Genomic DNA, 161,486 nt, shown 5'->3' on the forward strand with positions numbered 1-161,486 from the left:
TCGCGATCTTTGCCATGGCCAACGACGTGCCTGAGGTCGAACGCCTGATGCAGGTTTCAATCGATTTCTTCTGATGGCGCATGCGGGGATACAACAGATCGGGCTATTGCGGCGGTTGCCGCTGTTTCTTCTGATCTGGGCTATTGCGTCACTGGCCATGTGGATTCCGGCAGTTTACGCGCTGGCGCTGGATGATCACGATACATCGCGGTCGTTTTTGTACTCCGGTATCATAGGGTTGTTTCTGGTCGTCAGTGTCGCACTGGCCTCGTCCAACCGTGTGCCAAGGCGCGGAACTTTGGGACAATTGGCGGTGATGCTTGCATGTTTCACCATTCTGCCTGTCTTTCTTGCGATTCCATTTCACGATGCGCTGGGAACGACCACATTCCTGAACGCCTATTTTGACATGGTCAGTGCCCTGACAACCACGGGGGCGGATCTGTTTCCGGATCCAGACCGCCTGACGGCCCCGCTGCACCTGTGGCGCGCCTTGGTTGGATGGATGGGCGGTTTGCTGATGTGGATTGCCGCCGCGGCAATCCTTGCGCCTTTGTCGCTGGGTGGGTTCGAGGTCACGGCCCGCGGTCAGCCGGGTCGCCCGGTATCGGGTGTTGCGCAAAGCGAACGCGTTGATCCGCGCGGTCGACTGATCCGTGTGGCAAAGGGACTGACCCCGGTCTATGCCGGGTTGACGGCTGTGATCTGGATCCTTCTTCTGATCGCAGGCGAAACCGGACTGACAGCCGTTTGCCACGCAATGTCGGTCATGGCGACGTCCGGAATTTCTCCGGTGGGCGGCATGGAAGGCGCGCAGGCGGGCTTCACGGGTGAGGCGATCTTGTTTTTGTTCCTGTTCTTTGCCCTTTCGCGCCTGACATTTTCGACCGACACGGCGACATCCGGTTATTCCCGACTGGATACGGACCCGGAGTTTCGCATTGGCCTGATGATTGTTCTGGCCGTTGCGGCGTTATTGTTCTTTCGCGTTATTGCTGGTGTTACGGAAATCGGTGGGCAAATCGAGCCTTTACAGGCATTGCAGGTCATTTGGGGTATGCTGTTCACCGTTCTGGCCTTTCTGACAACCGCCGGGTTTGAAAGCGCAAACTGGGATGATGCGCAGCAATTATCTGGTCTGGGAACGCCCGGATTGTTGCTGATGGGGCTGGCCCTGATCGGTGGAGGGGTTGCGACCACGGCTGGCGGCGTGAAACTGCTGCGGGTTTTTGCCCTGTACTTGAACGGTGCGCGCGAGATCGACCGGTTGATCTATCCCTCATCCGTCAGCGGGGTTGGAGGTGGCAACCGACGCATTCAAAGGGACGGCGCGTTTATCGCCTGGATCTTTCTGATGCTCTTTGCGCTGACACTGGCGGTGTTCAACCTTTTGCTGGCCGCAATGGGGGCTGGGTTCGAACAGGCCATGGTGCTCAGCGTCGCAACGCTCAGCACGACGGGTCCGCTGATTGAATTGGCCACTGATGTTCCAATCCGGTTGATCGACCTGTCCGCAGGGGCCAAGCTGACGCTGTGCGCGGCGATGGTCATTGGCCGGCTCGAGACGCTTGCGATCATCGCCCTGATCACCCCTTCGCTGTGGCGGGATTGAACCGGTTGGATCCCGTCGTCTTTAGTGCTTAATTTTTCGTCTGGAATATCTTACCGCGGCACTCCATACTCACCGGGAGGGAGCGCGTTGGTCCGCAACGCGTAGCAAGAACAATGGCGAGATTATCATAATATGGCTTCGGACAGACAGAATCTTCAGGATGCTTTCCTGAACAATGTACGGAAAGCTAAGGTTCCGGTTACAATTTTCCTGATCAATGGCGTGAAATTGCAGGGTGTGATCACCTGGTTCGACAATTTCTGTGTATTGTTGCGCCGCGACGGACAGTCGCAGCTGGTGTACAAGCACGCGATTTCAACCATCATGCCATCACAGCCGATCAACCTGTATGAGGGCGAAGACGCCTCTTGATGGAACATGACCGGACGCGCACCCGGGCCTGGGTGCTGCATCCCGAAATCAAATCAGTTGAACAGCGCCGCGTTCCCGAACCTGCGCTGGCTGAGGCGGTTGCGCTGGCCGCCGCTTTGCCCGATCTGGATGTGATCGGGTCTGAAATCGTACGCCTGCAACGCGCCCAACCCGGCTATTTGTTTGGCAGTGGCAAGATCGAAGAACTGGGTGAGCGGCTTCGTGAAAACGAGGTTGAGCTGGTTCTGATCGATGGACCGGTAACACCGGTTCAGCAGCGCAATCTGGAAAAGGCATGGAAGGTCAAGATCCTCGACCGGACCGGGCTGATCCTTGAGATTTTCAGCGACCGCGCACGTACCCGTGAAGGGGTGTTGCAGGTCGAAATGGCTGCGCTCAGCTATCAGCGGACACGGCTGGTGCGGGCCTGGACCCACCTTGAACGTCAGCGTGGCGGCTTGGGATTTGTCGGCGGACCCGGCGAGACCCAGATCGAAGCCGACCGCCGCGCCATTGACGAACAACTGGTGCGTTTGCGCCGCCAATTGCAGAAAGTGGTCAAGACCCGCACCTTGCACCGTGCCGCGCGCGCCAAGGTGCCCTATCCGATCGTTGCATTGGTTGGATATACCAATGCCGGGAAATCTACCCTGTTCAATCGGCTGACCGGGGCCGAAGTGTTGGCCAAGGACATGTTGTTTGCCACGCTGGATCCAACTATGCGCCGCGTGCAACTGCCCGATGGCCCAGAAGTGATCCTGTCGGATACGGTGGGTTTTATCTCGAACCTGCCGACCGAGCTTGTGGCGTCTTTTCGAGCCACGCTTGAAGAAGTGTTGGGCGCTGATCTGATTGTTCACGTGCGCGATATCAGCCATGAAGAAACCAAAGCACAGGCGCAGGATGTCGAAGCAATCCTGACCTCGCTTGGTGTCGACGAAGAACGCCCCCGGCTTGAGGTTTGGAACAAGACTGACTTGCTGAGCACGGAAGAAAAAGACGCCGCGTTGGCGAGGGCGGATCGCGATCCTGCTATATTTGCCATTTCGGCAGTTACCGGCGAAGGCGTGACCCCTTTGCTTTCCGAGATTGCAGCAATCCTGCAAGGGGCCCGGCACGAGGTTGTTCTGAACCTGACCTTTGCGGAAGGGAACAAGCGGGCGTGGTTGTTCCGGCAGGATGTTGTACAATCTGAAGAGCAGACCGAAGAAGGGTTCCGTATCACTGTCCTTTGGACAGATAAGCAGGCCGCCCAATTCGACACACTATAGATACAGTGAAATTGCGGAAGATGGCTGATACATTGGATCAAAGAGTATTCCTGACCGGATTTATTGATGTCCCGGCGGACCGCCTTGAAGATGTGCGCGCCGCTCTGCCCACGCATATCGCCCTCACAAAGGCGGAAGAGGGTTGCCTGTCGTTCGACGTTGTCGAGGATCAGATCACACCCGGACGGTTCACTGTTTCAGAGGTTTTTGTGAATCAGCAGGCCTTTGATGCGCATCAGCAGCGGACGAAGGCATCCGAGTGGTTTCTGATTACACAAGGAATACCGCGGAGTTACAATATTGAAACCGCTGGCAAAAAGACGACCTAAGTCACACGCCTTCAAGTTGTCGCTGTAAGTCATCGGTGTCGAACCAGCCGACTGACGACTGTACAAGATGATCGGGCGCAAGTTCCCATTCATCCCATCCGCGTGCGATAACATGGTTGCCGGTCTGAGCATGATGCCCCTCACGTGTCCAGACAAATAGGGCATGAGATCCGGCCCATCGCATCATGTCGCAGCGCACCTCCAGATCAGGAAAATCGGCGTAGAAACCCCGGGCCATATCGGCAATCGCTGCGCGCCCTTCGATTGGGTCACCTCTGTTGATTGTAATCTGTCCGTCCAGCGAGAAAAAGCTGGCGACGGCATCTGCGTCACCTGAACTCCAGGCGATTGCGTAATCCCGGGCAAGGTTGTTCAGAGTATCCCGAATGCTGGCCATAGTTTCCCCCTGGTCCGAAACAGTTCGCTCGGTGATGGTAGGCGAAACTGCCGCATGTCGTCCACGGTCCGGGCAAAAAGGGGCGGGGAGTCGCCGAAACCCTGATGCTTAACGTGGGATCAGATTGGTCACTCCGACAGCAGCGGCGCGGGCAAGGTCAAGGTCCAGCGACATGGGAATATACTCGCCACGCCGCCACAGCTGCGCCTGATCGTCGTAATAGCGCGACAGGAAATGGCCCGATTGGCCGGTAGCGGTGATAAAAACCGAGCTGTTGGGATCGGCAAAGTCATACACACCGCGATACCCGGCCCCGTGGACGTTCTGAAACGGGTCGAGCCCTTCGCCCGACGTGCGCCCGCGCAGCAAGGTGTTGTCGCCGCCACTGGTCGATTGGCGAATGTTCACAAAATACCGAAGTATAGGCACGTTCCCCAGAACCGGGTGGTCGTGGGTTGCCTGATGGGCATCACCCCAGCGCAGGGATTCCAGTGCGCTGCCGTAGCGTTCGGTGATCCAGATCAGCGCGTCATCCAGCGCAAGTCGTGCCATTTCGGTACAGGTTTCAACCGGCGCGCTTTGTCGTACATCGCACCAGACACCGGCGCCATCAATGTCACGATAGACCCGTTCGATGAACAGGGGCTCGACATGTTTGAATTCGCTGGCCAGCGGCCCAAGCTCGTCCGAAATCAGGCGGATCTGAAGCGCCCGCACCCAGGCTGCATAGATCAGCGGTTCGGGCAGGTGCTCGTTCATCTCGCCGTTCCAGTCCGCCAGCAGCGACAGCGCAATCTGGCGCTGTCGTTCGGGCGTCCCTTCGGGGGCCGAGGCACCGGTGTACCAAAGGTCAGCGCCGATCAACGGCAGCAGAGAGCGCGCGGTGAAACTGACCGTATCCAGTTGCGCTTCGATGAAACTATCGCGGGTATGCACCTCACGCGATTGCATCAGACGTTCCCAGCGATGCACGCGCTGAGTGTCGCCCCATTCGTAGGACACATGATCCGGGAACGGGCGGTCGATGATCTTGTTGTTGGTGTTGCCTAGAACACCGCCGACAGGGGCCACGAATTCCGGGTTGTTGGCGTAGGGAAGGCGACCTTGCCAGCGATTGGCCTCGATCCAGCCGGGTGTCGGAATGCGTCCGCGGCTTTGGTTTTGCAGATCACGCCGGGGCATGGCGCCAATCAGTTTCATCCCTATTGTCATTTTGTCGACCAGTGACAGGTTTTGCGAGGGCGCAATGAATTGCCGCGCCACGGTTACGGCGTCCTGCACGTTGTCCGCGTTCATCAGGGCCATGGACGCCGTCATCGAAGTGTCTTGCGGGCTGAGCGCAGTCCAGGACAAAGACGCAACATGGCCCGGCGGTGTGATGGTTTCCAGCTTGTAATCCGTACCGGGCAACACAGGCCCGTTCTCAGTCCAGCGCAGCGTCAGTGTAACCGGAGCTTCCCCTTTGATTTCAATGATCGAAGGACGGGTCTGGAACTCCTTATAGCCATCCGGGGTCAGGTATTCTTCGGGGTTTTCCGGGTTCAGCTGCTCAATATGAATGTCCTGATCGTCAAGATAGGACGACGTCACCCCCCAACCCAAACGGTCACTGCGGCCGGTCATGATTGCGGGAATACCTGGGATCGAGGCCCCAATGACGCTTCCCTTTGCCAGACCAAGATGCGCCAGATACCACACGCCGGGTGCTGTGAAGCCCAGATGTGGGTCGTTGGCCAGCAACGTCCCACCGCTTGCCGAGCGCGAAGGCGCAGCGGTCCAGGCGTTTGATGCGCCCGCCAGCCCGCGTTTGGGAAGGGGTGACAGAGGCGTTTCGGGAAAACTTGTACCAGCGGCATAGCGCGGCAGGTTGGGAAACAGCGAAGCGTATTCAGGCAGCGCAGCAATGCCGGGGCCGGGAACATCGGGCAGAATGTCTGCCAGTCTGTCAGGGTTGCTTAGCATCAAAGACGTACGCGCCCGCAGAACCTCGTCTGTCAGGTGACCGGACAGTTGCAGTGCCATAAGCTTGATCACGGCAATACTGTCACCCGGTTGCCAGGGCGAGACGGGTGCATTGAACAGGAACATCTCAGGCGCGCCGCGCCCCAAGGCCTCGTCGTTGATCTCGGTCAGGCGTGCGTTGACCCCGGCCGCATAAGCACGAAGGGCAGCCTTGGTATAGTCGTCCTGCACTTCGACCGAGCGATGGGCAAGGCCGTACAGATCCAGCCGGCGCAGCAGCTTGTCAACGCGCAGGGTGCGCGGTCCAAAGATCTCGGACAAGCGGCCCTGTGCAGTGCGGCGCATGACTGTCATCTGCCACAATCGATCCTGCGCGTGGGCATATCCAAGACCGAAAAATACATCCGGGTCATTTTGGGCCAGAATGTGCGGCACATTGGCGGTGTCGCGCACGATCTCAACCGGTGCGGTCAACCCGTTGACTTCGAGCGTCTGGTCATAATCCGGCAGGGATTGGCTGGCCAGAAAATAGACAAGGCCCATTGCGGCGAGGATCAGCATGATCAGACCCGACACGATGCGCACCAGCCAGCGGAAAACAAGACCCATTACTGCCCCAAATTCTAGTACATGAAGGTTGCGCGGAGATTAGTGGATGGCGGGTCCAACCGAAAGAGGAACGCGGCAAGAACCTGTGCAGAAAGGATGAAAACAAATACCCCACCGCAGCATTCCGCTGTGATGGGGTTTGTCAGAAGAAGTGGGAAGCCCGAGTTATGGAATAATGCGGGTATATTTCGTGCCTTCCACGGTCGCACCGATCTGAAGCCCAGCCTGTCCGAAGATGGCGGCCAGAACGGGTGAGCGCAGCGTCGTTGTGTCTGTCGACAGGGAATCGCCCTGATCGCTGACCACATAGCCAATATCTGCTCCGGCTGTCCAACCACTGGAACGACGGAAATCGTTCAGGGCGTCTTCGGTCATGAAAAACAGAACATGCGCATATTGCTGCGCGCCGATCTGTAGCCCGGCCGTGCCCTTGACCGCCGAGTAGAAGTCAACTGTTGCACCGCTGATGCGCAGTGCGCCGCGACCGTAACCGCCACCGAACACGAAACCGGCTTCGGTAATCAGCGGCATGACCAGCATGCCGTTGGCCTTGTTCGCAATTTCAACCGTATTGGGATAGCGGCTGTACATCTCGGTCAGCGTTGCGTCGACACGGGCATCGATTGTTGCTGCGTTGGAATTGCCGACACCGTTGCCGCAGGCGGCGGTCAAGCTCAGACCTGCCATGCCCAAGGCAAAGCCGCGACGATTCAGTCGGGGGGAGTTGGAACTGCTCATGGTTTTATATCTCTGTAACTGTGCCTGATATGCCGGGTGATCCCGGTCTTGGCGGCAAGGATACGCCGATCAGGGCGATGTGTCACGGGAAAGCTGCCCGATCGGGCAATCTTATCGGCGAAATATCGCGAAACTTGCGGGCTTTATCCCTGCAGGATGCGCGCAACCTGAGGAGAGAAATAGGTCAGAATTCCATCGCAACCGGCGCGTTTGAAGGCCAGAAGGCTTTCTAGCATCACCTTCTCGCCATCGATCCAGCCGTTCTGAGCTGCGGCCTGAATCATCGCGTATTCGCCCGATACCTGATAGGCATATGTCGGCGCACCGAAACTGTCTTTCACGCGGCGGCAGATATCCAGATATGGCATGCCCGGCTTGATCATCACCATATCCGCGCCTTCAGTCAGATCGCGTTCGATCAGGCGCAAAGCCTCGTCCGAGTTTGCGGGGTCCATCTGGTATGTCTTCTTGTCGCCCGTCAGGGCCCCCGATGCACCGACCGCGTCGCGAAAGGGTCCGTAAAACGCACTGGCATATTTTGCGGCATAGCTGAGGATCATCACGTTGTGATAGCCTGCACCTTCCAGCGCGCGACGCATTTCCCCGATCCGGCCATCCATCATGTCCGACGGGCCGATGATATCCGCACCGGCGTCGGCCTGTGCCAGCGTCATCTTTACCAGTGCCTCGACGGTCTGGTCGTTGACGATTTCGCCGTCAACGACATATCCGTCGTGACCGTTGATGTTATACGGGTCAAGCGCCACATCCGTCATTACGGCAATGTCCGGAGCCGCTGCCTTGATTGCCCGAATGGCCCGGTTTGACAGGTTGTCGGGGTTCCATGCCTCGGCACAGTCTTCGGTTTTCAGTGCCGGGTCGGTGTAGGGAAAGATGCAAATCGCAGGAATCCCAAGGGCCTGGGCCTCGACCGCCGCTTTGGCAATCAGGTCAACCGATCTGCGAACCACACCAGGCATCGAGGGCACGGGCTCTTCAATGCCTTCGCCATCGCGTACGAAAACCGGCCAGATCAGGTCATCCGTTGTCAGAGTGTTCTCACGCACCAGCGCACGAATTGCCTGTGATTGACGGGCGCGGCGAAAGCGGGTCATGGGAAATGGGGCAATGGTCGGTTTCATGGCGCGTTCTCCTTGAACATTCGTGCATTGGGTGGCATGAATTCACAAAGGTCTCAAGGGTATCAATGGACGCGCGCCTAGATGGAACCCCCCTGAGTAGTGTGAATAAAGGGTTGGGTTTGGACTGGTACTCTTCGATCTTTGAACTCATCGACATGCGCAGCTTTTCGAATCTGTGGTTCTGGATCGTACTGGCGGTACTCTGGTCGTCGGCCAGCCACTGGGTGATGGGCATCCCATATGATCTGGTTGTCCGTGCCCGCCGGATCGGAGGTCAGGTCGAAACCGATCTGCTCGACATCGTTCGCATCCATACAAATCGGATTCTGCTGATTGTCGAGATGTCTGGCACCATCCTTTTGGCGTTTGGGTGTTTTCTGTTTACCGGGATGGCCACGCTTGGGTTCTATTATGACGTCGAATTCGCGCAGGCCCTGTTTTTACTTTTGTTCCCAATGACCTTGGTGCTTTTGATCAATATCGTGCATGCAAGGCGTCTTCGGCGGCAGGAATTGACGCTTGAAACTGTCTCAAAAACAATTTCCCGCTGCCGACTGTATACCCAGATCATTGGCATGATCTCGATACTGGTCACTTCGTTCTGGGGCATGTATCAGAACCTTTCGATTGGCGTTCTGGGATAGAAGATTCTGAAAGGCGAGGCGATGAAGGCTCCGAACCACGTGACAGTTGGCGGCGCCCCCGAAGGGTTTGACGCGCAGCTGGTGCTGAACGAGATTGCCCGCAGCAAGGGGCCGGTGGCCCATGTCGCACGCGATGACAAGCGGATGGAAGCGATGCGTTCCGCACTGGCGTTCTTTGCGCCTCAGATGCCTGTCTTTGTGTTTCCGGGCTGGGATTGCCTTCCTTATGATCGGGTCTCGCCCAATGCGGATATCTCGGCGGCGCGCGTCGCCACACTGGCGGCGCTGGTTCACCAGATGCCCCAACAGTATGTATTGCTGACCACGCTGAACGCCGCGACCCAACGCGTCCCGGCACGAGAGGTTTTGCGAGAGGCGGCGTTTACTGCCCGAGTTGGCCATCGCATAGATGAAACCGCTCTGCGAAACTTTCTGGTGCGTATGGGGTTCACACAAAGTCCAACGGTGATGGAACCCGGCGATTACGCCATCCGTGGCGGCATTATCGACATCTTCCCTCCGGGAGAGACGGGCCCGGTTCGGCTGGACCTGTTCGGTGACGTTCTGGACGGTGCGCGACGCTTTGATCCGGCGTCCCAGCGAACAACCGAAAAGCTGGACATCGTTGAACTTGCACCGGTGTCCGAAGTCATCCTGGACGAGGCCGCCATAACCCGGTTCCGTCAGAACTATCGCATCGAGTTTGGTGCCGCCGGTACAGATGACCCATTGTATGAGGCCGTAAGCGCGGGCCGCAAACATCAGGGGATCGAACATTGGCTGCCGTTCTTCCACGAAAAACTTGAGACGTTATTCGACTATTTGCCGGATGCGGTGATCACTGTCGATGATCAGGTGACGCCCGCGCGTCTGGCGCGTTGGGATACGATTGCCGATCAGTACGAAACCCGGCGACTGGCGCTGGAAAACCGATCCCGTATGGACACGGTCTATAAACCCACACCTCCGGGGTTGTTGTATCTTGACGATACCGCCTGGGAGGCGGCGGTCGCGGATCGTCGGGTTTTGCAGTTCAGCCCGCTGCCGCAAGCCTCTGGCCCCGGTGTCATAGACGCGGGCGGACGTATCGGACGCAACTTTGCACCGGAACGCCAGCAGGAAAGCATCAGCTTGTTCGGTGCTTTGGCCAGTCACATCACTGCAAAGCTCGACAAAGGACCGGTGCTGATCGCCTCATATTCCGATGGCGCGCGGGAACGCCTGACCGGCCTGATCGAAGACGAAGGGTTGGCCGAGGCGATACATGTGGCCAATGGCACCCGCATTGGAAAACGCGGCTTGCACCTTGCCGTCTGGGCGTTGGAGCATGGGTTCGAAACTCCTGATCTAACGGTGATCGCTGAACAGGATGTGCTGGGCGACAGGCTGATCCGTCAGCCCAAAAAACGCCGCAAGGCCGAGAACTTTCTGACCGAAACCCAATCACTCAGCCCCGGTGATCTGGTTGTACACGTGGATCACGGCATAGGTCGTTACATGGGCATGGAGGTCGTCACCGCAGCCGGTGCTGCCCATGAATGCCTGTTGCTGGAATATGCCGAGCGGGCAAAGCTGTACCTGCCGGTCGAAAACATAGAATTGCTGTCGAAATACGGACATGACGAAGGTCTGCTGGACCGTTTGGGCGGCGGCGCGTGGCAGGCAAAGAAGGCCAAGCTGAAAGAGCGCATCCGCGAGATGGCCGATAAGCTGATCCGCATCGCCGCTGAACGCGCGCTGCGCAAAGCCCCGGTCATGGATCCGCCGCCCCACGCGTGGGAGGAATTCAGCGCGCGATTCCCGTATCAGGAAACCGAAGACCAGTTGCGGGCGATCTCGGATGTGATGGAAGATATCCATTCCGGCGCACCAATGGATCGTCTGATCTGCGGTGACGTCGGCTTTGGCAAGACCGAGGTTGCCATGCGTGCCGCATTTGTCGCAGCCATGTCGGGCGTTCAGGTTGCGGTTGTAGCGCCCACCACCCTGCTGGCCCGCCAGCATGCCGCGAGTTTCAGGGAACGCTTTCGGGGGTTCCCGCTGGAGGTGCGGCAATTGTCACGCTTTGTTTCGGCGAAAGAAGCCCAAAAAACCCGTGACGGGCTGGCCCGCGGGACAGTGGACATCGTGATCGGAACGCACGCGCTTTTGGCCAAGAACATACGGTTCAACAATCTGGGGCTTCTGATCATTGACGAGGAACAGCATTTTGGCGTGGGTCATAAGGAACGGCTGAAACAGCTGCGCTCAGACATTCACGTGCTGACCCTGACCGCGACACCGATCCCGCGAACGCTGCAACTGTCGTTGACCGGCGTGCGCGACCTGTCGATTATCGGAACACCTCCAATCGACCGACTGGCAATCCGCACCTATGTCAGCGAGTTTGATGCAGTCACAATCCGAGAAGCGCTGCTGCGTGAACACTATCGTGGGGGGCAAAGTTTCTATGTTGTACCGCGCATCTCGGACCTGCCTGAGATCGAAGAATTTCTGAAAAATCAACTGCCTGAGCTCACTTACGTGGTTGCCCATGGCCAGATGGCAGCGGGTGAGCTCGATGATCGGATGAACGCGTTTTATGACGGGAAATTCGACGTGCTGCTGGCCACAACCATTGTCGAAAGCGGGCTGGACATCCCGACCGCAAACACGATGGTCGTGCACCGTGCGGACATGTTTGGCCTTGCCCAGCTCTATCAGATCCGGGGTCGCGTTGGGCGCTCGAAAACCCGTGCCTATGCTTACCTGACCACCAAACCGCGCCAGAAACTGACCGCTGCCGCCGAAAAACGCCTGCGTGTTCTGGGCTCGCTGGACACGTTGGGGGCCGGGTTCACTCTGGCCTCGCAGGATCTTGACATTCGTGGTGCGGGCAACCTGTTGGGTGAAGAACAATCCGGCCAGATGCGCGATGTGGGCTATGAGCTTTACCAATCCATGCTGGAAGAGGCGATTGCCAAGATCAAAGCCGGCGAGATGGAGGGGTTGTCGGATGCGGACGATCAATGGGCTCCGCAGATCAATCTGGGTGTGCCGGTTCTGATCCCCGAAAACTATGTGCCAGATCTGGATGTGCGCTTGGGGCTCTATCGCCGCCTGTCGTCTCTATCGACAAAGGTCGAACTGGAGGGCTTTGCTGCGGAATTGATCGACCGATTTGGCAAATTGCCGAAAGAGGTGAATACCTTGATGCTGGTTGTGCGGATCAAGGCCATGTGTAAACGCGCCGGGATCGCAAAGCTCGACGGTGGGCCGAAAGGTGCGACCATCCAGTTCCACAATGACAAATTCGCCTCGCCGCAGGGACTGGTTGAGTTCATTCAAAATCAACGTGGTATGGCCAAGGTCAAAGACAACAAGATCGTCGTGCGCCGGGACTGGAAAAAAGACAGTGACAAGATCAAAGGGGCTTTTGCAATTGCCCGGGATCTCGCTGAAAAAGTGGTCGCGGCGCAAAAAAAGGTCAAAGCAGGTTGAGATGTGAGAGGGGGCTCTGCCCCCGCTGCGCGTTCCGCGCATCTCCCCCGGGATATTTATGGCCAGATGAAGAAGCGGATCCCTGCTTCATCTGGCTAAAAATATCCCCGCCGGAGGCATCGTGCGTCAGCACGATCAGGACACTTTAGCTACGCATTGCCGCCTGCGCGCAGAAGCAGGACGCAGCCACCATGCGGTCGGCACGGGCCAACGCCAGGTCAAGCCGTTGTTTGATCTGCAGGACTTCGACCTGTTCGCTGCGTGCCTTTAGACAATCGTAAAGGCCCTTCAAACTCCAGACGTTGTCAGGATGTATCGAGGCGCGACTTAGCGTGCCGCCAAAGCCCAAATCTTCACGATAGGCTTCTTCCGCTTCGGCCAGCCGTCCTTGCTCGAATAGAAGTGCCCCAAGCGCGTGGCGGGTGGGCTGCATCCATCCCCAGGGTTCGTCATAGGGCAAGGTATCGTCCAGCTCGACCGAGCGGCGCAGATGGGCAAACGCGATTTCCAAGTTGCCTTTGCGGTACTCGATCTCACCGCGCAGCATTTCCCGCGCAATTTCCAGCAGGTCAATCACACGGTTGTTGTGCAGCCTGCGTGTTTCCGGAACGCATTCTTTGGCGGCAAGAAACAGATTTTCTTCGGCCTCGGCATTGGCGATATCACCGGTTGCTGCATGAGCGATGGCGCGCGCGTAGTATGTCGTGGCCGTCAGGGTGCGGAACAGGTCTGGGTCTGAGGGCAGTTCCAGTGCCTTGGCCTCGTCCCAGCGGCCAAACCGGATCAGGATGTGAGGGCCCATGGACATGTAGCTTTCGAAGTAATCGGCCATCGGGGGGCTTTCGATGCGCAGCAACTCTTCGGGTGTTGTATCCCACAATCCCTGATTGGCACGTAGGGCCGGTTCCATCTGTCCAAGAAAAAGCGCACCGTAGATGGCAAAGTGATAATTGTGCTGGCGATAGCCTGTGTAAATGTTGAACGCGCCTTCGCGCTCGTAATATTTCAGGTCGGCTTCCGAGGCTTTTTCGTTCCAGTGCACAACGTTGTGGTAATGTCCGCAGAGCACATCGATATGTGTCGGCATATGTACCAAGTGGCCTGCATCTGGAACCAATGTGCGCAGGATGTCCCCTGCTTTCAGGGCTTTTTCTGGTGTTGGAGACATCTCCATCAGATGAACATAGAGGTGCAGCAGGCCCGGGTGTGACATCGCAGCCGGATCGTTCGCCATGGCCCATTCAAGCGCATCTTGCGCTTCCTTCGTTGCCGCGCCCTGGGCGGGTTGGCCCGTTTTCAGATCCCACATCTGCCATGGCGTCAGGTTCAGCAGCGCTTCGACATAGATGGTACGCAAGTCGAGGTGGTCCGGGTGCGCCGCAAATGCCGCGCGCATCGCGTCGGCAAAACCGTGGTCCCATTGGTGCATGTCCTGAACCGGATCACGTTGCGGGTAACGCGCAGGCAGGGCCTGAATCAGGGCCTGTTCGACGGCAGTGCACCCTGCGAGCAGACCAAGGGCTTTTTGCATCGCGTCGTAAGCCTGTGCCAGCGCTTCTTCCTGACCCTTCTCATCCAGCAGGTCCCACGGGAGGTTGTAATTGGGACCGGCTGCATAGGCGACACCCCAATGGGCCATTGCGCAATTCGGATCATGCTCGGCCGCGCGTTGAAAACAGGCTACCGCCTCTTCGTGATTGTAGCCGTATGTCCAGTTCAGCCCGCGGTCGAACCACAGCTGAGCTTCGGGGCTGGAAGTGGAAACCGGGCAGGAATAGCTGCCCAGATCGTAGTAATCGTTCATCACAGTTCCTCCCCCTAAGTTCGGGGTAGGATAGCGTGTTTCACCCGAGATTCACAGGTCAGGCTGGCAGCCGTTCTTCGATGCGACCCATGTGGATCATCAGGCTGAATGCCAGAATGCACATACACAGAATACCAATCGTCAACGGCGCGATGGATCCGTTGAACAGCAACCCGACTGGCGCGGCGATTGCCGCGGCCAGTACGGTTGAGATCGACCCGACAACCGACGCGGCCATGCCCGCGATGTGGCCCATGGGTTCCATGGCAATGGCATTCAGATTGCCGATGGTTACACCAGCCATGAAAAAGACCATCGTCTGCCAGAAGACAAACAGGGCAAATGACATATCGGGTGAAAGGTTCGCCATGTTCAGGATGATGACGACAGACGTGATGGCAATCTGCGCGCCGAAGGCAAAAGTCACCATCCGGCGCATCCCGACACGCACCACCAAAGCCGCGTTCAAAAGGCTGGCCGAACCTGACATCAGGGCGACAAATCCGAACCAGAAGGGAAAGCTGTCGGCCCGATCATGGATCACATCATAGACCGGTTGCACCATAGTCAGCATAGTGAACAAGGTCCCCATGCACAAGGTTTGCACGAAGATAGACAAGCGCACAGTCGGATGCGCAAACATTTCGTTCACAGCCGCAATCATCAGATGCAGACGGAAGGGACGGCGGTCCTCGACAGCCAGAGATTCGGGAAGTCGTGTGCTCATCCACAATACGACGATCAGAGCAAACAGGATGAAGGACACGAAGATCCCGCGCCAGCCGAAGAGGGCGATAACACCAGCGCCCAGCATCGGAGCCGCTGCTGGTACCAACGTAAAGATCATCATGGCAATCGAGATGATGCGTGCCATTTCCCGGCCCGAATACAAGTCACGCGTGATGGCCATCGCCACGACACGTGGCCCGGCAGCGCCCAGACCCTGCACAACACGCGCAATCAGTACCAGTTCCAGCGAAGAACTGGCCCAGGCAACAGCCGAAGCCGCAATGTACAAAAGCGCTCCGCAAAACATCACCGGCTTACGCCCCAGCGCATCCGATAGCGGGCCGGTAAAGAATGTACCGATGCCCATTCCCACAACGAAGGACGTCAGGATCAGTTGGGCGCGATTGACGTCATCAGGGCTGAGCTGCGCGCCGATTTCGGGCAGGGCGGGCAGCATTGAATCGATCGAAAACGCGATAGTGGCGAACATCATTGCGATCAGCGCAATGAATTCCGCCTTCGACATTCGGTTGGCCATGAAGCACTCCTAACCTGTTCGCGCTACCATGGCGGGTCAGGTTAGACCAGACTGGAAATTCGCACAGACCTCTGTGCTATTCTGCAGGATAAGTGTCAAGTTGAGACATGATTTCAGCGATCACTTTTTCCCACATTTCAGGCGGTTGAGCACCCGGAACGGCATGTTGATTGGCAACAATGTAGGTCGGGACCGAACTGACGCCCATTTCGCGTGAGTGGGTATCGCGGTTTCGAATATCCTCGCGGTCAGCGTCGGATTTCAGCAGCTTCATGACCACCGCAGCATCCATTCCGGCACTGTCTGCAATGTCGGACAGGACCTCGGGGTCGCCGATATCGCGGGCCTGAACGAAGTAGGCATCGAACAGCGCATCGACGACAGCATTCTGTTTGCCTTCGATCCCGGCCCAATGGATCAGGCGATGTGCATCCAGTGTATTAGGTGTGCGTTTCATGCCTTCGAAGTCGATCTTCAGACCGGCGTTTTCAGCGTGTTCAACCACGGGCGCATAAGCACGTACGGCACCGTCCTTGCCACCGAACTTGCGTTCCAGATATTCGCGACGATCCATACCTGCGTCCGGCATATCAGGGTTCAACTGAAACGGATGCCATTCGATGACAAAAGGGTGCTGGGGCACATTGGCCAATGCTTTGTCCAGATGCGTTTTGCCGATATAGCACCACGGGCAGATCGGATCGGACAGGATGTCGAGCTTGACGGTCTGGGTCATGTGGCTGGTGCCTCGAAATAGGCCGGCAACGCCCGGCGCAGGAGTTTGCCATTGCCGCCAGTTGGTAGCGCAGACAGGTGGATGAAGGCGCGTGGTTGTTTGTAACGTGCCAGATTGGCCTCGACATAGGCGCGCAGGGCCGCATCGTCCAGCTTTTCCGGGCCGGTATAGAAGGCTCCTATCACAAATGTGTCCGGTTTGACCTCGACCGCGGCCGCGCCGACCTGCGTGATACCGGGAAAACGGGACAGGGCGGCTTCGACCTCGACCGGGGATACGCGGTAGCCTCCGGCATTCATCATGTCGTCGTCCCGGCCCAGATAACTGATCTGGCCGTCCACAGCCATTGCCCCTTGATCTCCGGTCAGGAACCATTCGCCTTGCATCCGGGTTTCAACTTCATCCGGTGCATTGAGGTAGGTCAGCATCAATCCAGGGTCAGACTGATGAATGGCGATGGTGCCTTCTTGCCCCTGCGGCACCGGGCCGTCCGGGCCCAGAATGGCCACGCGACGGCCCGGTTGCGGGTGCCCCAATGCGTCGCCGCGCGCAGGGTGGGCCGGGCTGGAGGATATGAAGGTCGAGCATTCGGACATACCATAGGCTTCGAACAATTCCGTACCGGTGGCGCTTAGCCATTTCTCGTGCAGTGCGCGCGACAGCTTTTCCCCCGCGCATAAACCGTGGCGCAGGTCAGGTAAGCTGATTTGCTCATACTCTTGCACCAATTTTCGAAAGACCCCCGGTGCCGCCGCAAAGATCGTTGCGCGATGCTGGCGGAGCAGAGCGGGCAGGGCGGAGATGTCCGTGCCCGGTTCCGGGATCAAGGCGGTTGCGCCGATGGTCCACGGGTCCATCAGACCGGTGCCAAGTGTATAGGTCCAGTTGAACGCTCCGGCGTGACACAGCCGATCGGACGCGCGCAGACCATACCAACCATCAACCATCATCTGCCGCGCCCAGATTGCCCGATGGGCGTGGGCCACGGCACGCGGACTGCCCGAGGTTCCCGAGGTGTAGACGACATATGCCATGCGCTCGGGGTCGCCCAGGTCATAGCTGGCGGGTGGAATGTCGCGCATGGCCTTTAATGCATCCAACTCGATCTGTCTGGGATGAGGCGCGCATGAGACAGCGGGATCACGAAGAACCGCAGCCGGGGACAGATCGTCGATCATTCTGGCGGTTTCGGGTTCCGTCAGTTGCGACGAAGTCGGCACCGGAATGATACCCACTGAAATCGCGCCCAGATAGGCAATCGGGAAATCCACCGTATTGCCGAGCCGCATCAGAACGGTATCGCCGGGTGTCAGACCTGATTGCAGCAACCCCGCGCCTGTGCCCAACACGGCAGATTGCAGGTCGCGATAGGTCCAGTCCTGCGCGCCGTGGGGCATTAGTACCGACAACGCCACTTTGTCAGGGACCTGATCGGCACGGCCAAGGACATGCGCCGCCAGATTGAACGGTGCGGGGCAGGGCGCGGGCGCCCCCTGATCGAAGACAGATAACATGGCCATTGGCTAACGCGGTGTCTGGCGCGTTGCAAGCGCGGCTGGCCAAGCCTATAGAGAATGGCATGAGCACCCAAGATCCCAAATCCCTGATCCGAATTGCCCGCGATTCCGGCGATCACACCGAAGTTGAACCGCTGGACCTTGGCGCGCGCGTGCGCGAATTGCGAAAAGCGCGGAAATGGACGCTGGAGCAGGCCGCCAGTCAGGCCGGTTTGGCCCGTTCGACGCTCAGCAAGATCGAGAACGGGCAGATGTCACCTACCTATGACGCGCTCAAAAAGCTTGCGGTTGGGTTGGAAATCTCGGTGCCTCAGCTTTTCACACCGCCGCAGCGGGACCAGGTCATCGGACGGATGGCGATTACCCGGATGGGCGAAGGGGCGGCCCACGCGACAACGACCTACGAGCATGAGTTGCTGGCCGAAACCCTGACCAAGAAGCACATGCTGCCCTACCGTGCGCGGGTTCGGGCGCGATCCATGGACGAATTCGACGGCTGGGTGCGCCACGATGGCGAAGAGTTCATGTATGTTCTGACCGGTGTTGTCCGGCTCTATACCGAGTTCTATGAGCCGGTCGAAATGCGTAGGGGTGACAGCGCCTATTACGATGGCAGCATGGGCCATAACGTAATCTCCGTCAGTGACGAAGATGCGACAATCCTTTGGGTCACATCACTTGCTTAGCGACGCGCGGCAGAATTCTCTGTTCAGACCTTCGGTGAACAGGAAATCTTCGACCTCTTCATGAGCTTCGTTCATGGTTAACTGGTGACGCTCTGCCAGATAGGCTTCGAACCCTTTACGATCTTTTGATACGCGCATCATGTCCTGGTCACGCAAATTCGGAAAACGCCGCTTTGCACGTGCGTAGGCCGCATTCCAGTCTTGTGTCAGATCCGTCCAGTTCATCATGTATGAGCTTTCCTTATGTAGCGTTTAGGACTGCTCTCCCCCTCTTTAGGGTACGTAATGGGTGCCGTTAGGGAAGACATGACAAAATGTCGCAGCATGCCACTGCATTCCTTTTACAAGATTGTGCCTCTGCAATACCTGCCGCAACAGGGCGGCAGGCTTGAAACTGTTTAAAGCACCTGCGGATCAGGAGATCTGTTTGGTGCGGAACCGGGTATTCCCGGCGCGCGAGTTGTAAAGGCGACCTCCATCTTTGGGCTATGTCTAAATACCGCGATTCAATGCAGCTTTTGACGTTGACCGAAGCAGGCTGAAGGTGCGTCTCATGGGATCATCCGGCATCCGATATGGCCTGCATCTGATGCTGCGACCTGCTGTCGCCAAACGTAGACCTGAGTGTGATGGCCATGTGCTGAATTCCGCCGACAGGCGTAGTTTTCCGGGGCCAATCGTGCAGGGAGCGTAAAGGAATCGCGTATTTCAAGGGGTCCGCCAACACCCCGCGGTGAACAGCCGGTGTCGTGTAAAGCCCGGCTGTCCTGATGTTCAAGTGATTACCCGGCGTCGTACCACCACACTTCCGGCATGTATTGTGGTCCGTCGCCATAGATTGGCACAGTCTCAGGGAACTTGAGCTCGCGGATGTGGGCAACCCGCCCGACATCAAAACTCCAGATCGGGATGACATAGCGACCAGTCGTCAGAACCCGGTCAAGTGCGCGGGTTGCAGCAGTGAAATCTTCACGTGTTTCCGAGACAAGCATGGCGTCAATCATCGCATCAACAGCGGGCGAGGCCACGCCCATCAGGTTGCGTGTGCCGGGTGTGTCCGCGTTCTCGCTTCCCCAATACAAACGCTGTTCATTGCCGGGAGACAGTGAAAGAGCACGCCGGAAAGGCGTAACATCAAAATCCAGTTCCCCGGTGCGCCCGACATACTGCGCGTTGTCGACCTGTTCCGTCGTAACCTGAATGCCAAGCCGTTCCAGAGCGCGGGAATAAATCTCGACCACCGACGCCATCTCGCTGTCACCCTGCTGCAGCAAGACCGTCATTTTGAACGGGTCACCATTCGTGTTGCGCAAGACCCCGTCCTGAACGGTCCAGCCCGATTCGGTCAACAGTTTGGTGGCTTTGCGAATATTTGCGCGGTTGCGGGCTGAACCGTCGCCCTTCGGCAGTTCATACCCTTCCATCGTGCCGGGGATCAGATCCGAGGCAAAGGGTTCCAGCAGGGCTTTTACCTGCCCTTGGGCCGGCCCGGGCTGCATGGCCAGGTCCGAGCCCGAAAAGTAGGACGTGATCCTTGGCTGCGCCCCACCAGTGATCGTGTCGTTGATGAACTCGAAGTTGAAGGCCAGCGTCAGGGCCTCGCGAACGCGCCAGTCGTCGAACGGGGCTTTGCGGGTGTTCATCACAAACCCGGTCATGCCTGACGGTTTGCCATGCGGGATCTCGGTCTTGATGACATCGCCGCGCTGAACGGCGGGGAAGCTGTATTGCGTGTCCCATTTGTCGCCGTTGAACTCACGCACCGCTGATAGCTCGCCGGCTTTGAAGGCCTCGAACAGGACGCTGCCGTCGCCGTAGAACTCGATCCGCATTTCATCCAGATTCATGGTGCCGCGACGGAACGGGATATCCTGCCCCCAATACTCAGGGTTGCGACGAAGGTTCACATAGCGCCCCGCCTCGTAGCTATCGATCACATAGGGGCCGGTGCCGATTGGGACATCGTGCAAGGCGGCGTCGGCAAATTTCTTGTCCTTCCACTGCGCCTTTTGGAGGACCGGACGCATCCCTGCGAGCAGGGCAAGTTCGCGATCCGGCACGTTGAAAGTAATCCGAACCGAACGCGGGCCGGTCTGTTCGATCCTGTCGATTTTGTCCCAAAAACCGCGATAGCGCAGATGCCCCTGAGTGCCGAGCGTCTCGTATGACCAGATCACGTCGTCAATCGTGACCGGGCTGCCGTCGGAAAACCGGGCCTCTTCCCGCAGGGTAAATTCAACCCATGACCGGTCGGGAGCCGTCTCAACTGATTCGGCTAACAGCCCGTAAAGTGTGAAAGGTTCGTCCCAGGATCGCCCCATCAGGCTTTCATGGGTCCAAAATGGCAATTGCCAGGGCGAGGTGCCTTTTTGCAAAAACGGGTTCAGGCTGTTATAGCCGCCAGTATTTCCGAAAACGACTTTGCCGCCTTTGGGCGCATCGGGGTTGGCATAGGGTAGGGACACAAAATCCGGTGGTAGGGCCGGGTCTCCATACATAGCTATGCCATGAGACGATTCTGCATGGGCGGACGAGATCATGAAAATGCTGGCGATTCCCGCCGCAAGTGGTCGAAACGGTCGGAGAAAATCCGGGCTCATTTTGGAAACAATCCTGCTCTGGCCTTATTTTGTTGGGATTCACCGTAGTGATGATTTTTCATATTATCAAACTTTTAGCTTGGACGAAGGCGTGGAATTGCTTATAAAGGATGCACTGCTCGATAGGTTTCTTGCCTGTATGAAACCTGCCTCAATAACTTAACGCCCGCTTCGTGCGGGCGTTTTTTTTGGCTGCTTGAGAAGTGTCAGGCTGGGATTTCAGGCAGGTGTGTTTCCCCGTTTTCTTTGCAGGTGCAGCATGGCATTGTGCACCAAATCATCGCTTCAGGGAGAACGGTCATGAGCCTTTCCGGCAAAACAGCAATCATCACGGGGTCTAATTCTGGCATCGGACTGGGGGTCGCGCGCGAACTGGCGAAGGCCGGAGCTGATGTTGTCCTGAATTCCTTTACGGACCGAGACGAAGATCACGCGCTGGCCGCTGAGATTGCCAAAGAGACCGGAACCAAAGCGCGTTACATCAAGGCGGACATGTCAAAAGGCGAAGAGTGCCGGGCGCTGATTGAGCAGGCCGGAGCTTGCGACATACTTGTGAACAACGCGGGCATTCAGTTTGTGTCCCCGATCGATCAGTTTCCGGCGGAAAAATGGGATGCGATTATTGCGATCAACATGAACTCGGTCTTTCACACGACCGCTGCCGCGCTGCCGATGATGCGCAAGGCAGGTTGGGGTCGTATTGTGAACATCGCCTCGGCCCACGGCCTGACGGCGTCGCCGTTCAAGGCAGCCTATGTTGCAGCCAAGCACGGGGTGGTGGGAATGACCAAGACCGTTGCGCTGGAAACCGCGCAAGAACCTATCACCTGCAACGCCATTTGCCCGGGCTATGTGCTGACACCCCTGGTTGAGGCCCAAATCCCGAACACGATGAAAGAATACAATATGAGCCGCGAGGAGGTTGTAAAAAACGTGCTTCTGGAACGGCAACCTTCCAAGGAATTCGCCACGGTTGAGCAACTGGGCGGGACAACCATTTTCCTGTGCTCGGACGCAGCGGCGCAGATCACGGGAACCACGATTTCTGTCGATGGCGGCTGGACCGCCTTGTGATTGGCCTTGGGGGCGCTGCCCCCAAACCCCCGGAGTATTTCTGAAAAGATGAAGGGTGAAGGCGGTGGTACGGATCAATCTGGCTTTGCAGGGCGGCGGTGCGCATGGGGCGTTCACCTGGGGTGTGCTTGACCGACTGCTGGATGAGGAAGACATCGAGGTTGCCGCGATCACCGGTACATCCGCCGGTGCGTTGAACGGTGCGGCGTTCAAATCGGGGATGGTTCATTCAGGACGTGAGGGTGCGCGTGCGCAGCTGGACGGGCTTTGGAGGCGTATGGGTGCGATTGGAGACATGCGTATAGCCAATTGGTTTCGCGGGTTGGAACCGGCCGCAATCGCGCAGGCGATGGAATATTCGGTGCCGTTTTCAATCGGTGATGCCTGGTCGCGGATGGTGTCGCCTTATGCCTATGGTCCATTCTACAGCAATCCGCTGGAGCCGGTGGTGGACAGGTTCAATTTTGCGGAAGTATGCGCCGATGCGGGACCCCGCCTGTTTGTGTGCGCCACCTGCGTGAGAAGTGGGAAAATCCGCGTCTTTACTGGCGAGGAGGTCTCGACAGATGCCATTCTGGCTTCAGCTTGCCTGCCGACCCTGTTCAAGGCAGTCGAGATATTTGATCCAAATACTAACCGGGTCGAAGCCTACTGGGATGGCGGTTATACTGGTAATCCGGCGCTCTATCCGCTGTTCAACAATGACCTGCCGGATGACGTAGTGATCGTGAATATCAACCCGTTGGAGCGCGACGCGGTACCGGTCACACCGCAGCAGATCCAGAACCGGATCAACGAGATCAGCTTCAATTCCTCCCTGTTTCGCGAATTGCGGGCAATCAGCTTTGTTCAGCGGCTTCTGAAAGAGGGCAAGCTGAAGGCCGGGGACATGAGCCGCGTTCTGGTGCATATGATTGCGGATAACGAGTTGATGAGCAGCCTGTCTGTTGCCACCAAAACCGTGCCCAACCCGGTTATTTTGCACAAGCTGAAACAGGCGGGGCGGGCGGCAGCGGATCGTTTTCTGGCCAAGCACAAGAGTGATCTGGGCCAGACCAGTACAGTCGATCTGCCGACCATGTTCGGTTAATCACTCGGGTGGTTGCGTAGGGTCTTTTTCGTTAGGATAAACGAGCCCGGCCGAGATCACCAGTTTCGCGGCATCCTCAATTGTCATGTCCAGCAAAATTACGTCTTCCGCCGGGAAAAACAGCAAAAAGCCCGAGGTCGGGTTGGGGGTGGTCGGAACAAAGACGCTGAGCAGCTCTCCTCCGGTCTCTGCGCGTTTGCTGATTTCGCCCCTGGCGGTTGTCGAGACGAACCCAATGGCCCAGATCCCGCGGCGGGGGTACTGGATCAGGCAAGCCTTTTCAAAAGAGCGTTCGGTTTGGGCAAATACGGTTTCCGAGATTTGTTTGATCCCGGAATAGATCGAGCGGACGACCGGCATCCGATCTACCACGCTTTCGGCGAACAGGATCAGGGACCGGCCCAGAATGCCTTTGGCGATCCACCCTACAATCACGGTAAAGATCAGGAAGATCACGACGCCCACACCGCGCAGGTTGATACCAACGTATTGTTCCGGTTGGAACTGATGAGGCACCAGTGGCAAAACGGCACTGTCGATCCAGCCGACTACCGACCAGATCAGCCAAACCGTCAGCCAGACCGGTGCAATGACAACGAGGCCGGTCAGGAAAGATGCGCGCAGCCGTGCCAGCATGCCAGGACGGCGATGATGCGGTTCTTCGTCGAACGGTGTATTCATCTTGGTTCCGAGTGGTTATCGGGATTTAGGTAGTCAATCGGTAGCCATGGCACAATAGGCTTGCGTTATCCCTGTTCTGCCAGTGCCCGTGCAATCGCCGCAGCAAGGCGCGCATTGTTGCGCACGAGGGCAATGTTGGCGGTCAGCGAACGTCCTTCGGTCTTTTCAAAGATACGTTGCAGCAGATAGGGCGTTACATCTTTTCCGGTGATCCGATGCGCATCTGCATCAGCCTGTGCCTCGGCGATGATGGGGGCCAGTATTTCGGCAGGGATCTGATCCGAGATCGGGATCGGGTTGGCCACCAGCTGCCCGCCGGGCAGGCCCAACGCGCGACGGGTTGCATGGGCCTTGGCGATAGCCTCTGGAGTGTCCATGCGCAGGGGGGCGGCATAGGGTGATTTTGCAGACCAGAAGGCAGGAAACGCATCCTGGCCATGGGCGATGACGGGCACACCCAGCGTTTCCAAAACCTCAAGAGTTTTGGCCAGATCAAGGATGGCCTTGGCCCCGGCAGCGACGACAGTGACTGGAGTATGGCCAAGTTCGTGCAGATCAGCCGAGATGTCGAACGTGGTTTCGGCGCCTTGATGCACGCCACCGATGCCGCCGGTGGCAAATACCTCGATCCCGGCATAATGCGCGGCGATCATGGTGGCGGCGACGGTTGTGGCTCCGGTACCACCGGTCGAGATGCAGGCCGCCATATCTGCGCGCGAGATTTTGGCAACGCCTTGCGCCTGACCCAGCCATTGCAACTGGTCAGGCTCGAGCCCCACGTGCAATTTGCCTTCAATCACCGCCATGGTCGCCGGAACCGCCCCCGCATCGCGGATGTCCTGTTCGACCTGCGCCGCAACTTCGACGTTTTGCGGGTAGGGCATGCCATGGGTGATGATGGTGCTTTCCAGCGCAACGATGGGATGACCCGCGTCCTTGGCAGCTCGGACCTCGGCTGAATATTGAATGTCGATCACAGTGGGGTTTCTCCGGAAACGTAGGTTGCTGCGGCATGTAGAGCGCGGGTCAGAGCCTCATCACTCGATGCGCCGCCGGATTCTGAGGCGATATGAGCCGCCATGAAGGTATCCCCGGCGCCGGTCACACGGGTGACCAGAACGGAGGGGGGTGTTTGGGTCAGAATTTCGTCCGAACTGCCGACCGTGGCCGAGCTGCCGCCATCGGTGACCAGCACGCGCAGTGCGCCACGATCCAGAAGGCCCTTTGCGGCAGATTCAGAATCGGTGAATTCACGCTGGCACAATATTCCTGCTTCTTCGAGGTTCACATAAAGCGTGGCGCGGGCATGTTTCAGGAAGGGCAACAGGCGCTCGGCCTTACCGGGCGAGGCCGGGGCAACACGCAGATCGGCACGGGCAAATGCAGGGCTTTGGGCGATTTCTTCCAGCAGGTTCAGGGTCAGGTTGCCGTCAAGCGCAATGGGCCCCTCAAAGGGCGTGTTTTCATAGCCAAGCGGGCCGTGCATCAGCGGACGCAGTATCTTAGCGCCAGCGGCTTCCAGCGAATGCGCGTCGGCAATGGCCGCGATCAACCCGTTGGCACCTTCGACGGCCATATATCGGTCGGTCGGCAGGTCCTGCGAGCGATAGATGTGATCCGTGATCATACCGAGGCGGGAACAGGCATGAATCAGCTCGTCGCCCTCGGGGTCGCGGCCAATGGCGGTCAGCAGGGTGGGCGTCATACCAAAACGCACCAGCGTCATGGCTATGTTCATCGCAACACCACCCGGCAGGCGGGTAATCCGGCCAGGCACGTCCGAGCCTTGCCGCATGGCACTGGCCGATCGTCCGATCACGTCCCACAGGACCGAGCCGATACACAGGATATTACTGTTCTGAGTCATAAAGGACGTCATGCCGCAGCGGTGATGCCCATGCAAGTCAGAACGTTACCGCAATCAGAGATTTGCGGTGCACAGGTCCCATATGCCCTTTGGGCTTGCGATCTGCGGCCTTCGCGGGAACAATCGAAGGCAATGATTGGTGATTTGATTTTCCTGTTGGAGCTTTTCGTATGAATGGCCCTGTTTTCCGCGCCATCTTTCGAACCCTCAAAACCTGTGCCCTGAGTTTTTTTGTTCTTGTAGCTTTGCATCCCGGATCCGGCAGAGCGCAATCCGCCCCGCCGACCGTCGTTGATTTCTGGGTCAAGTCCGACACTTTGTTTCTAGAGTTGAAATGGAATGCCGAGGCCATATTAACCGGGAACAATCCCGCGCAGCCCGCTGCGTTTTCCGACGATCCAAACTACAAATCCTTGCGGCGACTGGTTTCCTCTGAGCTGGAACCCCAGATCAGAGAGTTCGTTCAGCTCTGGAAACACAATCTTATCGTGGAGGCACCAGAGCGATTGAGTTTGTCTTATGAAGGTGTGCGTATTCCTGTTGTAGGAGAAACGGAGAAAGTGCGGGTTTCCAAACTGTTGCTGACTGCTCCTTTGCCCGATCAGGCGTCAAACCTGCGTCTGACCTGGCCGTCAGAAAGCGGACCCATCGTTCTGCGACAGCAAAATGTCGCGGCCCCATACACCGGGTATTTGGCTGCCGGTGAAGCCAGCCCGCTGATCCCCTTGCAAGGCGGGGCGTCTCTGACAACGCAACAAACATTGCAGACATATTTCACAAAAGGGGTCGATCAGTTTCTCCGAAACCCAATTAAGCCATCCATTCTTGTTTTGGCGCTAGTGTTTCTGTCTTTGAAATTGCGCCCAGTGGTATCTCAACTGGTGTTCCTGTCAGCGGGCGCTCTGATCGGGCTTGGGCTGGGTTTGCATGGCGTATTGGATGCAGGAAAAGTGAGCGAGGCCCCGGTTCTGGTGGCTTCGACCATCGTTCTGGCGCTGTGGAACCTGGTTGCCCGGCGATTGCAGGTTTGGCGTTTGTTGGCGGTTCTCGCCATTGGCGGTCTTCAAGGTCTGGTAATTGCCTCGGCCCTGGTCGGGATCGGAGTGCCGCCAGATCATCTGCCCCCGGCCATCTTGGGCTTTGGCGCCGGGAATATTCTGCCGCTTGTTGTAGTAGCCTTTGCCGGGCTTGCTCTGGCGCTTTTGTTTTCTGGCGGCTCACACCGTAAACGAGGCCGGGTATCGGTTCTGGCCTCGATGCTGATTGCAGGTGCCGGGGTCTACTGGATAGTCGAGCCTTGGGTGCAGGGTTAAGGCAACGCGGCCAGCAGCGTTTTCAGTGCGCCAAGCGGATCGTCATTGCCCCAGATCTCATCGCCAATGCCAAAGAAATCGGTGCAGGGGGCCAGATCGCGGATCAATTCGGGCGTCAACCCACCTTCGGCCACAACCGGAACCTCGATCATCTCGGACCACCATTGGAACAGGTCCTTTTCGGCGCGGGTCCCGTCCCTCAGTTTGGCCGAGCCGACAGGACCGAAGGCCACATAATCCGCTCCGTTTTCACCAGCAGTCATACCATCATGGCTGGACGCGCCGCAAAAGCTTCCGACGATTGCATCGGCGCCCAGTTCCTTGCGCGCGGTGCGGACCGAGCGTGCAGCATCATCCAGGTGCACCCCGTCCAGCCCCAGACGCTGCGCCAGCAATACATGGTTCGAGATTACGATGGCCACGTCGCGCGCGTGGGCGATTTCACGGCAAGCGTCGGCCGCGCGAGCGATGGTATCTTCGTCACTTCCGGCCAACGCGAGGCGGACACAGGCAATCTCGACCCCGTCCAGCACAGTCGCCAGCTTGTTCGTGAACGTGCTCAACTCGATAGTCGGAGGCGTGATCAGGTAAATCTGCGGCTGCTCGGGGGTGTCCATGGGCGCGTCCTTCGGCTTTCAGTCTTTGGCGCGGTTTAGCGGATTGCGGCTGGGAAGCAAACTTTTATGGTCAAGAGCCTGCAAATAACGCCCCTGCGCCTTGCCCTGCAAGAGCCTGCCAATTACAGCAGGCCAAGTTTTCTTAAGGTGAGCCATGCCCAGCGACAAACCCCAGCCTTCCTTCGTGCTTGTGCGCCCGCAGATGGGTGAAAACATCGGTGCTGCTGCGCGGGCGATGTGGAACTTTGGGCTGGATCGGATGCGTATCGTGGCCCCGCGTGACGGCTGGCCGAACCCCAAAGCGGTGGCAATGTCCAGCGGCGCAGGGCGCTTGCTGGATGAGGCGCAGCTGTTTGACGACTTGGCCGGGTCGCTGGCCGACAGCACGTTTGTCTTCGCCACGACAGCCCGTCAGCGGGGCTTGACCAAACCTGTCTACAGCCCCGAACACGCAATGAAGATTGCCGCCGAAAAGATCGCTGCGGGCGAGAAGGTTACCGTTCTGTTCGGCCCTGAACGCGCGGGGCTAGAGAATGAAGACATCGCCAAGGCCAACGCGATCATCTCGGTGCCGGTGAACCCGGAATATGCCTCGCTGAACCTTGGTCAATGCGTATTGCTGACCGCCTATGAGTGGATGCGCCAGACCGGCGATGTGGTGCATGAATCGACCGACCTGGGCAAAGGTGACTGGGCCACTGGGATCGAAGTTGAAAAACTTGTCGAACATTACGAGGGCAGACTGGAGGAGGCGGGGTTCTTCTACCCTCCCGAAAAGGCCGAAGGGATGAAGGTTAACCTGCGCAACCTGTGGTCGCGGATGCGTATGACACGGGCCGACGTGCAGATGTTGCACGGGATCATGCGTCAGATGGTCCGCTGGAAGGATAAAGGCTGAGGCTGGACCTATCTTCACCCAAGCCCTAGCTTGCGACAAAATCAGGACATGAGGACAGCATGAGCGGTAAGCGCAGCATCTTCGAAGAGGTCACGGACACCAAAAAACAACAGGCGGTTCAACCCGGTATGATCGACCGGGGGCGCGGCGGCGCGCGCAATGCGATCCGCGTCTGGTTGATGATCCTGTTTGCTCTGGTCGTTGTGATGATCGCGGTTGGCGGCTTGACGCGCCTGACCGACAGCGGCCTTTCGATCACTGAATGGCGCCCGATCACCGGAGCTTTGCCACCGATGACCGAAGCGGACTGGCAGGCAGAGTTCGACAAGTACAAGCAGATTGACCAATGGCGCATCCAGAACCAGTGGATGGAACTGGGTGATTTCAAATCCATCTATTGGTGGGAATGGGGCCATCGTCAGTTGGGCCGCATGATCGGTCTGGTCTGGGCCGCTGGATTTCTGACCTTTCTTCTCACCCGCAAGATCCCGGCAGGGTGGACGGGAAAGCTGATGGTTCCGGGTCTTCTTGGCGGTTTGCAGGGCGCTGTTGGTTGGTGGATGGTGGCTTCGGGTGTCACTCAGGGTGAAGGCATGACGGCCGTCGCAAGTTACCGTCTGGCAACACACTTGGGGCTGGCTTTTGTGATCCTGGGATTTTTGGCCTGGTACATCTTTGAACTGGGCCGCGAAGAACGCGACCTGATGCAGGCGCGCCGCGCGAAAGAGGCCAAACTGTTCTCACTGTCCACCGGTCTGATGCATTTCGCCTTTTTACAAATACTCATCGGCGCGCTGGTTGCTGGGATTGACGCCGGGCGGTCTTACACCGACTGGCCGCTGATGGGGGGGCAATTGCTTCCACCGGATGCGACTATGTTGGAACCGATGTGGCGAAACTTCTTTGAAAGCCCCGGTCTGGTACAGTTCATCCACCGGTGTGTAGGGTATCTGCTGTTCATCTTCGCTGTTGTCGTCTGGCGACGTGGCAGCGGCAGCGCGCATCCGCAGACGCGTTTTGCCTTCAACGCTGCTTTCGCCGCGCTTTCGTTACAGGTCGTCGTCGGCATCGTGACCGTGGTTTACGGCGCGCCATGGCAGGTCGCTATCTTCCACCAGTTTATGGCCGTCATCGTTTGGACGCTGATCCTGCGCGCGCGGTTCCTCACGGCTTATCCAATCGCAACATCTGTGCGCGGAGTTTAAAATTATGACCGCTTTCAATGAACTGATGACCTTTCAGCGGGAAACTTCGGCTTTGGGCCAGATCGCCGGTCGGCTTGGCTGGGATCAGGAAACCGTCATGCCGCGCGGCGCAGCGCCACAGCGCGCCGAAGAAATGGCAGCTATCGAATCTGTCCTGCACGCACGTCGTTCTGATCCTCGTGTTGCCGAATGGTTGGATCAGGCCGCGCCTCAGGATGAGGTCGGCAAGGCGCAGATGCGTGAAATCCGGCGCGCATATGATCGCGCGGTGAAGGTGCCTGCCGATCTGGCGACGGCGATCGCCCGTGTGACGTCCGCTGCGCAGGGAAAGTGGGCGCAGGCGCGCGCGGACGAAGATGTCTCGGCCTTTCTTCCGGTTCTGGAAGAAGTCGTGTCGCTGAAACGACAGGAAGGCGAGGCGCTGGCGCAAGGGGGCGACGTATACGACGCCATGGTCGAAGATTACGAGCCCTACACGACCAGCGCACAGATTGCGGATATCTTCGACCAGATGCGCCCACGACTGGTGGCCCTGCGCGCCGCTGTGCTGGAGCGGCCCGAGCCCGCTGCCCTGAACCGCAGTTTTGATGAGCAGACCCAGATGCGTCTGACACAAAAACTGGCGATCGCCTTTGGCTATGACCTGAACAATGGCCGCGTGGACAAGGCGGTTCACCCGTTCAGTTCAGGCAGTGGTCTTGACGTCCGCATCACCACGCGAACCAGCGAAACAGACCCGTTCAATTGTTTCTATTCCACCATTCACGAGGTGGGCCACGCCGCCTATGAACAGGGGATCGACAGGAAATACCTGCTGACACCGCTCGGCTCTGGTGTGTCGATGGGCGTGCATGAAAGTCAAAGCCGGATCTACGAAAACCAGTTGGGTCGGTCGCGGGCCTTTACCGGTTGGTTGTTCGAACAAATGAAAGAGGCGTTCGGCGATTTCGGCATTGTCGATCGGGACGCGTTTTATGCGACGGTCAACCGCGTCCATAACGGCTATATCCGCACCGAGGCGGATGAGGTCCAATACAATCTGCACATCATGCTGCGGTTTGATCTGGAACGCGCGCTGATGGCCGGAGACTTGCAGGTCGGCGATCTGGAGGCCGCCTGGAATGATCGGTTCAAGGTAGATTTCGGTTATGCGGTCGACAAGCCCTCGAACGGTTGTTTGCAGGATGTGCACTGGTCGGTTGGGCTGTTCGGTTACTTCCCGACATACTCGCTGGGCAATGTCTATGCTGGGTGCCTCTATCAGGCCTTGCGCGGCTCTGAGCCCGATCTTGATGCGCAACTGGCCTGCGGTGACACCACCGGCGCGACCGGCTGGCTGCGTGAGCATGTGCAGCAGCATGGCGGCCTGTATGCTCCGCGCGAGGTGATTGCCCGTGCCAGCGGCATCGAACCCGGACCGGACCCATTGCTAAGCTATCTTGAGGCCAAGTTCGGCGCGCTCTACGATTTGTGAGTTTCCGAACTGCCTCCCAAGCGTTAGAATCGGTGTACCGATACCATCGCCTGGGAGGCAACGATGACCGGAAAAGCCCGCAAGAAAGCCAGTGATTTTGACCCGCGTATCCTCGAGATATTCGACGGATATGTGCACGGCACGATGTCCAAGCGTGAGTTCATCTCAAAAGCCGGTAAATACACGGCTGCCGGAATGACAGGCGCAATGATCCTGGACCAGTTGCAACCCAATTACGCCTGGGCGCAACAGGTGGCCCCGGACGATCCCGCGATCCAAACCATGGTGGTCGCATATGACAGCCCGGATGGGCATAGCGAAACCAGCGGCCTGATGGCGATGCCGGCAAATGCCGCGGGTAAACTGCCAGCGGTACTGGTCGTGCACGAGAACCGGGGTCTGAACCCTTATATCGAGGACGTTGTGCGCCGCGCGGCCAAGGCCGGTTTCCTTGCTTTTGGACCTGATGGGTTGTCCCCCCTTGGCGGCTATCCCGGTACTGATGAAGAAGGGCGCGAGATGCAGCGCTCGATGGACCGGGAAAAACTGATGGCGGATTTCTTCGCCGCCTTTGAATTCCTTCGTGATCATGATCTTTCAACCGGCAAAGTTGGCGCTGTCGGCTTCTGCTATGGCGGAGGTGTTTGCAACGCGTTGGCCGTGGCCTATCCGGACCTTGCAGCCTCGGTGCCATTCTACGGTCGGCAACCACCAGCCGAAGATGTTCCGTCCATCGTAGCACCCCTTATGATTCACTATGCCGGTCTGGACGAGCGTATCAACGCTGGATGGCCTGCATATTCAGAGGCGTTGAAAGCCAATCAAAAGAAGTTCAGCGTGCACTTCTATCCGGATGTCAATCACGGTTTTCACAATGATACGACGCCCAGGTATGACGAAGCTGCGGCAAATCTGGCTTGGAGCCGGACCATTGCATTTTTCAATGCCTACCTGACATGAACTGAACCCCGGGAATCGTCGAACCGGTGCCCGGGGTTACTGTCATTCTTCCTCGTCGCCCTGATCTGCGATCCACGCGACGCTGACGACTTCTTCGCCCTTGCCGGTATTGAACACCTTCACGCCACCTGCGGATCTTGAGCGGAAAGAGATACCATCGACCGGCACCCGGATAGATTGGCCTTTCGATGTGGCCAGCATGATCTGATCGTCGATCTCGACCGGGAAGGATGCAACCAAGTCCCCGCCGCGCATGGCCTTGTCCATCGCCGCCACACCCATGCCGCCACGTCCGCGCACAGGATAGTCGTGGCTTGAACTCAACTTGCCTGCACCACCAGCGGTGATAGTGAGGATAAGGTTTTCGGCAGCCGACATCTCGGCGTATTTTTCCTGGCTGAAATCGCTGCTTGCTGCGGCTTCCTCGTCTTCACCAGCGTCTTCTTCGGTAAGCCCCGCGACCGCACGCCGCATCTTGAGATAGGCTACACGATCTTCGGGTGTCGCCTCGAAATGACGGATCACGGACATCGACACGACGCGGTCACCGTTGGTCAGCCTGATCCCTCGGACACCTGTGGATTCGCGCGAGTTGAAGACACGCACGTCAGTTGTCCGGAAGCGGATCGCGCGGCCGGAATTGGTGACCAGCATCACGTCTTCGTCTTCCGAACAGATGCGCGCATTCACCAGTTCAATGCCGTCGGGCAGCTTCATGGCAATCTTGCCGTTGCGCCGGACATTGGTGAAGTCCGACAACCGGTTACGACGCACGTCACCTGCGCTGGTGGCAAAGACGATCTGGAGGTTTTCCCATTCCTCGTCCGGTACATCCACGGGCATTATCGCGGCGATGGAAACGCCAGTTGGGATCGGAAGGATGTTGACGATGGCCTTACCTTTGCCGGTGCGTCCGGATTGGGGCAAGCGCCAGGTCTTGAGCTTGTAGACCATCCCGTCCGTCGTGAAGAACAGCAGCTGTGTATGGGTGTTCGCAACGAAGAGGTTGGTCACAACATCCTCTTCCTTGGTTTGCATCCCCGACAGGCCCTTGCCACCGCGTTTCTGGGCGCGGAAATCTGCCAGCGGCGTGCGTTTGATGTACCCGCCCGAAGTGACGGTCACGACCATGTCTTCACGCTCGATCAGGTCTTCGTCTTCCATGTCACCGGACCAGTCGACGATCTCAGTGCGGCGGTCGACTGCGAATTGTTCACGCACGCTGCGCAGCTCATCAGCGATGATGCTCATGATCCGTTCGCGCGAGGACAGAATATCAAGGTATTCCTTGATCTTGGCCGCCAGTTCTTCCAGCTCGTCCGTGACCTCTTTGACGCCCAGTTGGGTCAGGCGTTGCAAGCGCAACTCCAGAATGGCACGGGCCTGAACCTCGGTCAGATTATAGGTGCCATCGTCATTCATCTTGGACAGAGGATCATCGATCAGGCGCAAATAGCCTTCGATGTCGGAGGCAGGCCAGCGGCGGGTCATCAGTTTTTCGCGGGCCTCGGCGGCGTCAGCAGACGACCGGATCGTTGCGACCACTTCATCGACATTGGACACCGCCACAGCCAGACCACACAGGATGTGACTGCGTTCGCGCGCCTTGCGCAGGTCGTAGGCGGTGCGGCGGGCAACGACATCTTCACGGAAGTCGATGAACGAGGTAAGGAACCGGCGCAGGGTCAACTGCTCTGGGCGGCCACCATTCAGCGCCAGCATATTGCAGCCAAAGGAGGTCTGCATCGGCGAAAAGCGATAGAGCTGGTTCAGCACCACCTCGGGCGTCGCGTCACGTTTGAGCTCGACCACAACGCGCACACCGTTGCGGTCGGATTCGTCTTGTACATGGGCCACGCCTTCGATCCGCTTCTCGCGCACGGCCTCGGCGATCTTTTCAATCATCGCGGCCTTGTTCACCTGATAGGGAATCTCGTCGACAACGATGGCATAGCGGTCCTTGCGGATTTCTTCTACTCGGGTCTTGGCGCGGATAATGACGCTGCCACGGCCCTCCAGATAGGCCTTGCGCGCACCGGAACGCCCCAGCATCAGGCCACCGGTCGGAAAGTCGGGACCGGGGATGTATTCGATCAGCTGTTCTGATGTAAGGTCGGGATCGTCGATCAGCGCCAGAGTCGCATCGACTACTTCGCCAAGGTTGTGCGGCGGAATGTTCGTCGCCATCCCCACGGCGATACCACCGGCGCCATTGACCAGCATGTTCGGGAAACGGGCCGGCAGAACCGTCGGTTCCCGGTCCTTGCCGTCATAGTTATCCTGAAAATCGACCGTTTCTTTTTCGATATCAGCCAACAGGGAAGCGGCGGGCTTGTCCATCCGCACTTCGGTGTAGCGCATAGCCGCCGGGTTATCGCCGTCCATCGAGCCAAAGTTGCCCTGACCGTCCAGCAGCGGCAGCGACATCGAGAAATCCTGCGCCATCCGCACCAGTGCGTCATAGATCGCGCTGTCACCATGCGGGTGGTACTTACCCATCACGTCGCCCACCGGACGGGCCGATTTGCGGTACGACTTGTCGTGCGTGTTCCCCGTTTCGTGCATCGCATACAGAATGCGGCGGTGCACCGGTTTCAGCCCGTCGCGCAAATCAGGGATCGCGCGGCTAACGATGACCGACATGGCATAGTCCAGATAGGATGTGCGCATTTCGGATTCGATGGAAACCGTCGGGCCGTCGTAGACTGGGCGCTCGGGCGGGGTTTCATCCATGTTTTCAGGAATTTCTGGCGTATCGCTCACGTAAACTGCCCGTGTCTTGTTCTGGGTCTATATCTTGTGGGTGTATCTTATCAGACCCGGCACATAAGGTGCAAGCAAGCAGCGCCTTTACGGGGATTTTCCGCGGTAATACTCAAGTAACATATTGTTATATAAGTATTAGAAGTTTTTCGTGGTATCTTGAATGGACCTTGTATCAAGCAGGAGGTCTGCATGAACCCAAGCGAAACCGAATTGATGCTCAAGGGGTACGGGCTGACAACGGCTGAGTTTTTCTATCATATGCCCGACTATATCCACGTCTTGAACACGTTCATCTGGCAGGATTACGACCTTGCGCCGGATCATCCGAAACTGTTCAAATTCATCGACTTCTGGCAGCGCGAAATCGAAGGCCCGCTGCATTCGGTCAAATTCACCCATCGCAAAATGATCGCACCGGGTGAGTGGCGCAACATGGTGGGCGAGTTTCGTGTGAACTGAGCGAGAGGCAGGTACGAGTTCCGTTGGTGCATGCTCTTCAATCATTGAAGCGAAATGGTCGGCGCGTGTCTGATGATCCGTCCGAAGCGAAATCAGGAATTCCTGAATCGTTCAGCCAGAGCAACTGGCACCGCCCAGCACGCAGAATTTGGCACAATGGGGGTGGTTCAGGTGAACGTCAGCCTCGGATTCGGCCAGAGAATGCCCCATCTCGAACTCCGACTCGTAGGGCAGCAGGGTGCAGGCCAACACGGCAGGCCGGTCAGCGCCTTTCCGTTTCACCACCATGCGGGCGCTGGCGCACATCAATGCATCGGGTGATTTGTTCAGTATTCCCCAGCAAGCCGTTGTAATCTCGGGAACTTCGACAGTTTCGTCCATTTCCGGGAACAGGACGGTCCGAGCCGGGTTATGCGGGTCAATGTCAAAGCCGTGCTCTGTAAAGAATGCGGCATAACCCGCGCGACTTTCCGTGTCAGACTCACCCCAAACGGTGCGCCCGGCAACAGCCATGTTAAAGCCGTGATCGCGCAGCCACTTCATACCCGTCAGGGTTTTTTCAAAGCTCCCCTTGCCGCGTTCAAGGTCGTGCAGTTCTGCGCGGTAATGATCGACGGAAACACGCAGGGTCAGCTTGTCATTGAAAGTCCTTTGCAATGCCAGTAGCCCGTCGCGCACCTTGCGGCGCATCATCGGGGCCATCGCGTTGGTCAGGATCAGAACTTCGTATCCACGCTCCAGCGCGGCGCGGGTCATATCGATCATCTCGGGGTTCATAAAGGGCTCGCCGCCCGTAAAACCGATTTCACGCACAGGCCAATTGCGGGCTTCGATCTGATCCAGGTAGTCACGAACCTCGTCTGCAGTGATATAAACCAGTGCGTCATTGGTCGGGCTGCTGGCGATATAGCAGCTTACGCATTCAATATTGCACAGCGTGCCGGTGTTGAACCACAGGGTCTGAGGGTTGGTCAGGGAAACCTTTGCGCGGGTCTGGCCATCGGCCGTTACCAGTTTACGCTGAAACTTGCCGATATTGGCAAGCTGAGGGGCGTTGTCTTTCATTCCCGCATCCGGTTCGTTGAAGTCATCAAACTGATCTAGCCCTTTGTCGCGGATTTGGTAAGTCTGGTGCAGGGGTTCTGACAGAGTTTTGATCAACAAGATTTATTGAGCTTTGGTTGCGCTAACATTGGACATGCCGGAAGGGTCAGGGTAAGGACAACTCATGGTTTCACGTGTCATCCCTGTTGATCCATTTGATCTGATCATTTTCGGCGGCACCGGTGATCTGGCGCAGCGTAAGATCCTGCCTGCGCTTTTCCGTCGGTATTGTGCGGGTCAGTGGCACGAGGATGCCCGGATTATCGCAGCGGCGCGCGCCGGTCATTCGGCGGACGCCTTTCGTAAGATGGTTGCTGAGTCGCTGCAACGGCACGCTTCGGAACGCGCCCGGGATTCGCAAGCCCTGACCCGGTTCCTGCAACGGGTCGACTATGTATCGCTGGATGCCTTGACGTCGGAAGGTTGGGATGTACTGGGCGAAAAGCTCTCGCCGGACCGGGTTCGCGCTTTCTATTTCTCAGTCGGTCCCAGCCTGTTCGGGCCATTGGCCGAGCGGGTTAGGGCGTATGATCTGGTGACAGAAGAAACCCGCATCGTGGTCGAAAAGCCGTTTGGACATGATTTGGCAAGCGCGCGGGACTTGAATGCCACGCTGGCCGCGCATTTTAATGAAAATCAGATTTACCGTATCGACCATTATCTGGGCAAAGAAACCGTCCAGAATCTGATGGCGGTCCGCTTTGGCAATATGCTGTTCGAACCGCTGTGGAACAGCCAGTATGTCGACCATATCCAGATAACGGTTGCGGAAACTGTCGGTATCGCGGGGCGCGAAGATTATTATGAGCGCGCGGGTGCGATGCGGGATATGGTGCAGAACCACCTGATGCAGCTGCTCTGCCTGATTGCGATGGAACCTCCGGCCAAGTTTGATCCTGACGCAGTTCGGGATGAAAAGCTCAAGGTGATCCGGGCACTTGATCCGGTTGAACCGCACCACATCGTGCGGGGGCAGTTTGCGGCCGGATCGGACGGTCCGGGATACCGGGACTGCGTTGGTAACCCGCGATCAACCACCGAAAGCTATGTGGCGTTGAAGGCCCACATCAGCAATTGGCGTTGGGCAGGTACACCGTTCTACTTGCGCACCGGTAAGCGTCTGGTGGCGCGCTCGTCGGTGATCAACGTGATGTTCAAGGACGCGCCACATTCGATATTCGGGGAAGAGGCGGGGCGCCATGCAAATACATTATCGATCCGGTTGCAGCCGAACGAGGGGATCACGCTGAAGGTGACGATCAAGGAACCGGGGCAGGGTGGGATGCGTCTGATCGACGTTCCCTTGGACATGAGCTTTGCCGAAGCCCTGGGCCCCGAAAATCAGGACCCGCCAGATGCGTATGAACGCCTGGTGATGGACGTGATCCGCGGAAATCAGACCCTGTTCATGCGTGGGGATGAGGTTGAGGCCGCGTGGGCCTGGACCGATCCGATAATCGCCGGATGGTTGGCGCGCGGGGATGTGCCAAAGCCTTATGACAGCGGCAGCACGGGGCCGGGCGACGCTGAACTGCTGATGAAACGTGACGGACGCCACTGGCAAGGGATAAAGCCATGAAAATTCAGGAATATGCTGATCGCGAAATGCTTGCCATCGACGTGGCCAACGTGCTGGCGGGCGACCTTGAGGCCGCATTGCTGCACCATGATACCGTTGCAATGGCTGTTCCGGGGGGAACAACTCCGGGCCCCGTTTTTGACAGCCTGTGTGCTGCCGATCTTGAGTGGGATCGCGTGCGTGTGTTGCCCACGGATGAACGCTGTGTGCCAGCGGACCATGAGCGCTCGAACGAGCGTTTGATCCGCGAAAGGTTGCTGACCAACCGGGCCTCTGTGGCGCAATATATTCCGCTTTATGTCCCTGGTTCAGAACCTGAAGCAGCGTTGCCCGAAATCGAGTCACTGATTGCGCCGGTATTGCCATTGTCGGTGCTGGTGCTGGGAATGGGCGAAGACATGCACACGGCCTCATTGTTTCCGGGAATGGAAGGGCTGGACGAAGCTTTGCGCAGTGATGCCCCTACGTTGATCGTTGCCCGGACTGAAGTGCAGCCAGAGGCACGAATTTCCCTGACCGCTCCGGTCCTGGACGGGGCGCTGTCGAAACATCTGATCATCTATGGTCAGGCAAAACGCGCCGTTCTTGAAAAAGCTATGTCGCTACCGCCGGAAGAGGCACCGATCGCCGCGGTTCTTGGTGGCATGACCGTACATTGGGCGGAGTAAGGCAATGCATCTGGATGCTTTGAAAACACTGGTTCAGACGACAAGTGACCGTCGTATCCCTGACCTGTTTGCGACAGATGCAAACCGGGCCGAAGGATTTTCAGCCTCAACCGGGGATATGGTTTTCGACTATTCAAAGACACAGATTGATGATGCGGTGCGATCCGCGCTCATTCAATTGTGTGAAGAGGCTGGTCTGGCGTCTCGGCGTGATGCGATGTTTGCGGGTGAGAAGATCAACGAGACCGAAGGCCGCGCGGTGTTGCACACGGCCTTGCGCAACCTTGATGGCGGGCCGGTTGAAGTGGACGGTCAGGATGTCATGCCCGAGGTTCTGGACACGCTGCAAAGGATGCGCGTGTTCGCTGAAGAGGTGCGTGGCGGCGCCATCGCTGGGGCAGGGGGCAGCTTTACCGATGTGGTCAATATCGGCATCGGCGGTTCAGACCTGGGCCCGGTCATGGCCACGTTGGCGCTGGCACCTTATCACGATGGGCCGCGGGTGCATTACGTCTCGAATGTGGATGGGGCGCATATTGCGGACACGTTGCGGCAGCTTGACCCGACGCGCACGCTGGTCATTGTCGCCTCAAAAACCTTTACCACAATCGAAACGATGACCAATGCGCGCACCGCCCGCGCGTGGATGTCAGAAGGCGGCGGCGATCCGTTGCGCCAGTTCGCCGCCGTTTCCAGCGCTCTGGACAAGACGAAGGCCTTCGGTATTCCCGAGGCGCATGTATTTGGTTTCGCCGATTGGGTCGGTGGGCGTTATTCGGTTTGGGGGCCGGTCGGCTTGCCGGTCATGATTGCTGTTGGTTCAAACGCATTTGACGCGTTTTTACGCGGCGGGCAGGCGATGGACCTGCATTTCCGCTCGGCTGACTGGGATGAAAACATGCCTGTGATGCTGGCATTGGTTGGCATCTGGCATCGTCAGGTTCTGGGGCATACCAGCCGTGCGGTGCTGCCTTATGACCAGCGGCTTTTGCGCCTGCCCGCATATTTCCAGCAGTTGGAAATGGAATCGAATGGCAAATCCGTGGCGATGGATGGCTCAACCCTCGCCATGCCTTCAGGTCCTGTCGTCTGGGGTGAGCCGGGCACCAATGGACAACACGCGTTTTATCAGCTGATCCATCAGGGTACTGATGTCATTCCCTGCGAATTCATGGTTGCGGCCGAGGGGCATGAACCCGAACTGACCCATCACCACCGTCTGCTTTTGGCCAATTGTCTGGCGCAGTCCGAGGCCCTGATGCGTGGCCGTTCGTTCGAAGAAGCGCGTCAGCGTATGGCGCAGCAGGGGTATCTGGGGGATGAACTGGATCGACAGGCCCGGCACCGGGTTTTCCCCGGCAATCGTCCCTCGACAACATTGATTTACCCCAAACTCACACCGTTTGTGTTGGGTCAGATTATTGCGCTTTACGAACACCGGGTGTTTGTCGAAGGCGTGTTGCTGGGCATCAACTCATTCGACCAATGGGGGGTTGAGCTGGGCAAGGAACTGGCCAACTCGCTTGGTCCCATCGTGGACGGTGAAGAAAGCGCCGAGGGCAAGGATGGGTCGACCGCAGCATTGGTCGCCTACGCGCTGAAACACCGGGATTAAGCGGTGGAAATGTAGTCCGCTATCGGTGTGGGCTGCATTCTTTTATTGTCAGACAATTAAATGATTGGCAGGGTTCCGTCTTAGGAAACGGCTGGACTGACGGTACGGGAGACACCCCTGCTTGTCAGTGCCAGACAGAACAGGCAGGGGCCAGGCAAGGCCCCGCCCATGACGGGAGGATGTCCATGCTGGGACAGATGATGACGCAGCCTTTGCTGATTTCGTCGCTGATTGATCACGCACAGCGTTACCACGGTCAGACCGAGATCATCTCGGTCGAAACGGATGGAACGGTGACCGAAACCAATTGGTCCGAGATAGCTGTGAACGCCCGGCGTTTGGCGTCGGCCCTGACGCAGCTGGGTCTGGAGCCGCAGGACAGGGTCGGGACGCTGGCCTGGAACAATCGTCGGCATCTGGAGATCTATTATGCCACCTCGGGTGCGGGATATGTCTGTCACACGGTCAATCCGAGGCTTTTTCCTGAACAACTGACTTACATTATCAACCATGCTCAGGATCGGGTGTTGTTCTTTGATGCAACCTTCGTCCCGCTGGTTGCTGCCTTGCACGGTGCGCTGACGGATGTTCGCCATTTTGTTCTGATGGGCCCCCGCAACGATGACGCTGCAGCAAAGATACCCGACCTGAAATTTTATGATGAGCTGATCGAAACCGGTGACGCGGCCTTTGATTGGCCTGAACTGGATGAAAACACCGCGTCAGGGCTGTGTTACACGTCGGGTACAACCGGCCATCCCAAGGGGGTTCTTTATTCCCACAGATCGACGGTCCTGCACAGTTTCGCGTCGAATACGCGCGACGTGATCGGCTTTTCGGCGATGGATGTCGTGATGCCCGTCGTTCCTATGTTCCACGTTAATGCATGGGGCTCGCCTTATGCCTGCGCCATGTCCGGATCGCGACTGGTTTTACCCGGCCCGGATTTGCATGGCGAGGCGCTGGTCAATCTGATCGACACCTATGGCGTGACGCTGGCCATGGGGGTGCCTACAATCTGGCAGGGACTGTTGGCGCATGCAGCCAAATGCGGGACGAGTTTGAAAAGCCTCGAACGGACCGTGATTGGAGGTGCCGCTTGCCCACCTTCGATGATGGAGACTTTCCGGAATAAATATGACGTCGATACGGTACATGCGTGGGGAATGAGCGAGATGAGCCCGCTTGGTACGGCCAACTACCCATTGGCCAAACATCTGGTGCTGCCGCTTGAAGAACAACACCTTATCCGTCTGAGTCAGGGTCGGCCACCGTTTGGGGTTGAACTGAAAATCGTGGATGATGACGGCAAAGATCTGCCACATGACGGTGAAACGCAGGGCGATCTGATGGTGCGGGGGCATTGGGTACTGGACAGCTATTTCCTGATGCAGGATCAGGAGCTGTTGCAAGACGGTTGGTTCGCCACAGGCGATGTCGCAACGCTGGACACCGATGGTTACATGACCATTCGTGACCGATCCAAGGACATCATCAAGTCCGGAGGGGAGTGGATCAGCTCGGTCGAACTTGAAAACATCGCTGTTGCGCATCCGAAACTGGCAACTGCCGCCGTGGTCGGTGTTCCGCATCCGAAATGGGACGAACGCCCCTTGCTAGTTGCAGTAAGGGCTGATGGCGAGAATCCAAGCGAAAAGGAACTTCTGGCCTTTTTCGAAGGGAAAATTGCCAAATGGCAGATTCCGGACAAGGTTGTTTTTGTTGACGCGCTGCCGCTGAACGCAACCGGAAAGGTGCTGAAACGCAACCTGCGTGCAGATTTCAAGGATGCCCTTGCGGGGTGAGATGTGATCTAGCGGGGTAAATTGGCTCCGGCGGTAGGGATCGAACCTACGACCAATTGATTAACAGTCAACTGCTCTACCGCTGAGCTACGCCGGAACGGTCCGCGCCGTATAGCAACCGGAGTATCCGGCGTCCAGAGGGCGGATATTATTTTTTCAACGAAAAAGCCCCAGAATACCGATGTGGTTTCTGACCCTGACAAAAGGTTGAATATTGGGAAGTTTTGGCTCCGGCGGTAGGGATCGAACCTACGACCAATTGATTAACAGTCAACTGCTCTACCGCTGAGCTACGCCGGAACTGAGGGGCGTATAGCAATCCGGATTCCCGGCGTCCAGAGGTTAAGCACGCGAACTTAAATTTTTTTTCGGGCGTCAAGGATCTCTGCGAAAAATTGCGGTGGCAGATAGTTCGCCGTGTGGTGACACCTGTTTTTTTCCAGTCAGATCAACGAGGTGGGCAAAAACGTTCCGCTCCGCGGCTGGCAGCAGGGTTGCGGGTGTGTCGGTGTAGATACGCTTGGCCAATTGCCGCGCCGTTCCGTCTGCATCCTCCAAGGCAGTCAGAATCTGAGCTTCGCGGTTTTGCCTGTGTCGGATCAGCCAGTCCAATCGCGCGGCAGGGTCTGAAATTGGCGCACCGTGGCCCGCGTGAAAAACCGACCAGTCGCGCGCGCGCAGGCGGTGGCAGGCTGTCATGAAATCGGTCAGGTCTCCGTCCGGTGGTGACACCAGCGAACTGGCCCATCCCATCACATGGTCGGCGGTGAAACAGGTATCCTGCCATGCCAGGGCAATGTGGTTTCCCAGATGCCCCGGAGTGTGAATAACCTCAAGCTGCCAGTCATCGCCAAAGATGACCTCACCATCCGCAACCTCGATATCCGGACGAAACGCGGTGTCGATGCCTTCGCCACCTCCGGCCAATCCACGCGCTGCAAGGGTCGCCATAACAGCGCTGCGACCGGATTCGGGACCACCAAACGCATAGATCGCAGCTCCCGTTCGCGCGGCAAGGGGTGCTGCCAAGGGTGAGTGATCCAGATGTGTGTGCGTGACGACTATGTGGCTGATTCTCTGGCCAGGTCGCAGTTCATTCAGGATCGCGTTCAAATGCTCTTCGCTTGCGGGGCCGGGATCAATGACGGCAATGTCACGATCGCCCAGCAGATAGGTGTTGGTGCCGCGATAGGTCATCGGAGACGGGTTGGGGGCCAGAATGCGCCGAAGACCCGGTTGCAATTCTGTCGCAACACCCGAAGGCGGATTGAATTCGTCAGGTGCCTGCATTCTGTGCTCTTCCTCTTGTACGGGCAGCCCGCTAGGTTTAGCGCATGTCCACGCACTGGCTCAAACCCTATATGCCACGCAGCCTTTACGCCCGGGCAGCATTGATTCTGGTTCTTCCTGTGATCGTGCTGCTTCTGGTCGTTGGAGTTGCTTTTCTTCAAAAGCATCTGGAAGATGTCACTGACCAGATGACTCGCGCAGCCTCAAGGGAAGTGATGCTGATCACCACCATGATGGATGGGGCCGAGACGCAGCACCAGGCATTGGCCGAAGTGCGCCCGGATCTTCTGGCGCTGGAAATGCAGGCCAGATTTCTGCCCGCCAACGAAACTCCCAAAATTGACCGTCCACGGTGGTACGACTTCATAGCACCGCAGGTCGAGGCCGAACTTCGTGCAAGGTTGCCAGAGCTGAGTGCTGTAGCGTTGCCAAGCAGCCGCGAAGCGCGTCTGTACCTGGATACACATCTGGGGGTGCTGGAACTGACCTTTGACCGGCGCAGATTGTCGCCAGCGGCGCCGCATCAGTTGATCGTGACGATGCTGTTTTTCGCGATCATAATGACCTCGATTTCATTTCTGTACATGCGAAACCAGTTGCGCCCCATCACACGGCTGGCCAATGCGGCGCAGGCGTTTGGACGAGGGCGGAGCGTACCATACTCGCCGGGCGGTGCCATCGAAGTACGCGCGGCGGGGAATGCGTTTTTGGATATGCGGTCACGGATCGAACGTCAGATCGAACAACGGACGCTGATGTTGTCCGGCGTCAGTCATGACCTGCGCACGCCTCTGACGCGCCTGAAACTTGGACTGGCAATGTTACCCGAGGATGAGGCACGACCTTTGCTACAGGACGTTGCGGAAATGCAGTCCTTGGTTGATGCATTCCTCGAGTTCTCACGCGGGGCGTCCGAAGGATCGCCCGAGGAAATCAATCCGGCTGAGTTTGTTCGACAGATTGTAGATGACGCGACACGAGCCGGGCATCAAGCCGAACTGGTCGCTGTCGAGGGGCAGGGAACGGCAATGCTGCGCCCCATGGCTGTTCGTCGGGCCGTTGAAAACCTCATCGGCAATGCCGTGCGCTACGGCAGCCGGGCCGAGGTCAGCCTGTCACTGAACACCAAGTCATTGCGCATCCGTGTTGAAGATGATGGCCCTGGAATTCCCGCAGAGCAGCGCACAGAGGCGGTCAAACCCTTTACGCGGCTCGACCCAGCGCGCAATCAGAATCAGGGTAGTGGCGTGGGTTTGGGGTTGGCGATCGTGGCGGACGTTGCGCGCGCCCATGGTGGCACTCTGCGACTGGCCAAAAGTGAACGCTTGGGTGGTTTGTGCGCCGATATCATAATCGGCCGGTAAACTGACACCTTCAACGGTTCAAAGCCGCGCCAACATGACGATATTCTGAGCCGAGGGGCTTCAATTCTCGCGAAAAGATTTCAGAGTTATTCCGCAGGACCTGTCATCCCACGGCGATTAAATCGAAACTGGAAATCTGCGAACTGAACCAATGCCTTTGAATTCGAACCGCATATGGACTGGTTGCACAGGTCAGGATGAATGCTTATTTTCAAAAACGCAAACAAAAACAGTGGGATGTGCGGGGTGTTCAAGGCACGTGGCGGTGATTTGGTAGGCCCGGAGGGACTCGAACCCCCAACCAAAGCGTTATGAGCGCTCTGCTCTAACCAATTGAGCTACAGGCCCGCCTAGGCGCATTGCGTATCACGGTGAACAGCCGCGTCAAGCCTGACCGTTGCAACAAACGCCACAATCGAATAACCCGCCCGCAAAGCATTCAAAAGGAACTGGCCATGACAGCGGGCAAGAACGGAATCACCTATGCCGATGCAGGCGTGGATATTGACGCGGGCAATGCTCTGGTTGACCGGATCAAGCCCGCAGCAAAGCGAACCAACCGCCCCGGCGTGATGAGCGGTCTGGGCGGTTTCGGCGCACTGTTCGATCTGAAGGCTGCCGGGTATCAGGATCCCATTCTGGTTGGTGCCACGGACGGGGTTGGTACAAAACTGCGAATTGCGATCGATACCGGCGTCGTGGACGGGGTTGGCATCGATCTGGTGGCCATGTGTGTCAATGACCTGATCTGTCAGGGGGCCGAGCCCCTGTTTTTTCTCGACTATTTCGCGACAGGCAAGCTGGACACGGATACAGCCGCACGGATCATTGAAGGAATTGCCGAAGGGTGTGCACAATCCGGCTGCGCTCTGATTGGTGGCGAAACTGCCGAGATGCCAGGCATGTACCCTGATGGCGATTTCGATCTGGCCGGCTTTTCGGTCGGGGCAATGGAACGCGGCGCTGACCTGCCTTCCGGAGTGCAGGCGGGGGACGTGCTGCTTGGTCTGGCCTCGAACGGAGTGCATTCCAACGGGTATTCACTGGTACGTAAACTCGTCGAACTGTCTGGTCTGGGCTGGGATGCACCGTGCCCCTTTGGTGAAGGTTCGCTGGGCGAGGCGCTGCTTACGCCAACGCGCCTTTATGTCAAACCGGCCCTGTCCGCGATCCGCGAAGGTGGAGTTCATGCACTGGCCCATATCACCGGTGGCGGTCTGACCGAGAACCTGCCGCGCGTACTGCCGGAAGGGTTGGGGGCCCAGATTGATCTGGACAGCTGGCAATTGCCGTCTGTTTTCAGCTGGATGGCGCAGATTGGCGGTATCGCGGAAGCTGAGATGCTCAAGACCTTCAACTGTGGCATCGGTCTGATCATGGTGTGCGATCCAGATAAGGCCGATCAGCTTTCGACCTTGCTGGCCGAGGCTGGCGAGACGGTGTCGCGGATCGGTACGGTCACCGAAACGCCCGGAGTTGCCTATTCGGGCAAACTGCTGTGAACCACAAGCGCGTCGCGATCCTGATTTCTGGGGGCGGGTCCAACATGGTGTCGCTTGTCGACAGCATGACCGGTGATCATCCGGCGCGGCCCTGTTTGGTCCTGTCCAACGATGCGCAGGCGGGGGGGCTGAAAAAAGCTGCGGACCGTGGCATTCCGACCGCAGTGGTCGATCACCGGCCATTCAAGGGCAATCGCGCAGCCTTTGAGGCTGAGTTGCTAAAGCCTTTGGAAGACGCGCGGCCGGATATTGTCTGTCTGGCCGGGTTCATGCGGGTCCTGACCGCGGATTTCGTAACGCGCTTTCAGGGGCGAATGCTGAACATCCACCCCTCATTGCTGCCCAAATACAAGGGGTTACATACCCACGCCCGCGCAATTGAAGCGGGCGATACGGAGCATGGCTGCTCGGTCCATGAGGTGACGGCGGCTCTGGATGATGGCCCAATTCTGGGTCAGGCACGGGTGGATATCGAACCAGCGGATACCCCGGAAACTCTGGCTTCAAAAGTTCTGATCCGGGAACATGAACTTTATCCAGCGGTGCTGCGCCGCATTGCCGAAGGCAACAGGTCACCCGTTCTCATGCAGTGAGGTTCCGAGGGTGATTTACACTCGCCTGAAAATCGTCCTATGGTCGTCGGTATCGCTTGGGGGCGAGGGAAATTACGGGCACTCACAAGAGCAAGAGCAAGAGCAAAACTAGTACGGCGCATGAAAACTCTGACGACGACGCAAGAACTGGCTGATTTCTGCAAGGCGGCCGCAAGCTATCCATACATCACAGTCGATACCGAGTTTCTGCGCGAGCGGACCTATTATTCGAAACTGTGCCTCGTGCAACTGGCGCTTCCCTCTGATGATGAAGACAGCGCGGTTCTGGTTGATCCGCTGGTTGATGGCCTGTCTCTCGAACCGCTGTATGAGCTTTTCCGAAACGAGAACGTGGTCAAGGTGTTTCACGCCGCGCGTCAGGATCTTGAGATATTCTGGGTCGAGGCCGGTGTTTTTCCCAACCCGTTGTTCGACACACAGGTCGCCGCAATGGTCTGCGGGTTTGGCGAGCAAGTCGGCTATGAGACGCTGGTGCGGAAAATCTGCAAGCAGGGCGTCGACAAGACGTCGCGGTTCACCGATTGGTCCCGTCGTCCCTTGACGGAGGCGCAGAAAACATATGCATTGGCGGATGTGACGCATCTTCGCAAGATCTACGAATATCTTGCTGCGGAACTCAAAAAGACGATGCGCAGCCACTGGGTGGCTGAAGAGCTGCGTACGCTGACGCAGCCTGCCACGTATGACATTCGCCCCGAAGAGGCGTGGAAGCGGGTCAAAACGCGAACGAATTCGGCCAAGTTCCTGGCTGTTGTGCGCGAGCTGGCGCAGTTCCGCGAAAGGTATGCGCAGGAAAATAACGTACCGCGCAACCGGGTCTTCAAGGATGACGCCTTGATCGAACTGGCGTCGACCAAGCCCAAGACAATCGCCGATCTCGGTGGATCGCGCCTTTTGTTGCGCGAGGCACGCAAAGGTCCGATTGCCGAAGGTATTCTTGCTGCGGTGACGAAGGGCACAAATTGTCCGCAGGAAAACCTGCCGAAGATCGACAATTCCCGTGACAACCTGAAGGTCAACCCGGCTTTGGCCGACTTGCTTCGGGTTCTGTTGAAATCCAAAACCGAAAGTTCGGGCGTTGCGGCCAAGCTGATCGCAACAAGTTCCGAGTTGGACCAGATTGCCGCGGGCGAGCGAGAATTGCCCGCGATGTCAGGTTGGCGTTACGAAGTCTTTGGTGAAGACGCGCTGAAACTGTGCGAGGGGAAAATCGCGCTGGCGGCCAAAGGGCAGGCGGTCAAGGTCGTCTCACTTTAACGGCGATTACCGCCGCCGCGATTCCAAGGTGTTCTGTTGCCCGACGACACGGATCAGGCGAATGCCTTCAAGATCCTGAGTCGAAACATTTATGGCATCCGACACCATTCTTGTTCGTTCAGATCCTTGCGGGGTCTCTGAGTTGGGGTAGTTCACGCGGAATACAAATTCCAGAATTCCCTTTTCTTTGTTTTCTTCTGAATTAACCGAAACCAAGCGTGCGTTATAGGCACCCTGCCGAAGCGCGGTGCCAGAGGAATAAATGATCGCGCCTGACGGTATTGGCTCGATCCGCAGCTCATCGATTTTGGCGATTGGAACACTGGTGTCTTCGGCATCTGGGCGCGAAAACAGGCCGCTTCCCTCTCTTGCCTTGGGAACCAACGCATCGGCGGCATTTGGGTCCGGCGGTGTTTCAGACTTCACAGACTTGCTGGAGCCAAACCAGTTTGACGGATTCACCCGCGAGTCGCGCCAGCTGCCGCAGGCAGTCAGGGTCAGCATGGCGATGATAAGAACGAACAGAGACTTTTGCATAGACCCACTGCTTTTCACACGAATTCAGACAATGGGTTAGCGTATATTCTTCGCGTTGAAAAGCCACAGCTGGGGCTGGACAGCAGGTGGTCGTCGGCATAGGTCACATTGTGATTTCAACGAAAGGATCACTGCGCCATGGCCACGCCTGCCTTTGAAGACATTGTCGAGGATTTCGAGTTTCTCGAAGACTGGGAAGACCGGTATCGCCATGTCATCGAACAGGGCAAGGCGATGGAGCCTTTGGATGACGCGTTGAAGGTTCCGGCGACAAAGGTTCACGGCTGCGCCAGTCAGGTCTGGCTGCACCCGATGATCGAAGCAGGTGTGTTCAAGTTTGATGGTGACAGTGACGCGCTGATCGTTCGCGGGCTGATCGCCGTGCTTCGGTCCCTATACAACGGTCTGCCGGTGTCCGAGGTGCCGCAGGTCGATGCGGCAGCGGAACTGGCCCGATTGGGCTTGAACGATCATCTGTCAGCGCAGCGGTCCAATGGTCTGCGGGCCATGATTGAACGCATCCGCCAGGTCGCACAGGAAAACGCCTGAGGTCACTCAGGGCGGTTTGCCCAGTCTGACAAAGTGGTTTCCAGATCGCCGTAGCCGGTGAAACGCCGTTCGAACGCCAATCCCATGCGGTCCGCGCATTCCCGTGCGCGTTCGGTCAGTTTCGGATCGTCGATCTGGGCCTGATAAATCAGTTTGGTGTAATTGCCGAAATACATGTCCCGCAGTTCCGGGTGGCGATCCAGACCCAGTGGTTTCCAGACAAATGCGTCGAACTGGCGGGCCAGAAAATCAGTCAGGTAGAAGGCAGTTGTTTCGTCCTCGCCGCGTTCCTGAAAGGCCTGATTGCCTTCGAAGAACGAATAGCAATGAGGGCCTTTTACCATCTCGACGCCCAGTTTTTCACAAGCGGATTGCAGCAGACCTCCGGTTCCGCAATCGGCGTAAACCACATAGATTTTTTCGAACCTGTCGCGGTGTTTGGCCACGCTGTCTTCAACTGCTTGGGTGATCCGTTCCGGATGAACATGCAGGATTGCAGGCAGGCAGGTCAGCGCCATGTGATCCCAGCCGTTGCGCGTTTTGATATCCAGAATTTCGCGCGCAAGCGCCCCGCAGGCGATCAGCAGGATGCTTGCGTTTTCCACGCCGTCATAGCCTTTGGTCGTCAGGCTTGCATCATCTGGTAACGTATCGCTTGGCATGGATCGGCATCCTTATGGGCTCATAGCACAAGAGAATGAAAACAGCTTGCAGGCAAGCCTTCTTCCGACATCTCGTGTCAGGCTGCCGACGTTCGTGTTTCGAATGCCGATAACAGAGGCCGAGCGGGCGGGCCGTAGGCGACAGTACCTTGCTTTGATATCTCGGGGAACAAGGACAGGATCTCTTGTCGGGCTGACTGTTCAAGGGCGTTCCAGCTTTGGGCACCGGGATGAAAGCTCTCGCTCAGGCAGCCTTCCGACCAGAGCAGCTCATGCTGATCAAACAGAATGTGAATGTAGGTTACGACCCCGCCGGGTTTGAGGATGATGTCATGTCCGTTGATCAGGTGTTTGGCGGGGGCCAGTGCTTCGTTTTGGCCGGTATGCAGTTCCAGGCGCCAGCTCTGGATCAGCATCCTGTGTTGCTGCGACACCAGCAGATCGCGGGTGTTCCCAAGCGCGCCTGCCTTGAACAGGACCGGCGCGAACACGCCAACCGCCTGAACCCGCCGCTGCCCGACCCAGCGCACCGTTTGAAACCCGTGATCAAGGGTTTCCACCCAGTCGCCGGGGCGCAGCGTTTCCACTGGGCGTTCCCCTTTGCGGGTTCTGATCAGCGTGCCAGAGGTAAAGCAGGGGACCAGGTCCCAGTCTTCACGGCTGGACACCATGCCTGAATATCGATTGCCAGCAAGGCTGTTGAAGGTGATCGAATGTATAGGCCCCGCTTCCAGAGCGGCTTGATCTGCATTGGCCGAGAACTCAGGCACCAAATATGTGTTGCCATCCACATCCTGCGCGACAACGGCAGTAATGTTTGCACTTGTGCCGTCAAAATAAGTGACGGTGGCGTGGTACACTGATGTGCCATCAAAGGTTTGCGGCGCGCCGCCGTCGATCGAAAACCGATCATTGGCAGATATGTTGTTCATGTCATAGGCAGAGCCGGAGTTTCCAACCACGTTCCACGTCACGCTGTTATGCGCCAACGGCGCGTCCGCGTGACCGAAGGTTTGCCCAACCAGGGCAGAGGCGTTTTCGGCGACATTGTTGCCCTCGGCGATATCGATATCGGCAAGTTTGCCCAACGAAATGGCTGTGAAAGACTGCGGCACGGAACCCCCGAAACTTGGACGTTTCGGTTTTTTAACCGCACTTTCGTTTACAAACGGATAAACGATACACCTCATGAAGGGGCGGAGCGCTAAAACGAAAAAGACCGCCCGAAATGGGCGGTCTTTTAAGAAAAACCTTAAAGGTCTTAGCCAGCCAGTTGGTTGTGCTTGCGGCCCACGAAATCCTTGGCGGTTTCCACTGCAACCGCAGCGTCACGGCAGTAGGCGTCTGCACCGATGGCTTTGCCGAACTCTTCGTTCAGCGGCGCGCCACCGACCAGAACAATGTAATCGTCGCGCACGCCCTGTTCGACCAGGGTGTCGATAACGACTTTCATGTAGGGCATCGTGGTGGTCAGCAGGGCGGACATGCCCAGAATGTCGGGCTGTTCCGTCTCCAGTGCTTCCAGGTAATTCTCGACCGGGTTGTTGATTCCCAGATCGACAACTTCGAATCCTGCACCTTCCATCATCATCGACACAAGGTTCTTGCCGATATCGTGGATGTCACCCTTCACGGTGCCGATGACCATCTTGCCAACACGCGGAGCACCGGTTTCGGCCAGCAGCGGCTTGAGGATCGACATGCCGCCTTTCATCGCGTTGGCTGCCAGCAGAACCTCGGGAACGAACAGAATGCCGTCGCGGAAGTCATGGCCCACAATGGTCATGCCGCCAACCAGAGCTTTGGTCAGGATGTCATACGGCGTCCATCCGCGTTCCAGCAGGATATTGGTGCCTTCTTCGATCTCTTCTTTCAATCCGTCATAGAGATCGTCGAACATCTGATCGACCAGTTCGTCATCATTCAGTTCGGACAGGACGATATCTTCTTCGTCGGACATGGGGTATTCCCTGTGCTGGGCGGGCCATCGGCCCGTGGTGGCATTTTTTCCGTTTTGGCCAAAACGTCGCATTCTGACTGTGACGATTGCGACGTTGGTCGTTTCGGGACCGACCTATATGCCAAAAATGGCACCGGCTCGATTGAAAAGTCTGCAATATTATCCTGTTTATTTTTCATCAATGCTTCCCGGTTTCTTCGCGGTGCTGGCTTGCACAGGATTCGTTTCAGGCTTATCGTGCGATAAGAACAAAATGGGAACATATGTGCCGTGAGCATCGGGCATATCATCAAATCAAGGGGGGTGACGTCCAATTCGACCGGGCGGTTTGAACGGTTTGCAACGCAGGCTGTTGATGACGGGTGGGACATCGATGAAGACTTGCCGCCCTTGCGAACCGAGACGCGGGATGAGGTGGCGCGCAGTGCCATCACCTTTAACCGTTCACCTGATTTGCCTTTTGATCGTTCGATCAACCCATATCGGGGGTGTGAGCATGGCTGTGTCTATTGTTTCGCCAGACCAAGCCACGCCTATCTGGGCTTGTCCGCAGGACTGGATTTCGAAACCCGCCTTGTTGCGCGCCCCAACATGAGCATTGTTCTGCGCCAGGAACTGTCGGCAAAGTCCTACAAGGTCGCCACGCTCGCGATCGGGACAAACACTGACCCTTACCAGCCCGTCGAAAAAAACCGCCTGATTACAAGGTCGTGCCTTGAGGTCTTGCAAGAATTCAACCACCCGGTCGCAATCGTGTCCAAAGGAACATTGATCGAGCGTGATCTGGATATTCTGGCTGACATGGCTAGCCGGGGATTGGCGCGGGTTGGTATATCGCTCACCACGCTGGATGCAGGTCTGTCCCGGCGGATGGAGCCTCGCGCACCGTCTCCGGCGCGTCGGTTGCAGACGATCAAAGCGTTGACCGATGCGGGCGTTCCGGTTCGCGTAATGACTTCGCCTATTGTGCCCGGGCTGACAGATCATGAGTTGGAGAACCTGTTGGGTGCTGGAAAAGAGGCGGGCGCAGATGCGGCAAGCTGGATCATGTTGCGATTGCCCCGCGAAGTCTCTCATCTTTGGCAGGACTGGCTGGCAGAGCACGAACCCGCCCGTGCAGAAAAGGTCATGTCCAAGCTGCGTGAAATGCATGGCGGGCGCGACTATGATCCGCGCTGGGGGCACAGGATGCGGGGTGAGGGGGAATACGCCGAGCTCATCGCCCTGAGGTTTGCTAAAACCTGCAAAAGACTGGGGCTTTCGATCAAATCCGCTCCGTTAAGATGCGGCCTGTTTGCAGTTCCGCCGCAACCCGGGGATCAAATGAGCTTGTTCTGAAACCAAATGCCGAACCGTCCGCTGCTTCAGTAACGAAAGCAAAAGACCCCGGTTTAACCGGGGCCTTCTGGATTGATTGCGAACCCTAATGGCTCAGCGGTTTTCGATGTCCACGTAGTCGCGCAGTGTCTCACCCAGATACAGCTGACGCGGACGGCCGATTTTGTTCTGTGGATCTTCAATCATCTCTTTCCACTGGCTAACCCAGCCAACGGTCCGTGAAAGTGCGAAGATTGGTGTGAACATTGAGGTCGGGAAACCCATCGCCTCGAGGATGATACCCGAATAGAAGTCAACGTTCGGGAACAGCTTTTTGTCGGCGAAATACGGGTCTTCCAGCGCTTCGCGTTCCAGCTCTTTAGCGACCTGCAGTTTCGGGTTGTCTTCAATGCCCAGAAGATCCAGAACCTCGTCGGCCGACTGCTTCATCACCTTGGCCCGTGGGTCAAAGTTTTTGTACACGCGGTGGCCAAAGCCCATCAGGCGGAACGGGTCGTTCTTGTCTTTGGCGCGGGCGATGAATTCGGGAATGCGATCAACGGTACCGATCTCTTCCAACATCTCCAGACATGCCTGGTTGGCGCCACCATGGGACGGTCCCCACAAGCAAGCAATGCCGGCGGCGATGCATGCAAACGGATTTGCGCCCGATGACGATGCCAAACGCACGGTAGACGTTGACGCATTCTGCTCGTGGTCCGCGTGAAGCGTGAAGATACGGTCCATCGCGCGGCTGAGGATCGGGTTGACCTCATATTCTTCGGCGGGAACGCTGAAACACATGCGCAGGAAGTTCGACGCATAATCCAAATCGTTGCGCGGATACACGAAAGGCTGCCCTGTGTGGTATTTGAAAGCCCATGCTGCGATTGTCGGCATTTTGGCGATCAGGCGATGCGAGGCGACCTCGCGCTGGTGCGGGTCCGCGATATCGGTCGAATCGTGATAGAAGGCCGACATTGCGCCGACAACACCGACCATGATGGCCATCGGGTGCGCGTCGCGGCGGAAACCACGGTAGAAATACTGCATCTGCTCATGCAGCATGGTGTGGCGTGTGATTGTGGTTTCGAATTTCTCCAGATCTTTTGCGACCGGCAGCTCTCCGTAGAGCAGCAGGTAGCAGACCTCAAGAAAGTGCGATTTTTCGGCCAGTTGGTCGATTGGATAGCCGCGGTGCAGCAACTCGCCTTTTTCACCATCGATAAAGGTTATGGTGCTGTCGCAGCTTGCTGTCGAAGTGAAACCGGGGTCATAGGTGAATACACCTGCCTGACCGTAAAGCTTTCGAATATCAATGACATCCGGACCGGCGGTCGGGGAATGAACCGGCAACTCATACTCTTTGCCGTGAACGGTCAGAGTGGCTGTTTTGTTGCTGTCAGTCATGGTTATCCCTTCTTCATTCATGCGCACGCCAAAGAAACCTCGGGCAGTGCGGGCAACGACTGCGCGCTTTGGCGCAGTCCGGGTGTTAGCGGAGCAGCGTTACCCGTTTATGAAATTCGGGTTACTTCGCTGCTTCTGAAAGCCGCGCCAGGGTTTCATCCCGTCCCAGCACAAGCATCATGTCAAAAACCGAAGGCGTGACGGCCCGACCAGCCAAGGCGGCTCTGAGCGGGCCAGCCAGCTTGCCGAACGTGAGCTCCTTTGTCTCGGCAAAGGAATTCAGGGTCTCCTCCAGTTCGTTCCGAGACCAGCTAGCATTTTGCAACTGCGGCGTCAATTCTTCCAGTATACCGTCGGATACAGATGCCAGCGCCTTTGCCGCTTTCTCGTCGGGAACAATCGGGCGTTCTGTCAGAACAAAATGAGCCTTTTCAAGGAGTTCAGGAAAAGTCCGCGCCCGGTCCTTGAGGCAATACATCGCACGTTCCAAATCACTGGATTGTGAATCTGTCAGGGGCGGTAAAGCGGCTGCGGCCAAGTACGCTTCGATTTCACGCCGCAGTGCAGCATCATCAGAGATGGCGATGTGTTGACCACACAGGTTTTCCAGTTTTTTCAGATCAAACCGGGCAGGGCTTTTGCCGATGCCGTTCAGATCAAACCAGTCCTTTGCCTGTGCATCCGTAAAGAATTCATCGTCACCATGACTCCACCCAAGGCGGGCCAGATAGTTGCGCATTCCAGCGGCGGGATAGCCCATGGCCTGATATTCCTGCGCGCCAAGCGCGCCATGGCGTTTGGACAGTTTCTTACCGTCTGGCCCGTGGATCAGCGGAATATGGGCCCAGACCGGAACATCCCAGCCCATCGCCTCGTAAATCATCATCTGGCGCGCCGCGTTATTGAGGTGATCGTCGCCGCGAATGACATGGGTAACACCCATATCATGATCGTCGACCACCACCGCCAGCATGTAGACCGGTGTCCCGTCGGAACGCAGCAAAACCATGTCATCCAGTTGGTCGTTGCGAATGGTCACGTTGCCCTGAACCTGATCGCGGATCACTGTTGTGCCGTCCTGCGGAGCCTTGATGCGAACGACAAATGGCAGGTCGGGATGTGCTGAAGGATCAGCGTCACGCCAGGGGCTGCGGAACAGGGTCGACTTGCCCTCCGCCCGTGCCTGTTCACGAAAGGCGGCAATTTCGTCCTGCGTCGAGAAGCATTTATATGCCTTTCCCTCGGCCAGAAGCAGGTGCGCGACTTCAGCATGCCGGGCAGCTCCTTCGAACTGGCTGATTACGTCGCCATCATGGTCCAGTCCCAGCCATTCCATGCCCTGAAGGATCGCGGCGGTCGCCTCGGGGGTCGAGCGTTCCCGGTCGGTGTCTTCGATCCGCAGCAGGAACTTTCCACCACGTCCGCGGGCGTAAAGCCAGTTGAACAATGCGGTGCGCGCGCCACCGATGTGCAGAAAACCTGTGGGCGAGGGGGCAAAACGTGTGACGACCTGTTCGGACATGTTGAGGATTAACCTTTTGGTAACCGTATCTGGCATAGTTTGACGCCTGTCTAACGAGCCCGAAGGACGGGGGCAACCATGCGTGTTCTTGCACGGGTCGAGGCCGCGCTGCTGCACCAGACAGGGTACCTGTTTCCGTGGACGCCAGTCATGCTGGCAACGGGGATCGGTCTCTATTTCGGTGCCCGGAGCGAGCCCGGCTGGCCGGTATACGCAGGTCTGTTTTGCTTGTTCCTGGCTCTTTTTGCCTTAAGCCGCCGGCTGCCACCGGGGGTGGGAACGTTAGCGACCGGGGGGGCGCTGATTGCGGTCGGTGTTATACTGGCAGGTACTCGCGCCCATATGGTGGCAGAACCGGTTCTGTCCTGGCGGTACTATGGCCCTGTCGAGGGGAGGGTCGTCGCCATGGATCGGTCTGCCTCGGATGCGTTGCGGTTGACGCTCGATCAGGTGCGCGTAGGGGACGTACCGAATGAGCGCAGGCCGCGACGCATCCGTCTTTCTGTTCATGGCACGACAGACCCTTTTGCGCCTGGCCAACGGATCATGACCACAGCGCATCTTTCGCCGCCGCAGGGCCCGGTTGAACCTGGCGGGTTCGATTTTCGTCGCCATGCCTGGTTTCAGGGGCTGGGTGCAGTCGGGTATACCCGCGTTCCTGTTTTGACGATTGCGCCAGCCAAAGACGGTATTGGCGGTGTTCGGATTACCGCAATCCGAATGGCGATATCGCGGCGAGTGAAACAAATCCTGCCCGGAGAAATCGGTGGGTTTGCTGCTGCCGTCACCACAGGTGATCGCAGTGGTATGGGGCAAGAGACTCTCTTGTCCCTGCGCGCGTCGAACCTGGCGCATTTGCTTGCCATTTCCGGGCTTCACATGGGGTTACTGACGGGTTTTGTTTTTGTGGCCTGTCGCATTGGTTTGTCACTGATCCCCTACGTGGCATTGAGGCTACCTGTTCGAAAAGTTGCGGCTGTGTTCGCGCTGATCGCGGCAACGCTTTATTTACTGCTATCCGGCGGGAATATTGCAACCGAACGCGCCTATGTCATGGTCAGTGTCATGCTGGGGGCCGTGTTGATCGACAGGCGTGCGATCTCGTTGCGTGCGGTTTCTGTTGCTGCGCTGATCGTTCTGGTTCTTTGGCCCGAGTCGCTGCTGAGCCCGGGGTTTCAGATGTCCTTTGCAGCAACGACAGCCTTGGTCGCCGTCTTCGGCGCATTGCAAAAGGTGGGTCCGTTACCGGGCCCGAATTGGTTAAAGCCGATTGCTGGCGTGGTAATGTCCTCGGCGATAGCTGGGCTTGCCACGGCCCCAATTGGCGCTGCGCATTTCAATACGATGTCTCACTATGGATTGCTGGCGAATCTGCTGTCAGTGCCCGTGATGGGCCTTGTTGTTGTACCTGCGGCAGTTGCCGCCGCACTGGCGGCCCCTTTTGGGTTGGAGGCTGTCCCGCTGACCGTAATGGGCTGGGCTCTGCGTTGGATCCTGTGGGTGTCAAACTGGGTGTCGCATCTCGGCGGTGCTCAGGGTTTTGTAGTCAGTCCGCCCTGGTATGTATTGCCACTTGTTGCTGTTGGGGCTTTGTGGCTGGCCTTGTGGCAAGGGCGCGCGCGTTGGTACGGGGTCGGGCCCGTCATTCTTTCATTTTTGCTTTGGAATTCGGGCCACAGGCCAGATGTTCTGATTGCAGAAAACGGGGGGTTGGTCGGCGTGATGACCTCTCAGGGTCGGGCCCTGAGTAAAAGCAAAGGCAGTGGGTTTGTCGCCAGCGTCTGGCTGGAGAATGACGGTGACGGTGTTGATCAGATTGCGGCAGCAGGCCGATGGCCGGATAGCAGCACCGTTCAGCGATACCCTTATCAGGATATGGAAATCATCCATATTTCGGGCAAAAAGGCTGCGCGCGCGTTCGACGAATGCAAACACAACCAGATCATTGTTTCGACGGTCGCGCTGCCCCTTGCGGGCGCGTGCGCCATCTTCGATCCGGATCACCTGAGCGAAACCGGCAGCCTGTCATTGTCGGACGGAAAGCTGACTTCCAGCGCAGAACTGACAGGCCAACGGCTCTGGTCCCCGAAGCCCGCCGGGGACCGTCGTTTGAAGCAAGATTAATAGGTCCGGATCAGACCGACTAGGCGACCCTGAACCTTGACCATTTCTTCGGGAAGAACGCGCGTCTCATAAGCCGGGTTGGCCGCTTCGAGTGCAATAGCGTTGCCGCGGCGGAAAAAGCGTTTCAGCGTCGCTTCCTGATCTTCTACCAGTGCAACCACGATATCACCGTTATCAGCAGTCGCGGTTTCGCGGATGACGACCACATCCCCGTCATTGATGCCCGCGTCGATCATCGAGTCGCCGCGAACCTCTAGCGCATAGTGCTGGCCTTTTCCGGAAACCATGGGGCCGGGGACCGCTACGTGATGAGACACGTGGCTGATCGCCTCAATGGGGACACCCGCCGCGATCCGACCCATCACCGGCAATTCCAGCGCATCCACAGCAACTGGCTCAATATTGGTCGGGCGGGGGCCCTTGGGCCTGTCACCCTCGATCACGCGGGGTGAAAAACCGGCAGTTGGTTCGCCGCCAAGGCTTTCGGGAAGTTTCACAATTTCAATCGCGCGGGCACGATGCGCGAGGCGACGAATAAAGCCACGTTCCTCCAGTGCAGTGATCAGCCTGTGGATGCCGGATTTCGACCGCAGGTCAAGCGCGGCCTTCATTTCATCGAAACTGGGCGGAACACCGTCCGCCTGCACGCGTTTTTGGATGAATTTCAACAAATCCAATTGCTTCTTGGTCAGCATTGCTCACACCTCGTCGCTCATGCGTTTTCTTTTGTTCTACGCATGTTCACGTTTTGTGTCAATGAATTTGGGAGAAGTTCAGATCGGCAGGTACTGAACCGTTTCCCCGGTCTTGCGGGCGGGATCGTTCGGGGGACGGACCAATAGGGCGTTTGCCTGCGCCAGAACGCTAAGGAGAGAGCTGTCCTGATCTGCACAGGCCCGGATACCCGTTTCGCCCAGAACCGCGCGCATGTAATGCTCGCGCGGGCCGTTTTCTGTCAGTGGTTCGGTCAAGTGGGCAGACCGAAAGGGCGGCAGAACCAATTCCAACCCCAGCATCCGGCGCACCATCGGGGCAAGGAACAGATAGCCACAGACCATCGCGCTGACCGGGTTCCCAGGAAGTCCGACCATCGCGGTGCCACCCATGCGACCAGCCATCAGGGGTTTTCCGGGGCGCATTCGGATCTTGTAGAAAGACCGGTCCATCCCCAAACCCTGCGATACATCAGACACAAGGTCGTAGTCACCAACCGACGCGCCGCCAATCGTCACGATGAGATCGGCCCCTCGCGCCAGATCAAACGCAGTCTCAAGCGATGAAACCGTGTCCCGTGCAATCGGAAGGACACGAACCACAGCACCGAGCCCTTCGAGTAATGCCCGCAATCCAAACGTGTTAGACGCGATAATCTGGTCCGGTCCCGGTTCTTCGCCGGGCATGACAAGTTCGTCGCCGGTCGAGATCAGAGCAATGACGGGTTTTCGAGAGACCGGGACCCACGCGATATTCATCGCAGCCATCAGGGCAACGTCTTCGGCGCGGATCAAACGTGGTGCCGTGATGGGCGTGCCTGCCATAAAATCCACACCGGCAGGGCGGATGTTCGTTTTGGGGCCAGGGTGGTCTGTGATCGTGATCAGATCGCCACGCCGGTCGGTATCTTCCTGAATCACAACGAAATCCGCGCCATCGGGAACCGGAGCGCCGGTAAATATACGCACGGCCTGACCGGGGCCCACCGAGCCGTCGAAACGACGACCCGCAGCGGATTCGCCCACCACTTTGAACATGGCATGAAGCTCGACTTCGTCGGCTTTGACGGCATAGCCATCCATCGAAGATGCGGCGAAAGGAGGTTGGTCGCGCGTTGCCACAACCGCGTGCGACAGAACACGTCCCGCGGACTGGGCCAGTGGAACCTGTTCCGAAGGTAGAGGGCCGACAAGATCGAACAGCAGGGCGCGCGCTTCTTCGACGGTAATCATTTCGCCTCGTAACGTCCTGATTTTCCGCCGTCTTTGAGGCTTACATGAATGCCGCCAATTTCCATCGCTTTGTCGACGGCTTTGGTCATATCGTACACAGTCAAGGCTGCGGTGGAAACGGCGGTCAGGGCCTCCATTTCAACTCCGGTTTGACCTGACGTCTTGACTGTCGCTTCGATCTGAACACCCGGCAGATCCGGGTCGAGGGTCAGTTCAACGGCAACCTTGGTCACTGGCAAAGGATGGCAGAGCGGGATCAGATCCGGCGTCTTCTTTGCACCCATGATACCGGCCAGGCGGGCAACGCCCAAAACATCGCCCTTTGCTGCGCGTTGTTCTGAAATGATTCCATAGGTTTCCGGCGCCATTTTCACGTGACCTACAGCTACGGCTATGCGATCTGTGACCTCTTTGCCCGAGACGTCGACCATGTGCGCCTGACCTTGAGCATCGAAATGGGTCAGCGGCATCACATCACTCCGGGGATAAGCGGATTGGACAGGATGTGGCGCGTGGCCGCTTCGACATCGTCTTGGCGCATCAGGCTTTCGCCGATCAAAAAACACCGGGCGCCATAGCGCGCAATATCCCGCAAGTCTTCTGGCGTGCCCAACCCACTTTCACACACGATAGTACGGTCCGCTGGCACCAGTTTGGACAGGCGGCGTGTTGTGTCAAGAGTGGTCTCGAAGGTCTTGAGATTGCGGTTATTTATGCCAATCAATGGGCTTTTCAGTTGGGCTGCGCGTTCAAGCTCGGCTTGGTCGTGAACTTCAATCAGAACATCCATCTCCCAATCGAAAGCGGTTTGTTCCAACTCGGCTGCCTGATCATCGCTGACGGATGCCATGATGATCAGAATACAGTCGGCTTCCAAAGCACGTGCCTCGACCACCTGATAAGGGTCATACATGAAATCTTTGCGCAAAGCGGGCAGAGATGTCGCGTTACGCGCTTGTGTCAGATATTCCTTGGCACCTTGAAAGCTGGGCGTGTCGGTGAGCACGGATAAACACGCAGCACCGCCTTCTTCATATGCCTTGGCCAAGGCAGGCGGATCAAAATCAGGCCGGATCAAACCCTTGGAGGGGCTGGCTTTCTTGACCTCAGCGATCAGGCCGTAACCTTGCCGGGACGCAGCTTGAAGCGCTGCGGCAAACCCGCGGGTTTCCGAAGCGGCACGTGCTTCACTTTCTAGCGTTTCCAAGGACTTCTGAGCCTTGTCTGCTGCGATTTCTTCCAGTTTGTAGGCTTTGATCTTGTCCAGAACGGTTTCGGTCATGCGGCCTCCTGAGTCTTGGCGGCCAAGGCCGTAATTTTGTTTTTGGCTTCACCGCTGTCGATGCTCTCGGCGGCCATGGCCACACCTTCGCGCAGATCACCTGCCGCATCAGCGACAACCAATGCCGCGGCAGAGTTCAGCAACACTGCGTCACGATACGCGGACGGGGCGCCGTCCAGCAGCGCACGAAATGCGATGGCGTTCTCTTCAGGGGTTCCGCCGAGGATGTCTTCGAAAGGGTGCACAGGCAGGCCAGCATCCTCGGGGTGCAGCTCGACCTCTTTGATCACGTCATCTTCCAAAGCGGCGACCCAGCTGATACCGGTGATCGTCAACTCGTCTGTCCCGTCCGATCCGTGTACCAGCCACGCGCGGTCTGACCCCAGCAAGCCTAGTGTTTCAGCCATGGGGCGGATCAGCTCGCGGCTAAAGGCACCCGTCAGTTGCCGTTTGACACCGGCAGGGTTGGTCAGCGGGCCCAGGATATTGAAAATCGTGCGCGTTCCCAGTTCCTGCCGCGAGGGCATAACATGCGCAATAGCCGGGTGATGCATCGGTGCCATCATGAAACCGATACCGACATCTTTCAGAGCACTTTCAACAACTTGTGGTCCAACCATAACGTTGATACCCATTTGCCCCAGTGCATCCGCTGCGCCGGATTTGGAGCTTAGGTTGCGGTTGCCGTGTTTTGCGACTGTCACGCCAGCACCTGCGACGACAAATGCAGTCGCGGTCGAGATGTTCAGGGTGCCTTTCCCGTCTCCGCCCGTGCCAACGATGTCGATCGCCCCTTCGGGCGCCCGCACGGCATTGCACTTGGCGCGCATCACAGCCGCGGCCGCGGCATATTCATCAACCGTTTCCCCCCTTGTACGCATGGCCATCAACAGCCCGCCAATCTGGCTTGGCGTGGCTTCGCCGTTGAACAGGATGCCAAAGGCGGTCTCGGCCTCTTTACGGGTCAGCGGACGATCGGCGGCTGCTCCGATCAACGGTTTCAGCGCGTCGCTCATGCGGGGACTTTCAGTTCTTGCAGGAAGTTCTTGAGAAGGGCGTGACCATGTTCGGAAGCAATCGATTCAGGGTGGAACTGAACACCGTGAATAGGCAGTTCCTTGTGTTGCAGCCCCATGATCGTGCCGTCTTCCAGCTCGGCTGTGATCTCAAGACAGTCGGGCAGCGTCTCACGCTCGACCACCAGCGAATGGTAGCGTGTGGCTTCAAAGGGCGATGGAAGGCCAGCAAAGACGCCTTTTCCGGTGTGGTGCATGATGCCCATTTTGCCGTGCACAATTTCGTGGCACCGAACCACCTTGCCACCGAACGCCTGTCCAATGGTCTGATGCCCAAGACAAACCCCCAAAAGGGGTGTTTTGGTCTCGGCCGCCGCTTCGGTCAGAGCCAGACAGATGCCCGCCTGATCTGGGTCGCAGGGGCCGGGACTTAGCAGGATCCCAGCCGGGTTCATGGCCATTGCTTCTTGCACATCCAGCGCATCATTGCGGCGAATGACCATTTCGGCACCAAGTTCGCCCAAATAATGTACCAAATTGTAGGTAAACGAGTCGTAGTTGTCGATCAGCAGCAGCATATGGGCACTTATCTTCGCTTGGGCATTTCGGGCTGGCGATGCAACCCCGGGCCACGGTATAATGTCCGCACATACATGCTCAGGCTTGGACGGCAGCGTCAAGAGGACATACGGTTTCTGACGCCTCCAATTGACCGAGCGCCACACCAGATGGCGCAGAGCAGGGCGAGGCAGGGAAAAGAGGCGAAAGGCAGGAAATATGGGCGGATTTTTCGGAGGAATGGTCGCAGGGGCGATCGTTGTTTTGATCTTGGGTGCGGTCGTGTCGCTCAACACGCCGATGGTCAACACACCGGTTGTTGCGACCGAAGCACCAGCGCCGACGATTTCAGAAACACCAGAGGCGCCTACTGAACTTGCCGAGGATGTTTCTGATGCCGATCTGGCGGAACTGGCCCCGCGTGCGCCAGAAGCCGCCGATAATGCCAGCGAAGATCTGGCCGATTTGTCCGGGTTGGAAGCGTCATCCGAGCCGCAGCCCGAGGTTGGCAAAGCGGCTGAGGCCCCGAACGAGCCCGCTGCATCGGTCGCGACCGAAGTGTCTGTCATGACCGAAGCCCCCGCTGCGCCGCCCGAGCCCAGCAAGGTGCCCGCAGTTCAGCAGGAACAGTCCTTGCCGGTTGTAATTGATGAAACGCCCGCACCTCCATTCGAGCCTGACACAACCGAGGTCGCGGTTCTTGAGCCCGAACCAAATCCGTTGCCACAGGTCGAGGCTGATCCACAAACAAAAGACACTACGACTGATAATTCATTTGAAAGCAGTCCGATTGCGGTGGAAGGGGATGAAGATACCTTGCCCCGTGAGCTTCCGCGTATTGCTGCGCTGCCTCAGATCGGGGGAGAACAGGAAGAAAGTGCCAGTTCGATTGTCGGAAAACGTATCCTGCCGTTGACGGAACGCGATGATGAGCCTGTTGCAGAACAGGCGATTTCCGAACAGCCATCTGTGGAAAAACCGATTGAACGTTTTGCCGCCAAGTTCGAGAACCCGGAATCTAAGCCGCTGATGTCGATCATTCTGATTGATGACGAAGGCGCGTTCGGCGCCGAAGCGTTGCAGGATTTCCCTTACCCGATCAGCTTTGCCGTGAACCCGTCTGATCCGGATGCGGCGGAAAAGATGGCACGGCACCGCGCGGCTGGGTTCGAAGTTCTGGCCCTTGCGGACCTGCCCGAAGCCGCGAGTGCGCAGGATGCCGAAGTTTCCCTGTCCGTGTGGCTGGATACATTGCCTGAAACAGTGGGTATTCTGGAAGGCGTGAACAGTGGCATTCAGGGAAACCGCAAGCTGGCCGATCAGGTCGCGGCAATTGCTGCCGGAACCGGACGCGGGTTGATCACACAGGACAATGGGCTGAATACTGTCCAGAAGTTGGCGGTTCGCAATGGCATTCCGTCCAGCGTTGTGTTCCGCGATATCGATGGGGCGCGACAGGATCCCAGAATCATGCGCCGGTTCCTGGATCAGGCCGCGTTCCGGGCAGGTCAGGAAGGAACCGTTGTCATGCTGGGGCGGGTGCGGCCCGAGACAATCTCGGCCCTGTTGCTGTGGGGTCTTGAGGATCGCGGCAGCCGGGTAGCGATGGCGCCGATCTCGGCCGTCTTGATGAAACAGGTACAGTGACAGCTTGAAACAGGGCGGTGATCAATTGATCAGCCGCCCTTGTTTTTTTAACTGTTGCCGTTTCCGGTGAACCGAGCGGCATCTTCCGCCGCGCGCCGTATGGCGTTTGACTTATGGACAGTCTCCATAAACTCGGCCTCGGGGTCGCTGTCATAGACAACACCGCCGCCAGCCTGAATATAGAGTTTCTGATCCTTCACGATGGCCGTGCGCAGGGCAATGCACATGTCCATGTCACCGCCTGCGCTGAAATAGCCAACACCACCGCCATAGACGCCGCGTTTTTCCGGCTCAAGCTCGTCAATGATCTCCATCGCCCGCACTTTCGGCGCACCCGAGACGGTGCCCGCAGGCATCCCGGCAAAGAAGGCGTCCAGCGCATCTTTGTCTTCCGCCAGCTCACCCACCACGTTGGACACGATGTGCATCACATGGCTGTAGCGTTCGATGATGAACTCTTCGGTCGGGCGAACCGTACCGATTTTGGACACGCGGCCGGTATCATTGCGCCCGAGGTCCAGAAGCATGAGGTGTTCGGCCAGCTCTTTCTTATCGGCCAGCAGGTCAAGCTCGTTCGCTTTGTCTTCCTCGGGGGTCGCGCCACGGGGACGGGTGCCTGCAATCGGGCGAATGGTGACTTCGCTGCCGAACACACGCACCAGAATCTCGGGGCTGGCCCCAACGACCTGAAAACCGCCGAAGTTGAAGTAGAACATAAATGGCGAGGGGTTGGTGCGCCGCAGCGAACGATAAAGCGCAAAAGGCGGCAGCGGAAAATCCTGCGTCCAACGCTGAGCCGGAACAACTTGGAAGATATCGCCAGCGCGGATGTATTCCTTGGCCTTTTCAACCGCTTCCATATAGCCCGACTTGGTGAAGTTCGACACCGGTGCCGCAACTTCGCGCGCGTCGCCCAGATCACGGGTTTCGGCGGGCATCGCGCGTTCCAGATCGCGGACCGCATCCATCACACGCTCGGCCGCCTGTGCATAGGCAGCTTTGGCAGATTGACCGTCGCTTGCCCAGGTGGGTGAGACCACCGTCACCTCGCCTTTGACACCATCCAATACTGCGACAACAGACGGGCGCAACATGATCGCATCTGGCAGCCCCAGCGGATCGGGGTTCACGTCCGGCAGGTATTCGACCAGCCGAACCATGTCATAGCCCAGATATCCAAACAGCCCGGCAGCGGCCTGAGGCAGGTCGTCTGGCAACTCGATACGGCTTTCGGCCAGCAAGGCACGCAGGTTGTCCATTGGATTGCCATCCTGCGCTGCAAAGGCGTCGGCGTCGAACCGCGCCGAGCGGTTCAACTCGGACGTTTCACCGTGACAGCGCCAGATCAGGTCCGGTTTCATGCCGATGATCGAATAGCGGCCACGCACCTCACCGCCCGTAACCGACTCCAGCATGAACGCATCTTTCTGCGCTCCCGTCAGTTTGAGCATCAACGACACGGGTGTGTCCAGATCGGCGGCGAGACGTGTGTAAACCACCTGGTTTTCGCCCGCTTCATAGGCGCGTGCGAAGGTATCGAAATCGGGTGTCAGGGCCATCTTGGTCTCGCTTAAAAGCTCGCCTGCACGGCGTTCAGCGCCTGCTGATCCACGACCGGGCGGGCGCGGGTCTGAGCGTCCCGTACGTATGCGTCAAAAATATTCTGTGACAGCGCCTGATCCATCTGCGTTGCCAGTGCGTCGCGCAACCGGCGCAGTTCGTCGGAATCCTCGGGGGGCAGAACCTCGTCCAGACGCACCAGCAAGGCTGCACCATTTCCACCAATGACACGCAACTCACCGAGTTCCATCTGAAACACTTCATTCATGAAACTGGCGGGGACGTCATCAAGAAACGCGGTACGCGTCAGTGCGTTTTCAACGCGGAAGGGCAGGCCAGTCGCTGCGAAGTCACCATCAGTGGCCAGTAGGCTCAATGCGGCGTTTGCTTTGTCCAACAGGGCTTTATTGGTCTCTGCCTGTACCCAAGCCGCAGCGACACTGTCGCGTGCGCTTTCCAGCGGTTCGGGGCGACGCGGCAGAACGTCGTTCAGGCGCAAGGCAAAGATCGATCCGTCTTCGAGAAATGCGATTTCAGGGAAATCTCCTTCTTGCACGGCTTCGGCGGCCGTGCGGAACCCGTCATAGGCCGCTATGTCCTCGGCGCTGTCTCGGGTCCAGTCGATCTGACCCAGTTCCATTTCGGTTTCATTTGCCAGTTCTTCGAGAGTCGCGCCGCCAGCCAACATGTCGTTTATGTCTTCGGACTGTGCCTCGATCAGGCGGCGGGCGCGTTCTGTCGCCAGTTCTTCGCGCAGGGCCGGTTCGGCCTCCTCAAAGGGAACGCTGTTTGCAGCCAGGGATCCGTTGACACGGAACAGGGCGGGGCCAAATACCGAAGGCAGAGGGCCAACAACGGCGTCAAGCTCTGCCGCGAACACGGCGTCGGCGGCCTCGCCCAGATCCTCACGTGCCAGGTCGCCTAGATCGATATCGGAAAGTTCCAGATCACGATCGCGAACCAGTTGTTCAAAGGTCGTTCCGCCGACCTCAAGTTGCGCCTTGGCGTCGTTGGCTGCTTGTTCATCCGGGAAATTCAGGCGCTCGACCAGACGGCGTTCCGGTTGATTATATTCGTCCGACCGCTCTTCAAAGAGCTTGCGAAGGGATTCTTCGTCAACCTCAACCGTGTCCACCAACATGGCCGGAGACAGAATCGCATACGTCAGTTGTTTCGTGCGGGGCAGGGTGAACTGTTCAGCGTTTTCGTCATAGTAGGTTTGAATCTGTGCGTCAGTCGGCTCGGCCACGGGCTCTTCCAATGCCTCGGCCCCGGCGGTTGCAACGGTAAAGCTGCGACGGGCGCTGATATAGTTGGCCATTGTGTCTGTCACGGTTGAGGGCATTTCCACACCCCCCATGATCGCACCTTGAACGATCGTACGGGCAGATTCTTTGCGCAGGTCCGACTCGAACTCGGAATCCGTCATGCCGACCTGTTCAAGCTGAAAGCGGTATGCCTCGCGGTCGAAATTGCCGTCTACGCCCTGAAAGGCCGGGACAGACACGATCTCTTTTTGCAGGTTTTCATCCCCTATGGAAATCCCAAGCTGGCTCACCTCGTTGTCCAGCGACGCCAAGGCCGTCAGGCGGGCAAGCGCGTTTCGGTCCAGCCCCAGATCGCGTGCCTGCGACATTTGCAGGGGCTGACCCGATTGCGCCTCAACCGCGCGGATCTCGCGCTGCAACTCGCGGACAAAATCATCGATCGAGATGCTTTCATCACCAACTTGCGCCACGGTACGGACTGTGCCGCTCAGGTTGACGGCGCCGAACCCCGCGAGCCCCAGCATCAGCATGCCCATCAGAATCCAGACAAAGGTTTTCGAAAGACGTTTAGCGCCTGCGGCCATGGTGCCCTCTTGTTATTACGGCAGCGTTCTGCCCTGTCGGTTGCCGCCTTGAATACGACGCACACCGCCGGGGGGCAAGCTTAGAAGGACAGGCCCTGCAACCGTTCGAACAATTGGCCCAAACCTGTGCGGTCGAGGTTGGCGAAGGCAATGCGCACTTGCCGTTTCCCGTCCGGGTGGTGATCGGGCGTGAACATGGTGCCGGGCAATAGCAGAACACCGGCTTCACGCACCAAACGCCGGGCAAGTTCGTCGGACGGAATGTCAAACGGGTGCTCCAGATAGGCGAAATACGCCCCAAGTCCCAAAAGACGCCAGCCTTTAGCTTCCAGTGCGGGTATCCTCTCAAGGATGGCAGCGCGACGGTCGAGTATTTCGTCGCGTTCGCCTGCCAGCCATTGCGACAAGTTCTGCATACCCCAAAGCGCGGCGAACTGTCCGATCTGACCGGGGCAAATGGCAACAGTGTCGAGAAACTTCTCGACCTCAGCCAGAAGTGCGGTGCCCGTTGCAATTGCGCCGACCCTGTGGCCCGTCAGCCTGTAGGCCTTGGAGAAGGAATAAAGGTGGATCAGCGTCTGATCCCAGTCTGGTTGCTGGAACAGGTCATGTGGTGGCCCGCTGCGACTGTCGAAGTCACGGTAGGTTTCGTCGACGATCAGGTGAATCCCGGTTTCGCTCGCAAGCTCAAAGAAGGCGCGGACAAGGTCTGCCGGGTATTCAACGCCGCCGGGATTGTTGGGCGTGACCAGAGTGATGGCGCGTGTTTTGTCCGTGATCAGCGCGCGTGCGCGCTCAGGATCGGGCAGCAAATCGTCGCCGGTCTTCAGGTCCACAGCGTGGACACCCGACATATCCAGCCACATTTTATGATTGAAATACCACGGGGTTGGTAGAATGACCTCATCCCCTTCGCCGGTGATGGCCGATATCACTGCTGAAAACGCCTGATTGCAGCCTGAGGTGATAGCAACCTGAGGTGCCCCAACCCTTGCTGCGTAGTGCGTGCTGATCTGCGCAGCCAGTTCCGCGCGAAGATTGTCGTTTCCCAGCACAGGGCCATAAAGATGCGCATGGTCTTCGCGCACGGTAAATTCGGCCATAGCCTCGCGCAAGGCCAGCGGCGGCGGGTCAACCGGCGCCGCCTGGCTTACGTTGATCAGCGGGCGTTCGGGTGGGAACGTAACGCCCTCGAGCCATCGGCGCGCTTCCATCACTGGCGGCGCGAATGTTGCGGCGGTACGGCTGAGCGTCATGTGCTGCCTACTGATCTGATTTCAATCGGTGCCGCGATAGGGCTCGACATATTGAAGGGCCATGTCCCACGGGAAAAAGATCCATGTGTCCTGACTGACTTCGGTGATGAACGTATCCACCATAGGGCGTCCCTTGGGCTTGGCATAAACCGTCGCAAAATGCGCGTTCGGATACATCTCCCGAACCAGTTCCAGGGTTTTCCCGCTGTCCACAAGATCGTCGATGATCAGAATTCCGGTTCCGTCGCCCATTAACTTGGCATCGGGTGCTTTCAGAACTTCCGCCTCACCCTGAGCTTGATGGTGGTAGGATTTCACACTGACCGTATCGACGGTACGAATATCCAGTTCCCGGCTGACGATCATCGCAGGGGCCATGCCGCCACGGGTGATCGCCACAACAGCACGCCAGTTGCCATCATCGGGGCCTTGCCCGTCCAGACGCCACGCCAATGCGCGCGAGTCGCGGTGGATCTGGTCCCAGCTGATGTGAAATCCTTTTTCGTGCGGCAGGCGGTCCTTAGCGCTCATGTTCTTAACCTTTTTCCACGTCAGGGGCGTCAACGGCCTTCATTCCGACAATATGGTAACCCGAATCCACGTGCAGATTCTCTCCGGTGACGCCGCTGCTGAGGTCCGACAGCAGGTACAGGGCCGACTTGCCGACATCGTCAATGGTCACGTTGCGGCGCAGCGGAGAGTTGTACTCGTTCCATTTCATGATGTAGCGAAAATCGCCAATGCCGCTGGCAGCCAGGGTTTTGATCGGGCCGGCCGAGATCGCGTTCACGCGAATACCGTCCTTGCCCAGGTCCTCGGCCAGGTATTTGACCGACGCTTCCAGAGCGGCCTTGGCAACACCCATCACGTTATAGTGGGGCATCACCTGCTCGGCTCCGTAATAGGTCAGTGTTATGGCACTGCCGCCTTCGGACATCATCTTTTCCGCGCGCTGCATAACCGCGGTGAACGAATAGACGGAGACATCCATTGTCAGCGTGAAGTTGGCCCGGCTGGTATCCACATAACGTCCACGCAATTCGTTCTTGTCAGAAAACCCGATGGCGTGAACGATAAAGTCCAGCTTGCCCCATTTCTCTTCCAGCGCCGAGAAAAGCCCATCAATTGAAGCCTCATCGCTCACGTCGCAGGGCAGAACAATTTCGCTGCCCAATTGCGCAGCCAGCGGGTCCACACGTTTTTTTAAAGCGTCACCCTGATAAGAAAAGGCAAGTTCAGCTCCGGCTTCGGACAAGGCGCGGGCGATTCCCCATGCGATTGATTTGTCATTGGCCAGTCCCATGATGAGGCCACGTTTGCCGGCCATCAACTGATTTGACATGTTTGGTTCTCCGCCTGTCTTCGCGTTAGATTGGCATGGTTTATGCCATTGGTAGCGCTGCATCAAGGCCGTGCGCTCTTGCTCGCAGCGGGTTCTCGCCTTAGGCTCGTCATTAATACTTTCCAGGGGATGGAAATGACCGAGCGTGATGGCATCTTTGCTGGCTCCGATCCGTTTGAAATTGCGGCCCGGTGGTTAGCTGAGGCTGAAGAAACTGAATCGAATGATCCGAATGCGATTGCGCTTGCAACCGTTGACCCGGATGGTTTGCCAAATGCACGCATGGTTCTGCTGAAAGAAATCGAAGCGGATTCATTTGTATTCTATACAAACTACGAAAGCGTCAAAGCGAATGAGCTGGATACGTCGGAAAAAGCTGCATTTGTAATGCATTGGAAATCTTTGCGGCGTCAACTTCGTGTTCGTGGTACAGTATGTCGTGAAAACGGGCCCCAGGCTGATGCGTATTATGCATCAAGGTCATTGAAAAGCCGGTTGGGTGCCTGGGCTTCAAAGCAGTCACAACCGCTTTCAAGTCGGACAGCTTTGATGGCAGAGGTCGCGAAAGTGACCGCTAAACTTGGGCCGAATCCACCTCGTCCTCCATTCTGGGGCGGGTACCGATTAACGCCGACAGAGATTGAGTTCTGGGCTGATGGAGCATTTCGCTTGCATGACCGGTTCAGATGGAAACGAATTGAGCCGGGATCGGCATGGCATGTTGAAAGGTTGAATCCATGACGTTCACGTGTCGTGAAATGCAACAGGCAGAAAGTAAACGATTTTTTCAGCTTGAATTTGCCCGCCAATCCCATAAACAACAGACCCTTAACGAACTGCTAAAATTCGCGATGGGAAAACCGTGCCAGAAGACCTGAACAACATGTATCGCGTCCGTGGACACGTGAAATGGTTCGATCCCGCCAAGGGATACGGCTTTGTTGTGTCTGACGAAGGCGGCCCGGATATTCTGTTGCATGTGAACGTATTGCGCAATTTCGGCCAAAGTTCCGTCGCGGACGGAGCGGGTATCGAGATCATGACACACCGCACGGACAGAGGTGTTCAGGCGGTTGAGGTTGTTGCAATTGACCCGCCAGCGCGCGCCGAGTCGATGATGTTGGCCGATTTCGCCGAGTTGGATCCGGACGCTATTGCAGAAGCCCCTCTGGAGGCCGCGCGGGTGAAGTGGTTCGACAAAGGCAAGGGCTTCGGGTTCGCAAATGTTTTTGGGCGCGGTGAAGACGTGTTCTTGCATATCGAAGTGTTGCGGCGCTCGGGGCTTGCTGACCTCCAGCCCGGAGAGGCGCTTGCGATGCGCGTAATTGATGGCAAGCGCGGCCGAATGGCGGCGCAGGTTCTCGCCTGGGAAGCCGCGCTGGACGGCTGACACTTCGATGACTCGTTTTCTGGTATTCTGGACACTTCTGATCACACTGTGGACAGGGGGGGCGTTTGCTGCGTGCAGCGTTGATCATATCACTCTCCGAAACGACAGCGCGACAATCCGATTTGACGTGGAAATTGCGGTTACGCCTCAGGAACGGTCAAAGGGGTTGATGTTTCGCGAGTCGTTGCCGAATCGATCCGGTATGCTGTTCGTGTTCGATCCACCGCAACCTGTCGCGTTCTGGATGAAGAACACACTGATTCCGCTCGACATGATATTTTTGGACCGTACGGGCACAGTGTCACACGTGCATGAGCGTGCGATTCCCGGCGATCTGACACCGATTGAAGGTGGGGATGCCGTTTTTGCGGTGCTGGAAATCAATGCCGGATTGTCCGCGCGCTACTCTATCGGCGTCGGCACTCAGATGCAGCACGAAATTTTTTCGCAAGGTCCTGCGATTTGGCCCTGTTAGGGCTTTTCAAATCAGATTGTCATCGTTAGGAAGGCGCACGGTCCGGGGCGTGGCGCAGTCTGGTAGCGCACCTGTTTTGGGTACAGGGGGTCGTAGGTTCGAATCCTGCCGCCCCGACCACTTCCTTCACATTCTCATGTGGGCGTTCCGCCCATCGCCAGATACAACGAGCTGATCGCCTGATCCAGCGCGTCACTTTCCAGTGGAACCTCGACGATTGCTCCGGTTTTCTGCGGCACTTTATAGTACGATCGTGCGTCGACGCGATAGCCGGAACCTGTTTTTGACGATGTCAGGCGCATGACACTTTGGGGCAGGTCCTGCGGAAACCCGTCATAGTTCAGAATCAAATAGGCTGCCGCTTTTGGGGGCAGGTATTCGCTGCACTCAAAAGCCTGTTTGCCGATTTTCTCAAATACCTTGCCGGGTCCAGAACAACTGGATTCAAATGCCTCAAACAACCTTTGAGGCTGCGTTTCGAACAGCGCGCTACGTGACGGGGTGGGCGTTTCTTGTGGCGTGCAGGCCACGATACAGGCCAACGCGGGGATAAAGCGAAGCAACTTCATTCATTTGGCCTTTCTCATTCCGAAGTGAACCTTTGGTCGTTCAGCGTGGGTTCGACAGACCCGGCGAAGATGATTCCTTTACAGCCTAACCAGCGCGGCGTTGGTTGATCAAATACAGATAACTATGCTGGTAAAAACGGTAATTCGATTTGAGACTTCGAGTTGTGACCGAAAATTTACCGAAGGCGAGCCTGTGGAGGAATCGGACCTTGAGTTTCACACTCCTCGTGTCTGGGTCTGGTCAACAAAAAAGATTTCAAATTTGGCTGAAAAAGGGCGTTGACCTTCTATGGCAATATACGTCAAATTGTATGAGCCGAAGAGATTGCCACAATATCTGGTGTTCAAGCCGGGACGGCAACAGGCGAGGGTCGGATAAGCACAGTCTATTAACGTGCAGCCGTTGTAACGGCTTTTTCGCTGTCCAAAACAGCGACCAGTACCTTTGTGCGCTTCTGTCGGCGTTGCGGGTGGTGCTCCGCAACTCAAAATGTAGTGCCGTGAACCGAAAATTAAGCGGAATTTAACTAGGGCTGCGGACATGAAGATTGAAAGAAAATTCACCAAACCAGATCAGGATGCCTATTCGGAACTGGATTTTGTGTCTGCGACATCTGAAATCCGAAACCCCGATGGAACCATTGTGTTCCGCCTGGAAGGGATCGAAGTTCCGTCAACCTGGTCGCAGGTGGCAAGCGATGTGATTGCCCAGAAGTACTTTCGCAAGGCTGGTGTCCCGTCCAAACTGACCAAAGTTAAGGAAAAAGACGTTCCTGAATTCCTGTGGCGGTCGGTTCCCGCTGAAGATGCTGAATTCGAAGGCGAAATTTCCTCCAAGCAGGTCTTTGACCGGCTGGCCGGTGCGTGGGCATACTGGGGGTGGAAAGGTGGCTACTTTTCGACCGAAGAGGATGCACGCGCCTATTTCGACGAAATGCGGTACATGCTGGCGACTCAGCGCGCCGCCCCAAACAGCCCGCAATGGTTCAATACTGGCCTGCACTGGGCTTATGGAATCGACGGTCCGGCGCAAGGGCACCATTATGTCGACTACAAGACCGGCAAACTGACCAAATCCAAATCCGCCTACGAACATCCGCAGCCACATGCCTGCTTCATCCAGTCCGTCGATGATGATCTGGTGAACGAAGGCGGCATCATGGATCTGTGGGTGCGCGAAGCACGGTTGTTCAAATACGGCTCGGGCACCGGGACCAACTTCAGCCATCTGCGTGCGGAAGGCGAGGCACTGTCGGGTGGCGGCAAATCCTCGGGCCTGATGGGCTTTCTCAAGATCGGCGACCGCGCCGCCGGCGCGATCAAATCAGGCGGGACAACCCGTCGGGCAGCAAAGATGGTTATTGTCGATGCGGATCACCCCGATATCGAACAATTCATCGAATGGAAGGTAATCGAAGAGCAGAAAGTGGCCTCGATCGTTGCCGGATCGAAGATGCACGAGAAGATGCTGAACGGTATTTTCGAGGCCATTCGCTCTTGGGACGGTGCTGCCGAGGATGCCTATGATCCCAACAAGAACGAAGCGCTGAAAAAGGCGATCCGCGAGGCGAAAAAGGTAGCAATCCCGGAGACTTACATCAAACGTGTGCTGGATTATGCCAAGCAGGGTCACGACAGCATCGAATTCCCGACATATGACACGGACTGGGACTCAGAAGCCTATAGCTCGGTTTCGGGCCAGAACTCGAACAACTCCATCCGCGTGACCAATGCGTTTCTGACCGCTGTTGAGAAAGACGCCGATTGGGAGCTGATCAACCGCACCGATGGCAAGGTTGCCAAGACGGTCAAGGCGAGGGACCTGTGGGAGAAAGTCGGTCACGCTGCATGGGCCTGTGCTGATCCGGGTATCCAGTTCCACGACACTGTCAACGAATGGCACACATGCCCCGAAGATGGTGAAATTCGCGGATCGAATCCGTGTTCGGAATACATGTTCCTGGATGACACGGCCTGTAACCTGGCCTCGATGAACCTGCTGACCTTCCTCAAGGATGGTGAGTTCAAGGCAGCCGATTACATGCATGCCTCACGCCTTTGGACCCTGACGCTGGAAATCTCGGTAACCATGGCGCAATTCCCGTCAAAGGAAATCGCGCAGCTGTCGTACGACTTCCGCACTCTGGGCCTGGGTTACGCAAACATTGGCGGCCTGCTGATGAACATGGGCTACAGCTATGACTCGGACGAGGGCCGGGCGATCTGCGGTGCCCTGACCGCGATCATGACCGGTGTGGCATATGCCACTTCAGCTGAAATTGCCGGTGAACTTGGCCCGTTCAAGGGATACAAGCGCAATGCCGACCATATGCTGCGCGTTATCCGCAACCATCGCCGCGCGGCGCAGGGTGTGACCGAGGGGTATGAGAAGCTGGCCGTCAAGCCGGTGCCTCTGGACCATGGTAACTGCCCCGACAAGCGTTTGGTCGATCTGGCCATGTCGGCGTGGGACGAAGCGCTGAGCCTTGGCGAGCAGAACGGTTACCGCAACGCACAGGCTACTGTGATTGCCCCCACCGGCACCATCGGTCTGGTGATGGACTGCGACACCACGGGAATCGAGCCCGATTTTGCGCTGGTGAAGTTCAAGAAGCTGGCAGGCGGCGGTTACTTCAAGATCATCAACCGCTCGGTACCTTCTGCGCTGGAAAAGCTTGGCTATTCCTCGTCGCAGATCGAAGAGATTGTATCCTATGCGGTCGGCCACGGCACCATCGGCAATGCGCCGGGGATCAACCACACCTCACTGACTGGCCACGGCTTTGGTGCCAATGAACTGGCCAAGGTGGACGCCGCGCTGGAAAGCGCCTTTGACATCCGGTTCGTCTTCAACCAATGGACATTGGGCGAAGATTTCTGCACCGGTGTTCTGGGCATTCCGGCGACCAAGCTGAATGACCCGACCTTTGATTTGTTGCGCCATCTGGGGTTCACCCGCGCGGATATCGACGCGGCCAACGACCACGTCTGCGGAACCATGACTCTGGAAGGTGCACCGCATCTGAAGGAAGAACACTACGCGATCTTCGACTGCGCGAACCCGTGCGGCAAGAAAGGCAAGCGTTTCCTTGGGGTTGACAGCCACATCACCATGATGGCAGCGGCACAAAGCTTTATCTCGGGTGCGATCAGCAAAACGATCAACATGCCGAATGATGCAACAATCGAAGACTGCCAGAAGGCCTATGAACTTAGCTGGTCGCTGGGTGTGAAAGCCAACGCGCTGTACCGAGACGGCTCGAAACTGTCTCAGCCTCTTGCGGCTGCGCTGGTCGAGGATGATGATGAGGCGGCCGAGGTGCTGGAAAGCGGCTCTGCTCAGGAAAAAGCCGTCGTTCTGGCCGAAAAGGTGATCGAGAAGGTTGTGGTCAAGGAAATTATCCGCAGTCATCGCGAGAAACTGCCGCATCGCCGAAAGGGGTATACACAGAAGGCCATCGTTGGCGGCCACAAGGTTTATCTGCGCACGGGTGAGTTCGAAGACGGTCAACTGGGCGAGATTTTCATCGACATGCACAAGGAAGGTGCTGGCTTCCGGGCGATGATGAACAACTTTGCCATCGCAGTGTCGGTCGGTCTGCAATATGGCGTGCCGCTGGAGGAATTTGTCGACGCCTTCACCTTTACCAAGTTCGAACCGGCAGGGATGGTGCAGGGCAACGACTCGATCAAGAACGCGACGTCGATCCTGGATTACATCTTCCGCGAACTGGCCGTGTCTTATCTGGACCGTACCGATCTGGCCCATGTGAAACCCGAGGGTGCTACCTTTGATGATCTGGGACGCGGTGAAGAGGAAGGCGTTTCCAACGTCTCGGAAATCAGTGAAACTGCGGCGTCCAAGTCGTTGGAAGTGTTAAAACAAATCAGTTCAACCGGGTATCTGCGCAAGCGTCTGCCGCAGGATCTGATGGTGTTCAACGGCAGTTATGGTGACGTGGCCGGTTTAGCAGAAACAGCAACTGTCTTTGAAGCGCCTGCCACCGAAACGGCAGTGGCAACAGGGATGGACGCCCGCACCAAAGCCAAGATGCAGGGCTATGAGGGCGACCCCTGCGGCGAGTGCGGAAACTACACGCTGGTACGAAACGGAACTTGCATGAAGTGCAACACCTGCGGCGCGACAAGCGGGTGTAGCTGAATTTAACGCCCTGGCACCCCGGGGCGTAGGGGTCGGACGCTGCCCTAAGTAACCGACCCCGACGAATACGGAGAACAGGTCTGTTACCGACTGACCATTCTCCACTCGGCCGACATGCCCGTGTTGGCCGGGAACAGGGTGGGGCGGAATATTTGCTCCCTCCCACTCTTTCACGGGGCGGGTGCGCTCGCCCCATGCGCAGTCCAGGCCGCAGGCAAAAAAACACCGGGCGGTCAACGAAATGAGCCTGGAAGGCGAAACTGACAGGGGGCTTCGGCCCCCTTTCTTTTTTGCCCCTCCGAGTCGTCCCGGATAAGCGCCACATTGCCGGATCGAGGTGGTCCTGTCGGGCAAGAGCCGCCGATACAGGTTTTGCCGGCTTCTTCAGGCGGAGGGCCGCAAACCCGACTCGGGCAAACACGCAAAGATTGGCGTGAAATCACGAAACTCTACCAAAGCGCGTGACGCGCAGGGGGGTCCATGTGCTTCTGGGCGTCGTCCGGACGTAAACACAAACACACCTTTCAGGAGGCACTGAAATGAAATCGCATTATTTGATCGGGCTTTCCATGGCCGTTCTGGGCTTGCCCGGCGTTGCTTCGGCCCAATCCTCAGCCGATACCAACGGTGATGGTCTGCTGACCATCGAGGAAATTCAGGCAGTCGTACCGGAAGTCAACGCCGACACTTTCTCAGCCATGGATGCCAATGGTGACGGAGCGCTGGATGCAGACGAGGTCGCGATCGCGCAGGAGGCAGGATTGTTGCCGCCCAGCGACGGGTAGGCATTGTATGAACAGGCGGCCCGATCCCTTTCGGGCCGCCTTTTCCATCACCTTAAGCGGGAAGATGGATTTTGAATTTTTTCCGAAGTTCGGCGTCCAGAACCGGGTCGAACCTTGCTGGGGAAGGGGTGGAAAGGATTTCCTCTTTCCTTGCTACGGCTTTTTCCACCAGATCGGGCTTGCCAAGCTCCACCCACTCTTTCGGTGAGGAGCGATCTCCGTATGTCGGATAGACGTAATCTGACTGCATCCGGCTCAGCGTTGCGTCAGTCCCCAGATAGTGGCCTGGGCCGCCCATGCATACCGCCGCCATTTGATCCAGTGCCAGCGTGTCATCCGTCACTTCGATCCCGCGTACACAGCGTTGCGCCTGTCCGATCAGATCATCGCTGAGGATCAGACTTTCCAGGCAGAACCCCAGCAACGAGGCATGCATCCCGGCCGCCTCGTATACCATGTTCAGACCGGACAGACCTGCCATGACATTCGAACACATCTGTTCCCAGCCAGCCTGCATATCGGGCAGTTTCGAATCTGATGCGCCAGCCGCAGCGCCGCCTGGAAGGTCGTAGAACCGGTGCATCTGGGCACATCCGGCGGTCAGAAGGGCCTGTTCCCCTGAACCGATCGACATGGCACCGGTTCGCAGGTCCAGACCAAACGGCCAGGTGCCAAAAATCGCCGGAGCACCGGGACTTACGGCATTAACATAAACCAATCCCGCCAGGCATTCCGCAGTTGCTTGCGTGATCGCACCGGCGATGGTCGACGGCGCTGTGGCTCCGGCCATACCAGCAGATAGCAGCAAGACAGGCATTCCGGCCTTGATGCATGCTTCCATCACTTCGCAGCTTTCGGTTGCGAATTTCATTGGAGGAACAACAAAGCAGTTCGAGTTCGACACGAAGGGTCGCTCGCGAAATTTGTCTTCACCGCCCGCAATCATATAGATCATTTCCATCGCCGGAGCGACGTGGCTTGGTTCGGTGAAAGATGTCCCGATGTGTTTGAATGACCCTGAACAGCAGGCGTAAATCGTGTTGAGGTCCATTTCGAGGTTGTCGGCGATGTCACGACAGACCATTGGCCGCTGCACAAAGTGAATATTATCAAGCTGTTGGCAGATTCGTGCGGCATCGTGCAGATCTTGCACGGTGGAATGACGATATTCCCGACCGTGGACGTCGACCATGGACACGGCCGCCCCGGCCGTACCGTAGTGCACCTTGGTTCCCGACAATTCCAGATCGGTGTTACCGTCCCGGCTGTACAAAGTGACCGAGCGGTTCGCCTTTGCAATCGTGTCCTCGACAAGGGCACGGGGGAAACGGATACGTCCATCGTCGCCCAAGGTGCAGCCCGCACCGACCAGATAGTCAATGCCACTTTGCGGCGCGTCCGCCAGGCCAATGGTTTCAAGCGCGGTCAGTGCTGCTTCGTGGATGCGTTCGATCTGTGCCTGTGTCAGTACATTCAGGACGCCGCCTTCCATTCCGGGGCGGACAGGTCGCAGGTGCTCGGGCAGTGCAGTTGCACGGGCAGCTCGGCGCGCGGCACGGCCGCCACTGCGCGAAGAATTGCGGGGTTGGTCGTTCATTTCAAGAATCCGGTCGTTGAGTGATGTCTTAAGGTGTCAGCAAGCACACCTTTACGGCCGTCCTCGTGCGGCACGGCCGCGATCTGCCCCAATGGTGCGGCTGATCAGGCTGATTTTCCAGTCGTCGTCTGCCATTTTGCCCCTCAACGTCTTGCGCGACCATTCCAAAACGCGGCGACACAATCTGTTCTATTTGCGACCTTTGATAATTATTCACATGGACAATTCTCACGGCTTTTGGGGTCAGAGAACCAAACGCCGAGATTTTCACCCGTTTTGGAAGAAATCTGTTATACTGCATTCACTTACTTCCAAGGTCTGCTGAGCGGAGTTGAATTATGACCAGCAGGTCACAGATTGAATTGAAGTCATGCCTCTGATCGAAACCAGAGCGGTGTTGCATTGAGCCCGACTATGAACCCTTTTTCCGTCCTTGTTGTTGCGATATTGATCGCCGGAGCTAGCCCTGTTGCGGCTGAGGATTGGACTGGCGGGTATGCAGGGTTCAGTTTTGGATTTGCAGATGCCGACGGTCCGGGCGGTGCGAATGGCGATGATACGGCCTTTGGTGCGCATCTGGGCTATGATCAGGACTTTGGAAATTTCGTTCTGGGCGGTGAGTTGGAATATAACCGGCTGTCCCTGAACCTTGGCCAGTCTCAGGGCAGTCTCGACAGCATGACCAGCTTGAAACTGCGTGGCGGATATGAATTCGGTAACGCTCTGGGATACGTGGTCGTGGGCGCGGCGCGGGCTGATACCTCGGTCGACAGTGACACGGCAGCGGTTTACGGAATCGGATTGGCCTATCCGATTGGCGAGAATTTCGTTATCAGCGGTGAGGCACTGCGGCAGAATTTCGACGATGTCACCCGATCCAGCGGCAGTCTGGACACCAATGTTTTCAACCTGCGTACGACATTTCGGTTTTAGATGCAGCTATTCAGCCGCGTGTCGCTTGGCGAGCTGCGCTGAAAACATGCACAGGGTTCTCAAGGCACTGACAAATTTCTCATCATCCACGGTCATGGCAACCCGAATGTGACCCGCTGCGGCTTTGCCAAAGCTTTCGCCCGGCATGACGGCAATCGCATGAGTGTCCAGCAGGGCGTTCGCAAACCCTTCGCCCGTCAGCCCGGTCGCCCGTATATCCAGCATCAGATACATAGAACCCTGCGCCGGGACGAGCCCCACTGTGTTCTGCGCCGCCAATATGTCCATCGCCAATGAACGGCGGCGACGGAATGGCGCGGCGATCTTGTTTTCAAGTTCGTGTCCTGCGGTCAGTGCAAAGCTGGCCGCGTCCTGAATGAACCCCGGAACGCCATAAGTTGTATGAGTAGCCAGATCTATCAGGTGGCGGATCACGTATTCCGGACCAACGATCCACCCGCATCGGGACCCGGTCATGGCATGTGATTTGGACATTGATCCAACCACTAAGGTACGGTCGGCCATTCCGGGCAGCGCGCGGGCAGACAGGTGCTCGCCCTCCCAGATCTGGGTGTCATAGACTTCGTCTGATATCAGCCACAGGTCACGGCGTTGGCAAACATCGGCAATGGATTCAAGTGACTGACGGGAATACACCACTCCGGTCGGGTTGTTCGGCGTGTTGATCAACAGCGAAACCGCGCCTTCCGCCGCTGCATCAATCAAATCTGCGCGCGGTTGAAATGCATCCTCTGCAGCGGTCCGAACAGCGCGGGCGATGGCCCCGGCGCCGCGAATCGTCCCGGGATAGGTGGCATAATACGGGTCCAGATACAGCCCGGTGTCGCCGGGATCGCACACCGCCATATGCGCGGCGAAAAGGGCGGACTGCCCACCGGGCGTGATCAGTACATTGTTGCGCGTCGTTGGGATACCTGTGCGGGACTGAACCCGGGTAGCAACCGTATCGCGCAGCAAATCTGTTCCGGGCACCGTGGCATAACCGGTGTGACCGTTGCGGGCCGACTGGTCCATAGCGTGCAGGATCGACGAGTCGGTACGAACGTCATGCTCGCCGATTGTCAATTCTGTCACAGCATGCCCTTCATTCAGCATCCGTCGGGCCCGATTGAACACCTCCCACCCGTCGCTGCCGCCGGTGATCTGCGTGATGCGCTTGGACAATTCCATGACAAGGGCCCCGGTTACTCTGCGCTGAATGGGGCAGAGCGGCGGACGTTTGTCAATCAGCTTCGCGGCGCTATCGAGGCCTGAAGTTTTTTGGTCAATGATGCGCGGACAAGGTCATAGGACACAGTCAAACGATGGCGCATTTCGTCTGCACCGGTGTCAAACGGAAGACGCACCCAGCTGCGGTGGAAATAGGGGGCTTTTACGCCGATCCCGGTGTCTATCAGCATCTGCGCCGTTTCGATATCGGGCGTTTTTACGGAAACACCGTCATTTGCGATCCCGATACAGGCGAACATTTTGCCACCAATTTTCCAGGCGTCATGGCCACCGCCCCAGGGATCGGACAGTTCAGCGCCGGGCAGCGTTTTGCAGATGGAATTGACGAAATCTCGGTCCATGTTCGGCACTGTGCCGAACGGGGATGGCAAACTCAACACTTGGCTTGGGAATGATCCCATGCTAACCGATGTCCCATGAACCCGGTGACCTGCATCATTATTATCTGCTGCATTACCTGCTGATTTATCAAGCGGGCCGGTTTCTTTCGTTTTCATCCCTGAGACAAGTTGCTAAGCCCGCGCCAACGCGTAAGCCTTTACTGTTTCTTAGGAGCCCGACCGATGACGACGATCAAGCTGCACAACACACGGACGCGGACGAAGGAAGACTTCGTACCGATCGATCCTGAAAACGTGCGGATGTATGTCTGTGGCCCAACGGTCTATGATCGTGCCCATTTGGGTAATGCCCGCCCGGTGGTTGTGTTCGATGTGCTCTACCGCGTGTTGCGCCATGTCTATGGCACAGAGCACGTGACCTATGTGCGCAACTTCACCGACGTGGACGACAAGATCAACGCAACGGCATTGGCGCGCAAACAGGCGGGCGCAGAAGGCACGCTTGAGCAATTGGTGCAGGAGCGGTCGGACGAGACCATCGATTGGTACTTGCACGACATGGGCGCGTTGGGAGCGTTGGAACCCAACCAGATGCCACGCGCGACCCAGTATATCGCCCAGATGATCGCGATGATCGAAGACCTGATTGCCAAGGGTCACGCCTATGCCGCCGAAGGTCATGTTCTGTTCGCGGTCGACAGCTGGAAAGAAAGCTATGGCAAACTGTCTGGCCGGTCGGTCGATGACATGATTGCGGGCGCGCGGGTCGAGGTGGCTCCATACAAGAAAAACCCGATGGATTTCGTGTTGTGGAAGCCTTCGACTGATGATCTGCCGGGCTGGGACAGCCCGTGGGGCCGGGGACGTCCGGGCTGGCACATCGAATGCTCGGCCATGAGCTATGAACTGCTGGGCGAGAGCTTTGATATCCACGGGGGTGGCAATGACCTGATGTTCCCGCATCATGAAAACGAGATCGCCCAGAGCAAATGCGCTCACCCGCATGGGGAGTTTGCGCGGGTCTGGATGCACAACGAGATGTTGCAGGTTGAGGGCAAGAAGATGTCCAAATCGCTGGGCAATTTCTTTACCGTGCATGATCTGTTGGAGCAGGGTGTGCCGGGCGAGGTAATCCGCTTCGTCTTTCTGCAGACGCACTATCGCAAGCCGATGGACTGGACCGAGAAAAAGGCGCGTGAGGCCGAGGCGACGCTGCGCAAGTGGCGGGCGCTGACAGCGGGCATCGAGCCCGCAGCCAGCGCGGCACCTGAAGTCATCGCAGCACTAAGTGACGATCTGAATACGGCAGGTGCCATGAGCGAGCTTTATCGTCTGGCTTCAGACGGTGACGCCGCAGGTCTGCTGGCCAGTGCGCAACTGCTGGGTTTGCTTTTACCTGAGATGAGCGACTGGGCAGATACCGCATCTGTCGATTTGACCTCTCATGCGGACCGTTTAGCGAAGGCACGCGAAATCGCGATGCAAAGCAAGGACTTCTCAGAAGTTGATCGCTTGAAGGCAGCATATATTGCGGTGGGGCTTGAGGTTCGAATGAGCAAGGACAGTGTCGAACTGGTGCCTGGCGCTGGTTTTGATGCTGCCAAGCTGGAGGAGGTCTGATGACTAAGGAACGCCTCTACCTCTACGACACAACCCTGCGCGATGGGCAGCAAACGCAGGGCGTGCAGTTTTCGACCGCAGAAAAAGTGCAGATCGCGCAGGCGCTGGACACTTTGGGCGTGGATTACATCGAAGGCGGTTGGCCCGGCGCCAACCCGACCGATAGCGCGTTTTTCGAGGTGGCCCCAAAGACCGCGGCCCGGTTGACGGCGTTCGGCATGACCAAACGCGCAGGACGATCAGCCGAGAATGACGATGTGCTGGCAGCCGTGATGAATGCGGGAACGCAGGCTGTTTGTCTGGTCGGCAAGTCGCATGATTATCACGTCACCCACGCGCTTGGTATTTCACTGGAAGAGAACACAGAAAACGTGCGCGCCTCGGTCGCGCATATCGTCGCGCAGGGGCGAGAAGCGCTGTTTGATGCGGAACATTTCTTTGACGGCTACAAGGACAATCCGGAATATGCCGTGGATGTTTGTCGCGCAGCGCTTGAGGCTGGCGCGCGGTGGGTTGTCCTGTGCGACACAAATGGTGGCGCTTTGCCGTCCGAGGTCGGGCGGATTGTATCCGAGGTGATCGCAGCCGGGCTGCCCGGTGATCGGCTGGGCATTCACACCCATAACGATACCGAAAATGCCGTTGCCTGTTCTCTGGCTGCTGTTGAGGCCGGTGCACGGCAAATTCAGGGTACATTGAATGGTTTGGGCGAACGTTGCGGCAATGCGAACCTGACCGCTTTGATCCCGACGCTGTTGTTGAAGGAACCCTATGCGTCGCAGTTTGATATTGGTGTCAGCCGTGAGGCTTTGGCTGGTTTGACCCGGATCAGCCGGATGCTGGATGATGTCCTGAATCGGGTGCCCAGCAAGCAGGCGGCTTATGTCGGGGCGTCGGCTTTTGCACATAAGGCCGGACTGCACGCCAGCGCGATCCTCAAGGACCCATCGACATATGAGCATGTGGACCCCGCAAGCGTCGGGAACGCCCGCATCATTCCGATGTCGAACCAAGCTGGTCAGTCAAACCTGCGCAAGCGTTTGACCGAGGCTGGTTTGCGTGTTGAGGCAGGTGACCCCGCACTTGGCCGCATCCTTGACCAGATAAAGGCCCGCGAGGCGGATGGATATTCCTATGACACCGCTCAGGCCAGTTTTGAACTGCTGGCGCGGGAAGAGCTGGGTCAATTGCCTGAGTTCTTCGAGGTCAAGCGTTACAAAGTCACCGTTGAACGGCGTAAGAACAAATACAACAAGATGGTCAGCCTGTCCGAGGCCGTTGTTGTAGTAAGAGTGGATGGTGAAAAGAAGCTGTCTGTCAGCGAATCCATGGACGAGTCAGGCAGCGACAGGGGGCCGGTGAACGCCTTAGCCAAAGCCTTGGCCAAGGATCTGGGCCAGTATTCACAGGTGTTGTCAGATATGCGTCTGGTCGACTTCAAGGTGCGGATTACGCAAGGCGGCACCGAAGCGGTCACGCGTGTCATCATCGACAGCGAAGACGGGCAGGGGCGGCGCTGGTCCACCGTGGGCGTCAGCGCGAATATAGTCGATGCGTCTTTCGAGGCGCTTCTGGATGCGATTCAATGGAAACTGGTGCGCGATTGTGATCCGAAAAAGGCAGCAGCCGAGTGAGCGTGGTCTTTGACCAAGACGTCAAGGCCTGCGCGGAACTTGTGCAACGGGCTGATCCAGATCGTTTCCGCGCTGCGATGGCTGCACCGGTGGCAGACCGTGTAGTCCTGTTCCCGATTTACGCGTTGAACGTCGAAGTTGCCCGCGCGCCCTGGGTGACGCAAGAGCCGATGATCGCCGAGATGCGGCTGCAATGGTGGCGTGACGCGTTACAGGAAATTGCTGAAGGGGCAACCGTACGGCGGCACGAGGTGGTAACACCCTTGTCACAGGTTCTTTCGCCCCATCTGGCTGGTGTTTTGGATGAATATGTGGCCGTAAGGCGTTGGGATATATATCGTGATCCGTTCGAAGATCAGGAGCACTTTGACGCCTACATCGATCAAAGCACGGGCTCATTGGTTGTTGCATCAGCCCAGGCGCTGGGGGTGGCCGATGAAACTGTGTTGCGTGACTTTGGATATGCGGTTGGGGTGGCGAATTGGCTCAGGGCTATTCCTGAACTGGAACAACGCGGGCGGATACCGCTTTTGGACGGTACCCTTGAAGGGGTGCGTGCCTTGGCCGGAACCGCCTTGAATCGCCTGCAAAAAGCCAGATCGCATCGGGCTGAGATTTCGGCCAAGGCACGGCCGGCATTATATTCCGGTTGGTTGGCCGAACGGATTTTGAAGCAAGCCATAGCTAGCCCAGAACGTGTTGCCACAGGTGCGCTTGCACCGGGAGAAATACGGCAACGACTGTCCTTGATGTGGACTGCGGGCAGCGGGCGCTGGTGATCAGGCCCGTTCCGGGTCGGCCGGTCGCAGAACCAGCCACAACAGGGCCCCGCCTGCCAGTGTCAGCAATGGGATCATTGCAAGGTTGACTGCTGTCCACCCTTCGACCGGGGAACCGCCCGAGCAGTTCATCAATCCACCCGAAGCCAGCGAGGCCATAGTCACTCCGCCAAACACCAGCAGGTCGTTGAGGCCCTGCATCCGGCCGCGCTCCTGCGGCTCATGCGATGCGGCCAGCATCGTGGTCGCGCCGATAAAGCCAAAGTTCCACCCAACACCAAGAAGAATGAGAGCGACGAAAAAGTTCCCTAAATCAACGCCCTGCAAGGCGACCAGTCCAGCGGCTGCAAGAATTGCCAGACCCAGCGCCACAATCCTTTCGATGCCAAACCGGGCGATCAGGTGACCCGTAAAGAAACTGGGCACATACATGGCCAGCACGTGGCTGGTGACGATGTCAGCCGCGTCATTAGCCGAGTAACCACAACCTACCACGGCCAACGGCGTCGAAGTCATCACAAGATTCATCAGCGCGTAAGATACCATGGCACATATGATGGCCACGGCGATGCGGGGTGTTTTCAGCAATTCCAGTCGCGACCGCCCCTTGGGCTCGGTGCCGGTGGGTTTTGCAGGCGTTGGGATATCAAGGAAGAAGAACAGGGCGGACCCCAGAACATTGATCCCAATGACAGCCAGATAGGTGCCCAGAAACGGGATGACGTAGGCTTCGGACGTGAGCTTTACGATCTGCGGGCCAATGATGGCAGCTGCCAATCCACCAGCCATGACATAGGAAATCGCTTTGGGGCGGAACTCGTCCGATGCGGTGTCCGCTGCGGCGAACCGGTAGAATCCGTGGGCGCTCATGTAGATGCCTGTTAACAGGCTGCCGACAAGGAAGACGGGGAAAGAGCCAAGAAACAGGCCATAGGCTCCGATCAGCCCGCCCAACGCACCGGATGTTGCGCCAACAAGGAACCCGACCCGACGCCCCCATTTTTGCATGATGGCCGAGATCGGCGTGGCTGCCAGCATCGATCCCAGAACAATCAGCGAAATGGGCAATGTTGCCAGGCAGGGATTGGTCGCCAGCGACTGACCCGCCAGCCCTCCGACGATGAACATCATTGGCATCTGCGCGCCCAGAATGGCCTGCGCCGCCACCAAGACAGCAACGTTGCGTTTGGCCTGACGGTCATCGGGAAGGGTCGAGATCATGGTCATGGCGGAATGGTTATCGGCTAAGTGTTTGCGGCACAAGCCGGTTGCATCTGCGGCACATGCGCCTAACGTGCCAGTGACAACCGAGCAGGGAGAACAGATGCCCGTTGGCCGCATCATCGAAACGCCGGATTGTGTGGCGGAAGGGGCCGACTGGCTGGCCCAGAGCTGTCCGCGCATGGCCTATGCAATGGAACAGACTGGCCCATTGCCGTTACGTCGCCGTCCCGACGGGTTCGCGCAACTGCTGAGTGCCATTGTCAGCCAACAAGTCAGCGTGGCTTCGGCCAATGCAATATGGAAACGCCTGCAAGATGCCAAATTGACGGGTCCGCGTAAGATCATGTGGGCAACGGATGACGATCTGCGGGCCGTAGGGTTAAGCCGTCAGAAGATCCGCTATGCAAAGGCGTTGGCAGAAGCGCGTATAGATTACAAAGCGTTACGTGATGCCTCTGATGCGGAAGTTTTGACCACGCTGACGCAAGTGTCAGGCATTGGCGTCTGGACCGCGGAGATATACGCCATGTTCTCACTTGGTCGCGCTGATGTGATCGCCCCCGGTGATCTGGCGCTGCAAGAGGCCGCGCGCATCCTTTATGACCTGCCCAACCGTCCAACGGACAAAGAACTGCGCAAGATGGCCGAGGCCTGGTCGCCCTGGCGCTCGGTTGCGGCGCGGGTGCTGTGGGCCTATTACCGGGTTGCAAAGCAAAGAGAAGGGATCAGATGACACGGGTTTTGAATGCGCTCCGGAAAGAGCCTGTTTCGGGCGACACGCGCTCGGTTGTGGTGTTCGTACATGGCTATGGCGCAAACGGTGCCGATCTGCTGGGTTTGGCCGACCCGCTGGGTGAACATCTGCCCGACACATTGTTCGTGGCCCCGGACGCGCCCGAGCAGATCCCCGGAATGCCCAATGGTTTTCAGTGGTTTCCGATTCCCTGGATTGACGGGTCGTCTGAGGAAGAGGCGCGCAGGGGCATGGAAATGGCGGTCGAGGATTTCAACGCCTTTCTGGATGCTCTGATGGTGGATGAAGACCTGTTGCCCGAACAGGTTGTCCTTTTTGGTTTCAGCCAGGGTACGATGATGAGCCTGTATGTCGCGCCCCGCCGCGAAGACCCCGTGGCAGGAATTGTCGCTTTCTCTGGACGTTTGCTAGAGGCGGACCTTCTGGCAGACGAAACCGTCAGCCGGATGCCTGTACTGCTGGTGCATGGCGATGCCGACGACGTCGTCCCGCCGCAATCCTTGCCCGAAGCGGCAGAGGCCCTGCAATCCGCCGGTTTCAAGGAGGTCTATGCCCATGTCATGAAGGGCACCGGGCACGGAATCGCCCCGGACGGGCTGAGTGTGGCCCTGGCCTTCATGCGCGACAAGCTGAGCCTTTAGCCAGTAAGGTCAGTTCAGCGGAACACGGTCGTTCTGTATTGGCTCAAGACCAAAGATGGGCTTCCGCAAATTCGACTGAGTTTCCGGCCGGGTCGCGCACGTACAAGGAACGTGCGCCTCCGGGCCAGTCGAATTCTGCATCTACGGGGACATTCCAGTCCAGAAGGTGCTTGCGCATTACCGCGATTTCATCTCGGGTCAGTACAAGACACACGTGTCCTGCACCACGGGCGCCGTGGGACGGAACAGGCATGTCCGGGTTGAGGGGCGGCTGTTCCGTCTGTTCCGGGTTAAAGATCAGCAGGACCGATCCGCCAATTCGGTAAAACACGTGGCGGTCGGCGACGCGCTGAATGCGTTCCAGGCCCAGTACTTCGCCGTAAAACTGTTCCGCTGCGTCCAGATCATCGACATAAAGCGACGCTTCCAGAATCGCCGAAGGGGCCGGTATTCCGGGGGTTAGTTTCATGACCCGAGTTTAGCAGATCAGGGCAGGGTATGTCACCGGCGCGGTCGACGGTCGCGTTTTCGTTGCGGTGTGGAGTTCAGGGACGGCATGGGCAGGCTGTCCCACTGGCCCGGTTCCAGGTCGTCCAATGTCCAGTCACCGATGCGGCAGCGGATCAGGCGCAGGGTCGGCAAGCCCACGGCGGCCGTCATTCGACGCACCTGACGGTTTTTGCCCTCGCGTATGGACAGTTCTATCCAACTGTCTGGTACCGTCTCGCGCTCGCGGATTGGTGGGGTGCGGGGCCACAGGTTGTCCGGCTCGTCGATCTGGCGCACCTTCGCCGGACGGGTCAGGCCGTCTTTCAACTCGACGCCGTTTCGCAGCGCTTTCAGGGCAGTTTCGTCCGGAATACCTTCGACCTGAACCCAATAGGTTTTTGCCATCTTGTGCTTGGGGTCCGAGATCTGCGCCTGTAACTTGCCGTGGTCAGTCAGTAGCATCAAACCTTCGCTGTCACGGTCCAGTCGACCGGCGGGATAAACCCCGGGCAGATCGATGAAATCGGACAGTGTACTGCGCGGAGTATCCGCATTGTCGCGGTCGGTGAACTGCGGCAGCACATCATAAGGTTTGTTGAAGCGAATGAACCAGGACATGACGTGCGCATACCCCGAAGAGTGCACCCCGCGCAAGCTGTGGATAACTGTCATGTGCCTGTTACGGATTCGCATTACCCAGTTTGCGACATATTGTGGAAAATCAGGGCTTGTCAGAGTATTAACACGATATATAGTTATACTAAGGCCGGGGCGGGTGTTCCCCGCTCTGATGTCAAAAACAGGCAGAGCAGAGCGAGGAGCGATTCTGATATGGACGGAGACTTCAGGACCGAATTTGTCAGGGAGCCTGGTGCGCTGAAGCATCATCCCGCATTGGTTTTGAACGCCGATTATCGCCCCCTGTCTTATTACCCGTTGTCCCTGTGGCCCTGGCAAGAGGCGATCAAGGCGGCCTGGCTGGATCGGGTCGACATCGTGGCCGAATACGACGAAGTGGTTCGCAGCCCGAGTACGCAGATCCGAATACCTTCGGTCGTTGTTTTGAAAGACTATGTAAAACCCAGAAAGCGCGTGGCCTTCACGCGCTTTAATTTATTTCTGAGGGACGAGTTCCGATGCCAGTACTGTGGCAGTCGCGGTGATCTTACCTTTGATCATGTGGTGCCACGCGCCGCTGGCGGGGTGACCAGTTGGCAGAACGTTGTGGCGGCGTGCAGCCCTTGCAACCTGCGCAAAGGGTCGAAATCACTGCGTCAGGCAGGAATGAACCTGCGTAAGCCGCCGCGCCAGCCTGACGCCGAAGCACTGCGCAATGTTGGTCGGAAATTCCCCCCCAATCACTTGCACGAAAGCTGGATCGATTTTCTGTATTGGGACGCGGAGCTGGACGAATTCTAGGCCCGCTCTGACTTCCACGCCGCGAGCCAGATCAGCACCAGAACAGCCGAGGCAATGGCATTCCACCCAGCCATCGAGATGTTGAACATTTCCCACGGAATATCGTCGCAGCGAACCAAAGGCGCGGACATAATCTGATCGAACAGATCGTCATTCGACATCCCAGTGATGCTGCCGGATGTGCAACTGGTCGGACCTTCCCACCACCCCTGCTCAACGCCGGCGTGATAGAACCCGATGCCCGAAGTGGCGGCGGCGGCCATTGCGCCACAGAGGGGCAGGAAACTTAGCCTTGGTAAGGCCAACGCCAAAACGCCAATCGCGATTGCGACCCCATGCGGGTAGCGCTGCCAGATACACATTTTACAGGGGGCAAGGCCGCCCAGATATTGAAAGCCGAAAGCTGCCAGCAGAAGGGCCAGGGACCCAAGACTTGCCAGTGCGATAAGTTGTGAACGTCTCGTCATAGGTATTTCACCACCAGGAAGCCGCCGAACAGGAGGACGATGAACAAGGTGAACATCAGCCCCAAGCGTTTTTCAATAAATTCACGGATCGGCTCGCCAAAGCCCCAAAGCAAGGCCGCAACAAGGAAGAACCTGAGCGCTCGTGCCAGTATCGACGTTGCGATGAATGTCCCAAGCGGCATTCCTGTCCAGCCGGACATGATGGTGATGACCTTGTACGGGAAAGGCGTCACTCCGGCGGCCAGGACCGCCCAGAACCCGAAATCGTTGAAGCGGGTGTTGAATTCTTCCATCGCATGGGCCTTGCCCATGGATTCAAGAATGGGCTGCCCCAGACTTTCATAGAAAAACGCACCAATCGCATAGCCCAGCATCCCTCCCAGAACCGAAGCCACCAGAGCAACAGTTGCAATCAGCCAGGCGCGCGACGGGCGCGCCAGGATCATCGGAATCATCAGAACGTCGGGGGGGATTGGAAAGAACGAGCTTTCGACAAAGGCCACAACAGCCAGCGCCCACAGCGCATGAGGGTGTTCCGCCAGACGAATTGTCCAGTCATAAAGTGATCGCAACATTAAGCACTCAAATCCCGTTCTCGGCCCTGGAAAGCCAAACCATGCACCTGACGGCCCGTCAACCATCTCGGTCGAAACAAATGGATTATTGGATGATTTTTGCCTCTGGACCTTCCCTCGGATGGGCGCTAATCCAGTGTCCGTGGCCCAAGTGGCGGAATGGTAGACGCAGGGGATTCAAAATCCCCCGGTAGTGATACCGTGCCGGTTCGAGTCCGGCCTTGGGTACCAAAGTAAAAACAGGGAGTTAGGGGAACCTGCTTCCTGTTTTTTCTTTTCGGGCCACTTGCGTGTTCGCACACTTAATTCTTACTTTTCGATCTGGTCTGGTTCCTTTCAGTCCTCTGGTATCAACTTCTCCCTGCGAAAGGGCACCATATATGACCCGCTGTTGAACCGACCTGAACAGATTTGGTAGCAAAGATCAGGAAGACCGATCTGGCGGGTATTCCTGTGTGTCAGAGGGGAAAATTCGAAATTTGCGCTCATATATGCGGATTGATGCGAGTCAGGCTGGCGCTGGCCTTGACATTGAAAGTATCTGAATGAACCCTCAAAGGGGTTGGGAGAAACTGGAAAATTCAACAGGTTGTACCTGCTGTAAGGCGGGCCGATCATCGTTATCGGCATAGTTTTATGGGCAGATGATCGATTTGAATTCCAACTGCCAGACAAAAAATGTGGGAGTATTGAAATGAGAAACAGCAGCAAATTGAGCCTCGGCGCGTTTGTAACCGCAGCCATGTTGGCTCCGGCGGCGTATGCCGAAGAGTTCATTACAATCGGTACCGGCGGCGTGACCGGTGTTTACTATCCGACAGGTGGCGCGATCTGCCGTCTGGTAAACAAGGGCCGGAAGGAACACGGTGTCCGCTGCTCGGTCGAATCGACCGGTGGCTCGGTCTACAACATCAACACAATTCGCGAAGGCGAGCTGGAATTCGGTGTTGCCCAGTCCGACTGGCAGTATCACGCGTATAACGGCACCTCGAAATTTGAAGAGGCCGGTCCTTTCGAAAACCTGCGTGCGGTGTTCTCGGTCCACCCCGAGCCCTTTACCGTTGTGGCCCGCGCCGATGCAGGCATCACAAACTTTGAAGACCTGAAAGGCAAGCGCGTGAACATCGGGAACCCCGGTTCCGGTCAGCGCGGCACCATGGAAGTTCTTCTGGGCGAAATGGGCTGGACCACCGATGATTTCGAACTGGCGACAGAGCTGAAAGCGGCTGAACAATCGGCTGCCCTGTGCGACAACCAGATCGATGCTATGGTTTATACCGTTGGTCACCCGTCTGGTTCGATCCAGGAAGCCACCACAGCCTGTGACTCGGTTCTGGTGAATGTCAGCGGTGAAGCCGTAGACAAGCTGGTCAACGACAATTCGTTCTACCGTACTGCAACCATCCCCGGTGGCATGTACCGTGGTTCTGACGGCGACACCCAGACGTTTGGCGTAGGTGCGACTTTTGTGACTTCGGCAGATGTGTCGGACGACGCGGTATATGCGGTGGTCAGCTCGGTCTTTGAAAACTTCGAAGACTTCAAAAAACTGCACCCGGCGTTTGCCAACCTCAAGCCCGAAGAAATGATCGCAGATGGCCTGTCTGCACCGCTGCATCCGGGGGCCGAGAAGTATTACAAAGAAAAAGGCTGGATTCAGTAAACCAGACCTGAAGCAGGGCGCTTTTTAGGGCGCCCTGCACAACGCCTGTACCAAGCAGGTGAGTCAGAAGGTCAAAAATGGCCACGACGGGGAGACATTTGATGAATTCCGACACTCAATCCAATCGTCCGCTTTCCGAAGAAGAGCTTCAGGATCTGGTCGCATCATCCGACGCGGGCGGGCGTAATCCGGTCGGGAATGTAGGTGTCTTCCTGGCCATTGTAGCCGCGATCTGGTCGATTTTTCAGGTTATCCTGGCGTCGCCGCTCGCGAACTACGTGTTGCCGGGCAGTGTGGTAAACAATGCGCGGCAATTCCATCTTGCCTTCGCTCTGTTTCTGGCCTTTGCAGCTTATCCGGCACTAAAGTCCAGCCCGCGTGGCTTTATCCCGACTCAGGATTGGATCATGGGCTTGGTCGGTGCGTTCGTCGCGCTGTATGGCTATTTTTTCTATAACAAGATCGTAAATGCGGGCGGTTTGGCCGACGATACGGACAAATGGGTCGCGTTGCTTGGCTTGGTGCTACTGTTCGAGGCCGCGCGACGCGCGCTTGGCCCGGCCATGGCAATTATCGCGACGATCTTTTTGGCCTATGTCTTCTTTGGCGCATCTGAATGGGTGCCGGAAGTTATCCGCTGGAAAGGTGCGAGTCTCAAAAAGGCGATGAGCCACATGTGGATCACGTCAGAAGGCGTGTTTGGCATCGCATTGGGCGTTTCCACCAAATTCGTGTTCCTGTTCGTGCTGTTTGGCGCGCTGCTGGATAAGGCCGGGGCAGGGAACTATTTCATCAAGATGGCCTTTGGTGCGCTCGGGCATCTGCGCGGTGGTCCGGCAAAGGCGGCCGTTGTTGGTTCCGCTGCAACCGGCCTGATCTCGGGCTCGTCGATTGCCAACGTTGTGACGACCGGAACATTTACCATTCCGCTGATGAAGCGTGTGGGCTTTAGCAGTGAACAGGCCGGATCGGTCGAAGTGGCCTCATCGGTCAACGGTCAGATCATGCCACCTGTGATGGGCGCGGCTGCCTTCCTGATGGTGGAATATGTGGGCATCTCATATGTCGAGGTGATCACCCACGCCTTCCTCCCTGCGGCGATTTCTTACATCGCGCTGGTCTATATCGTGCATTTGGAAGCTGTGAAGCGAAACATGCCGACTTTGGGCGACCGTGACGTGCATCTGGCGCGAACCGTTGTGGGTATGTTGGCTTTCTTCCTGGTGTTTGCAGGGCTTTGTTACGGCTCGCAATTCCCGGTCGATGCTGTAACAAGCTGGGTACCGTCTGCGGCAGGCCTGGTGCTGAGCTTGATCGTCTGCGCGGTTTATGTCGGATTGCTCTATCTGGCCGCTCAGGTGCCGGACCTTGAGCCGGACGACCCGAATGCAAAAGAGGTCACGCTTCCTGTTATCGCTGATATTTATAAGGCAGGTTTGCATTACCTGCTGCCGATCATCGTTCTGGTTTACTTCCTGATGATCGAACAGAAATCGCCTGGACTGTCGGCGTTCTGGGCGACCGCTTTGCTGTTCGTAATCCTGCTGACGCAGAAACCGCTCAAGGCTCTTTTCCGGGGGCAGAGCAATCTCAAGAACACCTTTGTCGATGGCGTCGCTGACCTGTGGCAGGGGTTGATTGATGGTGCACGGAACATGATCGGTATCGCGCTGGCAACTGCCACTGCGGGCGTGATCGTCGGCACAGTGACTTTGACGGGTGTTGGTCAGGTAATGGCTGACCTGGTCGAGTTCCTTTCAGGCGGCAATCTTATCCTTATGCTGGTCATGGTTGGGCTGCTCAGCCTGATTCTGGGCATGGGTCTGCCGACCACGGCGAATTATATCGTAGTCAGCTCGTTGATGGCCGGGGTAGTCGTTGAACTGGGCGCGCAAAGCGGGCTGATTGTACCGTTGATCGCTGTGCACCTGTTTGTGTTTTACTTCGGGATTATGGCCGATGTTACACCGCCTGTTGGGCTTGCAAGCTTCGCGGCGGCGGCTGTGTCCGGCGGCGATGCGATCAAAACCGGTTTCACGGCGTTCTTCTACAGCCTGCGCACCGTGGCACTGCCTTTTGTGTTCATCTTCAACACTGATCTTCTTTTGATCGACGTTACATGGCTTGAAGGGATCACGGTGGCCGTTTTCGCGACCATAGCGATTCTGGTCTTCACGGCGGGTACGATGGGGTATTTCCTGACCCGCAGCCGTATCTATGAAAGTGTCGCGCTCGTTCTGGTGGCATTTGCCCTGTTCCGACCGGACTATTTCATGGATCGCATCTCGCCTCCGTTCAAATCGGTTGAACCTGCTGCATTCGAAGAAACCATTGGTCAGACACGGCCGGGAACAGATGTACGTCTGGTCGTCGCAGGCCCCGATTTCGATACGCTCGAGATGGTGGACACAACTGTTGTTGTCACTGTGGGCGACGAAGAAGGAGGGGCCGCACGGGTCGAGGCGATGGGCCTGCTGCTGGTCCCCGAGGACGGGTTGGTCAAGCTTGACGAGCCGCTGTTTGGCACGCCAGTGGCCGACGATCTGGGCATCTTTGACTACTATGGCGATGAACCCGTACGCCTGGCCTCGGTCAGCTTACCGTCCGAACAGCTGCCCAAGCAGCTGGTGTATATCCCAGCGATGATCCTTTTGGGTCTCATCGCGTTCCTGCAACGCGGCCGTGCCGCCAGACAAGGGGTGCCCGCATGACACGTTCTGTTCTGTGTGCCATTGATATCAGCAATGGTGAGATTGATGCTCCGGTCCTGCAAAAAGCCGCTGCTTTGGCGGATCTGGAAGGGGCACAGTTGGATGTTGTGACTGTGTTGCCCGATTTCGGGGAAAGCTGGGTGTCCGGGTTCTTTGAATCCGATTTTCACGACAAGGCGTTGGCCGAGGCGCAGGCCAAGCTGACGGCGCTGTGTATTTCGGCATTGGGGGCCGAGCGCAATGAAAGCATCCGGCATGTCGTTGCGACAGGCACAGCCTATCAGGAAATTCTGAAAACCGCCGAAAGTGCCGGTTCCGACCTGATTGTGATCGGCGCGCATAAGCCGGATTTTAAGGACTATCTGCTTGGTCCGAATGCAGCGCGAGTGGTGCGGCATTCCAACGTCTCGGTGTATGTCGTTCGCTGACTGATTTTCCAGCACGCAAAAGATCGCGTCGCTGGTCGTGAACAAATATCGGGTGGGTTCAGTAGCCTGTCATCTCAAGATAGCCAACGCCTTCATGGCTGCCGGTTACGGTGACAGGACCTTCCCAGTATTCGAAACTGGTCCCCATCCACGCATCAGGTGTCAGGGCTGAGACCTGAATATCTATGCCCCGGTCCGCAAGATTGACGTGCCAGTGTGTCGGGATATTGCGTCCGGCGACCTCATCGGTACTCAGCGGCAAAAGGCTGATTGAGCCGTTGGGGATGGCCTCAGTACTGCCGTCTGAATTGATCCAGGTGGCCGAAGTGAAGTCGCTTCGGTCCCCGCGCAGGCGAAAAGCCATCAGCTTATCGCCGCCCTCAAAGCTGAGCGAGAACCAATCCCAACCCCTCTGATCTGCCGCCAAGGGTTGTGAGGACCATTCCCGATCCAGCCAGCCCTGACCGGTTACACGGACTTCACTATCCGGCAAATGCAGCACGCCTTCGACTGTGTAAAAGGGCTGCGAGTAATAGTAACTTGCCTGTCTATCGGCGGATTTAACCGAATAGCCCGCGTCGCCGTGAAATACCAATGGCCCTTGCGCAGTCAGTGAAAGATCATAGCCGAATTCATCACCATTGGCCGTCAGTGACAGGCTGTCCAAATCCGATCCGGCCATGCGCCATTCATCAATCCAGGCCTCAAACGGTTGTGCGGTTACACCGGCCTGGCCAATCCCCCCGCGTGACAATCGCTCGGTAAAAAAATGATCCTTGGGGGTCGTGACAGCAGCATGACCCATCCAAAGTTGCGGACTTTGCCACCCGTCGCTGTCATAGGGTTTCAGGGCTGACCGGAACAGGGTCCATTGAATGCCATAGTCCAGGCCGTCGTCCCCTTGGAGATTGGCGGTCAGATACCACCATTCGATGCGGTAGGCCGGGTGGGGGCCGTGATCCTTTGGGAAATCAAATTCAAACCCGGCTGCCGGCACTTCAAAACCTTCAGCGGTTCCGCCTAGACCTGCATAGCCCTGCGCCCAAAGCGGTATCGGGTAGAGCCACATAAGCAGGATTAGTAGGGTCCTAACGTTCATTGGCGAACACTTTCAGCAGATCGGCGGGTGGCAGGCGCAGCATCCGTAGCGCGGGCAGGGCGGCGGCAAGCAGGGCAGCAAGAAGGGTCAGTAGAAACAGCCACAGCCAATCCCAGGGGAAGACGAACATCGGCAGGCGCCAACCAAAAGCCTGAACGTTGATCACCGTCAGCAGAACCCATGCCAGAACAAGCCCAAGTGGCAACGCCAGACAGGCGGTCAATGCCGCCAGCAATAGGCTGCGCAACAGTTCCAGCCCTGCAAGTTGCGCCCTGTTCAGCCCCAGCGCCCAGACCGGTGCGATCTGTGGCAGGCGCTGGGTCCACAGGGTCAGCAGACTGGTGAGAATGGCAAATCCCGCCACGCCGAGGGTCAGCACATTCAAGGCCGAGGTCACGACAAAAGTCTTCTCAAATATCGACAGCGACTGCGCCTTCATTGCAGCTTGCTGTACGACAGCCTGACGTGGAAGGTTGAACCGTTCCCTTAAGGTTTGCGCCATTTCGGTTGCGTTTTCGGGGTTTAGACGAATGCCAAAGCGGCGGGCCTCCGTACCCGGAGCGATCCGGTTCAGTTGGTCCATCGAGACCATGGCTTGCCCGGTCGGATTCCCATAATCCGAATAGACCCCGGCGATGGTCAGGATGTGGTCCGGCGATAAGGCCAAAGCACCGCCGGGCCAGAGATCGGCACGTCGCGCCAGTTGCTCGTTGATCAGAACCGCACGTCCGGCCATGACGTCATCCCATGCATTCGGGCTTGAGGTGATCACTGGCCAGTTCTGCCGATAGACCGGATCATCTACTACACCGTAAAGAAACAAAGGCCCCGTCTCGTGCGACAATTCCACATTTCGGATTGGCAGAATAGCTTCGACCTGAGGGCGCAGCCAGTCGGTAATCTCCTGCCCCTGATCGTCGTCGCTGGCAGTCAGGTAGAGTTCTGACGTCAGGCGCTGGTCAAGCCACCCGACGAATGTCAGCCGGAAGCTGGACACCATCGTGCCTACGCCGACATTCGCTGCCAAAGCCAGTAACAGGGCCATCAGGGCAAGTGACAACCCGGGCAGTTGTGCCCGCATATCTGCCCAGACCCATTGCGTAACAGGGCCCCGCGCCGCGCGGGCGCAGAGTGAAAGCATTACAGACAAAAGCGCAGGCAGCAGCAGCGCTGCACCGGTCAGCAAGCCAGCCAACAGGGCAAACCCGGCGATCAGCCCCCCGAAACTGACATAAGCCAAAACGCCACCCAGGATCATGACCAATCCCAATGCCGCTGCAAGATGGCGCGCGCGGGGGTCGCCCCGCCACGCTTGAACGCCCGGACTTGCCAGCAGGGGCATGCGCGACAGGCGCCATAATGCGTGGCCGCTGGCCAGCAATGTGCCGAAGACTGCCATGGCGATCCCTGCCAAAACCCACTGCAATTGCAGCGTCAGTTGCCCTGTTACTGGTGCGTCGTAAAGGCCACGCAACGTGGCCGCGACATCGGGTAGAAGTGCTCCGGCCAGAAAGAAGCCCAAAAGCAACCCGACGAGCCCACCGATCAGGGCCAGAAAAGTCAGTTCAGCAAGGATCAGCCAGACCAGTAATCGCATCGAGACACCCAGTGCCCGCAGCGAACGGATGATGCCTCTGCGTTGTGCAAAGGCCAGCCCGACCGTGCCATTCACGATAAAAAGGCCGACCGCAAAGGACAGCAATCCAAAGGCTGACAGGTTCAGGTGAAAACTGTCGGTCAGCTGAGCAGTGTCGATCTTTTGTGAGGGGCTGATGCGTTCCAGCTCTGGCGCGATCGCGGTCAGGGGCTGAAGCCCGCGGGGTTGATCAGGCAGGATAATGAGCCGCGAGATTGCACCGGGCTGATTCAGAAGACGTTCGGCAACGCCGATATCCGTCAGGATCACATCCGGCGGCAGCGCTGAGGTACTGAGAACCGGGGGCAGAGTGTCCTGATCGCGCAACAAGGGCTCCAACTCAGTCGAAACCAGCAGGCGACCCGGAGCAGTCAATATGTCCGCCGGTTCGGGCGGCGCACCGCTTTGCTGGGCCTCGGTAATTGCGGGCAAGGCGGGATAGGCCACCATATCCACGCCCATCAAACGCAACGTACGTCCAGCGACCCGATAAGGGCCTTCCAGTACGGCGGCCACCTGCCATCCCGCGCGACGCAGATCGACATAGCGGGACATGGGGATGAAACCGGCTGGATCGCGCAACTCGTCAAACTGCCCAAGTGCCAGCTGGGCGTTGGCACGGGAATAGCTGGCGCGGGCCTCGGCGTTGATGGCCTGAACAGCGGACCACAGACCAGTTGCCAAGGCGATACCGATTAGCAGTGTTGCCAGTTGCAACCGGTGCACCCGCCAATGGGACAGCAGGGCCTGGACGACGGCCAATGTCATTGGATGCACCCGCCGCTCAGGCGTAGGTGCGTGTCCAGACGGGCCGCGATCTGCGGGGAATGCGTCACCAGCAGTAAAGCCGCGCCAGTATCAGAAACAAGTGACAGCATCAGGTCCAGCACTTTGGCGCTGGCGGTTTCGTCAAGATTGCCCGTCGGCTCGTCCGCCAGCAACAGTTTCGGGCGCGCTGCCATGGCGCGTCCGATGGCCACCCGCTGTTGCTGTCCGCCCGACAAGCTTTCGGGGTAGCGGTCCAGCAAATCCAAAAGCCCAAGCCGTTCGGCCAGTTGCCCAGACCAATTGACATCCTCTGTACCTGCAAGGCGGGCATGAAAGGACAGGTTTTGCCCCACGGTCAGCGATGGGATCAGGTTGAACTGCTGGAACACCAGCGAAACCTTACTGCGCCGCAACTCGGCCCGGCCCGCATCATCTAAAGGGGATAGCGGCGTGCCATCCAGCGTGATTTCTCCACCGTCGAAACTGTCCAGGGCGGCGGCCAGGTTCAGCAAAGTGCTTTTTCCACTGCCGCTTTCACCGGTCAGTGCAAGCGTTTGTCCCTGATCCAGTGTCAGAGACACGTCGCGCAGAACGGGCCGCCCGCCGGGGTAAGTTTTCTGAACTCGGTCGATGATCAACAGCATGAAGCGCCCTTTTTGCAGAGGATGTGCGTTGGACTTCCCAACTGTCCAGTGCAGACCTTACTCCGGTTCCTTTCGCCGCAGGCTACCTTATCCGGTGGCGGGGTTGTGCCTTGCGTTTTGAAAGGTCATTGTGCCTTGACAGTTCTTGGCCGAAAATCAGGGTGTAAATACATGACGTTGCTGCATCAGATCGTTTGGGGCAGTACCTTTCTGGGTATCTGTATCCTGATCGAGATTCTCTTTCTGACCTGGTGCACGATGTCCATAATCAAGATGGACAAAAAATGGGTCACACGCGGGGTGTTTGTGGCAACCGCGGGGCCAATTGCCGTTGCCTTGGGCTTCATTATCGCAACGCACACCATTCAGGTCTGGATCTGGGCTATCGTCTGGGTATTGCTGAATGTTTTGCCGGACTGGAATTCGGCCATTTATTTCTCGTTGGTGACGTTTACGACGCTCGGATACGGCGACATCGTTTTGGGTGAAGGGCTGCGCATTTTCGGCTCGTTTGCCTCGGTCACCGGGCTGTTGGCGTTTGGATTGTCGACCGCGTACTTGGTCGCACTGATGACACGCGTCTTTCAGGAGAGGTTCTTTTCCTAAAGGATCGGAGCAAACAACCGCGCCAGCGGCGCACCAAAGCGGATGTGGGCCGGTTGTTGACTCAACCTGCGGGTCAATTCGTAACTGGTTTCGAAATCTTCTTGCAGCATCTGGTCGACGGCCTGCGCGGCCCGGGCATCAAAGAACAGCGCCATGGCTTCGAAGTTCAGGCGGAAGGATCGGTTGTCGAGGTTTGTTGTTCCCACAGCGGCCAGCGTCTCGTCGACAACGAACGCCTTTTGATGCATGAACCCACCAGTATAGCGGAACACGCGCACGCCGCAGTCGCGGATTTCATCGAAATAGGCAAACGCGGCCAGCCAGGGCAGGCGATGGTCGATCATGTCAGGAACAAGGATGCGCACATCCACACCGCGCATCGCGGCATGTTGCAGGGCTGTCATGACATCGATGTCGGGTACGAAGTAAGGCGACGCAATCCACAACCGTTCTTTTGCCTCGGCGATTGCCGCAAAGAACATCATGGCGCCAGTTTCGGTTTCGTCTCCGGGCCCGGTCGCAACCAGCAGGGCATTCATGTTCTGTTCGGATTCACTGCCCGCCCAGTCAAGTTCATCAATCAGGTCTTCGTTATGTGCCCAATGCCAGTCTTCGGTGAAGATAAGCTGCAATTGCCGGACGACATGACCGGACATCATGATGTGAGTGTCGCGCCAGTGGCCGAAATGCGGATGCTTGCCCAGATATTCCTCGCCAACATTGTGGCCACCGATAAAGCCTGTCTCGCCATCGATAATGACGGTTTTGCGGTGGTTTCGGTAATTCAGCTGAAACCGAAAATTCGGGCCGCGTTGTTGACGAGGGTCGGCGACATCAATCCCGGCTTCACGCATGGTATCCAGATACGCGCGCGGCAAACCATAACTGCCGACTGCATCGGTCATGAAACGGACGTGAACCCCACGCTTCGTCGCCTCGATCAGCTTGGATTGCAGTTTGCGGCCCAGTTCGTCGTCTCTGATGATGTAGAACTGAATGAGGATATAGTTCTTCGCCTTGTCGATGGCGTCGAAAATGGCGTCGAATGTGGCGTGCCCGTCAACCAGCAGCCGGGCACCGTTTCCGCTGGACACAGGAAGATGCGCCAGAAACTCGAACGGGCGCGGATTGATCGACATAGACGAGGGATCGGGCCTTGAGTAATCGGCAAAGGTTTTGATCCCTTCAACGACTCGCTCACTTTTCTGGCGCGCGATGCGATATCCGTGAAAGCGATGGTGTCCCAGAAAAAGATACAACGGCACCGCCAGGAAAGGTGCTGATACCAGAAAGACCACCCACCCAACTGCACCTTGCGGTGTTCGCGCGGTTTGTGCTGCTCGGATCGAAAACACAAATGCAGCCACGTACAACGTGAATACAAAGATAGATACCAGCGCTGTCCACATGGGGTCTTACATCTTTCGGGCCGTTCAGTTTGCCCCAGTGTAGATGCGTGACCAGTCTTGCGCCATATCGACAATGATCCATCCCTTGTCAGAACCCTGATCCAGCCCGTCTGCCAGCTTTCCTATCGGGCTTTCGCGGTCATAGGCCCATTCGCGTTCCGCGTCCGTGTGGTGGATCAGAATTCCCAGACGCGGGCCATCACCCGACGTTGTCCAATCCAGCATAGCGAAATCTCCGTCCGAGTTGCCTGCGGCCAGAATCGGGCGTCTGCCAATCGTACGTTCGATGTTGATCGGCTTGCCTTCCTTGTCGTCAATGAAGGCTAACCCCGGTGCCTTGATGATCGTCGGGTTGCCGTCGATCACCTTATAGGTGCTGTCTGCATAACTCCCCAATATCTGTTCCGGTGGGATACCATACGCATCCTCGGCAAAGGCGCGCATGAAATGAATGCCGCCGCCGGATACGATGTAGGTCTTGAAACCCTCATCACGCAAGTAACGCAGCAACTCGACCATCGGCTGATAGGTCATCTGGTCATAGGGCAGGCCGGTGCCCGGGTGGCGTTCGGTTTCCAGCCATTGCGCAACACCTGCCTGAAAGTCATCGACGCTGGTGCCCGAATGCGAGGCGTTGACAACTTCGATAAGTGCCTCATGCCCGCCTTCAAGAACGGCCGCAAGATCACCCTTTGCAGCAGCTTCCAGTGCAGGCGTTGTCAGGATCGACGGGTCCTGATCGGCCAGATCGGCCAGTCGGTCCATGGCAAAAACAAACTGGAAATACACAGGCTGTTCGGCCCAAAGCGTTCCGTCATTGTCGAATACGGCGATCCGATCATCCGGCGTCACGTAATGAGCTGAGGCAGGGTCAGTTACTTCGTCAACAAACGAAACGATTTTCTCTTTGGATTCTAGATTGTTCCAAGAGGGCAAGGGGTCAGCAATGGCGACCGTCGCTCCTAGCACACTGCACAATATCAAAAACAGACGCACGGATTATTCCTCAATTTTCAACTGCCAATGAGAAGCGCCGGGGCCCCGGTATCGGGACTCCGGCTTTGCTGTGTCTTGGATCAATCAGCCAGGTTCACGGTGCGCCCGGAGGAGACGTCAACTTCTCCATCACCTTGTCGAGGCTGAAGCTCGCCGCTTCCTGTCGGGGTGGGTATTCCTTGAAGGTTTCAAGGAACTGCGCGACATAGGCCTGCGCAGGTACCAGCATGTAGGCACGGTCGAGCATCCAGTCATAGTAGGTATTCGATGTGCGATAGCCACGCTCGTATGGGTCGCGTCGCAAGTTGGCGATCAATGGCACACGCAGAGGGGTCAGAGGCTCCATCCAGGCGCGCAAGGTCGCCCATGCCTTCTGTTCCAGGAAGGTGATTTTCCAATCACCGAAGCGCAGTGCCGCAAGGTCACCATCGTCCGTGAAATAGAAGATTTCCCTGCGCGGGCTCTCGTCTGTTTCGCCGGTCAGCAACGGCAGGATGTTGTAACCATCCAGGTGCACGCGGTAGTCACGCCCGCCGCCAACTTCGGTCACGGTGACACCTTCCAGAAGATCTTCTTTCACGGTTTCGTTGCCAGCCGCCGCCAGGAATGTCGGCAACCAATCCATATGGTGCACGATCTCGTTCGACACAGCGCCTTCGGCAATTTTGCCGGGCCACCGAACCATGGCAGGTACGCGCCATGCACCTTCCCATTGGGTGTTTTTCTCACCCCAGAACGGGGTCATCGCGGCATCTGGCCACGTATTCATGTGCGGACCATTGTCAGTCGAGTAAAACACGATGGTTTTGTCGGCAATGCCCAGCTCGTCCAGCGCAGTCAGGAAGTCACCGATATGCATATCGTGTTCGATCATGCCAGCCGTATACTCATCTACCTGCTTGCCGACGATTTCATTTGCTTTTGTCCATTTCTCTTCGGAAACATGCGTGCGGAAATGCATCCGGGTACCTGACCACCAGACGAACCACGGTGTGCCGCTTTCCTCTTGTTTGCGGATGAATTCAATCGCAGCCGCCGCGGTTTCATCGTCGACCGTTTCCATGCGCTTCTTGGTCAGCGGGCCGGTATCCTCGATCTCACCACCCGCTGTCGACTTGATTACACCGCGCGGGCCAAAAGCTTGTCGGAAGGTTCTGCCATCGGGCAGAACAGCATCATTGGGATAGTCGATGTTTTCCGGCTCTTCCTCGGCGTTGAGATGGTAGAGGTTGCCAAAAAATTCGTCAAAACCGTGGTTTGTCGGCAGATGTTCATCCCGGTCGCCCAGGTGGTTTTTTCCGAACTGACCCGTGGCGTAGCCTTCCGCTTTCAGAAGGCCCGCAATGGTCGGGTCTTCGATCTGCATGCCTTCCTCAGCGCCGGGCAGGCCAACTTTGGACAGGCCCGTACGGAAAACGGATTGCCCCATGATGAAAGATGATCGCCCGGCCGTGCACGACTGTTCACCGTAGTAATCCGTGAACATCATGCCTTCTTCGGCGATGCGGTCGATATTGGGTGTCTGATACCCCATCAGACCCCGCGTGTAGGCCGAGATGTTGGACTGACCAACATCGTCGCCCCAGATCACAAGGATATTCGGTTTCTGGTTCTGCGCCCAGGCGGGTATGGCCAGTGTCAACGTGGCGGTTACCACGGCAAGTCGGCGCAAGTTACTGCGCCAGGTGCCGGATAGCGAACGTGGAGGTAACATGGTTTGCTCCTGATCTGAGAGGATCTTGGCGACCCCAAAGGAAATGAATCACCCGGCGTTCAAATGCATGAACAACGCGGCAGCAAAGTGTTGATTCCCATATTGAAAATCTTTGGTAGCAGGAATCGAACACCATTAGCATAGGTTACTTCTTGCGTCGGAAACTCATCATATGATTATATCGCAAAGTACAAATGTGAGACAAAATGAATAATCTGAAGCTATTACGAAACACCGGATGGTTCAGTGAACGCTCGTCAGAGTTTCAGGCCGATTTGGCAGCCCTTGGCATACCGAAATCGGTAGAGGCGGGAGAGACGCTGTACCACTACGGTGATCCGGCAAATGGAATCTACGCGATTCTCAGCGGTGGTGTGCAGATAACGGCCCCAGCGGACGATGGTCAGGAGTTCGTTTTGCACCGCGATGGCGCTGGGTTCTGGATCGGCGATCTTGCGTTGTTTGCTGGTGCACTGCGTCTGGTCAGTGTTGTCACGACGCAAGCCACTCAAGCCTTGTTTTTCCCTAACCTGAGCATCTCGCGGTTGATTCAGAACAATCCTGACTACATCCGGGATTTCTATGCGTTGACGCATGAGAATATGCGGACCGCTTTGCGCATCATGGCAAATCTGGCCGTGACGGGAACGGAAAAGCGGCTGGTTTTGCGGTTGCTTCACTTGGACGAAGGAACCTCGAAAACCGAGGGCTGGATTGATGTTTCCCAAGACGATCTGGCGGCGATGATTGCTGTATCGCAGCCGACTTTGCACAGGAACCTTCACCGGCTTGTGGATTTGGGGTTAATCGAACTGGGGTATGGCCGGGTTCGACTGCTGGATCGGGGCGCATTGATAGCCAGTTGTCAGACCTGAGGTTTCGGGTAGCGACACCGGCATGCGGTCCAATATACGCGGACAGGCTGGCCGCTGCGTACGGCACCCGACGAACTTAAGCCTACGCCACGCCGTGGTTCAGTTTTTCGCACGCGCCTGACTGTCCTCCTCGCCCAATTGACCGTCCAGAGACATCAGGATTGCAACCGGGCGCAAAGCGGGGATGTGGCTGAACACGATCAGGATGCAGACCGTCAGTGGCACGCTTAGGAAAGCGCCGATCAGGCCCCAGACAGTTGTCCAAAAGGTCAATGCCAGAATAACTAGGAATGTCGACATGTTCAGCGAACGTCCCAGCATGGCCGGATCAAGGAAGTTACCGATCAGGAATTGAAGGGTGCCGCACCCAAACAAGATAATCAGAAACGGTACGATCGTATCAAACTGAACAAGCGCGATCATGGCTGGGAAAAACACCGCTATGATCGACCCGATCGAGGGTATGAAGTTCAGAGCAAAGGTCAAAACGGCCCAGGTTTCCGCATATTCCAAACCAAGAACCCTGAATACAAAATAACTGATGCCCGCTGTGATCAGGCTGATCAGCGTCTTTACCCCAACATATCGTTGCAGGCTGATCGATATGGCATCAAGCATGGTCGCAAAATCTGCGCCGGTTTGGGGGTCGCCAGCCGCAAGTTGAATTTTCTTGCGAAAGGCCAGACGCTCGGCCATCAGAAACGCGACATAGAGGCTGATCAGAAAGAACTGGTTTAGCAGGGACGTAGCGCTGCCCAGCAACAGGCGTGCGACATAGGTCATGTCGATGCTGACCAGATTGTCGCGGATGAAAGTGGTGACATCGTTGCCGACAAGACCGGTTATGCGCTCAACCGCCCCGTCGAACTGGTTTTCGTACGTGCTGACGGACCGAGCAAACTGCGTTGCCTGACTGCCCAGCACGTACATGATCATGAACAATCCCACCAGAACCACGGTCACTCCGGCGATATTGGCCAACCAGACCGGAGCACGGGTCAGCGCGGTAACGCGGTCGCTCAGCGCAATGATCAGAACATTGACCAGCAGCGCCATGGCAAGTGGGATCAGGAAGTTCGCCCCGGCATAAAGCCCCAACACTATCAGCGTCGCGATAATGCAGGTGTCGCGGACAACAGACAGTTTTAGCTTGGGGCGAGCCGTGAAATCTTCCTGATCCGGGATCATTCAGTATCCTGTTTATCTGTTCTTACGCAGGCTGGTGATCGCCCCGCTTTATCCAATCCTGCACCTGCAATCCGTTTTTAGCAATGCAGTCAGCCGTTTGCAGATCGGCATTTGTCACTTTGATACCGATGACGGGTTCTGTGTTTTATTTCTGCAGGTTAGGGTTGCAGGATGACAAAGCCCACGATTCCCCCGTTTGGCCGCCCGCTTCAGGCACTGTGGCTGGCACTTCGCCGGTTCGTCAGGAAAAACGGACCTGTCATGAGCAGCCACGTCGCCATGTCGCTGATGATGGCCCTGTTTCCCTTTGTGTTGTTCACCGTGGCGCTGGCCGGGGCATTGTCGCAGGACTATGTCACTGATGAGTTGATTGATCTGCTGTTCGGGGCGTGGCCCAAGGATGTTGCGGACCCGATCGTGGCCGAATTGCGTGCGGTTCTGGCTGGGGCGGGGTCGGGCGTAATTACGCTGGGTGGCCTGCTTGCGATCTACTTTGCCTCCAACGGGGTTGCCGCAGTACGCGCAGCGATGAATCAGGCCTATCACGATCAGGACAGTTGGCCTTTTTGGAAAACCCGGCTTTTGTGTCTGGTCCTGGTTATCCTTGGCGGTTCGGCAATCCTTGTTATTGCAACGGTCGAGGTGGTTCTGCCGGTCTACACGAAACTGGTGGCAGAGCATACCGAAGCTCAGGTTGCGGACTGGCTGTCCGTAGATCGCCTGCGCTGGACGTTTACTGTGGCCATCCCGGCCGGCACCGTCCTGCTGGCACATCTAATTCTGCCAACCCGAAGGCACAGCCTGACCCAAATCCTGCCTGGTGTCATTTTGACATTGGTTTTGTGGGCAGCCGGTGGATGGGCGTTTTCGGTCTATATCAGCCAGTTTGCCACCTACAGTGCCACATATGCCGGTTTGGCCGGGGCAATGGCCGCGCTGATCTTCCTGTATCTGTGCTCTGCAATGCTGATCCTTGGCGCCGAATACAATGGCGCGTTGATCGACCTGCGAAACGCTGGCGAAGGAGATGTGGAATGAGATTTGCCATTCTGGCGGCTTGCTTGATCTTCGCAAGTGAAGGGCTGGCGCAGTCACCGGAGTATGTCGGCTCGGATCAATGTTCGGACTGCCATCAGCACGAGGCTGAGGCCTGGGCTTCGTCTCATCATGCCTTGGCCTGGACGGAAGTCGGCGACGGTCATCTGGACGCCGATTTCGATGGAACCCGGTTCGTACAGAACGGGATGACAGTTGAATTTGAAAGACAGACAGACAGGTTCACAGCTCGTGTAACGGAAAAAGACGGTGCGACGACGGCATATGATGTGCATTCCGTTGTCGGGATCACGCCTCTGCAGCAATATCTGTTTGAAACCGAACCGGGGCGGTTGCAAAGTTTTGATGTGGTTTGGGATACCGAGCAGAAGCGCTGGTATCACTTATACCCCGATCAGGATCTGCCGCCAGAAGACGGGCTGCACTGGACGGGCCCTTACAAGAACTGGAACGCGCGCTGCGCCGAATGTCACGCCACAGGGTTTGAAAAGAACTACGTCGCGCAATCCAGAACATACTCTTCCCAACAGGCCGAGATTGGTGTTGGCTGCGAAGCCTGCCATGGACCGGGTTCGGCACATATCGATTGGACCAAAGGGCAGGGCGTTGCCGAGGGGCTGAGTGATAGAGGCTTCTCGATGAGCTGGGGCAAGGGCCAGACCGAGACCGAGATCCAGCAATGCGCAGGGTGTCATTCGCGGCGCGAGGCGCATGGCAACGGAAACCCTTTGCCGGGAACCCCGTATCATGATGCCTATAACCTGGCTGTGTTGCGGTCCGGTTCGTATCATCCGGACGGGCAGATACTGGATGAGGTCTACGTTTACGGCTCATTCCTGCAATCTAAAATGTATGCCCGAGGGGTCGGATGCATGAACTGCCACGAGGCACATAGCGCGCAGTTGAAGACCGAAGGCAACGGTATTTGCACGCAATGTCATTCCACGGCCGGAAACCCAGATTTCCCGACGCTAGCGAAAAGGGAATACGATACACCCAATCACCATCATCACGTCATGGATAGCGCGGGGGCCCAGTGTAAAAGCTGCCACATGATCGAACGCACATATATGGGTGTGGACGGTCGCCGGGATCACAGCTTTCGCGTGCCGCGACCGGATCTGGGATTAGGGGCTGATGCCTGCACTGATTGCCACCAGAATAAGGATCAGGCCTGGGCTGCCAGCCGGATCAAAGGGTGGTTTCCTGACACAGCCAATCGAGGGGCGCATTTTGGTACGGTATTCAAAGCTGCTGCCGATGGTCAGTTGAATACGCCAGAGGGTTTGATTGCTGTCGCAATGAATCCCTCGCAACCCGCTATCGTGCGCGCAACAGCGGCGTATTTGCTGCAACCCTTCAGCTCGCCCGAGGTTGCCGCGCATACAGCGCCACTGTTGCAGGAAGACGATCCGCTGATACGCGCAAATGCAGCAGCCTTGCAGCGTCAGGCGAGCCCAACGGATCGTGCCCAAAGGTTAGAGCCCCTTTTGTCTGATCCTTTTCGCAACGTTCGCATAGCCGCCGCCAAGGAATTTCTGAGTATCCCTCCTCAAGCTCTGACACCTCAGCAACAGGGTCTGGCCGGGCAGGGGATGGCCGAGTGGCAGGCGGCGATCTCGAACAGGCTGGATGCCCCTGAAACGCATCTGGTTCTAGGGGGCATGGCGTTGACGCTGCGCAACGCCCCGGCCGCCGAACGGGCCTTTCGCGAGGTTGTAGCGCTGGACCCTCAACGCGCCGAAGCGTGGCCCATGGTGGTACAGCTGGCACAGATCAATCGCGGCCCGGAAGCCGCACGTATCGCCTTACGCGAAGCCTTGATCAGGTTGCCCGATGACCCGGCCTTGCTGCAATTGTTGCAACAACTGGGCCCCTGATCCGGCACAGGCTTGCCCGATTTGTTCCATCTTCACGGCAAGATTTTACGCTAACAGCATTTCAGAACTGTTGTTTTGAGGTGATGCATGTCCACTGAGTCAACAAGACAGAAAGCAACCGGGCCGAACCCTGCTACGCTGGCGCAGCGCATTGAAGAGCTGCGCAATCGCGAGCCTGTATATGTTTCGCACGGGGATACTCTGATGTTGCAGGGTATGGCGGCCACGTCGTTGCGTGAACAACGTCTGACCGGAAACCGTATCCGTTTGAAAGATTAAGTTCAGCCGCGAAACCCGGTTGCTATAACGAATTTCTCGGAGCTGTCCGAACGGGATGCGGGCGGTTTCACATGCGCCACTTTCTGAAATTTCTGCTTCAGAAGTTTTTGCAAATCGCCCTCGGCGCCGCCAGCAAGAACCTTGGCTACAAATGTGCCACCTTCTTCCAGCACGTCAAAGGCGAAATGGGCCGCAGTTTCACACAGCGCGATGATCCGCAGATGGTCGGTCTGCTTGTGACCCGAGGACGCCGCGGCCATATCCGACATTACCACATCCGCCTTGCCACCCAGCCAGTCTTTGACCTTCTGGTCGGCGTTATCCTCCATGAAGTCCAGAACATGGGTATCGGCACCCGCAACCGGTTCCACTTCCTGCAAGTCGATGCCCAGCACCGTTCCGATCCGTTTCCCCGATTTTTCACCAAGCGCGTTTACCCGTTTGACTGCAACCTGGCACCAGCCACCGGGTGCGCATCCCAGATCAACAACCCGTGCTCCGGGTACGAGAAAGCGGAACTTGTCGTCAAGTTCCATGATCTTATACGCGGCCCGCCCACGGTATCCTTCGGTCTGGGCGCGCTTGACATACGGGTCGTTCAATTGCCGTTCGAGCCAGCGGGTCGAACTCAGCTTGCGACCACGAGCGGTTTTTACCTTTACCTTCAGGTCACGTTGCCCGCGCCCCGAGTTGTTTTTGCCAGTTGGTGTCTTCGCCATCAGAACGGTCCGTCTTCCAGTACCCCGTCCGCGCTCATCTGTGCATAAAGCAGGCCCTCGCGCAGCCCCCGATCTGCCACGGAAAGGCGATCAGTGGGCCAACAGCGCAACAATGCCTGCAAAATGGCCGAGCCGGACATGATCAGGGCCTGCCGGTCTTCACCAATCCGAGGATCCCGGCGGCGCCCATGAGGGCCGAGTTCTAAATACCCGCGTATCACTTTGTCAATCTGGTCACTGGTCATACGCAGCCCGTCAACTTTGGTCCGGTCATACCGCTTGAGCCCCAGATGCGATGCCGCAACCGTAGTGACAGTTCCGCTGGTGCCGACGATCTGAAAACCTTCACGGGTTTGTTCATCTTTGTAAGGTGCGAAATCGGCCAGGTTTTCTTCGAAAAACCAGCTCATTAACGCAAACCGCGCGGCGTCGTTTTCGACGTCATTGAACTGATCCCGCAACGTGGCAACACCCAGCGGCACGCTGATCCAGTCCACGACTTTTGCAGCCGGAAAAGGGCTGTCGACCGTGTGAAATCCGTTATGCAAACGCATGATCGCAGCCGGGCGGTCACGGCGAGGGACAGACGAAATGTCGATCCAGACCAGCTCGGTCGAACCGCCGCCAATATCGACAACCAACAGCTGTTCGGTCTTGGTGGACACCAGCGGGGCGCAGGAAATCACCGCCAAACGGGCTTCTTCTTCGGGTTGGATGATTTCAAGCGTCAGCCCGGTTTCGCGTTTGACCTGTCGGATGAATTCGCGGGAATTCTTGGCGCGGCGGCAGGCCTCGGTTGCGATCAGACGCATCCGTTTCACTTTGTTCCGTTTCAGCTTTTGCTGACAGATTCGCAGCGCTTGAACGGTGCGTGCCATCGACGCCCGCGACAGACGTCCGGTGCGTTCCAGACCCGCGCCCAGCTGCACGGACTTGGAGAAGCTGTCAACCACATGAAACCCGCTGCCCTTGGGCTGGGCTATCAACATGCGGCAACTATTTGTTCCCAAATCCAGAGCCGCATACAGGGCATCCGGATCGGGTCTTGCCGGCGCGGGGCTTTCGACCGCTTGCGGGAACGCGCCCGCACCTTTGGGACGCTTGGGCGCCATCGTAACGCCCTCCGATTTTCGAGTTGATTTGACCCTAGGCGGCGCATCGCCGACGTGCAAGCGATTTCCATTTCGAATTTAGTCTGGATGTCACACGCCGTTCATACTGAGGTGCGATTTGAACTTTGATCCCGGTTGAGGGATTCTTGATCGCAATTAGCCGCAGACGGAGCCTGCCATGAAAGATGAACGTGTCCTGACCTTTGACGAATTCGATGAAGTGGTGAATCCGCGCCCAGAGGTATGTGAGTTTGACCGCGTCGTTGAGCGTGCCTTATCACGTCGTGGGTTTCTGGGCGGCGTATTGGCGATGGGAAGTTTCACGGCGTTGGGTGGGGCGCTGCTTCCGACTGGTGTACGTGCAGCCGCAGATCGCTTTGCGTTCGAGGCGATTCCGGCGTCAACTGCCGATGACGTCATCGTGCCGCCGGGCTACCAGGCCGAGGTGATGGTGCGCTGGGGTGATCCGCTTTGGTCTGATGCGCCCGAATTCGATCCGGCCACCCGTGGAACTGCCGCCAGTCAGGAACGTGCATTCGGTGATAACACCGACGGTCAGGATGTGTTTCTGCACGAGGGTCACGTTCTGCTGGTCGTAAACAACGAATACACCAATCGCGATATCCTTTGGGGAAACAACCCGGACGCCAAGGCCGCCTCGGATGACGATGTTGCCAAAGGCATGATGGCGCATGGTGTGACGGTGGTCGAGATTGCAGCTACCGATGGCAAGTGGGGCATTGTTAAGGATAGCCCGTATAACCGCCGCATCACGCCGCAGACAGACATGTCACTGACGGGCCCTGCCGCGGGCCATGATCTGTTGAAAACTGCCGCTGATCCGACAGGCACCACCTCTAAGGGCACCTGGAACAACTGTGGCAACGGCATGACCCCATGGGGGACGTATTTGGCCTGTGAAGAGAATTTCAACGGCTACTTCTCGGCTGAAGACGAAAACCATGAAGTCAGCGCCGAACTTCAGCGCTATGGCGTTTCGTCCAAAGACTGGGGATACGGATGGGCCGGAATTGACGAGCGTTTCGATGTCTCGAAAAACCCCAACGAGCCGAACCGCGCAGGCTATGTTGTCGAAATCGACCCAACCGATCCGGCCTCGACGCCTCGCAAGCTGACCGCGCTTGGTCGGTTCAAGCATGAAAACGCCGAGGCCATTGTGAACAATGACGGTCGCGTCGTCGTCTACATGGGCGATGATGAACGGGGCGAGTTCCTGTATCGCTTCGTCTCGGAAGGTGTTTATGCCGCTGGTGTGGATACGAATGCGCTGCTTGAGAACGGTACGTTGTCGGTTGCAAAGTTCAACGACGACGGGACTGGTGAGTGGCTGGACCTGACCCCCGAAACAACTGGTATGACGTCGCAGGCCGAAATCTGCATCCATACGCGACAGGCAGCGTCGGCCGTGGGCGCGACCACTATGGACCGCCCGGAATGGGTTGCGGCCAATCCGAACGCGCCCGAGGTCTATTGCTGCCTGACCAACAACAAGAACCGCGGTGTGAAACCGAATGCCGGTGGCGACGACACTTCGGTCAACGGGCCGAATCCGCGCGATGCGAACAAATACGGTCAGATCGTGCGCTGGCGTCCTGAAGGCGGTGATCATGGCGCATCGGGGTTTGAATGGGACCTGTATGTACTGGCCGGAAACCCGACCGTGCATCAGGATGCTTATGGCGGCTCGGATAATGTCAACGCCGACAACATGTTCAACTCGCCCGATGGGCTGAAGTTTGACAGCAACGGCCTGCTGTGGATCCAGACCGACGGCAAATACAGCAACGAGGGCGACTTCGAAGGGCAGGGGAACAACCAGATGCTGGCAGGCGACCCGGTTACCGGTGAAATCCGTCGTTTTCTGGTTGGCCCGAACGAGTGTGAGATCACTGGGCTCAGCTGGTCGCCGGATCGCCGCACCATGTTTGTTGGTATTCAGCACCCCGGTGAAGACGGCAACAGCCACTGGCCCGACGGTGGTAACTCGGTTCCACGTTCAGCCATCATTGCGGTTACTCGTCTAGACGGCGGGCTGGTCGGTTAACCCTGGCAAGACGCGCTGAATCAAGCCTCGGGCGGGTCATGCCGTCCGGGGCTTTTTGTTCATTATGCAGCGCTCTCATAGTGACAATGAGAATTTTGGTATGCGTTTTCGTCGCGAGACGGGTTAAAACCCCGCCACGCCACCGTGGGCGAAAACGTCGCTTGAAAAGCGCCGGGTGTCGAAAACCGACCGACCCATCCCCACATTGAAGTTTAGAACCGGCCCATCGGGTTAGGAGGAATCACAGTAATGCCTGACGTCACCATCGTGTACTGGCGCGACATTCCCGCTCAGGTCATCGTCGGCAAAGGCCGTCGCGGCGCGAAGCGGCAATTGGAAGAACGGTTCGAGCAAGCCATCGACCGCGCCGCCATGAAGGTAAACGCCAAGGACAGTGATGCCTATCTGGCCGAATGGCGCAAGGCCGAGCCTTTTGCGGTTGATGGCGACCCGGCAGAAGTAGCCGAGGCCGAAGCCCTGCGTCTGGAAAAGGAATACGATCAGGACCGCATTAAAGCGCTGATCGCAAATGACGGTTGGGCATAAGCCCGGATCTTAATGGGAGGCCTCAATGGCTTTGCTGAACTTCAAGAAACGTGATGTGGTCGAAAACAGCCCTGTGAACCCGACCGTCGAAGCCTTCCTGCAAGGCTATTCGATCGAGGTCATGCCGCGGACCGCCGAAAAGGTCGAGGATTTCCGCGCGCTGCTGCCCGAAGGCACACGCGTCTACATTGCCCATATCGAAGGCACCCCGATTGAAGACATGGTCAAGACAGCCAAGCGGATTGCGGCCGAAGGCTATCCTGTCATGCCCCACTTCCCGGCGCGGATCATCAAAGATGCGGCGACGTTGGAAAACTGGATCTCGATGTACCAGGGCGAGGCGGGCGTCGAGCAGGCGCTGTTGCTGGCCGGTGGTGTGACAAAACCGCATGGCGATTTCGACAGTTCCATGCAGCTGATGGAAACCGGTCTGTTCGACAAGGCAGGGTTCAAGCGTCTTCATGTTGCCGGTCACCCCGAGGGTAACAAGGACATCGATCCCGATGGGTCCACCAAGAACGTCGATGACGCCCTGCGCTGGAAACAGAAATTCAACGAAACCACGGATGCCGAGATGGCCCTAGCAACTCAGTTTGCCTTCGATGCCAAGCCGATCATCGCCTGGGCGGATGGTCTGAAAGAGGCAGGTATCGACCTGCCCATCCACATTGGTATCGCCGGTCCGGCCAAACTGCAGACCCTGATCAAGTTCGCAATTGCTTGCGGCGTCGGCCCGTCGCTGAAAGTTCTGCAAAAGCGCGCCATGGATGTGTCGAAGCTTCTGTTGCCCTATGAACCGAACGATGTTGTGACTGAATTGGCCAACTACAAAGCGGCCAACCCGGATTTCAACATCACCAACGTGCACTTCTTCCCGCTGGGCGGGATCAAAACCAACGCCAACTGGGCGATCAATAATGGCGGTGCCTCGGCGCAGCCTGCAAACTCCTAAGGAACGGACATGACCCGTACAGTCTTAGAATCAAAAACAAAAACTGCCGTTCTGGGCTTTGATGAACCGTTCTGCGTGATCGGAGAGCGGATCAACCCGACCGGTCGGAAAAAGCTGGCGGCCGAACTGGAAGCAGGCGATTTCTCGACCGTCGAGAAAGATGCGCTGGCACAGGTGATGGCGGGCGCAACCGTTCTGGATATCAATGCGGGCGTCGTCTACAACTCGAACCCAAACCCGAACGAGACCGAACCGCCGCTTATGCGCAAGATCGTTGAGCTGGTGCAGGGGCTGGTTGAAGTTCCGCTGTGTATCGACTCGTCGGTTCCCGGTGCTCTGGAAGCGGGTCTTGAGGCGGCGGAAGGTCGCCCTCTGCTGAACTCGGTCACAGGTGAGGAAGAGCGTCTGGAACTGGTTCTGCCGCTGGTCAAAAAATACAATGTTCCTGTTGTGGCAATCTCGAACGACGACACAGGCATCTCGGAAGACCCCGATGTCCGTTTCGAAGTGGCCAAAAAGATCGTTGAACGTGCCGCTGATTTCGGCATCCCTGCGCATGACATCGTTGTTGACCCGCTGGTCATGCCGATTGGCGCGATGGCAACAGCTGGTCAGCAGGTGTTTGCTCTGGTTCGCCGCCTGCGCGAGGAACTGGGTGTGAACACCACCTGTGGTGCATCCAACATCTCGTTCGGCCTGCCGAACCGCCACGGCATCAACAATGCCTTCCTGCCGATGGCAATGGGTGCCGGCATGACCTCGGCGATTATGAACCCGGTGGCTCTGCCAGTGACGCAGGCAAAAATTGCCGAGAAAAAAGAAGCCCTTGCCGCAGCTGGCATCATTCTGCCGGAAGGTATGGATGACGAGGCGTTCGTTCAGATGTTTGGCCTGGGCTCCACCAAGCCGCGCGCCGGTAAGGAGATGGAGGCCATCCGCGCCGCCAACCTGCTGACCAACAACGACCCGCATGGTGGGGAGTGGATCAGGTTCAACAAATCACCTGACGAGGCCGGTGGCGCAGCCGGTGGTCGTCGCGGCGGTGGCCGTCGTCGCCGCGCCTGATTGCATCAACAAAGACAGCTAAGGCCGGGCACTGTGCCCGGCCTTTTTCGTTTGACCCTGATCAATGTCGATTTTGCGCAAGGGTTCAGGATATCCTGATCCGGGACGCAACGATCAGGTGGCACCATGCGTAAACATCACCCCCCGAAACTCTCAGAAGCGGATCTGACCAAGCGGTTGGGCAAAAAGGAGTATTTCGAGCAACTGATTGATCTTCAGGCCAAGCTGGCCAGGATTCAACAAGCGTATCTGTTTCACGGGCTCAAGGGTGTGCTGGTGTTCGAGGGTTGGGATGCGGCTGGCAAGGGGGGAACCATTCGCAGGATCAGCCAGGCTCTGGACCCGCGCAGCTTTAAGGTCTGGCCAATTGGGGCACCCAGGAACTACTACCTCAACCGGCATTACCTGCTGCGGTTTTGGGAACGTTTGCCACCGTCCGGAGCGATATCCGCATTTGACCGCAGCTGGTACGGGCGCGTGTTGGTTGAGCGGATCGAGAACCTGACCCCGGAAACGCGCTGGCGCGCTGCCTATCAGGAAATCAATGATTTCGAACGCATGCTGGTCGACGATGGTGCCCGGATCGTCAAGCTGTTCTTCCACATCTCTGAAGATGAACAGATGCAGCGGTTTACAGAACGGCTAAGAAACCCGTTGAAGCGCTGGAAGTTGACGTACGAGGATTTCCGGAATCGCGAGAAATGGGATGTTACCGAGGTCGCCGTGGATGAAATGTTGGCCCGGACGTCAACCGATCTGGCGCCGTGGCACGTAATACCGGCCAATAACAAAAGATATGCGCGCATCAGCGCCATGAAGGCCATTGTCAAAGCGTTTTCAGCAGGGGTCGATCTGAACCCGCAACATCTGGACAGCCGTACGCTTGAGGCGGCCATCCAGGCTTTGGATGTTGAAGACTCGCTGATCGACAGTCTTCGTGCGCGGACTGAGTGACATTTTCCGGGCGAGCTGAAACGATCTGGCTTGCGCGTCAGGGAACTCTGGTTATATCTCAGAGGTGCGGCGGGTATGATGTAATGGTAGCCTGTCAGCTTCCCAAGCTGAACGCGCGGGTTCGATTCCCGCTACCCGCTCCAGAACTTTCAGGTCAGACGGCGATTTCCGGTGAAGGCCTGCTCCGGCAGGCATGGGGGTCGTATCGGGACGTTCCACCAAATTGACTTGTGCCAGTGGATATTTCCGGTTTTGGGCATCCCTCTCGCGATTGGTAGGATTCCGGGCGTCTTATGATAGAGTGACGCCATCACTGTTGAGCAGAGCCCAACTATGCGGGAAATTGATCAGACCGGTACGAGTACACCCCAAGAGCCTTGCGCAGGTGATGTTCATGCCTTTCTGGAGAGCCTGACCGGCCCGTCCCGTGGAACGGTTTCCTGGCTTGTTGACAGCGCATTGACTGTTTCTGTTGGCGAAGGCCGTGCTCTAGGTCTGCGCCTGAAAGACAACACACCGCCCCATGACGAAGATATCGCAACGCTTCAGTGGTCCGAGGGGGGCTATGTGCTCAACGCGCTGGCGGGGCAAGACATCTGGGTCAATGGCCACAAGATTGTGTCGGCAACGCTGAAACACGGCGACATGATCGAGTTTGGCGAATTGGGGCCGATCTCCCGATACCGCATTTGTACTCAGAGGTTTCCCATTCGTCACACGGTCGAGGATATCCTGAGTGACGCCTATGCTTATGCGCGGTCAAGTCGCCGGCCCTTTGCCCAAAGAATGTCGGGTGCGCTGCGTGAGAGTGGGCGAAGGCTTGTTTCTCAAACCACTATGTTCTTCAGGATTACGGTGGTTGTAGCGATTGCGCTGATCGCAGGTCTGCTGTTCCTGCTTTATCAAAACGACCGTAGACTGGCCGACAGCCTGCAACAGGAAGCCCGCAAGATCGAAGCGGTGTCGGCCATGCTTAGCCAGACGCGGGAAGATGTGCTGACTCCAGAAGACCTTGTGGCGTTGAGGGATGCCTTTCAGAACCAGCTGATATCAACCGAGCAGCGGTTGGGTACCCTTGAACAGCGCGCGGGGGCGTCCACCCGGGTTATCACCGCCTCTACTCAATCCGTGGCTTTCATTCAGGGCGCCTACGGATTACGTCATATCGAAAGCGGTAAACTGCTGCGCCATGTGTTGGGGCCAAACGGAGAGAAGTTGCAAACACCCTTCGGTCAACCCTGGATCGAACCGGAGGCAACAGGTGAGCCCGCAGAGTTCCAGTTCACAGGCACCGGATTTCTGCTGGAGGGTACACCGCGGTTGGCCACCAACCGCCATGTTGCCTTGCCCTGGACATCCGGCGACAAGGCTCAGGCACTGAAAAACGCAGGTCTTGAGGCCGAGATGCTTCGGTTGCTGGCCTATCTGCCAGGTCAGACCGATCCGATCGAGGCTACTTTGGACCGGTTCAGTGAAACCGCTGATCTGGCACTTTTGTCGGTTGATCCAAACCGTATCGAGGGGCTGGGATTGCCACTGGCGGAAGATCTTCCACGAAGCGGTGACGAAGTCTTTCTGCTGGGGTATCCTACTGGCCTGAAATCATTAATTGCGCAGGCGGGGCCGGAGTTTCTGAATACGCTCGAAAAAGACGGGTCCGTCAATTTCTGGACGATCGCCGCACGGTTATCTGCGCAAAACCAGGTTCAACCTCTCGCCAGCCGAGGAATTGTGGCGCAGACAAGCCCGGGTGCAGTCGTTTATGACGCGGAAACAACGTCAGGAGGAAGCGGAGGGCCGGCCCTGAACCGCAAGGGAGAGGTGGTCGCGATTAACGCCGCGATCCTGCCAGAGTTCGGGGGGTCAAACATCGGGGTTCCGGTTTTGCACCTGAAAACCTTGCTGAATGAAACTGTCAGCCAGTGATCAATCACTGGTCTGGAAAGGCGATTTTTGAACAAAGAATACGACCGTCAACGGAACGATCACAGAAATCAGGGCCACGGCGATCAACAGGTGTCCAAGTTGGCCGTAATCGGCAATCGATGTGACGACACCGGTTTCCGGGTCGGTTACCGCGCGCGACACCACGAAAATCTGGTTCATGTATTTCGTTGCCAAACTGCTGGCCGACAAGGCCATGTTGGTGAATGACGCCATGACGGCAAAGAAAGTTGCCTTCAGATGCACAGGAGCATTACGTGCGATCCAGGCCAGCATCGGAACCATCGCGATTTGACCCAGCGGGGATTCAACTGCGGTGTCGAGGATTGCAATGAACCTCGCGTCTACGATCCCGCCGGTATGCGCAGATGTCCATTCATGCACGCCGTAATACAGCGCAAGGTTGGGAAGGGCGAGGACCCCCGACGCGATGGTCAGAATGATAACGACCTGCGCAATCGAGCGGTTGGCCATAAACGGTCTCAGAACGATGAGCCCGACCAGTGCAAGCAGGGACGTCAGAAGCGCCAGGATTGCCAGGAACTGCTCGTCAAACCCCAACTCGTCGATTTCGAACCAGGTCAGCCCCGGCCCGGGCAAAGGAACCGCACGAAACACGAAAATGATTATCGCCGTACCAATCAGAGCCTTTGCCTGATTTGGGTTCAGTTCCTTCACCAAGCGCGACATCAGGTACAAGATCACACTCAGTGAGACTAAAAAAATAGTTTCCTGGGCGAGTTGGAAATTGGATGTTCCCAACACGATACTCAGTACAACAAAGGCGAGACCGCCCAGCAGGATTGGCCATTTAACCTCGGTGCTTTCGTCAGGGGTATGCGGGGGATGACCTAGGCGAAGACGTTGACGCTGTATCAAACCGTGCAAAACCACACCGCTGACGGACAACAGGGGAATGACAAGCGCGATCAGATAGACGTTGCCATACAATGCAAGGCGGTCTGATTTCTGCATGCCCTCGGTTCCCGAGAACACCCAGATATTGACCGCGGCTACGGCTGCAAATCCCGAGAAAATGGCGATCCTGCCCAGTGTTTGCATTGTTGTATGCTGCGCACGGGTTTCCTCGGGCGAAAACGGCTGCCCGTCAGGGTTGATCTTTGGAACGGCCTCGACCGTCATCGCGTCGGCGACGACATCCTGAATGGCATAGCCGGAAGGCGCCAAGAGCAGGGCAATGATATACCAGTGTTCCAGCGGCATGACATCAGCCATATGTCCGGGAAAGGCCACAAGCCCGTACATGGTGAGCAGGGACAAGGTGATCAGGGTCGCCCCCAATAGGATCAGCAATGACTTCCACCGCCAAAACAGATCAACGATATGACCCAGCGGCATTTTCAGGATCCAGGGAAGCCCGGCCCAAAATGCCAGCCCCGCAACAAAGGATGCGGATAGGTTAAGGTAGTCCTTAAGAAAGAAGGCGCCGACGACCGATGTCAGGCCAGAAACCCCGGCGGCAAAGTAGACCATGAGCGGTGGCAGGTAGGACCATCGCATCTGTCGCGCCAGATCAACAAAGGTTCTATGCCACCATGCAGAAAACGGCGCTCCTGTAGAAGGCTGGTCAGTGGTCATGTTCACGTAAATCGCATCGCAGGATTTCCTTGACCCAATGATACAGGCTTACAGAAACGCGGACGCAAAAAGCAACAAACTGGTCACCACCCCAAAGAGGGGAACAACAAGTGGCACGCGGAACTGCGGTTCTTCGAATTCAGCCCGGGTCTTCAAAAGGATCAGTGAAAGATTGACCAGCACAAAGACCCCCAGAACAATTTGCGACGTGCGCTCGGCCAGAATGGCGATTGGAAGCGTTTGGGTCAGCAACAGGATTATCGCCGTGACCATGATTGTCGCTACCGTTGGTGTCTGAGTGACCTGAGATACCTTAGCCAGAAACTTAGGCAAATGATCCCGATCCGCGAGCCCGTAAATCACGCGGGATGCCATGATCATCTGGATGAGAACGCCATTGATTGTGGCTACGATGGCAATGGCCGAAAACCCCTGCTGGATAACCTCGGGCGCGTCCGTAAAAATCAGGGCCAGCGGTGCGGCGGACGTCGAAAGGACATCGATCGGCACCACATACAGAACAGTCATGGAGGTACCAAGATACAAGACCGTGGCTAGAATAAGCGTCAACAGGATCGCTTTCGGGATTGTTCCGGCGGGGTCTTTAACTTCTTCAGCGACATTTGCCATGTCCTCGAAACCCACGAAGGCGAAAAACGCCAGAAGCGAAGCGGCCAAAATCCCTCTCCAGGCGTTTGGGTCCAGCCCGGGAACCATCTGGGTGAGCGCATAGCCCTGAGGCTCAGGAAGGGACAGGCCCCAACCAATAACGACAAGTAGCCCGCTGATTTCTATGATGGTAATGACTGCCGCCACCATTACCGACTGCGTGATCCCCCATAGGGCGATCAGCCCCATGACCAGAACAACACCGATTGTCAGACTTGAAATGCCTAAACCTGTAAGCGTTTGAAGGTACGACGCGGCCCCGATAGCCACGGCCGAGGCCGAGATGATGCCTGAGGCGGCCACCGCGAGACCGACCAGAACGGCCATCCAGCTTTTCTGAAACCCTGCTTCGACATAAGCGGCTTCACCCGCACTCACAGGATATCGGGTTGCCAATTCTGCGTAAGACAGGGCAGTCAGCGCAACAACAAGCGCAGCAATCAGGAACGAAACAGCGGCAAATGGGCCAGCAATCCAGGCCGTCGCACCAACAAGCACATAAATTCCGGCTCCAACAGTAACTCCAAGCCCATAGAGCGTGAGCAGCGGGGTCGTCAGCGCCCGTCGCAACTTTGGTGTCTTTTGTTCAACGATGGACATCATCTATCCGCCAATTGGAATGCGTTGCGTGTCTTGGGTTGGCATTAAAGTTTCTCTGCTTGGTCCCGTTGCCTCGATCATTTGCACTTACTGGCATGCGGTAAGTGCCGAGTAGCCAGAGGGTAGTCGGCAGGAGAGCGCGCCGCACGTTCGCCGCGCCCACGGAGCTAACTTTCACACCACTGAATCACTGATCACCGGTAAATTTGCTTGGGGTCAGGCAGGTGAGCGTCGGGCCCGTTGATATATTCGTACTTCACTATGTGGTCACTTTGCGTGCTTTGATTCAGGTCAATGAAAGCGGATCGTCACACTGAATCGTAGACCGGTGCGCCTTTTACACGCAATGAATCGCCGAACTTTCTGAGCCTTAAGGAATGCGGTCAAGCAAGGAGTCTCGGGTGACCAAATGGGTCGAAAGCTCCAAAGACTGGCCCGCAGAGTTCGTTTCGATCATTCGTATCAACTCCTGCGCAGCCTTTTGACCCATTTCACGGTGGGGCACGTGAACCGTTGTCAGGGCAGGGCTGACAATGCGCGCGATTTCGATGTCGTCAAAGCCTGTAATCGACACGTCTTCGGGCACTCGGAGCCCCATTTTCTGCGCCTGCCTCAATGCGCCGACTGCCAGAACATCGTTTCCGCACAAAACTGCGGTCGGCGGCATGTCAGTCGCCATGAGATCCCTGAATGCCGTCGCGCCATTCTCGAACTCATATGTGGTTTCGATCACCATTAGGTCATCCGGCTGCAGGCCGTGTTCAGCCATGGCGCTTTTTATCCCAGCGATCCTGAGCCGCGCCCGGTCATTACCCGAACTGATACCCGATATCGTCGCAAGACGCGTATGTCCCTGTCTGATGATCTGGTCTGCCAGCGCTTTCATGGCCTTGCGGTTGTCGAACCCAACTGACGGCACAGGTTTATCCGGCAGAAAGGACCAGGCAACCAGCGCGGGCACTTTCCGTCTGTCCAGATAATCGTAAATATCTGCGTCCCTGTCATGACCGATCAATAACAGCCCATCCGCACCCCGTGCGACCAGGGTTCGGATCTGATCCTTTTCCGCTTCGGGCTCATAGGCTGAACTGGAGACCAGCAGCGTGTAACCACGCTGATGTATCTCTTCCTGAAACGCCTGCAACCCCCTTGCGAATATCGCGTTTTCCATGGTGGGGATGATGGCGCCAATGGTAAATGACCGCTTGGCCGCCATCACGCGGGCCGCGAAATTTGGCGTGTACCCCAATTCCTCGACCGTCGACAGGACACGCTTGCGCGTTGCTTCAACAACTTGTTGCGGGTTGTTCAGACACCGGGACACTGTCGCGGTCGAAACACCCGCGGCCTTGGCAACGTCATCCAGTGTCGGAGCAGACCGATGTTTTGACATTCTCGAACTCTCAATTCCAGTTGGCTTAAGTTAATCGCATTTTTCAAATGATGAAAGCACCAATGTAAGCGCTTGCAATATTGATGTAAGCGCTTACAAAGGTGTTGAGCCGATTCTGAAAAGGGAGTCCCGGAAATGGTCCTTGCTGCATCTATCGTCGTTTTCGCGATCTATTTCGCCAACGTTGCTTTGGGTGCTTTCTCAGGCCGCGCGTTTCTTGGCGACGTAGGAGAGATGTTGGTTCTGTTCGCGGCGTCGATTTTGTTCGTTGTCGCAATTCTGAAAAAGGAAGCTGACCGAAACGCAACGAACGGCAGCTGAACTTTAGCTTGGGAGGGCAATTCATGAACAACGACAAGATTGAACTGGCGTCAGCAGAGCGCCGCAACTTTCTGAAGCTGAGCGCAAGTGGCGCGTTCACAGCCGCATTGGTTGCCGGGGTTGGGGGTGTTTTGTGGTCTTCAGAGGCCGCCGCGCAAACCGCAAAAGAAGAGAGTGAGCGTGAGAAGGCCGCTGACCATGTTATGACGGTGGCGACAGCCTATGTGCTGGGCGCGTCGCGCAGCTATCCCATCATGCAGTTGGACCTGAAGGAAAACATCCAGAATGCCACCAACGGCAAGGTCTATGTCAAATTGGCCCCCGGTGGCCAGCTAGGCGCGGGCGGCGCGCTGGTGCAGAAAGTACAGGGTGGAACGATTCAGGCCGCGCAGCATTCTCTGTCGAATTTTGCACCTTTTGCGTCCACGGTCGACCTGATCAACATGCCGTATCTGTGCGGGTCGAACCAGCGCTTCACCAACCTTGTCCATTCAGACACGTGGAAAAGCGAAGTCCATCCCAAGGTCGAGGCGGCAGGCTTCAAAGCCTTGTTCTACGTGAATATCGATCCGCGTGTTGTCGCAGTCCGGCAGGGCGGCAATGCGGTCATAACCCCGGGAGATATGGGCGGGATCAAGTTCCGCGTTCCCGGATCGAAGATGCTGCAACAATACTATCGCATGGTCGGTGCCAACCCGACGCCTGTCGCATGGGGTGAAACGCCTTCGGCGATCAAGCAGGGTGTTGCCGACGCGCTCGACCCGTCGGTAGGGGCGCTGTATGTTTTCGGTTTCAAGGACATCCTCAGCCATGTGACCTTCACGCAGGCCGTTCCGGACAGTCAGGTTTATTCCTGTAATCTGGAGTGGTTCAACTCGATGCCTGCTGACGTGCAGGAAGGCATCATGTGGGGTGCCGAGATGACTGGTCATCAGAACCTGTCCAAGGTTCCGTCGGCCCGCGCCTATGCCATGGCCGAGTTGAACAAAGCTGGTGTTGAATTCCATTCGCTCAGCGATGATCAGCTGGCGGAATGGCAGGATGCCGGTGGGTATCAGCGTTCGGAATGGGATCCGTTCAAGACGGAACTGGCCGGTTCGATGGACAACTTTGAGAAGCTGGTCGAAGCGGCTGGTACGCAGGGCAAATACTACGTCCACGACGCCTAAGGTGAAACCCGTGGGCGCCTGTCGGCGTCCACGATTCTTGTACCGCGCGGCCGACAGTGGCCCGTCAAGGCAGGTACGGACTGGGCTGTCCCATCGCCGGAGGATCAGATGACCGTTCTTCAGAACATTGACCGAAACGCCGAACGCTGGTTGCTGCTGGTGTTCTACGTGATGCTGGTGATCACCATGGCCATCGAGGTGCTGCGGCGCGAGATATTCGCCTATTCCTCGATCTGGGGCGAGGAAATCGTGCGGTATTCCTTTATCTATCTGGCTTGGATCGGTGCTGCTGCCGCGGTGAAAGAGCGCGCTCATATCCGGATCGATGTGATCATGCACTATGTCGGGCCGCGCCCCAAGGCACTGCTTTATATCTTCGGCGATCTGGTGATGTTCCTGGTGGCGATCATCGCACTCTATTGGTCGTATGAAGCCGTGCACGTTTCAGCCAAGTTTGGTTCCGTTACGGACGGATTGCGGATTTCCAAGGTTTGGTTCCTGATGGCCGTGCCGACCGGGTTTGCCCTGATGATCTGGCGGCTGATCCAATCCCTGTTGCGCGATCTGAAATGTCTTCGCGACGGCACGCCCGTCTTCGAAGGCGACAAACTGTTTGACTGAGGAGAGACCGGATGCTTTGGAACTCCCTCAATCAAACCGTTGAACTGGGCTGGGATTTTTATCTGCCGGTGATCCTGTTTGTTGCCCTGATCGCTTTGGCCGTACCGGTTTGGGCGGCCATTGGAATGGCTGCGATCGTAATGCTGATCATGTCCGGTGACCTTCCACTCAGCCTTGTCGGAGAGAGCCTGTTTACCGGCATCGACGCTTTTGCCCTGACTGCCGTGCCCCTGTTTATCCTGACCGGGGATGTTCTGGTTCGGACGGGGTTGTCACGCAAGTTTCTGGATGTTGCCGAGGCTTTGACATGCTTCGCCAAGGGCGGCTTCGGATCGGCCACGGTGCTGGTCTGCGGAATGTTTGCCGCGATTTCGGGATCGGACGCCGCCGGGGCTGCTGCGGTTGGCAGGATGACCATCAACCGGTTGGTGGAAAGCGGGTATCCGCGCCCCTACGCCTGTGCTCTGGTCGCGGCCGGTGCCTGCACCGGCATCCTGATACCGCCCTCGATTGCCTATATCATCATCGGCCTTGTGCTGGGTATTTCCGCATCGACTCTTTTTCTGGCCGCCCTGATCCCGGGTCTGGCTATCCTGGTGTCGATCCTGATCACCAATATCATCATGAACCGCCTTTATGCATACGAAGGCGGCGGCATGATGACCATGGGGGAGTGGTTGGCCAATCTGGGCAAGGCGCTCAGGTCTGGCTGGTATGCCTTTATCGTGCCTGGGATTATCTTTTATGGCATCTTTTCGGGCCGACTTACGCCGACTGAGGCTGGTGCCACGGCTGTTGTCGTCACCATCATCATGGGCTTCATCCTGCGTACGCTGACATTGGCGGATTTTCCGTCGATGCTGGTCAGCTCTGCAAAGGTGAACGGGGTGATCCTGCCGATCATCGCGTTTTCCGCTCCGCTGGCCGAGGCGCTGGCGATCATGGGTGTTCCTCAGGGGTTTGTCACTTCGGTGACCTCGCTGACAGACGACCCATATCTGCTGATCCTGTTGATGATCGGCATCCTGATCGCAGCGGGCTGCGTCATGGAGACGACGCCGAATATCGTCATCCTGGCACCTATCCTGAAACCACTGGCGGACAATATCGGCATGAACGAGATACAGTTCTGCATCATGATGATCACCGCGCTGGGAGTGGGTTTTATCACCCCGCCGCTGGGGCTGAACCTGTTCGTCGTATCTGGCATTACCGGTGAATCCATTCTGAAGATTGCCGCCCGAGCCGTGCCTTTCGTATTGACCATGCTGATCGTGGTGATCCTGATCGCCTACGTGCCAGCCGTGTCGACAACATTGCTCCCTGAAATCTACCAATAGGACCTGCTGAACATGCCTCGTGAATATCTGAAAAAGGCAACTTTAACGGCTCAATCACACGCCTCAGAGGTGCATGATACGGTGAAGACAATTCTGACCGATATCGAGGCGGGCGGTGATGCAAAGGCAAGAGAATACGCCGCCAAGTTCGACAAGTACGAAGGGAATGTCTTGCTGACCCCGGCTGAGATTGAGGCCGCCTGTGCAAAAGTTTCCGAAAAGTTGAAAGCCGACATCCGTTTCGCTCACGACAATGTTCGGCGCTTTGCCGAGACGCAGAAAGCGACCGTTTCGGACGTCCAGACCGAGATTGTGCCAGGCTTCGTTGCTGGGCAGAAGGCAATCCCAGTGGACGCTGCGGGGTGTTACGTGCCGGGGGGGCGATACAGCCACATCGCCAGTGCGATTATGACAGTGACCACCGCGAAAGTTGCGGGATGTCGCCACATCACGGCCTGCTCGCCCCCGCGTCCCGGCGAAGGGGTCGCGCCTGCCATCGTTTATGCGGCGCATATCTGCGGGGCCGACAGCATTCTGGCTATGGGGGGCGTGCAGGGTGTTGCCGCCATGACCTACGGCCTGTTTGGTCTACCGCGCGCCAACATCCTTGTGGGCCCCGGCAATCAGTTCGTGGCCGAAGCCAAGCGCATCCTTTACGGCAAGGTTGGTATCGACATGATCGCAGGTCCGACCGACAGTTTGATCCTTGCCGATCAGTCCGCCGATGCGCATGTCGTCGCCACCGATTTGGTCAGTCAGGCCGAGCACGGATACAACTCGCCGGTCTGGCTGGTCACCGATGATCGCGACCTTGCGCAAAAGGTGATGGAACTGGTGCCTGCGCTGATCGCAGATCTGCCGGAATTGAACCGCGAAAACGCCTCGGCCGCGTGGCGCGATTATGCTGAGGTTATCGTCTGTTCCAACCGCGAAGAGATGGCCGCCTGTTCCGACGAATACGCACCTGAGCATCTAACGGTTCAGGCTGAGGATCTGGATTGGTGGCTGGAACGGCTGACCTGTTACGGATCGCTGTTTCTGGGCGAGGAAACAACCGTGTCATACGGAGATAAGGCGACCGGTACGAACCATGTTCTGCCAACCTCGGGCGCGGCCAGCTATACTGGCGGGCTGAGTGTCCATAAATACATGAAGATCGTGACGTGGCAGCGGGCCACCCGCGAAGGGTCAAAGCCCATCGCCGAAGCGACCGCGCGGATATCGCGGTTGGAAGGAATGGAAGGTCACGCCCGTGCCGCAGATGTGCGTCTTGCAAAGTATTTCCCGGACGAGCAATTCGACTTGACCGCCGATGGATGACCCGCGCTCATTGTTTGACCTGACTGGCCGGGTGGCGTGTATCACCGGTGCCAGCTCGGGACTTGGGCGGCAAGTGGCACGGACTCTTGCCGCAGCAGGTGCGCGTGTTGTCGGTATAGCCCGGCGCAGCGAGGCATTGGCGCAGATGCAGGCCGAGATTGGCACGCGCGCTGCAACGGTTGTTGCAGACGTTGCAGATCGAGATGGGGTAAATGCGTTGACACAGGCCGTCGCTTCCAAGTTTGGCCCTCCGGACATACTGGTCCATGCGGCTGGGGTGAACACGCGTGAGGCTGCGGATGATGTTACTCCTGAGGGGTGGGATGCCACGCTTGCCCTGAACCTCAGCGCACCGTTCTTCCTCAGCCAGGCGATGGTTCCGGCGATGAAGGAAAAGGGGTGGGGGCGAATTGTCAATTTCGCCTCGCTGCAAACAACGCGCGCTTTTCCAGGTGGTATCGCCTATGGCGCGTCCAAGGCGGGGATCGGGCAGTTGACACGCGCCATGGCCGAGGCGTGGTCGCCCTTTGGCATAAACGCCAACGCCATCGGACCGGGGTTCTTTCCCACCGAACTGACGCAGGCTGTGTTCGACGACCCCAAGCGCGCAGAACGGAACGCCGCGCAAACCTGTATCGGACGCAATGGGCGGATGCAGGATATCGACGGGCCGATCCTGTTCTTATGCTCTCGGGCGTCTGACTATGTCACGGGACAGGTTCTGATGGTTGACGGAGGGTTTACTGCCAAATGAAGGCTCTGGTTTACAAAGGTGTTGAACACATGGTGTTTGACGATGTGCCGAATGCCGAACCGGGCGCATCGGAACACCTGATCCGGGTCGAGGCGGTTGGCATCTGCGGATCGGACATGCACGCCTATCTGGGCCATGATGCACGTCGCCCAGCGCCCCTGATCCTCGGGCACGAGGCAGCCGGTGTCATAGCTGATGGTATCCGCGCCGGTGACCGGGTGACGATCAACCCGCTGGTAACCTGTGGCCAATGCGCGGCATGTCGGACGGGTCGCGAGAATCTGTGCCCGGATCGTCAGATCATCTCGATGCCACCGCGCGAAGGCGCTTTCGCGCAATATGTCTCGATGCCAGGCAGAAATCTTGTCGACGTGCCCGATGATGTCCCTTTCGCCAAGGCTGCGCTGGCTGAACCTCTGGCCGTAAGCTGGCACGCAGTCAGACTGGGGATCGAGGCTCTGCATTCAGCGATGGACCGCCGCGCCTTGGTGATTGGCGGAGGGGCCATTGGCCTTGCGGCGGCCTTGGCCCTGCGGGCGCAGGGTATTGAAGACGTTACAATCGCGGAACCAAACGCGTTGCGCCGGACTTATCTGGCGGAAATCGAAAGTTTTGCACTTGTGGATGCGCCCAATGGGTCTTTCCCGTTGGTCATTGATGCTGTTGGATATGCCGCGACACGGTCGGTCGCTTCGACCCTGGCCGCGCCGGGTGGCGTGATCGCGCATGTCGGATTGGGTGAAGATGCCGGAGGTCTGGACGTGCGTCGCATGACCTTGCAGGAGATCACCTTTATCGGAACCTACACCTACACCGCGCAGGATTTCCGCGACACGGCTCAGGCGATCTTTGACGGCCGTCTTGGCGCACTGAATTGGGTTGATGAGCGTGCACTGGCCGATGGCGCGCAGGCGTTTCGCGATATCCGCTCTGGCTCTGTAGCCGCACCAAAGATTATCCTGAGACCCTGGGGATAAACCTGACAGAACTGGAGGCCACTATGTATAAGAAAATTCTGGTCCCGATGGCTTTGGATCACGGCATATCACAACATACGCTGGAGGTCGCGCGTGGCTTGTCCGAAAACGGGGCCGAGATCATCGGATTGCATGTCTACGAAATGCCACAGGGATCAGTCAGCGCCTATCTCGACAAATCCGCAGTGGCCGAAGGGTTCGAACGCGCGAGGCGGGCATTGTTGCAAAAAGTTGACGGGCTGGATGGTGTGAAAGCCGAAATTATCAAAGGACACACCGCCCGCACCATCATTGACTACGCGACCAGCAACAATGTGGACTGCATTGTTATAGGTTCGCACAAACCGGACTTGAGCGACTACTTTCTGGGATCGACAGCGTCACGCGTTGTTCGTCATGCCCCCTGCGCTGTACATGTGCACCGCAGAACCTGATTTCCTTAATCGCGCCAAGCGCCCCAACAGGACCAACAGCCCGACCATGAACATAGACAAGAAGATAACCGACGATCTGGTGGCCAACGATATCTCGTTCGTCACCACCGTCCCGTGCAAGCAGCTGGCGGGTGTCATCGCTGAAATCGACCAGCGAGAGGGCATCCATCACATCCCGTCCAACAAGGAAGACGAGGGGATGGGCCTGTGCGCCGGGGCATGGATGGGCGGCAAGCGTCCCGCGATCATCATGCAAAACACCGCAATCGGTGTGACGATCAACACACTGGCGACACTGATCCAGTTTTATCGCATGCCATTGCCGATGCTGATTTCCTATCGCGGAGAGCTGCGCGAACCGGTTGCCTGCCAGGTTGAAATGGCTGTGCACACCAAAGCGCTGCTGGCTCAGCTGAATATCCCGACTTATCACTTCCACCATCAGTCAGATGTTGAGGAACTCGACGCGATCCTCAAATACACCTTTATGTGCAACAAACCGGTCGCCATTCTGACCGATGCCAGTTTCTGGGGAGGCTATGGCGACCAATGATCCGCTCTGAAATTCTGAAAGAAATCGCTCCGATCCTGCGCGATCAGCTCGTTGTTTGTAACATTGGCATTCCAAGCCAGGAGCTGCACGCCATCGACGACCAGCCCACCAATTTCTACATGCTGGGCACGATGGGGCTGGCCTCATCTATTGGCTTGGGGTTGGCCTTGTCGCAGCCCAAGCCGGTTATCGTGATCGATGGGGACGGGTCGGTCCTGACCAATCTGGGTACCTTGCCGACCATCGCCAATAACGTGTCGGACAACTATATCCTGTTGATCGTCGACAATGGCTCTTACGGGTCCACTGGGGATCAGCCGACTTATGCCGGGCAGAAGACCTCTCTGGCGAAAATGGCGGAAGCCGCGGGATGCGAGCGAGTAATCGAATGTCAGGCCGAAGACACCGGCCGCGTGCTGCAAGAAGCGCTGGATTCGAAACAGATGACCATCATCGTGGCCAAGTGCGAAAGCGGAAACGCCAAGATGCCTGTTATCACTATGGATCCGGTGGTGATCCGCGACCGGTTCATGAAGGCCGTACAGGCCTGATGTTATCCAGCGCTATCCACAGTTCCGAAGACGCCCGCCGCCTGGCGCGGCGGCGTCTGCCGTGGATGGTGTTTGACTATATCGATGGGTCTGCCGGGGCCGAGGTTGGCGCAGCCCGAAACAGGGCTGCACTGGATGCGCTGATCCTTCGCCCTCGGATTCTGAAAGATGTCAGTGAAAGGTCGCTGGCTTGTTCCGTCTTTGGCGGGTCGACCCAACGCCCGTTTGGCATCGCACCGATGGGTATGTGCAATCTGTCGGCCCCCGGTGCAGATCTGATGCTGGCACGTCTTGCGGCGCGGTACGAGGTGCCGCTTGGGGTCTCAACCGTCGCATCGACCCCGTTGGAAGACCTGATTGTCGAGGCAGAAGGACATGCCTGGTTTCAGCTGTATTTCAGCGGCGATGGCAGTGGCACGTTCAAGCTGGTCGAGCGCGCAAAGGCTGCGGGGTACGAAACGCTGGTACTGACGGTTGACGTACCCGAAGTGGGACGTCGCCCGCGCGAATTGCGCCATGGGTTCAGGATGCCGTTCAAAATGGGTCCGAAACAGGTGCTTGATTTTGCGCTTCATCCGCGGTGGTCGCTGTCGACGCTGCTGCGGGGCAAGCCCGAAATGGCGAATTTCCTGATGGACGGATATGATTTTGATCGCCGGGAAAGCCGGGCCAGGGCGACCTGGGAGACTTTGGCCCGTCTGCGCGACCAGTGGGCCGGGAAACTGGTGGTCAAGGGCGTTCTGGATGCAGAGGACGCGCTGAGCCTCAGGTCGGCAGGTGTCGATGCCATTCAGGTCTCAAGCCACGGTGGGCGCCAGTTGGACAGTGCGCCAGCGCCGATTGCCGTATTGCCAGAAATTCGGAACGCCGTCGGCCTGGATTACCCGCTGTTTTACGACAGCGGTTTGCGCTCGGGCGAGGATGTTTTGAAAGCGTTGGCAAACGGGGCAGATTTTGCCTTCTTCGGCCGCATCCTGCAATTTGCAATCGCGGCAGAAGGGGAAGAAGGGCTTGAGCAGCTGTGGTCTGTGCTGAGTGATGAAATGAGTATTGCCATGGCGCAGATGGGCGTTTCGTCGCTGGGCGAGGTGCGACGCGCAACCTGAAACCAGTTTGGGGAACGACCCGAGGCGTACCTGCGAGTCGTTCCAATGCTGGTTTAACCGCGACGTCTGCGACGGCGTCCACCGCCTGTTTCGCTTTCTCCGCCCGTGTTGAAGCTTGGATTGGGCAGCGTGACAACCTGCGCCAGTTCCGGGAATGGATCGGTTTTGTGCGGGATCGCGTTGGCGGCCACGAAATGATCCTGGAACTTCGGCTCAATTGCGGTTTCGATCTTGGTGATCTCGCGCACGACGCGTTCGATTTCAGCGCGTGATCCGATATTGCACAGCGCAATCCGCGCGCCTGTACCAGCGGCATTACCCGCGCTGGTGACCTTGTCCAGCGGTGCATCAGGGATCATGCCCAGAACCATGGCGTGCTTGGTCGAAATATGAGCTCCAAAGGCACCGGCCAGAACCACACGATCCACCTTGTCAACTTCCATCTCGTCCATCAGCAGACGCGCACCGGCATAAAGCGCGGATTTGGCCAGTTGGATGGCGCGGATGTCGCCTTGCGTGACAGTGATGCGGGGGCCACCTTCGGCGCTGGCATCGTGAATCAGGTAAGCGTGTGTGCGGCCTTCGGGGATGCAGCGGGCCGTTCCAGTCTGCTCGGCCGATCCGATCAGGCCGCTTTCATCCAGAAGGCCGGCCATACGCATCTCGGCCACAGCTTCGATAATGCCCGAGCCGCAGATACCGGTGATACCAGTGGTGGCGACATCAAGGTCAAAGCCGTCTTCGTCCGACCACTTCTCGGACCCGATGATGCGAAAGCGGGGTTCCTTGGTAAGGGGATCGATTTCGATCCGCTCGATCGCGCCGGGTGCTGCGCGCTGGCCAGAACTGATCTGAGCGCCTTCAAACGCAGGCCCGGTAGGTGAGGAACAGGCCAGAACGCGGCTGGTGTTGCCCAGCAGGATTTCGGCATTGGTGCCCACATCGACGATCAGAACCAAATCCTCGGATTTGCCGGGTTCTTCGGACAGGGCAACCGCCGCACAATCCGCGCCCACATGGCCCGCGATGCAAGGCAGGATGTAGACCTGCGCGCGGGGGTTCATGGTGGTCAGTTCCATCTCACGTGCGGGCAGGGACATCGACTCGGACGTGGCCAGGGCAAAGGGCGCCTGACCCAGCTCGACGGGATCCAGACCCAGCAGCAGATGGTGCATGACCGGGTTACAGACAAACACCGTTTCAACGATCAGCGCGGTGTCAATGCCGGCTTCTTCGGCGATTGCGGTGGTCAGATCATTGATCGCCTCGCGCACGGCTTTTGTCATTTCCCGATCCCCGCCGGGGTTCATCATGGAATATGAAACACGGCTCATCAGGTCTTCGCCAAAGCGGATTTGCGGGTTCATCAGACCTGATGACGCTTTAACTTCGCCGGTTTCCAAGTCGGTCAGATGAGCCGCAATCGTAGTTGAGCCTAGGTCGATGGCCAGCCCATACAACCCGCCTTCGTGCAGGCCGGGCCAGATTTCGACAATGCGTGCGACGCTGTCCTTGTGGCCTTTGTGAACGGCCACAGTGACTTCCCATTTGCCTTTGCGCAGAACCGGTTGCAGCTTGGACAGAAGCGATAGGTCCGCCGTGGCCGCGTCAATTTTCCATTGCTCGCGCAGCGCACGTTCAAGGCGCTCCAGATCGCCGGTTGGCGAATGCATGTCGGGCTCTTCCACCACCACGAAATATAGACGCGTTGCCGGATCCATGGTGATGGCGCGTGCCGTGGCGGCCTTGCGAACGACCTGACGATGCACCTGGCTTTCCGGCGGCACGTCGATCACGATATCGCCCTGAACCGAGGCCTGACAGCCCAGACGACGACCGGGTTTCAGGCCGCGCTTGTCGTCATAACGTTGCTCGACCGCGTTCCATTCGCTCAGCGCATCCTGGGACACCGTGACGCCGTGCTTGGGAAACTCGCCATAGCTTGGGGTGATCTGACACTTTGAACAGATACCGCGGCCCCCGCAGACCGAATCCAGATCCACTCCCAATTGGCGGGCTGCGGTCAGAATGGGCGTGCCGACAGGAAAATGCCCGCGTTTGCCGGACGGGGTAAAGACGACAAGTGGGTCGTTGGTCATGAGTGACATGCCTTTTTGTGTTCGCGCGTTTTCCCGGCAAGATATGGGTTTGAGCGCAAAGGGAAAGGGCTATCAGCGGCACGATTTGCACGGCATGCGTCGTTTTCTTCGGCTGTATAGTCAACTAGAGCCACAGAGTTGCCCTCAAGGGCTTTTCCTTTGGTTCAATCCATGCAATAGGGTCACCGCCAAACGGGCTTTTGCATGGGGTATTCAGATGCAGATTCGTGAGGCACTCACCTTTGACGACGTTCTTCTGGTTCCGGCCGCATCTTCAGTGCTGCCGGCAACAGCGGACACCACCACGCGTGTCACGCGTGAGATTACCATGAACATCCCGCTGCTGAGCTCGGCCATGGACACGGTGACCGAGGCGCGCATGGCCATTGCCATGGCACAGGCAGGCGGTATCGGGGTCATCCACAAGAACCTTTCCGTAGAAGAGCAGTCTCGCGAAGTTCGCCGCGTCAAACGGTTCGAGTCGGGTATCGTCTACAACCCTGTTACCTTGCGCGCGGATCAAACCCTGGCCGATGCGAAGGCTCTGGTCGAGCGCTATAATTTTACCGGTTTCCCGGTAGTTGACGCGGATGGCCGCGTTGTTGGTATCGTGACCAACAGGGATATGCGCTTTGCCAATTCCGACAACACTCCGATCAAGGCGATGATGACCTCGGAAAACCTGGCAATGCTGAAAGAACCCGCCGATCTGGAAGAGGCTAAAAGCCTGATGCGGGCCCGTCGTATCGAAAAATTGCTTGTGGTCGATGGCACGGGAAAACTTACAGGTCTGCTAACGTTGAAAGACACCGAACAGGCTGTTCTGAACCCAACAGCGTGCAAAGACCGGCTTGGCCGCCTGCGAGTGGCTGCCGCGACTTCGGTTGGAGACGCGGGTTTTGAGCGGTCCGAGCAGCTGGTGGCTTCGGGCGTTGATATCATTGTCGTCGATACGGCGCATGGTCACTCTCAGGGCGTGCTGGATGCGGTGAGACGGGTCAAAACCCTGTCGAACGAGGTTCAGATCATTGCCGGAAACGTTGCTACAGGCGAGGCGACCAAGGCGCTGATCGACGCAGGTGCTGACGCCATCAAGGTGGGTATTGGCCCCGGTTCGATCTGTACAACACGCATGGTGGCGGGCGTTGGTGTCCCTCAGTTGACCGCGATCAGTGATTGTGCCGCCGCGGCGGGGGATGTTCCGGTCATTGCGGATGGTGGCATCAAGTTTTCGGGCGATTTTGCCAAGGCAATTGCCGCCGGTGCGTCGTGCGCCATGGTGGGTTCGATGATCGCGGGCACAGACGAAAGCCCGGGTGAGGTCATTCTGTATCAGGGCCGGTCGTTCAAATCCTATCGCGGTATGGGCAGTCTTGGCGCGATGGCGCGCGGATCGGCGGATCGGTATTTCCAGAAGGACGCGGCAAATGACAAGCTGGTACCCGAAGGGATCGAAGGGCAGGTTCCTTACAAAGGATCAGCCAGTGCAGTGATCCACCAGCTTGTTGGTGGTTTGCGCGCTGCGATGGGATACACCGGCTGCGCGACTGTCGAAGAGATGCGCAGAAACTGCCAATTCGTGAAGATCACGGGCGCAGGTCTGAAAGAGAGCCACGTACACGATGTTCAGATCACACGTGAAAGCCCGAACTACCGGGTGATGTAAGCCGTTGCGCATGACATACGGCACCCTAGCACGGGGTGCCGTAGTGATTTTGGATTGGCCTGTCACGGCCTTTTTCAGCCAAGGTAATCCGTGATGACACCTGCTGCCCGCGTTCAGGCCTCGATTGAAATTCTGGATGAAATTCTCGCCGGGGCCCCGGTTGAAAAGGCGCTGACCGGCTGGGCGCGGCGCAGCAGGTTTGCGGGCTCCAAGGATCGGGCAGCTATTCGCGATCATGTGTTTGACGCTTTGCGGTGCAAACGCTCGTTTGCTGCGTTGGGTGGTTCCGGAACTGGCCGCGGCCTGATGATCGGCGCCATTCGCGCATCGGGTGAAGATTCGATTGAGTTGTTTACCGGCGACCGCCACGCGCCCGAAGCCCTTCAAAATAACGAAGTATCAAGGGATTTTGCATCCGAAGCCGAGAGATATGATTTTCCCGAATGGCTGTGGCCAAAGTTCGTCGCATCCTTGAACGATGCCGCCGTTCCTTGCGCATTGGCATTGCAGGAACGCGCCCCGGTTTTTCTGCGGGTCAACTTGTTGAAAACGGATGTAACCCGGGCGATTGATGCTTTGGCGACCGACGGTATTTCAGCCCGTCCAACGCCGATTTGTGAAACTGCTCTGGAGGTGACAGAGGGCGCGCGTCGGGTTGCGCAAAGCCAGGCATACGCTCAGGGTTTGGTCGAGCTTCAGGATGCGGCAAGTCAGGCGGTTGTTGCTTCCTTGGATCTGCGCCCTGGAATGCGCGTTTTGGACTATTGCGCCGGGGGCGGTGGCAAGTCGCTTGCGATTGCGGCCAACAAGGGTGTCGAGGTTTACGCTCATGATGTGAACGCGCGCCGAATGAAGGATGTTCCGGCTCGGGCAGAACGGGCAGGGGCCAGAATAACCATCCTGAACAGCGCGGAACTTGCTGGTCACGGGCCTTTTGACGTCATTTTGGCTGACGCCCCGTGTTCTGGCAGCGGTTCGTGGCGGCGCGCACCGGCAGGCAAATGGGCGTTGACTGAAGAACGTTTGCAAGAACTCACGGTCATTCAGGCTGAAATTCTCGCAGATATCACGCCATTGGTCCAAGCAGGTGGAGTGCTGGCATATGCGACATGCTCGGTTCTTGCCGACGAGAACGATGCGGTTGTCGACAGGTTTCTGGCGCAACATGCGGGCTGGCGTGAAACCTTCCGGCAGGCATGGCAGGTAACACGCGGGTCCGACGGGTTCTTTACGTCACACTTGACGCGCTGATCTTTCGGTAAATACAACCCAGGGTAGCTGATTTGTTTTTTAGCGCCGTTAGGCGAGTGTTAACCAATTCTACCTGTTATTACCGCAATACCTGTGCCCGAGCCGTTTATGCCTGACATCACTGAATTTGTTCCAGTCCCTTCAACCGCCGATACTCCATCGGTGTTTCGGATCGGGTCGTTGGTGTTTGTGGCGCTGTTGATCAGCTTGGCACCTGCGGTTGGGTTTCTGCCGTCGGATTGGACAAAAGGTTTGCTGGCAACAGGCATTTCACTGCTGGTTGTGGCGCTTTTGTTTGGGATCAAGGGGGCGATTGCAAACAGGCATTTGCAACAGATATCAGCCCTTTTTGTCGCTTTCGCAGAACGCGAGGATGTTCCGGTTGTGATCTCAAACGGGTATGGTGATATTTTGGCCGCAAACGTCCTGGCGGAGAAAAAGCTGGGGGCCGTACGGGGCGAAACCCTGGCCCGCTGTTTGCGCTCCAAGTTTGCCAATCCGTCGGCGATTTTACTAAGCCTGCAATCGCGGGCGCAGTCCGCGGGACGCGCCCAGAGCGAGTTTCCCGGTGGCGACCGGACCATTTCGGTTTCCGTGCATCAATTGAGGCCGGGGCTGTTCTGCTGGAGTTTCAGCTGTGTTCAACAGGAGAGTTGGCAAACCCTTGGCTTGCCGGTCATAACACTTGGACGCGAAGGTGAAATATTGCGCGTCAATGCCACGGCCGAGCGTTTGTTTGGTGCGCACCCTGCCAGGGCGCAGGATATTTTCAGCGAAGCCGAACCGCGGACCGGGGCTGTCAACGCAGTCAGGACCCGCGATGGTCATATTCTGGCAGCCGTGTCCGAATTTTCTCAATCCGGGTCGGAACGAAGCCTTTGTTTGTTACCGATTATGCAGATGCCCGCACAGGATGCGGTCATGTCCTTCTCTGACCTCCCGGTTCCAATCCTCAGACTTTCCGAGGACGGCATCATTCTGGACAGTAATCGGCTGGCGGCGAAACTGTTGGGAAAGAAGCAGCTTGAAGGCAGTAACATCAGCGACATCATGCGGGGCGTAGGGGGCCCTGTGCTGGATTGGTTGAAACGAACCGAGGCGCATGAAGAAACGCAGCGATCAGAGTTTTTGCAGTTCATTAGGGACGACAAGGAAATCTTTGTTCAAGTCACCCTGAGCCGTGTGTTTGTCGATGGAAAGATATGCCTGATCGCGGTTCTGAACGATGCGACTGAACTGAAGACTCTGGAAGCTCAATTCGTTCAGGGCCAGAAGATGCAGGCCGTAGGGCAATTGGCCGGAGGTGTTGCACATGATTTCAACAACCTGCTGACGGCCATTTCCGGTCACTGCGATCTGCTGCTGTTGCGCCATGACCAGAATGACCCGGACTACGGGGATTTGGTGCAGATCAATCAGAATGCCAACCGGGCCGCCGCGCTGGTCAGTCAGCTTTTGGCGTTTTCGCGAAAACAGACCCTCAGGCCGGAAGTGTTGGATCTGCGTGACACGATCTCGGACCTTATTCACCTGCTGAACCGTTTGGTTGGCGAGAAGGTGCAATTGACGCTGAGCCACGATCCGGTGCTCAAACCCGTGCGGGCGGACAAGCGTCAACTTGAGCAGGTGCTGATGAACCTTGTCGTTAACGCACGAGATGCCATGCCGGACGGTGGTGAAATTCGCATTGAAACCAGTGTGTTGACCCTTTTGCAGCCTCTCATGCGGGACAGGGCAACCGTACAACCGGGCGACTATGTGACAGTCAAGGTTGTGGATGGCGGTGTTGGTATCCCAGCAGATAAGCTGCAGAAGATTTTCGAACCCTTCTACACCACGAAACGAACTGGTGAGGGCACCGGGTTGGGGTTGTCAACAGCCTACGGGATCGTAAAGCAAACCGGTGGGTTTATCTTTGTCGACAGCGCAATTGGACGGGGCACCGAGTTCACTGTCTTTCTTCCGGTTTGCGCGACGACGTCCGAGGTCGAAACTGAATCGCCAGTCCAGCCCGAAGCCCGGAGCGCCAGGCAGGGCGAAGGCGTGGTGCTGCTGGTCGAGGATGAGGCGCCTGTTCGCGCCTTTGCGACCCGCGCCCTGCGACTGAAGGGTTACACCGTGCTCGAGGCGGACTCGGCGGAAGAGGCGCTTCGACTGCTTGAAGATTCCGCGTTAAGTGTTGATATATTCGTCACAGATGTTGTCATGCCAGGAATGGACGGGCCCACTTGGGTGCGCAAGGCCATGGAGACGCGCCCGGATGCGCGTGTGATTTTCGTGTCCGGGTATACCGAAGGCGTTTTCGGTGATACCGGTCCGGATATTGCCAACTCAACCTTTCTGCCCAAACCGTTTTCCCTCAGCCAACTGACAGAGGCCGTGTTTCAACAACTTAACTGATGGATCACAATGCGGCTTTGTGCAGCGCAAATTCTTCCGGGCAGGCATTTCGAAACTTCTGTTCGGTAGCAGGTGACAGATGCAAATCTCCCGGAGGCGATACGTTTTCGCGCTTCAGGTCGATCTGCATGTCCAGACGTGCTTGCAGAAAGTCTAACACCTTGTCTTGATGTTCGTATTTGAAGATATGACGAGCGCCAGAACTGTCGTTGCGGGTACGGAAGAATTGCGCCTGGCTGCCGACATTGGCGAACTCGGGACGTGTGTCCAGCAAATAGGCTTGCACGAATGCGTCAAAACTCATGTCACGTGTCGAGCGCGGTTGACCTATCAAGTCTTCACGACTGCGAAACCGGTACCAGCTGCCCAGCCAATCCAACGGTTCGCGCACAATGGCCATAATTTCCATCTCGGTATCAAACAGTTTTCGAAACATGGTCTGGAAAAACCGGTCATACCGACGCACCGGGGCGTGTTTCAGCTCAGGTGGATGTGTCACGATGAGATCGGCCCGGTCACGCAACGCTGTGTGATAAGCCGTGCTTCCGGTCTTGGGGACTGAAAGAAAAGCAAGTCGTTCTTTATAAAAAACAAGCATTTATTGGTTCCCAAGGTTGCCATGTTACTTGTGCAGATTGTCGTAAACGACTCTTTAACACAATTGCAGAAGACTGATTTCTGTAAGTTTTAGTTGAAATGTTCTCTTTTTGATCTCATAAGGAACAAGAGGCGAACAAAGCAGCGATTGCCGCCCGATTAAGGGTGTGACAAAAGGGAAGGCGACAGGACAATGGCGGATCTTCTGACAATGAGCGACAAGAAAAACGCAGACAAGCAAAAGGCGCTCGACAGTGCGCTGGCCCAGATCGAACGGCAGTTCGGCAAGGGGTCGATCATGAAGCTGGGAGAAGATGCCCGGCAGGACATCGAGGCGAGCTCGACCGGGTCGCTGGGTCTGGATATCGCGCTGGGTATCGGCGGGCTGCCGATGGGGCGTATCGTTGAGATTTACGGGCCTGAGAGCTCGGGTAAAACCACTTTGACCCTTCATTGCATTGCTGAGCAGCAAAAGCGCGGCGGAGTTTGCGCGTTCGTAGATGCGGAACACGCTCTGGACCCGCAATATGCCCGCAAGCTGGGCGTTGATCTGGATGAGCTTTTGATCTCCCAGCCTGACACCGGTGAGCAGGCGCTTGAAATCACAGATACTCTGGTACGCTCGGGCGCAGTCAATATGGTTGTTGTCGACTCGGTCGCTGCCCTGACGCCGAAATCGGAACTCGAAGGGGACATGGGCGACAGCAGCGTGGGTGTTCAGGCCCGGCTGATGAGCCAGGCAATGCGCAAACTGACAGGCTCGATCAGCCGTTCGAACTGCATGGTCATCTTCATCAACCAGATCCGGATGAAGATCGGCGTGATGTTCGGCAGCCCGGAAACCACAACCGGTGGCAATGCGCTGAAATTCTACAGCTCGGTTCGGCTGGATATCCGCCGGATTGGCGCAATCAAGGACCGGGATGAAGTGGTCGGGAACCAGACCCGCGTCAAAGTTGTGAAGAACAAGGTCGCACCGCCGTTCAAGCAGGTCGAGTTCGATATCATGTATGGCGAAGGCATCTCGAAGATGGGCGAATTGCTGGATTTGGGTGTTAAAGCTGGTGTTGTCGAAAAGTCCGGGTCCTGGTTCAGCTATGGTGATGAGCGGATCGGGCAGGGGCGTGAGAACGCCAAACAATACCTGCGGGAAAACAGCCGGGTGGCGCTGGACATCGAAGACAAGATCCGCGCGGCGCATGGGCTGGAATTCGATATGTCGCCAGGCGTTGCCGAGGATGACGATATTCTGGAGGCCTGATGTCATGAGGTGGGTAACCCTGACATCTGCGCAAAGACTGTAACACTTGAAACAAGGCGGCTTGATCGGGTCGCCTTGTTTCGTTCCTGTGTGCCTCTGCTGTGGACACTCACCTGACAGGGGGCTAAACCAACGGAGACCAAGATATACGTGCGCCGAGAGAGCCCTATGCCAACCCTGAACGACATCCGATCGACTTTTCTGAACTACTTTGAAAAACAAGGGCATGAGGTCGTCGCGTCCAGCCCGCTGGTGCCGCGCAATGACCCGACACTGATGTTCGTGAACTCAGGCATGGTGCAGTTCAAGAACCTGTTTACCGGTCTGGAAACCCGCGATTACAAACGCGCCACCACGGCCCAGAAATGTGTGCGTGCGGGCGGCAAGCACAACGATCTTGACAATGTTGGCTATACGGCGCGTCACCACACGTTTTTTGAGATGCTGGGAAACTTTTCATTCGGGGATTACTTCAAACATGAAGCGATCCCTTTTGCCTGGGAACTGATCACCAGGGAATTCGGTATCGACAAGACCCGCCTGTTGACCACCGTCTATCATACCGATGATGAAGCCTTTGAAATCTGGAAAAAGGTCGGTGTGCCCGAGGACAGGATCATTCGCATCGCCACCAATGACAATTTCTGGCAGATGGGTCCGACCGGACCTTGCGGCCCGTGCACCGAGATCTTCTATGATCACGGCGATCACATCTGGGGCGGCCCTCCGGGATCACCCGAGGAGGATGGCGACCGATTCATCGAAATCTGGAACGTCGTTTTCATGCAAAACGAGCAGTTCGAAGATGGCTCGATGGTCGAACTTGACATGCAGTCGATCGACACAGGTATGGGGCTCGAACGGATTGGGGCGCTGTTGCAGGGCAGCCATGATAATTACGACACCGACCTGTTCAAAACCCTGATCGAGGCTTCGGCGGATGCGACCGGTGTCGACCCCTATGGCGACCAGAACGTGCATCACAGGGTGATCGCGGATCACTTGCGGTCGACCTCGTTCCTGATTGCAGACGGTGTGATGCCCAGCAATGACGGCCGGGGATATGTTCTGCGCCGGATCATGCGCCGCGCCATGCGCCATGCGCACCTGCTGGGCGCCAAGGATCCTGTCATGCATCGCCTGGTGCCTACGCTGGTGCAGCAGATGGGCGGGCATTATTCTGAACTGAAACAGGCGCAACCGCTTATCGAAGAGACGCTGCTGCTGGAAGAAACCCGGTTCAAGCAGACACTGGACCGTGGTCTGAAGTTGCTGGATGATGAGGTTTCAGGGCTTTCTGAGGGGGCACCCCTGTCAGGTGAAGCGGCCTTTAAGCTTTACGACACTTATGGCTTCCCACTGGATCTTACGCAGGATGCGCTGCGTGAAAAGGGCCTGAGCGTCGACACGGACGGTTTTGACACCGCGATGGCTGAACAGAAGGCCAAGGCACGTGCCGCATGGGCCGGGTCAGGTGAAGCAGCGGATCAGGTTGTATGGTTTGATGTGCTGGATGCCGCCGGTGCGACGGATTTTCTGGGCTACGATACCGAGAAAGCCGAAGCGCAGGTTGCCGCTTTGGTTGTTGATGGCGCACTGGTTGACAAGATCGACGCGGGCAGCAGCGGTTGGGTCGTCGTGAACCAGACCCCATTCTACGGGGAGGCCGGCGGTCAGGTCGGCGATACTGGCGCGTTGCGTAGGCTGGAGGATCGCGATCACCTGAGCCGCGTAGAGGACACGAGGAAGTTTGCCGACGGCAAGGTCTATGCTCATAAGGTAGCAGTTCAAAGCGGCGTTGTTTGCAAGGGCGACGCGGTAGAGTTTGAGGTTGATCACGCCCGCCGTTCCGCCATTCGCGCCAATCACTCGGCCACGCACCTGCTGCATGAAGCCCTGCGCGAAACGCTGGGTGACCACGTGGCGCAGCGCGGCTCGCTGAACGCGGCGGATCGTCTGCGGTTCGACTTCAGTCATTCCAAAGCGCTGAGCCTGGAGGAAATCCAGAAAGTCGAACGTGAGGTGAACGATTTCATCCGCCAGAATTCGACTGTTGAAACCCGGGTCATGACACCCGACGACGCGCGCGCATTGGGCGCGCAGGCCCTGTTCGGCGAGAAATATGGTGACGAGGTTCGTGTCGTCTCCATGGGCAAGGCACCAACAGGCAAAGGCCATGACGGCGATACGTGGTCGATAGAACTCTGTGGCGGCACACATGTGCGCCAGACAGGTGATATCGGCACCTTTGTTGTGTTGGGTGACAGCGCCAGCAGTGCAGGTGTGCGCCGGATCGAAGCGCTGACCGGGGATGAGGCCTTCCGCTATCTTTCGGCACAGGATCAACGTCTGGCTCAGGTGGCATCGGAACTGAAGGCGCAACCGGACGACGTGGTGGCGCGCGTGAAAAGCCTTCTGGACGAACGCAAGGCCTTGCAGAACGAAGTGGCTCAGTTGCGCCGGGATCTGGCTATGGCTGGCGGGGCCGGTCAGGGCGGTGATGCCGAGGCGCGGGATGTAAACGGTGTGAAATTCCTGGCACAAGCGCTCAGCGGTGTTTCAGGCAAGGACCTTCCCGCGTTGATCGACGAACACAAAAGCCGCCTTGGATCGGGTGCGGTGTTGCTGATTGCGGATACGGGCGGCAAGGCGGCCGTTGCGGCTGGTGTGACAGAAGACCTGATCGGACGGATTTCGGCGGTGGATCTTGTCAAAGCTGCGGTAATCGAGTTGGGCGGAAAAGGCGGCGGCGGTCGTCCTGATATGGCCCAGGGCGGCGGCAAGGATGCATCAAATGCAGATGCGGCAATCAAGGCCGCACAACAGGTTTTGGGAGGTTAATATGGCTGCTCTTTGGATTGCGCATGTCACGGTGACGAACACTGAGGCTTACGGCAAATACGCGGAACTGGCCGGACCGGCCATCGCCAAGCACGGGGGCGAGTTTATCGCCCGTGCTGCACGGTACGTTCAGCTGGAAGGTAAGGAACGTCCACGAAACGTAGTGGCGCGCTTCCCAACGCTGGAGGCTGCGGTTGAATGCTATAACTCGGATGAGTACCAGCAGGCCCTGAATCACGCGCGCGGCGCAAGTGAGCGTGAACTGGTTGTGGTGGAAATCACCGAGTGACATATGGGCCTTGCGTCCAAGGCGCTGATATTTCCAAGAAAACCGGCAGTGAATAAGCAAGATTCGGCTTATGTCATGTTTGGTTGATACTGATTAGCACGCGACAGCGGGCTGTTTTTTGTTTAATTGATTTAATTCAATCACTTACCCTTTGATGCTCCTGTTCTGTCGAATGGGTCCTGGCAGAATTGTGGCCGCGCCAACAAAATTCTTACGTGAAATTGTCAGATTCTCGGACGAATTTTCGCCCCGTTTCCTTTGCAGGTTCTCAAAAGATTGCGCGAAACGCCTGATCACAGATAGTTTCAAGAAACAGAATGTGGTGCAGTTGGACATGCAATCGTTCGAAGAACATCGGATCGGGGAACTCGCATGATTTCATTCGCGAATTTAGCCAAGAGGTGTGTTGCCGCTCTTGCATCGGCTGCGGCGCGCGCAGTGGGTATCTGCACCGTATGTATCGGCGTAATCGCCTCCGCACCTGTCGCGCAGGCATCCGACGGCGTCTTTATCCCTATCGTTGCGTCTTCGCCTCCGCCCTCAGGCGCAATCAACCTATGCAACCAATATAACTGGGCTTGCACTGCAAAACGCTCGGTCACGTTGTCCAGCCACCAAGAGCTGACGGTGGTAAATCAAGTGAATCGCCGCGTAAACGCGTCGACCCGGGAAGTTACGGATCAGTCCCAGTACAAAACGCGTGAGCGATGGGCCTTGCCAACACCCAGAGGCGGTGATTGTGAAGACTTTGCATTGTTGAAGAAAAGGGATCTGATCCATGCCGGGGTTGATCCAAGTAAGCTTTTGATTGCGACCGTTCTGGACACACGCCGGACGCCTCATGCGGTTCTGGTCTACCGCTCGGCGCAGGGCGACCTGATCTTGGACAATCTCACAAACCGGATCAAACCCTGGACAGCTACGCGCTATTTGTTCCTGCGCATGCAAGATCCGAAGCGGCCCAGTCAATGGGTCGGCGTTTACGGGCGCAGTTGACCTCAGCGGTATATTTACCTACCCAAAATCTTACCCTTGGACGCAGATTTGGTCTGCGCCCAAGAGTGTAGTCTTTGACCTTACGCTTGGACGGATTAATCCGAACGTTTTGCGTATCGACGTATTCCAGCCCCGAAGCCTCGACCAGCAGAGTTTTTTCTATCGAATATGCTCCGCGTTCCTAGGGCCGGTTCGCTGGTACTCGGTTTCGTCTTTATCAGTCTTCTTCGTGCTCTTCACCACCGGGCTCTTCCCCACCGGGCTCTTCACCCCTGGGCTCTTCACCACCGGGCTCTTCACCACCGGGCTCTTCGCCACCGGGTTCTTCACCACCGGGCTCTTCGCCACCGGGTTCTTCACCACCGGGCTCTTCGCCACCGGGTTCTTCACCACCGGGCTCTTCGCCACCTGGTTCTTCACCACCAGGCTCTTCGCCACCGGTTGGGTTACCGCCGCCACCATTGGGGGGCGTGCCATTTTCCTGGGAAGGTCCGTCGCCGGATCTCTGGTCTGAGACACCGATCGATGCGGTCGGGAAGTCACTTAGCAGACCTGCCAGCGGGGCGCATTCTGCACCGACGCGCGCCAGGATTTGATCGAAGTCATGACGGCGTTGAATGTAGCGGATCATGCCGGATGTCACAGCATCGCATTCGCACAAAACCTGAGCGGACGCAGCGGATTGCCGTGCTGTTGCAACCGTACATGTCCCAGCGGCAAAGGTTTCACCGGCAGGTGAAAGCAGAAAAGTTGTCGCAATAAAAAACAATGGAAACTTGCGAGCTCTATTACCCATTTTGAACTCCTTGGAACTCGATAACTAAACTACGTCCTTCTATGCACCATTCCCGTATCGGTGTTTGTGAAGGACGTCACACTTCTGACGTGTTTTGACCATAATTCGAGGGCGCCTACAATATCTTGTTGGTGTGGTTTGTGTCAGAAATCTTCAACCATGCGGAGAAAGGTGTTAGTTTTCAAATAAAAACCGGGCAGTGAGCCCGGTTTTTCTGATTTCGTCTTTTGTCGTATTGGAAGCAAATATGCCACACTAATGCCATTGTTTCCGTTTGGTCAGTTTGCAACCTGAGGGTGTTCTAGGCAGATTTGGCCATCCGCTTACGCTCGTGCGGGTCAAGAAAACGCTTTCGCAGGCGTACCGCGTTTGGTGTGACTTCCACCAGTTCATCATCGTCGATATAGGCAATTGCCTCTTCCAGTGAGAACTGAATATGCGGCGTCAGGCGGACCGCGTCGTCGGATCCACTGGCGCGCACGTTTGTCAACTTCTTGCCTTTGAGCGGGTTCACTTCCAGGTCGTTGTCACGCGAGTGTTCGCCGATCACCATACCCTGATATACGTCTGTTTGCGGACCAACAAACATACGGCCACGCTCTTCCAGGTTCCACAGCGCATAAGCCACAGCCTGACCTTTCTCCATCGAGATCAGAACGCCTGCGCGACGGCCCGGAATTTGCCCCTTATGTGGCGCCCAATCGTGGAACACACGGTTCAGTACACCGGTACCGCGCGTGTCGGTCAGAAATTCGCCGTGGTAACCAATCAGACCACGGGACGGGACATGGGCGATGATCCGCGTCTTGCCGGTACCAGCCGGGCGCATCTCGACCAGTTCACCTTTGCGGGCGCCGGTGATCTTTTCGATAACGGAACCAGAATATTCGTCATCCACGTCGATGGTGACTTCTTCGATGGGCTCAAGCCGCTGCCCGTCTTCCTCACGGAACAGAACCTGCGGGCGCGAGATGCTAAGCTCAAAGCCTTCTCGGCGCATGTTCTCGATCAGAACGCCCATTTGCAGCTCTCCGCGGCCCGCAACTTCGAACGCCTCGCCGCCGGGGGTGTCGGTGACACGGATGGCGACGTTCGACTCGGCTTCCTTCATCAGGCGGTCTCGAATGACGCGTGATTGAACTTTTTTGCCGTCACGGCCTGCTAGCGGAGAATCATTGATACCGAAGGTCACGGTAATGGTCGGTGGATCAATGGGCTGCGCGGGCAGGGCCTCAGTGACCTGAGGGGCAACCAGTGAATCCGCTACGGTGGCTTTGCTCATGCCAGCGATGGTCACGATGTCGCCTGCTTCGGCCACATCAATGGGCTGCTGGGCCAGTCCCCGGAACGCCAGGATTTTCGTGGCGCGGAAGTTTTCGATGACCGAACCATCGCGGCTGAGCGCCTTGAGGCTGTCGCCAGCCTTCAGCGTACCGCTTTCCACACGGCCGGTCAGGATACGGCCGATGAAGGGATCGCTGCCCAGTGTCGTGGCCAGCATCCGGAAGGGTTCATTTTTGTGATCGACCTGCTTCGGAGCAGGAACATGATCGACGATCAGGTCGAAAAGCGCGCTCAAGTCCTTGCGGGGGCCGTCCAGCTCCATATCCGCCCAGCCCGAACGGCCCGAGGCGTACATTGAAGGGAAATCCAACTGGTCGTCATCCGCGCCGAGGTTGGCGAACAGGTCAAAGCATTCGTCCAGCGCGCGATCCGGTTCGGCATCCGGCTTGTCGACCTTGTTCAGAACCACGATCGGGCGTAGGCCCAGCGCCAGTGCCTTGGACGTTACAAACTTGGTCTGGGGCATTGGGCCTTCTGCGGCGTCCACCAAAAGAACAACACCGTCGACCATGCTGAGGATGCGCTCGACCTCGCCGCCGAAATCGGCGTGGCCAGGGGTGTCGACAATATTGATGCGCGTGTCTTTCCACTCAACCGAGGTGGCCTTGGCCAGGATGGTGATGCCGCGTTCACGCTCCAGGTCGTTACTGTCCATGGCGCGTTCCGCGACGGCCTGATTTTCCCGGAATGCACCGGATTGTTTGAGCAGCTCGTCCACCAGGGTCGTTTTGCCGTGGTCCACGTGAGCGATGATTGCGATGTTGCGCAGGTCCATGAGAGGTCAGCCTTTGAACGGGAAGTTGCCGCGCGCATAACGCGGCGCGGCAAAATATACCAGCCCTAACCGGCCTTCAGTGCCCGGCAGTCTTTGAAAAGAGGTGAATGATCAGGATTCCGGACAATATCAACGTCAACCCCAGGATCGCAGGCCAGTCCAGCCTTTGGCCGAACACGATGAATCCGATCACGGCGATCAGGAATATACCGAGACCGGACCAGATTGCATAAACAATACCGACAGGCATGAATTTCAGCGTTAGCGCCATGAGGTAAAACGCAAACGCATACCCAACGACAACGATCACTGATGGCCAGAACCGCGAAAACTGCTGGCTGGCTTGCAAGGCCGTCGTGCCAATGGTTTCCGCCAGCACTGCCAGTAACAGATACAGATAGGCTTGGGGCATTTGAGTACCTCGAAAAGGGTGGGTCGGGCGGCTTGGTGGCGATTTTCGTGAGTGAAATACGTCGACCGCCATGCAGTCTACAAGATTACCTTGGGTCAGGTATACCTGACTGTTTTTTCAATCGAATGAATGTAATATTCGCCCTATATTTTTTATTTTTGTTAATGAGTTTTGAGCGATGACGTTATTTGCGAAATCAATCATATTTGCTTCGGGTCTGATAGTGGCGATTGGGTGGCTTGCTGACGGGGGGTCCGTCGAAGTGAATGCAGCCAACTTGGTTCAACAGTTTGATGGTAGTAGTGTTTTTTGAACGCCGCTAGAAACCAAGCAAGAAAAAAGGAGCCTTCAGGCTCCTTTTTTTATGTTTGAGGATCGGGTGTTTCGACATTCTCAAAATGCACAACCAGTTGCGGTTGCAGCCAGTCCCACAGCTGAGGTGCTCCCGCTGCAATAGCTGGTCGGACACGTGTTACAATCTGATCGAATTTTACTTTGTATTCGACCCATGATCCGCCACCTGTTTCCAGATTTGCTATGGGTGTTTGAAACCGGTCAACAGCCTTTGCAAATCTGGCTTCCGGGGTTTCAGCCGCCTCAAACTCGCGCCATAGTTCAGTAAATGACCTGTGTTGACAGTCAGGCAGAAGGCCAAACAGTCGTTTGGCGGCGGCCTGTTCCTTGGCTTCTTGTTCCGCGTGGTCGACATGTCCGTGGATCGGGTGGTCGCCCGCGTCGATTTCGACAACATCGTGCAAAAGCAACATCTGGAGGATTCGGTCCACTTGAACATCCGAATGCGCGTATTCCGACAATACCCAGGCGTAGAGAATGACATGCCACGAATGTTCCGCCGAGTTTTCGAACCGGTCACTGGCCATCAGGCGTGACGCGCGCAGAACGGATTTCAACTGGTCCGCTTCTGTGAGAAACGCCAATCTTTTCGTGAATGCGTCATCCTGAGGGTCGGACTTGGTCAAGAGGTTTGTGGCATGCTGATGGGCCAGTGGAAACGCATGGGCCAGGTAAGCTGCGCGCCCTCCCGCCAGGTTCGACCGCGCAATTTCCACATGATCGTGTCGCGGGTCGGTGGCGCACAGAACCTGAAACAGCGGCTGGCAGCGATCCAGAATCTTGGCGAACCGGGCATCCGGGGTCTGGTCCGCCTCGAATTCGTGCCAGAGAGAAAGAAATTCCTGTGCCTGTTCGTCGGGCAACAGGCCAAACAATTCCTGTGCTGCGGCCTGTTCAGCCTCGGCCACGGTATCCCAATCCGTGTTGAGGTGAATCGGGTGATCACCTGTCACGATCTCGACCAGATCATGCAGCAGCAACATGCGGATGACCCGGTCGACCGAGATGTCCGGCCCGGCCAGTGGCGCCATGACCATTGCCCACAAAGCCAAGTGCCAGCTGTGTTCGGCGGAGTTTTCGGGCCTTGACTGGTCAAGCAGGACATTTGCCCGCTCGACCAGTTTCAGATTGTCGGCCCGTTTCAGAAATGCGACCTGCGCAACCAGGCGATCGGTCATTGCTTTTCAATCGCCTTGAGTTTCGCGCGATGCGAAGCGAGGCGCTTGATCACGAATTGTCTGGCCTTGCGTTCAGCCAGACGCACGCGGATTTCTGTCAGGAAAGCCTCTTCCAGAGATTGAGACGCCGCACCAAGAACTTCACCCACTTCCACAAAGAACCGGTCTTCGCCGGTTTCGTCCATGACCTTCATCGTATCTTCGGCCAGTTTGGCCGCGAGCGATGTGATGGTGTCGGACATTAGCGGGTGTTCTCAGTCAGCCGACGTTTCACATAGTCGCTGACATCTGTGATCAGCGTGTCCATGTGGCGATCCTGGAAGAAATGATCCGCGCCCTCAACCTCGTTATGGGTGATCGTGATCCCTTTTTGCTCGTGCAACTTGTTGACCAGCGCGGTGGTATCCGCTGGTGGTGCCACACGGTCAGCCGATCCGTTGATGATCAAGCCCGAAGACGGGCAGGGCGCAAGGAAGGAAAAGTCATACATGTTGGCAGGCGGCGACACGCTGATGAAACCCGTGATTTCGGGGCGGCGCATCAGCAACTGCATTCCAATCCACGCCCCAAACGAAAAGCCCGCAACCCAACAGTGTTTCGAGTTGTTGTTCATGGATTGAAGGTAATCCAGCGCAGATGCCGCATCGCTCAGCTCGCCTACGCCCTGATCATATTCGCCCTGGCTGCGACCGACGCCGCGGAAGTTAAAGCGCAGCACTGTGAAGCCCATGTTGTAAAAGGCATAGTGCAGGTTATAGACCACCTTGTTGTTCATGGTCCCGCCGAACTGAGGATGCGGGTGAAGCACGATAGCGATCGGTGCGTCTTTTTCCTTTTGCGGGTGGTAACGGCCTTCCAGGCGGCCTTCGGGTCCGGGAAAAATCACCTCGGGCATGTGTGCTTTGGTCCTGTCATTTTCGTGCGGGTATCCGGATATACTTGACTATAATCGTCGGACACCTTAGAACGGTTCTAATTACATTGCTTGGCGCAATCGCGCTGTCAGTCGGAGATACGCACTGGCAGCGTCGGCGTCAATGATTTCGCGCAGATCCGGCTAAAAGGGGGCAGGGCATGAAGCTTTCAACCAAAGGGCGTTACGCGATGGTCGCTTTGGCGGATATTGCGCTTCAGCCAACAGACCGGCTGGTAACCCTGGGCGAAATCTCGGAACGGCAGGACATTTCTCTGCCGTATCTTGAGCAGCTTTTCGTCAAGCTGCGTCGCGCGGAACTGGTTGCTTCTGTCCGTGGGCCCGGAGGGGGGTATCGTCTTGCACGCCCCGCGTCCGAGATTCGCGTGGTCGAGGTTCTGGCCGCTGTGGATGAGACAGTTGATGCGCTGCAAAAAGGGGCCGGAGCATCCGGTGCGTCATCGGGTAGCAGGGCGCAATCCCTGACGAACCGCTTGTGGGAAAGCCTGAGCGCGCATGTTTATGTCTTCCTGCACCAGACGCGCCTGTCGGATGTGATCAGAAACGACCTTGCGCCTTGCCCGGCAGTTCCAAGCCTGTTTTCCGTCGTCGATGAATGAGCTGGGTAAGTCGAACATGCATATGAGTTCTGTGCAGGAAAAGATGTATCCATGAAACGTGTTTATCTGGATCATAACGCGACTACGCCGCTGCGACGCGAAGCGCGCGAGGCAATGATCGCGGCGATGGATGTGGTCGGGAACCCGTCATCTGTTCATGCGGAAGGACGTGCCGCAAAAGCGCTGGTCGAACGCGCGCGGGCGCAGGTCGCCGAGGCCGTCGGTTGCCGTCCGCAAGAGGTCATATTTACCTCTGGCGCAACTGAAGCGGCGCGGGTTCTGCAAAATCGCCCCGAAGGCTGCGACGTCTTTGTCGACAGCACTGCCCACGATGCGCTGTGGTCGCATTTCGATCTGACCCATTGTAGCGAGCATCCCTTTGGCCCTGGGCACATATTGGCGATGGGGCTTGCGAACTCCGAAACAGGAGTCATCACGCAGCCGCCACAGAAAGTTGAGAACCAGTGGCCCTATGGCGCGCGGCGCGCGGACTGGCTGTTGCTGGATATTACGCAGGTTGTCGGACGCATTCCATTTTCCTTCGCCTGGAGCGGCGCTGATATGGCGATCCTGTCGGCGCATAAGATTGGCGGGCCAAAAGGTGTTGGCGCTTTGATCCTGCGGCAAGGTATCGATATCGAACCTTTGGCCAGCGGTGGCGGACAGGAAATGGGCCGAAGATCTGGTACTGAAAATGTGGTGGGCATTGCCGGATTTGGCGCGGCTGCCGAGGCTGCTCAGCGCGATCTGGCGGATGGAGTATGGGAAAAAGTCAGAGAACTTAGAAATATTCTAGAAAACGCCCTTGAGGCTGGTGCAATATCTACTATTTTTGTCGGGAAAGATCAGGAGCGACTCCCGAATACCCTGTGTTTCGCGACGCCCGGCTGGAAAGGCGAAACGCAGGTGATGCAGATGGATTTGTCTGGCTTTGCCATCAGTGCGGGATCCGCCTGTTCCAGCGGCAAGGTCAAAACCAGTCGGGTTCTGACGGCAATGGGATTTGATGAGACGGTGGCGTCATGCGCAATCCGCGTATCGTTGGGGCCAGAGACGACTGAAGAAGATGTGCTGCGTTTCGCCGAAACGTGGCTTGAAAAAGAGAAAAAGCATCGCGCGCGGGCTGCGTGATCTGACGGAGGGTAAGTCATGGCCGCTTTGGACCAGACCCAGGTAAAAGAAGGTGTCGATCAGGAAACCGTGGACGCGGTTCGCGAGGTCGGCACATACAAATATGGCTGGGATACCGATATCGAGATGGAATACGCGCCCAAAGGCGTGAACCCGGATATCGTCCGTCTGATCTCGGGGAAAAACGATGAGCCCGAGTGGATGACCGAATGGCGTCTGGCCGCGTTCGAGCGTTGGACCAAAATGGAAGAACCCAAATGGGCGATGGTTCACTATCCGCCAATCGATTTTCAAAACCAGTATTACTATGCCCGCCCCAAATCGATGGAAGAGAAACCCAAATCTTTGGATGAGGTTGATCCAAAGCTGCTCGCCACTTACGAGAAGCTTGGTATCCCTCTGAAAGAACAGATGATTCTGGCTGGTGTTGAAGGGGCTGAGGATGCACCTGCCGAAGGCCGCAAGGTGGCAGTCGATGCAGTGTTTGACTCGGTTTCCGTGGGCACGACTTTTCAGGCCGAACTGAAAAAGGCAGGCGTGATCTTCTGCTCGATCTCTGAGGCGATCAAAGAGCATCCTGAGCTGGTCAAGAAGTACCTGGGAACCGTGGTTCCCGTATCGGACAATTTCTATGCAACATTGAATTCAGCTGTATTCTCGGATGGCTCATTCGTCTACATCCCGCCGGGCGTTCGCTGCCCGATGGAACTAAGCACGTATTTCCGCATCAACGCCGAGAACACGGGCCAGTTCGAACGCACCCTGATCATTGCTGACAAGGGCTCGTACGTCTCATATCTGGAAGGCTGCACTGCACCCCAGCGTGACACGGCACAACTGCATGCTGCCGTGGTCGAGATCATCGTCGAAGAAGATGCCGAGGTGAAATACTCGACCGTTCAGAACTGGTTTCCGGGGGACGAAAACGGCAAGGGCGGTATCTATAACTTCGTGACCAAACGCGCCGACTGCCGGGGTGACCGGTCCAAGGTGATGTGGACGCAGGTGGAAACCGGATCGGCCGTGACATGGAAATACCCGTCCTGCATCCTGCGCGGCAATGAAAGCCAGGGTGAATTCTATTCGATCGCGATTGCCAACAATTATCAACAGGCCGACACCGGCACCAAGATGATTCATCTGGGCAGGAACACCAAGTCGCGCATCGTGTCCAAGGGCATCAGCGCGGGCAAGGCCCAGAACACCTATCGTGGGCTAGTGTCGATGCACCCGAAAGCCAGGGACAGCCGGAACTACACGCAGTGTGACAGTCTGCTGATCGGCGACAAATGCGGCGCACATACGGTTCCCTATATCGAGGTCAAGAACAACTCGAGCCGCGTTGAGCACGAGGCGACGACGTCAAAAGTGGATGACGATCAGCTGTTCTACTGCCGTCAGCGCGGCATGGACGAGGAAGAAGCCGTGGCTCTGGTGGTCAACGGGTTCTGCAAAGACGTGCTTCAGGCGCTTCCGATGGAGTTTGCGATGGAAGCACAGCAGTTGGTGGCCATCTCACTTGAAGGTTCGGTTGGGTGATGACGCGGTCACCCGGAACCCGCATCCGTAAGGATAATGTGCTGACCTGGCTTGGGTACGCATTGCCGGTTCTGGGCGGTCTGCTTGGCGTGGCCTACGTCAACACCCATTACATGGAATTCATCAACCCGGTTTGGGCGGTAGGTGGCGGGGCAATCCTGGGTTGGATTCTCGCCAGACTGATCCGCAGATTGCTGGGCTAGAACAATGCGGGGTCACAGTGCCCCTTGCGATACGCAAAAGGACAAAAAATGCTGGAAATCAAGAATCTGCACGTGAAACTTGAAGAAGAAGACAAGCAGATCCTAAAGGGTGTGGACCTGACGGTTGAAGCCGGCAAGGTACACGCGATCATGGGGCCGAACGGGTCAGGCAAGTCAACACTCAGCTACGTGCTGTCGGGCCGCGACGGGTACGAAGTAACCGAAGGTTCGGCCACTCTGGACGGTCAGGACCTGCTGGAGATGGAACCGGAGGAACGCGCAGCAGCAGGTGTTTTCCTTGCCTTCCAATACCCGGTTGAAATCCCCGGAGTTGGCAACATGACCTTCCTGCGCACCGCAGTAAACGCGCAGCGCAAGGCCCGTGGAGAAGAGGAACTGTCTGCCGCAGACTTCCTGAAAGAAGTGCGTGCCAAGGCCAAGACGCTAAAGATCGACGCGGATATGCTTAAGCGCCCGGTCAATGTTGGTTTTTCGGGCGGTGAGAAAAAGCGTAACGAAATCCTGCAGATGGCTATGCTTGAACCGAAGATGTGCATCATGGACGAAACCGACTCGGGCCTTGATGTGGATGCGATGAAGCTGGTCGCCGAAGGTGTGAATGCCCTGCGGGACGAAGGCCGTGGGTTCCTGGTCATCACCCATTACCAGCGCCTGCTGGATCACATCAAACCTGACGTCGTGCACATCATGGCCGATGGCCGCATTGTCAAAACCGGAGGCCCGGATCTGGCGCTTGAGGTTGAAAACAACGGTTATGCCGACATTCTGGCCGAGGTGAACTGATGGCTTTGCCGCAAGCGAAACAAACCGCAACCGAGGCGCGTCTGGCTGCGCTGACCATGCCTGACGCGGGCTGCACCCGTGGTGCACGCGAAGACGCTTTGGCGCGTGTTCTGGAATCCGGGTTGCCGGGGCGCCGGGATGAGTATTGGAAATACACTCAGCCCGACAGTCTGGTTTCTGCCGAGGCTTTGCCTGCGGCGGTGTTTATCAATGATGAACCGGTACTTTTCAACGACCTTGACCGTTTGAAAATAGTCTTTGTCGACGGGGTGTTCAGCGCCGAGGAATCCGATGATCTGTCGCTGGATGGTGTCAAGATCGACCGGATTGAAGACATCTGCTGCAAAGACATTCATTGGGCAAAAGACCTGTATGGCGTTCTGGAAGCGCGTGGCCAGTCCCCGGTTCAACGTCCGTTGGCTGCATTGAACACGGCCTTTGCGTCGGACGGCGTTGCCATTCACGTTACGGGCAAACCCTCTAAACCGATCAACCTGATCTATCGTCATGCCTCGCCGACATCCGATGCGATCCTCCATCACGTTATTCGCGTGGAAAGCGGGGCCGAGGTGACAATTCTTGAATCCGGCCCGGCGGCGTCGCGTTTCAACAAATGCATGGAAATTGAAATTGCCGACAAGGGGACGCTGCATCATGTGCGGGCGCAGGGCAGGGACCATGAACGTCGCGCCGCGACCCATATGTTCACGCGTTTGGGGGCAGAATCGGTCTACAAGTCCTTCACCTTGACGGCGAATGGGGTGCTGACCCGTAACGAACAGGTTGTTGAACTGACCGGGGACAATGCGGTGGCGCATGTGGCCGGGGCCTGTGTTGGGGATGGTGATTTCCACCATGATGACACGGTTTTCATCACCCATGACGCGGTGAATTGCGAAAGCCGTCAGGTCTTTAAGAAAGTTCTTCGCAACGGTGCGACCGGAGTGTTTCAGGGCAAGATCCTTGTAAAGGAAGGGGCTCAGAAAACTGACGGCTACCAAATCAGCCAATCGCTGCTTTTGGATGATGACAGCCAGTTCCTCGCCAAACCGGAGCTAGAGATCTACGCCGATGACGTGGCGTGTTCCCACGGCTCAACCTCGGGGGCGATTGACGAAACAGCGCTGTTCTATCTTCGGTCACGGGGTGTACCGGTCAAGGACGCGACCAACATGTTGACGCTGGCGTTCCTGGCCGAAGCGGTGGACGAAATCGAAAACAGTGCTTTGGCAGATGAAATCGTAAGCCGTCTGGAAGGGTGGCTGGCGCGTCGAAGCTGATGGCCCTGTCGTCGGATATCCTAGCAACGTACCGGGGGCCGGGGCGCGTGGTGCGCAGGCTTCTGGATATGGGCCAACGAGAAGACCGGGCGCTGATCTTTGTCATGGCTTTTTGTGTGGTGGCATTCATCGCCCAGATGCCTGGCCTTGCCCGTAAAGCGCATCTGGAAGGCGTTGAGCTGAATATGCTTCTGGGTGGTGCTCTGCTTGGATCAGTGTTCATTCTGCCCTTGGTTTTTTACACGCTGGCACAGGTATCTCATTGGGCGGCACGCCTGTTTGGCGGGCAGGGAAGCGCTTATGGTGCGCGCCTGGCACTGTTCTGGGCGCTGTTATCCTCTGCGCCGCTGATTCTGCTGAACGGCCTTGTCGCCGGGTTCATCGGGCCAGGGCCTACCTTGACGTTTGTAGGTCTCGCCTGGGTTGCTGTTTTTGTCTGGTTCTGGGTATCCGGTTTCAGACAAGTGCAAAGGTCCGTCGCATGAATTCGAGTTTTCTGGGAAATCTGGCGGCCTTGACGATCAAGAACCCGTCCGAAGCGGCGCGACAACTGATGGCGCTCAAGCTGGGGCGAGAAGTGCTTTGGCTGGCATTTGCGCTGGCGGTCGTTTTGAACTGCGTTGTCCAATTGGGAATTGATCTGTCGATAACAGTGGCGGCGGGTCAACCCTCTCCTGCGCTCGAAAGCATTCCCATGGTTTTGGTGCGCTCAGCCGGGGCCATGATGCTGAGCATTGTCGCGTTTCTGCTGGTCGGGCGGATGTTTGGAGGTCTGGCGAGGTTCGATGATCTGATGGTTCTGACGATCTGGCTGCAATTCCTGCAAATAGCCGCCTTGGTCGTGACGCTGATCTTGAGCCTGACCCTACCGTTCCTGATGATGATGACATTGTTGGCGACAGCAATCCTGAGCCTTTACGTCACGCTTCATTTTCTGAACGAAGCGCATCAGCTCGGGTCGCTCTGGAAATCCTTTGCGGTAATTGTGTTGTCAGCCCTTGTCGCCATCCCTTTTGTTCTGTTTCTAAGCCCAACCGGGCCCGTCTAGGAATACCACTCTTATGTATGATGTGCAGAAAATCCGCTCTGACTTTCCGATCCTGTCGCGTCAGGTGAATGGCAAGCCTTTGACGTATCTCGACAATGGTGCTTCGGCTCAGAAACCTCAGGTGGTCATTGACGCGGTGACGCGGGCCTATGCCGAGGAGTATTCGAATGTCCATCGTGGCCTGCATTTTCTGTCCAATCTTGCGACAGAGAAATACGAGGCCGTTCGTGGCACGATCGCGCGGTTTCTGGGGGCATCGAACGAGAATGAGATCGTCCTGAACTCTGGTACCACCGAAGGGATCAACCTGATCGCCTATGGCTGGGCTATGCCGCGACTTGAAGTGGGGGATGAGATCGTTCTGAGTGTGATGGAGCACCATGCAAACATCGTACCCTGGCACTTCCTGCGCGAACGACAGGGCGTCGTGCTGAAATGGGTCGATGTCGACGCAGAGGGCGGGCTGGACCCTCATGCGGTAATCGATGCAATCGGGCCGAAAACCAAGCTGGTTGCTGTGACGCACTGCTCGAACGTGCTGGGTACGGTTGTGGATGTGAAAACCATAACTAATGGCGCACATGCCAAGGGCGTCCCGGTTCTGGTTGACGGCAGTCAGGGTGCCGTTCACATGCCGGTAAATGTCGAAGAGATCGGGTGCGATTTCTACGCAATCACAGGCCACAAGCTTTATGGTCCGTCAGGGTCGGGTGCGATTTTCATCAAATCCGAACGCATGGCCGAGATGCGCCCCTTTATCGGTGGCGGCGACATGATCAAAGAGGTCAGCAAGGATCAGGTCATCTATAATGACCCGCCAATGAAGTTCGAGGCCGGCACGCCGGGGATCGTTCAGACCATCGGTCTTGGCGTGGCGCTGGAGTATATGATGGACCTGGGGATGGAAAACATCGCTGCCCATGAATCCAGCTTGCGCGATTACGCGATGCAACGTCTGACCGGACTGAACTGGTTGCAGGTTCAGGGCACTCGCCCGGACAAGGCCGCGATTTTCAGCTTTACGCTGGACGGTGCTGGCCATGCACACGACGTTTCTACCATTCTCGACAAGAAAGGTGTTGCGGTTCGTGCCGGTCACCACTGTGCAGGGCCGCTGATGGACCACCTGGGGGTGACGGCAACATGCCGCGCCAGTTTTGGTCTCTATAACACTACCGATGAAGTAGATACGCTGATCGAAGCGCTTGAATTGGCGCATGATCTGTTTGCCTGATTTTGGTCTTGATAGGGTGCGGCAATCGCGATTTGCAGTTGCACCCGGATTGGAACAAGGTTAGCTAACGGCCAAGGCACCTGTAGCTCAGCTGGATAGAGCGCTGCCCTCCGAAGGCTGATGTCAAGGGTCCCTTTTGTAAAGACGAGTGAAAATAAACTTTTCGGATCAGTGGTTTGCGGGGCTGCCGATCTTTGCTTTAATCCCGCGAAAAATTGAAGTAAGCACTGCGTAAGCAGTTTGCACCCGTAGCTCAGCTGGATAGAGTGTCGCCCTCCGAAGGCGAAGGTCACAGGTTCGAATCCTGTCGGGTGCGCCACTTCCCCCCAAGTTTCGCGGTTTTCTGCCCTCACTGGTGTCGCTGGCGCCAGCTTTTCGACGTCTTGAGAGTCAGAGGCGGGCGGGAAGGGCCGTGACGGGTTGAAGGCTGGAGGAGAGGCCTCCGGCGCCCGTCGCGGAGGTTTTCCAATGAATACCGAGATTATGGATGCCGGGCGTGATATCAGCGGCGGCTACAAGGTGGATGTGTCGCGCGGCGAGTGTCCGCCATTAGCACCCATGGAACAGACTAGGTTGATTGCGTAGCGGAGGATTTCAGGCTCATCGTAACCATCAGAGAGTGGAGATGAGAATGAAATCCGGGAAACAGAAAGCGTCAGCAGAGAGAGTTGTCAAAGACATCCGCAGGAAGACACGGCGCCAGCATTCGGCAGAGGAGAAGATCCG

At 57.2% G+C, this 161,486-nt stretch carries 146 protein-coding genes and 7 tRNA genes (1 of these 153 running past the window's edge); 87 read left to right on the top strand and 66 right to left on the bottom strand.

From position 1 onward, the window contains the following. The 5 genes from trkA to ACR0DS_RS05485 form a co-directional block, all read left to right on the top strand. Positions 1–74, top strand: partial view of a Trk system potassium transporter TrkA gene (gene trkA, locus ACR0DS_RS05465; RefSeq protein ID WP_267366209.1) — the 3' portion only. It extends 1,303 nt beyond the left edge of the window; 74 of the gene's 1,377 nt are visible here — the last part of the coding sequence; its start codon lies beyond the left edge, outside the window; it ends in the stop codon at positions 72–74. Beyond that, entirely contained in the window at positions 74–1,612 is a 1,539-nt protein-coding gene (locus ACR0DS_RS05470; protein ID WP_480480693.1) for a TrkH family potassium uptake protein, read from the top strand. Before trkA ends, ACR0DS_RS05470 begins: the two co-directional genes overlap by 1 nt. A gap of 132 nt (positions 1,613–1,744) precedes the next feature. Beyond that, positions 1,745–1,984, top strand: coding sequence for an RNA chaperone Hfq (gene hfq / locus ACR0DS_RS05475; RefSeq protein WP_005982826.1), 240 nt, complete (start codon positions 1,745–1,747; stop codon positions 1,982–1,984). Continuing rightward, positions 1,984–3,255 carry a GTPase HflX gene (hflX, locus tag ACR0DS_RS05480; RefSeq protein ID WP_480557982.1) on the top strand — a complete coding sequence of 424 codons (1,272 nt, stop codon included), beginning with the start codon at positions 1,984–1,986 and terminating at the stop codon, positions 3,253–3,255. The genes hfq and hflX overlap by 1 nt, the downstream gene beginning before the upstream one ends. Positions 3,256–3,275: 20 nt before the next feature. Continuing rightward, the gene (locus ACR0DS_RS05485) at positions 3,276–3,584 is read left to right on the top strand and encodes a putative quinol monooxygenase (RefSeq protein WP_480557980.1); all 309 of its coding nucleotides are present in this window, start codon (positions 3,276–3,278) and stop codon (positions 3,582–3,584) included. A gap of 1 nt (position 3,585) precedes the next feature. Here the strand turns inward: ACR0DS_RS05485 and ACR0DS_RS05490 are convergent, their stop codons facing one another. The 4 genes from ACR0DS_RS05490 to hemB all read right to left on the bottom strand — a co-directional run bounded on the left by ACR0DS_RS05490 (position 3,586) and on the right by hemB (position 8,432). After that, a complete protein-coding gene (locus tag ACR0DS_RS05490; RefSeq protein ID WP_480557978.1) occupies positions 3,586–3,981 on the bottom strand; it encodes an SgcJ/EcaC family oxidoreductase in 396 nt (131 codons plus the stop codon). A 108-nt stretch (positions 3,982–4,089) separates the two neighbouring features. After that, on the bottom strand, positions 4,090–6,552 hold the full coding sequence (locus tag ACR0DS_RS05495; RefSeq protein WP_480557976.1) for a penicillin acylase family protein: 2,463 nt from the start codon (positions 6,550–6,552) through the stop codon (positions 4,090–4,092). Between the two features lie 165 nt (positions 6,553–6,717). Beyond that, entirely contained in the window at positions 6,718–7,290 is a 573-nt protein-coding gene (locus ACR0DS_RS05500) for a lipid-binding SYLF domain-containing protein (protein WP_209503773.1), read from the bottom strand. A gap of 143 nt (positions 7,291–7,433) precedes the next feature. Beyond that, a complete protein-coding gene (gene hemB, locus ACR0DS_RS05505) occupies positions 7,434–8,432 on the bottom strand; it encodes a porphobilinogen synthase (RefSeq protein WP_267365852.1) in 999 nt (332 codons plus the stop codon). Between the two features lie 119 nt (positions 8,433–8,551). Between hemB and ACR0DS_RS05510 the strand changes: the two genes are divergently transcribed. Both ACR0DS_RS05510 and mfd read left to right on the top strand, forming a co-directional pair. Continuing rightward, positions 8,552–9,076: a component of SufBCD complex gene (locus ACR0DS_RS05510; protein WP_480481661.1), complete on the top strand. Its 525-nt coding sequence runs from the start codon at positions 8,552–8,554 to the stop codon at positions 9,074–9,076. Between the two features lie 21 nt (positions 9,077–9,097). Continuing rightward, complete coding sequence (mfd, locus tag ACR0DS_RS05515; protein ID WP_480557974.1) at positions 9,098–12,556, top strand: transcription-repair coupling factor; 3,459 nt, start codon at positions 9,098–9,100, stop codon at positions 12,554–12,556. A 145-nt stretch (positions 12,557–12,701) separates the two neighbouring features. Here the strand turns inward: mfd and ACR0DS_RS05520 are convergent, their stop codons facing one another. From ACR0DS_RS05520 to ACR0DS_RS05535, 4 genes are all read right to left on the bottom strand, one after another. After that, positions 12,702–14,360, bottom strand: coding sequence for a hypothetical protein (locus ACR0DS_RS05520; RefSeq protein WP_480557972.1), 1,659 nt, complete (start codon positions 14,358–14,360; stop codon positions 12,702–12,704). 58 nt (positions 14,361–14,418) lie between these two features. Continuing rightward, entirely contained in the window at positions 14,419–15,627 is a 1,209-nt protein-coding gene (locus tag ACR0DS_RS05525) for a multidrug effflux MFS transporter (RefSeq protein WP_480557970.1), read from the bottom strand. A gap of 76 nt (positions 15,628–15,703) precedes the next feature. Then, positions 15,704–16,363: a DsbA family oxidoreductase gene (locus ACR0DS_RS05530; RefSeq protein WP_480537984.1), complete on the bottom strand. Its 660-nt coding sequence runs from the start codon at positions 16,361–16,363 to the stop codon at positions 15,704–15,706. Then, entirely contained in the window at positions 16,360–17,877 is a 1,518-nt protein-coding gene (locus tag ACR0DS_RS05535; RefSeq protein ID WP_480557968.1) for a class I adenylate-forming enzyme family protein, read from the bottom strand. Before ACR0DS_RS05535 ends, ACR0DS_RS05530 begins: the two co-directional genes overlap by 4 nt. A 65-nt stretch (positions 17,878–17,942) precedes the next feature. On the opposite strand from ACR0DS_RS05535, the gene ACR0DS_RS05540 reads away from it, so the two are divergent. After that, entirely contained in the window at positions 17,943–18,566 is a 624-nt protein-coding gene (locus ACR0DS_RS05540) for a helix-turn-helix domain-containing protein (protein WP_209503779.1), read from the top strand. On the opposite strand, the gene ACR0DS_RS05545 is transcribed toward ACR0DS_RS05540, so the two are convergent. Next, positions 18,555–18,794, bottom strand: a complete 240-nt coding sequence (locus ACR0DS_RS05545; RefSeq protein WP_209503780.1) for a hypothetical protein — start codon at positions 18,792–18,794, stop codon at positions 18,555–18,557. The two genes, ACR0DS_RS05540 and ACR0DS_RS05545, sit on opposite strands and share 12 nt — an antisense overlap. 554 nt (positions 18,795–19,348) lie before the next feature. Then, a complete protein-coding gene (locus ACR0DS_RS05550) occupies positions 19,349–21,166 on the bottom strand; it encodes an extracellular solute-binding protein (protein ID WP_480557966.1) in 1,818 nt (605 codons plus the stop codon). Between ACR0DS_RS05550 and ACR0DS_RS05555 the strand changes: the two genes are divergently transcribed. From ACR0DS_RS05555 to ACR0DS_RS05565, 3 genes are all read left to right on the top strand, one after another. Then, on the top strand, positions 21,105–21,329 hold the full coding sequence (locus ACR0DS_RS05555; protein ID WP_480493162.1) for a hypothetical protein: 225 nt from the start codon (positions 21,105–21,107) through the stop codon (positions 21,327–21,329). The genes ACR0DS_RS05550 and ACR0DS_RS05555 overlap by 62 nt on opposite strands. Positions 21,330–21,466: 137 nt before the next feature. Next, on the top strand, positions 21,467–22,240 hold the full coding sequence (locus ACR0DS_RS05560; protein ID WP_480505001.1) for a 3-hydroxybutyrate dehydrogenase: 774 nt from the start codon (positions 21,467–21,469) through the stop codon (positions 22,238–22,240). A gap of 64 nt (positions 22,241–22,304) precedes the next feature. Then, the gene (locus ACR0DS_RS05565; RefSeq protein WP_480481663.1) at positions 22,305–23,330 is read left to right on the top strand and encodes a patatin-like phospholipase family protein; all 1,026 of its coding nucleotides are present in this window, start codon (positions 22,305–22,307) and stop codon (positions 23,328–23,330) included. Here ACR0DS_RS05565 and ACR0DS_RS05570 read toward each other — a convergent pair whose 3' ends face one another. From ACR0DS_RS05570 to ACR0DS_RS05580, 3 genes are all read right to left on the bottom strand, one after another. Further along, a complete protein-coding gene (locus tag ACR0DS_RS05570) occupies positions 23,331–24,011 on the bottom strand; it encodes a DUF502 domain-containing protein (protein WP_267365243.1) in 681 nt (226 codons plus the stop codon). Positions 24,012–24,076: 65 nt separating this feature from the next. Then, positions 24,077–24,988: a pseudouridine-5'-phosphate glycosidase gene (locus ACR0DS_RS05575; protein WP_480480721.1), complete on the bottom strand. Its 912-nt coding sequence runs from the start codon at positions 24,986–24,988 to the stop codon at positions 24,077–24,079. Then, on the bottom strand, positions 24,985–25,878 hold the full coding sequence (locus tag ACR0DS_RS05580) for a PfkB family carbohydrate kinase (RefSeq protein WP_480480723.1): 894 nt from the start codon (positions 25,876–25,878) through the stop codon (positions 24,985–24,987). Before ACR0DS_RS05580 ends, ACR0DS_RS05575 begins: the two co-directional genes overlap by 4 nt. Positions 25,879–26,048: 170 nt before the next feature. Here ACR0DS_RS05580 and ACR0DS_RS05585 point away from each other — a divergent pair, with 170 nt between their 5' ends. Next, positions 26,049–27,191 carry a HupE/UreJ family protein gene (locus ACR0DS_RS05585; RefSeq protein WP_480485500.1) on the top strand — a complete coding sequence of 381 codons (1,143 nt, stop codon included), beginning with the start codon at positions 26,049–26,051 and terminating at the stop codon, positions 27,189–27,191. Here the strand turns inward: ACR0DS_RS05585 and ACR0DS_RS05590 are convergent. Then, positions 27,188–27,808, bottom strand: coding sequence for a thiamine phosphate synthase (locus ACR0DS_RS05590; RefSeq protein WP_480485501.1), 621 nt, complete (start codon positions 27,806–27,808; stop codon positions 27,188–27,190). The genes ACR0DS_RS05585 and ACR0DS_RS05590 overlap by 4 nt on opposite strands. 154 nt (positions 27,809–27,962) lie before the next feature. Between ACR0DS_RS05590 and ACR0DS_RS05595 the strand changes: the two genes are divergently transcribed. The 4 genes from ACR0DS_RS05595 (at position 27,963) to yghX (ending at position 32,345) form a co-directional block, all read left to right on the top strand. Next, complete coding sequence (locus ACR0DS_RS05595) at positions 27,963–28,706, top strand: RNA methyltransferase (RefSeq protein ID WP_480557964.1); 744 nt, start codon at positions 27,963–27,965, stop codon at positions 28,704–28,706. Positions 28,707–28,765: 59 nt separating this feature from the next. Continuing rightward, entirely contained in the window at positions 28,766–29,911 is a 1,146-nt protein-coding gene (gene ctaA / locus ACR0DS_RS05600; protein ID WP_480557962.1) for a heme A synthase, read from the top strand. Between the two features lie 4 nt (positions 29,912–29,915). Beyond that, on the top strand, positions 29,916–31,385 hold the full coding sequence (locus tag ACR0DS_RS05605) for a carboxypeptidase M32 (protein ID WP_480557960.1): 1,470 nt from the start codon (positions 29,916–29,918) through the stop codon (positions 31,383–31,385). Between the two features lie 63 nt (positions 31,386–31,448). Next, on the top strand, positions 31,449–32,345 hold the full coding sequence (yghX, locus tag ACR0DS_RS05610; protein ID WP_209503792.1) for a YghX family hydrolase: 897 nt from the start codon (positions 31,449–31,451) through the stop codon (positions 32,343–32,345). Positions 32,346–32,387: 42 nt separating this feature from the next. Here yghX and gyrA read toward each other — a convergent pair whose 3' ends face one another. Beyond that, complete coding sequence (gene gyrA / locus ACR0DS_RS05615) at positions 32,388–35,108, bottom strand: DNA gyrase subunit A (protein ID WP_480557958.1); 2,721 nt, start codon at positions 35,106–35,108, stop codon at positions 32,388–32,390. Between the two features lie 192 nt (positions 35,109–35,300). On the opposite strand from gyrA, the gene ACR0DS_RS05620 reads away from it, so the two are divergent. Continuing rightward, on the top strand, positions 35,301–35,570 hold the full coding sequence (locus tag ACR0DS_RS05620; protein WP_267366492.1) for an usg protein: 270 nt from the start codon (positions 35,301–35,303) through the stop codon (positions 35,568–35,570). 111 nt (positions 35,571–35,681) lie between these two features. Here ACR0DS_RS05620 and ACR0DS_RS05625 read toward each other — a convergent pair whose 3' ends face one another. After that, complete coding sequence (locus tag ACR0DS_RS05625; protein ID WP_480517191.1) at positions 35,682–36,635, bottom strand: radical SAM protein; 954 nt, start codon at positions 36,633–36,635, stop codon at positions 35,682–35,684. Positions 36,636–36,798: 163 nt separating this feature from the next. Here ACR0DS_RS05625 and zwf point away from each other — a divergent pair, with 163 nt between their 5' ends. From zwf to ACR0DS_RS05645, 4 genes are all read left to right on the top strand, one after another. Continuing rightward, a complete protein-coding gene (gene zwf, locus ACR0DS_RS05630; RefSeq protein WP_480557956.1) occupies positions 36,799–38,253 on the top strand; it encodes a glucose-6-phosphate dehydrogenase in 1,455 nt (484 codons plus the stop codon). Continuing rightward, positions 38,250–38,921, top strand: a complete 672-nt coding sequence (gene pgl / locus ACR0DS_RS05635) for a 6-phosphogluconolactonase (protein ID WP_267365520.1) — start codon at positions 38,250–38,252, stop codon at positions 38,919–38,921. Before zwf ends, pgl begins: the two co-directional genes overlap by 4 nt. Before the next feature lie 4 nt (positions 38,922–38,925). Next, positions 38,926–40,536: a glucose-6-phosphate isomerase gene (pgi, locus tag ACR0DS_RS05640; RefSeq protein WP_480557954.1), complete on the top strand. Its 1,611-nt coding sequence runs from the start codon at positions 38,926–38,928 to the stop codon at positions 40,534–40,536. A gap of 185 nt (positions 40,537–40,721) precedes the next feature. After that, positions 40,722–42,341 carry a long-chain-fatty-acid--CoA ligase gene (locus ACR0DS_RS05645; RefSeq protein ID WP_480557952.1) on the top strand — a complete coding sequence of 540 codons (1,620 nt, stop codon included), beginning with the start codon at positions 40,722–40,724 and terminating at the stop codon, positions 42,339–42,341. A 22-nt stretch (positions 42,342–42,363) separates the two neighbouring features. On the opposite strand, the gene ACR0DS_RS05650 is transcribed toward ACR0DS_RS05645, so the two are convergent. The 3 genes from ACR0DS_RS05650 to ACR0DS_RS05660 form a co-directional block, all read right to left on the bottom strand. Further along, positions 42,364–42,438, bottom strand: a tRNA-Asn gene (locus ACR0DS_RS05650). A 128-nt stretch (positions 42,439–42,566) separates the two neighbouring features. Further along, a tRNA-Asn gene (locus tag ACR0DS_RS05655) sits at positions 42,567–42,641 on the bottom strand. Positions 42,642–42,716: 75 nt separating this feature from the next. Beyond that, positions 42,717–43,631 carry an MBL fold metallo-hydrolase gene (locus ACR0DS_RS05660; protein WP_480557950.1) on the bottom strand — a complete coding sequence of 305 codons (915 nt, stop codon included), beginning with the start codon at positions 43,629–43,631 and terminating at the stop codon, positions 42,717–42,719. A 44-nt stretch (positions 43,632–43,675) separates the two neighbouring features. Here ACR0DS_RS05660 and ACR0DS_RS05665 point away from each other — a divergent pair, with 44 nt between their 5' ends. Then, positions 43,676–44,995 carry an ATP-binding protein gene (locus ACR0DS_RS05665; protein WP_480557948.1) on the top strand — a complete coding sequence of 440 codons (1,320 nt, stop codon included), beginning with the start codon at positions 43,676–43,678 and terminating at the stop codon, positions 44,993–44,995. A 271-nt stretch (positions 44,996–45,266) separates the two neighbouring features. On the opposite strand, the gene ACR0DS_RS05670 is transcribed toward ACR0DS_RS05665, so the two are convergent. Beyond that, positions 45,267–45,343, bottom strand: a tRNA-Ile gene (locus ACR0DS_RS05670). A gap of 107 nt (positions 45,344–45,450) precedes the next feature. Here ACR0DS_RS05670 and purM point away from each other — a divergent pair. From purM to rnd, 3 genes are all read left to right on the top strand, one after another. Beyond that, entirely contained in the window at positions 45,451–46,497 is a 1,047-nt protein-coding gene (gene purM / locus ACR0DS_RS05675; protein WP_480480752.1) for a phosphoribosylformylglycinamidine cyclo-ligase, read from the top strand. Next, positions 46,494–47,090 carry a phosphoribosylglycinamide formyltransferase gene (gene purN, locus ACR0DS_RS05680; protein ID WP_480480754.1) on the top strand — a complete coding sequence of 199 codons (597 nt, stop codon included), beginning with the start codon at positions 46,494–46,496 and terminating at the stop codon, positions 47,088–47,090. The genes purM and purN overlap by 4 nt, the downstream gene beginning before the upstream one ends. Positions 47,091–47,210: 120 nt before the next feature. After that, complete coding sequence (rnd, locus tag ACR0DS_RS05685; protein ID WP_480557946.1) at positions 47,211–48,368, top strand: ribonuclease D; 1,158 nt, start codon at positions 47,211–47,213, stop codon at positions 48,366–48,368. Positions 48,369–48,374: 6 nt separating this feature from the next. Here rnd and ACR0DS_RS05690 read toward each other — a convergent pair whose 3' ends face one another. Further along, positions 48,375–48,905, bottom strand: coding sequence for a hypothetical protein (locus tag ACR0DS_RS05690; protein ID WP_480480758.1), 531 nt, complete (start codon positions 48,903–48,905; stop codon positions 48,375–48,377). Between the two features lie 138 nt (positions 48,906–49,043). Here ACR0DS_RS05690 and ACR0DS_RS05695 point away from each other — a divergent pair, with 138 nt between their 5' ends. Beyond that, on the top strand, positions 49,044–49,454 hold the full coding sequence (locus ACR0DS_RS05695; protein ID WP_267367543.1) for a SufE family protein: 411 nt from the start codon (positions 49,044–49,046) through the stop codon (positions 49,452–49,454). A 2-nt stretch (positions 49,455–49,456) separates the two neighbouring features. Here ACR0DS_RS05695 and ACR0DS_RS05700 read toward each other — a convergent pair whose 3' ends face one another. From ACR0DS_RS05700 to ACR0DS_RS05710, 3 genes are all read right to left on the bottom strand, one after another. Continuing rightward, positions 49,457–50,116, bottom strand: a complete 660-nt coding sequence (locus tag ACR0DS_RS05700) for a DUF1638 domain-containing protein (protein WP_480480760.1) — start codon at positions 50,114–50,116, stop codon at positions 49,457–49,459. A 77-nt stretch (positions 50,117–50,193) separates the two neighbouring features. Continuing rightward, positions 50,194–51,231 carry a Hint domain-containing protein gene (locus ACR0DS_RS05705; protein WP_480480762.1) on the bottom strand — a complete coding sequence of 346 codons (1,038 nt, stop codon included), beginning with the start codon at positions 51,229–51,231 and terminating at the stop codon, positions 50,194–50,196. A 146-nt stretch (positions 51,232–51,377) separates the two neighbouring features. Continuing rightward, positions 51,378–52,076: a corrinoid protein gene (locus tag ACR0DS_RS05710; RefSeq protein WP_209503809.1), complete on the bottom strand. Its 699-nt coding sequence runs from the start codon at positions 52,074–52,076 to the stop codon at positions 51,378–51,380. Here ACR0DS_RS05710 and ACR0DS_RS05715 point away from each other — a divergent pair. Further along, positions 52,075–52,350 (top strand): hypothetical protein, encoded by a 276-nt coding sequence (locus tag ACR0DS_RS05715; RefSeq protein ID WP_480557944.1) that lies wholly within the window; start codon positions 52,075–52,077, stop codon positions 52,348–52,350. The two genes, ACR0DS_RS05710 and ACR0DS_RS05715, sit on opposite strands and share 2 nt — an antisense overlap. Beyond that, positions 52,347–53,414 (top strand): PA0069 family radical SAM protein, encoded by a 1,068-nt coding sequence (locus ACR0DS_RS05720; RefSeq protein WP_480557942.1) that lies wholly within the window; start codon positions 52,347–52,349, stop codon positions 53,412–53,414. Before ACR0DS_RS05715 ends, ACR0DS_RS05720 begins: the two co-directional genes overlap by 4 nt. A 93-nt stretch (positions 53,415–53,507) precedes the next feature. Here the strand turns inward: ACR0DS_RS05720 and gltA are convergent, their stop codons facing one another. Both gltA and gltX read right to left on the bottom strand, forming a co-directional pair. Then, complete coding sequence (gltA, locus tag ACR0DS_RS05725) at positions 53,508–54,803, bottom strand: citrate synthase (protein WP_480485519.1); 1,296 nt, start codon at positions 54,801–54,803, stop codon at positions 53,508–53,510. A gap of 121 nt (positions 54,804–54,924) precedes the next feature. Next, entirely contained in the window at positions 54,925–56,325 is a 1,401-nt protein-coding gene (gltX, locus tag ACR0DS_RS05730; RefSeq protein WP_480557940.1) for a glutamate--tRNA ligase, read from the bottom strand. Between the two features lie 78 nt (positions 56,326–56,403). Here gltX and ACR0DS_RS05735 point away from each other — a divergent pair, with 78 nt between their 5' ends. Next, on the top strand, positions 56,404–58,449 hold the full coding sequence (locus tag ACR0DS_RS05735) for a ComEC/Rec2 family competence protein (RefSeq protein WP_480537958.1): 2,046 nt from the start codon (positions 56,404–56,406) through the stop codon (positions 58,447–58,449). Here ACR0DS_RS05735 and lexA read toward each other — a convergent pair. The 6 genes from lexA to ACR0DS_RS05765 all read right to left on the bottom strand — a co-directional run bounded on the left by lexA (position 58,446) and on the right by ACR0DS_RS05765 (position 63,271). Then, a complete protein-coding gene (lexA, locus tag ACR0DS_RS05740; RefSeq protein ID WP_267364515.1) occupies positions 58,446–59,144 on the bottom strand; it encodes a transcriptional repressor LexA in 699 nt (232 codons plus the stop codon). The genes ACR0DS_RS05735 and lexA overlap by 4 nt on opposite strands. Before the next feature lie 78 nt (positions 59,145–59,222). After that, positions 59,223–60,395 carry a molybdopterin molybdotransferase MoeA gene (locus ACR0DS_RS05745; protein WP_480557938.1) on the bottom strand — a complete coding sequence of 391 codons (1,173 nt, stop codon included), beginning with the start codon at positions 60,393–60,395 and terminating at the stop codon, positions 59,223–59,225. Continuing rightward, a complete protein-coding gene (gene moaC / locus ACR0DS_RS05750) occupies positions 60,392–60,865 on the bottom strand; it encodes a cyclic pyranopterin monophosphate synthase MoaC (RefSeq protein WP_267364518.1) in 474 nt (157 codons plus the stop codon). Before moaC ends, ACR0DS_RS05745 begins: the two co-directional genes overlap by 4 nt. Then, complete coding sequence (gene trpC / locus ACR0DS_RS05755) at positions 60,865–61,677, bottom strand: indole-3-glycerol phosphate synthase TrpC (RefSeq protein ID WP_480557936.1); 813 nt, start codon at positions 61,675–61,677, stop codon at positions 60,865–60,867. Before trpC ends, moaC begins: the two co-directional genes overlap by 1 nt. Then, positions 61,674–62,693 (bottom strand): anthranilate phosphoribosyltransferase, encoded by a 1,020-nt coding sequence (trpD, locus tag ACR0DS_RS05760; protein ID WP_480557934.1) that lies wholly within the window; start codon positions 62,691–62,693, stop codon positions 61,674–61,676. Before trpD ends, trpC begins: the two co-directional genes overlap by 4 nt. After that, entirely contained in the window at positions 62,690–63,271 is a 582-nt protein-coding gene (locus ACR0DS_RS05765; RefSeq protein WP_480472961.1) for an anthranilate synthase component II, read from the bottom strand. The genes trpD and ACR0DS_RS05765 overlap by 4 nt, the downstream gene beginning before the upstream one ends. A gap of 199 nt (positions 63,272–63,470) precedes the next feature. Here ACR0DS_RS05765 and ACR0DS_RS05770 point away from each other — a divergent pair, with 199 nt between their 5' ends. Beyond that, a complete protein-coding gene (locus tag ACR0DS_RS05770) occupies positions 63,471–64,898 on the top strand; it encodes a divergent polysaccharide deacetylase family protein (RefSeq protein WP_480557932.1) in 1,428 nt (475 codons plus the stop codon). 47 nt (positions 64,899–64,945) lie between these two features. On the opposite strand, the gene trpE is transcribed toward ACR0DS_RS05770, so the two are convergent. The 5 genes from trpE to fabI form a co-directional block, all read right to left on the bottom strand. Then, positions 64,946–66,457, bottom strand: coding sequence for an anthranilate synthase component I (gene trpE, locus ACR0DS_RS05775; protein WP_480557930.1), 1,512 nt, complete (start codon positions 66,455–66,457; stop codon positions 64,946–64,948). An 11-nt stretch (positions 66,458–66,468) separates the two neighbouring features. Then, positions 66,469–68,310, bottom strand: a complete 1,842-nt coding sequence (locus ACR0DS_RS05780) for a SurA N-terminal domain-containing protein (protein WP_480557928.1) — start codon at positions 68,308–68,310, stop codon at positions 66,469–66,471. 80 nt (positions 68,311–68,390) lie between these two features. Beyond that, positions 68,391–69,566, bottom strand: a complete 1,176-nt coding sequence (locus ACR0DS_RS05785; protein ID WP_480557926.1) for an aminotransferase — start codon at positions 69,564–69,566, stop codon at positions 68,391–68,393. A 21-nt stretch (positions 69,567–69,587) separates the two neighbouring features. Beyond that, positions 69,588–70,097 (bottom strand): xanthine phosphoribosyltransferase, encoded by a 510-nt coding sequence (gene gpt, locus ACR0DS_RS05790; protein ID WP_480557924.1) that lies wholly within the window; start codon positions 70,095–70,097, stop codon positions 69,588–69,590. A 4-nt stretch (positions 70,098–70,101) separates the two neighbouring features. After that, complete coding sequence (gene fabI / locus ACR0DS_RS05795) at positions 70,102–70,908, bottom strand: enoyl-ACP reductase FabI (RefSeq protein WP_267365343.1); 807 nt, start codon at positions 70,906–70,908, stop codon at positions 70,102–70,104. 135 nt (positions 70,909–71,043) lie between these two features. Here fabI and pdxH point away from each other — a divergent pair, with 135 nt between their 5' ends. The 4 genes from pdxH (at position 71,044) to ACR0DS_RS05815 (ending at position 72,893) form a co-directional block, all read left to right on the top strand. Then, on the top strand, positions 71,044–71,649 hold the full coding sequence (gene pdxH, locus ACR0DS_RS05800) for a pyridoxamine 5'-phosphate oxidase (RefSeq protein WP_480557922.1): 606 nt from the start codon (positions 71,044–71,046) through the stop codon (positions 71,647–71,649). 142 nt (positions 71,650–71,791) lie between these two features. After that, positions 71,792–72,298 (top strand): cold-shock protein, encoded by a 507-nt coding sequence (locus tag ACR0DS_RS05805; RefSeq protein WP_245220458.1) that lies wholly within the window; start codon positions 71,792–71,794, stop codon positions 72,296–72,298. Positions 72,299–72,305: 7 nt separating this feature from the next. Then, positions 72,306–72,773 (top strand): DUF192 domain-containing protein, encoded by a 468-nt coding sequence (locus tag ACR0DS_RS05810; RefSeq protein ID WP_480545549.1) that lies wholly within the window; start codon positions 72,306–72,308, stop codon positions 72,771–72,773. A gap of 43 nt (positions 72,774–72,816) precedes the next feature. After that, a tRNA-Pro gene (locus tag ACR0DS_RS05815) sits at positions 72,817–72,893 on the top strand. 14 nt (positions 72,894–72,907) lie between these two features. Here the strand turns inward: ACR0DS_RS05815 and ACR0DS_RS05820 are convergent. Then, positions 72,908–73,342, bottom strand: coding sequence for a hypothetical protein (locus ACR0DS_RS05820; protein WP_480545550.1), 435 nt, complete (start codon positions 73,340–73,342; stop codon positions 72,908–72,910). Between the two features lie 541 nt (positions 73,343–73,883). Between ACR0DS_RS05820 and ACR0DS_RS05825 the strand changes: the two genes are divergently transcribed. Then, positions 73,884–77,504, top strand: coding sequence for a vitamin B12-dependent ribonucleotide reductase (locus ACR0DS_RS05825; RefSeq protein WP_480557920.1), 3,621 nt, complete (start codon positions 73,884–73,886; stop codon positions 77,502–77,504). A 539-nt stretch (positions 77,505–78,043) separates the two neighbouring features. After that, positions 78,044–78,289 (top strand): EF-hand domain-containing protein, encoded by a 246-nt coding sequence (locus ACR0DS_RS05830; RefSeq protein ID WP_209596397.1) that lies wholly within the window; start codon positions 78,044–78,046, stop codon positions 78,287–78,289. A gap of 52 nt (positions 78,290–78,341) precedes the next feature. On the opposite strand, the gene ACR0DS_RS05835 is transcribed toward ACR0DS_RS05830, so the two are convergent. Next, positions 78,342–79,886, bottom strand: coding sequence for a trimethylamine methyltransferase family protein (locus ACR0DS_RS05835; protein WP_480557918.1), 1,545 nt, complete (start codon positions 79,884–79,886; stop codon positions 78,342–78,344). A 414-nt stretch (positions 79,887–80,300) separates the two neighbouring features. On the opposite strand from ACR0DS_RS05835, the gene ACR0DS_RS05840 reads away from it, so the two are divergent. Then, a complete protein-coding gene (locus ACR0DS_RS05840) occupies positions 80,301–80,819 on the top strand; it encodes an outer membrane protein (protein WP_480485535.1) in 519 nt (172 codons plus the stop codon). 6 nt (positions 80,820–80,825) lie between these two features. Here the strand turns inward: ACR0DS_RS05840 and ACR0DS_RS05845 are convergent, their stop codons facing one another. Both ACR0DS_RS05845 and ACR0DS_RS05850 read right to left on the bottom strand, forming a co-directional pair. Beyond that, the gene (locus ACR0DS_RS05845; protein ID WP_480557916.1) at positions 80,826–82,010 is read right to left on the bottom strand and encodes a pyridoxal phosphate-dependent aminotransferase; all 1,185 of its coding nucleotides are present in this window, start codon (positions 82,008–82,010) and stop codon (positions 80,826–80,828) included. Positions 82,011–82,066: 56 nt separating this feature from the next. After that, the gene (locus ACR0DS_RS05850) at positions 82,067–82,411 is read right to left on the bottom strand and encodes an MmcQ/YjbR family DNA-binding protein (protein WP_480472937.1); all 345 of its coding nucleotides are present in this window, start codon (positions 82,409–82,411) and stop codon (positions 82,067–82,069) included. Positions 82,412–82,633: 222 nt separating this feature from the next. On the opposite strand from ACR0DS_RS05850, the gene cysS reads away from it, so the two are divergent. Genes cysS through ACR0DS_RS05865 form a run of 3 tightly spaced genes read left to right on the top strand, consistent with a single transcriptional unit; the run spans position 82,634 to position 86,444 of the window. After that, entirely contained in the window at positions 82,634–84,031 is a 1,398-nt protein-coding gene (gene cysS / locus ACR0DS_RS05855; protein WP_480557914.1) for a cysteine--tRNA ligase, read from the top strand. Next, the gene (gene cimA, locus ACR0DS_RS05860; RefSeq protein ID WP_267364474.1) at positions 84,031–85,665 is read left to right on the top strand and encodes a citramalate synthase; all 1,635 of its coding nucleotides are present in this window, start codon (positions 84,031–84,033) and stop codon (positions 85,663–85,665) included. The genes cysS and cimA overlap by 1 nt, the downstream gene beginning before the upstream one ends. A 2-nt stretch (positions 85,666–85,667) precedes the next feature. Beyond that, positions 85,668–86,444: a squalene/phytoene synthase family protein gene (locus ACR0DS_RS05865; protein WP_480558322.1), complete on the top strand. Its 777-nt coding sequence runs from the start codon at positions 85,668–85,670 to the stop codon at positions 86,442–86,444. Here ACR0DS_RS05865 and ACR0DS_RS05870 read toward each other — a convergent pair whose 3' ends face one another. Next, positions 86,445–87,671: an MFS transporter gene (locus ACR0DS_RS05870; RefSeq protein ID WP_480480803.1), complete on the bottom strand. Its 1,227-nt coding sequence runs from the start codon at positions 87,669–87,671 to the stop codon at positions 86,445–86,447. Positions 87,672–87,768: 97 nt separating this feature from the next. On the opposite strand from ACR0DS_RS05870, the gene ACR0DS_RS05875 reads away from it, so the two are divergent. Both ACR0DS_RS05875 and ACR0DS_RS05880 read left to right on the top strand, forming a co-directional pair. Further along, the gene (locus ACR0DS_RS05875) at positions 87,769–88,401 is read left to right on the top strand and encodes a DNA-3-methyladenine glycosylase family protein (protein WP_480557912.1); all 633 of its coding nucleotides are present in this window, start codon (positions 87,769–87,771) and stop codon (positions 88,399–88,401) included. Then, a complete protein-coding gene (locus ACR0DS_RS05880) occupies positions 88,398–89,063 on the top strand; it encodes an alpha/beta hydrolase (protein WP_267364470.1) in 666 nt (221 codons plus the stop codon). The genes ACR0DS_RS05875 and ACR0DS_RS05880 overlap by 4 nt, the downstream gene beginning before the upstream one ends. A 43-nt stretch (positions 89,064–89,106) precedes the next feature. On the opposite strand, the gene ACR0DS_RS05885 is transcribed toward ACR0DS_RS05880, so the two are convergent. After that, entirely contained in the window at positions 89,107–89,532 is a 426-nt protein-coding gene (locus tag ACR0DS_RS05885; protein ID WP_480545553.1) for a VOC family protein, read from the bottom strand. Between the two features lie 32 nt (positions 89,533–89,564). Next, positions 89,565–90,170 carry an rRNA large subunit pseudouridine synthase E gene (locus tag ACR0DS_RS05890; RefSeq protein WP_480557910.1) on the bottom strand — a complete coding sequence of 202 codons (606 nt, stop codon included), beginning with the start codon at positions 90,168–90,170 and terminating at the stop codon, positions 89,565–89,567. A gap of 213 nt (positions 90,171–90,383) precedes the next feature. On the opposite strand from ACR0DS_RS05890, the gene ACR0DS_RS05895 reads away from it, so the two are divergent. Further along, on the top strand, positions 90,384–90,971 hold the full coding sequence (locus tag ACR0DS_RS05895; protein WP_480485548.1) for an HNH endonuclease: 588 nt from the start codon (positions 90,384–90,386) through the stop codon (positions 90,969–90,971). Here the strand turns inward: ACR0DS_RS05895 and ACR0DS_RS05900 are convergent. Both ACR0DS_RS05900 and ACR0DS_RS05905 read right to left on the bottom strand, forming a co-directional pair. After that, a complete protein-coding gene (locus tag ACR0DS_RS05900) occupies positions 90,968–91,438 on the bottom strand; it encodes a disulfide bond formation protein B (RefSeq protein WP_480537932.1) in 471 nt (156 codons plus the stop codon). The genes ACR0DS_RS05895 and ACR0DS_RS05900 overlap by 4 nt on opposite strands. Then, complete coding sequence (locus ACR0DS_RS05905) at positions 91,435–92,013, bottom strand: YqaA family protein (RefSeq protein ID WP_480472921.1); 579 nt, start codon at positions 92,011–92,013, stop codon at positions 91,435–91,437. The genes ACR0DS_RS05900 and ACR0DS_RS05905 overlap by 4 nt, the downstream gene beginning before the upstream one ends. 145 nt (positions 92,014–92,158) lie before the next feature. Here ACR0DS_RS05905 and ACR0DS_RS05910 point away from each other — a divergent pair. The 4 genes from ACR0DS_RS05910 (at position 92,159) to ACR0DS_RS05925 (ending at position 96,815) form a co-directional block, all read left to right on the top strand. Further along, positions 92,159–92,244, top strand: a tRNA-Leu gene (locus tag ACR0DS_RS05910). 463 nt (positions 92,245–92,707) lie between these two features. After that, on the top strand, positions 92,708–93,676 hold the full coding sequence (locus tag ACR0DS_RS05915) for a TAXI family TRAP transporter solute-binding subunit (RefSeq protein ID WP_267364467.1): 969 nt from the start codon (positions 92,708–92,710) through the stop codon (positions 93,674–93,676). A gap of 101 nt (positions 93,677–93,777) precedes the next feature. Further along, a complete protein-coding gene (locus ACR0DS_RS05920) occupies positions 93,778–96,387 on the top strand; it encodes a TRAP transporter permease (protein ID WP_480557908.1) in 2,610 nt (869 codons plus the stop codon). Further along, on the top strand, positions 96,384–96,815 hold the full coding sequence (locus ACR0DS_RS05925) for a universal stress protein (protein ID WP_267364463.1): 432 nt from the start codon (positions 96,384–96,386) through the stop codon (positions 96,813–96,815). The genes ACR0DS_RS05920 and ACR0DS_RS05925 overlap by 4 nt, the downstream gene beginning before the upstream one ends. A gap of 58 nt (positions 96,816–96,873) precedes the next feature. Here ACR0DS_RS05925 and ACR0DS_RS05930 read toward each other — a convergent pair whose 3' ends face one another. Genes ACR0DS_RS05930 through ACR0DS_RS05940 form a run of 3 tightly spaced genes read right to left on the bottom strand, consistent with a single transcriptional unit; the run spans position 96,874 to position 100,962 of the window. Continuing rightward, positions 96,874–97,914: a lipocalin-like domain-containing protein gene (locus ACR0DS_RS05930; RefSeq protein WP_480557906.1), complete on the bottom strand. Its 1,041-nt coding sequence runs from the start codon at positions 97,912–97,914 to the stop codon at positions 96,874–96,876. Next, on the bottom strand, positions 97,904–100,318 hold the full coding sequence (locus tag ACR0DS_RS05935) for an FtsX-like permease family protein (protein WP_480557904.1): 2,415 nt from the start codon (positions 100,316–100,318) through the stop codon (positions 97,904–97,906). Before ACR0DS_RS05935 ends, ACR0DS_RS05930 begins: the two co-directional genes overlap by 11 nt. Continuing rightward, the gene (locus tag ACR0DS_RS05940) at positions 100,315–100,962 is read right to left on the bottom strand and encodes an ABC transporter ATP-binding protein (RefSeq protein WP_480480817.1); all 648 of its coding nucleotides are present in this window, start codon (positions 100,960–100,962) and stop codon (positions 100,315–100,317) included. Before ACR0DS_RS05940 ends, ACR0DS_RS05935 begins: the two co-directional genes overlap by 4 nt. A 171-nt stretch (positions 100,963–101,133) precedes the next feature. Here ACR0DS_RS05940 and ACR0DS_RS05945 point away from each other — a divergent pair, with 171 nt between their 5' ends. Further along, positions 101,134–101,568 carry an ion channel gene (locus tag ACR0DS_RS05945; RefSeq protein WP_209596371.1) on the top strand — a complete coding sequence of 145 codons (435 nt, stop codon included), beginning with the start codon at positions 101,134–101,136 and terminating at the stop codon, positions 101,566–101,568. Here ACR0DS_RS05945 and cls read toward each other — a convergent pair. The 3 genes from cls to ACR0DS_RS05960 all read right to left on the bottom strand — a co-directional run bounded on the left by cls (position 101,565) and on the right by ACR0DS_RS05960 (position 105,687). Next, complete coding sequence (cls, locus tag ACR0DS_RS05950; RefSeq protein ID WP_480557902.1) at positions 101,565–102,977, bottom strand: cardiolipin synthase; 1,413 nt, start codon at positions 102,975–102,977, stop codon at positions 101,565–101,567. The genes ACR0DS_RS05945 and cls overlap by 4 nt on opposite strands. Positions 102,978–103,001: 24 nt before the next feature. Continuing rightward, positions 103,002–103,973: an HAD family hydrolase gene (locus ACR0DS_RS05955; protein WP_480557900.1), complete on the bottom strand. Its 972-nt coding sequence runs from the start codon at positions 103,971–103,973 to the stop codon at positions 103,002–103,004. Between the two features lie 94 nt (positions 103,974–104,067). Further along, the gene (locus ACR0DS_RS05960) at positions 104,068–105,687 is read right to left on the bottom strand and encodes an arylsulfatase (protein ID WP_480557898.1); all 1,620 of its coding nucleotides are present in this window, start codon (positions 105,685–105,687) and stop codon (positions 104,068–104,070) included. 206 nt (positions 105,688–105,893) lie between these two features. On the opposite strand from ACR0DS_RS05960, the gene ACR0DS_RS05965 reads away from it, so the two are divergent. Beyond that, entirely contained in the window at positions 105,894–106,562 is a 669-nt protein-coding gene (locus tag ACR0DS_RS05965) for a Crp/Fnr family transcriptional regulator (protein WP_480480825.1), read from the top strand. Positions 106,563–106,661: 99 nt separating this feature from the next. On the opposite strand, the gene ACR0DS_RS05970 is transcribed toward ACR0DS_RS05965, so the two are convergent. Then, the gene (locus tag ACR0DS_RS05970; protein WP_480557896.1) at positions 106,662–107,750 is read right to left on the bottom strand and encodes an AI-2E family transporter; all 1,089 of its coding nucleotides are present in this window, start codon (positions 107,748–107,750) and stop codon (positions 106,662–106,664) included. Between the two features lie 171 nt (positions 107,751–107,921). Here ACR0DS_RS05970 and ACR0DS_RS05975 point away from each other — a divergent pair, with 171 nt between their 5' ends. From ACR0DS_RS05975 to ACR0DS_RS05985, 3 genes are all read left to right on the top strand, one after another. Then, the gene (locus ACR0DS_RS05975) at positions 107,922–108,788 is read left to right on the top strand and encodes a YihY/virulence factor BrkB family protein (RefSeq protein ID WP_480557894.1); all 867 of its coding nucleotides are present in this window, start codon (positions 107,922–107,924) and stop codon (positions 108,786–108,788) included. Further along, complete coding sequence (locus tag ACR0DS_RS05980) at positions 108,785–110,686, top strand: tetratricopeptide repeat protein (protein WP_480557892.1); 1,902 nt, start codon at positions 108,785–108,787, stop codon at positions 110,684–110,686. The genes ACR0DS_RS05975 and ACR0DS_RS05980 overlap by 4 nt, the downstream gene beginning before the upstream one ends. 87 nt (positions 110,687–110,773) lie before the next feature. Further along, entirely contained in the window at positions 110,774–110,965 is a 192-nt protein-coding gene (locus tag ACR0DS_RS05985) for a hypothetical protein (protein WP_480557890.1), read from the top strand. Between the two features lie 2 nt (positions 110,966–110,967). Here ACR0DS_RS05985 and ACR0DS_RS05990 read toward each other — a convergent pair whose 3' ends face one another. Beyond that, positions 110,968–111,684, bottom strand: a complete 717-nt coding sequence (locus ACR0DS_RS05990) for an RlmE family RNA methyltransferase (protein WP_480557888.1) — start codon at positions 111,682–111,684, stop codon at positions 110,968–110,970. Further along, on the bottom strand, positions 111,684–112,796 hold the full coding sequence (locus ACR0DS_RS05995) for a Ppx/GppA phosphatase family protein (RefSeq protein ID WP_267365936.1): 1,113 nt from the start codon (positions 112,794–112,796) through the stop codon (positions 111,684–111,686). The genes ACR0DS_RS05990 and ACR0DS_RS05995 overlap by 1 nt, the downstream gene beginning before the upstream one ends. A gap of 178 nt (positions 112,797–112,974) precedes the next feature. On the opposite strand from ACR0DS_RS05995, the gene ACR0DS_RS06000 reads away from it, so the two are divergent. From ACR0DS_RS06000 to ACR0DS_RS06030, 7 genes are all read left to right on the top strand, one after another. Beyond that, positions 112,975–114,861, top strand: coding sequence for a PhoX family protein (locus ACR0DS_RS06000; protein WP_480537916.1), 1,887 nt, complete (start codon positions 112,975–112,977; stop codon positions 114,859–114,861). Positions 114,862–115,110: 249 nt separating this feature from the next. After that, a complete protein-coding gene (locus ACR0DS_RS06005) occupies positions 115,111–115,407 on the top strand; it encodes a virulence factor (protein ID WP_209503861.1) in 297 nt (98 codons plus the stop codon). A gap of 25 nt (positions 115,408–115,432) precedes the next feature. Next, entirely contained in the window at positions 115,433–116,359 is a 927-nt protein-coding gene (locus ACR0DS_RS06010; RefSeq protein ID WP_480493115.1) for a methylenetetrahydrofolate reductase, read from the top strand. A 9-nt stretch (positions 116,360–116,368) separates the two neighbouring features. Beyond that, a complete protein-coding gene (locus ACR0DS_RS06015; RefSeq protein WP_480557885.1) occupies positions 116,369–117,424 on the top strand; it encodes a methyltetrahydrofolate cobalamin methyltransferase in 1,056 nt (351 codons plus the stop codon). Positions 117,425–117,550: 126 nt separating this feature from the next. Beyond that, complete coding sequence (locus ACR0DS_RS06020) at positions 117,551–118,378, top strand: polyphosphate kinase 2 family protein (protein ID WP_480557883.1); 828 nt, start codon at positions 117,551–117,553, stop codon at positions 118,376–118,378. Positions 118,379–118,447: 69 nt separating this feature from the next. Next, positions 118,448–118,521: transfer RNA gene (locus ACR0DS_RS06025), tRNA-Gly, on the top strand. Between the two features lie 190 nt (positions 118,522–118,711). Further along, complete coding sequence (locus ACR0DS_RS06030; RefSeq protein WP_480557881.1) at positions 118,712–120,304, top strand: trypsin-like peptidase domain-containing protein; 1,593 nt, start codon at positions 118,712–118,714, stop codon at positions 120,302–120,304. Here ACR0DS_RS06030 and ACR0DS_RS06035 read toward each other — a convergent pair whose 3' ends face one another. The 3 genes from ACR0DS_RS06035 to ACR0DS_RS06045 form a co-directional block, all read right to left on the bottom strand. Then, positions 120,305–121,921, bottom strand: coding sequence for an MFS transporter (locus ACR0DS_RS06035; RefSeq protein ID WP_480557879.1), 1,617 nt, complete (start codon positions 121,919–121,921; stop codon positions 120,305–120,307). 48 nt (positions 121,922–121,969) lie between these two features. Continuing rightward, positions 121,970–123,190: an APC family permease gene (locus tag ACR0DS_RS06040; RefSeq protein ID WP_480557877.1), complete on the bottom strand. Its 1,221-nt coding sequence runs from the start codon at positions 123,188–123,190 to the stop codon at positions 121,970–121,972. Positions 123,191–123,560: 370 nt separating this feature from the next. Further along, positions 123,561–124,583, bottom strand: coding sequence for a LacI family DNA-binding transcriptional regulator (locus ACR0DS_RS06045; RefSeq protein WP_480485585.1), 1,023 nt, complete (start codon positions 124,581–124,583; stop codon positions 123,561–123,563). A gap of 135 nt (positions 124,584–124,718) precedes the next feature. Here ACR0DS_RS06045 and ACR0DS_RS06050 point away from each other — a divergent pair, with 135 nt between their 5' ends. From ACR0DS_RS06050 to ACR0DS_RS06100, 11 genes are all read left to right on the top strand, one after another. Beyond that, positions 124,719–124,904 carry a hypothetical protein gene (locus tag ACR0DS_RS06050; RefSeq protein WP_480557875.1) on the top strand — a complete coding sequence of 62 codons (186 nt, stop codon included), beginning with the start codon at positions 124,719–124,721 and terminating at the stop codon, positions 124,902–124,904. A 23-nt stretch (positions 124,905–124,927) separates the two neighbouring features. Beyond that, positions 124,928–126,073, top strand: a complete 1,146-nt coding sequence (locus ACR0DS_RS06055) for a TRAP transporter substrate-binding protein (protein ID WP_480557873.1) — start codon at positions 124,928–124,930, stop codon at positions 126,071–126,073. 108 nt (positions 126,074–126,181) lie between these two features. After that, positions 126,182–126,694 (top strand): TRAP transporter small permease, encoded by a 513-nt coding sequence (locus ACR0DS_RS06060; protein WP_209503870.1) that lies wholly within the window; start codon positions 126,182–126,184, stop codon positions 126,692–126,694. An 11-nt stretch (positions 126,695–126,705) separates the two neighbouring features. Continuing rightward, complete coding sequence (locus tag ACR0DS_RS06065) at positions 126,706–128,034, top strand: TRAP transporter large permease (RefSeq protein ID WP_480472864.1); 1,329 nt, start codon at positions 126,706–126,708, stop codon at positions 128,032–128,034. A 12-nt stretch (positions 128,035–128,046) separates the two neighbouring features. Beyond that, positions 128,047–129,354: a histidinol dehydrogenase gene (gene hisD / locus ACR0DS_RS06070; RefSeq protein ID WP_209503872.1), complete on the top strand. Its 1,308-nt coding sequence runs from the start codon at positions 128,047–128,049 to the stop codon at positions 129,352–129,354. Further along, entirely contained in the window at positions 129,347–130,108 is a 762-nt protein-coding gene (locus ACR0DS_RS06075; RefSeq protein ID WP_480480852.1) for an SDR family NAD(P)-dependent oxidoreductase, read from the top strand. Before hisD ends, ACR0DS_RS06075 begins: the two co-directional genes overlap by 8 nt. Beyond that, positions 130,105–131,085, top strand: a complete 981-nt coding sequence (locus tag ACR0DS_RS06080; RefSeq protein ID WP_480557871.1) for an alcohol dehydrogenase catalytic domain-containing protein — start codon at positions 130,105–130,107, stop codon at positions 131,083–131,085. The genes ACR0DS_RS06075 and ACR0DS_RS06080 overlap by 4 nt, the downstream gene beginning before the upstream one ends. A 23-nt stretch (positions 131,086–131,108) precedes the next feature. Beyond that, a complete protein-coding gene (locus ACR0DS_RS06085) occupies positions 131,109–131,519 on the top strand; it encodes a universal stress protein (protein WP_480480856.1) in 411 nt (136 codons plus the stop codon). A 46-nt stretch (positions 131,520–131,565) separates the two neighbouring features. Beyond that, positions 131,566–132,072, top strand: a complete 507-nt coding sequence (gene comD / locus ACR0DS_RS06090) for a sulfopyruvate decarboxylase subunit alpha (protein ID WP_480537898.1) — start codon at positions 131,566–131,568, stop codon at positions 132,070–132,072. Continuing rightward, entirely contained in the window at positions 132,069–132,623 is a 555-nt protein-coding gene (gene comE / locus ACR0DS_RS06095; RefSeq protein ID WP_480557869.1) for a sulfopyruvate decarboxylase subunit beta, read from the top strand. The genes comD and comE overlap by 4 nt, the downstream gene beginning before the upstream one ends. After that, complete coding sequence (locus ACR0DS_RS06100; RefSeq protein ID WP_480505129.1) at positions 132,623–133,729, top strand: alpha-hydroxy acid oxidase; 1,107 nt, start codon at positions 132,623–132,625, stop codon at positions 133,727–133,729. The genes comE and ACR0DS_RS06100 overlap by 1 nt, the downstream gene beginning before the upstream one ends. 53 nt (positions 133,730–133,782) lie before the next feature. On the opposite strand, the gene ACR0DS_RS06105 is transcribed toward ACR0DS_RS06100, so the two are convergent. Continuing rightward, on the bottom strand, positions 133,783–135,828 hold the full coding sequence (locus ACR0DS_RS06105) for an ASKHA domain-containing protein (protein ID WP_480557867.1): 2,046 nt from the start codon (positions 135,826–135,828) through the stop codon (positions 133,783–133,785). A 217-nt stretch (positions 135,829–136,045) separates the two neighbouring features. Between ACR0DS_RS06105 and guaB the strand changes: the two genes are divergently transcribed. The 3 genes from guaB to ACR0DS_RS06120 all read left to right on the top strand — a co-directional run bounded on the left by guaB (position 136,046) and on the right by ACR0DS_RS06120 (position 141,145). Continuing rightward, positions 136,046–137,494: an IMP dehydrogenase gene (guaB, locus tag ACR0DS_RS06110; RefSeq protein WP_480485596.1), complete on the top strand. Its 1,449-nt coding sequence runs from the start codon at positions 136,046–136,048 to the stop codon at positions 137,492–137,494. 93 nt (positions 137,495–137,587) lie between these two features. Continuing rightward, on the top strand, positions 137,588–138,745 hold the full coding sequence (locus ACR0DS_RS06115) for an RsmB/NOP family class I SAM-dependent RNA methyltransferase (protein WP_480557865.1): 1,158 nt from the start codon (positions 137,588–137,590) through the stop codon (positions 138,743–138,745). A 108-nt stretch (positions 138,746–138,853) separates the two neighbouring features. Beyond that, positions 138,854–141,145: an ATP-binding response regulator gene (locus ACR0DS_RS06120; RefSeq protein WP_480557863.1), complete on the top strand. Its 2,292-nt coding sequence runs from the start codon at positions 138,854–138,856 to the stop codon at positions 141,143–141,145. Positions 141,146–141,149: 4 nt separating this feature from the next. Here the strand turns inward: ACR0DS_RS06120 and ACR0DS_RS06125 are convergent, their stop codons facing one another. Then, the gene (locus ACR0DS_RS06125; RefSeq protein WP_480493129.1) at positions 141,150–141,743 is read right to left on the bottom strand and encodes a sulfotransferase family 2 domain-containing protein; all 594 of its coding nucleotides are present in this window, start codon (positions 141,741–141,743) and stop codon (positions 141,150–141,152) included. A 192-nt stretch (positions 141,744–141,935) separates the two neighbouring features. Here ACR0DS_RS06125 and recA point away from each other — a divergent pair, with 192 nt between their 5' ends. From recA to ACR0DS_RS06145, 4 genes are all read left to right on the top strand, one after another. Next, positions 141,936–143,003, top strand: a complete 1,068-nt coding sequence (gene recA / locus ACR0DS_RS06130) for a recombinase RecA (protein WP_267366220.1) — start codon at positions 141,936–141,938, stop codon at positions 143,001–143,003. 168 nt (positions 143,004–143,171) lie between these two features. Beyond that, entirely contained in the window at positions 143,172–145,844 is a 2,673-nt protein-coding gene (gene alaS / locus ACR0DS_RS06135) for an alanine--tRNA ligase (protein WP_480557861.1), read from the top strand. Between the two features lies 1 nt (position 145,845). After that, positions 145,846–146,133, top strand: coding sequence for a DUF1330 domain-containing protein (locus tag ACR0DS_RS06140; RefSeq protein WP_480480870.1), 288 nt, complete (start codon positions 145,846–145,848; stop codon positions 146,131–146,133). Positions 146,134–146,505: 372 nt separating this feature from the next. Then, positions 146,506–147,129 (top strand): transglutaminase-like cysteine peptidase, encoded by a 624-nt coding sequence (locus tag ACR0DS_RS06145; protein ID WP_480485607.1) that lies wholly within the window; start codon positions 146,506–146,508, stop codon positions 147,127–147,129. 217 nt (positions 147,130–147,346) lie between these two features. Here ACR0DS_RS06145 and ACR0DS_RS06150 read toward each other — a convergent pair whose 3' ends face one another. The 6 genes from ACR0DS_RS06150 to ACR0DS_RS06175 form a co-directional block, all read right to left on the bottom strand. Next, positions 147,347–147,925 (bottom strand): hypothetical protein, encoded by a 579-nt coding sequence (locus ACR0DS_RS06150; RefSeq protein ID WP_480557859.1) that lies wholly within the window; start codon positions 147,923–147,925, stop codon positions 147,347–147,349. 301 nt (positions 147,926–148,226) lie between these two features. Then, positions 148,227–150,044 carry a translational GTPase TypA gene (gene typA, locus ACR0DS_RS06155; protein WP_267366184.1) on the bottom strand — a complete coding sequence of 606 codons (1,818 nt, stop codon included), beginning with the start codon at positions 150,042–150,044 and terminating at the stop codon, positions 148,227–148,229. Between the two features lie 76 nt (positions 150,045–150,120). Then, a complete protein-coding gene (locus tag ACR0DS_RS06160) occupies positions 150,121–150,456 on the bottom strand; it encodes an SMR family transporter (protein WP_267366185.1) in 336 nt (111 codons plus the stop codon). 362 nt (positions 150,457–150,818) lie between these two features. Further along, positions 150,819–151,988 carry an HD domain-containing protein gene (locus tag ACR0DS_RS06165; RefSeq protein ID WP_480557857.1) on the bottom strand — a complete coding sequence of 390 codons (1,170 nt, stop codon included), beginning with the start codon at positions 151,986–151,988 and terminating at the stop codon, positions 150,819–150,821. Then, on the bottom strand, positions 151,985–152,230 hold the full coding sequence (locus ACR0DS_RS06170; protein WP_267366187.1) for a hypothetical protein: 246 nt from the start codon (positions 152,228–152,230) through the stop codon (positions 151,985–151,987). Before ACR0DS_RS06170 ends, ACR0DS_RS06165 begins: the two co-directional genes overlap by 4 nt. Further along, a complete protein-coding gene (locus tag ACR0DS_RS06175; RefSeq protein WP_170424714.1) occupies positions 152,230–152,883 on the bottom strand; it encodes an alpha/beta hydrolase in 654 nt (217 codons plus the stop codon). Before ACR0DS_RS06175 ends, ACR0DS_RS06170 begins: the two co-directional genes overlap by 1 nt. A 179-nt stretch (positions 152,884–153,062) precedes the next feature. Here ACR0DS_RS06175 and iscR point away from each other — a divergent pair, with 179 nt between their 5' ends. The 10 genes from iscR to ACR0DS_RS06225 all read left to right on the top strand — a co-directional run bounded on the left by iscR (position 153,063) and on the right by ACR0DS_RS06225 (position 161,079). Next, complete coding sequence (iscR, locus tag ACR0DS_RS06180) at positions 153,063–153,521, top strand: Fe-S cluster assembly transcriptional regulator IscR (RefSeq protein ID WP_209596301.1); 459 nt, start codon at positions 153,063–153,065, stop codon at positions 153,519–153,521. Positions 153,522–153,572: 51 nt separating this feature from the next. Further along, the gene (locus ACR0DS_RS06185) at positions 153,573–154,652 is read left to right on the top strand and encodes a cysteine desulfurase family protein (RefSeq protein WP_480480881.1); all 1,080 of its coding nucleotides are present in this window, start codon (positions 153,573–153,575) and stop codon (positions 154,650–154,652) included. Between the two features lie 18 nt (positions 154,653–154,670). Further along, positions 154,671–156,191, top strand: coding sequence for a Fe-S cluster assembly protein SufB (gene sufB / locus ACR0DS_RS06190; protein ID WP_480480883.1), 1,521 nt, complete (start codon positions 154,671–154,673; stop codon positions 156,189–156,191). Continuing rightward, positions 156,191–156,394, top strand: a complete 204-nt coding sequence (locus tag ACR0DS_RS06195) for a hypothetical protein (RefSeq protein ID WP_480480885.1) — start codon at positions 156,191–156,193, stop codon at positions 156,392–156,394. The genes sufB and ACR0DS_RS06195 overlap by 1 nt, the downstream gene beginning before the upstream one ends. Before the next feature lie 48 nt (positions 156,395–156,442). Then, positions 156,443–157,198 (top strand): Fe-S cluster assembly ATPase SufC, encoded by a 756-nt coding sequence (sufC, locus tag ACR0DS_RS06200; RefSeq protein WP_480485611.1) that lies wholly within the window; start codon positions 156,443–156,445, stop codon positions 157,196–157,198. Next, positions 157,198–158,478 (top strand): SufB/SufD family protein, encoded by a 1,281-nt coding sequence (locus ACR0DS_RS06205; protein ID WP_480557855.1) that lies wholly within the window; start codon positions 157,198–157,200, stop codon positions 158,476–158,478. The genes sufC and ACR0DS_RS06205 overlap by 1 nt, the downstream gene beginning before the upstream one ends. Then, positions 158,478–158,963, top strand: a complete 486-nt coding sequence (locus tag ACR0DS_RS06210; protein WP_480557853.1) for a YIP1 family protein — start codon at positions 158,478–158,480, stop codon at positions 158,961–158,963. Before ACR0DS_RS06205 ends, ACR0DS_RS06210 begins: the two co-directional genes overlap by 1 nt. Then, positions 158,960–159,526, top strand: coding sequence for a YIP1 family protein (locus ACR0DS_RS06215; RefSeq protein WP_480557851.1), 567 nt, complete (start codon positions 158,960–158,962; stop codon positions 159,524–159,526). The genes ACR0DS_RS06210 and ACR0DS_RS06215 overlap by 4 nt, the downstream gene beginning before the upstream one ends. 13 nt (positions 159,527–159,539) lie before the next feature. Next, a complete protein-coding gene (locus tag ACR0DS_RS06220; RefSeq protein ID WP_480557849.1) occupies positions 159,540–160,760 on the top strand; it encodes a cysteine desulfurase in 1,221 nt (406 codons plus the stop codon). A gap of 242 nt (positions 160,761–161,002) precedes the next feature. Continuing rightward, positions 161,003–161,079: transfer RNA gene (locus ACR0DS_RS06225), tRNA-Arg, on the top strand. The last annotated feature ends 407 nt before the right edge of the window (positions 161,080–161,486 follow it).

The sequence above is a fragment of the Ruegeria sp. AF5 genome, assembly GCF_056541905.1.

Coding starts and splice junctions, on each gene's coding strand:
- ACR0DS_RS05915 (WP_267364467.1), top strand. CDS start 92,708: ATGAGAAACAGCAGCAAATTGAGCCTCGGCGCGTTTGTAACCGCAGCC.
- ACR0DS_RS06140 (WP_480480870.1), top strand. CDS start 145,846: ATGGCTGCTCTTTGGATTGCGCATGTCACGGTGACGAACACTGAGGCT.
- ACR0DS_RS05930 (WP_480557906.1), bottom strand. CDS start 97,914: ATGAACGTTAGGACCCTACTAATCCTGCTTATGTGGCTCTACCCGATA.
- trpE (WP_480557930.1), bottom strand. CDS start 66,457: ATGGCCCTGACACCCGATTTCGATACCTTCGCACGCGCCTATGAAGCG.
- ACR0DS_RS05920 (WP_480557908.1), top strand. CDS start 93,778: ATGAATTCCGACACTCAATCCAATCGTCCGCTTTCCGAAGAAGAGCTT.
- ACR0DS_RS05710 (WP_209503809.1), bottom strand. CDS start 52,076: ATGTCCGACGAAGAAGATATCGTCCTGTCCGAACTGAATGATGACGAA.
- ACR0DS_RS06175 (WP_170424714.1), bottom strand. CDS start 152,883: ATGCCCGAGGTGATTTTTCCCGGACCCGAAGGCCGCCTGGAAGGCCGT.
- cimA (WP_267364474.1), top strand. CDS start 84,031: ATGACTAAGGAACGCCTCTACCTCTACGACACAACCCTGCGCGATGGG.
- ACR0DS_RS05990 (WP_480557888.1), bottom strand. CDS start 111,684: ATGGCGAAGACACCAACTGGCAAAAACAACTCGGGGCGCGGGCAACGT.
- ACR0DS_RS05840 (WP_480485535.1), top strand. CDS start 80,301: ATGAACCCTTTTTCCGTCCTTGTTGTTGCGATATTGATCGCCGGAGCT.
- ACR0DS_RS05995 (WP_267365936.1), bottom strand. CDS start 112,796: ATGGCGCCCAAGCGTCCCAAAGGTGCGGGCGCGTTCCCGCAAGCGGTC.
- ACR0DS_RS06205 (WP_480557855.1), top strand. CDS start 157,198: ATGGCTTTGCCGCAAGCGAAACAAACCGCAACCGAGGCGCGTCTGGCT.
- ACR0DS_RS05835 (WP_480557918.1), bottom strand. CDS start 79,886: ATGAACGACCAACCCCGCAATTCTTCGCGCAGTGGCGGCCGTGCCGCG.
- hfq (WP_005982826.1), top strand. CDS start 1,745: ATGGCTTCGGACAGACAGAATCTTCAGGATGCTTTCCTGAACAATGTA.
- iscR (WP_209596301.1), top strand. CDS start 153,063: ATGAAGCTTTCAACCAAAGGGCGTTACGCGATGGTCGCTTTGGCGGAT.
- ACR0DS_RS05895 (WP_480485548.1), top strand. CDS start 90,384: ATGGACGGAGACTTCAGGACCGAATTTGTCAGGGAGCCTGGTGCGCTG.
- ACR0DS_RS05695 (WP_267367543.1), top strand. CDS start 49,044: ATGGCCACGCCTGCCTTTGAAGACATTGTCGAGGATTTCGAGTTTCTC.
- guaB (WP_480485596.1), top strand. CDS start 136,046: ATGCAGATTCGTGAGGCACTCACCTTTGACGACGTTCTTCTGGTTCCG.
- gltA (WP_480485519.1), bottom strand. CDS start 54,803: ATGACTGACAGCAACAAAACAGCCACTCTGACCGTTCACGGCAAAGAG.
- ACR0DS_RS06005 (WP_209503861.1), top strand. CDS start 115,111: ATGCCTGACGTCACCATCGTGTACTGGCGCGACATTCCCGCTCAGGTC.
- fabI (WP_267365343.1), bottom strand. CDS start 70,908: ATGTCAAATCAGTTGATGGCCGGCAAACGTGGCCTCATCATGGGACTG.
- comE (WP_480557869.1), top strand. CDS start 132,069: ATGATCCGCTCTGAAATTCTGAAAGAAATCGCTCCGATCCTGCGCGAT.
- ACR0DS_RS06015 (WP_480557885.1), top strand. CDS start 116,369: ATGACCCGTACAGTCTTAGAATCAAAAACAAAAACTGCCGTTCTGGGC.
- ACR0DS_RS05500 (WP_209503773.1), bottom strand. CDS start 7,290: ATGAGCAGTTCCAACTCCCCCCGACTGAATCGTCGCGGCTTTGCCTTG.
- ACR0DS_RS06150 (WP_480557859.1), bottom strand. CDS start 147,925: ATGGGTAATAGAGCTCGCAAGTTTCCATTGTTTTTTATTGCGACAACT.
- ACR0DS_RS06145 (WP_480485607.1), top strand. CDS start 146,506: ATGATTTCATTCGCGAATTTAGCCAAGAGGTGTGTTGCCGCTCTTGCA.
- ACR0DS_RS05900 (WP_480537932.1), bottom strand. CDS start 91,438: ATGACGAGACGTTCACAACTTATCGCACTGGCAAGTCTTGGGTCCCTG.
- ACR0DS_RS06050 (WP_480557875.1), top strand. CDS start 124,719: ATGGTCCTTGCTGCATCTATCGTCGTTTTCGCGATCTATTTCGCCAAC.
- comD (WP_480537898.1), top strand. CDS start 131,566: ATGAACATAGACAAGAAGATAACCGACGATCTGGTGGCCAACGATATC.
- ACR0DS_RS05850 (WP_480472937.1), bottom strand. CDS start 82,411: ATGGACCGAGATTTCGTCAATTCCATCTGCAAAACGCTGCCCGGCGCT.
- ACR0DS_RS05550 (WP_480557966.1), bottom strand. CDS start 21,166: ATGAGCCCGGATTTTCTCCGACCGTTTCGACCACTTGCGGCGGGAATC.
- ACR0DS_RS05805 (WP_245220458.1), top strand. CDS start 71,792: ATGTATCGCGTCCGTGGACACGTGAAATGGTTCGATCCCGCCAAGGGA.
- ACR0DS_RS05870 (WP_480480803.1), bottom strand. CDS start 87,671: ATGACCATGATCTCGACCCTTCCCGATGACCGTCAGGCCAAACGCAAC.
- ACR0DS_RS05875 (WP_480557912.1), top strand. CDS start 87,769: ATGCCCGTTGGCCGCATCATCGAAACGCCGGATTGTGTGGCGGAAGGG.
- ACR0DS_RS06115 (WP_480557865.1), top strand. CDS start 137,588: ATGACACCTGCTGCCCGCGTTCAGGCCTCGATTGAAATTCTGGATGAA.
- trpD (WP_480557934.1), bottom strand. CDS start 62,693: ATGAGCGACGCGCTGAAACCGTTGATCGGAGCAGCCGCCGATCGTCCG.
- ACR0DS_RS05625 (WP_480517191.1), bottom strand. CDS start 36,635: ATGAAAGACAACGCCCCTCAGCTTGCCAATATCGGCAAGTTTCAGCGT.
- ACR0DS_RS06045 (WP_480485585.1), bottom strand. CDS start 124,583: ATGTCAAAACATCGGTCTGCTCCGACACTGGATGACGTTGCCAAGGCC.
- ACR0DS_RS06075 (WP_480480852.1), top strand. CDS start 129,347: ATGGATGACCCGCGCTCATTGTTTGACCTGACTGGCCGGGTGGCGTGT.
- ACR0DS_RS05560 (WP_480505001.1), top strand. CDS start 21,467: ATGAGCCTTTCCGGCAAAACAGCAATCATCACGGGGTCTAATTCTGGC.
- ACR0DS_RS06020 (WP_480557883.1), top strand. CDS start 117,551: ATGCGTAAACATCACCCCCCGAAACTCTCAGAAGCGGATCTGACCAAG.
- ACR0DS_RS05770 (WP_480557932.1), top strand. CDS start 63,471: ATGGGCGGATTTTTCGGAGGAATGGTCGCAGGGGCGATCGTTGTTTTG.
- gpt (WP_480557924.1), bottom strand. CDS start 70,097: ATGAGCGCTAAGGACCGCCTGCCGCACGAAAAAGGATTTCACATCAGC.
- ACR0DS_RS05645 (WP_480557952.1), top strand. CDS start 40,722: ATGCTGGGACAGATGATGACGCAGCCTTTGCTGATTTCGTCGCTGATT.
- sufB (WP_480480883.1), top strand. CDS start 154,671: ATGGCCGCTTTGGACCAGACCCAGGTAAAAGAAGGTGTCGATCAGGAA.
- ACR0DS_RS05540 (WP_209503779.1), top strand. CDS start 17,943: ATGAGCACCCAAGATCCCAAATCCCTGATCCGAATTGCCCGCGATTCC.
- ACR0DS_RS05620 (WP_267366492.1), top strand. CDS start 35,301: ATGAACCCAAGCGAAACCGAATTGATGCTCAAGGGGTACGGGCTGACA.
- hflX (WP_480557982.1), top strand. CDS start 1,984: ATGGAACATGACCGGACGCGCACCCGGGCCTGGGTGCTGCATCCCGAA.
- ACR0DS_RS06035 (WP_480557879.1), bottom strand. CDS start 121,921: ATGACCACTGACCAGCCTTCTACAGGAGCGCCGTTTTCTGCATGGTGG.
- ACR0DS_RS05545 (WP_209503780.1), bottom strand. CDS start 18,794: ATGATGAACTGGACGGATCTGACACAAGACTGGAATGCGGCCTACGCA.
- ACR0DS_RS05830 (WP_209596397.1), top strand. CDS start 78,044: ATGAAATCGCATTATTTGATCGGGCTTTCCATGGCCGTTCTGGGCTTG.
- ACR0DS_RS06060 (WP_209503870.1), top strand. CDS start 126,182: ATGACCGTTCTTCAGAACATTGACCGAAACGCCGAACGCTGGTTGCTG.
- ACR0DS_RS05765 (WP_480472961.1), bottom strand. CDS start 63,271: ATGCTGCTGCTGATCGACAACTACGACTCGTTTACCTACAATTTGGTA.
- trpC (WP_480557936.1), bottom strand. CDS start 61,677: ATGACCGAAACCGTTCTGGACAAGATCAAAGCCTACAAACTGGAAGAA.
- ACR0DS_RS06085 (WP_480480856.1), top strand. CDS start 131,109: ATGTATAAGAAAATTCTGGTCCCGATGGCTTTGGATCACGGCATATCA.
- ACR0DS_RS05535 (WP_480557968.1), bottom strand. CDS start 17,877: ATGTTATCTGTCTTCGATCAGGGGGCGCCCGCGCCCTGCCCCGCACCG.
- ACR0DS_RS06125 (WP_480493129.1), bottom strand. CDS start 141,743: ATGCTTGTTTTTTATAAAGAACGACTTGCTTTTCTTTCAGTCCCCAAG.
- hisD (WP_209503872.1), top strand. CDS start 128,047: ATGCCTCGTGAATATCTGAAAAAGGCAACTTTAACGGCTCAATCACAC.
- ACR0DS_RS06105 (WP_480557867.1), bottom strand. CDS start 135,828: ATGACCAACGACCCACTTGTCGTCTTTACCCCGTCCGGCAAACGCGGG.
- ACR0DS_RS06165 (WP_480557857.1), bottom strand. CDS start 151,988: ATGACCGATCGCCTGGTTGCGCAGGTCGCATTTCTGAAACGGGCCGAC.
- pgl (WP_267365520.1), top strand. CDS start 38,250: ATGAAAATTCAGGAATATGCTGATCGCGAAATGCTTGCCATCGACGTG.
- ACR0DS_RS05945 (WP_209596371.1), top strand. CDS start 101,134: ATGACGTTGCTGCATCAGATCGTTTGGGGCAGTACCTTTCTGGGTATC.
- ACR0DS_RS05530 (WP_480537984.1), bottom strand. CDS start 16,363: ATGACCCAGACCGTCAAGCTCGACATCCTGTCCGATCCGATCTGCCCG.
- ACR0DS_RS05780 (WP_480557928.1), bottom strand. CDS start 68,310: ATGGCCGCAGGCGCTAAACGTCTTTCGAAAACCTTTGTCTGGATTCTG.
- ACR0DS_RS06010 (WP_480493115.1), top strand. CDS start 115,433: ATGGCTTTGCTGAACTTCAAGAAACGTGATGTGGTCGAAAACAGCCCT.
- lexA (WP_267364515.1), bottom strand. CDS start 59,144: ATGCTGACCAAGAAGCAATTGGATTTGTTGAAATTCATCCAAAAACGC.
- ACR0DS_RS06170 (WP_267366187.1), bottom strand. CDS start 152,230: ATGTCCGACACCATCACATCGCTCGCGGCCAAACTGGCCGAAGATACG.
- ctaA (WP_480557962.1), top strand. CDS start 28,766: ATGAGCGGTAAGCGCAGCATCTTCGAAGAGGTCACGGACACCAAAAAA.
- typA (WP_267366184.1), bottom strand. CDS start 150,044: ATGGACCTGCGCAACATCGCAATCATCGCTCACGTGGACCACGGCAAA.
- purM (WP_480480752.1), top strand. CDS start 45,451: ATGACAGCGGGCAAGAACGGAATCACCTATGCCGATGCAGGCGTGGAT.
- ACR0DS_RS05520 (WP_480557972.1), bottom strand. CDS start 14,360: ATGAACGATTACTACGATCTGGGCAGCTATTCCTGCCCGGTTTCCACT.
- mfd (WP_480557974.1), top strand. CDS start 9,098: ATGAAGGCTCCGAACCACGTGACAGTTGGCGGCGCCCCCGAAGGGTTT.
- ACR0DS_RS05485 (WP_480557980.1), top strand. CDS start 3,276: ATGGCTGATACATTGGATCAAAGAGTATTCCTGACCGGATTTATTGAT.
- ACR0DS_RS05570 (WP_267365243.1), bottom strand. CDS start 24,011: ATGAATACACCGTTCGACGAAGAACCGCATCATCGCCGTCCTGGCATG.
- alaS (WP_480557861.1), top strand. CDS start 143,172: ATGCCAACCCTGAACGACATCCGATCGACTTTTCTGAACTACTTTGAA.
- ACR0DS_RS05525 (WP_480557970.1), bottom strand. CDS start 15,627: ATGGCCAACCGAATGTCGAAGGCGGAATTCATTGCGCTGATCGCAATG.
- ACR0DS_RS05960 (WP_480557898.1), bottom strand. CDS start 105,687: ATGTTACCTCCACGTTCGCTATCCGGCACCTGGCGCAGTAACTTGCGC.
- ACR0DS_RS05590 (WP_480485501.1), bottom strand. CDS start 27,808: ATGGACACCCCCGAGCAGCCGCAGATTTACCTGATCACGCCTCCGACT.
- sufC (WP_480485611.1), top strand. CDS start 156,443: ATGCTGGAAATCAAGAATCTGCACGTGAAACTTGAAGAAGAAGACAAG.
- ACR0DS_RS05785 (WP_480557926.1), bottom strand. CDS start 69,566: ATGACGCTCAGCCGTACCGCCGCAACATTCGCGCCGCCAGTGATGGAA.
- ACR0DS_RS06160 (WP_267366185.1), bottom strand. CDS start 150,456: ATGCCCCAAGCCTATCTGTATCTGTTACTGGCAGTGCTGGCGGAAACC.
- ACR0DS_RS06215 (WP_480557851.1), top strand. CDS start 158,960: ATGAATTCGAGTTTTCTGGGAAATCTGGCGGCCTTGACGATCAAGAAC.
- recA (WP_267366220.1), top strand. CDS start 141,936: ATGGCGGATCTTCTGACAATGAGCGACAAGAAAAACGCAGACAAGCAA.
- ACR0DS_RS05885 (WP_480545553.1), bottom strand. CDS start 89,532: ATGAAACTAACCCCCGGAATACCGGCCCCTTCGGCGATTCTGGAAGCG.
- ACR0DS_RS06220 (WP_480557849.1), top strand. CDS start 159,540: ATGTATGATGTGCAGAAAATCCGCTCTGACTTTCCGATCCTGTCGCGT.
- ACR0DS_RS05735 (WP_480537958.1), top strand. CDS start 56,404: ATGCGTGTTCTTGCACGGGTCGAGGCCGCGCTGCTGCACCAGACAGGG.
- ACR0DS_RS05980 (WP_480557892.1), top strand. CDS start 108,785: ATGAGATTTGCCATTCTGGCGGCTTGCTTGATCTTCGCAAGTGAAGGG.
- ACR0DS_RS05825 (WP_480557920.1), top strand. CDS start 73,884: ATGAAGATTGAAAGAAAATTCACCAAACCAGATCAGGATGCCTATTCG.
- ACR0DS_RS05470 (WP_480480693.1), top strand. CDS start 74: ATGGCGCATGCGGGGATACAACAGATCGGGCTATTGCGGCGGTTGCCG.
- ACR0DS_RS05925 (WP_267364463.1), top strand. CDS start 96,384: ATGACACGTTCTGTTCTGTGTGCCATTGATATCAGCAATGGTGAGATT.
- ACR0DS_RS05905 (WP_480472921.1), bottom strand. CDS start 92,013: ATGTTGCGATCACTTTATGACTGGACAATTCGTCTGGCGGAACACCCT.
- ACR0DS_RS06100 (WP_480505129.1), top strand. CDS start 132,623: ATGTTATCCAGCGCTATCCACAGTTCCGAAGACGCCCGCCGCCTGGCG.
- gltX (WP_480557940.1), bottom strand. CDS start 56,325: ATGTCCGAACAGGTCGTCACACGTTTTGCCCCCTCGCCCACAGGTTTT.
- rnd (WP_480557946.1), top strand. CDS start 47,211: ATGAAAACTCTGACGACGACGCAAGAACTGGCTGATTTCTGCAAGGCG.
- ACR0DS_RS05845 (WP_480557916.1), bottom strand. CDS start 82,010: ATGGAATTGTCCAAGCGCATCACGCAGATCACCGGCGGCAGCGACGGG.
- ACR0DS_RS05715 (WP_480557944.1), top strand. CDS start 52,075: ATGGGGTATTCCCTGTGCTGGGCGGGCCATCGGCCCGTGGTGGCATTT.
- yghX (WP_209503792.1), top strand. CDS start 31,449: ATGACCGGAAAAGCCCGCAAGAAAGCCAGTGATTTTGACCCGCGTATC.
- ACR0DS_RS05810 (WP_480545549.1), top strand. CDS start 72,306: ATGACTCGTTTTCTGGTATTCTGGACACTTCTGATCACACTGTGGACA.
- ACR0DS_RS05970 (WP_480557896.1), bottom strand. CDS start 107,750: ATGATCCCGGATCAGGAAGATTTCACGGCTCGCCCCAAGCTAAAACTG.
- ACR0DS_RS05665 (WP_480557948.1), top strand. CDS start 43,676: ATGTCCACGCACTGGCTCAAACCCTATATGCCACGCAGCCTTTACGCC.
- ACR0DS_RS05495 (WP_480557976.1), bottom strand. CDS start 6,552: ATGGGTCTTGTTTTCCGCTGGCTGGTGCGCATCGTGTCGGGTCTGATC.
- ACR0DS_RS05935 (WP_480557904.1), bottom strand. CDS start 100,318: ATGACATTGGCCGTCGTCCAGGCCCTGCTGTCCCATTGGCGGGTGCAC.
- ACR0DS_RS05745 (WP_480557938.1), bottom strand. CDS start 60,395: ATGATTACCGTCGAAGAAGCGCGCGCCCTGCTGTTCGATCTTGTCGGC.
- ACR0DS_RS05660 (WP_480557950.1), bottom strand. CDS start 43,631: ATGCAGGCACCTGACGAATTCAATCCGCCTTCGGGTGTTGCGACAGAA.
- ACR0DS_RS05700 (WP_480480760.1), bottom strand. CDS start 50,116: ATGCCAAGCGATACGTTACCAGATGATGCAAGCCTGACGACCAAAGGC.
- ACR0DS_RS05985 (WP_480557890.1), top strand. CDS start 110,774: ATGTCCACTGAGTCAACAAGACAGAAAGCAACCGGGCCGAACCCTGCT.
- hemB (WP_267365852.1), bottom strand. CDS start 8,432: ATGAAACCGACCATTGCCCCATTTCCCATGACCCGCTTTCGCCGCGCC.
- ACR0DS_RS05965 (WP_480480825.1), top strand. CDS start 105,894: ATGAATAATCTGAAGCTATTACGAAACACCGGATGGTTCAGTGAACGC.
- ACR0DS_RS05580 (WP_480480723.1), bottom strand. CDS start 25,878: ATGACTCAGAACAGTAATATCCTGTGTATCGGCTCGGTCCTGTGGGAC.
- zwf (WP_480557956.1), top strand. CDS start 36,799: ATGGTTTCACGTGTCATCCCTGTTGATCCATTTGATCTGATCATTTTC.
- ACR0DS_RS06000 (WP_480537916.1), top strand. CDS start 112,975: ATGAAAGATGAACGTGTCCTGACCTTTGACGAATTCGATGAAGTGGTG.
- cls (WP_480557902.1), bottom strand. CDS start 102,977: ATGTGGACAGCGCTGGTATCTATCTTTGTATTCACGTTGTACGTGGCT.
- ACR0DS_RS06040 (WP_480557877.1), bottom strand. CDS start 123,190: ATGTCCATCGTTGAACAAAAGACACCAAAGTTGCGACGGGCGCTGACG.
- ACR0DS_RS06065 (WP_480472864.1), top strand. CDS start 126,706: ATGCTTTGGAACTCCCTCAATCAAACCGTTGAACTGGGCTGGGATTTT.
- ACR0DS_RS05605 (WP_480557960.1), top strand. CDS start 29,916: ATGACCGCTTTCAATGAACTGATGACCTTTCAGCGGGAAACTTCGGCT.
- ACR0DS_RS05490 (WP_480557978.1), bottom strand. CDS start 3,981: ATGGCCAGCATTCGGGATACTCTGAACAACCTTGCCCGGGATTACGCA.
- cysS (WP_480557914.1), top strand. CDS start 82,634: ATGACGACGATCAAGCTGCACAACACACGGACGCGGACGAAGGAAGAC.
- pdxH (WP_480557922.1), top strand. CDS start 71,044: ATGACCGAGCGTGATGGCATCTTTGCTGGCTCCGATCCGTTTGAAATT.
- ACR0DS_RS06055 (WP_480557873.1), top strand. CDS start 124,928: ATGAACAACGACAAGATTGAACTGGCGTCAGCAGAGCGCCGCAACTTT.
- ACR0DS_RS06080 (WP_480557871.1), top strand. CDS start 130,105: ATGAAGGCTCTGGTTTACAAAGGTGTTGAACACATGGTGTTTGACGAT.
- ACR0DS_RS05820 (WP_480545550.1), bottom strand. CDS start 73,342: ATGAAGTTGCTTCGCTTTATCCCCGCGTTGGCCTGTATCGTGGCCTGC.
- pgi (WP_480557954.1), top strand. CDS start 38,926: ATGCATCTGGATGCTTTGAAAACACTGGTTCAGACGACAAGTGACCGT.
- ACR0DS_RS05890 (WP_480557910.1), bottom strand. CDS start 90,170: ATGTCCTGGTTCATTCGCTTCAACAAACCTTATGATGTGCTGCCGCAG.
- ACR0DS_RS05690 (WP_480480758.1), bottom strand. CDS start 48,905: ATGCAAAAGTCTCTGTTCGTTCTTATCATCGCCATGCTGACCCTGACT.
- moaC (WP_267364518.1), bottom strand. CDS start 60,865: ATGCCGCTGACCCATTTCGATGCTCAAGGTCAGGCGCACATGGTCGAC.
- ACR0DS_RS06195 (WP_480480885.1), top strand. CDS start 156,191: ATGACGCGGTCACCCGGAACCCGCATCCGTAAGGATAATGTGCTGACC.
- ACR0DS_RS06030 (WP_480557881.1), top strand. CDS start 118,712: ATGCGGGAAATTGATCAGACCGGTACGAGTACACCCCAAGAGCCTTGC.
- ACR0DS_RS05975 (WP_480557894.1), top strand. CDS start 107,922: ATGACAAAGCCCACGATTCCCCCGTTTGGCCGCCCGCTTCAGGCACTG.
- ACR0DS_RS05880 (WP_267364470.1), top strand. CDS start 88,398: ATGACACGGGTTTTGAATGCGCTCCGGAAAGAGCCTGTTTCGGGCGAC.
- ACR0DS_RS05595 (WP_480557964.1), top strand. CDS start 27,963: ATGCCCAGCGACAAACCCCAGCCTTCCTTCGTGCTTGTGCGCCCGCAG.
- ACR0DS_RS06185 (WP_480480881.1), top strand. CDS start 153,573: ATGAAACGTGTTTATCTGGATCATAACGCGACTACGCCGCTGCGACGC.
- ACR0DS_RS06210 (WP_480557853.1), top strand. CDS start 158,478: ATGGCCCTGTCGTCGGATATCCTAGCAACGTACCGGGGGCCGGGGCGC.
- ACR0DS_RS05940 (WP_480480817.1), bottom strand. CDS start 100,962: ATGCTGTTGATCATCGACCGAGTTCAGAAAACTTACCCCGGCGGGCGG.
- ACR0DS_RS06120 (WP_480557863.1), top strand. CDS start 138,854: ATGCCTGACATCACTGAATTTGTTCCAGTCCCTTCAACCGCCGATACT.
- ACR0DS_RS05585 (WP_480485500.1), top strand. CDS start 26,049: ATGAATGGCCCTGTTTTCCGCGCCATCTTTCGAACCCTCAAAACCTGT.
- ACR0DS_RS05555 (WP_480493162.1), top strand. CDS start 21,105: ATGAAAATGCTGGCGATTCCCGCCGCAAGTGGTCGAAACGGTCGGAGA.